We start from the raw sequence: 230686 nt of genomic DNA, 5'->3' as shown, positions 1-230686 counted from the left end.
TGTAGGCCGGGATTTCGTTGCCGGTCACCATTTGCCAGATCAGCGGCGGTTCCGAGGAGGAAGGGCCTGACGGATAGGAGCCGGCCAGGATCTTCTTGAGCAGTCCCTTGCGGGCGATATGGTCGATCCCCTTGATCCCGCTCATGTCCCCGGCGGCGATCGGGTGCAAGGTGGTGAGGTCGCGCGGATGGCCGGTGGTCTCAAAGCGTTCGCCGATGGCTTTCAGCATCGCATCCGGGCAGCCGAGGCCGCTCGACGAGGAAACGGAGACGATGGCGCCATCGGGGATGAGATCGGCGGCTTCCTGGAGCGTGATATGTTTCTTCACCGTGATAGTCCCGGATTGATCTTGCAGGCTTCGTTCGTTGTTGCGGATGTGAGGACGGCAAGCCCTGTCGCAAGCGACCAGATACCGTCTTCGCCGCTGGCCGCGACCGTGCCCTTGCCGAGGATCGCGCCATGGAAGGCAGAAAGTGCGGTCTCGTAAAGATTGGTGCGGTCGATCTCGAGTTCGGCCTCGCCATCGGCATTGCGCAGCAAAACGCTGCCCACCGGCTTCTGGGTCATGACATTGCGGGCCACCAACGAGCCCTCGCTGCCATGGACTTCAAAGCCGGTTTCGGCGTAACGCGCGGTAAACGCATCGTGGAACTGGGCGATCAGGCCTGATTTGAACCGCAAGACGCCCATGACGCCATCCTCAAGGCCCGATTGCCCCATGCCGGCCGATTGCTTCATCGCCACAGCCTCGACCGGATCGTCACCGAGCACGAAGCGCAGGGTGTCGGCGTCATGGACCGTGATGTCGAGGATCACGCCACCACCGGCCTCGGGCCGGTCGAGCCGCCATCCCTGCAGATGCGGTGGCAGATAGACGGCATGGAAGACGCGGGCGGCGAGGGGGCGGCCGATGCGGCCATCTCGAATGGCCTGGCGCATGGCGCGGTGTGTTCCCGCATTGCGCAGATGATGGTTGGTGGCAAGAACCACGCCGGCCTCACGCGCTGCCGTCACCATGGTATGGGCATCGGCAAGGGTGAGCGCCAGCGGCTTTTCGCAGAGAATATGCTTGCCTGCTTTGGCTGCGGCGAGCGCCTGCGGCAGATGCAGTTCGTTGGTGGTCGAGATATAGACCGCCCTGATTTCGGGATCGGCGAGCAGGGCATCGAGATCGGTCGTCGCGTTCGCGATGCCGTTTTCCTGCGCATAGGCTTTTCCGCGCTCGGCATTCGAACTCATGACGGTGCGGATTTCACCGCCGGTCGCACGGATGGCGCCAATGACCCATTCGCGCGCGATCGTGCTTGCGCCGATCAATCCCCAACCGATCGTCATGCTTTTTTCCTCATCTGTTCGACATCGACCGGGCCGCGATGGGCGCCGCAGCTTTCGCGGACGACGAGCCGAACGGCGGTCACGATCGTTTCGGGTTCCGGTTTGCCGGCATTGATCTGCTTGAGTAGCAACTGGGCGGCGCGACGTCCCATCCCTTGCGGGTCGACAGCGACCGTGGTGAGAGCGGGGACGGCGGTTCCGGCCTCTATGACGTCGTCGAAACCGATCACGGCAAAGTCTTCTCCGGGCTCAAGGCGGCGGGCGCGCAATCCGTCGCAGGCACCGAAAGCCACAGCATCATTGAAGCAGAGCGCTGCGGTGGGGCGGTCCGGCATCGCCATGGCGCGGCCGACAGCATCGACGCCGCCGGCGCGCGATGGTGCCGATGCGATGACAAGATCCTCGCTGAAGCCGAGCCCCAGATCCTCCATCGCCTGTCTGTAGCCGGCAAGGCGCTCGCGGAAGACTTCGGTATTGGCAAAGCCACCCATGAAGGCGATGCGCTTGTGGCCGAGTGTTGCCAGATGGCGCACGGCCTCGATCGCCCCTTCCATGTTGGCAGAAAGAACCGACGAAATCCTGGCGCCAGGCAGGCCGCGGACCACGGCCACGACAGGAATGCCCGCGGCGACAAGCGGCTTGAAATCGGCAGCGGCGGTGCCGCGCGCCGGCGACACGATCAGCCCGGAAATGCCATGTTCGCGCATCGAAGCGATGACCTCTCGCTGGCGGTCGATGCTCTCGCTTGTGTTGGAGAGGAACTGCACGAAGCCGGCCGACTGCACGACCATATCGACGCCCACCGCCAGTTCTGCAAAGAAGCTGTTGGTGAGGTCGTTGACGACAACGCCGATGATGCGGGTCTTGCTGCCGGTCTGACGCAGGTTGGCAGCGCCGCGATTATAGACGTATCCGAGATCGCGCATGACGGCGCTGACCTTCGTTCGTGTGCTTTCATTAACGAGAGGGGAGCCTTGCAGAACCAGCGATACGGTCGATTTCGACACGCCGGCGGCTTTTGCAATATCAATAACGGTCACCCGCTTATCGCTCATGCTGCCCTCCCAGTTTCATCCTCAAAACAGCGTTTAATTGGAACGTTCCAAAATGTCAATGCGAATGGCGGGGATTTTTGTTGATCGGCGCTCGAAGCTCAGACTTCCGAAAAATAGCTAATAATAACAATATTAAGACGCGTAAAAACATCGCAAGGCCGAGTAATATCGTGCAATGGTGGCTCAGGGATGGGCGAAAATAGACTTGAAAATTGGAACGATCCAAATTATTGGCAGGACAATCGTTGGAGGAACCCATGGCCTTGACCCTGAAATTGCCGGGCGCCGATGGCGCGGTGACAAACTATGCGCTCGTCGGTATGCCGCTGTCGCGGCCGTCCGCCCCGCCGCAGTTCAACCGGATCGCCTATGCGGCGGCCCATGTCGTCTCCGATCCCATCAGGGAGACCGATCCCTGGGGCAAGCCGGCGATCGATTGGGAGACCACCATGGCCTTCCGGCATCATCTCTGGAGCCTCGGGTTCAAGATCGCCGAGGCGATGGATACGTCGCAACGCGGCATGGGGCTCGATTGGGCCGGTGCGCAGGAACTGATCCGGCGTTCGCTGGCCGAGGCGGCCACCGTACCCGGCGCCGATCTCGCTTGTGGCGCAGGCACCGATCATCTCGCCCCCGCCGATGCACGCTCGCTCGATGATGTCATCCGCGCTTATGAAACGCAGATCGAATTCGTCGAGAAACATGGCGGTCGTGCGATTATGATGGCGAGCCGGGCTCTGGCCCGCATTGCCCGGTCACCGGATGACTATGCGAAGGTCTATGGAAGGATCCTGTCGCAGGCGCAGAACAGGGTGGTGCTGCATTGGCTGGGTGACATGTTCGATCCGCAGTTGGCCGGCTATTGGGGCAGTAACGAATTCGGGCAGGCTCTCGATTGCGTGCTCGCAATCATTGAGGCCAATCAGGCCAAGGTCGAGGGGATCAAGATCTCGCTGCTCGAAAACAGCAAGGAAGTCGAACTCCGCAATCGCCTGCCGGCAGATGTTCTCTGCTTTACCGGCGACGATTTCAATTATGCGGAGTTGATCGAGGGCGACGGCCAGAAATATAGCCATGCGCTGCTCGGGATCTTCGATGCCGTGGCGCCATCCGCCTCCAAGGCGCTGGCAGCGCTTGCCGCTGGCGATGTCGGTACATTCCGGTCCGTCATTGCGCCGACCGTGCCTTTGTCGCGCAAGATCTTCGAGGCACCAACGCAATATTACAAGGCTGGTGTTGTGTTCCTCGCCTGGCTGAATGGTCACCAGAGCCATTTCAGCCTGCCGGCCGGGATGCAGAGTGCCCGCGGTCTCAACCACTATGCCGAGATCTTCCGGCTGGCCGACCAGGCGAATGTGCTCGATCAGCCGGAACTTGCCGTGAAGCGGATGAAGAATTTCGTCGGGGTTTATGGTATCGAGCCGTGATGCCCGACCCGTGATCTGCGGTCAGATAAAGCCTAGGGTCAAGACTCAATCAGGTTTCGGGCGTGGCGCGAGACGGATTTTGATTCTGAACAGGAGAAAAGCCTGCCGTGGAGCGCAACTCCACAAAGGGTTTTCGACGCCTTCAGAACAAAAATCCGCCGCGTCCCGAAGGGATATAGTGAAAATCGCCCGGTTTGGCGTCGCAACTCCTCGATGGATGATCGATCCATCTTCGGATCTGCTTCTAAAACCGAACGATTTTCCCGCATACCACGCGCCAAATCCTGATTGAGTTTTGACCCTAATGCTTGTCCTGGCGGAGATAGGTCGCGCCCAAAGCCTCAGGCTCACCGGATCCTTTCCCCATCAAGGCGGCGAGGAACAGCATCGCCAGCGTCAGTGCGTAGGGCAGCATCATCATCAGATAGACCGGCACATCGGCACCCACGGCCTGCAGCCTCGGGATCAGCGCATCGGCACTGCCGAAGAGAAGCGCACCGAAGATGGCGCGTCCCGGGCTCCAGTTGGCGAGGATGACGAGGCCAATCGCAATCCAGCCGCGCGCGGCAATCATGTTTTCGACCCAGACATGGCTGGTGGCGACGGTGAGATAGGCTCCCGAAAGGCCGCAGAGAAGTCCGCAGACCAGAACCGCCGCGAGCCGCGTCCATTGAATGTCGACGCCCGCGACATCGGCGGCGGACGGGTTTTCGCCTGTGGCCCGCAATCGCAGACCCGCTCTCGTATAGCCGAGCCACCACCACAGAAAAATTGCCAGCAGCGGTGCGAGCAGCGACACGATGTCTTGCGCGGCGAGGAAGCGGCCGAGGCTCGTCTGCTGGTCGAAGGAGAGCATCTCTCCGAATTTCGGAAGTCCAGCAAAGGTTTTCTGGGTGAATGGTCGCCCGACAACGCCGGTTATGCCGAGGCCGATCGCGACAACGGCAAGCCCCGCCAGGGTTTGATCGACCCGGAACACGACGACAGCCAGCCCAAAGACCAGTGACAGCGCGATTGCTGCGCCGGCGCCGGCGACAAAGCCGATGAGTGGATCATGACCCGAAAGCACGGTCACAGCCGCCGCCATGGCACCCAGCGCCATCAGGCCTTCGGCTCCGAGGTTGAGCACGCCGGCGCGTTCGCTGATGATCAGGCCGAGGCAGGCCAGCAGCAGCGGTGTCATGTAGCTGGGTACAATCGCGGCCCATCCGACCAGAAAATCCGTCATGTTGGTTCCCCGTCGCGTTGCGTCCTGTCAGGAAAATGGATCACGTAGGTGCTGAAGAAATTGGCCGTCAGGACCGACATCAGTACCGTGCCCTGCGCCAGCACGATGACGGCTTCGGAGACGCCGTAAAACACCTTCAGCACATTGCCGGCCGTATAGACGGCGGCGAGCGCCAGCGCGACGAAGACGACCCAGAAGGGGCGTGAACGGGCGAGATAGGCGATGACGATGGCGCTGAACAGATAGCCGGAACTCAGCGCCTGGCTGAGCCGATGCTCGGTTCCCGAAAGGATGACTGCGCCGGCCAAGCCGGCAAGGCCGCCCGACGACAATGTCACGATCATGGAAACGGCGGCGACCGGTAGGCCGGTCTGGATGGCCGTGCGGCGGTTAAAGCCGATGGCATTGGCGATATAGCCAAGCGGCGATCGCTCGAGAAGAACATAAAGAATGACGGCAATGATCAGGGCAAGCACGAGACCGGTATGGATCTGCCCCCAGCCGAGCGTGGAAAACTGGCTGGCTGGGGGAAACTCCACCGTGATCGGAAAGCCGTTGGCCGGATCGCGCCAGAGACCAAATAGCAGATGCTGCACGAGCAGGAAGGCAATGTTGGCAGACAGCAGCGTGGTGATCACCTCGTTGACGCCAAAGCGTGCCTTCATCCACATCCATGGCCAGATGAAGAGTGCCCCGGCACAGAATGCGGCGATGAGCCCAAGCGGCAGGCGCAGGGCTTCGGGGCCGACATGGTGTAGCGCCACCCAGGTCGCCGCAATCGCTCCCATCCACATCTGCCCCTCGATGCCGATGTTCCAGAAGCGGATGCGCATGGCAATGGCCGATGCCAGCCCGACAAGGATCAGGGGTGCGGAGGCTGTCAGGGTCTGGGCCAGCCCATCGCTGGTCATGAAGGTCTGGATCACGAATTCCTGCAGCAGATCGGCTGGCGGAACACCGACCCAAACCAGAATGGCAGCCGAAAGGCCAAGGCCGATGAGCAGCCCGAACCCATAACCAAGAGCGGTGCGCCATGCGCCCGGATCCTGTCGGCGAATGAGAAAAGCAGTATTAAGCATGACCGGCCAGCAGGCCTCCGATCCAGTCGAGGGTTACATCGGCAATCGCTCTCTCACCGGCAATGGCGCCGCCGTTGATAATCGCAACCCGATGCGATAGCGCGAGAATTTCCTGCAGGTCTTCACTGATGAGCAGGCACGCGGCCCCCTGTTCCACGGCTTTGGCAATGGCGCTGCGCACGAAGGCGCTCGCCTTGACGTCAAGCCCGCGCGAAGGCGAGTGGGCAATGAGGATCTTCATGCCGGGATCGAGCTCGCGCGCGAGCAGAACTTTCTGGGCGTTGCCGCCGGACAGAAGCTCCGTGCGGCGGTCTGGTGCTGCGCCCCGGATATCGAAATGCGTGATCGCCTGTCTGGCGTTCTCAGTCATTTTCTTGCGATCAAGCAGGCGAAGGCGGCCTGGAACCTCGCGCGCAATCTCCGTCATGACCAGATTTTCCGCCACCGTCATTTCCCGGATCAAGCCTCCGGCGAAACGGTCGGCCGGGATCAGGCGAAGCCCCATCGCGCGTCGCGCCTTTGGTGGCAGATCGTCGATCCGCTCGCCAGCGATGGTGATGGTTCCGGAAACCGGCTTCAGTCCGCCGGAAAGGCAGGCGACCAGCTCTTCCTGTCCGTTGCCGCCGACGCCCGCGAGGCCGAGCACTTCGCCCGCTCGCAATTCAAGGCTCACACCCTCACGCGATTTCTGCCCGGAAAAACGCAGATCCTTGACCGCAAGGCGGATGTCACCCGGTTGACTTGCGGGTCGTTCACTTGCCGTAACGGTTTCACCGACGATCAATGTTCCGATCTCCGCTTCCTGAACCTCTGCCATCGGCGCGGATGCCAGGACCGTTTGTCCATGACGCATGATGGTGATCTTGTGCGAGAAGTCGGCGACTTCCTTCAGCTTGTGCGTAATCAACACGACGGCCAAACCCTGATCGGCGAGGCGGCGGGTGAATTCCAGCAAGGCGCGGGATTCCTCTTCCGTCAGCACTGCCGTCGGCTCGTCGAGGATGAGGATACGGGCGCCCAGGAGCAGCACCTTCAGGATCTCGGCGCGCTGGCGCTCGGCGATCGAAAGCGTCGATACCTTGCGGGCGGGATCGATCGTTAGTCCTACCGCTTCGGCTTTCTGCCGCAGGAGCATGGAGGCCTCTTTGAGCGACCGCGCCTGCGCGCCGAGCGTGAGCAAGGCATTTTCGGCCACCGTGAAACTCTCGACCAGGCGAAAGTGCTGATGGACCATGCCGATACCGGCACGGGCCGCGTCTGCGGGCGAGTTTGGCGTATAGGCAATGCCGTCGAGACGCTGTTGGCCGGCATCGGGAGCATAGATGCCGGCCGCAATATTCATCAGCGTCGACTTGCCGGCACCATTTTCACCGACAAGGGCATGAACTTCGCCCCAGGACAGCGTGAAGCCGGCATGGTGTAGCGCCGGCTTGCCGTCAAACGCCTTGGCAATGCCAAGCATTTCCAAGGCGCAAGGTGTTCCCGGCGGCAGTTTGTGCGGAAGGCCTGGCGTCATTGGGCCGCGGCAGGCATGGTGCCGGTCACGCCTTCGACGAAATAGTCCATGTTCCAGAGCGCGCCATCATCCACTTTCTCGCCCGCCTTGACCACAAGCGTGCCGTCCTGCTTCTTCAGCGGGCCTTGGAACGGATCGAGTTTTCCTTCGATCATCGCCTTGCGGGCCGCTTCGATCTTGGCTTTGGTTTCGGCTGATACACTTGGCCCGAAGGGGGCGAGGTCCACGACGCCGCTTTCAAGACCTTCGAAGGCGCCATATTCCTCTGGCGTCCACTTGCCTTCGGTGATTTCCTTGATGGTCGGGACGAGGTAGCGATCCCACTGGAAAATGACCGAGGTCTGGATGCCCTTGGGTGCGGCAGCACTCATGTCGATCTGATAGCCGAAGGATTTGGCGCCGCGTTTTTCGGCAGCGTCCAGCGCCGATGCCGCACTCAGATCGGTTGCGACCACATCGGCCTTCTGGTCGAGAATGGCTTCCGAAACCTGCCCTTCCTTGACCGGGTCCCACCAGGAATTGGTGAAGACCGCGACCGTCTCGATCGACGGATCCACGGAGCGCGCGCCTTGCGCGAAGGCATTGATATCCCAGTTCACGACACCGACCGGGAAGCCTGCGAGCATGCCGATCTTCTTGCTTTTCGTGGCATCGGCAGCGGCGATTCCCGCCAGATACCAGCCCTGATAGGTGCGGGCATAGAAACTTTCGAGGTTCGGGCCGTTGGTCGTGCCGGACGCATTGAGGAAGGCGACGTCGGGATAGGCTTTGGCGGCATCCGCGATGGGGGCGGAGTAACCATAGGTTGTACCGACGATAATGTTGAATCCACGCTTCACATAGAGGTCGATCGCGGCCCGGAGCTTGGTCGCGTCCTCCGGAATGTTTTCTGTTACCGCCACCGTCAGTCCCAGTTGCTCCTCGACGGCCTTGCGTCCCTTGTCGATGGCTTCGTTCCAGCCGCCGTCATTGACGGATGCGGCGTAGATGAAGGCGACTTTGGGTTCGCTTTTCAGGCTAAAGGCAAATGCGCCTTCGGTGCTGAAAGCCAGACCGGCAATCAGGGCTGCGGCGCTGAGACAGCCGGCGCTGCCCCGAGAGGTGAAAGTCGTCATCATGTCTGTTCCCTTGTTTTTATTAGGCTATTTCTGAAATTTCGTCACAGGTCTCCGCTCCGTGCGAGCTTGTGGCCTGCGCTGGCGAAATTGGTTCATGCGGTGCGGAATTTTCATTCCTAACTCTTGTGCGGTGCATTAAAGCCGATTACCGTCGTTCATGCAACATAATTAATCATGGTCAATTTTTGGGCATATTGTCCAGAATTGTGGACGAAACAATGGACGTCGATGCACTGGACGCATTTCTGAAAATCGCCGAACTTCGGTCGATGTCGGCCGCCGCCAAACTCTACGGGTTGCCGAAATCGACGCTCAGTCTGCGTTTGAAGCAACTTGAGGGCGAGTTGAGCACAAGCCTGTTCCTGCGCGAGGGACGGGCGCTCGTCCTGACCGAAGCCGGCCAGACGTTACGCATCCATGCGGCGGATATTCTCGGCCGATGCGAGGCGGCCCGCATGGCGGTTGCTGAAACGCTCGATGATGCGGCCGGCATGCTGAGGATCGGCGCGACCGGCGAATTCGGCACGGCTTTCTATTCGCAGATGCTTTATGCCTTCCGGCGCCGCTATCCGAAGGTCCAGCTCGATCTCAGTTTCTTTTCGCCGCATACGCTCTATCTGCCCGAACGGCAGGAGATGATGGATGCGATTATTTCCTGGGACGATGGCAATGCCGCCCAGGGCGGAGCCGAACAGCTCTGGACCGATTGCTTCTGCCTTTATGCAAGCCGCGACTACCTCGCCAGGATGGGCGTTCCAGAGACGCCCGACGATCTCGACAATCACCAGGCCGTGATGTTCCGCCAGCCCTCTGGCCCGTTGCCCTGGCTGTTGCAGAAGGATGCCGAAACGGTGTCAGTGCTGCCGCGTTGCGATCTCTTCGCCAACGAATACTGGACGGTGAAATACTTCGCGGTCGCAGGCGAGGGCATAGCCTATCTGCCATCCTTCTTCACCCAGATCGAATGCGGGCGCGGCGATCTCGTTCCCGTTCTGCCAGGTTGGACCTCGGCGCAGCAATGCGTGACCCTGCGCGTGATGCGACCAAGTGCGATGTCGCGGCGCATGGGCGCCTTCATCGAGTTCTGCCGCGACTATTTCTCGCCGAGCTATGTGTTCAACGGCCCGCGCTATTACGTCGAAACCATCTTCAATCCCACCGACAATAACCAAAGAGGAGAACAGCAATGAAAGAATTGCCGACAGGAAACGGTGCACGTCTGATCAAGTCCGGCCTGGATCCGGTGAGGGTCCCTTTCGACCAGATCCCGGTCATCGATCTGGAGCCCATGTTCAGCGGCGATGCGGATGCCAAGGCCGCGTTGGCGGAGAGCCTGCGCCATGCCTGCACGCAGGTGGGCTTTCTCTATATCAAGAACCACCATTTTCCCAAGGAGGCGCTGGCGGCGGCCTTTGCCGAAGCTGAGCAGTTCTTCGCCCAGCCTGATGAGGCGAAGATGAAGAACCATGTCTCCAAATCGTCCAACCTGCGCGGCTATGCCGCCATGCTTGAGGAGAATACCGATCCTACCGCCCGTGGCGACCTGCATGAATCCTTCGATATCGCGCTCGATGTGCCGGCCGATGATCCCGATGTTCTGGCCGGGAAAGTGCTCTACGGCCCCAACCAGTGGCCGGAAGACCGCCCGTCCTTCCGCAAGGCGCTCGAATCCTACCATGCCGAAATGATCAAGCTCAGCCATCACCTCCTGCATGCTTTCGCGCTAGCGCTCGGGCTTGAGGAAACCTATTTCGATGCCATGGTGACGAAGCCTCTGGCTACCCTCCGGGTGCTGCACTATCCGCCGCAATTCGGCGAGATCGACGAACGCCAGATCGGCATCGGTGCCCATTCCGACTATGAATGCTTCACCATTCTTGCGCAGCAGATGGGCATTCCCGCGCTACAGGTGCTCAACGCCGCTGGCGAATGGATTGCGGCCGATCCGATGGAAGATTGCTTCGTCGTCAATGTCGGCGACCAGATGGCGCGCTGGACCAATGACCTGTTCGCCTCGACAGTTCACCGTGCCATCAACCGGTCCGGCAAGGAGCGTTATTCGATCCCGTTCTTCTTCGGGCCGAACTACGACACGATCGTCGAAGTGCTGCCGAGCTGCGTCGATGAAGATCATCCGGCAAAATATCCGCCGATCAGCTCGGGTGACTATGTCAATGGCCGCTTCACCGCGACCTTTGCGAGCTATGCCGAACAGCAGAAGGATGCAGCTACTGTTGTCTAAAACCCGATCCCGCGTGTTCGGGTCGGGACGACCAAACAGGCGGCAGGGGAGCCCTGCCGCCTGTTGCGCTTTCATGCGCGGACTTTCTTCTTTCTCCAGGGCGCGTCCTTCTGCCAGTCGCCGGCCATGATGCAGCCATAGGGGATCACTTCATCGACCACTTCGGCAAGGCCGTAATGCTCGATCTGTGCCCGCACATTGGCGGCATTCTTGTAGGCGCTCGGCAGTTCCGAGACGTCGGGTGCATTGGAGAAGAACCGGACATCCAATCCTTCCGTTTCCTTCGCCATGATCGCGGCAATGTTGTTCGGGCTCAATCCACGGCTGTCGGCACCATGTTCTTCACCCAGCCGACGGATATGGCTCGTCCGCGAGAAGTTGCGCCCGGCGCCGTGCGGCGAAAAGCCAAGTCCGTTTGCGGCATTCGATCCACGCGCAATCAGGATCGGTTCCGCCATGTTGAGCGGTATGAGCGTCAGGTCCGTCGCATCCTCCGCCCAGCCATCGAAGGCCGGTGTCGCACCCTTGCCGTGATAGAAGAGCCCGTCGGACTTCCGGAACACGAAATTATGTTCGTTCCAGAAGCGATCGGCGACCTTGGCGGACAGCTTTTCCGCCGCCATGTCGTGGATGGCCAGATGGTTCTCCTTCGTCCACTGGCGGATTGCCTGGAGCGCCGCCCAATAGGCCTCACCATCTTCGGTGTCGGCCGGAATCCAGGCATTGTCCTTCAGCGTTTCCGGCGAAAGCTGCTCGCGGTAGCGATTGGCGGTCTTCATGCCCTTGTCGTAGAGGCGCGCGCCAGGTGCCCGCGATCCATGGTGGGTCACAAGCGCGGCCTCACCGGTCGATTTCATCTGGCCAACATAGGCAAAATGGTTGCCATCGCCCTGGGTGGCGAAATGCTCGATAGCCACGGCAATGACGTCCGTCAGGAACGGGTTCTCGCGAAAGGCCGAAAGCGTCGCGTCCGACGGCCTGATCTGGGCACCACGCGGACGACCACCCGGGCCGAAATGCGTCACGCCATGGACGGCATCCAGAAGGTCCTTCGGTGCCACGCCCGGAAAGATCGAAATCGCCATCGAGCAGCAGATGTCTGCCGAGTGCATGCCTGGATGGATCGCTTCGGATGCGACGACGCCGCCAACGGGGATCGTGCCGACCGGACCCGAAGGGCAGGCGTCGGGCATGATCGCTGCGGCCTTGACCACCGGCGTGCGTGCCAGTGCCCGCATGGTCGCATTGACCTTTTCGACGTTGTCCCGTTCGAATTCGTCTTCGGCGCGAATGTTCATGTGGATTTCCACGTCGTTTTCCAGCTTCAGCGGCAAGGTCGGACCCGGCGCGAATGTGCGCGCCGTCGCCAGCGCATCGGCCATCGAGCCGCCTTGCTCCAGCACCTTGTTGGCCGCCACAAGGGCATGGCGAAACCACTTGCCCTGGCTCATGCCGGCATTGATCAAATCCTGTCCGCTCACTATCTCGATCATTTTCTTTTCTGCTACTGCAGTCCTTCTCGTATTGTTTCAAATCTCTTCGACCCCGGCGACAACGGGTGGCAAGACATTTTCCTGAGCTACGCGTTCCGTTACCGGAACCGGGATGGTTCGATCATCCGACCTCTCCTGCAATTGCAGAAGCGCTCTATCCATGTAGTCCTGCCGGCATTCGCCGGGGGTGTTCCTGAGCAGCGGCGACGAGGATGGACGAAACCGGAATGGTCCCGCTCGTGCCAGAGAGCGTATGCCGAGGAGGAGTCGAACCTGCCAGACCATCCCAACGTTGGAGGCTGTAGTTCCGTCGGGCATTCGCCGCTGCATTTCAGGTCATGACGACAAAGTATTTCGTGGAAACGCCTTGCTCTACCCGTTGAGCTACAGGGCGAGTGCCCTGGCGGGACTCGAACCCGCTACACAGATGTAGTTCCCTTTCGCATTCGTCATGTATTTCACTCTTTTCCTGTTCAACCAGCCATGGCGACGAGGGTTGAGAAACATCTTGCTCGCCGTGAGCTTCGAGGCTTTCGCCCCGCCGGGAGTCGAACCCGAGACGGAGATGTAGTTTCTCTTGCATTCGCCATGCATTTCGTATGCTCGCCGTGACGACGAGAGTTGGAGAAACGCCCTGCTCTGTCCACTGAGCTACGGGTCCATGTTGCGCGCGCAGGGTTGGTGTGGCGGCTGCGCGCAAACAAGTATGGGGGACCCGACGGGATTCGAACCCGCGACCTGGAGGGTGATAGCCTGTAGTTTCTTCCGGCATTCGTCACGGCCCTCCACGCCGGTCACGACCCGGCGTGGAGTATGTTTCAAAGGGCAATGTCCTCGATTGTCTTCACCCAGCTTTCCGTTCCGGACTTGCCGGCGGCGAAGGCTGCGATGGCGCTGAAGACGGCATCCGAGAAGCCGCCGATATTCAGCACATCGGCCGATGTCACCGCCTGCGACGTCGCGTAGGGCTGGATATCGAGGCAGACCAGCTTCGCAGCCGGGTTCTGCGTCTTGATCCGCGCCCATTCGACCATCATTGCAGACGCCTGCCCGTTCGGCCGCGCATCCATCCAGGACTGGTTGTCCGAGATGAACAGAACAAGGTCGACCTTCGCCTTCTCGTCCGCGAGCCGCTTCAACGGAGCAGAGCAGTTGGTTCCGCCACCGCCGATTGCCGCCAGCTTCTCGGCATTGGTCATCACCGAGTCGCGCCGGTTGAGATCCACGTTCACGACGTCATTCTCGAACGGCAGCACGCGTGCCTTCGGGTTGCGCTCCAAGAAAGCCGCCGTCAGCAGGCCAGCCACGTCGATGCAGCGCACCGCCGACGTGGCCCCCTTGCGGTAACCCGTCACCGGCCAGCTCATCGAGCCAGATACGTCAGGGCAGAGCACGACATTGCCGGGCACGACCGGCACATTGCCGATCGCCACCTGCATTGCATCCTGCAACGCATCGCGCACCACATGTGGCACCGCCGGGTCAACCATCTTCCACGCTACCATCAACTGGTAGGGGAAGACTTTCGCCTTGCGGATCTCATCGGGGTCAGCCAGCCGCGCCGCCAGCTGTTCGGCCACCCCCGCAACCTCAAACACGCCATGGCGTGCAAAGGTGTTGAGGTTCTGTCGCACCATCTGCCAGCTGCCCTTGCGGGCGATCGCGACCCATTGCTCGCGCGTCAACGCAAGCGAGGTCAGCATCTGGAACGGCACATCCGGTATCGGATTCGTCTGGTCACGCCGAAACGCTTCCAGCGCCTTGACGAGATCGGGCAACTGCGCCTGATCATGTGGCCTTCCGATCGCCCAGGCATAGAGCGCCTTGCGCTCCGCTGTTGCAGGCTTCGGATGCACCATCCGGATCACATCGGCGAGCGAGGGATCGTTGCCGACCATGGCGCGCAGGATCTGCTCGGTGCTTGCGCGTTCGAGCCAGGCCTGGACCATTTTTTTCGGTCGCGTTCCCAGCGACTTGCGACCAGCGGCACCCGAACGCATCACCTGCACGAAGGTCCGCAGCATCTTGCCGCTCTTGACCACACGCGGGAAGGCACGGGCGAAGGCATCGCTCTGAAGACCCGAAAGCAGGGCCAGCAAGGTCACCGGCATATCCTTCATATGACCTTTCTCGGCGGCGTGGATCGCCACCTTCGCCAGGAACTCCGGTTCGACTTCGAGCGCCAGGTACATCACCGCATCGAGCTGTTCGGCGCCATCGGCGTAAAAGGTGCTGTTCAAGGTTCCAGTGACCGCATACTGCGCCAAGGCCTCGCGCTGCGTCAGCGCATAAGCCGTTGCTGCCTCTGCGTTTTTGGTGTCCGTGCCCGGAAGCAGTTTTCCGGGATAGGATTTGAAGATTGCCTTGTTTGCCATGACAGCACCTTTTCGGTTGTTCATGCCACTTCATTTGCAGGCAGCGTGCCAGATTGGCTGAAAGCGCCTGTCGTCGATCTAAAAAATTCAATATCTATCTGATATTGTTGACGATTAAATTTTGCGTTTCATATGAGCCGCCAACTTGTGTTCAAGCAGGCATGCCAATATTCTATCCATAGTTAGCGCAGATTATAAAAATGGATAAAGCATGAAGCGCCGCGTTGCCATCAGCATCCTTGGAACCACGCTCGACATGGGCAAGCGCGAAGACCGCTGGACACGGTGGCGGCCGAATGTGGCGCTCTGCCAGCAGACAGGTCTGTTCATCGACAGACTGGAAATGATCCATGATACCCATGCCGGTGCGCTGGCTGCCCGCATCGTCAGCGACATCGAGATCGTGTCGCCGGCAACTGATGTGCGCCGCAATGTGATCAACTTCCGGGATCCCTGGGACTTTTCGGAAGTCTATACCAAGCTCCGCGATTTCGCCCGAACCTACCCTTTCGATCTGGAGAGCGAAGACTATATCGTCAACATCACTACCGGCACCCATGTGGCGCAGATCTGCTGGTTCCTGCTGACCGAGGCGCGCATCATTCCCGCCCGCCTGTTGCAGCTTTCACCGCCGCGCGACCGGAGCAAGTTCGATGACTATGCGGGCACGCACACGATCATCGATCTTGATCTCTCCCGTTATGACGAAATCGCCAAGCGTTTTGCTGTCGAACAGGCTGAGGCAACGTCTTTCCTCAAATCCGGCATCTCGACGCGCAACGTCGCCTTCAACCGCATGATCGATGAAATCGAGCGCGTCGTGGTGCGCTCGAAAGCGCCTGTGCTTCTCACCGGGCCGACCGGTGCGGGCAAATCGCAGCTGGCGCGGCGCATCTACGAACTCAAGAAGAGCCAGCACAAGATCACCGGTGCGTTCGTGGAAGTGAACTGCGCCACGCTGCGCGGCGACCAGGCCATGTCGGCGCTGTTTGGTCATGTCAAAGGTGCTTTCACCGGTGCGGCGGCAGAACGCGCCGGCCTCTTGAAAGGGGCGGACAAGGGGGTTCTGTTTCTCGATGAAATCGGTGAGTTGGGACTCGATGAGCAGGCCATGTGCCTGCGCGCGATCGAAGAGAAGCGGTTTCTGCCTGTCGGAGCCGACAAGGAGGTCTCGGCCGATTTCCAGCTGCTTGCCGGAACCAACCGCGATCTCGGCGAGGATGTGCGCAAGGGCAAGTTCCGCGAGGATCTCTATGCCCGTCTCAATCTCTGGACCTTCCGGTTGCCCGCGCTCAGCGACCGCAAGGAAGATATCGAGCCGAATCTCGAGTTCGAACTGCGGCGCTTTCTCGAGAGGGAAGGGCAGGCGGTCACCTTCAACAAGGAGGCACGGCAGCGGTATCTGCAATTTGCTACCAGCCCTGAGGCGGTCTGGAGCGCCAATTTCCGCGATCTTTCGGCTTCCGTGACAAGAATGGCGACGCTTGCGCCACAAGGCCGTATCACGACCGAGGTGGTCGATGCTGAGATTGAAAGGCTGCGGTCATTCTGGAAGCCGGCCGCCGCGGGCGAACTTATCCTCTTGAAAGAGGTTCTGGGGGAGGAGGCCAGCGAACGGCTCGACCGGTTCGATGCCGTCCAGCTAGCCGATGTGCTTTCTCTTTGCCGCCAGCATGCGACGGCAAGTGCAGCGGGCCGAGCATTGTTTGCGCATTCCCGGCTTGAAAAGAAGAGCAGCAACGACGCCGACCGGCTGGTGAAATATCTCGCGCGTTTCGGGCTTCGGTTCGAGGATGTGCGGGCCTGAAGCTGCGGAACAGGAGGTTGTCGCCGCTCATCATCTGGTGCCAGCAGTAAATTGGAAAAAGTCTGCAAGGCGCAATCTTGCCGCAACGGTTAACCCGGAATCAGGGAGAAATTGTTTTGGCCGAAATCAATCTGCTGCTTGATACGATCGAGTCCAACAGGCGCGAATTTGGCAATGAGCGCCACTGATGAACAAGCCCGCCGGTGAAAATCGGCGGGCTATTGATTGCCATTTAAAGCCTTAGAAATGAATCTTTGCTCTCTTTTCGCGAATCGAGGGCGACGGATGCATCAGCAATGAAAAGACCGATTGTTCAAATCGCCGTCGGCATAGTGATTTTGGTCATCTGCGCTGTAATTGCCGTTATGGCGCTTCGCTACTTGGTCGAGGCGGTTGCCACCGGTGCAGTGTATATGCCGGGGAAATATGCGCCAAGCGGATATCACCGTTTGGGCGACGAACCAAAAAGATTTTACTTCGGGCTATTGCATTGGACGTCTCTTCTGCTCGGCAGCGGCGTTGGTTTAACTTGGTGCTTCGTTACACTGCGAAGCGCATTACGCAAACGCGAGGCCGGCCGATAAAGATCACGGGCTGCTTCATGAGTGTTTAAAGTTGGCGTAGCGCTTCTAGCTCGGGGAACGCCTGCCACTTCAACGACGGACTGTTACATGCGGGGCTGTTCGGCAGGTTCCCGACTAGCTGACCATTCCGCACCACTACCTCTACCGCCTGCCGACCGGTATAGCCGCCCATCCGGTTCTTGGCGTTCGCCTTCACGCATACCCAGTGCAATTTGCTATGCTTGTTGAATTGCATGTAGGATATTTCGGCATCCCTGACCGAATAGGGATCAACGAGGTAGTCGCGGGCGTCACGCACGATCGCGGCCTTCACCGATGCTGGGGCAGGCTTCGCCTCGGTCATCGCGGTTTGTAGTTCGGCCTGCGTCTGGCAACCCGATAGAGCCATTCCAGCGATGGCGAGCGTTAGCAACTTCTGTTTCATGAGATTCTTCAGGTATGGGGTTATTGACGCGCGGAACCTAAACGCGCCTTCCGGAAGTTGCAAGTTAGTTGCCGATCGCCTCGTAGCAGCTAGTACAGCATAAAGCATGCGGAACCGTTATGGTTCCATGCACTGGAAAAATGTTTCGGCTGCGATTTCCGCCAAACGCCTAAGTAATTGTTTTATTGATAAATAAGTTATGGCTGGGGAACCTGGATTCGAACCAAGATTGACGGAGTCAGAGTCCGCTGTTCTACCGTTGAACTATTCCCCAGCAGGGCCGGTCGCTTGCGACCGGTGGCGGGCTTATAAACAGATTGTGCCTGCTTTGCAAAGGCCCTTTCGTCATTTTTTCGCGAAAAAATTCAATCGGGGTCGAGCGGCGGACTTGCCGAATTCGCCATCGCGTCCGCAAAAACAAATTGTCGATTTCATGGCGAACTGTTACATTCGGCCCAACATTGAAAACAAGCAAGTGCCTGCTGCGATCCTAGAGGTCTGCGCGGCGCGATGGAAAAAGACAGTGAGTGACCCCGATTCCGGCAGCAAGCCGGCCACGAACGGGGCGCATGAGACGGCAGGCCCGGCGGGATCGAAGCGATCGTCGCGGGGAAAACGCAAGCGCAGGAGAGGCAACTCCAAGGCGCCTGCGGCTGTTACGGTCAATGCCGGTGGGACTCCGCCGGCGCCCGTGCGCACCGAGTCGCAAAATGTGCCTGATGGCGAACGCAAGAAGCGGCGTCGCAAACGCTCGCGGTCCGGCAAGGGCGCACAGCAGGCGAAGCCAGCCGATGTTCCGGCGCGCAGCGAGGCAGCTGTTCGCGATCCTTCCCGGCAATCGAAATCCAACAAGAGACGACGTCTGCAGGGGCGTCCGCTGCCAAAAGTGCAGGCGGAAGACCACAAGGCCGCGGTAGCGCCAAAGCGCGAAGAGCGGCCGGAAACGTCCGCGCCCGCCGTTGTGCGCAGTGAAGCGGCGGCCGAACCGCTTTATGCGGCGCTTGATCTCGGCACCAACAATTGCCGTCTCCTGGTGGCGCAGCCGACGCGTCCGGGCCAGTTCCGGGTCGTTGATGCCTTTTCACGCATCGTGCGGCTGGGCGAGGGGCTGGGCGCAAGCGGCATGCTGGCGGCCGAAGCTATGGACCGGGCCGTCGATGCGCTGAAGGTCTGCGCATCCAAGCTCAGCACCCGACCGGTTCGTCGGATGCGGCTGATTGCCACCGAAGCCTGCCGCGCTGCCGGCAATGGCGAGGAGTTCCTGTCGCGGGTGACGGTGGAAACGGGGCTGGAACTCGAGATCATCAACCGCGAGACCGAGGCCAGGCTGGCGGTATCCGGTTGCGCCTCGCTGATCGGACGCGAAGCGCGTTCGGCGGTGCTGTTCGATATCGGCGGCGGCTCTTCGGAGATCGCCGTCCTGCAGATCAATGGCCAGCGCTCTCCACGGCTTGCCAATCACATCACGCACTGGACCTCGCTTCCGGTCGGCGTTGTGACCCTGTCGGAACGGCATGGCGGCAAGCATGTGACGCCGGAAATCTTCGAGGCCATGGTCTCGGAGGTCGAGGAGATGCTGTCGCGCTTCGATTCGCCGGCGGCCCATGAATTGAACGGCGTCGATTCCGGTTTCCATATGATCGGCACGTCCGGAACCGTCACCACGCTTGCCGGCGTCTATCTCAACCTGCCGCGCTACGATCGCCGCCAGGTCGACGGGCTCTGGATGTCGTCCGACGAAGTGACGTCCATGCAGGACAAGTTGCTTGGTCTTGATTTTTCGGCACGCGCCGCCAATCCCTGCATCGGGCCGGACCGCGCCGATCTGGTGCTCGCCGGCTGCGCGATCCTCGAAGCCATTCGTCGCCGTTTTCCGGCCTCGCGCATGCGGGTGGCAGATCGGGGCTTGCGCGAAGGCCTTCTCACGGAAATGATGGCGGATGACGGCGTGTGGCGGCGCATCCGGTCCCGGCCACACCATCACCACAGGAGCTGACTATGGCCAAGACCCCCGAGGGCGGACGTGGCGATGCAAGCCGCAAGGGCCTGACCCAGAAGATCCGCAAGACGAAGCTGAAGGAAAGCTCGCGCCGCTGGCTCGAGCGCCATATCAACGATCCCTATGTCCAGCGCTCCAAGCGCGAGGGCTACCGGTCGCGCGCCGTCTACAAGCTGCTCGAGATCGACGAAAAGCACCAGATCCTCAAGGGCGCCCGCCGCATCATCGATCTCGGCGCCGCTCCGGGCGGCTGGTCGCAGATCGCGGCCCGCGTCACCAATTCCACCAATGACAGTATCCGGGTAGCGGCGATCGATTTTCTCGAGATGGATGCCATTCCCGGCGTGCATTTCATCCAGATGGACTTTCTGGAGGATGGTGCTCCGCAAAAGCTGATCGATGCGATCGGCGGCACGCCGGATCTCGTGATTTCCGACATGGCGGCACCGACCACGGGCCATCAGCGCACCGACCATATCCGGACGATGCATCTTTGCGAGGTCGCGGCGCAATTCGCCATTGAAGTTCTTGCCGAAGGCGGGCATTTTCTAGCCAAGACCTTCCAGGGAGGAACGGAACGCGACCTGCTCAATCTGCTCAAGCAAAATTTCAAGCAGGTCATCCACGTCAAGCCGGGCGCATCGCGCCAGGAATCGGTGGAAATGTTCATTCTGGCAAAGGGCTTCAAGGGAAGGGCGGCGGCATCTCCAGAGGAGGAATGAGCATGCTGCTTTATGTGACGGTCGGCACCAACAATCTTGAGCGGGCCATCGAATTCTATGACCCGGTTCTGTCAACGCTCGGCTATGTGCGCGTGAAAACGTCCGAAGACGAGGCGGGCTATGCGGTCAACGCGAATTCGGCTGCCGAATTCTGGGTGCTTTACCCCTATGACAAGCAGGAAGCGTCAGCCGGCAACGGTTCGATGATCGCCTTTGCCGCAGCGGATCGTGCTGCCGTTTCAGCCTTCCATGCCAAGGCTATGCTTTATGGCGGCCATGATGAGGGGGCGCCGGGGCTCAGGCGCTACACGCCGCATTTCTTCGCGGCCTATATCCGCGATCCGGACGGCAACAAGCTGTCGGCCGTTTTCGACCAGCCGGAATAGGCATCACTCCGTTTCGCGGATCCTGTGACCGGACACGCCGGCCCCGGCATCGGGCGCGAGCGAGAAGACCGGAATGGCTGCGACGAGGTTCAGCGCGGCCACGGCAAGAAAAGCGATGTGGAAGCTCGAAAGCCCGAGCGATTGACCGGTCAGAAGCGCGTGGATTTCGAGAACGATGCCGGCAAAGGCCACACCCAGCGCGCCTGAAATCTGCTGGATGACCGAATTCAGCGCGGTTGCCTTGCTGGTGTCCTGATGGTCGATATCCGCAAATCCCAGAATGTTGATGCCGGTGAAGTAGAAGGACCGGACAAAGCCACCGATCGCCAGAACGCTGATGAGTACGAGATACGGCGTGTCGGGATAGAAAAACGCATTCGCCACAGTGCCGAGCGTCGCCGAAAGGGCAGCCACAATCAGGGTCCTGCGGAAGCCGAACCGGGCAAAGACATATTTGGCAACGAATTTGGTGATCAGCGCGCCGCCGGCACCGATGAAGGTGACAAGGCCCGAATGAAAGGCGGAAAAACCGAAGCCCAGTTGCAGCATCAGCGGCAGCAGAAAGGGCACGGCACCCATGGCGATGCGGAAGATGGTGCCGGAAATCACGCAGATGCGGAAGGTGGCGACCCGGAAAAGGCCGAAATCGAGAAGCGGGTGCGGATGTCGCCGTGCGTGGCGCAAAAAGAGGATTGCCGAAACCAGGCCGATGGCAACGGATATCAAGCCATAGGAGGCTGGCAACGCCGGCAGGCTGACCACCGAAAGGCCGAACACAAGCCCGGCTGCGGCAACGCCGCTCAGGAAGAAACCGCCGATATCGGCCGGTGGTGGCTTGGCACTCGGGACATCAGGAATATGGATGGCTGACAGTACCATGCCGAGCGCGCCGATCGGCAGATTGATCAGGAAGATCCATTCCCAGCTGAAATAGGTGGTGATGAAGCCGCCGATCGGCGGGCCGACCAGCGGGCCGATGACGGCGGGAATGGTGAAGAGCGACATCGCCGCCACCAGTTCGGATTTCGGGGTTGCCCGCAACAGAATGGTGCGCCCGACCGGTGTTGCCATCGAGCCGCCCATGCCCTGGAGAAAGCGGGCAAGCACGAAGGATGTCAGATCGGTGGCCATGGCGCAGAGTGCCGAGCCGGCCATGAAAACGCCGATGGCGATGATGAACAGCCGCTTGGCGCCGAAACGGTCTGCGGCCCAGCCACTTAGGGGAATGAAGATGCCGAGCGCCACGAGATAGGATGTCATGGCGAGTTTGAGCGTGATCGGTCCGACGGCCAGATCCTGCGCGATCGCCGGCAGCGATGTCGCGATCACGGTCGAGTCCATCTGCTCCATGAAAAGCGCGATAGCCAGAATGAGGGCGGCGTTGCGATGCACGGCGGATTCCAGAGACGGGTTCAATGAGCGCCGCGCATGGATATCGTCGGATTGAAAGCCTGTCACTGGCAAAATCCGGTCTTTGTATAAGTTTATGAATGTGCAGCGCTGGTTGCGCGCTCACGCTCCTGCGAGACGTTGGGCAACGGCCGCATCGAGTTCAGCCTTGTGCTCGGCTGAAAGAAGCCGCCAATCCTGGTCGGCGATTGCGCCGGCCAGCGCATGCAGCATGTTGCGGGAAATGCTGCGGCCAAACTGGAACCGCAGCCTTGCATAGGCTTCGACGGCGCCGATTTCGCGCAGGGCATCGATGTCCGTAATGCCGATTTCCGCCAGCCACGCCCGCGATTTCGGTCCGAGATTGCGAAGCCTGTCGTCCGGCTCCGGCATCGGCTCAGGCCTGGCGGAAACGGGCCACCGCGCTGCGTTCGATGGCGGCAGCGGTCAGCTTGTCGATGTCGAGGCGGGCGCGCAGATGCTGAAGGAAGCGAAGTTCTTCCATTTCCAGCCGCAAATCGGCGGTCGCGACTTCGACAGCCAGCGCATAGGCCGTGTCGTAAAGGCGGGGCGGCAGGGTGTCGCGGATGATCTCGAGCGCAATATCCATACCTTCGGGACCGGCGAGGATCTCCTGGATATCCTTGGAGGTCGGGATGATCTGCTCTTCATCGAAACCGTCGAATACCGGCAGGAAGCGCGCCAGGCGCCCGATCCGCTGAAGTTCGCTGTCCGGCATATCGCCGTCGGCGGCGGAAACCATCACCATCGCATAGATCAGGGCTTCGGGGATCGAGATTTTCTTGGCCATTGCATCTTCCTGGATATTGCCTGCGCAGACAGTTAGGGCGGGCGGGAACGGAAATCAAGGCAATGTCGGTGAGACGTCGCGCTTCTCGGGTCTAGCCCCCGAATTCATCGTTTGATTTCGATGGCTCCATCTTCGCTATATGGCTGAAAAACGGAGAGATTCGGCACGATGCGTTTCAGATCGAGCAATGCGGAAGCGATCGCCTGGGTGACCATGGCGACGGCGCTGTTCTCGCTGATCTTTTCGTCAGGGAAATTTGCAGGCGAAAGTGCCTCCGTTTTTCAGTTGAACTTCCTGCGCATGACGGGTGGGCTGGCGACCCTGCTGATCCTGGTTCTGGTCAATGGCGGCGGGCTTCTTCAGTATCGCAGCCGCAGGCCTTGGGCCCATTTTGCCCGTACCGTTTTCGGCGTTGTCGGCGCCCTGTCGATCATCCAGGCTTCGGCCGATATGCCGATTGTGGATGCGACAGCGCTCAGCCTACTCTATGTGGTCTTTGTGATCATTCTTGGCGTGGTGATTTTTCGCGAAAGGATCGGGGTGCGCCAGGGTGGCGGCATTCTGCTTTGCCTTTTTGGTGCCATCGGCATCATGGCGTCGCGCGGGGCCTTCCTGACCTTCGATCCCGCCTATCTCATGCCGGCTGGGCTTGCCATCCTGGGGGCGGTGCTGTTTGCTCTTGAAGGGATACTGATCAAGGTTCTCGCCGAAGCTGAAAAGCCGCTTGCGGTGATGCTCTATGTCAACACGTTCGGTGTTTTGTTGCTTGCATTGCCGGCTATTGCGACCTGGAACACGCTGCCGTGGGGCGAATATCTTGCCTACGCGCTGCTCGGCCCGCTGGGAACCCTTGCGCAATATTGCGTCATCCGTGGCTACAGGATGGCTGATATCTCGGTCGTCGGTCCGGTCGATTATTCCTGGCTGATCTTTGCGACGCTCATCGGTTACGTCGCCTTTTCGGAAGTGCCGAGCCTCGGCGTGATTGCCGGTTCGGTTCTGATTGCGGCGGGCGGTATCGTTCTGGCCACGGTCAAGCCCGCCCGCGAAAAGCAGCCTGTCATCGAATTTCAATAGAGGTTTCGTTACTGGCTCGCCCAGATGATGCGGGCAACCCAGTCAATATCGGCCGTTTCGATCGTTCGACCGGGATGTTCCGGATTGAGGGAGACGAGTTCGATTGCGCGCGGCGTTTGGCGGAGCAGCACCTTGGCCATAACCTCGCCCTCGCGTGTGCGCACCACGACGCGGTCGCCACGTCGCACGGCCGCCCCCGGCTCGACGATCAGCACATCACCATCGCGATAAAGCGGCAGCATGCTCTCGCCCTGCACTTCCAGCGCATAGACGCCCGCTTTCTGGCCCGGTGCCACCGGAAATTCCACCACATCCCAGCCCTGGCCGACCGGGAAGCCACCATCGTCGAAAAACCCGCCGGCGCCGGCCTGGGCAAAACCGAGCAGCGGAATCGTCCCGGTCTGGGCGGGAAAGGCGCCGTCCGGCAAGCCGGCATAACGTTGACGCCCCTGCAGGATGGAGGTGAATTCATCAATGCTGGAGCCGGTTGCCTCGAGGATCTTGTGGATCGATTCGGTCGAGGGCCAGCGCAACCGGCCATCGGCGGACAGGCGCTTGGACTTGTTGAAGGATGTCGGATCCAGACCTGCCTTGCGGGCGAGGCCCGAAGGCGTCAGATCATGGCGTTCAGCCAGCGCATCGATCGCATCCCAGATTTTCTCATGCGAGAACATTGGCGGTTCCATTCAGGACGGGCGGCAATATCCGGCACGCAAGCACATGGCTTTCGCCAGGTCCGGATTCTCAGGGCGCGACCATAATAACTGTGGCAGAAGTGAGAGTAAAGGAATAAAATCCTGTCTCAGGGTCGATGCCGGTCCGTCATACCTGCGCGGCGGCGCCGATTTTCGACATCTGGATGACCGCTTGCGTGCGGCTGTCGACATTGAGTTTCAGGAGGATTGCCGACACGTGAGCCTTGATCGTGGCTTCGGAAACACCGAGCTCATAGGCAATCTGCTTGTTGAGGAGACCTTCGCCGATCATGCCCAGCACCCTTGTCTGCTGCGGCGTCAGCGTTTTGAGCCGCGCAATGAGGCTTGCGATTTCCGGATCGTTCTCGCGGTCGGAATCGTAACCGGGTGGCGCCCACATGCCACCTTCCAGCACGGTGCTGATCGCCTCGCGGATCTCCTCGATACCGCTCGATTTGGAAATGAAGGCTGAGGCGCCGAGTTCCAGCGCGCGGCGGACCGTCACCGTATCATCGCTGGCGGAAATGACCGCCACCGGAATGTTCTGATGTTCGGCCCTGAGCATGATCAACCCCGTCAGGCCGCTGACGCCGGGCATGGAAAGATCAAGCAGCAGCAGGTCCGCATCGGGATTATCCTTGGCCGCCTTGCGCGCCTCGTCGAAATCTGCCGCTTCGATGATGGCCGGGTGCCCCTCCATGCTGGAGAGTGCCTGCTTGAGAGCACCACGAAACAAGGGATGGTCATCGGCGATGATGATTGTCGTGGCTACGTCCATTGGCCCCCCGGCGGCGAAAAGCTCCCTTTCGCCCAGTATTCTTCTTTTGGAATTTAGATTACCGTTCCCGAAAAAAGCAGGAGTTGCAAGAAAAAAATCCCGTATTTCCTATGTTTCGGGGGCTCTGTCGTCAGAGGGCGGTCTTGTCCTGTTCTTCGCGCGCCATATCCATGAACCGGCGCATGAACTTCTCCATCGCCGAGAGTGCCTTGTCGAGATCCTCGCTGTCCGGAACGGTCAGGCTGCGCTCTTCCAGCATGTCCAGTCGCTGCTCGAGCTTTGCAATTCTATCGGTTTCCGATGCAGGTGCCTGTTCCTTCGTTTCCGTGCGGGTCACGGCAAGCGGGCTGCAGGAAAATGTTTCCCCCAGGTTGGTGCAGGACACCATGTCGCCGGTTGTCGTATCGAGCCGGACGAAGCCGCCATCGACGGATAGTAGGCTGTAGCGCCCGGGTGGATTGTCTGCTGCCAGGGAAGGGGCGGCAAACATGGCCGCAAGGCTGGTCATGATGATCATCCGCATCTAGAGCACTTCCTGCCAATTCGGGGTCATTCTGACGGAGCGATTTTGTGACAAGATCAAGCAAAGGCCCGCAGGGCATATCCAAAGATACGTTCAAGGGCCTTTGCGCAGGGATTGGCGCAATAGCGCCCGTCCCTTCGGGTTTCCGATTGGTGGGTGCCCGATGGCGATCCGGTCTTGCCCGATACTTCTGTATCGCGCTTCAACCGGCTCACCACCGGATCACGCGCACCAATCGAGAAACAGAACTGACCCCGAATTAGCAGGAAGTGCTCTAGAATCCTCCATCTTTCCGGTTTGGACGCCTTTGGTCTTTTCCCTGCCGGCCAAAAAGGTTATCGAGCAGCCGATAGCCGTAGCAGCCACGAACAGGGCAAGGATATGAGCAACATCGTCTATAAGATCGTTCCAGCGGATTTATGGCGCAAGGCGGAAGAAGACGGAAGTTTTCGCGGGGCATCGATCGATCTGACCGATGGTTTCATCCATCTGTCGACCGGCGCGCAGGCCAAAAAGACGGCCGAACTTTATTTCGCCGGGCAGGATGATCTGCTACTGGTTGCTATCGATGGCGACAGGCTCGGTTCGGCGCTGGTCTACGAACCGTCGCGCGACGGCGCTCTCTTTCCGCATCTCTATGCGAGCCTCGACCCGGCGTCGGTCCTTTGGGCTCATCCACTCGTGCTGCGCGCCGATGGCGGCCATGACTTTCCGGAGGATTTCGCATGAAGGATCTGCTCTGGCCGGTCCTGCGCACGGGCCTTTTCCGGGTCGATCCCGAACAGGCACACAACCTGTCGATTGCGGGTCTGAAAACCGGCTTGCTGCCGGCCTGCGATGGTGGAGCTGATGCGCGCCTGGCCGTTGCGGTCGCGGGGCTAAGGTTCCCGAACCCGCTCGGCCTTGCAGCCGGTTATGACAAGAATGCGGAAGTGCCGCTTGCAGCGCTCAAGCTTGGTTTCGGCTTTACGGAAATCGGCACCGTCACGCCCAGGGCGCAGCCTGGCAATCCCAAGCCGCGCCTGTTCCGCCTGGTTGCCGATGAGGCGGTGATCAACCGGTTCGGTTTCAACAATGAGGGCCATCAGGCGGCTTTGTCGCGGCTGCAATCCCTGCCGGCCAATGCACTGGTTGGGGTCAATATCGGCGCCAACAAGGATACAAACGACCGCGTGGCCGATTATGTTGCCGGTATTCGGGCCTTCTACGGTGTCGCCCGCTATTACACGGCCAACATTTCTTCTCCCAATACGCCGGGCCTGCGTGACCTGCAGGCGCGCGACAGCCTGCGCGAACTCCTGTCTGCGATCCTTGATGCCCGCGAAAGCGAACGGCAGCGGTCTGGCCGCATGGTGCCGGTTTTCCTCAAGATCGCGCCGGATCTGACCGAGGAGGGGCTCGATGATATCGCGGCGGAGATTGCTGCAAGCCCGCTTGACGGGTTGATCGTCTCCAATACGACGCTGTCACGCGACGGACTTCGCGACCAGCGACAGGCGGGCGAAGCCGGCGGCCTGTCCGGCAAGCCGCTCTTTGCCAAGGCAACCACAGTGCTTGCCAAGATGCGCAAGCGTCTGGGAGCGGATTTTCCGTTGATTGGTGTCGGCGGCGTTCATTCCGCGGAGACGGCGGCGGAGAAGATCCGTGCCGGGGCCGATCTTGTGCAGCTCTATTCCGCGATGGTCTATGAGGGTCCCGGCCTGCCGCAGAGGATCGTCCGCGGCCTTTCGGATCTCTGCACTCGCGACAAGCTCAAATCGATCCGCGAGATCCGCGACAGCCGGCTTGAGCATTGGGCCAGTCAGAAGATCTGATCGCGCAGCCGCGGCAGTCCGGCTGCCAGCAGAACGCCGCGCAGGATCAGGAAGACATTGAGCGACAGCCAGAGCCCCTGATTGCCGAGCCAGGGCACCAGGAGGGCAAGCGCCAGCAGGTAACCGAGGAAGGCCAGCAGCATGCGGTTGCGCATGGCGTGCGACCAGGTGGCGCCGATGAAGACGCCATCCATGTGGAAGGCGAGAAAGCCGCAGACCGCGGTGGCTGCCGCGAGCGGCAGGTGCTCATAGGCCATCAGCCGCACTTCAGGCACCGTCGTCAGGAAATCGATGATCGGGGCGCCAAAGACCAGGAAGAACAGGCTGGTGAGGCCCGCCAGCACAAGCGACCAGACGCCGGTCAGCCAGACGCCGCGATCGAATGCCGGTTTGTGGCCGGCGCCGATCGCCCGGCCAATGATGGTTTCGGCGGCATTGGCCAGCCCATCGAGCCAGAAGCCGGCAACCATGAAGAAATTCATCAGCACGGCATTGGCTGCCAGTACCACCGGCCCATAGGCATTGCCGATCCGGGTCATGACCATGAAGGCACCCAGCAATACGAAGGTGCGGATCATGATGTCCGAATTGAGCGCGAAGAGAGCCTTGAGCTTGGAACGGTCGAGGAGATCCGGGCGATGGAACGGATTTCGAGTCGCAAAGCCCCGCAGCACGATGACGAGACCGACGAGCATGCCGATCGTCTCGCCGGTCACGGTGGCAAGCGCGATGCCGCCGATGCCACCCTTCATCCAGAGGCCGAACAGAATGCAGCAGAGAATGTTGATGCCGTTGATCAGGGCCTGAATGGCAAGCCCGGTCTTGGCCTTGCCGCGTCCGAGCAGATAGCCAAGCACGGCATAGTTGGCGAGTGCCGCCGGGCCTGACAGGATGCGAACCGAAAGCCAGTGGCTGGTCGCTTCGGCGGCGGCCGGTTCGGGCGCCATCAGCAGCAGGCCGAGCTTGAGGATCAGCGGCGAGAGAACCACGATTGCGATACCGAGCACGATCGCGGTGAGCAGGGCGCGCCAGAATACGGCTTCCTGCTCGTCATGATCGCCACGACCCCAGGCCTGCGCGACAAGTGCAGTGGTGGAGGCGCGCAGGAAGTTGAAGGTCGTGAAGATGAGATCGAAGAGAACCGCGCCGATCGCAAGTCCGGCAAGAGCAGCCGCATCGCCGAGCCGTCCTGCAACGGCCGTATCCGTGATGCCGAGCAGCGGAATGGTGAGGAAGCCGAACGTCATCGGCAGGGCAAGGCCCAGCACCATCCGGTGCGTGACCACGAAAGCGGGCTGTGGCTGGTTGTGCCCCGACATCAATAGAAGACGATGCCGAAGGGCGCCCGACCGCGCGGCGGATGCGGCTTGGAAGAGAGCACCATGGCCCAGAAGGGACGGCCATCGGCCCCGTTTTCGGCGCGGACCACACCAAGCCCCTGATAGTTGCCGACCATGTTTTCATAGTGTTTCGGCGAACTGATCCAGGCGGCCACCGCCGCCTCGACGCTTTTCTGGCCGGCGGCGATGTTTTCCGAGGCGGGCAGCGGAACGCCCATGCGGATCATCCTTTGTCCGAAGCTTTCGCGCGACAGCTGGTGGGCCATTTTGCCCTGGCTTGCCATTCGCATGGCCTGATCGCGCGCAGCCGCAACCGCGACAGGATCGACGGCAAGCGGTGGCAGTCCCTTCTTTGCCCGGACCTGGTTGACGATCGGCAGAGCCTGGGCAGTAAAATCGGCAACCGGGCCGGCCGGGGCGGGCGGGGAGAGTACGGTAGTGGATGTACAGCCGGAGACTGCCAGCATGACCGTGCATCCCACAAGGAAACGCAGGGCACCACGGCGATCGGAAAGGGAAAGGACAGTCACGATTTGCGCCAGCTCAGAATTCTCAGGATGATGAAGACGGGAATGACGATGGCGGCACCGAGCAGCAGATAATCGCCAACGCGGCCGAGTGCAGCAAAACCGGAACGCCAGAGTTCGACAAAGCTCGCCCGGATCCAATAGACGACATCCATCGGATAGATGCCGAAGGCGCTCATCACGAAGCCGACCACGACTGACACGACGACCAGCTTGATCAGGGTCCGGCCAGGCGTATCTCCCAGGAACCGGTTCAAACCGTCTGACATGTTCGACATCTCCAATTGTTGTGCGGAATCGCTTGACCGGCACTTGTGGCAGAAATTAGAGCAAAGACCAGTCGATATAAAGAAGCACCATGGCCAAGAGAAACCTTTCTTCCGGCGATCCCACTGCCGATCGCCGCGCCGACTATGCCGCCATGCTGGCGGAAGGGGGCGAACATGCCGCCGCAGCCGAGCTTTTGGGGCAGGCGCTCGAGCTGGTGCCCGGGTGGGCTGCCGGCTGGTTCCTGCAGGGCAGCTATCTCGAGAAGGCCGGAGCGCAGGAGGACGCGATTGCTGCCTATCGCAAGGTGGTCGCGCTCGCTCCGGACGATCTGTTCGGCGCTTCGCTGAAACTGGCAAGTCTGGGGGCCGGTTCCGTGCCGGCTTTGCCGCCAAGCGCCTATGTCGAGGGTCTGTTTGACGATTACGCCGACCGTTTCGATACGGCGCTGGTGGAAAGGCTCGGCTATACGGTGCCGGAAAAGCTTTCGGTACTTGTGATCGAACAGGCCGGCGAGACGGTCCGTTTCGGAACGGTGGTGGATCTGGGATGCGGCACCGGCCTCTTTGCCGCTGCTTTCGCCGACCACGCCGCTCGGTTCGAAGGGTATGATCTCTCCCAGGCCATGCTCGCCAAGGCGCGCTCGAAAGGTCTCTATACGCATCTCGGTCAAGCGGATCTGTCGAAAGAGCCTGCGGCGTCAGGCCTGTTTGAAGGCTCTCCGGAGGCACGGGCCGATCTCGTGGCTGCTGCCGACGTGATGATGTATCTGGGCGATCTCGAGGCTGCTTTTGCCAACGCCGCCGCCTTGCTCAATGCCGCTGGCCTGTTTGCCTTCTCGGTTGAAAAGGCAAGGGCTGACACCGGGTATGAACTGCGTGAGTCCCTGCGTTACGCCCATTCGGCCGATCATGTTGCAAAGGTTCTGAATGCCAATGGAATGCACATCATCCGCCAGAGCGAAACCACCATTCGCATGGATGCAGGCCAGCCGATCATTGGTCTGCTGTTCATCGCGATGAAAAGCTGAAGCGGTCATCGGGACCAACTTTCTATCTTTTGTGACGCTTTCTCTACTTTAGCCTGTTGCAGTGATGATGCAAAATATGTCAGTGATACTGACGTATTTCAATGGAACGCTGATCATGCCCAAACTCGGAATCTGGAACACGGAGCCGGCCAAGCACTCGCTTTTTGAAGATGCGCAGGGCCTTTTCACCGGCACCGTGCTGGCCTCGCTCGGTGTCATGTTGTTGACCAAGGCCGGCCTGCTGACGGGCGGCGTGGCCGGCATGGCATTCCTTCTGCATTACGCCTTCGGCATCAGCTTCGGCCTCGGCTTCTTCCTCATCAACCTGCCCTTCTACTGGCTTGCCTATCGCAGGCTTGGCATTGCCTTCACGATCAAGACTTTTTCGGCGATCGCACTTCTGTCGGTTCTTTCGGAATACCAGCCGAAACTGCTTGAAATCGGCTATGTCCATCCGATCTGGGCCGGCATTCTGGGGGGGCTTCTGATCGGCATGGGCATGCTGGCACTCTTTCGTCATCGGGCAAGCCTTGGCGGTGTCGGCATTCTGGCGCTTTATCTGCAGGAACGTTTCAAGTGGCGGGCCGGGCTGGTGCAGATGGCGATCGACCTCGTCATTCTAGCGCTCGCCTTCTGGGTAACGACGCCTTACATCATCTTCTGCTCGGTCATTGGTGCCATTGCGCTCAATTTCTTCATCGCCGTCAATCATCGTACCGATCGCTATATTGCGATGTGACGCCAAGGGTCTATTTTCCGGTTCCAGGCAGGATGGAATCAGGAATGGAAGATCCCGGCAGACAAGCGGAAGCGATTGCGGCATTGCCGGTGCCGTTTGCGCGCTGGTTTGCGGAAAAAGGCTGGGCGCCGCGACCGCATCAGCTGCAGCTGCTGGACAAGGCGCGGGCAGGGCATTCGGCTCTGCTGATTGCGCCGACGGGTGCCGGCAAGACGCTGGCTGGCTTCTTGCCGTCGTTGGTGTCGCTGCACGAGCGCGGCAAGCGGAAGCCGGGCAGCGGTTTTCGCGGCATCCACACGCTCTATATCTCGCCCTTGAAGGCGCTCGCGGTCGATATCGAGCGCAACCTCGCCCGGCCCGTCGCCGAAATGGGGCTGCCCTTCTCCATCGAAACGCGTACCGGCGATACGTCGCAGGGCAAGCGTGCCCGCCAGAGGCTCAACCCGCCCGATATTCTGCTGACGACACCGGAACAGCTGGCACTGCTGATCGCGTCGAAGGAAGCCGAGCGCTTCTTCAAGGATCTGCATTACGTCATCTTCGACGAACTGCATTCGCTGGTGACCTCCAAGCGCGGCCATCTTCTGTCGCTGGGGCTGGCGCGACTCAGGAAACTTGCTCCGTCTCTGCAGACGATCGGCCTCTCGGCCACGGTCGCCGAGCCGGATGACCTTCGACGCTGGCTGGTGGCGCAGCAGGACGCTCAGGATAATCTCTCGGCCCTCGTCACCGTTTCCGGTGGCGCGCGACCGAGGATCACCATTCTGAGGACCGAGGAGCGCATTCCCTGGTCGGGCCATTCGGCCCGCTATGCGATGGGCGAGATCCTGAGCGCGATTGCCGATCACCGCACGACCATCGTCTTCGTCAATACCCGTTCGCAGGCCGAGCTGATCTTTCAGGAACTCTGGCGGATCAACGAGGAGAACCTGCCGATCGCGCTCCATCACGGTTCGCTCGATGTCGCGCAACGCCGCAAGGTCGAGGCCGCGATGGCGGATAACAGGTTGCGGGCAGTGGTTGCTACCTCCACGCTCGATCTCGGTCTCGACTGGGGTGATGTCGATCTCGTCATCCATGTCGGCGCTCCCAAGGGCGCTTCCCGGCTTGCCCAGCGTATCGGCCGTTCCAATCACCGCATGGACGAGCCGAGCGAGGCGATCCTGGTGCCGGCCAACCGGTTCGAAGTGATGGAATGCCAGGCGGCGCTCGACGCCAACTATGTCGGCGCCCAGGATACGCCTCCGGTGGGTGAGGGCGCGCTCGATGTTCTCTGCCAGCACATCATGGGTCTGGCCTGTGCCGATCCGTTCGATGAAAAGGCGGTCTTCGCCGAGATCCGGACAGCCTCGCCCTACCGGCATATCGATGAGGATCTCTTCCTCCGTGCGCTGGAATTTGTTGCCACCGGTGGCTATGCGCTCAAAAGCTATGAGCGCTATGCCAAGATCCGCAAGACCAAGGACGGGCTGTGGCGGGTTTCGCATCCGGACTATGCGCAGCAATATCGGCTCAATATAGGAACCATTCTGGAAGCGCCGGTGCTGAATGTGCGGCTGGTCAAACAGGGCCGGGGCACGTCCGGTCGTGGTGGGCCGGTGCTCGGGCAGGTCGAGGAATATTTTCTCGAAAGCCTGTCGCCGGGCGATACGTTCCTGTTCTCGGGCAAGGTACTGCGTTTCGAAGGTATCCGCGAGAACGAGTGCCTGGCATCGGATGCCTGGTCGCAGGATCCGAAAATCCCCGCCTATGCTGGTGGCAAGTTTCCGCTCTCCACCTTCCTGGCCGAAGGCGTGCGCGCCATGCTCGATGATCCGGCAAAGCGACAATCGCTGCCCGAACAGGTGCGTGACTGGCTTGCGATCCAGGCCGAAAAATCGGTTCTGCCCCGTCGCGACGAATTGCTGATCGAGACCTTTCCGCGCGGCAACCGCTATTTCATGGTGCTCTATCCGTTCGAGGGGCGGCTTGCCCACCAAACGCTCGGCATGCTGCTCACGCGGCGGCTTGACCGGATCAGCGCAAGGCCACTCGGTTTTGTCGCCACCGACTATGCGCTCGCAATCTGGGGGCTCGAGGATATGGGCGCGATGCTCGCGGCTCGAACCCTGTCATTGCCGCGGCTTCTGGACGAGGACATGCTGGGTGATGATCTCGAAGCATGGCTCAACGAAACCTGGCTGCTCAAGCGCACTTTCCGGGCCTGTGCCGTGATTGCCGGTCTCATCGAGCGCCGCCATCCCGGCAAGGAAAAGACCGGCCGGCAGGTCACTGTCTCCGCCGATCTCATATACGACGTGCTGCGGGTCCACGAGCCCGACCATATCCTCATGCAGGCAACGCGGGCGGATGCTGCCCAGGGGCTTTTGGATATTCAGCGGCTTGGCGATATGCTGAAGCGAATCAAGGGCCACATCCTTTACAAACGGCTCGATCAGGTGTCCCCGCTTGCCGTGCCGATTATGCTGGAGATCGGCCGCGAGCCTGTTGCGGGCTCAGCCGACGAGTCCCTGCTGGCCGAAGCGGCCGATGCGCTGATCGATGAGGCCCTCGGATAACGGAAACGGAACGAAGTGCATGAATCGCATGGCGATGGCGAACAGGACGGACGTGAGCGAGGATATCGGCCTGACGGAGATTGAGGTCGCCGGTGTTGCTGCCTTGCTCGATCCGGATGGTGCGCTTTATCTGCCTGATATCGGGCTGCTCTGCATTTCCGATCTGCATCTGGAGAAGGGTGCTGCCTTTGCCCGTCGCGGGCAAATGTTGCCGCCATGGGACACGGTGGCCACGCTTCGGATCCTGTCCCATGCCGTTGCCCGCCATGATCCGAAAATCATCCTGTCGCTTGGCGACAATTTTCATGACCGGCGTGGTTCGTCGGAAATGCCAGAAGCCTTCCGTGCCATGATCGGTCAGATCGCCAGCGGACGCGAGATGATCTGGGTCACGGGTAATCATGACCCCGATGGCGTCACCAACTTGCCGGGCCTTTCGGTCGATGAATTGTCGATTGCCGGGCTGACTTTCCGGCACGAGCCGGGCAAGGCCGGGGAAGGTGAGGTTGCCGGGCATCTGCATCCCGCCGCAACGCTCTACAGGCGGGATCGCGCCGTGCGTCGCCCCTGTTTTGCCAGCGATGGCAAACGCCTCATCATGCCCTCGTTCGGGGTGATGACTGGTGGCCTCGATCTCAGGCATCAGGCCTTTCGCGGATTGTTCGAGCCGGCATCTCTCGTGGCGCACATGCTGGGCAAGGGCCGGCTCTATTCTCTGCCTTTCACCCAGTTGCGCTGATCAATCGCGCCGGAACATCAGGCTCGCCGTCCAGCCGGTAATCACTGCCAGAAGCACCGAAAACAGGCCGTAAAGAAACGGACTGTTGAAGGCCGCTTCGGTGATGAGCTGTTCAAGGCCGGTCTTGACGACCCGAAGCTTCAATTCCTTCACGGTCACGAAATCACCGCTCCGGAACAGGAAGGCCTTGATCGTATGCACGCCGTTCGGGATGTCGGACGGAATGTGAATGTTGGCCTGGAACAGCGAATTCGAAATGAAGGTCACGCCGCCGGGGTTGGACTGGAACAGGCCATGCTCGCGCTTGAGGCGGATGAAGGCATCGCGATATTCGCGAAGCGTTTCGGCATTGCTGGCAATCCCTGTCGCCATAAGCTGGATGTAGTTGATGCCGACACCGTTGGCGAACAGCTGCGAGGCCGGCGCGATATTCTCCACGAGTCGGGTCGACGCGATCGAATAGGATTCCGGCGCCCATTGGAAGGTTGCGGAACGGCGGTTCAGCCAGATGCCAAAGACGCTCTCCTTCTTGCGCAGGGTCACATGGTCGCGCGGCCCTTCGAGCGCGACGACGATATCGTAAGCGCCGATTGCAAGCAGATAGGGATCGACATTGTCGAGCGCACCGAAAACCGTGACATCGGTTCCGGCGAAATCCGGAGCGATGGCAATTTCTTTCGAACTGACACCGATATTGATCGTTTCCTTGAAGACCTTGGTCGTCGTCTCGATCGGCTCGGCTTCCTGGGCTTCGGCCGGCAGGGTCAGGAGCGCGAGAAGAAACAGGTGCAGAACCCTCTTCATTCCGCCCCTCCGCGCGCGATCGAATAGATCTCGGTCGGAGGAATGAAGAGGTCGAGCGCCAGACGTACGCCAACCGCCAGGATCAAGAGAGCAAGAAGCGCGCGCAGCTGTTCCGCCCGCAATTTCTGCCCGGCTCTCACGCCATATTGGGCGGCCACCACCCCCGACATCATCAGGATGAAGGCAAGCACGATATCGACCGAATGGTTCGTGATGGCCTGGATGATGGTCGAATAGGTCGAAACGAAAATGATCTGGAACAGCGACGTGCCGACAACGACATTGGCCGGAACGCGCAGGAGATAGATCATGGCCGGAACCATGATGAAGCCGCCGCCGACCCCCATGACTGCGGTGAGGATGCCGACGCCAAAACCGAGGGTGACCACCGGGATGACGGACAGATAGATGCGGGATTTCTTGAAGCGCATCTTGAACGGCAGGCGATGTACCCAGTTATGCTGACCGGTGCGTTTGAAACTGATTGTTTCGTTGCGGGCGGCGCGACGCAGCGCATTGACGCTTTCCCACAGCATCAAGCTGCCGACGGTCGACAGGAGTGCGACATAGAGGAGCGAAATGATCAGGTCGAGCTGGCCAAGGGCTCGGAGCGCGGAAAAGATCCAGATGCCGAGTGTAGCGCCAAGCAGGCCCCCAACAAGCAGAACGGAGCCGAGTTTCACATCGAGCGAGCCACGCCGGAAATGGGTGATTGCACCGGAGATCGAGGAGGCGATGACCTGGTTTGCACCGGTCGCAACCGCAATGGCCGGCGGCACATTGTAGAAGATCAGGAGCGGGGTGATGAGGAAGCCGCCGCCGACGCCGAACATGCCCGAGAGGAAGCCGACAGTCGCACCCATGCCGAGGATGATGAAGATGTTGACCGACAGTTCGGCTATGGGAAGGTAAATGCTCACGCGCTGGATCCTTGCCGACAAATGGATAAACGACAGACCCGATCTCTCGGGTCTGTCGCTATGGTCCGGCTTTGATTGTGAGAAAACCTTGCGCGTCCGTTCATGGGCTGTCAACCGGACCACTCGCCATTTCCGAGGCGAAATCGATAATCAATACAAGCGTTTCCATCCTGCAACAACCTCCAAAACCCTAGGGGGGAAGTCGAGTTTCGGCCGCAGTTCCTGCAGCCATCGGCCGCCGCGAGGGTGCTGACCGGAATGTCCGGTCAGGATTTCTTGTTACGTGCAAGCAGCGCCCGCACCAGCGCGTCATCGATGCGGCCGGTCGGCTGCTGGCCAACCGACTTCTGGAAGGCCTTGATGGCGGCAACCGTCTTCTTGCCCATCGAGCCATCGGCCGGTCCGGCGTCAAAGCCGTTATTGTTGAGGATCGCCTGAATGTTGCGGATCGCCCGCCGCATGTCGATCGTTGCCGTGGTGTTACCCTTGGCGATCCATTCGTCGGGAACGATCGCGGTGTTGGCATTGTCGTTGAGCGGGGTCGGCTGCCAGAGATCGAGCTTGGCCTTGGCGGCGGAAAGCTGTTCCGGTGTCAGCGCATTGGCGACTTCGTCACGCTTTTGCGCTGCATCCTGGTCGCCCTCGCGGGCTGCGATCGCGAACCATTTGTAGGATTCGCCGAGATCCTGTTTCACGCCGTTGCCGCGCGCATAGAGGATGGCGAGATTGAACTGACTGTCGCGCACATTATGCTCGGCTGCGGCCTGGAACCATTTGGCCGCTTCGTTGAAATCCGGAGCGCCGGCGGTGCCGGTGGCAAAGATGACCGCGAGATTGTGCATCGCGCTGGCATTGCCCTTGTCGGCTGCCGACAGATAAAGCGTCTTGGCCTTCTCGAGATCGCGTTCGACCCCGGTTCCTTTTTCATAGAAGTTGGCAAGCCGGTATTCGGCAGGTGCCAAGCCCTTCTCGGCTGCTGCGGCATACCATTTGGCTGCCTGGGCAAGATCAATCTTGACTCCACGGCCATCGGTGAAGCGCGAACCGATTTCGAAATAGGCCAGCGCATCGCCGCGCTTGGCGGCTTCAGCGAGCGATGCCGGCTGCAGACCTTCCGGGAGTTCAATGGCGGCGGCGGGGACTGGCTCGGGCGCTGTCTTGGCGTCGGTCGCAGCGGGGACATCCGGCGTTGCGGCAAGCGGCTCGGCCTTTGCCGCATCGGTGTCTGCGGGCGGCGTCAAGGCGCCGTTTTCGTTCGGCGTGTCAGGCGTTTTCGGCGGAAGATCGGCCGGCGCGAGCATATCGCTCTCAGGCGCCTTCACCGTACTTTCGGTCGTCGCGGGAACATCCGTCGTTGCCTTGTCGGTTGCGGCAGGCTCCACCGGTGTGACGGACGGATCCATGTTGGCCGGAACTTCATTCTGTGTCGCCTGCGGCAGTTCTGGTGCCGGTGCTTCGCTGCGTCCGCCGATCAGGTTGGACACGAGCGGATAGGACATAACGACAAGCAGAACAGCGGCTGCCGCGAGCAGGATCGGCCGGCGATTTTCGCTGGCGGAAACACCGCTCGCTTTTGCATTCTTGTCCTTGGCCGCAGGTTTTGCTTTGTCCTTGCTTGTGGGTGCCTTGCTCTGGCTGGCTTCGGCAACAGCGGCCTGGGCGGCGCGACGCGCAGCTGCGATGACATCCGGATGTCCGCCAGCGGGAGTGCCAGCTGTTTCCGGCTGGCGACCGGCACGGACTTTCTCCATGATTTTCTTGACGTCCGGAACCCCGGAGCCCGGTTCGAGCAGGAGGTTCGGCTCGTCTTCGACGACCATGTCAGAGGCGTCGAGCGCCGGCGGGGGTGCCACCGAAACCCGATCCGTGGTAGCGGCCTTGTCCTTTTTGCCCGGTTTCAGCTTTGCCGCCAGTCCGGCGAGCAGGTTCTTGGAGGCCGGTGGAACGGGTGCGGCAGAGCGATTGGCGTCCTGCTTGATGTCGGGAACATCGGCGCCGACATTGCCAAGCTCGAGTTCGCTTTCATCGAAGACGGCGACCTTGGGATTTTCGGGCGCCTTGCGAGGCGGTTCGGGCGATAGGGCAAGCGGCTCGTTGAGAAATTCGGGCTGGCTCGCCTTCGGCATTACGGGGGCGGCCGCACGTTCCCGTTCAAACTCGTATCGATCATCGTTACGGGGAACGGGCTGTGCCGCCGCTGCGGGTGCCATCACTGGTGCCGGCTGTTGGCCGAGATTGTCGAGACGGCCGGCAATCTGCACCAGCGTCTGGTGCAGTGCCTCGAACGTTTCGTGGGTGCGCTCCTCGCTGGCGCGCGTATGTTCCTCAAGTGCCCGGAGATCTTCAGCAAGGCCAGCGATTGCGCTGATATCGGCATTGCTGCCGGCATTCGGCACGCCGCCGCGTGAATAGGCTTCAACGACGGCTTCGGCAGCCTGACGCGCCGCCTCGACGATGAATTCATCGGATGTCGCCATGTAATCTTCGAGGGCGGCCATACGATCGGCCACGTGATCCGGCAGCCCGTTGGCGAGGGAAGCGTCGGGACGCGCCAGCAGGGAGGAGAGCGATGCGATCTGCTGCTCGAGACTGCGCAGCGCTCCCGTATCCGCCTGCGGTGCGGCAATGCTTTCGTCCAGCCGGTGGGCGATGTCGGTGAGGCGATGTTCGAGCCGCGCAATGGCTGAGGTATCGATCGCCGAAGCCGGATGTGCCGGTGCCGGGATTTCGAGTTCCTCGATCCGGCGGGACAGCATTTCCAGCCGATCGACCAGATTGTCGATCTGGTTGCCGCCAAGTCCGTCGATCTTGCGGGAAATATCGGCAAGATGGTTGGAGAGGCCCGGATCGGATTGGCCCTGGAAGCCGCGTTCGATCATGGCCGTGAGGTTGGCGATGCGACCTTCGAGATTGCGGGCCGCCTCTTCGTGGGCAATCTCGTCGATGCGGGCTGTCAGGCCGGCGATGCGATCGGCGATTTCGGCTTCCGGCGATTGGCGTCCGAGAAAGTCGATATGTTCGGCGAGTTCGACAATGCGGTTTTCCAGACGCTGCAGAGCCGGTGAATCCTGAACCGTATTCTGGCGAGCGCTTGCCGCAATGGCGCGCGAGATTTCATCCAGCCGCTGGTCGAGGCCGGCGAACTGGTCGACCAGAACATCGCGGCCCCGGACTTCATGACCGAGCGTTTCGATCGCGTTGGCAATGGCGATCAGTTTGTCTTCCAGCGCGCGCACCGCCGGTGCGGCACTTAATTCTCCCAGGCCGGATTTCAGTCCATCGATGCGCCAGGCCAACTGAACCAGTTCCTCGCGGACGGCATTGGGATCGAATGCAGCAAGATGATCTTCGGTGCTCGCCCAACGGCGTTCGAGGGAGCGGACGCTCTCCTCCCGGGCGGTGGAGGCGAGGATAGAGCGCAGTTCGTCGAGATCGGCGCGAAGATCCTGCGAGCGGTTTCCGTATTCTGCCGCTTCCAGCCGTTCGATGCTGTCGGCAAGCCGCAGCAGGTCGTTGCGGATGGCGTGACCGCCTCCGGCAGCGGCCGCCGACTTGAGGTCCTGCATTTCGCTATGGATGATGCCGAGATCGCGGCTGATGCCATCGGCGAATTCATGCTTGAGTTCGGCGCGCAACTGGGCAAGCGTTGCGGTGATTTCGCGCAGCGCGGCATTATCGACCGGTGCCGGTGTGGGGGCGGCAGGTGTCGCCTGGACCCAGGATGCGGGCTGCTGCGGCTGTTCCATGCGCGGGCGGCGCTGTTCCATCACGGCATTGACGCGCTCGCGGGCGCCACCGAGCGCTTTCTGGCGCTCAAGGATTTCGGTCATCGGGTCTGCGGCGCGGCTGGGCATGCGGTTTGCCGGCGCCCTGCGGTCGCCGATCAAGCCCTGGATTCTGGCCTCCAGCCCCTCGATGGTGCGATTGAGCTGGTCCAGCGAAGTGCCGGCGCCATTGTTTGGGGTATTCGATCGCGATCCATTCATGTCTCAAGCCCGCCCGGCATGCCGGTTCCCTGTCCGGCGTTCACATGCGGTGCCGCCCTGCCGCAAACCGGAATCTTCCTTGCCTAACCTTTCGGACTTTCGCCGGGCTGACCACGCAAGGTTGTTTCCGTTCGCAAATCGAACCGGGCACCGCTTTTCCTTAATGAGGTTTTACAAATCGTGGTAAACAACCCGTTAACCGAGGTGAAAAAGCCTTTAATTCTGCGTTCGATTTTTCATCCCCAACCGCTTGAGGCATTAACGGATTGGTTTGGAGTGGCGGCTAACCTGCTGGGGTCCGATGCGCGACAAATTTTCCGTCACGTAATTTTTGACGTTTACGCAAACGTCAAAATTCTGTAGTAAGGTGACATCGAAAATTCCTGGAATTTGGTGAGGAGACACCCATGCCGGTCTATAAGGCCCCCGTCGAAGACACGCTTTTCGTGCTCAAGGACGTCCTCGGAATCGAAAAATTCAACAATCTGCCGGGTTTCGCCGATGCGACCGGCGACATGGTGGATGCCATTGTTGGCGAAGCCGCCAAGCTGGCCGAAGAAGTTCTGTTCCCGGTCAATCTCTCTGGCGATCAGGAAGGCTGTACGCGCCATGACGATGGATCGGTAACCACGCCCAAGGGCTTCAAGGAAGCCTATCAGACCTACCGCGAAGGCGGCTGGATCGGTCTTTCGGTGCCGGAAGAGTTCGGTGGTCAGGGTCTTCCCTATGTGCTGCATACCGCTGTCGGCGAATATATGTCGTCGGCGAACATGGCGCTCACCATGTATCCCGGCCTGACATCGGGCGCGATCGCCGCCATTCTGGTCCATGGTTCCGACGAGCAGAAGTCGACCTATCTGCCGAAGATGGTCGAGGGGACCTGGACCGGCACCATGAACCTGACCGAGCCGCATTGCGGCACCGACCTAGGCATGCTGCGCACCAAGGCTGCTCCGCAGCCGGACGGCAGCTACAAGATTTCCGGCCAGAAGATCTTCATCTCCGCCGGCGAACACGACATGAGCGAGAACATCATCCATCTGGTGCTCGCCCGTATCGAAGGCGCGCCGGAAGGCACCAAGGGCATTTCGCTCTTCATCGTTCCGAAGTTCATCCTCAATGCCGATGGCACGCCCGGCACCCGCAACGGTGTCTCCTGCGGGGCGATCGAGCACAAGATGGGCATTCACGGCAATGCGACCTGCGTTCTCAACTATGACGAGGCGACCGGCTATCTGATCGGCGCCGAGAACAAGGGTCTTGCCGCCATGTTCGTCATGATGAACGAGGCCCGTCTCGGCGTCGGTCTCCAGGGTCTGGCGATTTCCGAAACCGCCTACCAGAACGCAGCCAACTATGCGCGCGAACGTATCCAGGGCCGCGCCCTCACTGGCCCGAAGGCGCCGGACAAGAAGGCCGATCCGATCATCGTCCATGCCGATATTCGCCGTGCGCTCCTGCAGATGCGCGCGATCAACGAGGCAGGCCGTGCCTTCTCGCTCTATTCGGCTCTGCAATCCGATATCGCGCATCGTTCCGCCGATCCGGCCGAGCGTCAGAAGGCTGACGATATCCTGTCGATCATGACCCCGGTTCTGAAGGGCGTGATGACGGATCGCGGCTTTGAGAATGCGGTCGCTGCCCAGCAGGTCTATGGCGGTCACGGCTATATCGAAGAACATGGCATGAGCCAGTATGTTCGCGATGCCCGCATCGCCATGATCTACGAAGGCGCCAACGGTGTGCAGGCGATGGACCTCGTCGGTCGCAAGCTCGCTGCCAATGGCGGCCGTGCCGTCATGGCCGTGTTCAAGGAAATCGGTGATTTCTGCGAGGAAAACCGTGCCGATGAGCGGCTGGCTCCCTTCACCAAGGCGCTGAAGAAGGGCCTCAACGATCTGCAGGCGGCCACCATGTGGTTCATGCAGAATGCGATGGCGAAGCCCGACAATGCCGGCGCCGGCGCGACCGACTACATGCACCTCTTCGGCCTTGTGATCCAGGGCTATATGTGGGGCCGCACGGTCAAGGCCGTGCATGCGCTGCAGGATGCCGGCGACAGCCGCACCGAGTTCCTCGCCAACAAATTGGTCACGGCGCGCTTCTTCATGGAGCGGCTGATGCCGGAAACCGCTCTGCGGAAAGCCCGCATCGAAACCGGTTGCGACACGGTGATGGCGCTCGACGCCGCCGCATTCTGACCTTTCCCTTGAGCCCCGTACCAACGCGTACGGGGCTTTGCTTCATGGAAATAATCGTTCGCAGAGATTCTGCGCCAGGGAGATGAGACATGACTGAAGCCTATATTTTCGACCATGTGCGGACGCCGCGCGGCCGCGGCAAGAAAGACGGTTCCCTGCACGAAGTGCCGCCGACCCGGCTTGCCGCCCACACGCTGTCGGCCATTCGTGACCGCAACGGTCTTGATACGAAAACCATCGATGACATCATTTTCGGTTGCGTCGATCCCGTCATGGAAGCCGGTGCGGTCATTCCGCGCGGTGCAGCCTTCGAAGCGGGTTTCGACTATACTGCCCCGGGTATCCAGGTCTCGCGCTTCTGCGCTTCCGGCCTCGATGCGGTCAACCTGGCCGCCGCAAAGGTCGCCCAGGGTGCGGATGATATCGTCATCGCCGGCGGCGTTGAATCGATGAGCCGCGTCGGCATGGGCATGGCCGGCGGTGCCTGGCCGGTCGACCCGTCGGTCGCAATCCCGGCCTTCTTCATGCCGCAGGGCGTGTCGGCCGATCTGATTGCCACCAAATACGGATTCACTCGCGATGATGTCGATGCCTACGCGGTCGAAAGCCAGAAGCGCTCGGCGCATTCCTGGGAGCAGGGCTATTTCAAGAATTCGGTCATCCCGATCAAGGATGTCAATGGTCTGACCATTCTCGACCGCGACGAACATATGCGTCCGGGCACCGACATGCAGTCGCTCGCTTCGCTGCAGCCGTCCTTCCAGATGATGGGCGAGATGGGCGGCTTCGACGCTGTCGCCATCCAGGCTCATCCGGATGTCGAAAAGATCAACTATGTGCACCATGCCGGCAATTCGTCGGGCATCGTCGATGGCGCCGCAGCCGTTCTTATCGGCTCGAAGGCCGGCGGGGAAAGCATGGGCATCAAGCCGCGTGCCCGTATCCGGGCCTTTGCCAATATCGGTTCGGAACCGGCGCTGATGCTGACCGGCCCCGTCGATGTGACGGCCAAGCTCCTCAAGCGTGCCGGCATGACGATCGCTGACATCGATCTGTTCGAACTTAACGAAGCCTTCGCTGCCGTGGTTCTGCGCTACATGCAGGCCTTCGACATTCCGCACGACAAGATCAACGTCAATGGCGGCGCGATCGCGCTCGGCCATCCGCTCGGCGCAACCGGTGCGATGATCCTCGGCACAGTTCTCGACGAACTGGAACGCCGTGGCCTGCAGACCGCGCTGGTTACGCTCTGCATCGGCGCCGGCATGGGCACGGCAACCATCATCGAGCGCGTCTGAGATCAGGGAGAGAGACATGAGCTACAAGAATTTCACTGTCGAAACCGACGCAGACGGCCTCGCCCTCGTTACCTGGGACATGCCGGAAAAGTCGATGAACGTCTTCACCATGGAGGTGATGGACGAACTTGATGCAATCATCGATCAGGTCGTTGCCGATGCCGCGATCAAGGGTGTGGTGTTCACGTCTGGAAAATCGTCCTTCTCGGGCGGTGCGGACCTGACCATGCTCAAGGCCATGTTCACCATGATCGAGGAAGAAAAGGTCAAGGATCCGGCGAATGCGACGAAGAAGCTCTTCGATGCAGCCGGCCGCATGACCTGGCTCTATCGCAAACTCGAAACCTGCGGCAAGCCGTGGGTCGCCGCCATCAACGGCACCTGCATGGGTGGTGCGACCGAGCTTTCGATGGCTTGCCATGCTCGCGTCGCTTCCAATTCGAAGTCCGTCAAGATCGGTCTGCCGGAAGTCAAGGTCGGCATCTTCCCGGGCGCCGGTGGCACCCAGCGTCTGCCGCGTCTGATCAACACGCAGGATGCGCTGCAGATCATGACGACCGGTTCGGATCTTTCTGCCTCGCGCGCCAAAGCGCTCGGTCTTGTCAGCGAAGTGGTTGAACCGGAAAATCTCGTCGCTGCTGCCAAGGAGCTGCTCAAGAAGGGCGTCGACGCCGTTCAGCCGTGGGACAAGAAGGGCTTCAAGGCCCCCGGTGGTGCCATCTGGTCGCCGAACGGTATTCAGCTGTTCTCGGCTGCCAATGCCATCCTGCGCCGCGAAACCAACATGAACTATCCGGGCGCGCTTGCGATCCTGAAATGCGTCTATGAGGGCCTGCAGGTTCCAATCGATACGGGCCTTCGGATCGAACAGCGCTATTTCACCCATGTCCTGTCGACGACGCAGGCCTTCTCGATGATCCGCTCGCTGTTCGTGTCGATGCAGGAACTGGGCAAGGGCGCGCGCCGCCCGGCCGGCATTGCGCCGACCAAGTTCAAGAAGGTCGGCATCGTCGGTGCCGGTTTCATGGGTGCGGGCATTGCCTATGTCACCGCGAAGGCCGGTATTCCGGTCGTGCTGATCGATCGCGATCAGGCGGCGGCCGACAAGGGCAAGTCCTATTCGGAAGACCTCGTCAAGGCAGGCATCTCCAAGGGCAAGACCACCAAGGAACAGGGCGAAGCGCTTCTCAACCTGATCACGGCAACCCCGGATTACTCGGCGCTTGAAGGTGCAGACCTCGTCATCGAAGCCGTCTTCGAGGATCGCGGTATCAAGAAGACCGTAACCGAGCAGATCGAGGCCGTGATCCCGGAAACGACGATCTTCGCTTCGAACACCTCCACGCTGCCGATCACCGGACTGGCCGAGAACTCCAAGCGTCCGAACCAGTTCATCGGCGTGCACTTCTTCTCGCCGGTCGACAAGATGATGCTGGTGGAAGTCATTCTGGGCGAAAAGACCGAAGACAAGGCAATTGCGGTTGCGCTCGACTATGTCGCCGCGATCAAGAAGACGCCGATCGTCGTCAACGACACGCGCGGCTTCTATGTCAATCGCTGCGTGTTCCGTTACATGAACGAGAGCTACGACATGCTGCAGGAAGGCGTGCCGGCGATCATGATCGAGAATGCCGCCAAGTTTGCCGGCATGCCGGTGGGCCCGCTGGCGCTCAACGACGAAGTGGCGATCGATCTCAGCTACAAGATCCTGAAAGCGCAGATCGCCGATCTCGGCGAACACACGGTCGAAAAGCACCATATGGCGATCGTCGACAAGATGGTCAACGAACTCGGACGTCTGGGTCGCAAGAACCAGAAGGGCTTCTATGACTATCCGCCGAAGCCGGCCAAGAAGTCGCTGTGGCCGGGCCTCAAGGATCTCTTCCCGCAGAAGAAGGCCGAAGAGGTGGATTTCGAGGAGCTCAAACAGCGCTTCCTCGTCACGATCGCTCTTGAAGCCGCACGCACCATGGAAGAAGGCATTGTCACCGATCCGCGCGAAGCTGATGTCGGTTCCATTCTCGGCTTCGGTTTTGCGCCATGGACCGGGGGTGCCATCTCCTACATCGACGGTATGGGCGTTAAGGCCTTCGTTGCACTGGCGGAAGCACTGGCGGCCAAATATGGCGCTCATTTCAAGCCGACGCCGCTGCTTCTCGATATGGCAGCCAAGGGCGAAACCTTCTACGGACGTTTCGATCCTTACCGGGTTGCAAACGCTGCCTGATCGCGAATTTATATCTCGAAGATCATGAAGGCCGGGAGAGATCCCGGCCTTCTCTCGTTCTAGCCATTTTGTCGCATCGTTTGTGCTCAACAGCCGCCAGAACGCGCGGGAATAGAAGCAATTCTAAAGACTCTCTTAAGAGTATGTGTGCATGTTCTAATCGTAGAAATTGTCTCAAATTGGATAGCGACCGCTTTCATTAACGATCCGGGATAGATATGGCGACGACGGGCAAAGGCGCACGAGCGGGGAATGCAGAATTCTCCCAAACCGCCCTGTTTCACTATCTGCCAGCCTTGGTTGCGCTTGCGGCTCTCCTCGTCGTCGGATTTTTTGCCGACTGGCAACGACAGAAAAACGAATACAATAATCTCCGCAATGTCACATCTGAGCAGCTCGGGCTGATCAAGGCCAAGCTTGATGCGAATATCAGCGGCAATCTCAAACTTGTTCAGGGATTGGTCGGCACGCTCGAGACCGAACCCGACATGGCGCAGCCTCGCTTTGCCGAACTCGGTTGGCGCATCATGCGGCGAGCCCCGCAGATTCGGAATGTCGCGGCCGCCCGGGGCTTCGTCGTCAATCTCGTCTATCCCCTGCAGGGCAACGAGAAGGTTATCGGGCTCGACTATCGGAATGTTCCGCAACAAAAGGAAGCGGCGTTGCGCGTCCGATTCTCCGCACGACCGATCGTGACCGGGCCGGTGAATCTGGTTCAGGGTGGTACCGGGCTGATCGCGCGCTTTCCCGTCTACTTCGACACTGCATCGGGCGTACAAAGGTTCTGGGGAATCGTTTCGGCGGTCATGGACCTCGAAAAGCTCTATCGCGATAGCGGCCTTTCAAGTCAGAGCCTGCCGATCAGGGTGGCGATCGCCTCGGAAATGCCGGATGGGCGGCTGAACCCCGCTTTCTATGGCGAGGATGAGATATTCAGGCAGCGTCCGGTCGTCATGCGGATCAAGCTGGGGCACGAGGATTGGCAGCTATCGGCGATTCCCAAAGCAGGCTGGGAAATGCCGCGAAGCGACCTTTGGCAATTCCGTGCGGTGCTCCTCAGTGGAGGGATCCTTATTCTGGCGCCGATGCTTTGGGCGGGTCGGCTGATGCAGGAGCGCGAGCGCAATATCAGAACGTTGCAGGATCGCGAAGACGAACTCACGGCCCTGTCGCACCGCCTGCAAGTGGCTCTGGAAACATCGAAAATCGGTATCTGGGAATATGACATAGCCACCAATGGTCTGATTTGGGATGACCGCATGCGAGACCTTTATGGTGTCGACCCAAGCAAACCCGTTGCAGGCTATGAAGACTGGGCAAGCGTTCTTCATCCCGATGATTTCGAAAAGGCCGAACAGGAATTCGCTGCGGCAAAAGCCAATGACGATCAATATGAAAGCAAGTTCCGGGTCATCAGCAGCTCGGGTGCCATTCGGCATATCCGAGCAATCGGGGCGCCCTACAGGGACTCGAAAGGGCACAAGAAGATTGTCGGCGTCAACTGGGATGTCACTGCTGACATTCACCTTCAGGATGATCTGAGGACGGCAAAGCTGCAGGCGGAGCTACAGAATATCGAGCTTGAACAGGCGCGGATGCGTATGGAGAGCGCCGCATTGCACGATGCGCTGACTGGTCTGCCGAACCGTCGCTACCTCGACCAGATCATGGTCGAACGGGAGCGGGTGGTCACAGATGTAAAAGAAGCCAGCGTGACCATCCTGCATATCGACCTCGATCGGTTCAAGGATATCAATGATACGCTTGGCCATGCCGCTGGCGATGTCATTCTCAAGCATGCTGCTGCCGTTCTTCGCGAAAACATTTTCCCCGATGATTTCCTGGCGCGGATTGGCGGCGATGAGTTTGTCATCATTTCCAATGGGACGCATGACGAAGAAGAGTATGGTGCCCTGGCCGCTCGCCTTGTGGAGGCCATGAGCCGTCCGATCGATTTCGAAGGGCATGAATGCCGCGTCGGCGCTTCCATCGGCCTTGCAAGCCGCAGCAACGATGACGGGATCGATCAACTCCTCATCAATGCCGACATCGCGCTTTATGAAGCCAAGCGACGCGGCCGTAACAGGGTCGAACGCTTTACTGACACGTTGCGCCATGTCGCCATCAATACCAAGAGAACGGCGGACGAGATTCTGCGTGGCCTCGAGCAGAACGAATTTGTTGCCTGGTACCAGCCGCAATTCGATGCCCAGACGCTCGAAATCGTCGGCTTGGAGGCTCTTGCCCGTTGGGACCATCCATCAAAGGGAATTCTCGGTCCGGATTCCTTCCTGCGCATCGCGGAAAACCTGAAGGTCGTCGCCTCGATCGATGAGATCGTCCTGCAACAGGCGCTGATGCAGCGCTATCGCTTGGCCGCAAGTGGTTTCCACATCCCCAAGGTGTCCGTCAACATTTCCGCCCAGAGGCTGGCGGACGAAAGCCTGGTGAACAAGCTCAAACAGCTGACCTTCCAGCCGGGGAGCCTGTCCTTCGAACTCCTGGAATCCATCTCCTTCGATGGGGATGACGAGGAACTGATCCCGCAGATCGAGAAACTCAAGGAACTCGGGGTCGATATCGAAATCGATGATTTCGGCACCGGTTATGCCTCGATCGTGACTTTGCTCAAACTTACACCGCGCAGGCTCAAGATCGATCGTCAGCTCATCCGTCCGCTGTCGGAATCTCTTGCGCAGAGGCAATTGGTGAGCTCGATCATCGAAATCGGTAAGGCGCGCGGCATCGAGATCGTCGCCGAAGGCGTCGAGACCAGTGCCCATGCCGAAATCCTGCGGGACCTCGGCTGCGATACGCTGCAGGGCTATGCGTTTGCGCCTGCCCTGAGTCCGACTGATATCCTGACTTTCGTACGGGAGCGGAAATGGTTCGACAGGTTCGATTTCGTCTCAGCCAAATCAGCCCAGAGCGCCTGACGATCGTTTGACGTTTAAGCTCTTCGTTACACGAGATACGGTGTGGAACCCGCTTGCCCGCTGTTTGAAAGGCGTGCTGCTGCCATCAGACGAATGATGAAATCGATCTTCGCCATCACCTCTCCACTGAGAACGAACGGATAGAGATCCGGCTGGCCGAGGCTGCGGTTCATCGAATTGATGGCGACCGTTAGCGGAATCCATGCGGCAATCAAGTCGTGGGCATTCTCGGCGTGGTAGGGATCTGAAAGAGAAGTCGTGTCGACCGAGTCCGACCCGGTTCCGCCAAAGGCGAGACCGAGGCACTGCGCCGTTTCAAGCCCGTCCGTCATGTGCATGCAATGAGCCCATGTCTCGGCGAAATCCTCCCAGGGGTGACTGCTGGCATAGGCGGAAATAAAGTTCTGCTGCCAATCGGGCGGGGCCCCGTTCGTATAGTGGTGGTGCAGGGCCTCGCCGTAATTCTGATCGGGATCGCCGAAGACTTCGCGGAATTCGGCGATCTTGCCCTGATTGCGAACCAGAAGATCCCAATAGAAATGGCCAATCTCGTGCCGGAAGTGACCGACCAGAGTGCGATAGGGCTCGCCCATGGAAGCCCGTCGGCGTTCGCGCTCCGCATCGTCGGCTTCGGCAATGTTGAGCGCGATCAGCCCGTCAGAATGACCCGTGAGGACTTTTTCGATCGAACCATCGACGTTGGCGACGTCGGCGAGAAACTCGAACGCCAGCCCGCGATCAGGGTCGTCGATGCGATTGGGCAGGGGAAGTCCCAGCCGCGTGAGCGAATAGATCAGATGCTTCTTGGCCTGTTCGATGCGTTGCCATCTGTCGAGATTGCCAGCCTGGGACAGATCGGGAATCGTCAGATTGAAGCGGCAGGCCATGCAATAGCCGGGTCCGTTTTCGGCATCCACCAGCCAGTTGCAGGCAGCCTGTTCGGCATTCTGGCAGAGATAGTAGCTCTTTCCGGTCTTCGTCGATGGCAGCCAGATGTCGTCATCGGGGACGAGCGATACCATATCGAACAGTTGCGGATCATATCCGACGCGATACCCGCACTTCAGGCAGACATCATTGTTGAAATGAAGCTGGTTCGAACAATTGTGGCACTGGAAGATTTTCATTTTTCTCACCTGAGGCGTCATCAGCCACCATAAACCCATTCGCCGCAGAAATGTTCCCGATTGTGGTGCAGCCGATGAAATAGGTCGAAGATGGTGCGGCAAGCGCCTCGTGGGGCTGGAAACTTGCTGGCTGCTGTGGTTTGCATGCCGCTCGGCGGCCAGAGCGGTTGGCAGGCAGGGATGGGACGTTCGGGAAATGGAAACACTGGCGGCGGTGTCGACCTATGAGCAGGACATCAAGAAAAGCGTTTTCCGAGCGTTTGCCGGCCCCGTCTCGACAGAACAGGATGCCAAGGCCTTCATCGCCAGTCATGGGGATGCGAGCGCCAACCACAATTGCTGGGCCTGGAAGATCGGCGCGATCTATCGTTTCAGCGACGATGGTGAGCCAAGCGGTACGGCCGGAAAGCCGATCCTGCAGGTCATCGAAGGGCAGGGGCTCGACCATGTCGTCGTGGTGGTGACCCGCTGGTTCGGCGGCACGCTGCTCGGGGCTGGCGGGCTGGTGCGCGCCTATGGCGGCACGGCAGCAGCCTGTCTGAAGGCCGCCGAGCGCAAGCGCGTCATCGCAACCATCGAAGGGCGGCTCGTCTGTACCTTCGCCGATCTTCCGCGGGTCAGAGGCCGTCTGAAATCGATTGCCGATCTTGCAGTTACCGGAGAAGAGTTTCTCGCCGATGGCGTGGCGCTCAGCCTTGCAGTTCCGCTCGCGATGCAGGACGAAGTGGGAAGGCTTCTTTCCGACCTGACGGCGGGTCGCCTCAAGGTGATCTGGCCGGATTGAGGTCAGTTCGATCCGGCCAGGATCTGGATTCCGACCGATTACGGCAGCATAGATCCGGTTTCGACGAAGCGCTGGTGCCATGAAAGGGCTTCGTTGAGCAGGGAGGGCGATTGCAGTCCGTAGGAGCCTTTAAGCGCACGCCGATAATAATCGGCAAGCATCGGGCGATAGTCCGGATGGGCGCAGTTTTCGATGATCACCTCGGCCCGTTGCTTGGGTGAGAGACCACGAAGATCGGCCAGCCCCTGCTCGGTCACGATCACCTGCACATCCTGGGTGATATGATCGACATGGCTCGCCATCGGCACGATCGCGGAAATCTTGCCGCCCTTGGCGGTCGATGGCGTCATGAACACGGAAACATAGGCGTTGCGGGCAAAATCACCCGACCCGCCGATGCCGTTCTGGATGCGCGATCCCATGACATGGGTGGAGTTCACATTGCCGTAGATATCGGCTTCGATCAGCCCGTTCATGGCCAGGCAGCCAAGCCGGCGGATGAGTTCGGGATGGTTAGAAATCTCCTGTGGCCGCAGGATCATCTTGTTGCGGAACTTCGCCATGTCGGCATTGACGCGTGCAGCGGCTTCCGGCGAAAGCGAGAAGGCGGTGGCTGATGCCATGCGCATCTTGCCCGATTCCAGAAGGTCGATCATGCCATCCTGAATGACTTCCGTATAAGCCGTCAGATTGTCGAACGGGCCATCGAGAAGGCCGCTCAGAACGGCGTTGGCAATGTTGCCGACGCCTGATTGCAGCGGAAGCAGAGAGGCCGGAAGTCGGCCCATCTTCACCTCTTGGGCGAAGAATTCGAGAAGATGGCCGGCAATGGCACCGGCAACCGCATCGGGTTTGGCGAAGGGTGCATTGCGATCGGGCGCATCGGTCTCGACAATGGCGACGATCTTGTCGGGATCGCAACGGAAACCGGTCTCTCCGATCCGATCGTCGGGCCGGACCAGCGGAATCGGTACGCGATTGGGCGGCAGCGCCGTGCCGTAATAGATGTCATGCATCCCGTCGAGTTCGGAACTCTGCCAGGCATTCACCTCGAGAATGATGCGGGATGCCCGCTCAAGCCAGGTCTTGTTGTTGCCTACGGAGGAGGAGGGAATGAGGGTGCTATCGGCGCGAATGCCCGAGACTTCCACCACAGCCGTATCCAGAGGACCGAGAAAGCCCTGCCAGGCCATCGGCGCCACCTGGCTCAGATGCATGTCGAAATATTCCATCTGGCCCTTGTTGATCTTTTCGCGGGCGATGGGATCGGAATTATAGGGCAGGCGAAATTCGATCCCGTCGGCCTTGGCAAGAGCACCATCGAGTTCCGGTCCGGTCGATGCACCAGTCCAGACCTTGAGGCGGAACGGATTGCCTGCCTTATGTGCGGTTTCCATGCGCGCGGCGAGCGCGAGCGGAACTGATTTCGGGTAGCCGGAACCGGTAAAGCCGCTCATGCCGACGGTAGAACCGTCGGAAATCAGGCTTGCGGCATCGTCGGCGGTCATGATCTTGTTGCGAAGAGAGGAAGGAGCAATACGGGACGGGCTCATGGCGTGCCTCTTTGTTCTTGCTGTTGGCGGCCGGGAGGGGGAGGACTGTTACGCGTGGCCGCAAAGTGCGCATGCCGACCGTGATAGCGCCACAAGAACGGCTTGCAAGCCTCTTTCGGGCTGATTTGCCTCAGACTTTCGGACAATGGCAGCTCACAGCTCGAGTAGCCGGCATCGGGAGAGGATATGTGCTGCTCGGGACTCTGGCTGATTCAAACCGAAAAGATCCACGTTCCGCCGCCGATTGTATCGCGCTCGTTCATGAGGCGCTTTCGGCAATCGTCTCCACGCGGCCCGCAACGGTGAGGGCAAGAATCTATGAGCGGAGCGGTGCCTGCCCGATCTGACCTGCCTGAAGGCTCCATGGCTGGCCGACGGAAGCTTAGCGGCGGGAAAAGTGTAGATTTGCGTATCAAAGAAACAGATGGCGGAGAGGGTGGGATTCGAACCCACGGTACCCGTGAAGGTACTCCGCATTTCGAGTGCGGTGCAATCGACCACTCTACCACCTCTCCGCAGTCCGTTTCGCCCGAGTGGAGAGCTGGTCGAGGGCTCATGGGCGAAGCGTGCGCGGGATATAGCGACGATTTTCCGGGATGGCAAGATGGAAAAACGGGGTTTGGGGCGGTTTCTTCAGGTCGTTATCCCGACCGCCTGGCAGCATCCGCAGAGGCTCATTGTGGCGCGGTTACGCCTATTCGTCACTCGCAGCCACTGGTGCTGCAAGACCGAGAACGGCGCCCAGTTGCAGGCCATCGCCTTCTCTCAGCCAGTCCAGGTAACCTGTCGAGCTCCGGCCTTTTACCAGCGCGGACGCCGGAGACGGCTTGGAGAAAGGAATGTCGCGCCTCAGATCGAGATGGTCGCCGTTGTCAATGAGGTCGCCGTCCGCAATCAGCTGGTCACGAAGTTTCCGGACATTCGCGGGCAGGCTATCGGTCGTCTTCGCATTGATCCTGGACCCAGCCAGCAATGTATAGGCGCCATCCGCGTATCGGAGAAAGGCCTTGTCCTGGGGACGTTTGGGAAGGTGCGTATAGAGGTTGAGGGGTGGGCTTGCGGTCCCAGCAACCACCTCATCATTCCGGCGAGACGCTTGAGGCGACGCCGATGTCCGCTCCTCAACGGAAAAGAAGTCATAGCCCAGGGCCTCGAGGACATAGATTAGATTCCCCAGATAATAGGTCCGCATTGTTGCGATATCGGCGCGCGGCAGGTTTGATCCCGTCGGCGTGTTGCTGTTGGCGACCAGCGCCTTGCCGCTGTTGCGCTTGAGGATCATCCACAATTCGCGTTCCAGCCACTTCACATGCGCGCGCGTGAGATTGTCGTCCTTGCTGGTGAAAATCAGGAACGTATCGAACTCGATCGGAAATTTTCCGCTCGTATAGCGCTGCGAAAAGTCGTCGCTTTCGCCAACATAGATTTCCGGCAGATCATCGTCGGCGCTGGATCGGATCAGGAGATAGACGCATGATCTGGCGAGAACTTCGGCTTCAAGCGCCTTCTTGAAGAACTCCGGCTGGCCGGTGATTGCGACGCCGGTCCAGTTGTCGAGTTCGACCGTCCGCAGACTGCGCGGATCCTGACCGGTGATAAAGATCTTGACGACGCGACCGACCGGATCCACGACGTTCCTCTCCTTGCAGAGCATCAGAGCTCAACTTTATGATGCAACTTCTGTAACACGCCTCTATGGCTTAGTGTCAAACCGACTCGAGTGATTATTGGGATGAAACAGCATGCTCACAGGTGATCCGCTCGAAGGTCGATGAGGTCTGGAATGCCTTCTGGGCGGGCGGGATCGCAATCCGCTCACGGAGATGGCGCAACTTTTGCTTAAAGTTTAGATCTTTAGATTGTGTGTAGCTTATTGGTTGATACGCACGTATAGCATCGGGGATGCTATGCCGCTCGGCAGCGATGATTGCCCAGAACAAGGACGCTGAAATTGACCAATAGCGCAGCAGTCGTCGGGGGCGATCTCACAGGGAATGTGAAAGAGGACGAGATCGTCACGGCATCCGGTCAGTTGACCATCGACGATGTTGATGGAGAGCGGGAGTTCAAGCCGCTTGTCAACGTTCAGATGACCTATGGTGTCCTTTCGCTGACCAAGGACGGCGCCTGGACCTACCAGATGAACACGGTCGATTCCATGCCTGACGGTTGGAATTACGATGACAAAATCGCGGTCGAAACGCTGGACGGGACATTCACATGGCTCACAATCAACGTAAAAGGGACCAATGACGCGCCGACATTCACAACCGGTCAGGCGCTCGCCGGTACTGTAGTTGAAGAGGGAATAGTAACACCGACCGTGTTGGCGGCTGATGTCGACGACGCTGTCTCCTTACTCAGCTTCACATTCAGTGCCGAGCATGGAACAGCCGTTTCTTTGTCTGGTGGCCAGTTCCAATACACGGCCGCTACGGATTTCTATGGAACTGATACGGTGACTGTCACCGTCACCGATCAAAGTGGCGCGTCGGCAACGACAACCTACAGCGTCATCGTGTCGAACGAGTGGGATGCGCCGTTCGGGTCTGACAAAACGGTGACGATAGCGGAAGACAGCAGCCATACGCTTGCAGTCGATGACTTTGGATTTTCCGATTCCAAGGATGCGGGTTCGCAGGTCAATCAGTTCGATGCGGCCATCATCTCTGCGGTGAGCGGCGATGGCGAACTCTGGCTCGGCGATGTCGAACTCGATTTGTCTGGCGGCCCCGTAACGGTATCGAAGGCCGATATCGAAGCCGGCAAGCTTGTTTGGAAGCCGAGCAGCAACGCGACTGGCGAGGCGCATATCACGTTCAATGTGAAGGACGACGCTGATCCCTTGGTGCAGGAGAACACCACATCGGCAGACGCGAACACGCTGACGATCAATGTCACTGCCGTCAACGATGCCCCTAAATTGACCAGTGCGAATGCGGATGCCGAGATCCGCGCCGGCGAAAGCCTGTCATTGAAGATCGGTGATACGCATTTCACCGATGTTGAAGGCGATGACTTGGCCTATGCGATCAAGGTCAATGGCAAAACCATGCCATCATGGATGACGTTCAACACTGCAACCGGCGCGCTTAAGGTCAAGCCGGGCTCGCAAAATGTGGGCGATTATGAAATCACTGTCACGGCATCGGATGGTACGGCCAAGGCCCGCGATACGTTCGAACTCACCGTGCTATATCCAGCCACATCCGGCGACTCCATCGCGCTGTCGAACAGAGCAATCGCTGAGAATTCCAAGGCTGGCGCAGTGATTGGCGCGCTCTCCGGCAAAGATGGCGATGGCCATGACTTCGCCTCGTTCGAACTCGGCAACAATCCGGACAAGATGTTCAGGATTGTCGACGGCGACCTCGTCGTCAACAAGGGGGCAAAATTCGACTTCGAGACAAAGTCGACCTATGCCGTCAAGATCCTGGCGACCGACGACGACGGCATCACGGTGCACAGGACGTTCACGATCACGGTCAAGGATGTCAGAGAGGATCCAAATGGCACCACGGGAAATGACATCCTGTTTGGTGACGCGAAGAACAATCTCGTCGACGGCGGGCTCGGCAACGACAAGCTCACGGGCGGCGAAGGCGCCGACACATTCGTATTCGGCAAGGCCTATGGCAAGGATGTCATCCTGGATTTTCATCGCAAGGAGGGCGATATCATCGATTTGTCCGACGCTGCCGGCATCGACAATTACAGGGATCTTGTTGCCCATCACGCCAGCGAGGTCGGCGACACCGTCAGGATTACCGCTGGCGACGGCTCGGTGTTGATCATAAACCACATGGACCTCGACGAACTGACCAAGGGCATGTTCCAGTTCTGAATGTGCGGCAGCGCTCCGCAGCCGTAGCATCGGATAGCGCACGATTTTCAGAGCGAAGACAAATAGGCCCCGATGCATCGGCGAAAGTCGTTGTCGCTGCGAACAGCGTCTCCCCAGGGGCGTGCTGCAAAGACGCTGTGTTTAGGCGCCAACCACTCCGAGAGTGGCGTCCAGCTGAGACAGACTGCGGGGAGGCAGCCAGGCAGTTCCCACATCTCGGTAGGCTTCCCAGTTCTGATATTGAAACTGTTGCACTCGCTCACCCTGGAAAGGCCAAATGCCGTTTTCTGGCAGCCGTGCGGCTGTTGCTCGAATGATTCTGGCAGAATAATCGCCAAAATGAAAACCAGACGTTGACATTGTGGGTCGAAGCCTCTATTTAGAGTTTATCGATATTTGCTCGCTAGCTTTGGTTACCGCACGATTAGCACCGTGCCTTGAACGAACCTTCCTTTCAAAAATCGCTATCATCATCCGCAGCGCACAAGCGTTGTGGTTTCTCTATTGCTATTGAAAGGGTCGATCATGACCACTGGCACAGTTAAATGGTTCAATTCCACCAAAGGCTTCGGCTTCATTCAGCCTGACAATGGCGGTCCGGATGCATTCGTTCACATTTCCGCAGTCGAACGCTCGGGAATGCGCGAGCTCGTCGAAGGCCAGAAGCTTGGCTACGAGATGGAGCGGGACATGAAGTCCGGCAAGATGTCGGCCTGCAATCTCCAGGCAGCCTGAAGGGTATCTGCTTTCCCTTGACCACGGATGTACTGGCACTGCGAGAGCAAAATACCAAGCGAGGTCAGGCAAATAGCCTGGCCTTTTTTATTGCGGTTTGCCCGGCAAACGGCAGATCAGGAGACATCAATGACTCAAACATACAGCAAGGCGCGGCAAGAGGCCGAAGCCGCTTTCGGCCTGGAGCAAACCGAGTTCTTTGCGCGCGGCCAGGCGATGGAAGCCTTGGATTCGATCGCTTCCGAGCGTGATGCCAAGACCATGCGTTTGCGCGAAGCGCGCAAGGCAAAGGAACTTGCCGACGGCCTGTCGGCAACCGCCAATACCGTCCGCAAGCGGACCGCCAAAGTCTAAGCCTCACCTCACCAGGATAAAGATTTGAAAAACCACAGAAACAACGACCTTGTCGATCGCCGCGCCGCCGCAGCGGAGGCAAAGGCAACACTTGTCAACGTCTACCGTGCCACAATGGAAAACCTGCGGCCGGAACAGATCGCGAGACAATCGGAACGTCTGGCTGCCGCTGCGGCGCGCGAGCAGAGGCGTGAGGAAAAAGAGGCGCTGAAAGCGGCTGAGCGTGCACGCGCGGAAGCGGCGGCGCTCGCGCTTCAAGCTGAAATCGAAGCCGCAAAACACGCTGAAAGTGAAGCGCGCGCTCTGGCGGAAAAGGATCGTATTGCACGCGTGATCGAGGATGAGGCGGCGCGAAAGGCCAAACGCGACCAGCGTTACGCAGCCCGCAAGGCGCGCCAATCCTGATCTTGCGACGGGAGTGAACGGGGTCGATGACGATCCCGATCCTTCCCTAGGGTCAAGACCGGCGGCTCGGCAGCCGGAACAGCGCCGATTGAGGCAAAAGAGCCGCACCTCGGCGGATATTTCCTGCATTGAGTGCCCGGAAGCGGCCCGGTCTGCCTTGACAGATCGCAGGGCGAGGCGTAGAGCCCTTGTCCGATAGTTGCGGATAGTCATGTTCGCGGCATAGTCTTTTTGTTCCTTGGAGCCAGAAGACGTCCACCGGCGGCTTTGTCGCCAGAACCAACCGACTGACAAAAAGACCGTCCGGTCCAGCCTTCGGGCAAAGGATCGAGGCCGGTTCAGAGAACATGAAAGGAAAACAAATGTTCGCAGTCATCAAGACCGGCGGAAAGCAGTACCAGGTTGCTGCCGACGACGTGATCTCCATCGAGAAGCTGGACGCCGAAGCCGGCGCCACCGTTGAATTCAAGGAAGTCCTCGTCGTTGGCGAGGGTGCAAATGCCAAGATTGGCGCTCCGTTCGTCGAAGGCGCGGTCGTTACCGCTGAAGTCGTCGAGCAGGGCCGTTCGCGCAAGGTGATTTCGTTCAAGAAGCGTCGTCGCCAGAACTCCAAGCGTAAGCGCGGCCATCGTCAGCATTTCACCACTGTCCGCATCGTTTCGATCGCGGCGTAAGGCAGTTTCAGAGGACTAAGGAGAAAACCCATGGCACACAAAAAGGCTGGCGGTTCGTCGCGTAACGGTCGCGATTCCAATTCCAAGCGTCTGGGCGTGAAGAAGTTCGGCGGCGAAGTTGTTATCGCCGGCAACATCATCGTGCGTCAGCGCGGTACCCAGTGGCATCCGGGCGCCAATGTTGGCCTCGGCAAGGACCATACGATTTTTGCTCTCACGGAAGGCACGGTTGACTACCGTACGAAAGCCAATGGCCGAGTGTACGTGTCCGTCATGCCGAAAGCGGCAGCAGCAGAGTAAGCCGGCAGCTCTTGAAACCAGCCGGCGCCCCATCGGCCCGGCTGGCTCAGTAGGTCTTTGAAGACCTCCAGGTTCAAAAGGGAAGATGGGTCAAAATCCATCTTCCCTTTTGCTTTTCAACCTAGGAGGCAGTCATGCAAAGTCAATTACTGAAGGAAAGCCAGAGTGGCTTTCCAAGTGAGTTGCGGCCTTTGCCGCAGGAAGCCCTCAGCCCGCTTCTGGTTTCGGAGCGGCTCGTACTGCGCGCACCGGAACAGGCCGATGCGCACGCAATTGCCCATCTCGCCAACAATATCAATGTCGCGTCCAAAGTGTCGCGCATGCCGCACCCCTATACCGCCACGGACGCCGACAATTTCGTCGCCCGCGCGGCTTCGGGCGCGATGGGCAAATGCGTCTATGCCATCACCCGTATCGAAACGCGTGACTTTATCGGCTGCTGCGCTCTTGCAGAACAGCCCGGCGGTCATGGGCTCGAAATCGGCTACTGGCTGGGAGAGCCCTTCTGGAACAATGGCTATGCCACCGAAGCGGCTCAGACGCTGATCGATTTCGGCTTCCGCAATTTCGAGGTGGATTTCATCGATGCCCGAGTCCGGGTGATGAACATTGCCTCGCGCCGGGTCATCCAGAAGTGCGGTTTCCAGTTTCAGGGAACCGGCATGGCGGATTCGCTCGCGCTTGGCGGCATGGTTGCCGTCGAATGGTTCCGGCTTGATCGCAAGACCTGGGATTCCTTGCGGCACTGGGGAGGTGCAAGATGAACGCGCAGGCAAGAATGGCAGCGCCCGCTGCTTACGATGCAAGCCTGACTGGCTTGTCGAACCTGCTGGCGCCGAGTGGAGTCCTGACTGCGGCGAACCAGCCACTGATCCGGACCGGACGGCTTGCCCTGCGGAGACCGGTTGCCTCTGACGCGCCGGCAATCGCCGCGACGCTTGAGAATGGCAAGGTTGCGCGCATGCTGGCCAGGGTTCCGCAACCCTACTATCGCGAGGATGCGGAAGACTGGCTGGCTTCGATGTCAGAACCGGATGCGAAGGGGTGGCATTTTGCCATCACCCTGGGTGGTGTTCGTTCGATATTGACGGCACCGACCCTGTCGGCCAACGGCAATGTTCCCGATCGCATGATCGGCGTTGTTTCGATCGAGTGGAAGGATACAGGTGCTGATCGTGGCTGGCATCTCGGCTACTGGCTCGACGAAGCGCATTGGGGTGAGGGGATCATGACGGAAGCGGCCAATGCTGCGATCGCCCGGTTCTTTTCCGCCAATATGGGGGCGGTCCTGCATGCCGGTGCGCTTGCGGACAATCCGGCTTCGTTCCGGGTTCAGGAAAAGCTGGGCTTCGATGTCACGGGCGTTGGCGAAGCCTGGTGCCAGCCGCGCGCCGAGATGGTCAAGATCATCGAAACCGAACTGACTTTCGGCGGCTATATGCCGATGTGATTGTGTGGGCGGCCTTCGGGCCGCCCACACAATTTGTGGATCAGCCGATTTCCAGCCAGACCGGCTTGTGGTCGGAGCCCGCCGCATCGACATCCACCCAGCCGCCCTTGAGGCGGGGAAGGAGCGTCGGGCTGACGAAGAGATAATCGAGATACTGGCGGATTTCGGGGTGCCCCGGCTCCTCCCAGGTATAGTCGCCATCCTTGCGCCTGCCGAGATGGGCGATCGCATCGATTGGGTCGGTGGCGCGCGGCGTACGGCCGTAATAGAGGTCTTTCGCCCCCACCATCGCGAGATATTCCGGCTGTTCTGGCATCATGTTGAAATCGCCCATGATGACATAATCGTCGGCATGCGGCGGATCGACGAAGCCGAACTCGGCCGTGCCGGTGAGGGCGCCACCCTCGATCCCGTACTGGATGACGCGGTCCTTGAGATAGCGGATCTGGCTGATCCGCTCTTCGGGATTGCGATGGTCAAGATGGACCGAATAGACCCGCAAGGGACCATCGGGGGTGGCAACCAGGCATTCGAGCGCCGAGCGCTGCATGTTCATCTTGTCGAAGGTTCGTGTGCGCGGCAGCAGGATGTTGCGGATGGCAAGGATCGGATAACGCGAGAGAACCATGTTGCCGAATTCGAAATGCCGCATATGCATGCGGCCATCGACGATTTGAGATCCGGCATCCGTTGCAAAGCCGGCACCAAAAGCGTGATGGAATTCGGGGAAAAGGCTGGACATGATGGCCGGAAGATCGACCATCTCGTTGCGGGGAAAGCCGCGGGTGACTTCCTGCAAGCCGATGATGTCGGCATCGCCGAGTTCGGCTGCAATGCGCTGAGGATCGTATTTGCCGTCGAGTCCGATGCCAAATTGAATGTTATAACTCGCAATTTTCATGATATTCTTTGACCTTTCGCAGTGGCCGCTATATCGAACACGCCAAGCGGTTGATGGCAAGCCGTAACCTTTCCGAATGGCAGTCAGATGAAATTTCTCGATCAGTGCAAAGTCTATGTTCGCGCAGGCGATGGTGGTGCCGGCTCGGTATCGTTCCGCCGCGAGAAATTCATTGAGTTCGGTGGCCCGGATGGTGGCGATGGCGGCCGCGGCGGCGACGTCTGGATCGAGACCGTCAATGGTCTGAACACGCTCATCGATTATCGCTATCAGCAGCATTTCAAGGCGCAGACCGGCGTGCATGGCATGGGCCGCAACCGGCATGGCGCCAAGGGCGACAGCGTCACTCTCAAGGTTCCTGCCGGTACCCAGGTGTTCGAGGAAGATGGCGAGACGCTGATCTGCGACCTGACCGAGGTGGGCCAGAAGTTTCGCATTGCCAAGGGCGGCAATGGCGGCTTCGGCAATGCCTATTTCAAGAGCTCGACCAACCAGGCGCCGGACTGGGCCAATCCGGGTCAGGCTGGCGAAGAGAAAACCATCTGGCTCAGGCTGAAACTGATTGCCGATGCCGGTCTGGTCGGGCTGCCGAATGCCGGGAAATCGACATTCCTGGCAACCTGCACCCGCGCGCGGCCGAAGATCGCCAACTATCCGTTCACAACGCTGCATCCCAATCTCGGGGTCGCAACGGTGGACGGCAAGGAATATGTGCTGGCCGACATTCCGGGCCTGATCGAAGGCGCCCATGAAGGGGTCGGTCTCGGCGACCGGTTCCTCGGCCATGTCGAACGGACCCGCGTTCTCCTGCACCTGATCTCGGCGCAGGAAGAAAATGCCGGAAAAGCCTACAAGACCGTGCGGGCCGAACTCGAAGCCTATGGCGCCGGACTTGGCGAAAAGCACGAGATCGTTGCCCTGTCGCAGATCGATACGCTCGATGCCGACAGCCTGAAGAAGAAGAAGGCTTCGCTCAAGCGTGCCTGCGGCCAGACACCGTTTGCCATTTCCGCGGTGACGGGCGCCGGCATGAATGAGGTTCTGCGCGAACTCGCCCGCATCATCGAAGAAAGCAAGGCCGAGGATCCCGATCTGCCGAAGGCCGAAAGCGCCATCATCCCATCGAAGAAAAGGAAGATGGAGCCGATGGACGACGAAGACGATTGGGATAACGAGTATGAAGACGAATAGAAAAGCGCTGACCGACTGCCGCCGGATCGTGATCAAGATCGGTTCGGCATTGCTGGTCGATCGCAAATCCGGTCTGCGCAAGGCCTGGCTCGATGCAATGTGTGCCGATATCGCCGCTCTTGCTGGCCGTGGAATCGAGGTCATGGTCGTCTCCTCGGGCGCCATCGCCATGGGCCGTACCGTTCTCGATCTTGCTTCTGGAACCTTGAAGCTCGAGGAAAGCCAGGCTGCTGCCGCTGTCGGCCAGATCGCGTTGGCCCGTGCCTGGTCGGAAAGCCTGTCGCATCACGAGATCGTCGCCGGCCAGATCCTGCTGACGCTCGGCGATACCGAGGAGCGTCGACGTTATCTCAATGCGCGCGCCACGATCTCGCAATTGCTGAGACTCAAGGCCATTCCGGTCATCAACGAGAATGACACGGTGGCGACCACCGAAATCCGCTATGGCGACAATGATCGTCTGGCTGCTCGTGTGGCAACGATGGCGGGTGCCGATCTTCTCGTGCTGCTCTCTGATATCGACGGGCTTTATACGGCGCCGCCGCATCTCGATCCTCAAGCCGAATTCCTGCCCTTCATTCCGGCCATTACGCCCGAGATCGAAGCCATGGCGGGTGGTGCTGCTTCCGAACTGTCGCGCGGCGGCATGCGCACCAAGATCGACGCCGGCAAGATCGCTACGACGGCAGGCTGCGCAATGATCATTGCCTCCGGTCAGGTCATGAACCCGTTGGCCGCGATCATGAATGGCGCCCGGCACAGCTGGTTCGCGCCATCGGCCGAACCGGTGACTGCGCGCAAGACCTGGATTGCCGGGCAACTGCTGCCGGCCGGGCGGCTTGCGGTCGATGAGGGGGCCGAAAAGGCGCTTCATCAGGGCAAGAGCCTGCTGCCTGCCGGGGTTCGCTCCGTCTCGGGCGAATTTGCGCGCGGCGATACGGTGGCGATCCTGTCGCTGGAAGGACGCGAAATCGCACGCGGTCTTGTCGGTTACGATGCCAGCGAAGCCCGGCAGATCGTCGGCAAGAAATCGTCGGAAATCGAAGCGGTGCTCGGCTATGCCGGCCGGGCTGCCATGGTGCATCGTGACGATCTCGTCATGACGACGGCGCGCCGCAAGAAGGAAAAGCAAAGGGAGGATACCGATGCTTGATGTCGCCCAGGAAAATGTCCGTGACCTGATGCTCGAGATGGGCCGCAAAGCGCGTGCCGCGAGCATGAAGCTAGCCATTGCCACGGCCGAGCGCAAGCATGCGGCACTGGTTTCGATGGCACAGGAAATCATCGCCCGGCAGGATGCCATTCTGGCTGCCAATGCGATCGATCTCGACAATGCGGCAAAATCGAACATGGCACCGTCGATGGTGGATCGGCTGACGCTGAACGAAAGCCGCATTCGCGCGATTGCCGATGGAATCCGCGCGATTGCCGAACTGCGTGATCCGGTCGGCGAAATCATCGCCGAATGGGATCGTCCGAATGGACTTCATATCGAACGCGTGCGTACGCCGCTCGGCGTCATCGGCGTTATCTATGAAAGCCGTCCGAATGTGACGGCGGATGCCGGTGCGCTCTGCCTCAAGGCGGGCAATGCGGTCATCCTGCGTGGCGGCTCGGATTCGCTGCATTCCTCGCAAGCCATCCACCAGTGCCTGGTGAAGGGCCTGAAGGATGCCGGTCTGCCGGAAGCATCGATCCAGATGGTGCCGGTCGCCGACCGTGCGGCCGTCGGCGAACTCCTGACCGGGCTCGATGGTTCGGTGGACGTGATCGTGCCGCGCGGTGGCAAGAGCCTGGTGGCCCGCGTCCAGTCGGAAGCTCGTGTGCCCGTCTTCGCCCATCTCGAAGGCATCTGCCATGTCTATGTCGATGCATCGGCCAATCTCGACATGGCGCGCACGATCGTTCTCAATTCCAAGATGCGGCGCACAGGCATTTGCGGTTCCGCCGAAACGCTGCTGGTGGACAGTGCCGCCATCGGCACGCATCTCATGCCTATTCTCGAAGCGCTGACGGAAGCCGGCTGCGAGATCCGGGCATCGGCGGCCGTTCTCAAGGTCTTCCCAGCCTTCAAGCCGGCGACCGAGGCGGATTGGAGCACCGAATATCTCGATGCCATCATCTCGGTGGCGATCGTCGATGGCGTCGGTGGTGCGATCGCCCATATCAACCGCTATTCGTCACACCATACCGAAGCGATCATCGCCGAGGATCCGAAGGCTGTGGAGCGGTTCTTCAACGAGATCGATTCCGCCATCCTTCTCCACAATGCCTCGACGCAGTTTGCCGATGGCGGCGAATTCGGCATGGGGGCTGAAATCGGCATTGCTACGGGCAAGATGCATGCGCGCGGGCCGGTCGGTGTCGAACAGCTGACTTCGTTCAAATACCGGGTTCGCGGCAACGGCCAGACAAGGCCCTGACAGCGTGGAGCAGGGCGGACTCGATCGGCGCTATCTGATCATGCCGCATGTCGAGCCAGGAATGGTCGTCGGCCTGTTCGGCGGATCCTTCAATCCGCCGCATGGTGGACATCGTCTGGTGGCGGATATTGCGTTGCGCCGGCTGGCACTTGATCAGCTCTGGTGGATGGTGACGCCGGGCAATCCGTTGAAATCGCATCGGGCGCTGGCGCCGCTCTCCGAGCGGCTGGCGCTGTGCGAAGATTTTGCCGAAGATCCGCGGATCCGTGTGACGGCCTTCGAACGGACGCTCGGCTCGACTTACACTGCCCAGGTTCTGGCTGCCATCCGTGCCCGCAATCCCAAGGTCCGGTTCATCTGGATCATGGGTGCGGACAATCTCAAGAATTTCCATCGCTGGCAGAACTGGGAAAAGATCGCTCGGACATTTCCGATCGCTGTGGTCGACCGGCCGGGGGCTACCCTGTCCTTCCTGTCCTCCAAGATGGCGCGTACGTTCGATTACGCGCGGATCGACGAGGATGATGCGCCGCTCCTGGGCCATATGGCGGCTCCCGCCTGGACATTCCTGCATGGACCGCGTTCGATGCTGAGCTCGACCGTGCTCAGGCGCCAGAAGGGCATTATCGGTTAGAGCCGTTGGCTATTCGTCAAGCCTTCGCGCTTCCGATTCGAGCATGATTGGGATGCCGTCGCGGATCGGGAAGGCGAGCCGGGCCTTGGCCGAGACGAGTTCATTGCGTTCGCGGTCCCAGGTCAACCGGCCTTTGGTGAGCGGGCAGACCAGCAACTCCAGCATTTTCGGGTCGGGTTTTGAGATATTCTCGTCCATGACAATCACTGCAGGGTCTTGAGGCCATCGCCGAAGGCTTTTGCCAGCACGATCTCGGTCATGGCCACCAGCGTCTCTGCGCGCGTCTTCAGGTCGTTGGCTTCGAGCAACGCCTGCTTTTCGCGCGGGCTGAACGGCGCCATCATGGAGAGCGAGTTGACGAGCTTGCGGTTCGGGGTCCGCGTCACCGCATCCCAGTCCACCTCGAGCTTGTGGGCATCGAGATAGCTGCGAAACGCCGTGAGCAGACCTTCGCGATCGACCGACGGATCATCATCCGGTTCGCTCAGATCCTTGATGAAGGGAGCGATGCGCACGCGACGGAACGGTTCGGTCTGCGGCAGTTCATCGATCAGACGAAACCGGCAGACGCCGCTCACATCGATCACATAGCGGCCATCGCCTGTTTCACCGAAGGTGGTGATGCGCCCGATCGTGCCCACCTGGCAGAGGGCCGGGTTGCCCGCGGGGCTTTCGGCCTCTTCCGAGAAAACCGGCTGAACGAGACCGATCAGGCGATCGCCCTTGAGCGCATCGTCAATCAGCGCGAGATAGCGCGGTTCGAAGACATTGAGAGGCAGATGGCCCCCGGAGAGCAGCAGGACCCCGGTCAGCGGAAAGATGCCCAGGGTCTTTGGAAGGTCGCTTTCTCCGAGATAGCGGGCGTTACCGACTTGCATGGCATCTCCTCTTTGCGATGCCCAGCATATAGGTTTCTACCAGCCGGCCTTCAAGAAAACAGGACGGCGGAAAGACGCCGGCGTGCCGAAATAGTTGCCGGATCCTTAGGGCCCCAGGCCTCGAAGAACTGCAGCAGCTGGCGGCGCGCGCCATCATCGTCGAAGGAGCGATCCTTTTTCATGATGTAGAACAGATGCTCGACGGCCCCGTCCTTGTCGCCTTCGACATTGAGGATCTTGGCGAGCTTCATCCGCGCTTCGTGATGATCCGGGTTGAGCGCCAGCTCATGTTCGAGCGCGCGCGGGTCGCCGAGCTTGCGGGCTTCCTCGATCTGCGCCAGACGGGCGGAGAGAACGCCGATGGCGGCATCCTTCTTCTGCTCGTCGGTCAGAGCGGCGAGAAGATCGCGCGCCCGTTCCCACTGTCCGGCGGCAATCATGCATTCCGCCATGCCGGCAAGGGCGCCGAGATTCTCCGGATCAGCCTGCATGATGGCGCCGAACATATCGGCGGCGGTGTTGATGTCACCGGCGGCAAGGGCAGCCTTGCCCTGTTCGAGCACGGCGGCAATCTGTTCGGCCTGGTCATCGGCCCCGGCAGGGCCTGCGCCACCGATCTTGTCGATGAAGGCGCGGACCTGGCTCTCCGGCAGCGCACCCATGAAACCATCGACCGGCCGGCCACCGACGAAAGCGACGACGGCCGGAATGGACTGGATGCCGAGCTGGCCGGGAATCGCCGGATGGTCATCGATGTTCATCTTGACGAGCTTGACCTTGCCCTTGGCCTCGTTGACCACCTTTTCGATCACGGGGGTCAGCTGGCGACAGGGGCCGCACCAGGGGGCCCAGAAATCCACCAGAACCGGCTGCGCCATCGAGGCTTCGAGCACGTCCTTCTGGAAGCCGGCCGTCGTCGTATCCTTGATATGGTCGCCCTTGGCCGCACCATTGTTGGCGGAGGCGGTCATCTGGTTGCCGAAGCTGGCCCCGAAAGGATTGTCATAGCCGGTCATGATTTCGTCTCCACAATGATTGGCGGCCCGTCAAAGCCGGAATATCCTGCCCCAATGTCGTATGTCAAACCGTGACTTTCAAGACATTCGCCTTGTGACCGGTTGCCTCGATGAAGCGGATGAGATCCTCGCGCCGGATCGAGGTCGTCGCATCGTTTTGCAACGGATGGCAGTTGATGATCTCGTTTTCCATCAGATCGGCATCGAGAACGATGGTGACATTGTTGCCCTTGTCGTTGAAGACGCCGAACGCGGTCACTGCGCCGGGGATGACGCCGAGATATTCCATCAGCTTTTCCGGCTTGCCGAAGGAGAATTTCGAAGCGCCGCCGACGATCGTATGCACGGTCTTCAGATCCACCGTGGCATTTTCCTCGACTGTTAGCAGGAAATACTGGTCCTTCTTGTCCTTCAGGAACAGGTTCTTCGTATGGCCACCGGGGATCTCGTCGCGCAGCGCGACCGATTCTGCGACCGTGAAAACCGGCGCATGTTGCTTGTTCTGGTAGGCAATGCCGAGCGTATCGAGGAACTGGAAAAGGTCTTCCGCTTTGCTGGGCGAACTTGCATCCATGGTGGCGACTCCTGAGGCTGTTGTGGCGCCTTGATATCCCTGTTCCCTTCGGTCCGCAATGGCGCGGCGTTTTCTTTTGTGATCAAAAAATTCATACAAAACAAATAGATGGAATGTTTTTGTATTTTTTCTGAGAGAAAATGTCATTTCCCTGTTGCATTTCAAAATGGCTTGGGCCATATAGCCCCCGTCGCCGCCGGAACGGCAGCGAACTTCGGTCCAGCCTACCCCGGATCGTCGTAAGTGAGCGGGTGTAGCTCAGGGGTAGAGCACAACCTTGCCAAGGTTGGGGTCGAGGGTTCGAATCCCTTCGCCCGCTCCAATTTTCCAAAAGACGCTTGATAGCCTCGGTTCGCCGGGGCTTTTTGCATTTCTGGTGCGGTTGAAATCGCAAGCGGAAAATAGCTGAGCGAAGGTGCTGGTTACCGAAGGGTTACAGATTCAAAGCGCAGCGGTGATCGAAGTCGCGGTGTCAAGCCGGTTCGTGCCATTTCCCGGTTTGGCGTCGGAGATACCCGATGGATGGTCGATCCATCTTCGGATCTGCTTTTAAAACCGAACGATTTTCCAGCTTACCACGCTCCAAACCTCGATGAGTCTGACCCTAGAGTCGGGCCAGCCGACCGAGGGTGATGCTCATGGTCATTCTGCGATGGATGGCGGTACTCAGTCTGCAACATCCGAGAGAAAGAAAGCAACAGGGGAGAATTTGCCCCTTCTCGTCTCACAGGTTTTCCTTGAGCAGGATTTCGATGCGGATCTTTTCCTGTGCTGCGAGCGGCTCACGGGCGTCTGATCGGGCGCGCATGATGCGAATGGCGCTGCGCACTGCATGGCCCGGATCCTGCGCGATCACGGCATCGATCAGGTCGTCGCGTAGCGCCTGCTCGGTAAAGGGCGTCCGCTCATGCACCACCACGGCAATGCGGCTGAGTTCTACATTTCCGGCAGCAGCAAGGATCGGCACCCGCGCCTCCGAACTCAACACATAGATGCCGGCCACATCGCGATTGCCGGCCAGCACGCGACCAACCACCTGCCGCGTGCGCGCCTCGTCGGCATGGGTTTCGATCGAGGGCAGGCAGGTAAGGTGCGGAAAAGCGCTGTTGATGACTTGATCGAAACCGAGGCGACGCTGAATGCTGTCGAGCGACTGCATGGTTTCGGCAATGACCAGGACTTTTCCTGGCTGCGGTCCTGCAAGCATGCCCATCAGCTTGCCGGCGGTTGCGCCTGCCGCGAGGTTGTCGATGCCAACGAAATCAGCCTCGGGAAGTTTTTCCTGACCGGAGAGAAACTGCACAACCTTGATATTGCGCTCCAGAAGCCGGGCCATCGCATCGCGCACCTGTGGCGACTCGGGTGCCATCAACGCAACACCGTCAACAGCCTCCTTGTCGAGGCCCGAGAGGAGCTTCGCCACACCATGCGCATCGTCAGCCGCAATCTGGCGGCAGGTGATTTCGGTCAGGTCGCCTTTCAGCGCGGCGGTCAGTTCTTCCACATGGCGCAGAAGTTCAGCAAGATATAGATCGCCGCTGGCCGGCAGCAGGAAGAGGAAGCGGTATCGCTTGCTGCGCGCAAGGCTGACGGCTGCCGGGTTGCGCACGAAGCCGATCCGTTCAATAGCGTCGTTGACCAGCCGAGCGGCCTTCGGGCTCACGTTCGGCCGGTCGTTCAAGACACGGTCGACGGTCGCAAGACTGACGCCCGCAGCCTCGGCCAGATCCTTCGCTGTTGGACGCATAATGCCTTCCTGCTGATTTCTTCCCCGCACAGCTTTCCTTCAAAATGCAGCAGAATGCAAGAATTGATGTGCGCACCTCAAAAATAGCTTGCTTTGAGGTGCGCACATCAATTAACGTCGCCCTCGGTTCTGGGAAGCGCGAGCGATTGCGGCCCGTTCCGCTGGAGGAGGTCGGCGAGGGATGAGGGTCCGCAGCCGGCATTTGGCCCGCAAGGGCGTTTCGCCGTCCGCAGGAGACCGGACGGCGCTGGGAGGATGACATGATGAAATCGCTTTACGTGAAAGGCCTGCTTGCTGCCGGAACGGTTGTATCTTCAATGAGCTTCGGCGCTCTCGCGGCGCATGCCGACGAAAAGGAACTGACACTCTGCTGGGCTGCATGGGACCCGGCAAACGCGCTGGTCGAACTCAGCAAGGACTTCGAGGCATCGTCCGGCATCAAGATGAAATTCGAGTTCGTGCCGTGGCCGAACTTCGCCGATCGCATGCTCAATGAACTCAATTCGGGTGGCAAGCTTTGCGACCTCATGATCGGCGACAGCCAGTGGATTGGCGGCGCGGCCGAGAACGGCTGGTATGTGAAGCTCAACGACTTCTTCGACAAGGAAGGCATCAAGATGGATGCCTTCGTGCCGGCGACCGTCACCGGCTATTCCGAATGGCCGAAGAACACGCCGAACTACTGGTCTCTGCCTGCCTTCGGTGACGTTGTCGGCTGGACCTACCGCAAGGACTGGTTCGAACGCCCTGAAATCCAGGCAGCCTTCAAGGAGAAGTTTGGTCGCGACCTGACGCCGCCGGCCACCTTCGACGAACTGAAGCAGGTCGCCGAATTCTTCCAGGGCCGCCAGATCGACGGCAAGACCGTCTATGGCGCCTCGATCTATACCGAGCGTGGCTCGGAAGGCATCACGATGGGCGTGATGGACGTGCTCTACAGCTACGGCTTCAAGTATGAAAACCCGCAAAAGCCCTACGACATGGAAGGCTTCGTCAATTCGGAAGGCGCCGTGAAAGGCCTCGAATTCTACAAGTCGCTCTATGATTGCTGCGTCGCGCCGGGCACGTCCAACACCTACATGGGCGAAGGCATCGACGCCTACAAGTCAGGCCAGGTCGCCATGCAGATGAACTTTGCCTTCACCTGGCCGGGCTTCGAGGCCGATCCGAATGTTGGCAAAGGCAAGACCGGCTACCTCGTCAATCCGGCCGGCCCCGGCGGCGAGAAGTTCGCCCAGCTCGGCGGTCAGGGCATCTCGATCGTCGCCAATACTGACAACATGGACGGCGCCCTGGCCTATATCAAGTGGTTCGCCCAGAAGGACGTGCAGGACAAATGGTGGTCCATGGGCGGTTTCTCGTGCCTGCGTGCCGTGGTCGAATCCCCCGACTTCGCAAAGAGCCAGCCCTATGCGCAGACCTTCCTCGACAGTATGGCGATTGTGAAGGATTTCTGGGCCGAGCCGTCCTATGCGACGCTCCTGCAGGCATCGCAGAAGCGGTTCCATGACTATGTCGTCGCGGGCAATGGCACTGCGAAGGAAGCGCTGGACGGACTGATCGCCGACTGGAAGGAAACCTTCGAGGACGAAGGCAAGCTCTGACCTGAGAAGGGCCCGGCCCCAATCTCTTCCCCGGCAAGGCCGGGGAAGAACCCGAAGCCAGCCGGCACCTCTCTGAAACCCCGAAGCCCGCCGGCGCAGCCCGCGCCTTGCCTTGGTGCCTGAAGGAGCCAGCCATGGCATGCGGCTGCCCTTTGCAAATGTCACACGGATCCGGACGATGATCGACACACCTGCAGACCGCCTCGCCCGCGCCACACCCGAACCGGTCGCAAAGAGAATCCGGGGTATGAGCGACAGGGCCATTGCCTGGATCTTCGTGGCCCCCACGATCTTCCTGCTTCTGTCGATCAATATTTTCCCGCTGATCTGGACAATCCGCCTGTCCTTCACGAACTTCGCCGCGAACAAGCCGAATGCGGAGGTCAAATGGGTCGGATTGCGCAACTACATTCGAATTCTGACCGACGCCGACACTTGGGCGAACATGCAGACGACGGCCCATTTCCTCATCTGGACGATCGTCTTCCAGGTGCTGATCGGCTTCTCCCTGGCGTGGCTGATCAACCGCAAGTTCAGGGGCAATGACCTGGTGACGACACTGATCGTCATCCCCATGATGCTCTCGCCCGCCGTCGTCGGCAATTTCTGGACCTTCCTCTACCAGCCGCAGATCGGTCTCGTGAACTACGCCGTCGAATTCCTGACCGGCATTCCAGCCGACAGTTTCTCGATGCTTGGCCCCGGCGGCTGGGCGCGCTGGGCAATCGTTATCGTCGATACATGGATGTGGACGCCCTTCGTCATGCTGATCTGCCTCGCCGGCCTGCGCTCCATCCCCGATTACATCTATGAGGCAGCGGAAGTCGACCGCGCATCGAAGTGGCGGCAGTTCTGGACGATCACGCTGCCGATGGCGCTGCCGTTCCTGATGCTCGCAGTCCTGTTCCGTGGCATCGAGAATTTCCGCATGTTCGATCTCGTTGTCCTTTTGACCGGCGGCGGGCCGGGCGACGAGACGCTGCTCGCCTCGATCGACCTCAAGCGCGAAGCTTTTGAGAAATGGCGAACCGGCTATTCCAGCGCCTACGCCATTGTCCTCTTCGTCACGGTATTCGGCCTCGCCTCCATCTACGTGAAGGCCCTGAACAAGGTTAAGGAACGATGAGCGCCCATTCCGTCACCGAACCGTCGCCCGCCTCGAAGTGGATTGCCGGCATCCTGGTCGGATTCTACGCGGTGGTGACGCTGATTCCACTGCTCTGGATCATTTCGACCAGCTTCAAATCCGGTCCGGACTCGATCAGCTATCCGCCGAAGGTCGTTTTCCAGCCGACGCTGGAAGGCTATGTGAACCTCTTCACGACGCAGGCGCGCCCCTCGGCGGAAGAACTCGCAAAGCTGCCGGCGCCCACCACCTGGTATGACAAGATCACCCGCGAAAGAGGCATGATCATTTCGGGTCCCTCGCGCTTCGGACAGCGGTTCCTGAATTCGGTCATCATCGGCTTCGGCTCGACATTCCTGTCGATCTTCCTCGGAACGCTCGCAGCCTACGCCTTCAGCCGCTTCAGGGTGCCGCTCAAGGATGACCTGCTGTTCTTCATCCTGTCGACACGCATGATGCCGCCGATTGCCGTTGCGATCCCGATCTATCTGATGTTCCGCCAGCTCGGCCTGTCGGATACCCATCTCGGCATGATCCTGCTCTATACGGCGGTCAACCTGTCGCTGTCGGTCTGGCTGCTCAAGGGCTTCATCGACGAAATACCGCGCGAATACGAGGAGGCGGCACTGATCGATGGCTACACCCGCTTTCAGGCCTTCTACAAGGTGGTGCTGCCGCAGGCGGCAACAGGCATCGCCTCGACTGCGATCTTCTGCCTGATCTTTGCCTGGAACGAATATGCCTTCGCGGTGCTGCTCACCAGCGGCAATGCCCAGACGGCACCGCCCTTCATCCCGACAATCCTGTCGGTTGGCGGCGGCATCGACTGGCCGGCCGTTGCGGCAGCGGCGACCCTGTTCCTGTTGCCCGTGGTCATCTTCACCATCTTGCTGCGCAAGCATCTGCTCCGCGGCATCACCTTCGGAGCCGTGCGCAAATGATGAACTTCCTTGCCCGCCTCAGCCGGTTCCGCCGCTCCGAATGGGAAATGCTGGCCTCGGGCCTGATCGCGCTCGGCGTGGTCATGCTCATGCAACCGCTGTCGCTGACCCTCTTTACCCTCTCCTTTCCGGTGACGCTGATCGGAACCGTCATGTTCATCGTCGTCAGTCACTTTCCGGAGTAAGCCATGGCCCAGATTCGCGTTGAAAACCTGCGCAAGGACTTTGGAGCCTTCAATGCGGTGAAGTCGTCGACATTCACCGTCGAGGACGGCGAATTCTTCATGCTGCTCGGCCCGTCCGGCTGCGGCAAGACGACGACGCTTCGGATGATGGCCGGCCTGGAACTGCCGACCAGTGGCGAGATCTATATTGGCGGGGAAGAAGTCGGCATGAAGCGCGCAAGCGAGCGCGACATTGCCTTCGTGTTCCAGATGTTTGCGCTTTATCCGCACATGAATGTGCGCAAAAACATCTCCTATCCGCTGGTCAGCCAGGGCGTGTCGCGTGCCGAAACCGATCGCCGCGTCGCTGAAGTCGCCCGCATCCTGCAGATCGAACCGATCCTCGACAAGCCGGTTGGCGGGCTTTCAGGCGGCGACCGTCAGCGCGTCGCGCTCGGTCGTGCGATCGTGCGCCAGCCGAAGGCCTTTTTCATGGATGAGCCGCTCGGCGCACTTGATGCCGAGTTCCGCGAACATATGGCAGAGGAGCTGCGCGCCCTGCATGACCGTATGGGGGCGACCACCGTCTATGTTACCCATGATCAGCTCGAAGCCATGCAGATGGGCGACAAGATCGTCGTCATGAACCATGGCGTGATCGAACAGTTCGGCAAGCCCCAGCAGATCTACGACTGGCCAGCCACCAAGTTCGTGGCGAAGTTCATCGGTTCGCCGCCAATGTCGTTCTTGGAGTTCGAAGGCGCGATCGAGGAAGGCGGCAATGCCGTCATGATCGGCGGTTCCCGCATTGAGGTTCCAACCTCCCGCGAGGGCCGCAAAGGCGCGCTTACGCTCGGGGTCAGGCCGGAACATGTCCGGCTTTCGGATGCCGCCAGCCTTCGCGGACGGGTGGCCGCCGTCGAATATCTCGGCACGACGCAGATCGTCACGATTGAAACTGCCTATGGCGAGATCAAGGCGCGGACACTATCGAGTGATGCCATCCGAACGGACGCATCCGTTGGGCTCGAGTTCGATCAACGCTCTCTCACCCTGTTTGATGCGAAAAACGGAAAGGCCCTCCTATCCGCAGCCAATGAAGGAGTGCTCACCCGTGGCTGAAGTTGTCCTCTCCAGCATCAGCAAGTCGTTTGGCGACACAAGCGCAATTGACGATGTGACGATGACCATACCGGACGGTGCATTCGTGGTGCTGCTCGGTCCGACGGGTGCCGGCAAGACGACGCTGCTGCGTCTGGTTTCCGGCCTCGAGACGCAGGACAGCGGCGACATCAGGATCGCCGGCCAGTCCATCGCAGCGCTTACGCCGGCGCAACGCAATGTCGCTATGGTCTTCCAGCAATATTCCCTCTACCCCCACATGACGGTGCGGCAGAACCTCGAGTTTCCGCTGAAGTCGCCGCTTCTGCGCACGCCACAGGCCGTGATCGACCAGAAAGTGAAGGCGATTGCCGAGGTTCTTCAGATCGCCCACAAGCTGGACAACCGGGCAACGGCCCTGTCGGGTGGCGAGATGCAGCGCGTGTCGATCGGCCGGGCATTGGTGCGCAATCCTGAGATCTATCTCATGGACGAGCCACTGAGCTCGCTCGACGCGAAATTGCGCGCCGATCTTCGGGTCGAACTGAAGAATATCCAGGCGAGGTCCGGCGCCACTTTCCTTTATGTGACGCACGACCAGATAGAGGCGATGACCATGGCAACCCATGTCGGGGTGCTCAAGGAAGGGCGCCTCGTCCAGTTCGGATCGCCGCGCGAGATCTACGAAGCGCCGGTCAGCATCTATGCCGCGACCCGGCTTGGCCAGCCGCGCATCAACGTGCTTCCCGCCGACATCTTCCCCGGAGCACCGGCCGGAGCCCATTCGATCGGGCTGCGACCCGAACACATTCGCCATGGTGAGGGCCAGGAAGCGAAGGTGATCCGGGTCGAGCAACTCGGGGATCAGACGCGCCTTCATCTCACCATCGGGGAATACCCGATCATCACCGTCACCGATGCCCACACCGCCCTGAAGGGCGATGGCATCATCAAAATCCTGCCGCACCAGCCGCTTTATTTCGATGCGGCCGGAATGCGCCTCGTCTAAGGGAGGGTTTCATGCCTCAATTCCTCAACAGCAGGGAAAATGCCGTCACCGAGGCAATCGATGGCGTGCTCATGGCCTCGGCCGGAGCCCTGAGCCGCCTCGACGGCTATCCGCATATCCGTGTCGTGGTGCGATCGGACTGGGACAAGTCAAAGGTCGCGATCGTCTCTGGCGGCGGATCGGGCCATGAACCGGCCCATGCCGGTTTCGTGGGGCGCGGCATGCTGACGGCCGCCGTCTGTGGTGATGTCTTTGCCTCGCCGAGCGTCGATGCCATCCTGGCCGCAATCCTTGCGGTCACCGGCCCGCTCGGGTGCCTGCTGATCGTCAAGAATTATACCGGCGACCGGCTGAACTTCGGCCTTGCGGCCGAGCGAGCGCGGGCTTTCGGGCTCAATGTCGGCATGGTGATCGTCGACGATGACATCGCACTTCCCGACCTGCCGCAGTCGCGCGGGGTGGCGGGCACGCTCTTCGTTCACAAGATCGCCGGTGCGATGGCGGAAAACGGCGCCAGCCTCGATACCGTCATCGACACGGCACGTCGGGTGATTGCCAATATCCGCTCGATCGGCATTTCGCTCGATACCTGCACCGTCCCTGGCTCGCCCAAGGAAGCGCGCATTCCTGAAGGCCGCGCTGAACTCGGCCTTGGCATCCACGGCGAGGCGGGTGTGGAGCAGATCGAATATGACGGTGTGCGCGGTGCCGTGGCTGCGATGGTGGAACGGCTTGCCGCGGGTATGGAAGACAAGCCGCATGTCGTACTCATCAACAATCTCGGCGGCACCTCGGTGCTCGAAATGGCCGTGGTCGTCAACGAGCTTGTCCAGTCGGCGATCGGCGCACGCATCTCCCATATTGTCGGGCCCGCTCCGCTGATGACCTCGCTCGATATGCAGGGCTTTTCGATCTCTATGATGCCGGCGGACAAAGCCGATCGCGACCTGCTTGCCAAGCCCGTCGATCTTGCCGCATGGCCGGGCGTGACCGCCATCCGGCCTGTCAACGTCATCGCCCTGCCCGACGGACTGACCCCGATCGCGCCGCTTGCCTCGCAGCATGTGCCGACCCGGCAATTCCTCACCGAGTGCTGCAAGCTTCTGATCGATGCTGAAAAGGAACTCAATGCGCTTGATGCCAAATCCGGTGACGGCGATACCGGCTCAACCCTTGCAAGTGCCGCCCGCGCCCTGATCGAGGCGCTGGACAGGCTGCCGCTGGCCGACCATACCCAGTTGCTGCGCGCCATGGGCCAGGAACTGAGCCAGACGATGGGCGGCTCCTCCGGTGTCCTGCTCGCCATCTTCTTTGCTGCGGCCGGCGACGGCGCCTCAAGCGGGCTGGGGATGCGCGATGCGCTGAAAGCCGGTCTTATGCGAATGCAGGAAATCGGCGGAGCATCACTCGGCGACCGCACGATGGTCGATGCGCTCTCACCCGCACTCGATGCCTACGACAAGGGTTTCGCCGCCGCCGCGAGTGCAGCCAGGGCAGGCGCCAACCTCACCGCCACCTATGTCAAGGCTCGAGCCGGACGGGCCGCCTACATCAATGCGCAGCAGCTCGAAGGACATATCGATCCCGGTGCTGAGGCTGTCGCGCGCCTCTTCGAATTCCTCGCGCGACGCCATGGATGATCGCGGTGCAAGGCCGCCGGGTGATTGAACGCATCCGGGGCTTTTTGCATTTCGGGGATTTGGCTAGCCGTGAGATGAAGTTCAGGTGACGGCAAGCCCGCTCAAGCCTCTGGCGATTGCAGCTTGCAGGGTTGCTTGCGGCGGATACGTAGAGGGCGACCGCCAGCGTGATCGATTTCGAATGCCTGCGTGTTCCGGATCAGCTCGCTCAGTTTCTTTGCGCCATAGGTTCTCGGATCGAAATCTGAAGCGAGATTCGATAATTGAGAACCGACCGGACCGAGATGCACCCAGCCATCTTTCGATTCGATCTGGGCGATTGCCTTGCGGATCAGCGGCGTGGCCGCACTTGCGGGCTTCAGAGGGGCGGTCGATTGCGCAGTGCCTGTGGCGCCTGTGGCGCCTGTGGTGATCGGTCCGCCAAGATTTTCGATGGAAATGAAACGACGACAGGCCTTGCGGAAGCCTTCCGGCGTTTGCTGGTTGCCGAAGCCGAACACATCCACGCCCTGTTCGCGGATGCGGGAAGCGAGGCGGGTAAAATCGCTATCGGAGGAGACGAGGCAGAAGCCGTCGAACCGACCGCTATGCAACAGGTCCATTGCATCGATGACGAGCGTGATGTCGGATGCGTTCTTGCCGGTCGTATAGGCGAACTGCTGCTGGGGGATGATGGCGTAACGCGCGAGCACGTCGGTCCAGGCCTTGGAGCGCGGGTGGGAAAAATCGCCGTAGATGCGCCTTACGCTCGCTTCGCCGAGCTTGGCGATTGCCTCGAAAAGACCATCGACGATCTTTGCCGAGGTATTGTCGGCATCGATCAGGACGGCCAGTCGTGGCGCTTGCTTTTCAGCCATCGGATGCTCCCTGGCAACTTCTTTCTATACTTGGTGTGGTTTTTGAAAGTCTGCAATCTATAGTGCAGTTTTTTTGCGGTCATACCTAAGATGACGGTTAACAATTCTTTGCATATTAGCGGATCTAGATCCGAATAACGATGTTTCTATTGACTAACGACTCAGTTGGTAATTTAGTTTTTGTTAATTAATTGGGAGGGAGTTCGGGATGGCGACGTCGACGCAAGGTGCTTTATCCAGCAATTCGATGATCAATGGCTTGCTGTGGAACGGCTGGAGTTGGGATCAAACAAGCCTGACCTATTTTTTTGCCGACGACCATTATGCCTGGACGCAGGAGGAGAAAGACTCCTACGCGAACGCCATCCAGTCCTGGGCTGCCGTGAGCAACCTGAGTTTCAGCGAGGTAACGTCGCGTGCCGCGGCCGATTTCGTCGAGCTGCAGGTCAACTCCGCCCAGATGGTCAGCATTTATAACCAGGCGGGTAGCCAGGCCTTTCACGAAACACCGGATCCGTCCCTCTGGAGCCTTGCGAATTCCAGTCAGAATTCCAGCATCGGTTCCGGCGAAGTCAATGGCGTCTATAGCTGGCAACTAGGCGATGACGTTGCCTGGACCGGCAATCCGCTCCTGGCGGGTGGTTATGCTCTGCGTCTCTTCGTGCATGAGTTGGGCCATGCGTTGGGTCTGAAACATCCGCATGACAGTTTTGGGGGCGTTCCCTACTTCCCGGGCGTCACCTCTTCCACAGATCTGGGCGACAATAACCTCAATCACATGTTCTCGACCGTGATGTCCTACAATCGCGGCTACACGTTCGATTCAAACGGCGAAGTCGTTGTGCAGAATACCAGCGTCATCCCCAAGGCTGGCGTCGTCCTCTGGGATTATGGCTACGTTGTCGGTCCGATGGCGTATGATATTGCCGCTATCCAGCACCTCTACGGGGCTTCCTATACCAATTACGGCGACAACACCTACCTTTTGCCCGAGGCGAATACGGTCGGAGAAGCGGTGTGGCGCTGCATCTGGGATAGCGCCGGCGTCGATACGATGCGCTATGACGGATCGAATGGCGTCATCATCTCGCTCCATGCGGCAACGCTTCAAAACGATGCCGAGGGTGGCGGTGTGCTCTCCTATGCCCGCAACATCTATGGCGGCTACACGATTGCCAATGGCGTCGCGATCGAGAATGCCACCGGCGGCAGCGGTGATGACGAGATCGTCGGCAACAACATCGCAAACTATCTCTGGGGTCGTGCCGGCGCCGATATGCTGTTCGGCGAACTTGGCGACGATATTCTCGATGGCGGCAATCAGGACGCGGCCATCGATACGCTGACGGGTGGCTACGGCTACGACACGATTTATGGCCAACTCGGCGATGACAGGATCTATGGCGACTACCAGGACGTCTACGATGCCGGCGAGGACGACGAGCTCTATGGCAATGGCGGCAAGGACATTATCCAGGGCGGTGGTGGCAACGACAAAATCTACGGCGACGATGGCACGAGCGAAAGTTACACGCTCGGTGACGATGACGATTTCATCCATGGTGGGATTGGCGACGATATCGCCTATGGCGGCGGTGAAGACGATACCATCTATGGTGGGCATGGCAACGATTCGCTCTATGGTGGTCAGGGCCTCGATTCCATTCGCGGCGAAAACGATAACGATTACATCAATGGCGGTAGCGAAGCCGACCTGTTGTTCGGCGGTTCGGGTCTGGACACGATCCATGGCGGTGATGGTGCAGATTTCCTCTATGGCGAAGACGATTCCGACTATCTGAGCGGCGCCAATGGTGTCGATCAGCTCCATGGCGAGAATGGCAGCGACTTCCTCAATGGCGACGGCGGCAATGATTCCCTCTTCGGTGCCGCTGGTGACGACACGATATGGGGCGGCGGCAATGACGACGACTATATCGAAGGCGGCGCCGGCTACGATACGATTGATGGTGGTCTGGGTGACGACGATATCTGGGGCGACAATGGTACGCTCCAGTCAGCAGGTCTGACCGACAATATCAAAGGCGGTGGTGGCAAGGACACCGTCCATGGTGGTAGCGGCACTGACTACATCTACGGCGACTATTCCTGGGATGATGGCGACGATCCCGACAAGTACAAGCTGGGCGCAGATAACGACGTGTTGCTTGGCGAAGGTGGGAGCGACAATATCTATGCCGGAGGCGGCAACGACAAGATCTATGGCGGCGATGAGAACAGCAGTGGTGATGCGCTGTTCGGCGGCGATGGCAACGATACGATCTATGCCGGAATGGGCAATGACCTGATCAATGGCGGCAGCGGCCGCGACTATATGGAAGGCAGCCTCGGCGACGACACCTATTATGTCGACGACAAGAACGATGTGATCAAGGAAGGCAAGAACCAAGGGTCGGATGTGGTCTATTCCGACACATACAGCTTTACGCTGTCGGATAATGTCGAAATGCTGGTCATGACCTATAGCACGGTCGCGGTCCGGGCATTCGGTGGCGATACGAGCAACAGCATATATGGCAACGGTAAGGACAATCTGATCGAAGGCAATGGCGGCACCGATTATCTGATCGGCTATGACGGTAACGATGTCCTGAAGGGCGGCGCCGGACAGGACTATCTCATCGGTGGCAAGGGTGAGGATTCCTACTATGTCGATGCCGAGGATATCAACACGCATCACGGTGCGGGCTATATCAGCATCTCGGAATTTGCCAATGAGGGTACCAGAGACACAATCTATACGTCGACCAGCTTCAATCTCTCGAACGATCAGGACATCGAGACGATCTATCTGCAGACCGATGCCGTGAATGTAAACGGCAACCTCAATACCAACCGGATCGTCGGTAACGGCGTCGCGAACCTGCTCAATGGCATGAATGGCAATGACACGCTTTCAGGTGCCGATGGCAACGATACATTGAATGGTGGCGATGACCAGGATTTCCTCTATGGTGAGGATGACAATGACGTTCTCAATGGCGGCAAACACCAGGATGAACTGACGGGCGGTCTCGGGCTTGACAAGCTTGTTGGTGGATCCGATGGCGACGATTTCATTTTCAGTGCTATCCAGGAGAGCGGCAAGAATAAATCGACCGCCGATGTGATCGTCGATTTTGGCGGTGGCGACAAGATCGATCTGTCGGATTTTGCCGGCAAGTTCGGCTGGTGCGGCAAAGGGGATTTTTCTGGCAACGGAGCGCAGGTGGGCTATGACAAGGTTTCCGGCGGCGTGCTCGCGCGCATCGATGCCAATGGTGACGGCACACTCGATATGGCCGTTTTCCTCCAGCGCCTGACATTTCTCGACAAGGGCGATTTCGTTCTTTGAGGAAAGCCAGAGCGGCAGCGTAAGGTTTCAGTGGCCGCCAGGGATCGGCGCCTTGTGGTGCCTTTGGTTGGTAAATCCTGTATCAGGCGAGGCCGACGGTCCAGGCTCCGGCTGCAGCAAGGGCGCAGATCACCAGCAGACCGGCGAGGTAGGTGCTTCTGGCACCCGAGAGCACCGAGCCCAACCCGCCTGCACTGTTGCGCGCGGGCTTGGGCTTGGCCCATGGGCCAATCACGATATGGCTCTGCTGGCGTTTTCCGAATGTCTTCATATCCATGAAATGACTCTGCTGGTTGGTTGGCGCAACTTCTCCCTAATCCTTTGGTTAATCTGAAAGAATTTCTCCGGCTCTTGTGAATGTTGCGTCCCGGTTCGATACGATAATGGTCGGGAATGGCACATCGGACCGTTCCGGCTTGTCCTATCGCCTGCGCTTTCCGGGTGGATGGCTTGCTGGAAAGATTACATGAATTTAATAGTCATGTTTGCCGCTCGCGGGTTGAAAGGCAGAACCGTTTGGGTTAGCCATGGACATCATTGGCGTGACCGGACGAACGGTTACGGCACGTAAGCGTTAACGTCACTCAACGCGTATGATCGAGCGGTCGTCCGTCCCGGTCTGCGCGACTGTGTCCTGCAGGCTGGGCGACGGCCCGAAAGGACAATGAATGCAGATGCTTGAAACCAATTCCGCCGCTGAAGAGCCGATCATTCGCCGGGTTCGGCATGACCTCAAGCGGCGCATGCTCGCGGTTGCCGCAGTCGAGCGGATCACCCCCAACATGATGCGGATCGTGCTTACAGGCGACGATCTTGCGGATTTCCCGAGTGCCGCGCCCGACGACCATGTGAAGCTCTTCGTGCCGGATGGCGAAGGAACCGCAATGCGGGACTATACGCCGCGGCGGTTCGATCGCGCGGCCTTAACGCTCACGCTCGATTTCGCCCTGCATGAGGCCGGACCAGCCACGTCCTGGGCGCTTTCCGCCAAGCCGGGCGATCAGCTCCAGATCGGTGGTCCGCGTGGTTCAGCGATCCTGTCGGACAAGATCCGTCATCTCGTTCTGATCGGCGATGAAACTGCGCTTCCGGCCATCGGGCGGCGGATCGAGGAGGCGGGTGCCGATTGCGAGATTACCGCGATCGTCGCAGTGACCGATGCGGCCGAGCGGCAGTCGTTTGAAAGCCCGGCCAGGCTTGACCTGCGCTGGGTCTATCGCGATGCCGCGCAAGCCGACGTGGCTGAACCCCTGCTTGATGCCGTCGGGGATCTGGCGCTCAAAGCCGAGAGTTTCGTCTGGATCGCTGCCGAGGCTCAGGTGGCTCGATCGTTGCGGGCGCATTTTCTCGACCGGCTCGGCCATGACCGCGGTTGGGTCAAGGCTGCCGGATACTGGAAGAAGGGCGTGGCCGACGGTCACGAAAAATTCGAGGATTGATGCCGACGCCGGGTTCGTTCGAGCCCGGTGCCTCCCACGCGGGCCTAGGCACGGCTGAGAAGATATTCGCCTTCCGCGCGGTCAAAACCGCTGATCCGCAATCCCGCTGCAAAGGCGCCCAGAAGCCGGTCCCTTATCGCGAGCCGGATCTGCCGCGCCTGCTCCGGATCGTTGTCGAGCAACGTATCGATGTCGCCTGGAACGCGGACGCGGTCGATGATCTCTGCGGGCGGCAGCGCAGTTCCTTCAGCCCTTGCGGCGACCGCTGCCGAATCGAGATCCCAGCGGGCCATCAACCTGTCGGAAGCGATGCCCTGGTTGATGCCGCCCATTTCGCCATAGAAATCGACGAGATAGGTATCCGACGTCGCGCCCAGACGGTGAATGTTGAGCGCGGCATTGACGGCCCGCAGCGGATCGAAGGTCCAGCGGACGGTTCGGATGCCGCGATCGAGGCACCAGCGGCGCTGGTAGAATTTCAGCTGCGCGCCGAGCCCGAGTCCCCTTGCGGAGGGCAGTACGGCGAGCCGATGCGAATGTTGGATATCGGGATCGCGGGTCGGAAAGCCGAAGACATAGCCGAGAAGGTTGCCATCGGCAAAGGCGCCGCCGACCAGGCCGCCCTCGGTCTGGATGACCATCATCAGATCGGCCGGATCGGGCATGTCGCCTTCTCCCCAGACAGCGCGCTGGAGTTCCTCGGCCTTGCGGAATTCGACCATGCCTTTGAGGTCGCGGAACTCGATGTCATTCATGCCTTGAACGTTTCCTCGGTCAGGGTTGCCGCCTTGAGAGCGACCGGATCGATCGTTACGCCAATGCCGGGTCCGTGCGGAACGGGCATGCGGCCATCGACGGTCTCGAGCCTTTCATTGACGATATCGCGATGGAAGTAGCGGCTTGCGGAGGATGTATCGCCCGGTTTGGTAAAGTTGGGCAAGGTCGACAGATGGATATTGTGGGCGCGGCCGATGCCCGATTCCAGCATGCCGCCGCACCAGACCGGAACGCTGAAGGCAGAGGCGAGATCGTGGATCGCCAGCGAGGGGCCGTAACCACCGGAACGGCCGACCTTGATGTTGATGACGCGGCAGGCGCCGATCGTCAGTGCCTTGCGGGTAATGTCGACGGTGCGGATACATTCATCCAGGCAGATGGCCGTATCCATCCGTGTCTGCAGGATCGCGTGATCGTGGATATCATCCCAGGCCAGCGGCTGCTCGACATAATCGAGGTCGAAACGGTCGAGCTGCTTCAGCATAGCCGTATCGGCAAGGCTGTAGCAGGAGTTGGCATCGACCGTCAGATGCGCATCCGGGAAGGCTTCGCGAACCGCCTCGATCATGCGTATGTCGTGGCCCGGCTTGATCTTGAGCTTGATGCGCTTGTAGCCCTGTTCGAGATGGGCGCCGACCCGCTCGATCGTCTGCGGGATCGGCCCGATCCCCAGTGAAACGCCGACATCGATGGCCTCGCCACGACCGCCGAGTATGGTCTGGAGCGGCAGGTCGAGCGACTTAGCCCAGAGATCCCAGAAGGCCATTTCCACGGTTGCGCGCGCCATCTGGTTGCCGCGCCAGCGGGAAAGCAGGGCACCCACTTCCTGCGGGTTCGAAAAACTCTTGCCGATGATCTGCGGCAACAGCAGTTCGCGGATGACATGCATGGCGCCGGTGACGGTTTCGTCGAGATAATCCGGTTCCGGATCCATCACGCCCTCGGCGTAACCCTCGATGCCATTGGCGCGCAGAATGAGGAGCGGGAAGACCTTTTCGGTCATCGTACCGGTCGAAATGACAAAGGGTGTCACGAGCGGCAGGCGGACGATCCTGAGTTCGGCAGAGTCGATTTTCAGCGGTGCGCGAACGGTCTTGGCGTCTGGGTGATTGGCCACTGGGTCCTCCCTCGAAGTTCGGGGACGATAGCTTGACTAAATATTTATTTCAAGATTGACGATGTGAAAGAAAACTGTCACGAATATCGCATTCATCTTGGGGAAGGCGATCTTGGCCGAACAGGACCAGAGCAAAGATGTGGGCGATGCTGAGGCGAGCGGCGATGTCCGCCAGCGCCTGTCGCGGGCTGCGAGCCTCGGGACGCCGGTGGAGCGGTCGATCGCCAGTTATCTGCTTGCCAACCTGCAATCGCTGCCGTTCGAAACCGCCTCCACCGTGGCGCAGAAGACCGGCGTGTCCGAAGCCTCGGTCGGTCGCTTCTGCCGTGGCATTGGCTATCGTCATCTCAAGGAGCTGAAGGCCAGCCTGCAGACCGATCTCGGCGACAAGGCCTGGCTGATCGGCGACCGGCTCGAGGATTTCCATCGTCGTAGCAAGGAGGGCAATGCCGAACTGGCTCGGGCACTTGAGCGCGAAATGGCGGCGCTGGTGCAGGTCTATGAAACGGCGGCAACCGAAGCGTTTGCGACCGCCATTGCCCGGCTGGCGCATCGTCCCAATGTCTGGGTGGCCGGTTTCCAGACCGAGCGGGGCCATGCTGCCGAACTCGTTCATAACCTGCAATATCTCAGGCCGGGCGTGCATCTGGCCGATGTTTCGGGCGGGCATTTTGCCGAGATCCTGCTTGCCGATCCCGATAAGACGGCGCTGGTGCTGATCGATGGTCGCCGCTATTCGCGGCTGACGCGTGATCTTGCCGTCGAAGCGCGCAAGGCCGGCATTCCGGTGACGCTGATCACCGATCCCTATTGCGACTGGGCGCATGACTGCGTTGACGAGATCTTCGCGGTCCAGACCGATCTCAACCATTTCTGGGATACGACCGCGGCGATGTCTTCGTTGATCGGCCTGATGGTCAACGGCGTTTTCCGCGAGCTCGGCGCCGGCGTTGAAGACCGGATGGCGCGCATCTCCACGCTTTATGGACGCTTCATCGGTCATACCGACGGGTCGCGCCCATGATCATGACTGACCAACTACGCACAATCAAAACAAACAAGAGGAGAACATGATGTCCTATTTCTTTCGCAAGATGATCGTCGCTGCCGGCGTCAGCATGGCCGCCATGATGGCGCAGGCAGGTCATGCCTGGTCGCAGGAGGCCACCTTCGTGCTCGCAACGGCCGAAGTCGGCACGCCGACCTATAACCCGATCAAGGCATCCAACCTGAACGTTGCCACGACGCTGATCTTCGACCGGCTCGTGACCCAGGCTGCAGACCTCTCCTATCACCCGGGTCTCGCCGAAAGCTGGGAAGAAGCGCCCGACGGGATGGCCTGGACCTTCCACCTCAAGAAGGGTGTTACGTTCCACAATGGCGAACCCTTCAATGCCAACACCGTCGCCAAGTGGCTCGAACTCTTCAAGAAGAGCGAAAACGCCTACATGACGGAAGCCGTTGCCAAGGTCGAAGTCGTCGATGACTCTACGGTCAAGCTGGTCATGTCGCGGCCGGAGCCGAACCTGATCTACAATTTCTCCTCAACCTTCATGAGCGTAATCGAGCCGAAGTCGTTCGAGGCTCTGGGCGACAATTACGGTGTGACCGAAGTCTACGGCACCGGCCCCTTCAAGCTCGAATCCTTCGAAATCGGCAAGGAAACCGTTCTGGTTCGCAATGACGATTACAAGTGGGGTTCGCCGCTCGCCAAGAACCAGGGTCCCGCCAAGATCGCCAAGCTGACGATCCGCGAAATCTCCGAAGACTCGACTGCGTTTCTCGAACTGAAGACGGGCGGTGTCGATCTCCTGTTCAGCGTGCCGTCCGATCTGCTGAACGAAGTGAAGGCTGAAACGAGCCTGACCGTTCTGACCCGTCCGGGCCAGGACGTCTATTACATGCCGATCAACGTGACGAAGGAGCCCTTCACCGATATCAAGGTGCGTGAAGCCGTCTCCAAGGCGATCAATCAGAAGGAAATTCTGGCTTCGGTCTTCGGTGGCATCGGCAGCGTGGCGGATACGTTCCTGATCTCGGCTCTGCCGGAATCAAAGGTCTCCGACAAGGCCAAGATCAGCTACGATCCGGATCGCGCCAACGCACTTCTCGATGAAGCCGGCTGGGCAAAGGGTGCCGATGGCGTTCGTGTCAAGGATGGCAAGCCGCTCAAGGTTACACTCTGGACCCAGAGCGACTCGATCTTCCGCCGTCTGACGGAAGTCGTCCAGGCCCAGCTCAAGGCCGTCGGCGTCGATAGCGAAATCACGACCTTCGACAGTTCTGCCATTCGCGACCAGTACAAGAGCGGACAGCAGCAGCTCGCCGTTCGTTCCTACAACTGGGACAATGCCGATATCGTCGACTGGTTCTTCGGTGGCGACCGCCTCGGCTATCCGAACGTGTCGATGTTCAACGATCCCAAGGCTGAAGAGCTGCGCACGGCGGCGATGAAGGGCTCCAAGAACATGGCGGAGCGCGTGAAGAACTTCACCGCCTATCATGAGTATGTCCTGACGCAGTTCCCGATGGCACCGATCTATCAGCCGGTCACCATCGTCGGCTACAACAAGGATCGGCTCACTTTCCCTGCTGAACTCAATGCTTCCACGGTCGGCGCCATCGCCGTCATGGATATGGAGGTGAAGGACTAAGGATCAGGAAACGCGGGAGACATCGACATCATGCTCGCTTACGCCATTCGACGGACGCTGATGCTCGTGCCGGTGTTTCTCGCCGTTTCGCTGATCATCTTCCTGATCCTGCATCTCATCCCGGGCGACCCGATCGACAACCTCCTAAAGGTCGGGTCCTCACCCCAGGCGCGTGCCGAAATGGAAGCCCGCTACGGGCTCGATAAGCCGCTGCCGCTGCAATATGTCCTCTGGCTCGGGCGCCTGTTCACCGGCGATCTCGGCACCGCCATCATCGCGCGCCGACCGGTCACAGATCTGATCGCACAGGCGCTTCCCCATTCGCTGACCCTCGGCGTGCTGGCTCTGCTTTTTTCGACCGTGGTTGGCCTCGTCCTGGGGGCAATCGCTGCCGTGAAGCGCGACAGTCTGCTCGATCGCATGATCATGGGGGGCGTGCTGGCGGGCTCGGTCATGCCGTCCTTCTGGCTCGGCCTCGTGCTCATGCTCATCTTTTCCGTCTGGCTCGGCTGGTTTCCGGTCTCGGGTGCTCGCAGCTGGTCCTCGCTCGTGCTTCCGGTTCTCACCGTCGGGCTCGGCGGAACCGCACTTGTGGCGCGCATCACGCGGGTCTCGATGATTGAAGTGTCGCGCAGCGATTTCGTCATGCTTCTTCATGCCAAGGGCCTGTCGCCCCTCTATATCCAGCTGGTCCATGTCCTTCGCCATGCGCTTATCCCGGTCGTCACGATCCTTGCTCTCCGCATCGGCTGGATCCTGGGCGGTGCGGTCACGGTCGAAGTCGTGTTCGCCCGACCTGGGCTTGGTACGCTTCTGATCAAGTCTCTCAGCCAGCATGATTATCCGGTGGTTCAGGCGAGTCTCCTGATGCTGGCGATGGCGGTCATGCTCGGCACCCTGATCGGCGATCTCATTCTTGCGGCCATGGATCCGCGCATTCGGGCAGCACTCGCATGAGCTCAGCCACACAACAGAAACCAGCGCTCCTCAGAGCTTTCCGACGGCCACTCGGCATGATCGCCGGCGGCTGGTTGCTTGCCATGGTGTTCGTGGCCATCTTCGCGCCCTGGCTGACACCGTATGACTATGCGGTCCAGTCGCTGAGGGAAGCCTATCAATCTGCATCGGCTGCCCACTGGCTTGGAACCGATGAGTTTGGTCGCGATCTTCTGACCCGGCTTTTCTATGGCGCGCGGACCTCGCTTTCGGTCAGCGGCATCGCCATTTTCCTGTCAGTCTCCGCGGGTATGGCGCTCGGCGCTGCCGCCGGCTATTTCGGCGGGCGTTTCGACCGGTTCGTGACCATGGTGGTCGATCTTTCCTGGTCGTTTCCCGAGATCCTGATTGCGCTCATCCTTGTGGCGATCATCGGCCCTGGTGTCACGGGCACGATGGCGGCCATCGGCGTTGCCTATCTCGCCCAGTTCACCCGGCTCGCCCGCGCGCAGATCATGACGCTGAAAGGCGAAAATTTCATCGAAGCGGCCCGCAGCCTGGGCGCCGGCGATGCCCATATCCTGTTTCGGCATCTCATTCCCAATGCTCTGGCGCCCGTGATGGTGAGCGCCATGCTGGCGACGGGTGATGCCATCATCCTCGAAGCGACGCTCGGCTTCTTCGGTCTGGGGGCACAGCCGCCAACCCCGTCCTGGGGTGCCATGATGTCTGCCGGATCGGCGCTCGTCTTCAAGGCGCCCTGGATCATCCTCTTTCCGGGACTGGCGGTGGCGATCACGGTTGTTGCGATCAACCTCTTCGGCGATGCGCTGATTGCCGAACTCGATATCCGCAATCGCATGAGGACCCAGGCATGACGGCCCTGCTCCAACTTGATCGGGTGAGCGTCGAGATCGGTGGCGTTCAACTGCTACAGGATCTGAGTCTATCGCTGGAGCGCGGCCAAATTCTCGGGCTCGTCGGCGAAAGCGGTTCCGGCAAGTCCTTGACCGCCTTGACCGCACTCGGGCTTCTGCCGCTTATCGGTGGCCGCGTCAGCGCCGGAACGATTTCCTTCGATGGCGTCGATATCGCTACGCTTGGCGAGAAGGGCAGGCGCGCCCTGCGCGGGCGGCGGATCGGTTTCGTGACGCAGAACCCGATGACGGCGCTGGATCCCGTGCAGAAAATCGGAGCGCAGATCGATATCGTCAGCCGCCAACATCTGGGGCTCGATCGGCGCAGCGCACGTGCACGCACGATCGATCTGATGACGCAATTGCGCATTCCAGAGGCTGCAGCGGTCGCCGAAGCCTATCCGCATCAGCTCTCGGGCGGCATGAAGCAACGCGTGGTGATCGCCATGGCGCTGGCCGGCGATCCCGAAATGATCGTGGCGGACGAGCCCACCACGGCGCTCGATGTGACGGTGCAGGCGCAGATCGTGCAGATCCTGGCCAATCTCGTTCAGAAGCGCAATCTCGGCCTCATGCTGATCACCCATGACATGGGGGTTGTGGCCCAGATCTGCGATCGGGTCGCCGTCCTCTATGCTGGGCGACTGGCGGAGGAACGGTCGGTCGGTTCGGTCTTCGCCGCTCCTGCCCATCCCTATACAAGTGCGCTGATCAACTGCATCCCGCAGGAAAACATGGCTGCGGGCAGCCTCACCGGCATCCGGGGCCAGGTGCCGTCGGCATCGGATTATCCCGAGGGCTGTCGGTTCCATCCGCGCTGTGCTGCCGCCGATGCTCGGTGCCGCAGCGAGCGACCGCTGCCGCATCAGCTGCAAACGGATGGCGTCGTGGCATGTCACCATCCTTTCGGAGGCTTGGCATGAATGAGACCTTTGTCCGGATCGAGGGGCTTTCGAAGCGTTTTTCGGCAAGCGCAGGCCTGTTTTCGCGACCGAGAAGCCTGATGGCGGTTCGAGACGTGTCGCTGGATATCAAGCGTGGCGAAGTTGTCGGTATCGTCGGGGAATCCGGCTGCGGCAAATCTACCCTTGCACGTCTGGTCCTCCGGCTGATCGAACCGACGTCTGGCTCCGTCACGCTCGATGGAACCGAACTCGGGAAGCTTTCGGCATCGGAACTTCGCCTGATGCGGCGACGCATGGCCATGGTGTTCCAGGATCCCTATTCGTCGCTCGATCCGCGCTACACGATCGCTGAAGTACTTTCCGAACCCTTCCGGGTGCAGGGGCACAAGGTTACGACTGATGCGATCGGCGCCATGCTGGAAGCCGTCGGACTTCCCGCTGCGACCGCTCAACGCCATCCGCACCAGTTGTCCGGCGGCCAGAGGCAGCGTGTCGGTATAGCGCGTGCGCTTGCGCTCTCTCCGGATTTCGTCGTGCTTGATGAGCCGACCGCGTCGCTCGACGTTTCGATCCAGGCGCAGATCATCGAGCTCCTGTCCGGTCTCAGGCAGACGCTCGGCCTTACTTACCTGTTCATTTCGCATGATCTCGGTCTGGTGCGCTACTTCTGCGATCGGATCGTGGTCATGTATCTGGGCTCGGTGGTCGAGATCCTGCCGGATGCGAAAACGGAGCCGCGTCATCCCTATACGCACGCGCTGATGGATTCGGTTTTCGCCCCGGATCCGACGCTGCGGCGCTCGATCGCACCGCTCAGCGGTGAAATACCAAGCCCGTTCAATCTCCCGCCCGGCTGTCCCTTCGCGTCTCGTTGCGAGCGCAAGACGGATCGCTGCCTGTCCCAACGCCCGGATCTGGCGCAGGCCGATGGCCATGCGCTTGCCTGTTTTAATCCTTTATGAGGTATTGCCTTGGCCTTCCATGTTCTGACCGCCGAATTTGTCCATGAAAGCAACAATTTCAAGAAAGGGACGACGGGGCTTGCCGATTTTCGCGACAGCGCGCTTGATCTCGGCCAGGCGGCCATCGACCGTTTCGGCGATGTCAATGCCGAGCTGGCCGGCTTCCGGGATGCCGGAAAGGAAGCCGGATGGACGATGACCCATGTCGTCTCCGCCCATGCAACGCCGGGGGCACCTGTATCGCGTGAGGCATTCGATCATATTGCGGGCCTGATCTGCGAGGCAGCGCAGACCCATCGTGACAGTCTCGACGGCATCCTGCTGGCACTCCATGGCGCGATGGTGCCGGAATTCTGCGACGATGGCGAAGGTGAATTGCTGACGCGTCTGCGCGCCATCGTCGGGCCGGATCTGCCGATCGCGATCACGCTCGACCTGCATGCGATCGTGACGTCGAAAATGGTCGCGCTCGCGCCGGTCTATGTCTCCTACAAGACCTATCCGCATGTCGACATGCGCGAAACGGGACGCATGGCCGGCCGACTTCTCGACCGGGTCATGCGTGGCGAGGTCAAGCCGGTAACGCTTTGCACCCGCTTGCCGATGCTCGAAGAAGCCAATTCCGGTCGAACGGATGTCGAGCAGACACTCGCGCTTTACGAAAGCACCCGCCGCTACGAAACCGAACCCGGCATTCTTGCCGTGTCCATCAACGCCTGCTTTGCGGAAGCCGATGTCGTCGAAACCGGCGTGACCGTTCTCGTGACCTATGACACCGGAACCGAAGGGGCGGAAGCACGCGCCAAAGCGATCGCCGACAGCATTGCCGATACGATCTGGAAACAGCGCGGCCAGGTTTCCAACCAGTTCCTGACGCCGGCAGAAGCTGCAGCCCAGGCGCGCGATTTCGATTATTCCAAGGGCCCGCTGGTGATTGCAGACTATGCCGACAATCCCGGAGCCGGCGCCTATGGCGATGCGCCCGGTCTTCTCAAGGCCCTGATCGAAGCCGGAGCAACCGGTGGCGCCTTTGCGCCGATGATCGACCCGGAAGCTGCGGCCATCCTTCATCAGGGCAAGGTCGGCGATGTGGTGACGATCGAACTCGGCGGCAAGCAGGATCCGACCTTCGGTGGCGGGCCGCTGCGGCTCGAGGGCAAGATCATTCATCTGTCCGATGGTTCCTATACGGGCAAGGGTCCAATTCTCGGCGGTATCACCCACAGTTTCGGGCCGACGGCGGTGTTCCGCACCCATGGGATCGATGTGCTGGTGGTGACGATTTCGGGCCAGATGCTCGATCTCGAACAGGTGCGCGCCTTCGGCATCGAACCGACCGAGCAGCGTTTCCTGGTGGTCAAGTCGATGCAGCATTTCCGCGCCGATTTCGAACCGGTGGCGGGCAAGGTCATCGTTGCCGATAGTGGCGCGCTTGCGACCCCACAGGCGCATCTTCGCCCCTATCGCAAAGTGCCGCGGCCAATGTGGCCGCTGGATCGCGAGTTCGAGCGATAGGGCGAAGCCAGCCATCCAAACTGTCAGTCAAGGCCGGTCGTCTCAACGTGACGGCCGGTTTTTGTTGCAGGAACGCGACAACCTGCCTTTATCACCGTCTTCTCACGGATGGACGTAACACGGCACGCCGTGGCTTATCTCCCGCACGGACCCAGGTCGGGTTCAACACCAGGGAGGAATACCATGCTGCACCAGAAAATCGTCGAAACCCCGTTCAAGACCCGCTATGGCAATTTCATCGGCGGCGAATGGGTCGAACCGGTTGACGGCCGCTATTTCGACAATACGACGCCGGTGACCGGCGGCAAGCTGTGCGAAGTCGCCCGTTCCAACGAAAAGGATATCGAACTCGCTCTTGATGCCGCCCATGCGGCGAAGGACAAGTGGGGCCGCACCTCGGTGGCCGAACGCGCGCTGCTGCTCAATCGTGTCGCCGATCGTATGGAGGCCAATCTCCAGCTGCTCGCTCAAGCCGAAACCTGGGACAACGGCAAGCCGCTGCGCGAAACCATGGCGGCCGATATTCCGCTCGCCATCGATCATTTCCGCTATTTCGCTGCCTGCGTCCGCTCGCAGGAAGGTTCGATCGGCGAGATCGACCACAACACCATTGCCTATCATTTTCACGAGCCGCTCGGCGTTGTCGGCCAGATCATTCCGTGGAACTTTCCGATCCTGATGGCGGCCTGGAAACTGGCTCCGGCCATTGCCGCCGGCAACTGCGTCGTCATGAAGCCGGCCGAACAGACCCCGGCCTCGATTCTTGTACTGGCGGATCTGATCGCCGACATCCTGCCGCCTGGCGTGCTCAACATCGTCAACGGTTTCGGCCTTGAAGCCGGCAAGCCGCTTGCTTCTTCGCCGCGGATCGCCAAGATCGCCTTCACCGGCGAGACCTCGACCGGCCGCCTGATCATGCAATATGCATCCCAGAACCTGATCCCGGTGACGCTCGAACTCGGTGGCAAGTCGCCCAACATCTTCTTCTCGGATGTGATGGCCGAAGATGACGATTATTTCGACAAGGCGCTCGAAGGCTTCGCCATGTTCGCGCTCAATCAGGGCGAGGTCTGCACCTGCCCGTCGCGCGCACTCGTGCATGAAAAGATCTATGACCGCTTCATGGAAAAGGCGATCGCCCGCGTCGAGAAGATCAAGCAGGGCAACCCGCTCGATCTCGAAACCATGATCGGTGCGCAGGCCTCGTCCGAACAGCTGCACAAGATCCTGTCCTATATCGAGATCGGCACCCAGGAAGGCGCCAAGGTTCTGACCGGTGGTGAGCGCAACCTGCTGTCGGGCGACCTTGAGCATGGCTTCTACGTCAAGCCGACGGTCTTTGAGGGCCATAACAAGATGCGGATCTTCCAGGAAGAAATCTTCGGGCCGGTCGTTTCGGTCACCACCTTCAAGGACGATGCCGAGGCGCTCGAAATCGCCAACGACACGCTCTATGGTCTGGGTGCCGGCGTCTGGAGCCGCGATGCCAACCGTTGCTACCAGTTCGGCCGTTCCATCCAGGCCGGTCGCGTCTGGGTCAACAACTACCATGCCTATCCTGCCCACGCTGCTTTCGGCGGCTACAAGCAGTCGGGTATTGGCCGCGAGACCCACAAGATGATGCTCGACCATTACCAGCAGACCAAGAACATGCTGGTTTCCTATTCGCCCAACGCGCTTGGCTTCTTCTGAGACGAGGCGGTCATCCACCGCTTCACGCAATGAAGATATCAGCAACGACAGGCTCCCGGTTCTCCGGGGGCCTTTTTCGCGGAGAAAAGCACATGCCTGTCACGATCGACAAGGAAATGGTCACGGCAACGCCGGCGGCACTCGACCTGATCCGGGAAATCCAGCGCGACCATCCCGATATTCTCTTTCATCAGTCGGGCGGCTGTTGTGACGGTTCATCGCCGATGTGCTACCCGGCCGATGATTTCATCGTCGGAGATAGCGATGTGCTTTTGGGACATATCGGCGGCGTGCCCTTCTATATCGGTGCGGCCCAATATGAGGTCTGGAAACAGAGCGAACTTCTGATCGATGTCGTGGAGGGACGCGGTGGCATGTTCTCGCTCGACAATGGTCGCGAGAAACGGTTTCTGGTGCGATCCCGGGTCTGCAGCCTGCCATAAAGACGGAGAAACCCCTGCCACAGCAGGCTGCGACGCCTGCTTAAAGGGTGGCTTCGGTTCACACAGACAACCGGATCCACCGTCCTGTCAGGGCCTGATCAAATAGCGCTGCAAGACATTATGCGTCACTGCCTCGACCCCGGCATCCTTGCGGATCAGGCCCGCAAGCCATTCGGCGCTGCCGGCGTGAAACACTTCTCCCTTGCCGCGGGTGAAATTCACCATCATGCCAGCGCCGCGCTTGGATTTTTCCAGCGTTTCGGCGTTGCATTCGCCATAGAGAACTTCGGCGATGAATTCCGCATCGCTGGTGCCGATGAAGCCGTCGCTGACCCGATAGGCGTCGCCTTCCTCGACATTACTTGCCATGCCGAGCGCCAGGATGCTGAGATCTTCGGGAACGGGATCCTCTCCACCGGGATAGGGCAGGCCGTGCTTTATGACATAATCGAGCCCATCGACCTCATAGCCAAAGACATGCGCGGCGGCACCGAGAATGTCGCCGTAGCCCAGTCCAGTGCCGGCAAAGCACCAGTGCTCCGGCCGATAGATCGGAAAGCCGCGGGCGCCGCGCGTCACGCAGCCCGCCCAGCCGGTATAGATGCCCCGCGTGGCATTGAGCCCGAAGGTCAGCGATCCGGGACGGCCCACGGCCTTATGCTCCCAACTCGTCGTCAAAAGATGAGCGTCGGCGGTGCCTGCGACCGGATCTTCCGCGACGGCTCGGTATTTGTAACAGATCTGCCGCCGTCCTTCGTCTTCCAGCCGGATCTGCCACATGAAGTTTCCGGCAAACCGGGCGACGCGGCCACCGCCTTCGACATAGGCATCGACGGCATCGCGCATGGCCCAGCTCCAATATTCGTCATGGCCAGCGAACAGGACCAGCGGATAAGAAGCGAGCAGATCCGGTCGGTAATGCAGGTCAGTCTGGCTTATCACGTCGACGCCATAGCCGTAGCGTTCCAGCCAGTGCAGCATATGCCGGTCATAGCTCGCCCAGCCGGACGACGCATATTTCTTGCTGTGGCCGGTTCTGAAAGCCCATTCCATATGCGGATAGCGCGGCGGCGCCATCAGATCGGGCACATGGTCGAGTGCGACGCGTGGTGCATCCGGGGGCAGGCTGACGAAGCCTTTGGCGAAGGGACGATCTGCCGCGACGATGGGCGAATAGAGGTCGCGGTTGGGGCCCGTGATACCTTCATAATGGTTCGATCCTCCCCAATCATTATAGGCCGACCAGGTTGCTGTCGGCGGAATGAAGAGGATGCGACCTTTTCCCTGTCCGGATGCCGGGCGGAGAATGAAGATGGTCTCTGATGTGATGCGGGCATTTTCCTCCGACCAAAGGATCAGCTTGTAGCCACCCGAGGGCCAGTCGGTGCCCGGTTTGAAAGAGAAGGCCACCGGCCAGCCGCAGCCTTCCACCGAGGCCTGATCGGGCGTTTCGTGCCGTGCGCCCTGAATGCCGGTGAGCGTGAGCATGGCCTGCGGAATCGCGCCATCCCTGAGGACGATCGCCCGCAGGTTCCGCTCGGAACTGTTGAGATGGACCGAGACTTCCTCTCCGGGCGCGTAGGTGTGGCGATCGACATAATGCCAGAGATAGGCGGCGCCCGCAGCCAGATTGGCCGGGCTTTCGAAATAGCGTCCGATGACCGCCTGATAATGGGCATTCGTCGATGCATCCGCCGTCATTTCACTGCCTCCTGCGCGCGGGCAAAGGCCACCGCCTCCTTGATTGAAGGGACCAGCATCGAAACGATCTCGCCCAAAGTCTCTTCGGTTGCATTGTAGGGCGGGGCAAGAATGAGCGTGTCGCCCGCCGTGCCACCGACATTGCCGGTGCAGGGATAGCAGATCAGGCCGCGCTCGAGTGCGCGGCGGCCGATATCGGCATGAACCATCAGGTTCGGGTTGAACGGGGCCTTCGTTTGCCGATCAGCAACGATCTCGAGCCCGATGAAAAAGCCACGCCCGCGAACATCGCCAACCTCGGCCACATCGGCGAGCGCCGTTGCCAGCTCCTGCTTGAGGCTGGCGCCACGGGTTCTGACATGATCGATGAGGCCGTCGCGCTTGATGATCGTCTGCACGGCGACGCCGGCGGCACAGGCGGTCGTGTGGCCGGTGAATGTATGGCCGGTCTGGACGCCGCCATGGCGCGCCATCAGCACATCATGGATATTATCGCCATAAAGCGCCGCACCGAGCGGAACATAGCCGCCGGCCAGACCTTTTGCGATGCTCATGATGTCGGGAACGATCCCGTCCTGTTCAAGCGCCCGCCAGGTTCCGGTGCGGCCGGAACCGCACATGACTTCGTCGCCGATCACCAGAATGCCGTACTTCTGGCACACCGCCTGCATGGCCTTTGCATAGCCTTCCGGGGCGGGAACCACGCCACCTGCGGCCCCGACGACGGGTTCGAAAATGAAAGCGGCGAAGGTTTCGGGACCAAGCCTCAGGATTTCCGCCTCCAGCTCGGCAGCGAGCCAGGGAACGAGCGCTTCTGGAGCAACGCCTTCGGGCGGTCGATAGGCGTTTGCCGAAGACAGGAAGGAGACGTCGAGCAGGCTGCCTTCGAAAGCGTCCCGGCGGGTCTTGAAGTCCGAGATCGACAACGCGCCCAGCGTATTGCCATGCCAGGACCTGCGACGCGAGATGAAGCGGCGGCGGCTCTTTTCGCCGCGCGCACTGTGATATTGCAGTGCGATCTTCAGGCAGCTTTCGACGGCCTCCGATCCCGAGGAGACGAAAACCATGTGGCTGAAATGGCCGCCGGTGCGATCTGTGACGATCTCCTGCAACTGCTCGGCCGCATCGCTGCTGAAATGGTAGCGATAGGCATGCGCGACCTTTTCGTTCTGGATGCGCATCGCTTCATTGACTTCGGGGTGGGTGTGGCCGAGGCAATAGACTGCCGGTCCACCCGATCCATCGAGATAGCGTTTGCCATTCTTGTCGAAGAGATAGCTGCCGGATGCATGGTCGACGCGCGGCAGGCTATCGGAAAGATCACGGTAGTCGGCGGATGGGGTGGCTTTCATTGTCATTCTCATGTGAAGAAGGGAGCGAAGCCCGACCGTCTGGGCTTCGCGATTTGTCTGGTTACTTGCGCGGCAGCCCATAGATGTCGAAGGCAAAGTAGGGCTTGGCAATCCTGTCATACTCGCCGCTTTTCAGCACGGCGGCGATCGCCGCATTCATCTGTGCCAGAAGCTCGGTGTCTTCCTTGCGGATACCCGCGCCGGCGAGGGTCGGGCCATCGGCGGTCACATCGGCCAGCATGCCGAGATCTTTCGCCGCATCGCTCTTGAGGAACTCGTTGAGGGCGACCTTGTCTGCCAGAACCAGATCGACGCGACCCGAGACGAGATCCGCGTTGGCTTCGTCCTGAGTGGCATAGGTGCGGATTTCGGCCACATCGCCAAAGTTCTTTTCGGCATAGTCGGCATGGGTGGTGGCCACCTGGACGCCGATGACCTTGCCCGACATGCTTTCCTTGGTCAGCTCAACCTTGGTGCCCTTCGGGCCGATGAAGGCCGGAACGGTCGAGTAGTAGGGGTCGGAGAAATTGATGGTCTTCTTGCGTTCTTCGGTGATCGACATCGAGTTGAAGATTACGTCGATCTTCTTGGCCTGCAGGGCCGGGATGATGCCATCCCAGGCAATCTCGACCAGAACGCAGTCACGCTTCATTTCCTTGCAAAGCGCCTTGCCGAGATCGATCTCGAAGCCTTTCCAGGTGCCATCGGCTTCCTTCCATTCGAATGGCGCATAGGGCTCCGGCGCAAGACCGAGTTTCAGGGGCTCTTCGGCCCTGAGCATGGTGGTGGCAGCTAGCGAGAGGCACGCGGTCAAGGCAAAAGTCAGCAGGCGTTTCATCGGCACACTCCGTTGGGCTCGATTGCAGTGTTTGCAATTACCCGCGCAGACAAGCACAAGAAACGAGCGATGACAATAGAAACTTAACGATCGTTCAGTTTCTCGCGATGCTCGCCAACAATCGCGGCATCTTGCCGGAAAAGAGCGCATCCACCCAGCTCTCGCACATCATGACGGCTTCCTCGGGTGAGAAGGTTTCAGGGTTGATGCAGCCTTCGAGCCAGAGGCCGTCGAGCATGGCGGTGAGTGCTATCGCCGCCAGCCTGCCGTCGATCGGCGGGGCACCGGCCTGGCGGCCCGCAGCTTCGATCAGCGAGGCGAGGAGGGCTCTGTAGGCGGCATAGGTCCGGTCGTGGACATCGAGCATTGGTTTGGAGTTTTCGATGATGCTCCAGAACACGACCCAGATCCGAAGCGTTCCCCGGTCCATCATCGGCGCGGAGAGCAGGCCCTCGATATAGGCATGCAGGCGGGCCCGGGGATCGTCTCCCGCAGCCTCGATCCGCTCGCGATTGCGATCGAGATGACCAAGGGAAAAATGCTCGTAGGCGGCGCCGACCAACTCGTCCTTGCCGGCATAATGATGGTTGATCAGGCCGATGGAGATGCCGGCCTCCTTACTGATCTTGCGGATGGAAAGACCGGCAGTCCCCTCGCGCGCCAGGCAGGCCAGAGTCGCCTCGATCAGGGCCTTGCGCCGGTCATTGGGTAGCTTGCGTTCGAATTTCCCGAGTTCGCCCATAGGGTCCTGTCCAACCTCATCCTGTCACAGGTCATAGCGCGCCTGCGTGGATCCCGTAACCCTCTATCTCGTCAGTCGAACGGACGCTATCGCGGCTTCACAGAGATGTGACCAGATGTCACCCGGCCGGTCTGGATGGATGATGGCGGCATTCCCATATTGTTGTCGATGGAACTTTTTCGATGCCGAAGCGTATCGGAATAAAGCACGCGTTAGGACCGTTTTTACGTCGAGCCTCTAGGGTGAGACCAGGGAGAACAGAAGGAGGAAGCCATGACTGTCTATCAATCGAGTCTGATCATCGCTTCAGCTATTGCCTTCGAGGGCGGTTGGAACCGCCTGTCCCGTTCGATGCTGCGTTTGTCCGGCCATCTGCCAACGAAGAAGAAGCGGCGCAAGCCGGATCTCAAGTTCAGCGAGCGCGGCGCACTTCTCAGCAGCGTCATTCATGACGACTGGCTCGAATAAGCCAGCCGTCGCAATCGGTTTATCGTGACGCGGCCTGATCCTGAAGCCCACCATAGCGACGGAGATAGTCGACGACAGCATCGACGCCGTCGCCATGGCGCATATCGGTAAAGACGAACGGTTTTCCCGCGCGCATACGGTCGGCATCCGTCTCCATCACATCGAGATTGACACCCACATACGGCGCCAGATCCTTCTTGTTGATGACGAGCAGGTCGGACTTCGTAATGCCGGGGCCGCCCTTGCGCGGGATTTCTTCCCCCTGGCAGACCGAGATCACATAGATCGTCAGATCGGCGAGATCCGGCGAGAAGGTGGCGGCGAGATTATCTCCACCGGATTCAATCAGAACGACATCGAGATCGGGAAAGCGGCGATTGAGATCGGCGATCGCGGCGAGATTGATCGAGGCATCCTCGCGAATGGCGGTGTGCGGGCAGCCGCCAGTCTCGACGCCAACGATGCGGTCGGATGTCAAAGCCTGCATGCGCACCAGCGCTTCGGCATCCTCCTTCGTATAGATGTCGTTGGTTACGACAGCGACGGAGAACTCGTCGCGCATCGCCTTGCATAGCTTGTCGGTGAGTGCAGTCTTGCCCGAGCCGACGGGTCCGCCAATTCCGATTCGAAGGGGGCCATTGCGTGATGTCATCTGTCAAAATCCCGATATAAACGTAACGAAGTCGATGCCGGCCAGGCATAAGAGCCGCCTTTGAAGCGGCGGTCCAGTTTTAAAAAGGGTTGATCCAAGGTCAAGCGTAGCCGGGCCACCGTCATGAGCGGAAAAGCCTTGAATGCTGAACCTCATGCTGCATCGCCATGATATCCGCGATGATCGTCTGAGAACCAAGGTCGTCCAGGCTTGCTTCAGACCCCCGCGTTGCCAGATCGAGGATCATGTTTTCGCTGTCGGAAAGCAGCTTTACGCCCTGGATCTGTCCGATCACCGACAGACGGATAGCAGCGGATATTTGTTGGGAAACAACCGCATGAAGGTAGGCGACCAGGGTCTGGAAAAGCGGTATCTCATGGGCGCCTGCAACAGCACCAACCGCAATGCAGTAAGGCGTGTCGCTTCCCAGACTGTCGAGCAAGGGGTGCGGCCAACTGCGGGCAGCGGCAACAAAGGCTCCACCCAGCTGGCTGATCTCAGCCAGGCGCTCAGACGAACCGGCCAGCGCAAGCGCAAGCTCAGTCGTGGTCCGCAGGCGCTCCGGATCTGACGTCGAATTCCAGGCTTCGGCCAGCAGAACGATATCATTCCAGAAGGCGCCCTTCTCCAAAAGGGCGGCAAGCCATTCTCCGAGGCTTTCGGCATTCCTGACGATGCCATGATGGGTGGCGGCTTCCAGAGCGGACGAATAGGCAAATCCACCGACCGGGAAGGCGGGCGACAGCCAGGATTGCAAACGAAGAAGTGCCAGTCCCGATCGATCAGTGGCCATGCCCGTGCCCATGGTCGTGACCGTGCCCATGATAGGCGCCGTGTAACGGATGGAATGGTTCGCAGACATCCCGCACGCTGGCGCCCAGCCCTTCCAGCATCGCCTTGATCACATGATCGCGCTCGATCAGGATGCGACCGGTCTCGAACTGGGCATGCAGATGCCGATTGCCGAGGTGCCAGGCCAGTTCGATCTGGTGCCTGAGATCCCGCGGCGTGACTTCGTAAAGCTCTTCTTCGGCAGCAATCACTTCGACATGACCTCCGCCCTCCAGAGCCAGAAGATCACCATGTTCGAGCATCACCGGCTCCTTGAGATCCAGCATCACGACATCGCCATGCTGCATATGCAGGAGCTTGCGGCGGATGTGACGCTCGTCATGCTTGAGAATCAGAATGTCGATGGGAGGTGCATCGTTTGATCCGGATTTGTCGATCCGCGTCGAACGGTATGGCATCACATGATCTCCGAACTTTATGCTGTCTGGGCTGAACGGACTATGGCATGGCGGCGCAATCGGGTCCATCGCCGAGACGGATCAGGCGGAGGCCCGGCCTCTACGAAAACAAAACCCCGGGAACCGAATGATTCCCGGGGTTTCACGAACTCTGTTGCTGGCTTCACGCCTCAATCAGGCGGCCTTTTTCAGGGCGCGCAGGTTCTCAAGGATGTTCTGCGGCGAGGACTTTCCATAGGGGTCCGAATCGCAATTGTCGGAGAAACCGTCTTCTTCGAACCACTGTTCGACAACGCCATCGTTGACGATGGCGCCATAGCGCCAGGAACGCATGCCGAAGCCGAGATTGTCCTTTGCGACAAGCATGCCCATCTTGCGGGTGAATTCGCCCGAACCATCCGGAATGAGCTTGATATTCTCGATGCCCTGGCTCTTGCCCCAGGCGTTCATGACGAAGGCGTCGTTCACCGAGATGCAATAGATCTCGTCGATACCCTCAGCCTTGAACTCGGGATAGAGCTTCTCGAAGTCCGGCAGCTGGAAGGTCGAGCAGGTCGGGGTAAAAGCGCCCGGCAGCGAAAAGAGAACGACCTTCTTGCCGGAAAAATAGTCAGCCGTTGTCTTGTCTTCCCAGCGGAAAGGATTGGGACCGCCGATCGATTCATCGCGGACGCGCGTGCGGAAGGTAACGTCAGGCACTTTCTTGCCAAGCATCTCTGTCTCCATCAATTTGGGCGGCAAATGGGACGCCGCTAATGAAGAACAATTCTAATCAGAAACATCCCGCATTGCAGCAATAATTCCGTTCGATTGCTGCAATGCATAACAGCTATGCGCTTGATGCATGGCTTGCGGACGAGGCCGTTGAATAACGATATTCAAAGCCCGTTCGGGAAATAGCGAAGATAGAGTTCGTTGAGGCGACCGTTGCGCGCGAGTGCGATCAGCGCATAGTCGATCGCCTGGGTAATCTGCGGCTGGTCCTTGCGACTCATCAGGGCAAGACCTTCCCCGAGGTAATGGCTGGAATAGTAGGGCTCGCCAAACAGGCGGCAGCAATCTTCAGACGCTGGCGCTTCAACCCAGAAAGAGAGCTGAACGGCATCGCCAAAGGCGGCTTTGATCTCCTTCTTGCGCAAGGCTTCCAGCAAAGCGGCGCGATTGGCGTAGGGCCTGGGTTTCAGGTCCGGAAAGAAATGCTCGGCCATCGTCTGGTGCAGCGTATTGCCAACCACGCCCGCATCCCCTGGCTTCAGATCGCTCGGGCCTCCCGTTTCGGCCTTGGCGGCAACGAAACGGGCCGGCAACATCATATAGGGGCGCGAAAAGGCAAATCGCTCCCGAAGCTCGGGCGTGATACGAATGCCGGCGATGCTGGCATCCACAATGCCTTTCTCAAGTCTTGCCTGAAGGTCGCCAAATGGCATGGCCTCGATCTGGCATCGTTCGGTGATCTTGAGTTCGCGGCAGATCTCGCGAGCAAGCTCAACGTGGAATCCCAGAAGTTTGCCGGATTGATCGAGATAGTTGAACGGTGGAAAATCGACGGTTGTGGCAAACCGGATCCCGGGGAGGGTTGCAAGATCCGGCGGAAACGCCTTGTCTCTCGGATCGAAAAGCGATGGAATGGATATTCCGCCCTGTTCCTCAGCAGAAGCCGTACGCCCAATAGTCGTCAGACAGAATATTGCGGTCACAAGCAAAATAAAGCGTGACACAACCAATGGCTTCATTATGATTGCAGACATCTCGATACTCGTAATCGTTTGTGTGTTTGTAGCAGAAGTTATGACGATTGGGGAATATGAAGGCGCCGATTTACCACGACAGGCGATGGCCCGGCCAAACCCGGCGGCGCCTGGGCTCCGGATTCTTCCTCAAATCGGCCTTTCGGATGATGAGACGAGCGAAATCGCGGTTTTGCGCGAACTCGGTTTTTCAAAGCCATTCATTGCGCTTCTGTTACAGCGCGCCCGCGCACACGGAACGACGCTCGAAGCCGAACTGATCGTGCATGGTTCGGTGGATGAAGAGGCCTATTATGGCGCTTTGGCAAAGGCGCTCGGGCTTGCCTTCGTCGAACGGATCGAACCGCAACAAGTGCATGTCAATGCAAGCCTCGATAGCCAGTTGAAGGCGCCCCATTGCCTGCGCCTCAACCCTTCCGATCGTGCGCCGCTCCTCGCCATCGTGCCGACAGCATTGAACCTCGAGAACGAGCGGCGGCGGCTTGCAAAAATGCCAACGCTGGCGAAACGGATCGTCGTGACAACACCCACGGCAATACGTTCGGTGGTTTGGCAGATCGGATCGGCGCGGCGGGTCAACGAGGCGGTCAACCAGTTGTTCGACAGCCGACCCGACCTCAGCGCGCGGATCGTCTTTCAGGGGAACCAGGGCTTCTGGGCCGGATCGCTGTTGGTTGCACTGATCGCGTTTGGCTGGATGGCGCCGGAACCGACGATGCTGGTGATGCATCTTTTCCTGTCGGCCTCTTATCTGTTCCTCCTCGCCATCCGTTGGCTCGCTGTCAGCAAGGGTGCGCGGCTAACGCGCCCAAGGCCCCTTGCCGAGATTGAGAACTATCCGGTCTACACCGTCATGGCCGCCCTTTACCGGGAGAAGGAGGTGGTGCCGCAATTGATCGATCGGCTGCAGCGGCTGAACTGGCCTCGATCCCGCCTTGACATCAAACTGGTCTGCGAGGCCGACGACGCCGACACGATCGGGGCTCTGGAAGCGCTTGATCTCGGCAAGGAATTCGAAATCGTGCGCGTACCGCCGATGCAGCCGCGCACGAAGCCCAAGGCGCTGAACTATGCGCTAGCCGGGGCGCGCGGCGAGTTCCTGGTTCTCTATGATGCGGAAGATAGGCCGCATCCGGACCAGTTGCGCGAAGCCTGCCAGCGTTTTCGCAATCGGCCGGAAACGGTCGTTTGCCTTCAAGCACCGCTGATCATCTCCAATGGTGGCACCAACTGGATAGCTGGCCTGTTTTCGATCGAATATTCCGGTCTGTTCCGGCGCCTGTTACCGCTGCTCGCTAGCGCCAACCACCCGTTGCCGCTCGGTGGAACTTCCAACCATTTCCGCACCGATGCCCTGCGCTCGATCGGAGGCTGGGATCCGTACAACGTCACCGAGGATGCCGATCTCGGCCTTCGCCTGCGTCGTCTCGGCTATGCGACCGAGGTGATTTCGCGGCCCACTTATGAGGACGCACCGACCGAAATAGGCATATGGTTCGGGCAAAGGGGACGCTGGTTCAAGGGCTGGATGCAGACCTGGCTGGTGCATATGCGCGATCCGCGCCGGCTCGTCGACGAACTTGGCGCGTCGGGCATGCTGATGTTCCATATGATGATCACCGGCATGCTGGTGTCGGCGCTGGTCCACCCGTTGCTGATCGGTTTCATGGTCTGGTTCAGCTGGTGTCTGCTCGCCGCGAACACGCTCAACGGCCTGCAGTGGTTTCTGTTTGCGCTCGACTGGATCAATGTGATCGGCGCCTTTCTGCTTTTCGCCATGCTCGGTTACAACGCCATGTACCGTTTGGAGCGCAAGCGCCTGGGGCGGAGCTGGCTTTTCATTCCACTCTACTGGTTGATGATCTCGGCGGCGGCCTGGCATGCGGCGATCGAACTCAAGCGCCGGCCATTCTTCTGGAAGAAAACGCCGCACAGGCCGTCGGGGCAGGGCGGATAAAGCCGGAAGGCGCATGACCATATGTCAGAAGTCAATCAGTTGTAGAGGTCTACCGAGAGCGCCAGTGATTGCGGCAGCGGGTTCCACAATCCTGTACGGACGCCGGCCTCTCGCAATGCCGATGCGGTCCAGGTGTTGCAGCCCAAAAGCGCATTGAAGGAACCGGTCGCTTCAAAGAACGCATCGGTATCATTGTATCCCGCGCCGGCAATGCCGACCGGTTGTCCTGAGTTGCGCACGAAACTCGTTTCGATATAGCGCAGCATCCGTTCGAACCCTGCCTCCGAGACGTCGATCCGGGTTGCGGCGGGATGGTTCTGAAGCCGTGAGCCCGCCAGATCCACATGCAGCACGGATGCATCGATGGTCAGTGCCTTGAAAACCGGCGCGGGCTTCAGCTCGGACCAGGTGGGCGTTTCAAGATAGAATGACCGTCCGCCCCAACCGATCACCAGGTAGGCTGCACCCGGATGATTGATCTCGATACCAAAGGGCTCGAGATCTGCGAAACGCTGCCTGATCGCGTCGGTCAGGGGAATGGCGATATCGGTATGGATCGGGTTTGCCAGCAGATAGATCGTCTGGCCTTGTCCAACTCCGGCCTCTGCCGGCGCAAACAGCGGCCGCGGGATCAGACTGCCGGCGGCCATCGCGATAACGACGATCACAATGAAGGCGAGGAGCCAGCCGATGCCGCGCAGCAGAAGGCGAAGAGGTTTGAGCATCGTTGCGCCTCTTCGCCCTTGCCGTCAGAAAAGGAAATAGCGCTGTGCCATCGGCAGAACGGTCGCCGGCTCGCATGTCAACAGCACGCCATCGGCCCGCACTTCGTAGGTTTCCGGATCGACTTCCACATGCGGCGTCAGGTCGTTGTGGATCATCGACTTCTTGGAAATGCCGCCACGGGTATTCTTCACCGCGAGAAGCTGTTTCGACACGCCGATCTTCTGGGCGAGACCGGCATCGAGAGAAGCCTGGCTGACAAAGGTGACCGACGAACTGGTGCGGGCCTTGCCGTATGCGCCGAACATGTGGCGATAGTGAACCGGCTGCGGGGTCGGGATCGAGGCGTTCGGATCGCCCATCGGTGCGGCAGCGATCGAGCCGCCCAGCAGCACCATGTCCGGCTTGACGCCGAAGAAGGCCGGCGACCAGAGCACGAGATCGGCGCGCTTGCCGACTTCCACCGAACCGATTTCGTGGCTCAGACCATGCGCGATTGCCGGGTTGATCGTGTATTTGGCAATGTAACGCTTGACGCGGACATTGTCATTGTCGCCCTTTTCCTCGGGCAGGGCACCGCGCTGGCGCTTCATCTTGTCGGCGGTCTGCCAGGTGCGGATGGCGACTTCACCGACGCGACCCATGGCCTGGCTATCGGAGGAAATGATCGAGAAGGCGCCCATATCGTGCAGAATGTCTTCGGCTGCGATCGTTTCCTTGCGGATGCGGCTTTCGGCAAAGGCGATATCTTCCGGGATCGACGGGCTCAGATGGTGGCAGACCATCAGCATGTCGAGATGTTCGGCGAGCGTGTTGAGCGTGTAGGGCCGCGTCGGGTTGGTCGACGACGGTATCACATTGAGAGACCCGCAGACCTTGATGATATCCGGCGCATGGCCGCCGCCGGCACCTTCGGTATGGAAGGCGTGAATGGTGCGGCCCTTCATGGCGCCGAGTGAATCCTCCACGAAGCCGCTTTCGTTGAGCGTGTCGGTATGGATCATCACCTGCACGTCATATTCATCGGCCACCGTCAGGCAGCAATCGATCGCCCCCGGCGTGGTGCCCCAGTCCTCATGCAGTTTCAGCGCCGAAGCGCCGGCGAGGATCATTTCCTCGAGCGCGCCGGGAAGAGACGCATTGCCCTTGCCGGCGAAGGCCAGGTTCATCGGGAAGGCGTCTGCCGCCTCGATCATCCGCTGGATATGCCAGGGGCCGGGCGTGCAGGTGGTGGCAAGCGTGCCATGGGCCGGGCCGGTGCCGCCGCCCAGCATGCAGGTCAGCCCGCTCATCAGGGCTTCCTCGATCTGCTGCGGGCAGATGAAATGGATGTGGCTATCCATGCCGCCGGCGGTGAGGATCTTGCCTTCGCCGGCGATGGCTTCGGTGCCGGGACCTACGATGATGTTGACACCCGGCTGTGTGTCTGGATTGCCGGCCTTGCCGATTGCGGCGATACGGCCATCCTTCAGGCCCACATCGGCTTTCACGATACCCCAATGGTCGATGATCAGCACATTGGTGATGACCGTATCGACGGCGCCATTGGCGCGTGTCACCTGGCTTTGTCCCATGCCATCGCGAATGACCTTGCCGCCACCGAACTTCACTTCCTCGCCATAGGTCGTGAAATCCTTCTCCACCTCCACGAACAGTTCCGTATCGGCGAGCCGGAGCTTGTCGCCGGTGGTTGGGCCGAACATCGAGGCATAGGCGGCGCGGGACATTTTATAGGACATTCGGAACTCCTGAGCGTCTTGGGAGGAAGCTATAGTCGTTTGAGGCGGCCCGAGCTGGCAAGCGCATCCATCCAGGCCTTTTCGGCCTGCCAGGGATGCCACTCCCAGCCTTCGTGGCTGAAGCCGGCAATGGTCAGTTCATCGTCATTCTGGCAATGGTTGTTGAGCAGTTCCGCAACAACAATGGCACCACTCGACGGCGTGACGTAGGGCACCGGTCGGTACTGGGCCAAAAGGTCATCGACCTGGTCATAAGTGGCTGCGGAAATGCCATGGAACTGTTTGTCGGACGACCGACAGAATTCAATGAAACCGTCGGTGTAGTCGTCGCAGAAATCATCAAGTTCAGGATGGGTGGTCGCCAGCACCCCGCGCATGGCGCTGAATTTTTCCGGATCGCGAACGCCCCAGATGGCGTCGGCCTCCAGAACGGCCCGGTTTTCGCGCCAGTCCTTCTCTTCCAGCATCCGCTTGCCAGGACGACCCGTATTGCAAACGGCGACGATGCTGGTCTTGACACCGCCAGCGCCAAACGAGCGGCAATCGTTGAAACGAACGACAAGATCGGCCGCGTCGATTCTGTTGCCTATGCCCGCTTCGATCTGCCCGTTACCCACCACCATGATCCTGCGTCCCATCTCAGCTCTCTCCAACCGGTTCCATGTTTTTGTTCATGGTTATACGCGGTTGGCAGGAGAGGGGTTCAGATAAAGGGCGAAAGCGCAGGCAATCGTCGCCTACCGCTATCTTGCGATCAGTCGTGACGACAAGTGCGGGCCCGTTAGCCCGATCTGTCATCCCGTCCTGTTCGCAGCGGTGGAGCATGGTTCAGTTTCCAGTACCGGAGATCAGTTCCTGCAGTTCCTTGGTGCGGGCCTGGGTGAGCTGGTCCTTGCAGCCGGAGACCAGCATGGGCTCCATCGATCCGCCGCGCGCCTCAAAGCCGACGCCGGTGCAATGGCCGTCGCGATAGTCGATCCAGGCACGCTGTGCCTTCTTCAGCGCATCGACCGCGCCGACATAGTCGGGGCCCATCTCGGCTGCGGATTTGTCGGCATCGCGGGCCGCTTTCATGGCCTTTTTATAGGTGCGGTTGAGTTCGGCATCCGATTTCTCGAAATCCATTTCGGCGCAATAGTTCATGTCCTGCTGCGCCATCGCGTTTTCGCAATCGACTTCGGGCGCTTCCTCGGCAAAAGCGGGGGCTGCCGACAATGCCATGAGCAGAGCCACCGCACTGCCGAGTTTGCCGATCCCAAGCCCCAAGATGTTTCTGGTCATCGTCACTGGATCCCGTCGATCAGATCTTTGAGTTCGGCTGTCCGCTTGCGCGTCAGGTCTGCAAGGCAGAGTTCGATCACCGAAGGCCGCATCGTGCCGCCATAGACCGAGAAGCCATCGGCATCGCAATGGCCGTCACGATAATCGATCCAGGCACGCTGCGACTTCAAGAGCGCCTTGACGGCGCCGCGCGATCCCTCGTCCTCGATTGCCGCATCCCATTCGGAGACGGCCTTCTTGGTCTCGGCCCACTGGGCGTTCAGCTTCTTGTCTTCGATCTCGAACTCGTTATGGGCGCATTCGATCATCTCGGCCTCGGTGACCGCATCCTTGCAGAGCAGCGGCGCCGCTTCTTCGGCCCACGCAGCGCTCGCCGAAAGGCTTAGCCAAACAGCGGCAACCAATGTCCATTTCATTCCGGCACTCCCAATCCGTGTCACAGTTTGCCCATCACCAGCTGGCGGAAACCATAGACCTCGCGCTTGCCCGAAAGCGGGATCAGCGTCACCGTACGCTTCTGGCCGGGCTCGAAACGGACGGCGGTTCCCGACGGAATGTCGAGCCGCATGCCGCGCGCCTTGTCGCGGTCGAAATCGAGCCCCTTGTTGGTTTCGAAGAAATGATAATGGCTTCCGACCTGGATCGGCCGGTCACCTGTGTTGGCGACATCGATCGTCACCGTCGGCAGGCCGGCATTGAGTTCGATTTCGCCCTTGGCGGGGATCAGTTCACCGGGAATCATGGTTGCCTCCTCAGCGGATCGGTTCGTGAACGGTCACCAGCTTGGTGCCATCGGGGAAGGTCGCTTCGACCTGCACGTCATGGATCATTTCGGCGATGCCCTCCATCACCTGGTCGCGAGTGATGACATGGGCGCCGGCTTCCATAAGTTCGGCCACCGAACGACCGTCACGGGCGCCTTCGACCACGAAATCGGAAATCAGCGCAATGGCTTCCGGGTAGTTCAGCTTGACGCCGCGCTCGAGCCTGCGACGGGCGACCATCGCGGCCATCGAGATCAGCAGCTTGTCTTTTTCGCGGGGGGAGAGGTTCATCGCATGCTCCGCAAGGGTGAAAATCGGTCGGTTTCAAATCGTTCCGCTCTCGATGGCGCGCGGCCCGGGATCGGATCTGACAATCAGAGATGCCACACTTTCGGCGGCGCATCGCCATTTCGCAAGAGCGAAATTATCGGGATCAGGATTTTTCTGAGCTCGAACCCTTCCGAGGCGATGATCCGCACCACGAGCTTGTCCTTCCAATGGCTTGCACCGGCGATCTGCCCCTGCGCCAGTGTCCGGATCCTCTCGAGTTTGGCCTCACCGTCGGGTGCGCAATAGAGCAGGGTCGCAAAGGCCTGGTGGCCGGCGAGCGTCGCCCGCGACGCCATCCTCTGATCGATCGCCCCCGACAGATCCAGTTCTTCGGCATGGATCAGCTGCCCAGCCCGGCGGATACGCCAGCGATCGCGAAACTGGCCGGAGGCCACGGTTTCGCCCATCGCCTTGCGGCCCAGAAGCACGGCCTCGAGCCCGATGAAGCAGGCATCTTCGGCAAGCTCGACATCGAGCCTCCGGCGCAGCGCACCCTGGTCGAACAGGATCGTTTCCTGCGGCAGCCAATGGAGTGTCGCGCCTGCACCGACCGACAGGGTGGAATTCACCTCGGCATGGCCGCCGGAGGATTTGTAGACCCGCTCGCAGGCCTGCGTCGTCACCGTCACATGGGTCCCGGCACCGGCATCGACCTGCCAGTTTACGCGGTCGCCGCCGGTCAGTCCGCCGGATGTGTTGATCAGGACGGCTTCCAGTCGACCATCGAAGGATTCGGGCATGCGGATCTTCGCGGCCCCCTCCTGATAGAAGATGTCGAGCCGGGTTCTGCCGGCAACCTTTTTGGTCGCCAGCCGCCCCGTTCCTCGCGTGCGTTGCGGCTGGATGGCCGACGCGGTCGTCATGATGTTCACAGGCGATCCTGATGTTGGCGTCACACCGTCAGGTGACGGCGCGCTTCCGGCGTATCGAGCGTTTCGGCAGCCCCTTCATGCACGATCTCGCCGCGGTCCATGATATAGACATGGTCGGCGAGTTCGCGGCAGAAATCAAGATATTGTTCCACAAGCAGAATTGCCATGCCGGTGGAGTCGCGCAGATACTGGATGGCCCGCCCGATATCCTTGATGATCGAGGGCTGGATACCTTCGGTCGGCTCGTCGAGCACCAGGATCTTCGGCCGCGTGACAAGCGCACGACCGATGGCCAGTTGCTGCTGCTGGCCGCCGGAAAGATCGCCGCCGCGACGCCCGAGCATGGTTTGCAGGATCGGGAAGAGACTGAAAATATCATCCGGAATGCTGCGCTCATTGCGCGTGAGCGGCGCAAAGCCGGTTTCGAGATTTTCCTTCACCGTCAGAAGCGGAAAGATTTCGCGTCCCTGCGGCACATAGCCGATGCCGAGCTTGGCTCGATTGTAGGGCGCCATGCCGTTCAACAACGTGTCGTTGAAGCTGATCTTGCCAGCGCTTAAGGGATGCTGACCGGTGACGGCGCGCAGCAGCGAGGACTTGCCGACACCGTTGCGACCGAGCACGCAAGTGATCTTGCCCATCTCGGCCTTGATCGAAATTCCGCGCAGCGCTTGTGCCGCACCGTAATGCAGGTTGGCGTTATCCACAGTCAGCATGGCTTCCCTCTCAGTTCAGCAGGACCCTCCTGAGGGCCTGCAAGGCATTGTTTTGTTCTGTGGTCGGTTCGCCCGCAATGCGGATGACCTCATCGGCGATGCCGACCAGTTGGCGACGCTCATCGAAATTCAGGTTTGCGAGCCAGAGATCGCGAAAACGCCGGACCGGATCTTCAAGGCTGACGACACGTTTCGCTGTCCATTCGGCGAAGACGAGCACATCGTCCATGTCACGTGCAGCTATGATACCGTTCATGCGCGATCGGATAAGCGTTCTGGCCTCGTCCATACCCGTCGGCTTGTCTTCGGCCAGCACCATAAAAAAGGTTACGGCAGCAATTGCGGGATCCTTGATCGAAGTCAGTGGAGCTGCTTCCGCTGCCTTGCGGTATTGCCGGCGCTTATAGGCGCCGCGCATGCGTTCGACCGAATCGATCATTTCGCTTCCGACTTCCTTGAGCATCTTCAGGCGCCACCACCATACGGCAGCTCCCGCCGCCACCACCAATATGAAACCGATAAAAGGCATATCTTGAACTCCCTGGTTGCAACCGGCGCAATGGAACCGGTTTCATGGTGACGTTCAAGCCTGAAGTTTCATTCCCTCACCGTCCCAGATAGTTTTCGATGACTTTTGGGTCATTCGAAACAAAATCGATCGAGCCTTCGGCCAGCACCGATCCTTCGGCGAGGCAGGTGACCTTGACGCCGAGATCGCGGATGAACCCCATGTCATGCTCAACCACCACGACCGAGCGCGTTTTGGCGATCTCCTTGAGAAGGATCGCGGTTTCAGAGGTTTCCGCATCGGTCATACCGGCCACGGGCTCGTCGACCAGCAGGAGTTTCGGTTCCTGCGCGAGAAGCATGCCGATTTCCAGCCACTGTTTCTGGCCGTGGCTGAGATTGGCGGCATAATCATCCTTGCGATGGGTGAGCCGCACGGTTTCGAGGATTTCCTCGATACGGGCCCGGTCCTTGGCTGTCAGTGTGTAGAAGAGAGTGGCAAAGACACCGCGTTTGCGGTTGAGCGCCAGTTCGATATTGTCCCAGACTGTATGGCTTTCGAAAACGGTGGGCTTCTGGAACTTGCGGCCGATGCCGAGCTGGGCGATTGCCGCCTCATCCCTTTTCGTGAGGTCGATTTCGCCATTGAAATAGACCTCTCCCGAATCCGGCCGCGTCTTGCCGGTGATGATATCCATCATCGTCGTCTTTCCGGCACCGTTCGGGCCGATGATGGCACGCAGCTCGCCGGGTTCGACGACGAAGGAGAGCGAGTTCAGTGCCTTGAAACCATCAAAGGCTACCGATACGCCATCGAGATAGAGAATGCTGCGCGGCTTGAGATCTGCGTTGACGACACTGTTCATTCGGCTGCTCCCGGCTCGGCTGCGGCAAGGGATGCCGCCTGTTTTTCCTTGGATGCTTCATCGGCATATTCCTTCCGGCGCGCCATGAACTGCTGCCAGGTGCCGACGATGCCCTTGGGCAGGAAGAGCGTCACGAGGACGAACAGTCCGCCCAGCGCAAACAGCCAGAATTCGGGGAAGGCACCGGTGAAGAAGGTCTTGCCGGCATTGACGAGCACCGCACCGATGATCGGGCCGATAAGCGTGCCGCGGCCGCCCACCGCCGTCCAGATGACGACTTCGATCGAATTGCCGGGCTCGAATTCACCCGGATTGATGATGCCGACCTGGGGGACGAACAGGGCGCCGGCAATGCCCGCCATCATGGCCGACACCACGAAGGTGAAGAGCTTGATGTTCTCGACCCGATAACCGAGGAAGCGGGTGCGGCTTTCGGCATCGCGGACGCCGATCAGCACCTTGCCATATTTCGAGCGGACGATTGCCGAGGACAGGAGCAGGCAGAGCGCCAGCATCAGCGCAGACATGGCAAACAGGGTCGCACGCGTTCCATCCGCCTGGATCGAGAAGCCGAGAATATCCTTGAAATCGGTGAGGCCGTTGTTGCCGCCGAAACCCATATCGTTGCGGAAGAAAGCGAGGAGCAGCGCATAGGTCATCGCTTGCGTGATGATCGAGAGATAGACGCCGTTGACGCGAGAGCGGAAAGCGAACCAACCGAAAATGAAGGCGAGCAGGCCGGGCACGACGAGAACCATGAGCATGGCGAACCAGAACATATCCATGCCATGCCAGAACCAGGGCAGTTCCTTCCAGTTCAGGAACACCATGAAATCGGGCAGGACCGGGTCGCCATAGACGCCGCGCGGGCCGATCTGGCGCATCAGATACATGCCCATCGCATAGCCGCCCAGCGCGAAGAAGGCCGCGTGGCCCAGCGAGAGGATGCCGCAATAGCCCCAGACCAGGTCCAGCGTCAGCGCGAGAAGCGCATAGGTCAGATACTTGCCCATGAGGGACATGACATAGGTGGGGATGCGGAAGGTGCTATCGGTCGGCAGCAGCAGGTTGGAAGCGGGCACCAGCACGGCCACGGCGAGGATGATGGCGATGGCAATGGTGATGCGCCGGTCGAGTGCGCGAAGAAGAAAGCCGGTAATCATGCTTCGATCGCCCTTCCCTTGAGTGCGAAGAGACCACGGGGGCGCTTCTGGATGAAAAGGATGATGAGAACCAGAACGAGAATCTTGCCGAGCACGGCGCCCACGGTCGGTTCGAGGAACTTGTTGAGAATGCCGAGCGAGAGTGCGCCGACGAATGTGCCCCAGAGATTGCCGACGCCGCCGAACACCACGACCATGAAACTGTCGATGATGTAGGACTGGCCGAGGTTCGGCGACACATTGTCGATCTGGGACAGTGCCACGCCGGCAATGCCGGCAATGCCGGAGCCGAGCGCGAAGGTGAAGGCATCCACCCAGGGTGTGCGGATGCCCATCGAGGAAGCCATGCGACGGTTCTGGGTGACGGCGCGCATCTGCAGGCCGAAGGCGGATTTCTTCATCAGGAACAGAAGCGCGAAGAAGACCGAGAGCGAGAATGCAACGATCCACATGCGGTTCCAGGTAATCGTCATGCCGCCGAGCGGGAAGGAACCCGACATCCAGGACGGATTGCCGACTTCCTGGTTTGTCGGTCCGAAGATGGAACGGATCGCCTGCTGGAGGATCAGCGATATGCCCCAGGTGGCGAGCAGCGTTTCGAGTGGACGTCCATAGAGAAAGCGGATCACGCCGCGCTCGATGGCAAGGCCGACGATGGCAGTGACGAGGAAGGCGACCGGCAGGGCGATCGCCAGTGACCAGTCGAAGAGGTTGGGTGCATTCGAGCGGATGATATCCTGCACCACGAAGGTGGAATAAGCGCCGAGCATGACCATTTCGCCATGCGCCATGTTGATGATGCCCATGACGCCGAAGGTGATGGCGAGACCGATCGCGGCGAGCAGAAGCACCGAACCCAGCGACAGGCCGTACCAGACGTTCTGGGTCATGTCCCAGAGCTGCTGGGTGCTTTCGATCCGCGAGATCGCTGCATCGAGATCCGCCTTGAGTGCAGGATCGATGGTTGCGGATGCGCCCATCAGAATACCGGCCGCGTCACGACCGCCGATCTTGTCGCTGATCATCTCGATGGCCTGGCGCTTCTCATCGATGATGCGATCGGAGCCGAGGATCGATACAGCGCGGGCTGTTTCCATCCGCATCCTGACGACGGTATCCGTTTCCTTTGCGATGGCTGTTTCGAGCAACCCGAGATTTTCGGCGCTCGGAGATTTCAGCACTGCATCGGCGGCCGAAAGGCGCACAGTGCGGTCCGGGCTCAACAAGGTCAGCCCGCCGAGCAGGGAGCGAATGGTTCGGCGGAGATTGTTGTTGACCTTGATCTTGCTCAGCGCCCCCTTGGCTTCCTCGCCGACGGTTTCGCCCGATACCGGGTCGACAAGCGAGAGATTTGAACCGGAGGCCTTGGTCAGAAAGACGAAATTATCGGATTTGCGGAAGTAAAGATTGCCTTCGGCAAGCGCTTCCAGAAGCGGAACGACGGCGGGATCGCCGGTCGCTGCCAGGGCCTCGATCTTCTCCGGCATATCGGGCAGCTTCGCGGTGGCTAAAGCGTTGATCTGGGTCTTAAGATCGTCTGCTGCGCTGGCAGCGGCGATAAAGGGCACGAAAAGAAGGGCAAATACCAGAAAGACGGTTTGAAAGGCGCGAAATACCAAGCCTCGATGATAGGAAGCAATTGCGTGGGACCGGACGCCGTCATCCGACGCGGAGCAGACCGGAGAGCGATGCAAAGGCATCGGTAGAGGATTGCGACAAAGTCGGGGAAGGATGTCCGGCCAATCCGAAGGACCGGACGTTTTTGCCCTCCGGACATCGTTGAAAATCCGCGCCGGACCTTTGGGTCCGACTGTGGTTTTCTCCTCGCCGGAAACCAAAATCGCTCCGGCGCAATCGGTTCCTATCATCGACGCTTGGTGTAACATATCGGGTCCAGTCAGTCAGGTCTTGGAAACGAGAGCGGGCAGTTCATCACCGCCCGCTCCCAGGATCGTCATCTCATGGGGTTTGAGATGATCAGGAGCCCTTGCCGCCGCACTTGCCGGTCACGACGTTGAAGTTGCCGCACGACATCGGCTTGCGCCAATCGGAGATCAGATCCTTGGAGTCCGGCAGGTAATCGGACCATTCATCGCCGACGACCGACGGGGTCTGCTGGACGATATCGAACTGGCCATCAGCCTGGATTTCGCCGATGAGAACCGGCTTGGTAATGTGGTGGTTCGGCATGACGGTGGAGGTGCCGCCCGAGAGGTTCGGCACGGAGACGCCGATGATCGAGTCGAGAACGGCATCCGTGTCGGTCGTACCAGCAGCTTCGACAGCCTTCACCCAGGCGTTGAAGCCAATATAGGCAGCTTCCATCGGGTCGTTGGTCACGCGCTTGTCGTTCTTGGTGTAGGCATGCCAGGTCTTGATGAACTCGGCATTGACCGGAGCATCGACGGACTGGAAGTAGTTCCAGGCAGCCAGGTGGCCGACAAGCGGGCCGGTGTCGAGGCCGGCGAGCTCTTCTTCGCCGACCGAGAAGGCGACGACCGGAATGTCTTCGGCCTTGATGCCCTGGTTGGCGAGTTCCTTGTAGAACGGTACGTTGGCGTCACCGTTGATGGTGGAGACCACAGCGGTCTTCTTGCCGGCCGAGCCGAACTTCTTGATGTCGGAGACGATCGTCTGCCAGTCGGAATGACCGAACGGCGTGTAGTTGATCATGATGTCCTCTTCCTTGACGCCCTTGGACATCAGGTAGGCCTTCAGGATCTTGTTGGTCGTCTGCGGATAGACATAGTCGGTGCCCGCAAGAACCCAGCGCTCGACACCTTCGGTGTTGGCAAGGTAATCGACGGCCGGAATGGCCTGCTGGTTCGGAGCCGCACCGGTATAGAAGATGTTGCGGGAGGATTCTTCGCCTTCGTACTGGACCGGATAGAAGAGAATGGAGTTCAGCTCTTCGAACACCGGCAGGACCGACTTGCGCGAGGACGAGGTCCAGCAACCGAACACGGCGGCAACCTTGTCCTTTTCGATCAGGTCGCGCGCCTTTTCGGCGAACAGCGGCCAATCGGAAGCCGGGTCGACGACGACGGCTTCGAGTTTCTTGCCGAGGACGCCGCCCTTCTTGTTCTGCTCTTCGACGAGCATCAGCATGGCGTCCTTGAGGGTGGTTTCGGAGATCGCCATCGTACCGGACAGCGAATGCAGGACGCCGATCTTGATGGTGTCGTCGGCTGCGAATGCACCGTGGAACGCGGTGGCGGACATCATGCCGGCCAGAAGCGCGCTCGAGACCAATTTCGTCAGTTTCATTGGAATTCCCCTCTCTTGTTCGTGGCGCAACGGTTTAAGAAAGCCTTAATTTCCGTTGTCTGAGGGGACTATCCGCCGCCATGCTGCATTGCGACATACGTCATTTGACGTATGCCAAGGGGGGAAAGGGGGAATAAGGTGTCGCTGCTTCCTGCGACGGGCTCTTGAAAAACGTTCGCCGGTCGTGGTTCCAAAGGAGCCGAACGTTCGGGAAATCCGTTGCTTCTGGCTGAAAATTATTCAATATCGATTGTTGCTTCCAAATTGAGCAATCCGGAGACCGTTGAAGTCGTATGACCGCACGCCAGCGCATCATCCCCGTCCGCCGCGACTACAATCGCTGGGTCGCCGACCAGACGCTGGAAGATTACGCGCTGCGTTTTACGGCCAAAAGTGCCCGGCAGTATTCGCCTGCCCGCATTTCGCAGACGGCGATCGGTGCGATTTCCTTTCTGGCGCTCGAAGCTGTGGGCGGCACGATCACGCTCTCCTACGGCACCACCAATGCCATTTTCGCCATCATCGTTGCCTCGATCGTCTTGCTTGTCATCGGCATCCCGATCAGCCGCTATGCGATCCGCCATGGCGTCGATATCGACCTTTTGACGCGCGGAGCCGGCTTTGGTTATATCGGCTCGACGCTCACATCGCTGATCTATGCGAGCTTCACCTTCATCCTCTTTGCCATCGAAGCATCGATCATGACGGGTGCGCTCGAACTGGTGTTCGGCGTTCCACTCTGGCTCGGCTATATCATCAGCGCGGTGGCCGTCATCCCGCTCGTTACCTACGGCGTGCGGATGATTTCGAAGTTCCAGCTCATCACGCAGCCGGTCTGGATCATCCTCAACATCCTGCCCTTCATCTTCATTGCCTTTTCGGACTGGCAGAAGTTCGATCTCTGGCTCGGCTTTGCCGGCAAGGGTGCGGAATCCGGCGAGATCGGCACGATTGCGCCCTTTGATCTGGCAAAATTCGGCGCCGCATCCGCCGTCATCCTGGCGCTGATGTCGCAGATCGGCGAGCAGGTCGACTTCCTGCGCTTTCTGCCGGCGGATCATCGCCCGCCATCGCTGATGCAGCGCTTCCTGCGTTTCCTGGCCGGTCCGGGCTGGGTGGTGGTGGGGGCGCCGAAACTGCTCGCTGGCTCCTTTCTGGTGGTGCTCGCGCTCAGTTCCGGCATTCCGGCCGATCAGGCCGCCGATCCGGCCCATATGTATGTGACCGCCTTCGGCTATATGGTGCCGAACCATACGGTGGCGCTGGTGCTGACGGCAGCCTTCGTGGTGGTGTCGCAGCTGAAAATCAATGTCATGAATGCCTATGCCGGGTCGCTCGCCTGGTCGAATTTCTTCTCGCGCCTCACCCATTCGCATCCGGGCCGCGTCATCTGGCTGTTCTTCAATGTGGCGATCGCGCTGCTTCTGATGGAACTCGGCATCTACAAGCTGCTTGAGGAAACACTGAGCGTCTTCTCCATTATCGCCGCTGCCTGGCTCTGCACGATTTCGGCCGATCTCTTCATCAACAAGCCGCTTGGCCTGTCGCCGCCGGGCATCGAGTTCAAGCGCGCCCATCTCTATGATATCAATCCGGTTGGCTTCGGCGGCATGCTGATCACGGCGGCCATCGCGCTCTCGGCGCATTTCGGCCTGTTCGGCGACTATGCGGCCTCGCTTGCCATCTATATCGCGCCGATCGTCGCCTTCATCACCGTGCCCCTGATCGCCTGGGCGACGGATGGGAAGTATTACCTCGCCCGCAAGCCGCGCCGGCAGTGGAAGAGCCTCAGCACCATCACCTGCTCGATCTGCGAACATCCTTTCGAGCCGGAGGACATGGCCTGGTGCCCGGCCTATTCGGCGCCGATCTGTTCGCTCTGCTGCTCGCTCGACAGTCGCTGTCACGATCTCTGCAAGCCGAAGGCGCGGCTCAATTACCAGGTTGCCGAAGTCGCAAGCGCGGTTCTGCCGGAACCGGTTCTGGCGCAGCTTTCGACCCGTCTGGGTCGTTATTCTCTGATTACCTTCACGGTCATTGCCGCCATCGGTCTCATCCTCTGGATGGTCGCCATCCGGGCCGGAAACCTGTCGCCGGAGACTGCCGATGTCGTCAACCGCACGACCTGGGTTGTCTTTCTGGTCTTTTCGATTCTCTCGGGCATCGCGGCCTGGTTCTTCGTGCTGGCCCATGACAGCCGCGTGGTGGCCGAAGAGGAAAGCTCGCGCCAGAATACGCTGCTGCTCAAGGAAATCGCCGCCCACAAGAAGACGGATGCAGCACTGCAGCAGGCCAAGGAAGTGGCGGAATCCGCCAACCGTGCCAAGAGCCGTTACGTCGTGGGACTGACCCATGAGCTGCGCACGCCGCTGAATGCCGTCCTTGGCTATGCCCAGCTTCTCGAACGCGATGAACAGGTGCCGGAAACCAAACGTTCCGCGATCAAGGTGATCAAGCGCAGCGCCGATTATCTCTCCGGCCTCATCGATGGTCTTCTCGATATCTCGCGGATCGAATCCGGTCGGCTCCAGGTCTATTCCAACGAAATCAACACGCATGATTTCTTCGAGCAGATCAGCGGGATGATCCGGCCGCAGGCCGAAGCGAAGGGGCTCGAATTCTCGGTGCGCCGCGATCCGGCTTTGCCGCAATATGTGCGGGCCGATGAGAAGCGCCTGCGCCAGATCCTCATCAATCTCTTGACTAACGCGGTCAAATATACCGAGCGGGGCCGGGTGGAGCTGGCGATCCAGTATCGTAACCAGGTCGCGACTTTTTCGATCAGCGATACCGGGTCCGGCATATCGCGCGAGGATCTCGAGGTGATCTTTGAACCGTTCCAGCGCGGATCGGGCAGCCAGTCGCAACTGGCGCCGGGCCTCGGTCTTGGTCTCACCATCACGCGTCTCCTCACCCAGACGCTCGGCGGCGAAATCCGGGTCGACAGCGAAGAGGGCAGGGGCACCACCTTCCGGGTCAAGCTCATGCTCTATGGGCTCGATCGACCGGCGACACCGGCGCCGGACCGCAAGATCCTCACCTATTCCGGGCCGCGTCGCACGGTCATGGTGGTCGATGACAATGAGGAGCATCGCGAATTGATGCGCGAAGCTTTGGTGCCGCTCGATTTCGTGGTGTTGACGGCCTCGTCCGGTCCTGAATGCCTGACGCTGCTCGAAGGCGGTCGACCCGACATATTCCTCGTCGACATCTCGATGCCCGGCATGAACGGCTGGCAACTGGTGAGCCGTCTGCGCGATCTCGGTCAAACTGCACCCATCATCATGCTGTCGGCCAATGTCGGTGACAGCGGTATGGCGCCGAGCGGTTCGGATGGTCATAACGATGCCCTTGCCAAGCCGGTGGATTTTCGCCAGTTGCATGATCGTCTGGCCGCCTGGCTCGGTTTCGAATGGGTCTATGCAATCGCCCCGATGGAAACGATGGACGAGCAGGGGGGCGAGATGCGGACGCCCGGCATCCACCATGTCGAGGAGTTGATCCGGCTCGGCGAGATCGGCTATGTCCGCGGCATCGAGGCAAAACTGGCGGAACTCGCCAAGGAGCCGGATAACCGGCATTTTGCCGAAGTCATGTCGGCCCATGTGCGGGCTTTCAACATCGATGCCTTTCTGGCAGACCTGCGCAAGATTGCCCGCGAGGAGGCGGTGTCATGAACCCTGCCCAGCAACCCCGCGATATCGTTCTTCTGGTCGATGACAGCCCGGACTCGTTGAGTTTTCTCACCGACGCGCTCGAGCAATCGGGCTATTCGGTGCTGATCGCGACGTCGGGATCCTCCGCGCTTTCGATCGTCGAACGAATCACGCCGGATCTGATCCTGCTCGATGCCGTCATGCCGGCCATGGATGGGTTCGAAACCTGCGCGCGGCTCAAGGCGCTGCCGTCGGTGGCGCAGATTCCGGTAATCTTCATGACGGGTCTTACGGAAACCGAACATGTCGTGCGGGCATTGGGTGCGGGTGGCGTCGATTACCTGACCAAGCCGATCAATATCGAAGAGTTGCGGGCCCGTATCCGCGTCCATCTTGCCAATGCTCGTTCGGCGCAAAGTGCGCGTGTGGCGCTCGATGCGGCGGGTCGCCATCTGCTCGCCACTCGACGCAACGGCCAGACGCTGTGGTCGACGCCGCAGGCCGTCCGCCTGATCAACGCTGCCATGGGTTCGGACGACGGGCTTGAAACCGTGTCTGGCCGGATCCGCGCCTGGCTCTTGCAGCGCGAGAATGGCAGCCAGCCGCAGGACCAGGGCATATCGATCGAGGCAACGGGCGGGGCGGTTCTGGTCCTCTCGTTTCTGGGATCCATCGGTCAGGACGAGCATCTCTTCCGTCTTACAGGACAGACGCAACAGAATGATGGCGAAAAGCTCCGGCAGACCTTTGCGCTGACCGGGCGGGAATCCGAGGTTCTGGTCTGGATCGCCAAGGGCAAATCCAACCGGGATATCGGCGATATTCTCGGCCTGTCGGCGCGCACGGTCAACAAGCATCTCGAGCAGATCTATGTTAAACTCGGCGTCGAGAACCGGGCATCGGCTGCGGTGAAGGCTGCGAATGTGCTGATGCAGACTTGATGACCGTCAATCGGAAAACCGCCGAACATACCGTTGTGCTAACACTCTTTTAACCATAATGGAGTCTTAGTGACTTCACTCAAGTTTTGTGCAGCGCACGCCTTCCTTTTACCAAATTTGGCAGCAAGAAGGCTAGCATGTGCAGACATGGGCCGGTTTATGCCAAAGGCTGCAGATCCAGCTGACTAGCGACGAACATTACGATCAACGCCGCCCGGGCTGGGAACTTTCTCATGGCCGGCTATTTGGATTCGGGGACTGGAAATTATGGAAACTGCAAATCTGGCAGCAGCGCATACGGATGTGAGCCTCTGGGCTCTGTTCATGCAAGCCAGCTTCATCGTCAAGCTGGTCATGCTGGGATTGCTCGGCGCATCGGTCTGGACATGGGCCATGGTGGTCGACAAATTTGTCAATTACGGGCGTTTCCGTCGCCAGCTCGACAGTTTCGAGCAGGTCTTCTGGTCCGGCCAGTCGCTTGAAGAACTCTATCGCACTTTGTCGGAACGCCAGGTTGCCGGAACCGCCGCCATCTTCGTTTCGGCCATGCGGGAATGGAAGAAGAGTTTCGAGCGCGGTGCGCGTTCGCCGATCGGACTGCAGATGCGTATCGATCGCGCCATGGATGTCACGCTCGCACGCGAAACCGAAGTGCTCGAAGCGCGGCTTTCCTCGCTCGCGACGATCGGTTCGGCTGGTCCGTTCATCGGTCTTTTCGGTACCGTCGTCGGTATCATGACCTCGTTCCAGGGCATTGCGGCCTCCAAATCCACCAACCTCGCAGTCGTCGCGCCGGGTATTGCCGAAGCGCTTCTGGCAACGGCGATCGGTCTGGTAGCGGCAATTCCCGCGGTTATCGCCTACAACAAGTTCTCCGGTGACGCTGGCAAGCTCGTTGCCCGCATGGAAGGCTTTGCCGACGAATTTTCCGCCATTCTCTCGCGCCAGATCGACGAGCGGCTGCAGCCGCGCGCCGCGGCGCAGTAAGCGGGGACCTGTCGGATGGGTATGGGTGCAGCTCCTCAAGCCGGATCGTCCGGCGGTCGTGGCGGACGCCGCCGCGGCGGCGGCAAGAAGGCTCCGGTCAGCGAAATCAACGTGACGCCGCTCGTCGACGTCATGCTCGTGCTTCTGATCATCTTCATGGTCGCGGCGCCACTGATGACGACCGGCGTGCCGATCGATCTTCCGGAAACCCAGGCCAAGGAAATGAATTCGGATACGAAGCCGATCACCATTTCGGTCGACAAGGACGGCAAGATCTTCTTCGGCGACGAATCCGAAGTGGCCGTCGCTATCGACGAAGTGGTGCCGAAGCTTCAGGCCATCGCGAAGGCGGGTGCCGAGGAGCGCATTTTCGTGCGCGGCGATGCGGGCACCGATTATGGTTCGATCATGTCGGTCATGGGCCGCATTCAGGCCGCCGGCTTCAAGAATATCGGTCTGGTGACACAGCCGGAAACGGGGAACTGACGGTAAGGTGATGAAGGGCAGCATTGTCACATCGATCGCTTTGCACAGCATGCTGCTGGCCTACCTCCTGCTGTCGTTTGGCTCGCCGGAACCCTTCGAGCTGACCATGTCGGAGGCGCTGCCCGTCGAGCTTGTGCCGATCGAAGACACGACCCAGATCCAGCAGGGTGACAAGACTGCTCCCAAGAAGGAAGAGTCTGCCAAGGAGCAGACCAAGCGCGAAGATGTCAAGGACAATGCCCAGAATGTCGGCGAGAACGATTTCGATCTCGAATCCGTTCCGACCCCGACGGAAAAGCCTGACAATGTGCAGAAGGCGGGCGCTCCCGAGAAATCGGACCAGGTGACGCCGGAAAAGGCGGAAAAGCCGGTCGAGATCGAAGAGATCATCAAGGAAGAGCAGGTCGAGCCCGCGACACAGCTTGCTGCCAAGGCCGAACCGCAGGCTGAGGTGAAGCCCGAGCCGCGCCCCGATGCCAAGCCGACCGAAGACAAGCCTGCCGAAGTTGCCAAGGAAGAGCCTGTTCCGGACAATGTGCCGGTTCCTGCAACGCGACCTGAAATCGCCGAGGTGAAAAAGACCGAGGAGAAGAAGGAAGAAAAGAAGGAAACCGCCAAGAAGTCCGAAGAGAAGAAGAAAGAGGACAAGAAGGAGGTCGAGGTCGCCGAGGCCAAGACCGCCAAGACGCAGGACCGCAAGAAGACCGAGAAGAACAAGAAATCGGCCAAGTCCACTACGTCCAAAGAATCGGACTTCAATACCGACCAGATTTCTGACCTTCTCAACAAGGTCGATAGCGAAGCGGGCGGCGCCAAGCGCAACAAGAAGACCAAGGCCTTTGGCGGAGATACGCCCACCGGCGGCGAGAAGCTCTCTCAGGATGAGTTGAATGCGCTGCGTGGCATCATCGAGAATAACTGGTCGATCATGCCCGGTCAGGTCACGTCGAGCGACATCGTGATCACGGTGCGGTTCGAACTGGATGAAAATGGCGAAATCATCGGCCGTCCCGAAGCCAAGGGCACCGGCGGCGATGATACCGCCCGGCGCGCGCTCGAGGGCGGCGCCATCCGCGCGGTCATGAAGTCGGCGCCCTTCGACAAGTTGCCGAAGGACAAGTACGAGACCTGGAAGGTCGTCGTCGTCAACTTCAGTCCCGGCGACATGATGTGAGAATTTCCATGGCGGCACATGCCGTTTCAACGAGAACAAGTAGGCTGAAAGGCTGACAGAGGATGACAAGACACCCAATTCTCAAGGCGCTTTTGATGTTCGCGTTCGTCGCGGTCTTCGGAACGGCTGCCAGCGCAGAGGTGCGCATCGATATCCGCAAGGGCAATGTTGAGCCCATGCCGATTGCCATCACCGATCTTCTGTCGGGCGATGGCGTCGGGGCTCAGGTTTCGCAGGTGATTGCGGCCGATCTCAAGCGTTCGGGGCTGTTTGCGCCGATCGACAAGAAAGCCTTCATCCAGCAGATCTCCAACCCGGATGCGCCGCCCCGCTTCGAAGACTGGAAGACCATCAACGCCCAGGTTCTGGTCGTCGGTCGCGTCAGCAAGGAAGGCGATGGCCGTCTTCGTGCCGAGTTCCGCGTCTGGGATACTTATGGTGGCCAGCAGCTGATCGGCCAGCAGTTCTACACCCGGCCGGAAAACTGGCGCCGCCTTGCCCATATCATCGCCGACGCGATCTATGAGAAGCTGACCGGCGAAAAGGGCTATTTCGATACGCGCATCGTGTTCGTTTCCGAAAGCGGCCCGAAGAATGCCCGTCAGCGCCAGCTTGCGATCATGGATCAGGACGGGTTCAACGTCCGCACGCTCACACGCTCGAACGACATCGTGCTGACGCCGCGTTTCTCGCCGAACCAGCAGGAAATCACCTACATGTCGTTTGAGGGCAACCAGCCCCGCGTCTATCTCCTGCAGCTCGAAACCGGGCAGCGCGACGTGGTCGGCAATTTCCCCGGCATGACCTTCTCGCCGCGCTTTTCGCCGGATGGCCAACGCGTGATCATGAGCCTCTCGGTCAAGGGCAACGCGAACATCTATACGATGGACCTGCGTTCGCGCACGACGACCCGGCTTACCTCGACGGCCGCAATCGATACTTCGCCGTCCTATTCGCCGGATGGCCAGAAGATCGTGTTCGAAAGCGACCGTGGTGGACGTCAGCAGCTCTATGTGATGAATGCCGACGGTTCGGGACAGACCCGTATCTCCTTTGGCGATGGCGCCTATTCGACGCCGGTATGGTCGCCGCGCGGCGATCTGATCGCCTTCACCAAGCAGTCGGGCGGCAAGTTCTCGATCGGCGTCATGAAGCCGGATGGGTCCGGTGAGCGGATCCTGACGACCGGCTTCCATAACGAAGGTCCGACCTGGGCTCCGAATGGACGCGTTCTGATGTTCTTCCGCCAGCCGGCTGGTTCCGGCGGCCCGGCGCTCTATTCCATCGACCTGACCGGTTACAACGAGCAGCGGATTCAGACCCCGGCCTTCGCTTCCGATCCGGCCTGGTCGCCCCTGATGGAGTGATCGATAGGGTGGAAATCCTGCCGGTTTGTTGCAAATCGGTGCGGATTTCCGCTTTGTTAACCATAAATGTTGAACCGGCATTAATCTCAACCGGTTACAGTCCGGCAACCTTGATTGTTAAGACTTAGGAGCAGGCCATGAGCCACATCGCAACCTATCAGCCCGGCCATATGGCGAAGCTCGCACGCAATCCGTTCGTTATCGCACTGGTTGCAGGCATCGCACTTGCAAGCTGCGCCAACAAGAAGAACAAGTTCAACAGCGCCGATGATCTCGGGTTGAACAATAACAACAGCGTCGCGACGCCGGGTTCCCAGCAGGATTTCACGGTCAATGTCGGCGACCGCATCTTCTTCGACACCGATTCGTCGGCGATCCGTGCTGATGCCGCCCAGACCCTGACCCGCCAGGCTCAGTGGCTGAACCAGTATCCGAACTACGCGATCACGGTCGAAGGCCATGCCGACGAGCGTGGTACCCGCGAGTATAACCTTGCACTTGGTGCCCGTCGTGCCGAAGCGACGCGCGACTTCCTCGCTTCGCGTGGCGTTGCTGCCAACCGCATGCGCACCATTTCCTACGGCAAGGAAAAGCCGGTGGCCGTTTGCGACGACATTTCCTGCTGGTCGCAGAACCGTCGTGCGGTTACGGCGCTTTCGGGCGGCTGATAAGCAAACGCCTATTCTTTCTCAAAGACGGCCCTGGTGGCCGTCTTTTTGCGTTTTTCCTTACTTTAGCCCGACTCCGTTGATTTTTTGTCTCAAAATTGAAAGATGACGTCAGTTGCGCCGCTTCGGGGCAACGTCTCCAATCGAACGGGAATGCACGAGATGAGAAAAATGGTGATGGCCGGCATGTTTGGCTTTGCCGCCACTCTTGTCTGGGCAAGCGGTTCCAGTGCCATGGCGTTTGATCTTTTCGGATCCAAACACAAGGCACCCGCCGTCCAGGAAGCGCCGGTAATCCTCGCCCAGTCGGCCGATGCCGAAATGCGCGTCCAGCAACTGGAAGAGCAGGTTCGGCAGTTGACCGGTAAGGTCGAGGACATGACTTTCCAGCTTCTGCAGATGCAGGAACAGTTGCGAAAGGCGCAGGAAGACAACGAATTCCGATTCCAGGACCTCGAAGGCGGCAAGAAGAAAAGCTCGCTCGAGACGGTTCCGGGCGCGGAAACCCAGACCACCGACACAGCTTCCGGCGAGATTTCGCCGGAAGCCGTTCCTGATCCGGCCCTTGAGCAGCCGATGGATTCTGCCGCCAACGAAACGGCAAGCGACCCGGCGCTCGGCAAGCCGCCCGGCGATCTCGGCTCGATCCAGTTCGACAGCAACGGCAATGTCGTCGGTGCCGAGACACCGAATCCGGATTCCATCGCCACCACCGATCTGCCGCCGCCGGATACGTCGACGGCGAAGGAAACCGCTTCTCTCGATACGACCTCGGAAGGATCTCAGTATCAGGTTGCCTATGAGCAGATCCTTGCCGGCGACTATGCTTCGGCAGAGCAGGGCTTTGCCGGCTTCATCAGCAGCCATCCGGATAGCAAGAAGGCTGCGGATGCCAATTTTTGGCTTGGCGAAGCGCAATACTCGCAGGGCAAGTATAACGAATCGGCCAAGACCTTTCTGAATGCCTACAAGACCTATGGCAAATCCAACAAGGCGCCCGAAATGCTGCTGAAACTCGCCATGTCTCTGGCAGCCCTCGACAGCAAGGATACCGCCTGCGCCACCCTGCGTGAAGTCTCGAAGGCCTATCCCAAGGCATCGCGCGCCATCATCAACAAGGTTGCCAGCGAACAGAAGCGTCTGGCCTGCTGAGATGACGATCCCCTCGCGCTCTGCTGAACCTGCTCCGCATCTGATTGCGTCGAGCGGTCCCGGGCCCGAGGATGTGATGCGGACATTCGTTGCCGCGCTGCCACCCAATACGAAAATCCTCGTTGCCTTTTCTGGCGGGAGCGATTCCACATCGCTGCTCGCCGCACTTCAGGCGGTTGTCATCTCCGGGCTTCGTTCGGATGTCGACGTCATTGCCGCGACAGTCGATCACGGGTTGCGTACCGAATCGGCGGAAGAGGCGTTTGCCGTCGGGCAATTTGCCAACCAGCTTGGCATTCCACATTCCATTCTGCGCTGGGAGGGCGAAAAACCCTCCGCCTCGATCCAGGAACGGGCGCGAGAGGCACGGTATGGCCTTCTCAGCCGCCATGCGGTTGATCGGGGTGCCGATCTGGTGCTGCTCGCGCATACCGCCGACGATAACCGGGAGACGCTTGCCATGCGCCGGGCACGTGACCCCGATCATGCGTTCGGAATGGTGCAATCGGTGCTCGTGGATCGGCGCGTCTGGTTCCATCGCCCGTTTCTCGGGCTCGAACGCGCCGCATTGCGCGACTATCTCGAGAGCCGGGCGTTGCCCTGGATCGAGGATCCGTCCAACGAAAATCCGCTTTTCGAACGGGTCCGCATTCGCCAACAGCTTGGCAGAAAGCCCGGCTTCGATATCGTGCATCCATGCACCCGAAGCGCATTGGCGCATCAGGCTGCCGCATGGCTTCACGCGAACGTAACGCTTCATTCGACGCTTGCGGCCGAGATCGATCTAACCGGCTTCGCGTTCGATGATCCCGCCGTGATGCTGGGCCTGACGTCGGTGATTGCCGTCATCGGCGGGCGACCGCACCGCCCGGGGCAGGAGCAGCAGATGAGGCTCGGTCACATGCTCCGAAACAATATGCCGTTCCGGGTGTCGTTCGGCCGTTGTCTCATCGAGCGGCGCCGGCACCGTCTTTCGGTGGTTCGCGAAGCGCGCGGTATCGATCCTGTGACGATCGAGCCTGGAACAGAGAAAATCTGGGATGGGCGCTTTCGGATCAAGAACGTTGGGGAGGTTTCGGCGATAATCCGCGATGCTGGCGAGGGCATCGCCCTTGTTGCTCCCCTGTTGGATTCGGGGCTTGGCAACCGGGCGCAAAAGGCGGCAAACGCAGCCCGCCCAGCCCTTGCAACGGGATCTGCGGAGGAACTCACGATAGAGCCAATACTGGCACCCTATGATCGTTTTCTGCCGATCGATCTTCTTCCGCTCGCGGCAACTTTGGCACAAAAGGCGGGTTTGAGCCCATTTGTCGCGCCGCCCACTCCGCTTCTCGCGCGTTTTTGATTGGGCGCGGCTTGGCAATCGGGTGCTAGGTGCCTATGTTAGGGATTGAAAAAGCCCGTCAAGCGGTCAACCGTGGGCGAACTATCCGGTGAGGTCAATGAACCCGAATATCAGAAACATCGCCCTATGGGTTATTATAGCCGTGCTGCTGGTCGCGCTTTTCAGCATGTTCCAGTCACAGGGCGAACGCGTCAGTTCCGGTGAAATTCCCTATTCCGATTTCGTCAAGGCCGTCGATGACGGTCGCGTGGCTCAGGTTGAATTCACCGGTAACAAGGTGCGCGGTACATTTGCCGATACCCGCCAGGTGTTTCAGACCTATACGCCCGAGATCGATGCCAGTCTGATCAACCGTCTGCAGGACAAGAATGTCACGGTTTCGGTGCGTCCGGAAACCGATTCGTCCTCCAGCCTGCTGGGCTATCTGCTCAATCTGCTTCCTGTCATCCTGATCATCGGCGTCTGGCTGTTCCTGATGCGGCAGATGCAGGGTGGTTCGCGTGGCGCCATGGGTTTCGGCAAGTCGAAGGCCAAGCTCCTGACCGAAGCGCATGGTCGTGTGACGTTTGAAGATGTCGCCGGCATCGACGAAGCCAAGCAGGATCTCGAAGAGGTCGTCGAATTCCTTCGCGATCCGCAGAAGTTTCAGCGCCTCGGCGGTCGCATTCCGCGCGGGGTGCTGCTGGTCGGCCCTCCGGGTACCGGTAAGACGCTGACCGCACGCGCGGTGGCCGGCGAAGCCAATGTGCCCTTCTTCACCATTTCCGGTTCGGATTTCGTCGAAATGTTCGTCGGTGTCGGTGCTTCCCGCGTGCGCGACATGTTCGAACAGGCCAAGAAAAACGCCCCCTGCATCATCTTCATCGATGAAATCGATGCCGTGGGTCGTCATCGCGGCGCCGGTCTCGGCGGCGGTAATGACGAGCGCGAACAGACGCTTAACCAGCTTCTCGTCGAGATGGATGGTTTCGAGCAGAACGAAGGCGTGATCATCATTGCCGCGACCAACCGTCCCGACGTGCTCGATCCGGCTCTGCTGCGTCCGGGCCGTTTCGACCGCCAGATCACGGTCCCCAATCCGGATGTGCTCGGTCGCGAAAAGATCCTCAAGGTGCATGCACGCAATGTGCCGATGGCGCCGAATGTCGATCTGAAGGTGCTCGCTCGCGGTACGCCGGGTTTCTCCGGTGCCGACCTGATGAATCTCGTCAATGAAGCGGCCCTTCTGGCTGCGCGCCGCAACAAGCGTGTCGTGACGATGTCCGAGTTCGAGGATGCCAAGGACAAGGTGATGATGGGTGCCGAGCGCAAGTCGCTCGCCATGACCCAGGATGAGAAGCGCAACACCGCCTATCACGAAGCTGGTCATGCCATCATCGCACTCAAGCTTGCCGGTAATATCGACCCGATCCACAAGGCAACGATCATCCCGCGCGGTCGTGCGCTCGGAATGGTCATGACGCTGCCGGAAAGCGACCGTTACAACTGGACCTACGAGAAGGCTCTCGCCCGTCTGACCATGCTGTTTGGCGGTCGCGAAGCGGAAATCCTGACCTTCGGTCCGGAAAAGGTTACGACCGGTGCATCCGGCGATATTCAGATGGCGACTAACCTCGCCCGCTCGATGGTGATGGAATGGGGCATGAGCGAAAAGCTTGGCCGCGTACGCTATCGCTCGAACGAGCAGGAAGTGTTCCTCGGCCATTCGGTCAGCCAGTCGACCAACATTTCGGATGAGACGGCAAAGCTGATCGACCAGGAAGTGCGCCGTCTGATCGAAGAAGGCGAACAGTCTGCCCGCCGGATCATCACCGAGAACAACGAGCAGTTCACCGCAATTGCAGAGGCCCTGCTCGAGTTCGAAACCCTGACCGGTGACGAACTGCGGGACCTGATGAACGGCAAGCCGCCGTCACGCGATGTCTTCGACGATAGCTCGACGCCGCATCGCGGCTCGGCTGTTCCCTCGGCAGGCCCGAAAAAGGATGACAGCCGCGGCAAGGGTGGCGAAGCGGAAGGCGATCTCGAACCGCAGCCGCAGCCCTGATATCTACGATCTAAATAGTTCTGTATGACCCGTCGGACGATTCCGGCGGGTTTTCTTTTGGTTCCGCCAAACGAATCCCGGTTTGCCCACAGGGTGAGCTGTCATTGATTTCGGTTTTTTTGGGGCGCCAATTTTGGTTGGGGTCTGTGGCGTAATTGCCTCATCGGAGTAATTGGGGAGAAAAATCTCCTAATTCATGCATCGTACATAGTCGCTTTTTGGAACAAAATTGCTTTTCGTTAAATTCGTAGTGAGCTTATGAATTCTCTTACGTAAATCAGTCAACGAATTCAGTCTGTTGGCGTGAATCCGGGTGAGTTGAACAGGAAAAAAACCTGACTAAAACTGCCTCCATCGTGGTTCATATGGAGGGGGATTTAACCATGACCTATCTGAAACTTGGCCTGGCTGCTGCGGTTGCCTTGGCTGCGCTTCATTCGAATGCATTTGCGGGCGGCTTCTCGCGGGGCGACGCAAATATTGATATTCTGTTTGAGGATGGAAAAGCTGCGATCGACGCAGGTGTCACCTATGTGGCGCCGAAGCGGCAGTTCGACACGATCGATGGCGTACAGTCCAGTGACGATCCTATTTCGAAATCCTATTTCGTTCCGAATCTCGCCATCAAGGCCAGCATTTCCGATTCGTTCAGCTGCGCCCTGACCTATACGCAGCCGTTCGGCGCCTCATCGGTCTACGGACCGCAGGCCAATGCAGCCGAAGCTGCGCAGATTGGCAACTATGCAATCGAAAAGGGCTTCACGACGAACGAATATGGTGGAACCTGCGCCGTGCGGTTTGATGCCGGCCCAGGCCGCATCCATGTGATCGGCGGCGTCTTCCTGCAGGACTTCCGTTACAAGGCCGAGACTTTTTACGGCACCCTGCGTCTCGCTGATGATTCTGCCTTCGGCTATCGTTTTGGTCTGGCCTACGACATTCCCGAATATGCCATGCGGGCACAGCTGATGTACCGCTCGGAAGTCGAGCACAAGGTGTCTGGCGACTTTACGCCGGATGCGCTAATCCCGGTCGTGGGCACGACGCCGCTTCCGTCGGATGGTGTGGGGACACTGCCGCAATCGATCAAGCTCAGCCTGCAATCCGGCATCGCGCCTGACTGGCTGGTCTATGGTTCGGTGGAATGGACCGACTGGAGCATTCTCGATGCGCTCAACTACGATATCGCGGTCCTCGGCCCGCAACATGATGTCTATAACTGGCGTGACGGTTGGACCGTGCAGGCGGGTATCGGCCACAAGTTCAATGATCTGTTGTCCGGTACCGTGAACCTGACCTGGGATCGTGGCGTTGGCACCGGTGCCGACATCATGACGGATACCTGGACGCTCGGCGTGGGCGGTGCCCTCAAGGCAGGACCGGGTGCGTTCCAGCTTGGCGTCGGCCTCAGCTACCTAACCGCAGGCGAGCAGTCGACCGCAAATGGCGCCACCTATGATGCGACCGCGGGCGGGGACTGGGCTCTCGGCGTCTCGACATCCTATCGCATCAAGTTCTGAGATCACTTTCGGGGGGCGAAGGCCTCGTGATCGCATCCATCGGAGCGATCACGAGGCCTTTTGCCGTTTTACCAAGCGTCGACGCTTTAACCGCAATGACATAGTGTTGCGACATTCGAAGAATTTGATGTGGTTTCGCCAGCATTTTGTGGCATGAGATCAGAATTCGGTCCGCATGGGCAGCAGGTGCAGCTTTGTGCGGGGCAGGGCCTATCGGCGGACATTCTTTGGCGGTGGCGATTGTTGCGCTCACAGCATGGCCGACGACGGTGCCGCGCGACAGGTGCGATGTTCACCAGACACTAGGAAAACAATGAGCAGACGATATTTCGGAACAGACGGCATTCGCGGTCAATCCAACCTCTTCCCGATGACCCCCGACCTCGCCATGCGGGTCGGCACTGCCGTGGGAACGCTCTTCCGACGGGGCGGGCATCGCCACCGGGTTGTCATCGGCAAGGATACGCGCCTGTCCGGCTATATGCTCGAGAATGCGCTGGTGGCGGGTTTCACGGCTGCCGGGCTCGATGTGTTTCTTCTGGGCCCCATTCCGACGCCGGCCGTGGCCATGCTCACGCGTTCGCTGCGCGCCGATATCGGCGTGATGATCTCGGCTTCGCACAATCCCTATCAGGATAACGGTATCAAGCTGTTCGGCCCGGATGGCTACAAGCTTTCCGATGAGCTCGAAAGCGAGATCGAAGCCCTGATGGATCAGGAGATCGGTCCGCAACTGGCGAAGTCGGATGAAATCGGCCGAGCGAAGCGTGTCGATGGCGACATCTACCGCTATATCGAATTCGTTAAACGCACCTTGCCGAAGGACGTGACCCTGTCCGGCCTGCGCATCGCCATCGATTGCGCCAATGGAGCGGCCTACAAGGTCGCGCCCGCCGCGCTCTGGGAGCTAGGGGCCGAGGTGGTGACGATCGGAAACGCACCCAATGGCACCAACATCAATCTGGAATGCGGCTCCACCCACCCGCAGACATTGCAGCGCAAGGTGCACGAGGTGCGCGCCGATATCGGTATTGCGCTCGACGGCGATGCAGATCGGGTGATCATCGTCGACGAGAAGGGCAACCTCGTTGACGGTGACCAACTGATGGCGCTGATCGGCGAGACCTGGGCCAATGACGGCATCCTGCGCGGGCAGGGCATCGTCGCCACCATAATGTCCAATCTCGGGCTTGAACGGTTCATGCAGGATCGCGGCATGACGCTGGCGCGCACCAAGGTCGGGGATCGCTACGTGGTCGAGCATATGCGCAGCCACAATTTCAATGTCGGCGGCGAACAGTCCGGCCATATCGTTCTGTCGGACTTCGGCACCACGGGTGATGGACTTGTGGCAGCCCTCCAGGTTCTTGCCGCAGTCAAGCGCACGGATCGCACCGTGAGCGAAGTCTGCCACCGGTTCGAACCGGTGCCGCAACTGCTGAAGAATGTCCGTTTCAAGGGCGGCAAACCACTTGAGGACAAGGTGGTGAAGGCTGCGATTTCGCAGGCCGAGAGCGAGCTCAACAATCATGGACGCCTGGTCATCCGTCCGTCCGGCACCGAGCCCCTGATCCGCGTGATGGCCGAAGGCGACGATCGCGGCCAGCTCGAACGGATCGTCGACGGTCTCATCGAAGTGATCGGCAGCGTCAAACCCGCGGCTTGATTCTTCCAGCATCCAAAGTCAAAGGCCGGCCAAACGCCGGCCTTTTTGCGTCTGGCGATTCCGTTACTAATGAAATCAGCGGTTTAAACAATTCTATGGTAAATGTTCTTGGTTAAGTGGGTTTTAACCTTTCCGCTCCATTATCCATGATGATCAGGGAATTCTCAGACCGGTGATTGAGTGCCGGCCAAAATCTATGTGGAGCGTATCATGAAGAAAGTTTTGGCATTCGCATCCGTGGCACTCGGGCTGAGTGCCCAAGCGCACGCCGCAGACCTCTACGAGCCCGCACCGGCAGAGCCGGCGCCGATTGCCGAACCGGTGGTCGCTGCCGCCAATGGCTGGTATCTCCGTGGTGATGTTTCCTACGACCTGATGCGTCTGAAAGGCGCCCATTATTTCCAGGGCTCCAACAGCAACCTGCACGATTTCGACAGCGCCAAACTCGACAATACCGGCAATCTCGGTGTTGGCGTCGGTTACCAGATCGATGAACATCTGCGTGTCGATACAACGCTCGACTATCTCTTCTCTGCAAAGTTCCGCGGCTCGACCTCGGGCACCTGCGGCAACAGCGGCAATGCCTGCACCTCGAGCGACGTTTCGGCCTTGTCTGCCTGGGGTCTGATGGCAAACGCCTATGTCGATATCGGCCACTGGGGCATCGTCACGCCCTATCTCGGCGCCGGTATCGGTGGCACCTACGTGAAGTGGGATTCGCTCAAGAACACCAACGATGATGGCACGTTCGAGCATCACGGTCGTGAAAGCTGGCGCTTCACCTACGCGCTCATGGCTGGTGCATCGGTCGATATTACCTGCAACCTGAAGGCCGACGTCGGCTACCGTTATCGCCATGTCGCCGGCGGCAACATGTTCGGCTACCGGCTCAATGGCGGTCCCGGCTACGACAAGGGTTTTGATATCCACGAAGGTCGCGCTGGTCTGCGCTACAACTTCGGTGGTTGCGAGGAGGCCGCATATCTGCCGCCGGCCGAAATTCCGCAGCAGCCGGCTGTTTTCAAATAAGGCCGCCTTAAAATTGTTTCTTGCAAGCCGTCCGGTTTCCGGGCGGCTTTTGCGTTTGGGGCTCGGCTCATGGTCGGCTCGGCCTTCCGCTTGATTTTGATCAAGGCTAAGAACGGACGAAAGATTTAGCCAAGAGCATCATCTGGTCGCAAAGAGAATGCCCATGTCCGTCATTGAATTCGTTTCCGGCGTCTTGCTGCTGTTGTTGACGCCGGGGCCGACCAACACACTGCTGGCTCTCGGTGCGTCCAGAAATGGCTTCGCCCGTTCGCTGCCCCTGATGGTGGCCGAACTTGTGGCCTACCTTCTTATCATTACGCCACTGGCAACGGTGGCGGCGCCTTGGCTTGAACAATTCCCGACTGTTACCAGGTTGTTGAAAGCCTGTGCCGCTCTGTGGATCCTCTACCTGGCCCTGAAATTGTGGTTGCCCGAGGTTGGCGCCGTGCGCATGGTTAGCGTCACGCAGGTATTTGTTACGACCTTGCTCAATCCCAAGGGCATTGTGATTGGTCTTGTTTTGATGCCGCAAGGCAGTTTGTTGTCGATATGGTTTCATCTCGCCATTGCTGCGCTCTTGATCATTCTTGCATCCGTCAGCTGGCTGTCCTTCGGAGCATTCGCGCTCGGACGCATCGCCGATGGCAACAGGTTCGATCTTCGCAGGATCGCGTCCGTCGCCCTCTTTGGGTTTTCCCTATTGCTCACATCGAGCCTGTTTGCCTGATGCGACATGGCGAAGCCGAATTTATGGTGAATCCTTGACAAAGGAACATGCTTAACTGCGGGTTAACCCTCTCTTGGCATAGTGGCGTAAAGAACATCGGGCGGTTCGATCCGCTCCATGGAAGGAAACGCCATGAAACCCCAGATACTCGCCGCCGCACTGCTTTTCGCCACAACTGGTACCGCATCCGCCTTCGATCTTCCGCCGGAGGTACAGGCGCCGGAATATACCGGAACGATTGCGGCCGCTTCCGGCTGGTACATCCGTGGCGACCTCGGCTACAATGCCTCCTCCTCGGCCGGTAAACCGAGCTGGAAGAACTACAATTCTGCCACGGACACCTATTCGAGCGACACATTCGACAGTGCCCGCCTTGAGGGCGATTACAGCCTTTCGGCAGGCTTCGGATATCAGTTCAACGACTTCCTTCGTTCCGATCTGACGGTCGACTATTTCAAGTCCAATTTCAGCGGTAACTCCTCGACTGATTCGCGCTGCTCTTCACTGCAAAATGGCGGCACCGGCTGTGCCTTCACCCACAAGCAGGCACTCGCCGTGCTCGATGTGATGGCGAACGGCTATATCGATCTCGGCACCTACTGGGGCCTGACCCCCTATCTCGGTGCCGGTGCCGGTATCGCCAACATCGATTGGGGCGACCAGCATGTTTCCAAACATTGCACCAGCGGCACAAGCGGCTGCAACAACTGGGTCAAATACAACGCCAAGGATTATGCCGGCGTCGAAAGCTGGCGTTTCGCCTACGCCCTGATGGCCGGCGTTTCCTATGATATCGCAACGAACTACAAGCTCGATTTCGGCTATCGCTATTCCGATATTGCCGGTGGCGACATGTTCGACTGGAGCAAGGGCGAAAGCAGCAAGGGCGCGAGCGGCGTCAAGGGCACGGACAACGGGTTCGGACGCCACGAAATCCGCGTCGGCCTGCGCATGACCGGCTGGTAAGCGATAGCGTTTAACTGGAACTCATACAGAGGGGCGGCTCGAAAGAACCGCCCCTTTTGCCTGCGTCAAATTATCTTCCGTTTGCGTCACTTCCGGCTTGACTGTGAATAGGCGATCCCATATTCACAGCGGCGGGACACCTCTCCCCAACGAGAGGCCATATACCTGGAAGGGTAGCTTAAAATGGTAGATATCGCCGCGCCGGCATTGCGCCCGGCAAACCCCAATTTTTCTTCTGGCCCCTGCTCGAAGCGTCCTGACTGGTCGCTGGATGCGCTCAAAGATGCAGCGCTGGGCCGTTCTCATCGTTCCAAGCTCGGCAAGAACAAGCTGAAGCAGGCGATCGACCTCACCCGCGATGTTCTGGAAGTGCCCGCCGACTACCGGATCGGTATCGTGCCGGCCTCGGACACGGGTGCTGTCGAAATGGCGCTGTGGTCTCTGCTCGGTGCCCGCGGCGTCGATATGGTCGCCTGGGAAAGCTTCGGCTCTGGCTGGGTTTCCGATGTCGTCAAGGAACTCAAGCTCGGTGACGTCCGCAAGTTCACCGCCGATTACGGCAAGATCGTCGATTTCTCCAAGGTCGATTTCGACCGTGACGTGGTTTTCACCTGGAATGGCACGACCTCGGGCGTCCGCGTTCCCAACGCTGATTTCATTCCGGCGAACCGCCAGGGCCTGACGATCTGCGATGCCACCTCGGCGGCTTTCGCGCAGAACCTCGATTTCGCCAAGCTCGATGTCGTCACCTTCTCCTGGCAGAAGGTGCTCGGCGGTGAAGGTGCCCATGGCGTCATCATCCTCAGCCCGCGCGCCGTCGAACGGCTTGAAAGCTACAATCCGGCCTGGCCGCTGCCGAAGATCTTCCGCATGACCAAGGGCGGCAAGATCATCGAAGGCATCTTCCAGGGTGAGACGATCAATACGCCGTCGATGCTCTGCGTCGAGGACTATATCGATGCGCTTCTTTGGGCCAAGGAGCTCGGTGGCCTGAAGGCGCTGATGGCGCGGGCCGATGCCAACGCCAAGGTACTGTTCGATTTCTGCGAAAAGAATCCCTGGCTCGCCAATCTCGCAGAAACGGTGGATACCCGCTCCAATACATCGGTCTGCCTGAAGATCGTCGATCCGGCTGTGACCGCGCTCGATGCCGATGGGCAAGCCGCCTTTGCCAAGGGCATGGTCGCGACGCTCGAAAAGGAAGCGGTTGCGCTCGATGTCGGCGCCTATCGCGACGCTCCGTCGGGTCTGCGCATCTGGTGCGGTGCCACGATCGAAACGGCTGATCTCGAAGCCCTGATGCCATGGCTGACCTTCGCTTTCGAAAAGCAGAAGGCTGCATTAGCCAAGGCTGCGGCCTGAGCCCTTTGCCTTCCGTCTCGGGCGGAAGGCTCCATTCCCGATTTGAATCCCCATTTCAAGGAGCCCACTCATGGCACCGCGCGTACTCGTATCCGACGAACTGTCTGAAACCGCCGTCCAGATCTTCCGTGATCGTGGCGTTGAAGTCGATTTCCAGCCGAAGCTCGGCAAGGACAAGGAAAAGCTCGCCGAAATCATCGGCAATTATGATGGTCTTGCCATCCGCTCCGCCACCAAGGCGACCGAGAAGCTGATTGCGGCTGCGACCAACCTCAAGGTTATCGGCCGCGCCGGCATCGGTGTCGACAATGTCGATATCCCGGCAGCCTCGCGCCGCGGCATCATCGTCATGAACACGCCGTTCGGCAACTCCATCACCACGGCCGAACATGCGATCGCTTTGATGTTTGCCGTCGCCCGCCAGCTTCCCGCCGCCGATGCCTCGACGCAGGCTGGCAAGTGGGAAAAGTCGAAGTTCATGGGTGTGGAAATCACCGGCAAGACGCTGGGTGTGATCGGCGCCGGCAATATCGGTTCGATCGTCTGCGCTCGCGCGCTCGGCCTCAAGATGCATGTGCTGGCCTATGATCCCTTCCTGTCGGCTGAACGGGCGCAGGAAATGGGCGTCATCAAGGTCGAGCTCGACGATCTGCTCGCGAAGGCGGATTTCATCACGCTTCATGTGCCGATGACCGACAAGACCCGCGGCATCCTCAATGCCGAAGCCATTGCCAAGACCAAGCCGGGCGTGCGTATCATCAACTGTGCCCGTGGCGGCCTTGTCGACGAAGCAGCACTCGCCGAAGCCATCAAGTCCGGCCATGTCGCTGGCGCCGGCTTCGACGTGTTCGAGGTCGAACCCGCCACCGAAAGCCCGCTCTTCGGCCTGCCGAATGTGGTCTGCACCCCGCATCTCGGAGCCTCGACCACCGAAGCACAGGAAAATGTCGCACTTCAGGTCGCCGAGCAGATGTCGGACTACCTCATCTATGGTGCTGTTTCGAACGCCATCAACATGCCCTCGATCACGGCAGAGGAAGCGCCACGCCTGAAGCCGTTCATCAGGCTTGCTGATGTGCTCGGCGCCTTCGTCGGCCAGGTTACAGAGAGCGCCATCAAGGAAATTGAAATCCTTTATGATGGCGCGACCGCGAACATGAACACCAAGGCGCTGACCTCCGCACTGCTGGCTGGCCTCATCCGCCCGCTGGTTGCCGACGTCAACATGGTTTCGGCGCCGATCATGATCAAGGAAAAGGGCATCATCCTGAGCGAAGTCAAGCGCGACAAGACCGGTGTCTATGACGGCTATATCAAGCTGACGGTGAAGACCGCCAACCAGACCCGTTCGGTTGCTGGTACCGTCTTCTCGGATGGCAAGCCGCGCTTCATCCAGATCAAGGGCATCAACATGGATGCCGATGTTGGCGCCAACATGGTCTATATCGCCAACACCGACGTTCCGGGCATGATCGGCTTCATGGGCACGACATTCGGTGAAGCGGGCGTCAATATCGCCAACTTCCAGCTGGGTCGTGACAAGCAGGGTGGCGATGCAATCGCGCTTCTTTATGTCGATGGTCCGGTCAAGGAAGAGGTTCTTGCCAAGCTGACGGCCAATCCGGCCATCCGCCACGCCAAGCCGCTGGTCTTCAACATCGACTGATTCTCGATCTCGAGCGCACAATCGAACGCCTCCTCCGTTTAGCGGGGGAGGCGTTTTGTTATAGCAGCGCGGCAATCAGCTCCGTCTTGCCGTATCCGAACTGAAGTTCGGCGGCGCCGTGATGCTGCAGGGCAAGCCAGCTTCCCGCCTCAAGCCAGGCGATCGCGGTCGCTGACTGGCTGTAACTGGCACTGCCCGAATCAAAATCGCGAATCGTGAGAATGGTCACGCTGCCATCCTTGAGAAGGCTGACCGTATGGCTGGCCGCAGCAGTGCAGGACACATTGACCGTGACCAGATAGGGGCCGGTCACCGGAACAATGAGCCGATTGCCCGATCCCGAAGGAATCGCGCTGCCGAGCGCAAAGCCACCCTGGTTGAAATGCAGCGTGCCGAATCCGCTCAGGGTGCCGTCCGGCGGTGTCATGGCCGTTTCGCCATAGGAAGCGCGCACCAAAGGGCGCGTGGGCAAGAGAACCGCGCCTTCGGGGCTGATTGTCAGAGCTGTTGTCCAGCTGGAACCGTCGGAGGAGGTCTTCAATTGAAAGGCATCGCTGCCGCTCAGGCCCATCTCTGTACGTCCGGACCAGGCCGTCTGGAACAGCAGGGATGCCGTATCGGCTACACTGGCCTTGTTGAGTTTCAACTGGTGACCTGCGCCGGCATGGTTGAACAGAGAAGCGTCGGCGGACACGGCGAGCCGGTTGGTCTCATCGGCCGTCGCATGGATGCCCAGCCGTTCAAAGGCCGAAGGAGCGGGGAGAAGAGACCATTCTGTACCGGTCCAGTATCGCTGCACGCCTTCGGTGACAAACCAGGCGCGCCAGCCTGGTTTCGGCGCAATGAAGATCCAGTCTCCATCGATATAGGCCGTCAGGGCGCCTTCCTGTCCCGTCCAGTCGCCGCTTGCGGTGGCAATGACCGCATGGCAATCGCCTTCTTCCGGATCAGGCGGCGGGGAGGCTGCTTGCGAGGATACGACCAGCTGGACGATCGCGTCCAGCAATTGCAGCGCCTCATTGTGCGTGACATGTTTCTGCGCCTGCGACGGCAGAATATAGGGAAGGTCGAGATTGGCTGTTGTGTCCGACATGGGCTTGTCCGTGCTGCTGGAATTGATCGTCAGCAATCAGGATAGGTCCGGACGGAAAAGCGGGGATGTAACGGGCTTGGTCTTATGCCGGAAAACAAAAAACAGGCCGCATGCGGCCTGCTTTTTAAAACACGAAAAGATTCAAGTTTAATGGCGGTACTGCTGGATGCGGGTGGTGCGGAGACCTGCCAGACCATGCTCGGAAATGGAGCTTTGCCAGGAAAGGAACTCTTCCACGGTCAGCGTGTAACGTTCACAGGCTTCTTCGAGGCTCAAAAGACCACCCCGAACGGCGGCAACGACTTCCGCCTTTCTACGGATCACCCAGCGCCGCGTATTGGAGGGCGGGAGATCGGCAATCGTCAGGGGGCTGCCATCGGGACCGATGACATATTTAATTCTTGGACGCATGACTTCGGTCATTGGACTCTCTACACTAACAAAGACCAGATGTAGGCAGATTACGGCTGCAGTTTTAAAATTGACTAAACGTCCCTGATAAAATTTGCTGAAAATGCAACGAAAACAGAATTCTCGTTTCTCGCGCCACAGGAACTCCTGATTCTCTTGGCTTGATACGGGAATATTTTGCTCCTATATCGTTGAAAAAGGCCGCTCCGCCTCAGGCGTTTGGCCGCAGATCAATCCAGAAAGCGCAAAGAGTGGCCGTGAACAGCCTCGATTTCGACAAGCCTCCGGAACAGACTCGCGTGGTCGTTGCCATGTCGGGTGGTGTTGATTCGTCTGTCGTGGCCGGGCTGCTCAAACGCGAAGGCTATGATGTTCTCGGCATTACGCTGCAGCTCTATGATCATGGCGCCGCCGTGCACCGGGCTGGATCATGCTGCGCGGGGCAGGATATCGACGATGCCCGCCGTGTTTGCGAAACGCTCGGCATTCCCCATTACGTCCTCGATTACGAGCGCCGTTTTTTAGAAACCGTCATCAATCCGTTCGCCGAAAGCTATGTGGCCGGCGAGACGCCGATTCCCTGCGTCGCCTGCAATCAGACCGTCAAGTTTGCCGATTTTCTGATCACCGCCAAGGAATTGGGCGCTGATGCGCTGGCAACCGGGCACTATATCCGCTCGCGTCCGAATCCCGTTCCGGGACATCCCGAACGGCGGGCGCTTTACCGTCCGGTTGATGCCGAACGTGACCAGAGCTACTTCCTCTTTGCCACCACGCAGGAACAGATCGATTATCTGCGCTTTCCGCTCGGCGGTATGTCAAAGGCGGCTGTGCGCGAACTCGCCGCCGAAATGGGGCTGGTTGTTGCCGCCAAGGCCGATAGCCAGGACATCTGCTTCGTGCCGCAGGGAAAATATTCGGATGTGATCACCAAGCTCCGGCCCGATGCGGCTCTGGCTGGCGATATCGTGCATCTGGATGGCCGGGTTCTCGGTCGTCATGAAGGCATCCTGCATTACACGATCGGGCAGCGTCGCGGCATCGGCATTGCCACCGGCGAGCCGCTTTATGTCGTCCATCTCGATGCCCGTGGCAAACGGGTGATCGTGGGACCGAAGGAAGCGCTCGAGACACGGCGTCTTTTCCTGCGCGACGTGAACTGGCTCGGGGATTTTCCGTTGACCGAGACGCCTGCGGACGGGTTTGACTGTTTCGCCAAGGTTCGCTCGACCAAGCCGCCGAAGCCGGCCAAACTGCATGTCGGATCGCTGGGAATCTATGTGGAACTGGCCGAGGGCGAGCCCGGCGTCGCCCCGGGGCAGGCCTGTGCGCTCTATTCGGCCCCGGGTGAGGACGCGCGCGTCTATGGCGGCGGATTCATTGACCGGTCTGAAAAGGAAGTGGTGGCGGAAACCATGCTCCGCCAGTTGCTGACCGCCCCGGCTGCCGCCTGAGATTCCGGGAAACTGCCGAAATTTTCCGGCAACTTGCTGTTTTTCCACAACAGCGCTTGACAGGGCAACGGGGGCAGACATATAAGCCGCCCGTTCCTTGGGGCTCAGGCCTCGGGATCATGTGGCGGGGTAGCTCAGGTGGTGAGAGCGTGGGATTCATAACCCCAAGGTCGGCGGTTCAAGTCCGCCTCCCGCTACCATTTCATTCAGCGACAATTCCCTGAATAAAACGGAAAAACCTGAGACGAGCTTCGGTGCCCGAAAATGAGGGCGCTCGCCTGGTTCGTTAAGTTCCGACCAATGCTTAGGTGCGGTCGTGCCCAAAAGGAACTATCCGACCTTGTTTTCGCCAGCCGCTGAACCAGTGGATGTTCTAGCGACACCAGGCGATGGGTCGAAAAAATGATTGGTGATCATAAAGCGCCTACATTCGTAAATTTTATTAGCTTTTCAGCAAATTAAGCGACTTTGCACCTTGCGTTGCATGGTATGTGGAAATTATTGATAGGGCAATTAACAACGTAGCGCTGTACCGGCGAAAATAGGGGCGATGGATGGCTGTCGGGGACATCATTGTCATTACCGGATCGATTGTTCAACCTGTGGCGTTGGAAAGCATTGATTCCGGCCATAAATCGATACCAATTTCCATCCGCCAGAATGATGGAACCGTCGTAGATATCGACAATCTCTATCTCGATGCTGCAGTGCGCGCTGAACTTTTGGTTGAAACGGTGGCGCTCTATTGTTTCAAACATTATGCGCCGGCGAACCTTCACTTTCTTCTCGCAAGCAAGCACGACGATAATACAAGGCTTTTCGAACCTATCTCCCTTTTCTACCTGTTTGGATTGGTGGTTGCGATCATTGCAGCCAATCTCATCACCATTCCTGCTGGCAAAGTGATCATGGAGCATTTCTTTGTTTCGACGCTCAGCCGTCTGGTTTTGATCTGTGCCTATATCGGTGCCATGGGATATGCAGTCTATACGCTCGTACATATCACGTCGCTCTACATGGCCTCCCGCCGTGTCCGGCAGGTGGTGGAGTCCGGCTGAGTTTTTTGACCTTAAGGTTCGGTCCTGCTGAAGGCCTGCGCCTCTTCTTCCAGCCAGTCGGCGAAGGCGACCAGCGGCGGGTGCGATCGCCGCGAGATCGGATAGACGAGCGAATAGGTGCTGTTGCTTTCGATCTCATGCGGCCAGGCGCGCACAAGCTGGCCCGAAGCCAGTTCCGAACGGATCAGAAAGGCCGGCATCAGGCCAATGCCAAGCCCCGCCACGCAAGCCTGTTCCACGTTCGAGAATTGTTCGAAACCCATTCCACGTCCGGCGGGCGGTGGCAGATCGAGGCTTGCAAACCAATGGTCCCAGGCGCCGGGACGCGATGCCATATGCAGAAGCGGCAGGTCACGCAGATCGTTCGGGCTCTCAATCGGATGGATGTTTAGGAAATCGGGGCTGCAGACCGGGAGAACCGTTTCGTTCATGAGGAAGCGGGATTCGGTTCCCGGCCAGGGACGCGCGCCGACATGGATCGCGGCATCGAGCGCTTCGCTTTCGAAATCGAACTGTCCGATCCGGGTTGCGAAATTGAGAATGATGCCGGGATGGCGGGCAATGAAGCCGGAAATCCGCGGCATCAGCCAGCGCGTGCCAAAGGTCGGCAGAATGGCGAGATTCAGCGTGTTGCCATGCATTCGCGTCATGGCCTCCAGCGAGGCGGAGCGTATGATCTCCAGCGCCGAGGCAATCGATCGCGCATAGATCTGGCCGACCGGCGTCAATGTGGCGCGGGTTGAGCGTTCGAACAGGCGCACACCCAATTGCGCTTCGAGACCGGCAATCTGGCGGCTGATGGCACCCTGGGTCAGCGATAGTTCCAGTGCGGCGGCGGAAAAGCTCGCTAGACGCGCCACCGCATCGAAAGCGGCCAATGCGCTGGTGGAGGGGAGCAATCGGCGTTGGATTTTCTGCATGCATTATGAGTAAATGGAATAATCCTGTGAGTAAATATGGTTTGAAATGTTGGGCGAAGCGCGCGAAAACTGCGCATCCAATCTGGAGGATATGACGTGAGCGACAAATCGCCTTTTTCCTGGAATGATCCTTTCCTGCTCGATGAACAGATTTCCGAAGACGAACGCATGATTCGCGATTCGGCGGCTGCCTTTGCCAAGGCCGAGCTTCTGCCGCGCGTCGAGGAAGCCTATCTCGAGGAGAAGACGGATCCGGCTCTGTTCAAGCTGATGGGGCAGGCGGGTCTGCTCGGCGTCACGCTTCCGGAAGAATATGGCGCGGCCAATGCCTCCTACGTGGCTTACGGGCTTGTGGCGCGCGAAGTGGAGCGGATCGATTCCGGTTACCGCTCGATGATGAGCGTGCAGTCCTCGCTCGTCATTCACCCGATCTATGCCTATGGCTCCGATGAGCAGCGCAAGAAGTATCTGCCGGGTCTCGTCTCGGGCGATCTGATCGGCTGCTTCGGCCTCACCGAACCGGATGCCGGTTCGGATCCCGGCGGCATGAAGACGCGCGCGGAAAAGATTGCCGGCGGTTATCGCCTGCGCGGCTCCAAGATGTGGATTTCCAATGCCCCGATCGCCGACGTTTTCGTCGTCTGGGCGAAGTCCGAAGCCCATGACAACAAGATCCGTGGTTTCGTGCTCGAAAAGGGCATGAAGGGCCTGTCGGCGCCGAAGATCGGCGGCAAGCTGTCGCTGCGCGCTTCCATCACCGGCGAGATCGTCCTCGATGGCGTCGAAGTCAGCGAAGATGCGCTGTTGCCGAATGTTTCGGGTCTTGCCGGTCCCTTCGGCTGCCTCAACCGTGCCCGCTACGGCATTTCCTGGGGCGTCATGGGGGCTGCCGAGGATTGCTGGTTCCGCGCCCGCCAATATGGTCTGGATCGCAAGCAGTTCGACAAGCCGCTCGCCGGCACCCAGCTTTACCAGAAGAAGCTCGCCGACATGCAGACCGAGATCGCGCTTGGCCTGCAGGGATCGCTGCGCGTCGGTGAACTGATGGACCAGAAGAAGCTGGCGCCGGAAATGATCTCCATCGTCAAGCGCAACAATTGCGGCAAGGCGCTCGATATTGCCCGTGCTGCCCGCGACATGCATGGCGGCAACGGTATCCAGATCGGCTACCATGTCATGCGTCACGCCCAGAATCTCGAAACGGTCAACACCTACGAGGGTACGCATGACGTTCACGCGCTGATCCTCGGCCGGGCGCAGACCGGTCTTCAGGCATTCTTCTGAGGTTCCTGACGATGGCCAGGCTCTTGCGAATTTCGGGATTGTACACGGCCATCGTCTTCCTCCTCGGTTTTGCCATGGGCGCGCTCAGGATCTTCTTCCTCGCGCCCGTCATCGGCGATCTCGCAGCCGTGGCGGTCGAGATCCCGATCATGCTGGCCTTCTCCGCCTTGGTCGCGGCACGGGTGGTGCGTCTATCCGCTCCGCTGTCGATCGGCGATGGTATCGAGATCGGCCTGTTCTCGTTTCTCTTCCTCCAGATTGCCGAAAGCCTGCTTGCTGGCCTGTTCGGTCCTTACGTCTTTGTCGACAACATGCTTGTCTACTGGTCCGATCTGACGCCGCCGCGCCTTCTCGGCCTGTTCGGTCAGGCACTCTTTGCCCTTCTTCCGCTTTTTCATATCCTGAGGTCGCATCGTCATGAGCGCTAACCACCCGCTTTCCGGCATCAAGGTGCTTGAGCTTGCCCGCATTCTCGCGGGCCCCTGGGCCGGACAGGTGCTGGCGGATCTCGGTGCCGACGTCATCAAGGTCGAGAGCCCGGAAGGGGATGATACCCGCAAATGGGGCCCTCCCTATATCGACAACGGTGGCGAGCGCGCTGCGGCCTATTTTCATGCCGCCAATCGCGGCAAGCGATCGATCACCGCCGATTTCACCGCCGAGGAGGGGCGTGCGCTCGTCTTGCGTCTCGCTGCCGAAAGCGATGTGCTGATCGAGAACTTCAAGCTTGGCGGTTTGAAGAAGTATGGGCTCGACTACGACAGTCTCAAGGCTGTCAATCCGCGCCTGATCTACTGCTCGATCACCGGCTTTGGTCAGGACGGCCCCTATGCGGCGCGCGCCGGCTACGATTTCATGATCCAGGGCATGGGCGGCATCATGGACCTGACCGGCGATCCGAACGGCGAACCGCAGAAGATCGGCGTCGCCTTTGCCGATATTTTCACCGGCGTCTATTCCGTCATCGCCATCCAGGCCGCTCTCCTGATGCGTGAGCGGACAGGCGAGGGCCAGCATATCGATATGTCGCTGTTCGATTGCATGACCGGCGTTCTCGCCAATCAGGCCATGAATTTTCTTGCTTCCGGCAAGGCGCCGCGGCGGCTTGGCAATGCCCATCCCAATATCGCGCCTTACCAGACCTTCCCGGTTAGCGATGGCCATCTGATCATCGCCTGCGGCAATGACGGACAGTTCGCCCGGCTTGCCGAGCTTCTCGGTCTTGGCGAGATGGCAGCCGATGAAAAATTCACGACCAATGCGGCGCGTGTTGCCAATCGTGTCGAGCTGACCGAGCGGATGGAAGCCCGCACCCTGACCTTTGCGCGCGACGATCTTCTTTCCATGCTCGAAAAAGCGGGCGTCCCCGCCGGCCCGATCAATACGGTCGCCGATGTTTTCGAAGATCCGCAATTCATCCATCGCGGCATGAAAATCGAGCCGGACGGCATTCCGGGCCTAAGGTCCCCCATCCGTTACTCGAACGCGGAACTGGCGCTCGACCGGCGCTCCCCAAAGCTCGGCGAACATTGTGAGGCAATCCGCGCCGAACTCGAAAGACCAAAGGCTTGAGGGAATAGGCCTAAAGGCTGAAATCTCCGCTCACCAGATCGAGTTCACCTTCCAGTTGGAGGGAAAAATCGGCCTTCTTGTCACCGTTGGTGTCGGCCAGAACAACCGTGTCGCCGTTGCTGTGGTGGTAGCGCAGTTGCCCGGCTTTGCCCGTGAAGGCTGTTTCGCCCATCAGCACGAAATCCTGATCGCCATTGCGACCGGAATTGGCATCGATCGCGGAGAGGTCGATGATGTCGCCTTGCTTGCGGATGAAATCGAAAATGACATCGCGTCCCGAAGCGCTTGGCTTTGAATCGCTCAATGTAAGGAAGATGAACTGGTCGGCGCCCTTGCCTCCGTTGAGGTTGTCGGCACCGCCGCCGCCGATCAGCCGGTCCGCGCCGCCATTTCCGAAGAGAGAATCGGCGGCTCCCAGACCCGAGAGCGTGTTTTCGCCCGCGTTTCCTGTGATCTGGTTGGCGAGTTCGTTGCCGGTTCCGTTGTTGGCGCCGCTGCCGTTCAGCACGAGATTTTCGAAGTTTGCCCCGAGGATCCAGCTGATCGAAGCGGATACGGTATCGGTCCCCTGGTCAGACAGTTCGGTCAGGACGTCGCCGGCATCGTCAACGATATAGGCATCGTCATCGGCGCCGCCGCTCATCGTATCGGTGCCCAAGCCGCCATCGAGCACATCATTGCCAGCACCGCCAACGAGAATGTCGTTCCCCTCGAGCCCTGACAGGCTGTTGCCAGCATCGTTGCCTGTGATTTCATTGTCGAGATCATTGCCGGTGCCGTTGATGGCCGCAATTCCGGTGAGGACAAGATTTTCGACATGATCACCAAGTGTCCAGGTCACCGAGGCGGAAATGCTGTCGGTGCCACCGTCCTCCTCCTCGATCACGGTGTCGTTCAAATCGTCGACGATGTAGCTGTCGTTTCCGGTGCCACCGGCCAGCGTATCGGCCCCTTCGCCGCCATCGATCTGGTTGTTGCCCGCGTTGCCGGCGATCTCGTTGGCAAGCGCATTGCCCGTGGCACTCAGGTCTCCGGAGCCGTTCAGGATGAGATGCTCGACATGATCGGCGAGTTCCCAGTTCACGGTCGCGTAGACGATGTCGGTCCCATTGCCGGCGGCCTCGGTGGCGCTGTCTCCGGCATCATCGACGAAATAGATGTCATCGCCGGCGCCACCCGCCATCGCATCGGCGCCGCTTCCTCCGTCCAGCGTGTCGTTGCCGCCATTGCCTTCAAGTTCATCGGCGTCATTGCCACCATTGATCGTTTCGTCGCCGATGCCGCCACGCAACAGGTCAGCTCCGGCATTGCCATAGACCACGCCATCGACGCGGCCGAGACGTCCGCCATAGATGTCTTCACCATCTCCGAGCAGAATGTCGCCGATCATTACGCCTTTGTTGGTAATGTCATCAACGCCGCTCGACAAAGCATTGGCGTTGTACGAACGCGAATAGCCCTTGATGAGACCGGTATTGATGACGACCATCTCCTCCGAACCGAGATGGACAATGCCGGCATGATAATCGTTGGACGGGTTGTGCATGTGGCCGACAATCGAACCACTGTTGGTGATGGTGGTCGTCGTTGCGCCGGAACTCGCATGGACAAAAAGACCGTAGCCGCCGGCGATATGACCGGCATTGGTAATGGTGTTGCCATAGCCAGTAAGGAGCATTCCCTCAATCGTGGACGAAAGCGTTCCGGTCGTGCCGACTGTGAGTGTGAGCCCCAGAAGAGTGCTGTTGCCATTCGTCATTGACAGCGAACAGAGTTGACCGAAGACCGTACCATTCACTTCAATGCTCTGGCTGGTTCCAGAGGCGGCAATTCCGTATCCTGCGATGCTACTTGTGGCAACGACGACGGCGCCCGTGTCCACAAGGAGGTCGCTGTTGGTGATGCTTGTCCCGGTGAATTCTCCGTAGGTGAAACCGGTGATGGTCACGAGGGCCATGGTCAAATCCTCTTGGCTGGAAACGTTGCAGCATTTCGCCTTCGAATTTGCCAAATCGCAAGTGAAGAAAATTGGGTTGGCTAGCCATTCATCGAAGCAACCGCCGTTTCACATCCCTTTGTCGGGATCGATCCTCCCATCGCTCAAGATTTTTCGCTGTCCGCTTGCAAAGACTCCCATATTTGAATAGATTATTCACATAAGAAGGAAATGGGAGGCGATGGCTGAAAATCAGCCGTCCATAGGGTCTGGAAGCATCATATATGAATAATGTCGTTGAAATGCCGCTCGAGGGGCTGCTTGTCGTGGACATGAGCCAGTTTCTGTCCGGGCCCTACTGTTCGCTGAGGCTGCAGGATTTGGGTGCGCGGGTGATCAAGGTCGAGCGGCCGGATGGTGGCGATCTCTCGCGTCGGCTCTATCTGAGCGACACCGAAATCGGCGGCGATTCCACGATTTTTCATGCGATCAACCGCGGCAAGCAGAGCCTCGCGATCGATATGAAGAACGAGGCGGACATGGCGGCGTTGCGCAAGCTGCTCGCGCGTGCCGATGTGATGATCCAGAATTTCCGCCCCGGCGTCATCGAGCGGCTCGGCCTCGATTATGAATCGGTCAAGGCGATCAATCCTTCGATCGTCTATGCTTCGATCAGTGGTTATGGCGAGGAAGGGCCCTGGGTGAAGCGTCCGGGCCAGGACCTTCTGGCGCAGGCGCGTTCCGGCGTCATGTGGCTCAACGGCGATGAAGGGCAGGGGCCGGTGCCGTTCGGCCTTGCTGTGGGTGATATGCTGGCCGGCGCCGCGATCTGTCAGGGCATTCTGGCGGCACTGGTCCGCAAGGGCATTTCCGGCAAGGGCAGCCATGTGGAAACCAGCCTGCTCGAAGCGCTGGTCGATTTCCAGTTCGAAGTGCTGACCACCTATCTCAATGATGGACGACGGATGCCGAAGCGCTCGGAATTCCGTTCTGCGCACGCCTATCTTTCGGCGCCTTACGGCGTCTACAAGGCCGCCGATGCCTATATCGCCATTGCCATGACGCCGATCTCGCGATTGCAGGATCTCATGGATATCGGGGATCTCGCGCCCTATCGTGACGATCCTTCCAGCTGGTTCGGCGAGCGCGATACGATCAAGCGCATCATTGCCGACAAGGTTGCGACGAAAAGCGTGGATGAGTGGCTTTCAATCCTCGAGCCGGCCGATATATGGTGCGCGCGCGTCCTCAATTGGGAGGAGCTTATGGCGCATGACGGTTTCAAGGTGATGGACATTCTGCAGACAGTCGAACGGGAAGACAATGTGTCGATCCTGACAACATCTTCGCCCATCCGGGTGAATGGCGCGCGGCCGCATGGCAATCGCGCTGCTCCGCTTGTGGGTGAGCATTCCGACCTTATTCGTTCGGAGTTCGGCCTGTGAGCGCGCCGGTGAAGCTGAAAGGCATGACCTGGAGCCATCCGCGTGGCTATGATCCGATGGTGGCCTGCGCGCGTCTCTGGCAGCAGAAGACCGGCGTCGAGATCGAATGGGACAAACGCTCTCTGCAGGATTTCGAAAGTTTTTCGGTCGAGGAACTGGCGCGTCAATACGATCTGATCGTCATCGATCATCCGCATGTTGGCCAGATCACCGACGAAAACTGCCTGGAACCGCTCGATATCGATGGTCGTGAAGCCGAGCTGCAGGCGCTTTCGGCCGGTTCGGTGGGCGAATCCTTCCGCAGTTACAATTGGCAGGGCCGGCAATGGGCCTTTCCGATCGATGCGGCCACCCAGGTTCAGGCCTTTCGCGACGACCTTGCCGATCCCTGCGAAACTTTCGACGATGTGCTGGAACTTGCAGAGCAGGGCGGCGTTCTGCTCGCGCTGCGGCCGCCGCATTCGCTCATGACCTTCTATACTTTGTGCGCCAACCTGATGGCACCCTGCAGCACTGAGGCCGGTGGCGATCTCGTCGATACGGAAACCGGCATCGTCGCCTATCAGATGATTGCCGAACTCGTGTCGATGATCGATCCGGCCGCTTTCGAGATGGATCCGATCGCGGTTTCGGAAAAGATGGCTGAGAAGGGTAGCGTCATTGCCTGCTCGCCCTATATATACGGCTATGTCAATTATGCGATCGAGGGTTTCCGCCCGCATGTGCTGAGCTTCACCGACATTCCGGAAGCCGGCGTCATCGGTCCGGCGGGGTCAGCACTCGGTGGCACCGGTATCGCTGTTTCGGCATTTTCCGCGGCAAAGCAAGCCGCGATCGATTTCGCCTACTGGATCGCCAGCGGCGAGGTTCAGCGCGGCCCCTATGCCGCTGCCGGTGGTCAGCCGGGCCACGCCGCGGCCTGGGAAGATGAAACGGTCAATGATGCGACCGCGGATTTTTACATCAACACGCGTCCGACGCTTGAAGGCGCCTGGGTGCGCCCACGCCACAATGGCTATATGGCGTTCCAGCATGCTGCGTCGGTGCGGCTCAATGCGGGGCTGAAATCCGGCGAGGCGGCGGAAACCGTGGTGGCCGACCTCAACCGGATGTTTCGTCTGAGCGGGACTTGAGCGACGAAGGAGGGCGAGGGATAGTCGTCGCCCACTTTCCATCCAGTGCTCCCTTTGAAGATCCGCGGCACGGCGCCTCAGTCTTCACAAAGTTGTGGCGTGTCTTCCCCATTGATTCTGCTCGCTTGACAGCCTTAAGTTTGGCTTTGTCGAAGTATGCTGATGCTTGACCGGACTGGGGTGAGGGCATACACAACGCAAGGCTGCCTTGTGGCGGGGCATGAGTTTCTGGAGACCAATATGGCCAATCCCTATAGTAAACTGGATTCGTCGAAATACTGGCGTAGCGGCGTGGCTGATGTTCATGCCGTGAATATGAAGAGGCTCTACAAAAAGAAGTTCGATATCGATTTCGACGCCAACATTGCCACCGCCGGTTCCTGTTTCGCCCAGCATGTGGCTCGAAGCTTGCGCAAGAACGGGTACCGGACCATCGATATGGAACCGGTGCCGGCCTGGGTCGATGCCGGTCTGGCGAGCGATTTCGGATACGGCATCTATTCGGCGCGTTACGGCAATCTTTATACGGCGAGGCAGTTGTTGCAGCTGATTGAGGATTGCGAAACCGGGACGGTGCGCGAGACCGATGTTTGGGAAAAGAATGGGCGCTATTACGACGCGTTGCGACCTGCTGTCGAGCCGGAAGGCCTCGATACGATTGAAGAAGTGCTCGAACATCGAAAATATCATCTGGGCCTCGTTTCTCAGATGTTTGCGAAGACCGATGTGCTTATCTTTACGCTCGGCCTGACCGAAACCTGGGAGCGGATCGACAACGGCATTGTCTATCCCACCTGTCCGGGTGTTATTGCTGGAGAATTCGATCCTGCGATTTTCCGCTTCCGCAATCTCAAGTTTTCAGATGTTCATGGCGACATGGTCAAGGTGCGCGAAAAGCTGTTGGCGATCAATCCCAACATGCGTTTCATCTTGACGGTTTCGCCCGTGCCGCTGACGGCGACTGCATCTGAAAACCACGTGCTGGTGGCAACGATGCGATCGAAATCGTTGCTGCGTACAGTCTGCACCGAACTCAGCGAAGAATTCGACAATGTCGATTATTTTCCGTCCTACGAGATCATCATGGCGCCGAATGTGCGTTCCTATTTTTTCGAGCCGAACCTGCGCTCGGTCAATCCGACGGGCGTCGAGACCGTGATGGCCTCATTCTTCGCCGAACACCCGGCGCGGGCGGGAGCGGCCGAACCGGTCGCCGAAGATGGCGTGCAGGCCGGATCGGATGAGGCTTCCGAGGGCGGAAAACGCAAGGGTAGCGGGATGAGGGCGAGACGCCGGTCGAAAGACGACGTTGTCTGTGAAGAAGCATTGCTTGAGGCATTTGGTCAATGAATAAACAGGTTTGCTTTATCGGGGACTCCCATGTCGCCAGCCTTCGGCTCGGGCTCGATACCGACGGGGGGGCTGAATTCAAAGACCAGATCGACATCTTCGGAGCACGTGGCCGAGGGCTGTTTTCGACGCGGATCGAGGAGGGGCAACTCGTCTCTGATGCACAGGAGGTTCGTGACAGCTTCGTCATGACCGGTAAGGCAGATCATATCGACATCGCCAGATATGAAGCCATTTGCGTGGTGGGATGCCTCGGCGGCTGGCCACGTTTCGAGAATGTTTTCAAGCATTTCTCTCCTTTGGGGGAGCGCGTGAACGAGACTGCGCTTGTATCGAAGGGCTTTATGGACAGGTTGCTCAAGCGACAGATTGAACAGACGATGGCAGTGGCGGTGATGCGGGAACTGGCGGAAAAGGCCGGAAAGCCGCTTTTCTATATTCCGAACCCGCTCTTTTCGAAATCCATTCTGGAACATCCGAAAGGTTTCTTCTTCAGGCGTGCGATGCGGACCGGCGCGGCCGGGCCGATGATCGAGCGTTTTCGTGGTGCGGTGCGCGCGATGATTGCTCCCTATGCGATGGTGCTCGATCAGCCGGTGGAAACCATCGTTCCGCCTTGCTTCACGGATGAGCGCTTCTCTGTTGGGTCCGTCCGCCTCTCTGAGCGGGCGCCGAAGCACAAGGACGATGATTTCGCCCATATGAATGCCGATTTTGGCGCCATTGTCATTCGCGACGCGATGCGTCAGATCCGTCAGGCAAAGGCCGCCTGATGCACGACGACACAGTTGGGTGACCGGTCAAGGTCAGGCTTCTGCTCTTGGCCGATATTTCACCGTCTGAATATGCTCGCAATAGAGCACCAGTTCGCCTTCGCCCTTGAAGACCTCGTAGGATGCGCGGATCAGGCCGAGTTCCGCATATTTGGGCTCCTTCGAAAGATTGGTGCGGATCGTGTAGATCGTGTCGCCGATGAAGGTGGGCTTGATGAAGCGCAGCTTGTCATAGCCATAAGAGAAGGCATTGACGCAGTTGGTGGCGACGAGCCCGAGCCCGGCTGAGAAGACGAAGGCACCCGCGACCAGCCGCTTGCCGAACAGGCCTTCGGTTTCGGCAAAGATCTGGTCGCCGACATAGGGATGCATATCGAGCACGAGCGCATTGAACTGCATGCTCTCGCCTTCCGATATGGTGCGGCGAAGCGAGCGGATCTTGTGACCGATCTCGAAATCCTCGTAGAACCAGTTTTCCGCATTCCACACGGGCAAGCGGGCATGATCTTCGGGCATGGTGCGGGGGAATGTGCTTTCGATTCCGACAGTGCTCATTACGATTGCCTTCTTCAGACAGACAGGTTCCAGAGCTTTCGGGCATTGCCCGAGAGCAGCTTTGCTTTGTCTTCGGGCGATACGCCGGAAAGCAAGGCATGCGTTGCGGCAACCCAGGTCGAAAGAGACCCAGCGAGCGTGCAGACCGGCCAATCGCTGCCCCAGACCATGCGATCGAAACCGAAGCTGCCGATCGTGTGCTCGACATAGGGGCGCAGTGTTTCCACCGACCAGTTTTCGCCATCGCCATAGATGGAGATGCCGGAAAGCTTGCCAATCACGTTGGGGCGCCGGGCGATTTCGGAAATTCCCTTATTCCAGCCATCAATGTTGCCGCCCTTGATATCCGGGACACCACAATGATCGACGATGAAGGTGACATCGGGTGCGAGATCGACGAGGGCGATGGCCCGCTCCATCTGGTGTGGAAGAACGCAAAGATCGAAGGTCAGGCCGGTGCCGGAAAGACGCTTGATGTTTTCGCGAAAGAGCGCGCTTTCCGACAGATCGTCCGGCATCACATGCAGGACGCGGCGAAAGCCCTTGACGATGGCCTTCTCACGGACGAGATCGAGATAGCGGGCAAAGCCATCCTGCTCCGGACGGCAGGAGGCAATGGCGCCGACCAGCAGGCTGCCCGGTTGCGCTGCAAGGCCCGAAATGTAATCCGATTCGGCAACGATCTCCGTTTCGGCAACGTCGACCTCCATGTGAAGCGTCGCTGCGATACCGACCTTTCGTGCTTCCGCCGCATAGGTCTCGTAGCGGAACATCCGGTTGAGCGCTTCAACGCTGCCCAGCCATGGATAATGCAATGCCTCAAGGTCGATGATGTGCAGATGCGTGTCGATGATCATCCTGTTTCCTCCCTGCGATGCGTCGTTGCGCACCGCTTCCGTCACGGCTTCTCCGCCCTGATCCATTCGGAGCCTCATGCCGTTTGACTGGCTTCCGAAATGGCAAGGTCATCCCGGCGGTCATGCTGGCATGCGCGGCCCTATTATTCAAATAGAAATTATATCTTCAAATAAGAATTATGCGATCGGGGTAATGTCTAATCCAACCTGGTGCGCGAGCTTGTGGCTGGTGGCCAGCAGCAACTGGATCGTTTCCGACATGTCGGGCGCATCGGGCGTGTTGATCAGGGTAATGTAGGGAACCGTCAGGGCCGCGATTGCCCGTCCATCCGGCCCCAGGATCGGAGCTGACAGGTTGACGACGCCGGCGGTCTGCGATGAGGGCATCATTTCGTAGCCGCGCTCGCGGATCTGGTCGAGCCGGGTGAAGAATTCCGGTTTCAGTTCCGGTGCCGCCTCGGCCGACCCCTCATATTCCTGCATCATCATGGCCCGCTCGTCCGGCGAATGGAAGGCGAGAAGGATATGGCCGGAGCCGGTATTATAGAGGCTGATATGGGAGCCCACGCGAATGGAAATGCCCCAGTATCCGGGCGCCTCCTGCTGGGCGATCACCACGGCGGCACCACGATCGAACACCACGAGCTGGTTGGCCTGGCGCGTGGCATCCGCCAGCGCCCGCATCAATGGCGTGGCATAGGAGGCGAGCCGGCGAACAGGCGCAATCAGCTGTGCCAGACCGAACAGCTTGAGCGACAGCGAGTAGCGGTCTCCATCGAGACGGGTCACGTAGCCGCGGCGAACGAGCCGGTCGAGCATGCGGTAGAATTCATTTGCGTTCTTGCCGAGGCGCTTGGCGATTTCCGCCTGGGTCAGGCCACCTTCTATACCTGACAAGAGCTCGATGATGTCGAGGCCCTTGTCCAGTGCGGGTGCGCGATAGCGATCATTGTCTTCCGAATCCATGCGCCCCTCCAGGTGAATTAGCATCTTCATATGCGAAGATCGGATTTGAATCAACGGCGGGCTTGACGGCTTGTGAATGAACTGTTTATATATGAATGAAACTCTCATGGGTGAGAGTTTTGTTTGTGGCCCCAAGGCTGGTGGCCGAAACGGATTTTGGGAGGAAGTCATGAAAAAATTGCTTGCCGGCGTTTCCGCCGGCGCCATCGGTCTGATGGCCTTCGGGGCGGTGGCGATTGCTGCCGAGCTTCCCGGTAAGTTTGACGGGGTGACGATCGACGCCAAGTTGATCGGCGGCCAGCAGTATGAGGGCCTTTATGCCCGGATCGGCGAATGGGAAAAGCTGACCGGTGCCAAGGTCAACATTCTGTCGAAGAAGAACCATTTCGAACTCGACAAGGAAATCAAGTCGGACATCGCATCCAACAGCATCACCTGGTGCGTTGGGTCGAACCATTCGTCGTTCGCGCCGCAATACCCGGACATCTATACCGATCTCAGCGCACTTCTGCCGCAGTCGGAAATCGATGGTTTCGTGCCGGCCACGATCATGGCGTCGACGCTCGACAACAAGCTCGTCATGCTGCCGCGCGCGCAGTTCGACGTTTCCGCTCTCTACTATCAGAAGAGCCTCTATCAGGACGAAGCCAAGAAGGCCGCCTTCAAGGCCAAGTATGGCCGCGATCTCGTGCCGCCGGATACCTGGGCCGATCTCGCCGACCAGGCCGAGTTCTTCTCCAATCCGCCGGATTTCTACGGCACCCAGTTCGCAGGCAAGGAGGAAGCTATCAACGGTCGCTTCTACGAAATGCTGGTTGCTGAAGGCGGCGAGTATCTCGATGCCGAAGGCAAGCCGGCCTTCAATTCGGAAGCCGGCGTGCGCGCGCTCGACTGGTTCGTCCGCATGTACAAGAACAAGGCAGTGCCGGCCGGTACCACCAACTATCTCTGGGACGATCTCGGCCAGGGCTTTGCGTCGGGCACCATCGCCCTCAATCTCGATTGGCCGGGTTGGGCCGGGTTCTTCAACGATCCGAAGTCGTCCAAGGTTGCCGGCAATGTCGGCGTGAAGGTGCAGCCGGCCGGTTCGTCGGGCAAGCGCACCGGCTGGTCCGGTCACCATGGCTTCTCGGTCACCGAATCCTGCGCCAACAAGGATGCAGCTGCTTCGCTCGTCTGGTTCCTGACCAACGAAGACAGCCAGAAGCTGGAATCGGCCGGTGGCCCGCTGCCGACCCGTACGGCCGTCTGGGAATACAACATCAAGCAGGCCGAGAGCGATCCGTTCCGCAAGGAAGTCCTGTCGGCGTTCCAGGAAGCTGCCCAGCATGCTTTCCCGGTACCGCAGACCCCGTCGTGGATCGAAATCTCCAACGCCGTCTATCCGGAACTTCAGGCTGCCATCCTTGGCGACAAGACCTCCAAGCAGGCTCTTGATGACGCTGCCAAGAAGGCAACAGAAATTCTCGAGGAAGCCGGCGCGCTTTAAGATCCTCCCCCAGTCGGGCGTATTCCGTCTGGAATGCGCCCGACTTTTTTAGGCGGCCCGACTGAGGTCGCCATTCGCAACGGAAAGCCATTGCGCTATCTGTTTATTCTGATCTGAATTTGCCGGAGTGCCACGGATGAGAGGATGGAAATCTTCCGCGCCGCTATTATTGCTTCTGCCCGCGGCGCTGGTTCTTGCCGCAGTGGTCATCGTACCGCTGATCCTGTCCTTCTATTCGAGTTTCACACCGTTCAGGCTGACCAAGCCTGAGACGATCTGGACTTTCATCGGGTTCCGCAACTACGCCAAACTGCTGGCGGATTGGGATTTCTGGGTGGCATTCCTGAGAACGGTCGTGCTGCTGACAGTGGCTCTGAACCTCGAAATGCTGCTCGGCCTCGGCCTTGCCATGCTTGTCGAAAAGGCGACCAGCGGCCAGCGCATCCTGCGTACGCTGATGATGTTCCCGATGATGTTCTCGCCGCTGCTTGTCGGCTTCCAGTTCAAGTTCATGTTCAACGACAATGTCGGGCTCGTGAACAATGCGTTGCAGGCGCTCGGGATTACCAACACGGCCATTCCATGGCTCATCGACGGCAACCTTGCCTTCTTCTCGATTGCCGTAGCCGAAATCTGGTCATCGACATCGGTCTTTGCGATCCTCATCCTGGCGGGTCTGCTCGCCATGCCGAAGGAACCGATCGAGGCCGCGAAAGTGGATGGCTGCACGCCGTTCCAGACCTTCCGCTATGTCACCTGGCCCTTCATCATGCCCTTTGCCTTCATTGCCATGACGATCCGCTCGCTCGACGTCGCCCGTGCCTATGACATCGTCAAGATCATGACCGATGGCGGTCCGGCCGGTCGCACAGAACTGCTCTGGACGCTAGTGGCGCGGACCGCCTATTCGGATGCGAAGATGGGCATGGCCAATGCCATGGCCTATTTCTCGATTCTGCTGTCGATCGTCTTTACCGTCTATTTCTATCGCAAGCTGGCCGCAGCCCGCCTCCAGGTCGGTACGGAGTGGTGACCATGGAAAACAACAATTCCCACCGACTGCGTCGCCGCCTCCTGAAGATCGGCCATTTCATCGGCCTCTTCCTGGCGATGACGGTCATCTGCCTGCCGGGCTTCTGGATCGTTCTGTCCTCGCTCCGGCCGACCGTTGAAATCATGGCCAAGCCGCCGGTCTGGATTCCGAACGAACTGTCGTTCGATGCCTATGTCGCCATGTTCTCCGGCGTCGGCAAGGGCGGTATCCCCGTGCTCGATTATTTCCGCAACTCGCTGATCGTGTCGGTTACATCGACGGTGATTGCCATCGCCATCGGCATGTCCGGCGGTTACGCCTTTGCCCGGTTCCGCTTTCCCGGCAAGGGCGGCTGGTTCCTGGGCCTGATGCTGACGCGGACGGTGCCCGGCATTGCGCTCTCGCTGCCGCTCTTCTTCGTCTATGCGAAACTCGGCCTTCTCGATACGCATTTCGGCCTCATCCTCGCCTATGTCGCGCTCAACGTGCCCTTCACCATCTGGCTGATCGACGGCTTTTTCCGGCAGGTGCCGAAGGATCTCGCCGAAGCTGCCCAGATCGATGGCTGCACACGCTGGCAGGCCTTCTGGCAGGTCGAATTCCCGCTCGCGGGCCCCGGCATCGCGTCCTCGGGTATCTTCGCCTTCCTCACGTCGTGGAACGAGTTCGCCCTCGCTTCGAACCTCACCCGCTCGGTCAATTCCAAGACCCTGCCGGTCGGGCTCCTCGATTACACCGCCGAATTCACCATCGACTGGCGCGGCATGTGCGCGCTCGCCGTCGTGATGATCATTCCGGCACTGCTTCTCACCTTCGCTGTACAGAAACATCTCGTATCCGGATTGACCTCCGGCGCCGTCAAGGGTTGAAAAAATGGCCACAGTCTCTCTGAAAAACCTGGTCAAGCGCTACGGCGCCCTGGAAGTCGTCCACGGGATCAATCTCGAGGTCGCAGATCGCGAATTCATCGCGCTTGTCGGCCCGTCCGGCTGCGGCAAGTCGACGACGTTGCGCATGATCGCCGGCCTCGAAGATGTTTCCGGCGGTGCGATCGAGATTGGCGGCACGGTGGTCAACGACCTGCCGCCGCGTTCGCGCAATCTCGCCATGGTGTTCCAGTCCTATGCGCTTTATCCGCATATGACCGTGCGCGAGAATATGGGCTTCTCGCTCAAGATCGCTGGCCAGTCGCCGACTGAAATAGCAAGCCGCGTCGACGATGCGGCGAAAACGCTCGACCTCACCCATCTGCTCGACCGGCGGCCGGCACAGCTTTCCGGTGGTCAGCGCCAGCGCGTTGCCATGGGCCGCGCGATCGTACGCAATCCGGATGTCTTCCTGTTCGACGAGCCGCTGTCCAATCTCGATGCCAAGCTCAGAACGCAGATGCGCACCGAGATCAAGAAGCTCCATGCCAAGGTCAATTCCACCGTTGTCTATGTGACGCATGACCAGGTGGAAGCGATGACGCTTTCGGACCGGATCGTCATCATGCGCGACGGTTACATCGAGCAGGTCGGAACGCCGGATGAGGTGTTCAAGCGCCCCGCCACCCGGTTCGTTGCCGGCTTCATCGGTTCACCGCCGATGAACCTCGAAGAGGGCCAGATCAGCGACGGACGGATCGTCTTCGCCAATGGCGATAGCCTGCCCATTCCGGCCCAGTTCCGCGATAGCCTCGTCAATGGACAGAAGGTCGTTTTCGGATTGCGCCCGGACGATGTCTATCCGACGGGGCACGGACTGCATTCCGGTGAAGCGCATGAAGTCCATCAGGCCGATCTCAAGGTCTCAATCACCGAACCGCTCGGCAACGAGACGCTGGTCTTTGCCGAATTCACCGGTCGTGACTGGGTGTCGCGCATGCTGAATCCGCGCAATCTCCGTCCGGGTGACGTGGTCAACATGAGTTTCGACCTGTCGCAGGCGCATCTGTTTGACGCCCAGACCGGCAAGACCCTCAGGACCTGATCATGGCAAGGATCGAAAAAGTTGACATCCGGATGGTCGACCTGGTGCCGAAGGTCAAGCGGACCGACGCGATCCAGAGTTTTGTGAGCCAGGAAACGCCGATCGTGACCATTACCGATAGCGATGGCGCTGTCGGTACCGGTTATTCCTACACGATCGGAACCGGTGGTTCGTCGGTGATGCGGCTGCTTGCCGATCATCTGATCCCACGGATCATCGGCCGTGATGCCGACTGTATTGAAGCGATCTGGCATGATCTCGAATTCGCGACCCATGCAACCACGATCGGCGCGATCACGGCGATCGCCCTGGCGGCGATCGATACGGCACTATGGGACCTGCGGGCGAAAAAGCAGGCACTGCCGCTCTGGAAGCTTGCCGGCGGCGCCAAGGATCGCTGCCCGCTTTATACGACCGAAGGCGGCTGGCTCCATATCGAGACACAGGCGCTGGTGGACGATGCGCTCGCCGCCAAGGCCAAGGGCTTCAATGGCTCGAAGGTCAAGATCGGCAAGCCGCACGGTTCTGAAGATCTCGCGCGGCTGGAAGCCGTCAGGGCCGCGGTCGGCGACGGTTATGAGATCATGACGGATGCCAACCAGGGCTTCCGGCTGGATGAGGCGATCCGCCGTGCCGAGCGGCTGAAAGCGATCGATTTGGCCTGGATCGAGGAGCCGATGGCGGCCGATGACATCGATGGCCATACCAGACTGAGTGCCTCGACCGCGACGCCGATCGCAGTGGGCGAATCGCTTTACTCCATTCGCCATTTCCGCGAATATATGCAGAAGGGCGCATGCTCCATCGTTCAGGTCGATGTCGGCCGGATCGGCGGCATCACGCCCTGGCTCAAGGTGGCGCATGCTGCGGAAGCCTTCGACATTCCGGTCTGCCCGCATTTCCTGATGGAACTGCATGTGAGCCTCACCTGCGCGGTGCCGAACGGCAAATATGTCGAATATATTCCGCAGCTCGACGAGATCACCGGTGCGAAGATGGCGATCGTGGATGGCCATGCGCTGGCTCCGTCGGAGCCGGGTATCGGCATCGACTGGGACTGGGAAGAAGTGCGCCGCCGATCGATTCCGGAATTCACCGCGACGTTCACAGGGGAGGTGTGAGATGGAGCGCAAGGGCAGTGTCATCGGTCTTAACGCCGAAAAGATCGCCGAATACAAACGGCTGCATGCGGCCGTCTGGCCAGATGTGCTGAAGATGATTTCGGCCTGCAACATCCGCAACTATTCGATTTTCCTTAAGGAGCCGGAGAACCTGCTGTTCTCCTATTTCGAATATCATGGCAGCGATTTTGCCGCCGATATGGCGAAGATGGCGGCAGACCCCACCACGCAGGACTGGTGGGCTGTGTGCATGCCCTGCCAGAACCCTCTCTCGACCCGCAAGGAGGGCGAGTGGTGGGCCGAGATGGAAGAGGTGTTCCATCATGATTGAGCCGGTGGCCACTCACGGTTTTCACCCCTCACCAAGCGCGTCCATGCGCTCGACTTCGTCTTGCGCGGACTTGCTATCCTCTCCCGCAAGGGGAGAGGTAATCCTGCCGCGACCTCTCGTAAAAGGGGCGACCGAGCGCAGAGGTCTATACCTCTCCCCTTGCGGGAGAGGATACGAAGGCCGGGTGAGCATGGCGAACCCTTGGCCGAAGTTGGTGAGGGGTGAAAAATGACGGCTCTGTTCGACCCCAACTCTCTCGCCCAATCCTGGCCGCTGCCGAGCAATCCGCGCCCGATCGTGACGTTCGGTGCCGGCTCGATCGTTGGAGATGCGCATTTCCCGGCCTATCGCAAGGGTGGCTTTCCGGTCGCCGGTCTTTACGATCCGGATTTCGACAAGGCTTCGAGGCTCGCCGAAACCTGGGGTGTGACCGCTTTCCGCTCCGTCGAGGAAGCAATCGCAGTCGAAGGCGCGATCTTCGATCTGGCAACCCCGCCGGCCGCGCATGCGAAGGTTCTCGAAGCGCTCCCGGATGGAGCAGCCGTGCTGATCCAGAAGCCGATGGGGGCTGATCTTGCTGCGGCCACCATCATTCTCGAAATCTGCCGGCGCAAGAACCTGAAGGCTGCGGTGAATTTCCAGTTGCGGTTCGCGCCGATGATGCTGGCGCTCAAGGATGCGATCGCCAAGGGATTGCTGGGTGAGGTGGTGGATTTCGACGCCTGGCTGGCGCTCGACACGCCGTGGGAGCTGTGGGCCTTTCTCAAGGGGCTGCCGCGGATCGAAATCACGATGCATTCGATCCACTATCTCGATCTCATCCGCCAGATACTTGGCGATCCCAAGGGCATCCATGCCCGTTCGCTCGGCCATCCCAACCACGAGATGGCGCAGACGCGCACCAGTGCGATCCTCGATTATGGCGATCGCGTGCGCTGCGCGCTCTCGATCAATCATGACCACAAGTTCGGCCGCAAATACCAGGCCTGCGAATTCCGCGTCTGTGGCACGGAAGGCGCTGCCTATCTTCAGCTTGGCGTCAATCTCAACTATCCGAAGGGCGAACCGGATATTCTGCAGATCCGCCCCCAGGGTGGGGATGACTGGATCGACGTGCCGCTCAAGGGCGCCTGGTTTCCGGATGCCTTCGTTGGACGCATGGCCAATCTGCAACGGTTCGCAACCGGTGAAGACACCGAACTCGTAAGCTCCGTCGAGGATTCCTGGATGACCATGGCTCTCGTCGAAGCAGCCTACCAATCGAATGCCACGCCGGCGACGCCGCTGGCCGAGAGACCCTGAGACCATGGAACAATATATCTATTTCGAAGATTATGAACTCGGCCATGTGCGGCTGACCACCGGCCGTACGATCACCGAAACCGACTTCGTCGTCCATGCCGGCCATACCGGCGATTTCTTTCCGCATCACATGGATGCGGAATTTGCCAAGACGCTGCCCGGCGGCCAGCGGATCGCCCATGGCACGATGGTCTTCTCGATCGGTGTCGGGCTCACGGCCTCGCTCATCAATCCTGTTGCCTTCTCCTATGGATATGATCGTCTGCGCTTCATCCGTCCCGTGCATATCGGCGATACGATCAAGACTCGGGTGACGATTTCCGCCAAGGAAGATGATCCCAAACGCGCCGATTCCGGCCGGGTGGTGGAACGCTGCGAAGTGATCAACCAGAAGGGCGAGGTTGTGCTCGCTGCCGATCATATCCTGATCGTCGAACGCAAGATCAAGACGGCCTGAGCCGATCAGAAAGGACGAACAATGAGCAAGGATTTCTCCGGCAAGACAGTCGTGGTGACGGCGGCGGGGCAAGGCATCGGACGGGCGATCGCCGAAGCCTTCGCACAGGCGGGCGCGACCGTGCACGCGACCGACATCAACACCGAGCTTCTCGCCAAGCTGACGGCGGAAACCGGCATCGCCACCACCAAACTGAATGTGCTCGATGATGCGGAAGTCAAATCCGTCCTCGGCGCAATCGGTCCGGTCGATGTTCTGGTCAATGCGGCCGGTTTCGTTCATGCCGGGTCGATCCTCGAGATGAAGGACGAAGATCTCGACTTCGCCCTCAACCTCAATGTCAAGTCGATGGTGCGGACGATCCGCGCCGTGCTTCCGGGCATGCTCGACCGCAAGGATGGTACGATCATAAACATCGCCTCGGTCGCCTCCTCGATCAAGGGTGTGCCGAATCGCTTCGCCTACCAGACTACGAAGGCGGCCGTGATCGGACTGACGAAGTCGGTCGCCGCCGACTATGTGACGCAGGGCATCCGGATCAACGCGATTTGCCCCGGCACGGTGGAAAGCCCGTCGCTGCAGGATCGCATGCGGGCGCAGGGCAGCGATTTCGAGGCCACCCGGGCTGCCTTCATGGCGCGCCAGGCCATGGGTCGTCTCGGCACGCCGGAAGAGATTGCCGACCTCGCCGTCTATCTCGCCGGCGCCACATTCACGACCGGTCAGGCCTATGCCATCGATGGCGGCTGGACGATCTAACAGACAGGAAGATTGATATGAAACTCATGCGCGTTGGTGCTCCGGGCGCCGAAAAACCTGCAATTCTCGCCGCCGATGGCACGATCCGCGATCTTTCCGCCCATGTGGCCGATATCGGCGGTGCCGCGATTTCTCCTGACGGTCTGGCGAAGATCGCTGCGATCGATCCTGCGAGCCTGCCGGTCTTGTCGGCTGGGGAACGGATCGGGGCCTGCGTCGCCGGAACCGGCAAGTTCATCTGCATCGGTCTCAACTATTCGGACCATGCCGCCGAAACCAATGCGACTGTTCCTTCCGAGCCGATCATCTTCATGAAGGCGACCTCGGCTATCTGCGGTCCGAATGACAATGTGCTGATCCCGCGCGGTTCGGAAAAGACCGACTGGGAAGTCGAACTCGGCGTCATCATCGGCAAGACGGCGAAATACGTCTCCGAAGATGATGCCCTCGACTATGTCGCCGGCTATTGCACCATCAACGATGTGTCCGAACGCGCCTTCCAGACCGAGCGCCAGGGCCAGTGGACCAAGGGCAAATCCTGCGACACATTCGGCCCGATCGGCCCCTGGCTGGTGACGAAGGACGAGATTGCCGATCCGCAGGCGCTTCCCATGTGGCTCACCGTCAATGGTGAAAAGGTGCAGGATGGCAATTCGAAAACCATGGTCTATGGCGTCAAACATCTCGTGTCCTACCTCAGCCAGTTCATGAGCCTGCATCCCGGCGATGTGATTTCCACCGGCACGCCGCCGGGCGTCGGTCTCGGCATGAAGCCGCCGCGCTTCCTCAAGCCCGGCGATGTCGTCGAACTCGGCATCGAAGGACTTGGCACCCAGAAGCAGACCTTCATCGCTGACGTCTGAGACAACCAGAAAAACAAGAGAACTGCCCGTGACCCGGATTACTGACCTTAAAAGCCTCGATCTGCGCTTTCCCACATCCATGGGCCTTGATGGCTCCGATGCCATGAATCCGGATCCCGACTATTCTGCCGCCTATGTCATCCTCTCGACCGACAAGGAGGGGCTGGAGGGTCACGGGCTGACATTCACGATCGGTCGCGGCAACGATATCTGCTGCGCGGCGATCAACGCCATGCGGCATCTGGTTGTCGGGCTCGATCTCGACTGGGTGCTGGAAAATCCGGGCCGTTTCTGGCGCCATGTCACCTCCGACAGCCAGTTGCGCTGGATCGGACCCGACAAGGGGGCCATGCATCTGGCAACCGGTGCGGTGGTCAATGCTGTCTGGGATCTCCTGGCAAAGCAAGCCGGCAAGCCGGTCTGGCGGCTGGTGGCGGACATGACGCCGGAACAGATCGTCGATATCGTTGATTTCCGCTACTTGACCGATGCGATCACGCGGGACGAGGCACTCGCCATCCTGCGCAAGGCCGAAGGCGGCAAGGCCGAGCGTATCGCCCAGCTCGAAGCGACCGGCTATCCCTGCTACACGACCTCGGCCGGCTGGCTCGGCTATGACGATGCCAAATTGCGTCGTCTGTGCCAGGAGGCTGTCGATGCCGGCTTCAAGCATATCAAGATGAAGGTCGGTCGCGATCTTGAGGATGATATCCGCCGTCTGACAATCGCTCGCGAAGTGGTTGGTCCGGACCGCTACCTGATGATCGACGCCAATCAGGTCTGGGAAGTCAACCAGGCCATCGACTGGGTCAAGAAACTCCAGTTCTGTAAGCCGTTCTTCATCGAAGAGCCGACAAGTCCCGATGATGTTTTCGGCCATCGTGTCATCCGCGAGGCCGTGGCCCCGGTGAAGGTGGCGACTGGGGAAATGTGCCAGAACCGCATCATCTTCAAGCAGATGATCGCCAATGGCGCCATCGACATCGTGCAGATCGATTCCTGCCGCATGGGCGGTCTCAACGAAGTACTGGGCGTGTTGCTGCTGGCCGCCAAGTTCAATCTACCGGTCTGGCCGCATGCCGGCGGTGTGGGGCTGTGCGAATATGTGCAGCATCTGTCGATGATCGATTTCGTGGCCGTTTCCGGCACGATGGAGGGACGGGTGATCGAATATGTCGATCATCTGCACGAGCATTTCATCGAGCCCTGCGACATCCGCAATGCGGCCTATATGCCGCCGAAGCTGCCGGGCTTCTCCATCGAAATGAAACCGGCCTCGCGAGAAGAATATCTGTTCCGCGGCTGATGTCGCGGACAGGAGCGCCGGCGGGCGAGCGGGCGGGCTTGCCACCGGCGTTCTTCGATTCTACGTCCTTTCCGTAGACCAAGCGGGAGGAATTCGTGCCGCGTTTTGCCGCCAACCTGACCATGATGTTTACCGAGCTGCCATTCCGGGAGCGTTTTGCCGCTGCCCGGATTGCCGGCTTTAATGCGGTCGAGTGCCTTTTTCCCTATGAGCTGGAGGTGAAAGAGTTCGCCGAACTCCTGTCGTCGAATGGTCTGGAGCCGGCGCTCTTCAATCTGTCGCCCGGTGACTGGACGGCTGGCGACAGGGGGCTGGCCTGTCTGCCCGATCGTCGCGAGGCGTTCGAGCATTCGGTCGATCAAGCTTTGGACTATGCGGTGGTCAGCGGCACGAGGCGACTGCACATGATGGCGGGAATTGCCGATCCGGCTGATCCGCGCGCTGTGGACGCCTATCTGTCCGCGCTCGAATATGCGGCGCTTCGCGCGTCCCGGCACGGTATCTCGATCATGATCGAGCCGATCAACAATCGCGACATGCCTGGCTATTTTCTCAACGCCTTTCCGCTCGCCCTGTCGATGATCGAAAGGGTCGGACTGCCGAATGTGAAGCTGCAATTCGATATCTATCACCGGCAGATCCTTCATGGCGATGTCACGCGCGCGCTCGAGCAGTTGATGCCGGTCATCGGCCATGTTCAGATCGCAGCCGTGCCGCACCGGCATGAGCCGGGAAGCGGCGAACTCGACGATTTTTTCCTGTTCCGGACGCTCGACGCCCTTGGTTATACGGGTTTCGTCGGGTGCGAATATCGTCCGGAAGCGGGCACGCTTGCCGGCCTTGGGTGGTTCGCGAGGGCGCGAAAAGAACAAGGATTCGGCGGGCGTGATGGGAGCTAACGCGAAAACGGATTTGCTTTCTTTGTTTGGTCGAGTGATCAATTGCGCAGCCAAGGAGGAGGCAAATGAAGAGAGATCAATTCGATCAATATATCCGGCGTTTCAACGCGGAAGACCCGACCGCCTTTGACGATTTCATCGCACCGGATATGAAAATGCTCAATGGCGCGTTGGAGTTTACCGGCATTGCCGGCATGCGCGACCACTATGAGAACAAGATCTGGCCGTTCTTCAAGGAAGAGCTTAACGTGCTGCGCTTCGTCAGCGACGAGAAGCATATCGGCATCCAGATGTGGACCCATTTTACCGCGCGGGTCGATGGCGACACGCTTTTCGGGCCGGTCCGCAAGGGCGATACCTACGATTATCGAGGCCTCATCATGTATGACATCAATGAGAGCGGCCGTTTCAGCAGCATCATCGTATCCTACAACAGCTTCGTGAATACCAAAGTGTCGGGCGAAGTGATCGAGATGGGGCTGCCGCACTGAGGCAGGCGTTATACTGCTATCTCTGGGTTTCCGTTTCGATCAGCTCGATATCGTTTTCGCGACAGATGTCGCGAAGACGCTCGCTGGGACAATTGTTGGTGACGAAGCTGCCGACCTGCGACAGATGCCCGATCCGCACGGGTGCCGTGCGTTCGAACTTTGTCGAATCGGCGACCAGGATCACATGCCGGGCATTGGCCATGATCGCCTGCGCCACCTTCACTTCTCGGAAGTCGAAATCCAGGAGTGCACCGTCCTCGTCGATCGCGGAGACGCCGATCACCGCATAGTCGACCTTGAACTGGCGGATGAAATCGACGGCTGCCTCGCCCACAATGCCGCCATCCGTGGAGCGCACCACACCGCCGGCAATGATGACTTCGATTTGCGGATGAACGCGCAGATGGTTGGCGACATTGATGTTGTTGGTGATGATCATCAACCGGCGATGGCCGACAAGCGCCTGGCTGACGGCCTCCGTCGTGGTGCCAATATTGACGAAGAGAGAGGCTTCGTCCGGAATGAGAGCGGCTGCCGCCCGACCGATCGCTTCCTTTTCCGAAGCCGCGATCTGCCTTCGCTGCTCATACTGAACATTTTCGGTTCCCGAGGGGAATATGGCGCCACCGTGAACCCGGTTGAGAAGCTTGCGTTCACAGAGATCGTTGAGATCCTTACGGATGGTCTGCGGCGTCACTGCGAAGATATTGGCAAGATCTTCCACAACCACCTTGCCGCGGACCTTGGCCAGATCGAGGATTTCCTGATGCCGTGGTGGTAGAAACATGTTATACCAAGCGTCGTTGATAGGAACCGATTGCGCCGGAGCGATTTTGGCTTCCGGCGAGGAGAAAACCACAGTCGGACCAAAAGGTCCGGCGCGGATTTTCGACGATGTCCGGAGCGCAAAAGCGCCCGGTCCTTCGGATGGGCCGGACATCCTTCCCCGACTTTGTCGCAATCCTCGACCGATGCCTTTGCATCGCTCTCCGGTATGCTCCGCGTCGGATGACGGCGTCCGGTCCCACGTAATCGGTTTCTATCATCGACACTTGGCATTAGCCCCGGGTTGTTCTTTGGCTTTGACTATATACTGGGCGTGTGATTTTCCAATCGAAAGCTCGCCATGATCCTCACGGATTCCTTTACGTGTACGACTTTAGATGGAACGGACTTGAGGGTCGTCAAGACACTGACAAAAAGTTGAATTTGCTTGCTTATTGGAACCTAATACACCAGTTTCATGCCGTTTGATTTGGATGGGTGAAAAGGGGTAAGAATGGACGGTGGCCGACGGGCAGTTCCTGCAGTTTCTATTCGCGATGTTGCTGAAAAGGCGGGTGTGTCGCCGGGTAGCGTCTCCAACGTTCTCAATGGGCGCAGAAGTCGTGAAGACGAAATTGGGCTTGCGGTTCTGGCTGCAGTGAAGGAACTGGGCTATCGCCCAAATGCCATGGCCTCCAACCTGCGCCGGACGAACAGCCGGCTGCTGGGGGTGGTGATTCCCGATTTCCGCAACGGAATGCATGCGGGCCTTGTTTCCGCATTCGAGCATCGCGCTGCGCAGGAAGGCTATCGCATCGTGACGGTGTCCTCCCGCAATGATGTGGATGTCGAGGCAACCGAAATCGATGAATTGCGCTGTTGGAAGGTGGCGGGCTTGCTGGTCGTTCCGGCATGTCAGTCCAGTCTCGATGTCCAAACCTACTATTCCGATGATACGCCAATCGTGCTGGTCGATCCGTCGTCGAGCGTGGACGGGATCGACTCGGTCGGGGTCAATCATGCTCACGCCGCGACCAGCCTGATTGCGGATCTTGTGGCACGCGGGTTTTCGCGCATTGTGGTGTTGCATCCTGCCATTCACTCGCCTGTCGTGGGGCGACGAATCGAAGCAATTCGATCCTTTGCAGGACAGGCGGCGGATCAGTGCAGAGTAGAATTTGCCATCTACCCGAACGAGTTGGAAACGGTTGGCCCTCTGCTGGGTGACCTGTTGAAAATGGACGGTATGCCGACCGCGATTTTGGCGCTAGATCGTGGTTCGACGATCTTTGCGATGGAGTTCCTCTGCAAACGCGACAAGCCTATCTATCTTGCGGGTTTTGATGCCGAGGACTGGATGTCGCATATCGGAATGGATGCGGAATTCGTGCGCCATCCGATGGATGGGATTGCCGCCGAGGCCTGGACATTGCTGATGAAACGCATCGAGGGAAAAACAGGGCCGGTGGCGCATATCGACGTGCCGTGTGATTGGTCTTAGAAATCCATCCCTATTTGCTGAAATGGAGGGGAGGCGCGTCATGCCGCAATTGATCGGCTTTCTGGAACTGGTGGAGGTGGTACGCCAGCGCGGGAGCGAGCGGCGCAGTCTGACTGCAATCGCCGGCCCACCGGGCGCGGGCAAATCCACGCTTGCGGAAAGTCTGGCCGACCACCTGAATGCGGACGATCCGGGCAGTGCCGCCATCCTGCCGATGGATGGCTACCATTTCGATGACATGGTTCTGGTGCCGCGCGGGCTGCGCGCACGAAAGGGGGCGCCGGAAACCTTCGATATTGCCGGTTTTTCGGTAATGCTTGAGCGGTTGCGTCGCAATGTCGAGCCGGAGATTGCCGTGCCTGTCTTCGACCGCAGCATTGAAATCGCGCGCGCCGGCGCCCGCATGATCCCCGACACGGTCCGGCACCTGATCGTCGAAGGCAACTATATCCTTCTCGATGTCGCGGGCTGGCGCGACCTGGCACGGCACTACGATACGACGGTGCTGATCGAGGTTGCCGAAGAGGAACTACGGCAAAGGCTGGAAGATCGATGGAAAGCGCTGAGCGCAGAAGAGCGTGTTGCCAAGATCGATGGCAACGATCTGCCAAACGGGCGTCTCGTGCTCGAACGCAGCCAGTCGGCCGAATTCGTCGTGGTCTGACGCCTGCCTTTCGCAGGCAATAAAAAGCGCCGGTCGATTGCTCGACCGGCACGATTTTTGTTGGGAAATCCGAGGCTCAGGCGGCGCTCAGGTTGCCAGCAGAGGACTTGCCCGTGCGGCGATCGGCGAGAATTTCGAAACCGAGCTTCTGGCCTTCGTTGAGCGTGGTCATGCCGGCGCGTTCAACAGCAGAGATGTGGACGAAAACGTCCGGGCCGCCATTGTCGGGCTGAATGAAGCCATAACCCTTCTGGGAGTTGAACCACTTTACGGTGCCGGTGTTCATGCGAGTAATCCTTTCGCGGTATCGGTCTTTGGTTTGCTGGTCAGGGGACCAGCGGGTCTATCGATAAATTTGTCTGGTAGAGGTCGTGTGCCGCTTTCCCGCGATGAAAGGAAGTGGGCGCCAAGCCGTTCGGCCGAAAAAAAGATCGATGGCCCTCAATGGCAGAAGACGGCCACAAAAACAAGAGTCTCCGTGCTGCAACCATCTCGGAAGGCTTGCGCTGTGGGGTTTTGTCGGTCGGACGACGAAAGATCGCGACCTTAAAAAGCGCTCCATCTTCCAACCTGGGATTGGTTTGTTTGATCTCTGCCATCGCATTTGAGGCGCCATGATCCAATTCGATCAGGGCCAAGAGGTGACAAGTGGCCGGCGAACGGGCAAATATTTCGCACAGCGGACCAACCGCTTTGAATGGGAGGAAACATGCTCAAGGGACTGTCACCTTATCTTTCGCCGGACATCTTGCATGCGCTGGCCGCCATGGGCCATGGCGATTACCTGATGCTGGTCGATGCCAATTTTCCGGCTGTCGCCTGTGCTCAGAGCACGATCGTCGGTCGTCCACTGATGATTGCCGCCCCCACCGCCGGTGCGGCAGCGGAAGCGATTCTCAGCATCATGCCGCTCGATGATTTCATTGATTTTCCAGCGCACCGCATGGAAGTGGGCGGCGAGCCGGATACGATCCCGCCGGTGCAGCAGGAAGTCCAGGCGGCTATCGACCAGGCCGAGGGACGAAAGAGGACGATGGCGCGGATTGACCGGTTCGATTTCTACGACAAGTCCAAGCAGGCCTTCTGCATCATCCAGTCGGGTGAACGCCGCTTCTATGGCTGCTTCATGCTGACCAAGGGCGTGATCGCGCCGGAGGCGACTGTATGAGGAAGGGCATCGTCATTCTCGGGATCTTCGTCGCCGATGCGGCCTTCAGGGCGAGCCGCCAGCCGAAGATCGGCGAGACCATTCTCGGCAGCGGTTTCGCGCTCGGGCCGGGCGGCAAGGGTTCCAACCAGGCGGTTGCGGCCGCGCGCGCCGGTGCGCCGGTTACCTTCATCACGCGGCTGGGTGTCGATGCCTTCGCGGACATGGCGCTTTCGCTGTGGAAGGATGCCGGGATTGCGGTTCTGGCCGAGCAGGATCCGGCCTCCTATACCGGTGCTGCCTATATCTTTCTGGACGAAAACAGCGGAAACAACGCGATCATCGTTGCGCCGGGCGCTGCTGCGGATGTTTCGCCGGCCGATCTCGAGGCGCACCGGGACGCGATATCCTCGGCATCCATTTTCGTCACGCAACTGGAGCAGCCGCTTGAGGCTGCTGTACGCGGGCTGGAGATCGCAAAGCAGGCGGGTGTCACGACGATCCTCAACCCAGCACCGGCGCGAGCGCTGGATCGTTCCGTGCTGGCTCTCTGCGACTACCTGACGCCGAACGAAAGCGAAGCGGAGATCCTGACCGGTTTGCCCGTGACGACCGTGGACGAGGCGAAGCTGGCTGCAGACAGGCTGATGGAGATGGGGGCGGGAGCCGTCATCATCACGCTTGGCGACAAGGGCGCCCTCTACAGGACCACAACCGCATCGGTGCATGTGCCGGTCTTTTCGGCGGGCAAGGTGGTCGATACGACGGGGGCTGGCGATGCGTTCAATGGTGGTTTTGCCGCCGCGCTCGCGGAGGGGATGGATCCGATCGATGCGGTCCGCTTCGGCGCGGTTCTCGCCGGCATTTCGGTCACGCGCGCCGGCACGGCACCTGCCATGCCCTCGCGGGCGGAAATCGACGCGCTGATTACGGCATCAAGAGATCGCTGAGGGCCCGACACAGATTCGCGACCCCGGTGCCACAATTGCTCCGGGGTCGCATCTAGAGGTTCACAGCTCGGGGGTCAGGCCCTGAGCCGGGTGTCACGCTCTTCGAGCGCGGCGGCCTTTTCGAATTCTGCCTGAAGCTCTTCAACAACGGCTTCCGCCGCATCCTGCTGAGCCTGCAACTCCTTGATCGAGACCTGCAGATTGTCCGAACGCTGGCGTGCAGCCTTGGCGAAAGTCGAATAGGCAAAGTGGTTCGGGTCGGTAATGCCCGACTTCTTTTCCTCGTACTGGATCTGGTTTTCCAGATCCTTCGCCATACGCTCAAATTCGGACATCATCATTTGAAGCTGCTTCAGCTGACGGCGTTTTTCCTTCAGCTGGAATTCCTTGAGGCGCACTAGGCTTTCACGCGATTTCATACGCAATACTCCGTGGATAGCGTGATCCCGGTTGACACAAAGCCCGCCATTCCAAGGCTCGAACGGAGCCTGTCGAAAAAAATGGATGTCGGCGTTAACAAATCCTAACGGCGGTAACCATTCGTTTACGGGCATCGTTAATGATAGCGGTCAGGTTTTAAGGGTCAGTAAATATGGCGAAAAAAGTTTCGCACTGGCCAATGAGCGAGTCTCGTGAATCTCTTAGCGAGATTTCTTAACCTGAAATGTTAAGAGGTGTGAAAAAGATTCATGAGGAAATTCAGGAGCATGGAAAAATAATTTAACACTTCCGATACATCTTGCCAGGATGAATCAGAATTTGTTAACCATTAGATGTCATCCTGCAAATCAGGCACTAGCTCACGTCCTAAGCCTGTCGGGGTGAATTTTCCAAGGCGGCGGAAAAGGGGAAAAAGATGCGGGTTCTACTGATCGAAGACGATAGCGCGACAGCGCAGAGCATCGAGCTGATGCTCAAGTCTGAAAGTTTCAATGTTTATACCACCGATCTCGGTGAAGAGGGCGTCGACCTCGGCAAGCTCTATGATTATGATATCATCCTTCTCGACCTGAACCTGCCGGACATGTCCGGCTATGAAGTGCTCAGAACGCTGCGTCTGTCCAAGGTCAAGACTCCCATTCTCATTCTGTCGGGCATGGCTGGCATCGAGGACAAGGTCCGCGGTCTCGGTTTCGGTGCCGACGACTATATGACCAAGCCGTTCCACAAGGACGAGCTTGTCGCGCGTATTCATGCGATCGTACGTCGCTCCAAGGGCCATGCCCAGTCGGTCATCATCACCGGCGACCTGATCGTCAATCTCGATGCCAAGACGGTGGAAATCGGCGGCCAGCGCGTTCACCTGACCGGCAAGGAATACCAGATGCTCGAGCTGCTCTCGCTGCGCAAGGGCACGACGCTCACCAAGGAAATGTTCCTCAACCACCTCTATGGCGGCATGGACGAGCCTGAACTGAAGATCATCGACGTCTTCATCTGCAAGCTGCGCAAGAAACTGGCTGCGGCTGCCGGCGGTGCCAACTACATCGAAACCGTCTGGGGCCGCGGCTATGTGCTGCGCGAGCCCGACGGTTCCGAATATATGGAAAGCGCCTGAGCGGCTGCTTCCAACTGAGCATGAAAAGGGGCGCGGTCGTTCGGATCGCGCCCCTTTTTTCATGTGTCGTTGCAGTGGCGCTGCAAGCGGATCGACCTGCCGCCGGATACCAGCGTTTATTCTTCTGACGAGAAGTCTCTTCTTAGGACACGGCGAAGGCCTGGCGCGCCTCGAGCTTCAGATCCGCGAGTGCCTGGGCGAGCCCCTTCTGTTCGAACGGTTTCAGCACGAAATCATCGGCGCCGGCCGCCTTGGCTTCCATGAGACGGCGAAGATCAGCCTTGTCGAGCGCATAGAGAATGCGCACCGTGCGGCCCTGTGGCATGGCGCGGATGCTGACAATCAGTTCCAGAGCGGAGCCTAGCCGTCCATCGACAATCATCGCACGCGGCATTTCATTGCCGCAGGCGGCGAGCGCCGTCAGGGGGTTGTCGGCCATCTGCACATCAAAGCCGAACGGCTTGAGGATCGTGGCTGCGGACTGGCGGGAGGCGTCATTTTCATCGACGACGAGAAGCCGGATCATTTTCACACCAAATTGGATACTCGGAACTATCCATAAGATTAGGCGGAAAATGGATAAGAGACTGTTACCGCGGGAACCGTTTCGAAACGTTCCCCGGGCTTCAGGTGGCGGCTGTCGCCATGGTTGCCGTGAAGATGATCTCTTCCGGCGTCTGTTCGGCTTTCAGCACCATGCCGGCTTCATCGGCCAGCATTACGGTATAGTAGGGCTGGATCGAATGGGCATCGATCGCCTCTTCGACCTGTCCGGAATTGATTTCCATGAATTTCGGCGGCAGGCGCATCATCCGGCCCTTGGCGACCAGCGTGAACTTGGCGTCGAATTCCGGATTTTCCAGCGTGACATCGACCGAACCGCCGCGCGGGATCGAGCCATAGGCAACGAGGAACAGGTTCAGAAGCAGCTTGACCCGGTTTTTCGGAATGATGGCGCGTGGCCCATTCCAGATCACTTCCGTCTTCTTTTCAGCAGCAGCGAAATCCTTGGCGGCCTTTTCGGCTTCGCCAGTATCGATCGAGGCGCCGACGGAACCGGATGCTCCGAAGGCGAGACGGGCAAGCTTCAGCCGCACCGAAGCGTTGAGCGCGGAGGTTCTGATCAGATCGAGCGCATCTTCGTCGGCGCCACCTTCATCGAGAAGTTCGAGGCCATTGTTGATGGCGCCCACCGGCGAGATGACATCGTGGCATACGCGGCTGCAGAGCAAGGCAGCGAGATCTGAGCCGGCAAGCGTCAGGTTCGGGTTCTTCACCATTCATTCCTCCTGGTCGTCCAGTTGCGCAAGCCAGCAGCCTCGACACGAGCATTGTCGTGAAAGCGGGTGGAATCGCCGCCATCACTGTCTTCGCCATAAAGACAACATATTTGGTAAACCGATTGTTAATCGGATCATTCCACAATGAAGATAAATCGGTTTGCTGCGCTTTTTCAATGAAGACTCGCAGCCGAATGGCGAGGAAACACCGGAGGTGAGCCAGAAATGACAAGATTCACGGATTTTTTCGTTCGCAAAGTCGCTCTCGTGCTGGCCGCGCTCGTCGTGGCGCTCTCTTTCGCCAGCAGCGTGCGGGCCGCAGGCGCCGAATATACGATGCAGGAAATCGTCGATGCCGGCCATGGGTTCTTCGGGTCGACGACCGGCGGCATCGCCAAGGTCATCGAGCGCGCCTTCAAGACCTATGGCCTGCCGAATGGTTATATTCTGGGCCAGGAAGGGGCAGGCGCCTTCATCGCGGGTGCCACCTATGGTGAAGGCGACCTCTACACCAAGAATGCCGGCCAGCATAACGTCTTCTGGCAGGGGCCATCGATCGGCCTCGATTATGGTGGCCAGGGCAGCCGGGTCATGATGCTCGTCTATAACCTGCCGGATGTCCGCAATCTCTATTCGCGGTTTGGCGGCGTCAGCGGTCAGGCCTATGTCGTGGCAGGGGCCGGCATGACCGTGCTCAAAAGCGGCAATGTGGTGATCGTGCCGATCAGAACCGGCGTCGGCGCTCGTCTCGGGGTCAATGTCGGCTATCTGAAGATTACCAGAAAGGCGACCTGGAACCCGTTCTGAGGCCCAGCCCTCCATTGTCCAAGTTGTTTCGGCAAGAGAACATGTTGCGCCGCAGCGAAAGCGGCGGTTCCTGCTGAAAAACTCGGCTGCGGCCTCTTGAATGAGGCGTCTTGTTTCCTGCGTAACTTGCAGTCAACTATCCATCGTGCTTTAAGCACGCCATGCACTGTTAGAATTTCTTAACGGATCTGCCGTGATCGAGTATGCGTTGCTGTTCGGATTGGGGTTTGTCACAGCCGCCCTTGCGGGGTTGCTGCTGGCGCCTGCAATCTATCGACGGATCGTGAAATTCACCGAAGACCGGATCATGGCGACCATGCCGGTATCGCCGCAGGAACTCAGGGCACAGAAGGACATGGTGCGGGCCGAAATGGCCGTCGCTGTTGCCAAGACCGGGCAGGAGCTGAAGGCCGAGCGCGACCGTGTTGTGACCCTCAGTCTCGCCAACGAAGGCATCTCCGCCGAGGTGCAGCGCCTCCATGGCGAGAATGACGATCTTCGCCGCCAAATCGGCGAGCGTGAGACGGAGGCTGCCGAAATGCGCGCGGCGTTGCGTCAGGAAGAGATCCATATCGACAATCTCCGGCAGTCCCTCGCTCAGGCGCAGCATTCCGACCGCTTGAAGGATACGCGCGTTCTCGAATTGCTGCAGCGTGTCCAGCGGCTGGTTGCCGATCTCGACAATATGCGGATCGACCTTGCGACACGAGATACTGAAATTGCCGGCATGCATGCACGGATCAATGCGCTCAGGGATGAGCGCGAGACGCTGCGCAACGATCTCCGTCTGGCCTCGCAACGCGCGAAGGATGCCGAGTTGCGGCTGGCTCGCGAGGAACACAAGGCGATCCGCCTTGAGGAGAAACTGAACCGGGAAATTTCCGGCAGCGTCGACAAGGACACTGTCATCGAGCGCCGAATCAGCGAGATCAACCGACTGAAGGAACGGCTCAAGACGGCCAATGCGAGCATCCGCGAAGCGACCCGGACTCCGAAGTCACCAGCTTCCGCCAGGGTGACGACGCTTTCCAGAAGCCGGTCGAGCAAGGTGGAGCCTTTGGCCGAAGCGACTGAACCCGTGGACGAACTTGCCGATACGCCCGTGGCCGAAACAATCACCGCACCGCCCTCGATGATAAGCGAGGAAGCTGCTGTCAGACTGAGCGATGAAGCGCGCAGCCAGGCCAATGCGGTTTCCGATCAGTTGGTGTCCCATGATGGCGCTGGCGTCGATGATGATGCGGTCCGGGCCGAAATTGCCGATATTGCCGCCAAGATGGTCGCGGTCGTCGCACAGAAGGAAGGCCGTTCGTCACCGATCTGGCCGATGATTTCCGCCAACCAGCCCGATGCCGGGCTTGATCGCGTTTCTCTCGCGGAGCGCTCGGCGCTTCTTCTCAAGCCCGGACGGGCTGAATAACAGACAGAAGACTAAAGCCGTCCCATAGCGCTTGCGATCGCGAAAAGCGCTATGCCCGTCGCGGTTGCCGCATTGAGGCTGTCGACCCCCGGGGCCTGCGGAATACGGGCGGTCTGAATGGAGTTGAGGATCTCTGCGGGGAGACCTTCTCCTTCCGCACCGGTCAGGAGGGCCATCCGCCCGGTGGGGCGGATCTGTCGAATGTCGACCTGGCCCTGCGGCGACAGTCCGTAAAGGGAAAAACCGGCTTCATTCAAGGACGCGATCAGATCATGATGGCTTCCGCCGAGCACGAAGGGCAGCTTGAACACCGTTCCGACCGAAACGCGGATCGCCTTGCGATAGAGCGGATCGCAGCAGGTTTCATCGAGCAGCACGGCATCGGCCCCGAAGACTGCGGCATTGCGGAAGATCGAGCCGATATTATCGTGGTTGCTGATCCCGCCTGCGACGACAACGAGCGCACCGGCGGGCAGATGGGCCAGAACCGTTTTGGCATCGGGATGACGCCGGCGCATGCCGATCGCTAGCACTCCGCGATGAATGTCGAACCCGGCAATCGCGTTCATCACGGGACGACTGGCGACATAAAGGGGCACGTCGGCCGGAAACTTCGCCAGGACCGGCTCCAGCCCCGCGAGGCGATTTTCAAGCACGAGCAGAGCCTCGGCGCCGAAATCGCCGTCATTGGCGTGGCTTTCGGCCAGCAATGACAGAACGACCGTGCCTTCGGCGATGAACCGGCCCTGTCGCTGGACGAGATCCTTTTCCCGGATCTGGCGGAACCCGGCGATACGCTCATCGTCGGGATCCTCGATCCGGATCGGTAGCGCCGCCGGGCTCACGGCTGGGCCGGCTTCACATCGATTTCTGTCAAGCGCTTGCCGGTGCCGATATCCTGGATGATGATCTTCCTGGAGCCATCCGCCATGTGGCCGGAAAGCATGAGGCGGTTGCCGCTGAGCGAAGTGCTGTCGATCGTAAAGCCTGTGGGCAGTTCGAGCTCCTGCCGGGCGGCAGGGATGGCTTCAGACGCTGCCGTGCGATCTGCTTGCGCGGAGGAGGCGGTCGAACTGCGGTTGGCCTTGTAGACAATCGAGCCGAGGACGGTCATAAGGGCGAGCACGATTGCCGAACTCGAAATGAAAAGCAGACGCACCATCTTCCGGCGGACTTTTTCCATGGCCGGGTCGAGTGGCTTTTCTTCTTCTTCATCGGCGAAATTCGGATTGCTCATGTGTTTCCCTTGCTGGACGACTGATGACGGACACCTTTAGCGAAGAGTTTGACGAGACGAAAGTCCTTCTCGCCGATGGTGACGCTTCGGGCCGGCTGGATGCATGGCTTGCGGCCCGGTTTGCCGGCGAATTCTCGCGTAGCCGCATGAAAAGCCTGATCGAAGACGGTCATGTCAGCCTCAATGGCAAGGTGGTGCTTGTCGCACGCCAGGCGATCCAGCCGGGCGACAGGATCGAGATCCGCTTGCCCGAGCCGGAGAATGCCGTTCCACGCGGTGAGGCGATCCCGCTCGATATTCTTTTTGAAGATGAAGACCTGATCGTGCTCGTCAAGCCGGCCGGGCTGGTGGTTCATCCCGGCGCCGGCAACTGGACCGGAACCCTGGTCAATGCGCTCATCCACCATTGTGGCGACAGCCTGTCGGGGATCGGTGGCGTCCGCCGACCGGGCATCGTGCATCGTCTCGACAAAGAAACCAGCGGCGTCATGGTGGTCGCAAAGTCCGACCTCGCCCATCGCGGTCTTTCGGCGCAATTTGCCGATCACGGGCGAACGATGAAGCTGGAGCGGGCCTACCACGCCGTGATCTGGGGTGTGCCATCGCCGGCACGGGGAACGATCGACGCGCCGCTCGGCCGATCCGCCGACAGGGTGCGGCGCGCGGTGACGACGCTTTCCAGTCCCGATGCCCGTCATGCCGTGACCCATTACGAAGTGGTTCACCGCTATCACGAGCAGGGCGCCGGCGAGGCGCTCGCCTCTAGCGTTCATTGTCGCCTGGAAACCGGACGCACCCACCAGATCCGTGTTCATATGGCCCATATCGGCCACCCGCTTCTGGGCGACCAGGATTACGGCATGGGTTTCCAATCGAAGATCAATCGTCTGCCGGAGCCGGCGCGCCAGGTCGTCAGCCGCTTCAAGCGCCAGGCCCTGCATGCGTTTCTCTTGCAGTTCGAACATCCGAGAACCGGTGAGCTGATGCGTTTCGAAGCGCCGTTGCCGGCCGATATGGCCGCTTTGGTGCAAGCCCTGGACGCCTGAGGCGCTTTTCAGCGGCTTATTATAAGGGATCCTTATTATTTTCACGCTATCGTGATCCTGGCGCCTTGAAACGGACGCAAGTGCTGCCTAAATCTCGCCTTTGTCGGAGGGGAATTTTCCGACCGGAAGGCTTGCCTGGTAGGAAGCCAACAAGAGGGGTGCTTTATGGCCCGTAGTTCGTTGCCGATGCTGACCGCCGGAGAAGGCGGACTTAACCGTTATCTCGACGAAATTCGCAAATTTCCGATGCTTGAGCCGCAGGAAGAATACATGCTGGCCAAGCGTTATGCCGAACATGAAGATCCGAAGGCCGCCCACAAGCTGGTGACGAGCCATCTGCGTCTCGTCGCCAAGATCGCCATGGGCTATCGCGGCTACGGCCTGCCGATCGGCGAAGTCATTTCGGAAGGCAATGTCGGCCTCATGCAGGCTGTCAAGAAATTCGAGCCCGATCGCGGCTTCCGTCTCGCGACCTATGCGATGTGGTGGATCAAGGCTTCGATCCAGGAATATATCCTGCGTTCGTGGTCGCTGGTCAAAATGGGCACGACCGCCAACCAGAAGCGCCTGTTCTTCAACCTCCGTCGCCTCAAGGGCAAGATCCAGGCGATCGACGAAGGTGATCTGAAGCCGGAGCAGGTAGCCGAAATCGCCACCAAGCTGAATGTCAGCGAGGAGGAAGTGATTTCGATGAACCGTCGCCTCGGTGGCGATGCATCGCTCAATGCGCCGATCAAGGCTGCAGAAGGCGATTCCGGCCAATGGCAGGACTGGCTGGTCGATGACCATGACAGCCAGGAAGAGGTTCTGATCGAACAGGACGAACTCGAACAGCGCCGCAGCCTTCTGGCCAATGCGCTCAAGGTTCTGAACGATCGCGAGAAGCGGATTTTCCAGGCCCGCCGCCTGCGCGAAGATCCGGTCACGCTGGAGGAACTGTCCGCCGAGTTCGACATCAGCCGTGAGCGCGTGCGCCAGATCGAAGTTCGTGCCTTCGAAAAGGTACAGGACGCCGTGCGCCAGGCTGCACTTGATCAGGCCAAGGCCTTGCGCGTGGTCGAAAATGCCTGACCGTTTGGTGTCGCAATAGATAAAGAAAAGCCGCCGGACGACAAATCCGGCGGCTTTTTCGTGGACAGTTACCCGGTCAGTTTTTCTTGGCGTCGCCGAGAGCGGCCCATTCCGCCAGCACCTTGTCGAACACCGCCGCCCCGGTCGCGCCCTTTTCGATGGTGATCAGCGCGCGGCGTCCGTTGCGGTAGGTGATCGGAATGTCGATCCAGGAACGGGTCTTCATCAGATCGAGGTTGGTCTTGATCGCATTAGGTTCGTCGTTCAGCGCGATCATGTGATAGTCGTCGGTCACCTTCACCGGCACGCCGATCAACGCGTTGCCGCGATCCTGCTCGGTCTGTTTGAAGGTGATGCGCTGGACATTCTCGATGCTGCCTTCTTCGAAGTCTTTCGGCAGATCGAAAATGACTTCGATGAAATGGCTGGCCGGCAGAGACGCATCCGTGTTGCGGTTGAAGGTCACCAGAACCTTCATCTTCCGACCCGGCACTTCCAACTGGGCAACCACTGCCGGTTCCGGCGTGCCCTTTTCGGTTTGCGCCTCGTTCTTTTCCCGCCAGTTCACACTTCCCATGACAGCGACCGGCGAGGTCTGGCCGAGCCGTTCCTCATAGAGGAACATCTTCTGGGTCGCGACGGCCGGCGCCTGTGTCGTGTCTGTGGTGGCGGGCTTTTCTTCCGCCGCGGGAACGTTCTGGGCGACTTCCGTCTGGCCGGCAACGGTCTTGCCTTCCGGCAGCGCCTTGTCAACGGAGACCGCGGTCGGATCATCCTTCTCGGTACCGTCCGGCAACAGACGCTGGGTAAACTTCGACGGGACACTCGCATCCGCAGGGGTCGTTGGCTCGGTTGCCTTTGCCGCATCGGTCGCGTTATCTGCCATGTCCGTCGCAGGCTTGTCAGTCGCTGTCGGCGTCTTGGCGGCATCGTCCGCCGGTTTAACCGGCGGTGTCGCGCTGCCTGACGTCAGATTGGTAACGAAGGCCGAAATCTGGTCGCTATATTGCCATGCCGCAAAACCAGCGCCGCTAACGAGCAAAAGGCCGACGATTCCCAGCGACAGCGCCAGCGGAGACACGCCGCTCTGCGGCCTGCTCTTCTGGACGCGGTAGGATTTGCCCTCGAGTTTCGAGACGGCCTTGCGTGCCTCGGGCGGAACGGCCGCACCTTCGGCGATTGCCGGCGTGGCCGCCGACGAGGTGGAAGGTGCATCCTTCCTGGCGCTTTCGGCGCCGATCAGTTGTTCAAGCTCGGCACGCGCATTGCGGTTCTTGCGCCGCTGCTTCTGCCGTTCCTGCTTCGTGTTCGTTGCAATTTCGCTCTGCTTTGCAGCAAGCGCTTCCTCGAACGCGACCGGGGCGGGAAGCTCCGGCAGATCGTCAAACGGCGCATCCCAGGAGAAGCCGTCATCTTGCGTCTTCTTGCCGGGCGGCGGTGGAACGGCCGGTTCAGAGAACTCGTCGCGAATGAATTCATTGAAGCCCGCGACGACGTCCTGTTCGTTCATCGGAACCTTGGGCATCTGCGGCTCGTCTGCTGCCGGCTCGAAAGCCGTCGGCGGCTCGATCGCCCAGGGATCGCTCGCAAGGGTCTCGTGTGAAACATAGAGTTCCGGTTCTGGAGCCGGGGCACTTGCGCTCGGTTGCTGCGGTTGCAGGTCGAACGGATTGTAAGGCTCTTCTTCCGGCTCGGGAACTATTTCCGGTTCGGGAGCGGGAACCGGATCTTCCGGCCAATAGGGTGCAACCGTTTCGGCAACGACCGGTTCGGCCGCAACGGGCTCAACAACAACCGGTTCAATGACGGCCGGAACGGGTTCCGGCATGCTGGCGGACGCCGGTGCGGTCAGGAACGCATCGAGAGGGTCATAAGGGACCGGCTCTTCGACCTGAACTTCGGCCGGGTGCTGCGGTTCAAAGGCCTCGGGCTCGTCGGCAGGCTCGTCAGCGGCATGGAGCGGCACATCTGCTTCAGCCGGCGCGGGCGTCTGTTCCTGCTGCCAATGATCGGCTGCGGCGATATCGCTGCGGACCGTGTGATCGTCATGATGATGCGACCAGACCGGTTCCGGCTCCACATGAGCCGGTTCCTGATAGTGGTCTTCGGTTACAGCAGGCTGAACCGGTTCTTCGACATGGGTCGCTTCGGGCTCAGAATCCCAACCGGTCGCGGGCGCTTCCGCCGCTTCAGGCTCGGACGCGACAACGGGCTCAGGCTCGAAAACCGGTTCCGGTTCGGCAACCCGCTCGGGTTCGGAATAGGCGTGAGCCTCGGGTGAAGGTTCGTCAACTGCCGCCTGTTCCGGTTCCGCCACAAACGGTGCCGGTTCGGGTTCCTGCGCCACGGGTTCAGGCTCGACAGGTTCGGAAACGGAACTGGCAACCGGTTCGGCGACAACAGCTACCGGTGCAGCGGCGACCGGTTCGGCAGTGTCTGCCGGAAGCGCTTCGCCGTTTTCTTCTTCAACCTGGCGGATTGCGGCATCGAGCTTGTCGATCTGACGCTGAAGCATAGCCTCGGGAGGCTGCGGCTTCATATTCTCGAGCTGGCGTATCACCGTCGAGCGCGCCCGTTCATAGACCCGGGCTCGCGCCTCGGGCGTGTTGTCGGTTAGGCCGTCAACGGCGCGTCTGATGACTGCTACAAAATCCGCCATATGGTTTTCTCGTACTCCTACTGTACGACCGCCGGGAGAATCGTCCGGCGGTCGCGACTAAAGGATTAATCTTCAAACGGATCGGTCACAAGTATCGTGTCGTCCCGCTCCGGACTGGTGGAGAGGAGCGAAACCGGTGCTCCGATCAATTCTTCCACCTGCCGAACATATTTGATCGCCTGCGCCGGAAGATCCGCCCACTTGCGTGCTCCAACGGTCGATTCCTTCCAGCCTTCGAGCGTTATGTAGACCGGCTCGATCCGCGCCTGGGCCGCCTGGCCGGCCGGGAGATGATCGATTTCCACGCCATCCAGTTTGTAGCCGGTGCAGATCTTCAGTTCATCGAGCCCGTCAAGCACGTCGAGCTTGGTGAGTGCGATACCGGTGATGCCGTTGGTTGCCACCGACTGCCGCACCAGTGCCGCGTCAAACCAGCCGCAACGACGCTTTCTACCGGTAACTGTGCCAAATTCATGACCACGTTCGCCGAGGAACTGGCCGATCTCGTCCTTGAGTTCGGTCGGGAAAGGGCCTTCGCCAACGCGGGTCGTATAGGCCTTGGTGATGCCGAGCACATAATTGAGTGCCGAGGGGCCCATGCCCGAGCCGGCAGCTGCCTGTCCGGCGACCGTGTTCGACGAGGTCACGAAAGGATAGGTGCCATGATCGACGTCGAGAAGCGTGCCCTGCGCCCCTTCAAACAGGATGCGTGCGCCCTTGCGACGCTCGCGATCGAGCAGAGCCCAGACGGTTTCCGAATAGGGGAGGATCTTTTCAGCCACCGAGGTCAGTTCTTCCATGATCGCGGCATGGCTTATTTCGCTTTCGCCGAGGCCACGGCGCAGCGCATTATGGTGGGTCAGCAGGCGATCCACCTTCATGGCCAGCGAGCCCGGATCGGCGAGATCGGTCACGCGAATGGAGCGGCGGCCCACCTTGTCTTCATAGGCCGGGCCGATGCCGCGGCGCGTGGTGCCGATCTTGGTTCCGGAATTCGAAGCGGCATCTTCGCGGATGCCATCCAGCTCGCGATGCAGGGACAGAATCAGTGTCGCATTGTCGGCGATTCGCAGGTTCTCCGGCGTAATCATGACGCCCTGCTTGCCGAGCTTGTCGATTTCAGCGATCAGGGCATGAGGGTCGATGACCACGCCGTTGCCGATCACGGCCAGCTTGCCCGGCCGAACGACACCCGACGGGAGAAGCGAGAGCTTGTAGCTCACGCCATCGATGACGAGCGTATGGCCGGCATTGTGTCCCCCCTGGAAGCGCACGACGATATCGGCACGCTCGGAGAGCCAGTCGACAATCTTGCCCTTGCCTTCGTCACCCCATTGGGAACCCACGACCACAACATTCGCCATTTCGATTTCCTGTCAAAGATCACTGGCGGAGACCGCCGTTGCGCAAACCCGCGCACATATACTTGCTTCAAATGCGGAAAGCGACCCTGTAATTGCGCCGGAATCTGCTTTTTGCGTGGCAATGCCACGGTAAAATCGCTATTGGCCTGACGAATTGCGGAGGAAAAGTGTCCATGCCGGATTCGGTCAAAGCCTATATCCTGCTGATTATCACGACGATCGGCTGGTCGGCAAATTCGGTTGTCGGCAAATATGCGGTCGGCCATATCAGTCCACTTGCGCTTACTTTCTTCCGGCTTTGCCTTGCGCTTTGCGTCATTCTGGCGATCTCGATTCCGCAGATCCGCGCCGACTGGCCGCTCCTTAAAAAGAACTGGCTTCTGCTGCTTGGCTATGGCGTGTTCGGCTTTGCCGCCTTCAATGCCTTCCTCTATTCCGGGCTCAACCACACTTCGGCGATCAACGGTGTGATCGAGCAGGCTGGCATTCCCGGCCTCATTTTCATCGGTAACTATCTGCTGTTCCGGACGAGAATCAGCCCGGCACAGATTCTTGGCTATGCAGTTACGCTGTCGGGTGTTTTTCTGACGGCTGCCAACGGCTCGCTCGACACGCTGTTGGGTCTGAAATTCAACATTGGCGATCTGATGCTGATGGGAGCCTGTGTGGTCTATGCCATCTATACGGTGGGCCTGCGCTGGAAACCGCCGGTGCATTGGAAGAGCCTGATGGCGGCCACAGCCTTCGGCGGCGTGCTCGCCTGTCTGCCGCTGCTCGGCTGGGAGGTGGCGACCGACAGTTTCATTGCGCCAGACATGGTCGGGTTCATGACCATCGCCTTCACCGGGCTGGTGCCGTCCCTCGTGTCGCAGATCCTCTATATTCGAGGAATCGAGTTGATCGGTCCCAATCGTGCCGGTCTTTTCATCAATACGGTTCCGGTCTTCGGTACGCTGCTTTCGGTGGCCTTTCTGTCGGAACCATTCCACACCTACCATCTGGTCGCGTTGATCATGGTTCTGGGCGGCATCGCCATCGCTGAGCGAGGCAAGGCATGAGAATGGCCATCGCGATCTGTCTGGTCCTGGCGCCGATCTTCTTCGCGCTCGGAATCACGCTGCCGCTGCTGACATTCGAAAAGCTCTATTTCTTCGAGGAAAACCCGTCGCTCGTCGGCATGGTGGGGACTTTGTTCGATAATGGTGATTATGCCCTGGCGCTGGTGATCGCGCTTTTCTCCATCGCCTTTCCGCTCGCCAAGATGATTGCGGTCATGCTTGAGGCTGTGACGCCGACGGCTGGCGAGGGTGGCTGGATTGCTTCCCTCATTCCGCTCCTCGGCAAGTGGTCGCTGATGGATGTGATGCTGGTGGCGATCGTCATTGCCGCCGCCAAAACCTCCGGACTTGCCAATGCCTTCAGCGAGCCCGGCCTATGGTTCTACGCCGGGGCAACCCTGATGATATCGCTGGCGCAGGCGCTGATCGCCCGCGCCCGCAGGCAGGCCGCCTGATCAGCGGTCGTTGCGCTTGGCGAGATGGGCTTCCCAGTCGAGCGCGGTTCGGACAATGAACTCCAGATCGTCATGTTCCGGCTTCCAGCCAAGTTCCTGCTTGGCGAGCGCCGGATTGGCGACGATCATGACTGCATCGCCGGGGCGGCGATCGCCATAGCGGATCTCGAAATCCTTGCCATGAACCTTGCGCACCGTATCGAGCACTTCCAGTACCGAAAAGCCGCGACCGTAACCGCAATTGGCCACCAGCGAGCCGCCGCCGGCGCGCATGCGCTCCAGCGCCTTCAGATGCGCATTGGCGAGATCGGTCACATGAATGTAGTCGCGCACGCAGGTTCCATCCGGCGTCGGATAATCGGTGCCGAATACGGAAATATGGCTGCGCTTGCCGAGCGCTGCTTCACCCGCAACCTTGATCAGATGGGTCGCGCCTACTGTGGATTGACCGGTGCGACCGCGCGGGTCGGCGCCGGCAACATTGAAATAGCGCAGGGCTGTGTAGGTGAAGTCGTGCGCCGCTGCCGTATCGCGCAGCATGATCTCGGTCATCAGTTTCGACGAACCATAGGGCGATTCGGGGTGCAGGCCTGCCGTCTCGTTGACCGGTTCGGCACTTTCGGGCGTGCCGTAAACGGCAGCGGTCGAGGAGAAGACGAAGCGGGGCACCTTGTGGCGAACGGCGGCCGCAATCAGGCTGCGCGATTTTGCGGTGTTGTTTTCGTAGTAGGACAGCGGATCGGAGACCGATTCCGGCACAATGATGGAGCCTGCGAAATGGATGATCGCATCCACCGCATTCTCGGTGAAGATCCGTTCCAGCAGCGCTTCGTCGGCAATGTCACCCTGATAGAACTTGGCTTCCGGCGCAATGGCCCAGCGGAAACCCGTCGACAGACGATCGATGACGGCAACATCCTCGCCAGCATCAATGAGCGCCCAAACCATGTGGCTGCCAATATATCCGCCACCACCCGTAACCAGAACCGTCATCGCAAAAGTCCCCGACCTCTGTTTGGGGCCGTCTTCTACAGATTTACGCCGGGACCGTAAACGACAGGATTGCCATTTCGCGCGAATTTTCGCGGAAAAGTCCACCGATCCCAACTGGCCTATTTCCTTGTATGGCTCGGACCATTATCCTGTCGGCATGATGATGCTCCCCGCAGATGCGATGAATGAAGCCGAACTGGCCGCTCTTCTGCTCTTTCATGCCGATGCCGGTATGGAATGGCTGATCGAGGAAGCGCCGGTTGATCGCTTCGCCGAATTTGTCGAACAGCAGAGCCGGGCGCGATCGGCGGCGCCGGCTGCGAGCGCTGCCCCCGCGCAGGAGCGCCGACGTGAAACGGCTCAGACACCGAAGCGGATGGAGCCTGTTGCCGCCCTGCCGGATGAAGAGGTTGTGGCTCGGGCGGTCGCGGCCGCCGCCGAGGCGACGACGATCGAAGCGCTGAATGCTGCCGTGAAGGCTTTTACCGGCTGCAATCTCAGGAACAGCGCGCGAAACACTGCTTTTCTCGATGGACAGACGACGGCACCGGTTCTCGTCGCCGGAGGATTGCCCGGTCCCGATGATGATCGTGATGGACGCGTGTTTTCTGGCCCGGCCGGACAAATGCTTGAACGTATGCTCGGCGCGATCGGGATCAGCATGGCCGAGGTCTGCCTCATCAATGTGATTCCCTGGCGGCCGCCGGGCAACCGTCCTCCCACGGCCAAGGAACTCGAAATCTGCCTGCCGTTCAGTCTCCGGCTGATCGAGCTCGGTCGCCCGGCGAGGATTCTTGCGCTTGGCGCTTATCCGGCGCGTGTTCTGACGGGGTCGACGGACGGAATTCATGCCATGCGTGGAAAGTGGTTCGATGTGCGGGCTGGAGTAGTGGAAAGCAGGCTTCTCGCAACATTCCATCCTCTTGAACTGCAAGCGGCGCCGTTGAACAAGCGCCTCGCCTGGCAGGATCTTCTGGTCTTTTCTGGTGCGATTGCCAATCCGGCATCACAAAGGTGACATGATCGATCAATAGAAGGCGGGGTAAGTCGAAATGTTGCATTGCAAAATAATTGCGGCAATGCGATATTGGATTCGGCTTGGGAGGATCGTTAAAGGAACCTTTACCATGCGAGATAGAATCCGTCCGATCCATTCCAGTTTCGAAACATTGCGGATCAGAAGTTCAGGCGGCCGCGGTGATGTCTACTTCAATCGCCGGGGTTTTCCGACCCACGAGCAGATGACGGCACTCGGAATGATGTCCTGTGGCGGCTGCTGCAATCTGCATGAAGCCGGAGTTTCAAGATAAATGAATGAGCGTAACGCTTTGTAAGCGTTGCTTTTGCGCCCTTTTTGCCTCACAGGGCAAAAAATTGGGTGCGACGAACAAATCCGAATAGGGATTCGTGAGGGAACCGGCTTTTCTTTGCTTAGCGAATATGCAAGAGATTTGGTTCAAATTCGGACAGCGAGACGCGTGGCGTTTCGTATGAGGGGAATCTGAATGACAGCGCTTTGCGGAATATTCAGATTTTCGTGGCATTGCCGGAACAGTTGTGCGTAACGGGCTCTGCCGGAGGGACTTTGAATAACATGCGTCACAAGGCATCGACCGTTAAATTGGCAACTTCGCCGATGAAGGGTATGCTGGGTCTGTCCGTCGGGCTCTCCCTCATGCTTCTTGCAAGCTGTAGCGCTGTTCCGAGCGACGGGCCACTGGCATCCGAAGTCGAGCGTGCGGCTGCGACAAAAAGCGATTACACAGTACCGAAGACTGAGATCATCTTTGATGTTGTGCAGGTTGATCAGCGTGTCGCAAATCTTGCGACACAGCTTGGCCAACCGTCGCTGGTGCAGACTTTTGGTGTCGGCGGAGCGCCGGGAACGCCGGTCATCGGCGTCGGTGACGAGCTTGCGATTACGATTTTCGAAGCAGGGCCGGATGGTCTGTTCTCGACGGCAGATCATAAATCGACATCAATTCCGGTGATTGTCCAGCCGGATGGACATGGTCAAATCCCTTATGCCGGTTCAGTCAAATTTGCTGGCCTGACACTTGAACAGGCCCGCGTAGAAATCGCTGATGCTCTGAAGGCCAAGGCGGTCGAGCCGGATGTGATCGTCAGTATGGCGAAGAATGCGTCCCGGACGGTTTCGGTTCAGGGTGCGGTGAATACGCCGCAGATCGTCCTTCTCGGTCTGTCGCCGGTGCCGCTGACCAGTGCGATCGCCATGGCCGGAGGCGCTTCCAAGCAGCCCTACGATACCTATGTGACGCTCACGCGCGGCAAGAAATCCTCGACCGTTCGGCTTCAGAGCGTGATCGAGAATCCTCGGGATGACGTGCATGTCCGCCCTGGCGACAAGATATTCCTGACATTCGATCCGCAGACCTTTACGGCGCTCGGTTCGACAGGCAAGGCCGGCAAGATTCCGTTTGAAGCCAGCAAGCTCAGCCTTGTTGAAGCTGCAGCCCTCTCAGGGGGCTCCCGTGTCGATCTCGCCGATCCAAAGGGCTATTTCGTCTTCCGTTATGAGTATGAAGCGGTCTATCGTCAGATCGTTGGCGAAAGCCGGTTCCGCGACCTGATTTCCAAGGGAATGATGGCCGACAAGGAGGGCAAGTATCCGGTCGTTTATCGCATCGACATGACGGATCCGCAGAGCTACATCGTGACCCAGTCGTTCCCTGTCCGGAACAAGGATGTCATGTACGTGTCACGTCACCCGTCGACCGATTTCGTCAAGTTCTTGTCGATGCTTGGCTTAACTGCACGTGTCGTGCGCGATGTTGACCGTGCCGTCAACTGAGTGCGGCTTTGCGGGCGGCATCTAGCATAATGCAATGCCGGCTGGCCTTGCGGAGCGTCGTCCATGTCAGATTTCAACCGGCGGCCACGCTATCTTGTGACCTCTCGCGGACTGTGGCAACAGCGCGCCGATCTCGGCGTGCTCCTGCAGGCTGAAATCGTCTTCCATCCATTTTCTCAAATCGATGCGGTGGTCGGCTGGGGCCAGCGTCCATCTGGCCTGCGTGCGGAGCGGATTGCTTCCCGCCGGAAGGTTCCCGCAATTGTGTTGGAAGATGGGTTCATCAAGAGCTATGCGCCCGGACGTGGCGAGCCGGCCCATTCCTTCGTTGTCGATCGGAGCGGGATCTATTTCGATGCCCGCCGACCCGGTGATTTGTCGAGCCTGATTGACAGTGGTGATGCGGATACCGCGCGCATGGAGCGGGCGAGAGATGCCATTGCCTTTCTCCGGAAACACCGGCTTTCGAAATACAACAATGCCCCCATCCGAACGCTTTCCGAGCTTGGGCTCGATGCGGATCGCCCCTATGTGCTGCTGGTCGATCAGGTCGGTGGCGATGCATCCATCCGTGGAGCGCTTGCGGATGATTTCCGGTTCGGGGCGATGTTGGACCATGCGCGCCAGACCTATCCAGAAGCACGACTGGTAATCCGAGCGCATCCGGCAGCGGGCGATCGCAGCCTCCTTGTCAACGCGGCGCGTCGCTTGGGTCTGGATTACCAGGTGCCCGGTCGCGGCAATCCCTGGCCTTTGCTTGAAAGTGCGCAAGCGGTTTACACGGTTTCGAGCCAGCTCGGCTTCGAGGCGCTGATGGCGGGGCGCAAGGTTCACTGTTTCGGTGTGACCTATTACTCTCATCGCGGGCTGACCGAGGACCATTGCGAGGCGCCCGCACCGCGGCGATCTGCGAGCCTCGAACAGATCTTTCACGCGGCCTATATCGATTATTCCCGCTATCTGGATCTGCATGACCGGAGCCCGGTCTCGCTCGAGCGGGCGATGGAACAGGCACTGGTGGTGCGCGAGCAGCGCAACCGCATTCCTGCCCGCATGCTGACCGGCGGTCTTTCGCCATGGAAACGGCGGGCGCTGGATCCGTTTCTGATCGGGCCAGAGGGGCCCGCCATCCATACGGGCCGTTTTGCCAAGGCTGTCGAACGCGCGAAGGAATCGGGCGCTGCCATCGCGGTCTGGGGCTCGGCCCGGCCTTTGCCTTCTGCGGTTCAGTCCTTTCGGATCGAGGATGGATTCATCCGTTCCCGCGGGCTCGGGGTCAATCTTGCTTATCCCTGCTCCATCGCGATGGATGGCGAGCATGTCTATTATGATGCGCGCGGGGAAAGCCACCTGGAACGGTTGATTGCCACCCATCCGTTCGAGCCGGACCTGCAGGCAAGGGCCGCGCGTCTGATCGACACGATTATCGGCAATGGAATTTCCAAATACAATGTCGGCGATGCGGTCGATCTTCCCGCGGTAGCGGATGGTCGCCTCCGGATACTCATCCCCGGGCAGGTGGAGAAAGATGCCTCCATCCGGTTCGGTTCGCCGGTGACACGAACCAATCGTGATCTGGTCGCCGCGGTGCGTTTGCTCTATCCGGATGCCTTTCTCGCTTACAAGGAACATCCGGATGTAACTTCGGGTCTCCGGTCCGGGGGCGCCGAGCCCGCGGATGCGGACCTTATCGTCCGCCAGGGCGATATCATGCACTGGATCGGATGGTGTGACCGTCTCGAAACGATGACATCGCTCGCCGGCTTCGAGGCGCTGATCCGCGGCAAGCCGGTCGGTGTCCACGGCATACCCTTCTATGCCGGTTGGGGCCTGACCGACGACCGCATCGAGGTGCCGAGGCGCACCCGAAGCGTCAATCGCGAGATGCTGGCGGCTGCCGCACTCATTCTCTACCCGTTCTACATTCATCCGCTCAGTGCCATGCCCTGTACGGTCGAGGATCTCGTGGCCGAGATTGCGCTCAAGCGACAGGTCTCCGTTTCGGCGACGAGACGCCTGATGTTACGATTGACGCAATCAATTAATCGCACAGCCGTCAAAATTCGTGATGGCCGGAATTGACGAAGGCGTGGTTTGCGCGCCTTCGTTTCGGTGCTCCGAAACGGAACAGCAAAATCCCGAAAAAGGAACGGTCGAATTAAGCGAAAGTTTCCATATGGTTAATTCAGGTCTCCCGGCGAACATTCTGCCCTGGAGCCACTGATAACGTGGGAAAGGGAATGTCGGTTGCGGCTTACTTTCCTGTGGCAATGTTGCACCAGGATCCGACATACCCATTTCGCTGAGGTTGAAATGATGTTCACCTTATGTAAAGACCATTCCAGCTGGTTGTGAGTCCTCATGAAGAATAAAGCCTGTCTGCCATGAACACACCAATAGATCCGCGCAACGCTCAAGGCTCCGGTAACCGGAAGCGTCATCGTATTGACACTGCGAGCGGGCCTGGTCTGATCAATCTGCCTTTCATCCGTCGTGCACGCCGCAAGTTTCCCAACAAGAATGGTCCCCGCGTTCTCTTGTTGCAGGGTCCGGTTGGAAGCTTCTTTCTCCGTATTCAGGACCATCTGAACGCGAACGGCTACGATGCCTGGCGCATCTGTTTCAATGCGGGTGATCGGCTCTATTCCCGCAAGGAAAAGACGATCAACTTTTCGAGTTCGCTCGAAACATGGCGTGCCTGGTTCATCGAGCTGTTGCGTGACAATGGTTTTGATGCCGTCGTGCTGTTCGGGTCCGAACGTATCATTCACAGGATCGCGGCCGAATGTGCCGAACAGGCGCGCATTCCGGTCATCTGTCTTGAAGAGGGCTATATCCGCCCCGGCTACATCACGATTGAACGGGGTGGAAACAACTGGCGGTCCCCGATTGCCGGTCTGCTGCCGCCGGAAGAATTCAACGCGCCGCGTAAGGATGGCCCGGTAGCAGTGCCTGCACCCGGTTCGTTCAGCGCCATGGCCTACAATGCCTTCAAATATTTCACGGTGCGTGCACTGGCATCGACGCCCGGCGAACGCAAGCTGTTCCACAAGCACAAGCGGACGCTGATTTCCGAAGGGTTCTACTGGTTCAAGAACTACTATCGCAAGTTCGCCCATGTCGGCCGGAACTATCATATTTCGGAGCGACTGCTCGAACATCACGACAAGAAGTTCTACATTGTCCCGCTCCAGGTTCATGACGATACCCAGCTTGGCCGTGCGGCCAACAGCTGGAATAACCAGAAGCTTATTCTGAAGACGATTGTTTCCTTTGCGCGCAATGCGCCATCGGATCGGCAGCTGGTTTTCAAGATCCATCCGATGGAACGCGGCCATACGCGCGACTGGAACTTCATCCGTCAGGTCAGCGCGCTGAATGATGTGAAGGATCGCGTCCATGTGCTCGACGGCGGATCGCTGTCGTTGCTGACGCGTCATTCGGCCGGCATGATCACCATCAATTCCACCTCCGGCCTGTCGGCGCTGCACCATGGCGTGCCGCTTGCCGTGCTCGGGCAGGCGCTTTACCGCCACCCGGAACTTGCTTTCTGCGTCGAACGCGGGATGGATCTCGACCGGTTCTGGCTGGAAGGCAAGTCCGCGCCGGAAAATGTCCGCCATCGCTATCTCAGCTGGATTCATCATGAATGCCTGGCCGGCGGCGATTTCTACGCCAAAGATGCCATGGCGCCGGCAATCGAGGCGCTGCGCAAGAAAATCGATGCGGCTCTTGAGGAAAAGCGTCCTGCCAAGGATACTGGCGGCGTTGTCGTCAATGTGCCCTTCGGGCCGGGTTCGAAGATCGCCGGTGGCGAGCGTAACTGATCCGCTCGCCCATTTTCCAGATCACCTGATTGTAACGGCCAGCGATTCGGCATCGTTGGAACCAATGTTGCTTTAAGGCACGCACGTAACCAGTTTGGCCTTATGCTGCCTTGGCATGCATTCACAAGGCGCCGTTCTCCGAATACATCTTTATCTGTTGCTGGCAGATGGAAGCCAGGATGCGATCTGCTTGTCCGTGAGGTTGCCGCCACAGAGGATCGTCGCAACGCGGCGTGCTGTCCAATCGCTCCGTTCCGCCAGAATGCCGGCAAGACCGGCAGCACCCGCCGGCTCTACGACGCGTCCCCAGCGTTCATGGGCAAAACGCATCGCGGCAATGATCTGGTCGTCATCGACAAGCACCACGTCGTCAATTGTGTCCTGAAGCCATTCGACAGCCTGCGGCACCGGAATCCTGACCGCAATGCCGTCAGCAATTGTGCGCGCTTCCTCCGTCGAGATCGATTGGCCCGCCCGGTGGGAAAGGGCCATGCAGGGCGCGCCGCTTGCGGCGACAGCGATAATCCGCGTGCTGGGCGATTGCATTCTGAACCAGCAACCGATGCCGGCTGCAAGCGCGCCGTTGCCAAGCGGTATGTAGATGGCATCGATCGCCTCGCCATGATCGGTGAGTTCCGCCGCGATGGTTCCGGCACCTTCGGCGATCGCCGCTTCTGCGCCATCTTCAACGAAGCGCAGTCCCTTTTCTTCGGCGTGGCGTTTTGCGGCCGCCTTTGCGGCGTCGAAATCGTCGCCGGCGAGCATGACCTCCGCCCCGAACCGCCGCATCGCATCGATTTTCACCGGGCTGGCGTTGACACTCGCAAAGACGATCAGCGTGCGACCATGCTTGCCAGCATTGTAAGCGAGACCCTGGCCGAAATTCCCTGCGGATGCGGTGACCAGCGGTGCCGTGTCGTGGGCGTTCTCTGCAAGATAGAAGCTGGTTCCGCGGCCCTTGAAACTGCGGATCGGGTTTTCGGTCTCATCCTTTGCGAGGATCGAGAGACCGTTCAGGTTCGCCTGCAATAGCGGCGTGTCGAGAAACAGAGGATCGATCCGCGTTCTGGCGTCCATGATCCGGCGAGGGGAGAGTGGTGCTTGTTTTGTCATCGCGTGATGATAGCGATTAATCATGCAGAAAAGCCGCGCAATATGTTATTCTGGAGCCGATAATACGCATAACAATGGAGATGCACGCTATGGACGATGTGGATCGCGCAATCTTGTCCCTTCTGCAGCAGAATGCAGATGTCCCTTGCAAGGTGATTGCCGAAACGATCAATCTTTCGGTTTCTGCCACCGAGCGGCGTATCGCGAAGCTGAAGCAGGAAGGCGTAATCGAAAGGATCGTCGCGGTCGTCAGCCCGCAGGCCGTGGACCGGACACTTTCGGTACTGGTCGAACTGGAGATCCAGAACGAACATCGCCATACGCTGCAACAGCTTCAGCAGTGGCTCGATCGCGCTCCGGAGGTGCAATCCTGCTGGTACGTGACCGGCGATATGGATTTTGTGGTACTGGTCGTTGTCCGCAATCTGCAGGAATATAATGCATTCATCGATCGGCTGATGACAGATCAACAATCGATCGTTCGAAAATATAGAAGCCTGATCGCGCTAAAGACGATCAAGCATGGATTGAGCCTCGATCTGGAAGCCTGAATTGCGGGAGCTTTCAGGCGAGGCCGACACTCTCCAGATAGAGGTCCATAGGCGCTTTCCAGAGAGCAGGCTTGAACATCAGGGCATGCCCCATGCGTGCAGCGACGAATGTTCCCTTACCGCCGGCGGCAACGAACCGGTCGAAGTTGGCCCGGCAATGGCCGATGCGATAATATTGGTCGTGGCTTCCGTGCAGCCAGAGCGTCGGAATTCCAGCCGATGCGCCGCGTTCAAACAGCTGAGGATTGACAGTCTCGTGGCTCGGACAGGCTCTGCCCAACCAGCCGCCGTTGAAATTGATGGCTGCGCGAAAGATATTCGGCCGCATGCCGGCATAGGCGATCGACAGGATGCCGCCGCGCGAGACGCCGGCAATGGCGAGCCGGTTCTGGTCGATATCGGGGCGGGCGCGCACATGGTCCATGACCGAATCGATGTCTTCGATTGCCCGTTCGAAGCCGGCAATGGCGATATCTGCATTGCAGGAATAGCCGGAACCATCGGGAGCCAACGCTTCACCATAAAGCCCGCCCGATTTTCCGCGTCCGCGACGCTGCGGAAACAGTACATTCCAGCCGCGCGCAACGAAGTGGTTGGCGATTACTGCCGGGCTGATCGTCCTGCGATAGATTGCCTTGTTCTGGCCACGGCCAGTCGAGCCATGGTTGAAGATGAGGGTCGGGTGCGGACCGTCCGCCGATGGTGTTGCGGCAACGACCTCCAGTTCGGCGCCACGCTCACAGGAGGGTATGAAATACTTCTCAAGCATCATGGTTGATCACGTTCCCTCTGGCGGCAAAGACCTGCCGTCTTGTCTCCTCGCGAAGGTTCTCGCAGATCCGGCAGCAAAAAGCCCCCGCTTTTGGCGGGGGCCCATGAATGAATTGTGGAGCATTCCCGAGGTAGATCAGGGAAGCCGGTTCCAGGCGATGAAATGGCCGTTGGCGAAGTCGCTGTCGCTGGCTTGCTTCACCTTGCCATAGAGGAACGGGTTGCCGTCGAGATCGACGGTGATACCGCCTGCGGCGCGCAGAACGGCATCGCCGGCCGCCGTGTCCCATTCCATCGTGCGTCCGAACCGCGGATAGACATCGGCGGCACCTTCGGCAACGAGGCAGAATTTCAGCGACGAACCGACCGACTTGATCGATGTAATGCCCTTCTCGGAAAGGAAGGCTTCGGTCTCAGGCGAATTGTGCGACCGGCTGGCGACAGCGGTCAGTTCACCCGAGGGAGCCCGGCAGGCAATGGGCTCGCGATGCGTGATCGCAAAATCCGCACCGATCGTCAGCTTCTCGGCCTTGCCGGCCTGTCCGGTATAGGCCACGCCCTTGGCCGGGGCATAGACGATGCCGGCAACGGGCACGCCCTTTTCGATCAGCGCGATATTGACCGTGAAGTCATCGCGCTTGTTGATGAATTCCTTGGTTCCATCCAGCGGATCGACCAGGAAGAACCGGCCTTCGGAAATATCCGGAACACGGCCGGCTGCCACCGATTCCTCGGCGACCACCGGAATATGCGGATAGGCCTTGGCAAGACCGGCGAGGATGATCTCTTCGGCCTTCTCGTCGGCTTGCGTGACGGGGGACGAATCCGCCTTCACGCTCACTTCGGTCGTGCCGTGATAGACCTCGAGAATGGCCTTGCCGGCATCAAACGCGATGATTTCCAGAACTGCGAGCATGGATCACCGCTTGTTCAGGAAGGTTTCGATCTGGATCGCAAGCTCTTCGGCCGAATGACCAAGCGTGCGCAGATGCACTTCCGGTGCTTCCGGCGGCTCATAGGGCGAGCTGATGCCGGTGAAGTTAGCGATCTCGCCGGCACTTGCCTTCTTGTAGAGCCCCTTCGGGTCGCGCTTGATGCACTCTTCCAGCGGCGTGTCGACGAACACTTCAATGAACTCGTGTTCCGGGAACAGTTCGCGCGCCATGCGGCGCTCGGAACGGAACGGCGAGATGAAGGAGACGATCACGATCAGGCCGGCATCGGTCATCAGCTTGGCGACTTCGGCGACACGGCGGATGTTTTCAACCCGATCCTCGGCAGTGAAGCCCAGGTCGCGGTTGAGCCCGTGACGGATGTTGTCGCCATCAAGCATGAACGTATGCTTGCCCTGGGCGGTCAGCAGCTTTTCGAGATTGTTGGCAATGGTGGATTTGCCCGAACCGGAGAAACCCGTGAACCAGAGCACGGCCGGCTTCTGGTTCTTGAGCGCCGCGCGGGCTTCCTTGTTCACTTCCATCGCCTGCCAGTGCACGTTGGATGCACGACGCAGCGGATGGTCGATCATGCCGGCACCGACCGTCGCATTGGTGAAGCGATCGATGAGGATGAAGTTGCCGGTGACGCGATTGGTCCGATAGGGATCAAAGGCAATCGGCGACTGGGTGGAGATGTTGCACTCGCCCACTTCGTTCATGTTGAGGTGCTTGGCAGCCTCGTGCGCGAACGTGTTGATGTTGACCTGGTGCTTCAGCGCGGTCACGGTTGCCGAAACGCTGTCGACTTCGGTGCGCAGAATGTAGGAACGGCCCGGAATCATCGGCTGGGCATCGAACCAGATGATATGCGCCTGGAACTGGTCGGCCACATGCGGACGGTTTTCCGGATCGACCAGCATGTCGCCACGCGAGATGTCGATCTGGTCGGCGAGCACGATCGTCACGGCCTGGCCTTCGATGGCCTCGTCGATATTGCCGTCGTGGGTGACGATTTCCTTGACCACGGACTGCTGGCCGGACTTGGCAACGGTCAGCTTGTCGCCTGCCTTGATACGGCCGGAGGCGACCTGACCGGCAAAACCGCGGAAATCGAGGTTCGGGCGAACGACATATTGAACCGGGAAGCGGAAGGCCTTGTCGAGATATTCGTTCTCGACGGGAACCGTTTCGAGATGGCTGAGCAGCGTCGGACCCTTGTACCAGGGCATCCGGCTCGACTGCATCGTGACATTGTCGCCGAAACGCGCCGACATCGGGATCGGCTGGATCGAGGTGAAGCCGAGATCCTTGGCGAATTCCATGTAGTCGGCAACGATCTTGTCGAAGACCTCCTGGGAATAATCCATCAGGTCGATCTTGTTGACGGCCAGCACGATGTTGCGAATGCCGAGCAGCGAGGCGATGTAGGAGTGGCGACGCGTCTGCTTGAGAATGCCCTGGCGGCTGTCGACCAGCACGACGGCGAGATCGGCGGTCGAAGCGCCGGTCGCCATGTTGCGCGTATATTGTTCGTGGCCAGGAGTGTCGGCAACGATGAACTTGCGCTTGGCGGTTGCAAAGAAGCGATAGGCGACGTCGATGGTGATGCCCTGTTCGCGCTCGGCTTCAAGACCATCGACCAGCAGCGCGAAATCGATGTTTTCGCCGTCGGTGCCGTGTTTGAGGCTGTCGCGTTCGAGCGTGGCAAGCTGATCTTCGAAAATCAGCTTGGTGTCATAGAGCAGGCGACCGATCAGGGTCGATTTGCCGTCGTCGACCGACCCGCAGGTCAGGAAGCGGAGCATGGATTTCTTTTCCTGCTCCTTGAGATATTCGATCATGTCGCCCGAAACGTCGACCTGTTCTGCAATGCTCATCAGAAATACCCCTCGCGCTTCTTCTTCTCCATCGAGCCGGCTTCATCCTTGTCGATCAGACGGCCTTGGCGCTCCGACGTACGGGCGGTAAGCATCTCGCGAACGATATCCTGAAGATCGGCGGCATCGGATTCGATCGCGCCAGTCAGCGGATAACAGCCGAGGGTACGGAAGCGGACCAGACGGTGCTCGATGACATCCTCCGGACCGATCGGCATGCGGTCGTCGTCGACCATGATCAGCATGCCGTCCTTTTCGACGACCGGACGCTTGGCGGCGAAGTATAGCGGCACGATCGGAATGTTTTCCTTCATGATATACTGCCAGATGTCGAGCTCGGTCCAGTTCGACAGCGGGAAGACGCGGATCGATTCACCCTGGCCAACGCGTGTATTGTAGGTCTTCCACATTTCCGGGCGCTGGTTCTTCGGATCCCAGGAATGCTGTGCATTGCGGAAGGAGAAAATGCGTTCCTTGGCGCGGCTCTTTTCCTCGTCGCGACGGGCGCCACCGAAGGCGGCGTCAAAACCATACTTGTCGAGCGCCTGGCGCAGGCCGAGCGTCTTCATGACATGGGTATGGACGTTGGAGCCGTGGGTGAAGGGGCCGATGCCCTGTTCAACGCCATCCGGATTGACGTGAACCAGAAGATCGATGCCGAGATCTTTCGCCATCTTGTCGCGAAATGCCGTCATTTCGCGGAATTTCCAGGTCGTATCGACATGCAGGAAAGGGAAAGGCGGTTTGGCAGGATAAAAGGCCTTCATCGCCAGGTGCAGCATGACCGACGAGTCCTTGCCGATGGAATATAGCATCACCGGATTGGAGAATGTCGCCGCCACTTCCCGAAAGATATGGATGGCCTCAGCTTCAAGACGCTGAAGATGTGTAAGGGACATGGTAGATATTTGCTCCGCAAAATACGCGTTGTCGCCAAGTGTCGTGTGCGTTTAGAGAGTTTGTTTCTGTCTGGCAACCTTTTTGACTGCAAAGCCCACGCTTGGCTTGCGTTTGCAGGCCATCTCCAAAGGTTGCCATCCTCTTCGTTGGCGAATGTGGCCGCTTTGCGACAGTCCGTCCGCATCTATCTGGTCTCCACCGCAAACATGTCTCAAAAAGCAAAGCATCGGTCCCCTCAGGCGTGGTAACACGCGTTTGTTTCTGCCAGATTGATGCAGTGCAAAAAGCGGCCCCGTCCGCTGCCATGCTTGTTGAATGGAAGGTCCATGCGGTTTTCAGCTTTATCTGTGTTCTTGGAAGGACTTCGGGGAAACCGTGGCTGGAAGCCGGCCTGGCGCAACCCTGATCCGAAACCGCATTATGACGTGATCATCGTCGGCGGCGGCGGGCATGGTCTTGCGACCGCCTACTATCTCGCCAAGGAATTCGGCATCACCAATGTCGCGGTTCTGGAGAAGAGCTATCTCGGCTCAGGCAATATCGGCCGCAATACCACGATCATCCGCTCGAATTACATGCTTCCTGGCAATGAACCTTTCTACGAACTGTCGATGAAACTGTGGGAAGGGCTGGAGCAGGACTTCAATTACAATGCGATGGTGTCGCAGCGCGGCGTCATAAATCTCTATCATACCGACGGTCAGCGGGATGCCTATGCGCGGCGCGGCAATGCCATGATGATGGAGGGCGTCGACGCGGAGATGCTGAGCCGCGAACAATTGATGAAGATGGCACCCTATCTCAATTTCAACCATGCGCGCTTTCCCATTCAGGGCGGGCTCATTCAGCGGCGCGGCGGCACTGCCCGGCATGATGCCGTGGCCTGGGGCTATGGACGCGGCGCGGACATGCGGGGCGTCGACATCATCCAGAATTGCGAAGTTACCGGCATCCTCAAGAAGGATGGCGTCGTGACCGGGGTCGAAACGACGCGCGGCACCATCGGCTGCAACCGTCTGGCACTCGCCACCGCCGGGCATTCGACGGTGACGGCCGATATGGCGGGCCTCAGGCTGCCGATCGAAAGCCATGTCCTGCAGGCCTTCGTAAGCGAAGGGCTCAAGCCTGTGGTCGATCAGGTGATCACCTTCGGCATGGGGCATTTCTATATTTCGCAGTCCGACAAGGGCGGGCTCGTCTTCGGCGGCGATATCGACGGTTACAATTCCTATGCGCGCCGCGGCGGCCTCGCGATGGTCGAACATGTCTTCGAACAGGGGATCTCGATGGTGCCCGGCCTGTCGCGGTCCAAGGTTCTGAGAACATGGGGCGGTGTGATGGACATGAGCATGGACGGTTCGCCGATCATCGACAAGACGCCGATTTCCAATCTCTACCTCAACACCGGCTGGTGTTATGGCGGCTTCAAGGCCACGCCCGCTTCGGGCTTCTGCTTTGCCCATCTCATCGCCAAAAACGAATCCCACCCGGTTGCCCGGGAATTGCGCCTTGACCGTTTCGAACGCGGCTATGCCGTCGACGAAGGCGGCAAGGGTCCGCAACCCAATCTGCATTGAGAGCTGACCCCTATGGCAAGCCTGATCACCTGTCCGCATTGCGGCAAGAGACCCACCGAGGAATTTTCCATTCGCGGCGATGCCAGCATCCGCCGGCCCGATGCCAATGCGTCGGAGAAGGTGTGGTTCGATTATGTGTTCATCCGTGACAATCCGATGGGGCGTCATCTGGAATATTGGCAACATGCGAGCGGCTGCCGGCGCTGGCTCATTGTCGAGCGCGATACGGTGACCCACGCGGTGCATTCGGTGCGCGATGCCGCAGACGTGATTTCGGGAGAAAAGGCATGACTGCCCATCGTCTCGCTTCCGGCGGTCTCGTCGAACGTGGCCGTCCCGTCTCCTTCAGTTTCGATGACAAGCCGTTCACAGGCTATGTCGGTGATACGCTGGCCTCCGCGCTGCTTGCCAACGACGAACTGCTGGTCGGGCGCAGTTTCAAGTATCACCGTCCGCGTGGCGTCTATACAGCCGGCTCGGCCGAACCGAATGCGCTGGTCACGATCGGGCAGGGCGGTCGCGCGGAGCCTAATGCGCGCGCGACGATGGTCGAGCTTCACGACGGGTTGATTGCCGCAAGCCAGAACCGCTGGCCGTCGCTGAAATATGACATCGGCAGTTTGAACGCGCTGCTGTCGCCCTTCCTGAGCGCCGGCTTTTACTACAAGACTTTCATGTGGCCGAAAGCGTTCTGGGAAAAGCTCTACGAACCCTTTATCCGCAAGGCGGCCGGGCTCGGAAAACTGTCGATCGGTGAACTTGATCCCGACAGTTACGAGAAGAGCTGGGCCTTCTGCGATCTTCTGGTCATTGGTGCAGGCCCCGCCGGTCTGATGGCCGCGCTTGCGGCTGGTCGAGCCGGCCTCAGGGTCATTCTTCTCGATGAAGGCACTGCCTGCGGTGGTGCATTGCTGTCGAGCCGCCTGTCGATTGCTGGCAGGAGCGCGGTCGATTTCGTCTCCCAGACGGTCGCAGAGCTTGAAAGCCTCTCGAATGTCCGGATCCTGACCCGAACTACGGCCTTCGGCTGGTTCGACGATCAGGTGTTCGGCGCGGTCGAGCGGGTGCAGAAACATGTCGCGCTGCCGGCTTCGGACCGACCCGTCGAGCGCGTCTGGCGCATCGCCACCCGCCGGGCCATCCTCGCCACCGGTGCGGAAGAAAGGCCGCTGGTCTTTGGTGGCAACGATCGGCCCGGCATCATGACGGCGTCGGCCATGCGCAGCTACCTGAACCGCTATGGCGTTGCGGCCGGCAAGAAGGTCGCGATTTTCACCAATGGCGATTCCGGTCATGCAACAGCCCGAGATCTCGTTGCGGCAGGGGTCGAGGTCGCGGCCATCGTCGATAGCCGCAATGCGGCTTTCGTTCCCGAATTCGCCAACGCTCCGGTCTATGCCGGCGGAGCCATCCTAAAGACGTCGGGCGGCGCGCGCCTGAAATCGATGACCGTGTCGCGATCGGGTTTTGAGGAAGAGATTGCCTGCGATGCGATGGGCGTTTCGGGTGGTTGGAGCCCGATCGTGCATCTTCTCTGCCACAAGGGCGCCAAGCCCGTTTGGTCGGAGGAGAAGGCCGCCTTCCTCGCGCCGGACGTCGATCCGGCCTTCGTTCCCGCCGGCTCGGCCAATGGCGTTTATGGCACAGCCGAGGCGCTGGCCGATGGCTGGCGCAAGGCTGTCGATGCCATCGAGGCGCTTGGCGCGACCGCGCCGGCCTATGCCGGCGTCGATGTCGAAGGCGAGGCGAACCCGTCCTTTACGCCGATCTATTTCGTGCCCGGAGCCCGTGCGAAGGCCTTCGTCGATTTCCAGAACGATGTCCATATCAAGGATCTCGGGCTCGCGGTGCGCGAAGGCTATGGTCATGTGGAGCTTGCCAAGCGCTATACAACCAACGGCATGGCGACCGACCAGGGCAAGCTCGGCAATGTCAATGCATCGGCCATCGTGGCCGCCATGCGAGGCATTTCTCCGGGTGAAGCCGGAACGACGACCTTCCGGCCCTTCTATACGCCGGTAACGTTCGGGGCGCTCGCCGGTTCTGCGCGGTTCGAACATGCCCGCCCGATCCGCTATTCGCCGCTGCACAACTGGGCGAAGAAAAACGGCGCCGTCATGGTGGAAACCGGTCTCTGGTATCGTTCGAGCTGGTTCCCCAAGGCCGGCGAAAAGACCTGGCGCGAAAGCGTCGATCGCGAAGTGATGACGGTGCGCAGCCGCGCCGGTCTCTGCGATGTCTCGACGCTCGGCAAGATCGAGATCGCCGGACCGGATGCAGCCGAGTTCCTCAACCGCATCTATTCCAATCCGGTTCTGAAGCTTGCCGTCGGCAGGGCCCGCTACGGGCTGATGCTGCGCGAAGACGGCATGGTCTATGATGATGGCACGATTGCCCGCTTTGGCGACAACCATTTCTTCATCACCACCACCACGGCCTATGCCGCCGAAGTGATGGCGCATCTCGAATTCTATCATCAGACAGCCTGGCCGGAGCTTGATGTTCGTTATGTCTCGGTCACCGACGAATGGGCGCAGATGTCGATCGTCGGTCCGAAGTCGCGGACGATCCTCGAGCAGCTCATTGCGGACGACCTTTCGGATGCGGCTTTCCCCTTCATGGCAGCACGAAAAGTGACACTGAAGGATGGTCTATCCGCCCGGCTGTTCCGCATCTCCTTCTCCGGTGAACTTGCTTATGAACTTGCGGTTCCCGCCGGTTACGGCGAGGCGGTTGCCGATGCGATCATGGATGCGGGTGCGGCTGACGGAATCTGCGCCTATGGCGTGGAAGCCCTCAATGTCATGCGCATCGAGAAGGGCCATGTCACCCATTCGGAACTTGACGGCCGCGTGACAGCCGACGATGTCGGGCTCGGCAAGCTCGTGTCGCAATCCAAGCCGGATTTCATCGGCAAGCGTATGCTCGACCGTTTCGGCCTCAAGGCCGCCGACCGGCCGCAGCTTGTCGGCCTGAAGCCGGTCGATCCGAAGGATGAGATCAAGGCAGGAGCCCATATTCTCAAGGCGGGCGCGACCCCTTCGACGCCGAACGATCAGGGCTGGGTCTCTTCCGTCTGCTATTCGCCCAGCCTCGGGCATATGATTGCGCTCGGCTTCGTCAAATCCGGACACGAACGGATGGGCGAAACTGTGGTGATCTGGGACAAATTGCGCGGGTTGGAATGCGAAGCGGTGATTTGCCCGACCGTGTTCATCGATCCCGACAACAGCAAGCTGAAAGGTTGATGAGATGGCCTCTCTGACCGCCCGCCATCCCCTGGCAGAACGCGCGACCCTCGGCATCGAGATGCCGGGTGCGACGCATCTCGAACTGATCGATGGCGCCCGCATCTTCACCGTCATGCCGTTTCGGGGCCAAGGCAAGGCGCTTCTTCAGAAGTTGAAACGCTCCAAGAGCCTTTCGCTGCGCACCGTCGGTCCGGATGACTGGATCGTCGTGGCTGCCGACAAGGTTCCGGATATTGATCCGGCGCAGGCGCTTGTCGTCGACCAGAGCCACGGTCGTTGCCTGTTCAGGCTTGGCGGACCGCGGGCGCTCGCCCTGCTGATGAAGGGTGTCGGCGTTTACCTCGATGGGGCATTTCCGGTCGGTAGCTCGGCCAACATGCTGTTCGGCCATATCAGCATCAACCTGGCGCGCATCGATGAGGAGAGTTTCGAGCTGATTGTGATGCGCTCCTACGCCGAAAGCCTCCTGCACGATCTCAAGCTGGCTGGACGCGAGTTCGGCCTGTCCTTCGCCATCTCTGAACGCTGAGCCAACAGTCGCCACAAAAACTGCGAACGAAATATATCGTCGCCCCGCCGGTTATGCCGCGCGGGGTTTTCCGTTTTTGAGCGGCTGTGACGGCTTCGACATCCCTGTTCATCGAACGGCAGAAACATGGCGCAAACAGGATGAAAATTATGTCGAAAACGACAAAGTTCGTTTCGCAGACGGGCCAGTCGATGTCGGGTGCAGCGACTAGGCTTCCTCATCTCATTCAATGTGCAGGCCCATGCCTTCACAATTTCCGAACTGGAGCGTTCAGATGAAAAGTCATGCCAGGGTAGTGGTCATCGGCGGCGGTGTTGTCGGCTGTTCGGTGCTCTATCACCTCACGAAATTCGGCTGGACCGATGTGGTGCTTCTGGAGCGGTCCGAACTGACTTCGGGATCGACCTGGCACGCAGCCGGTGGCATGCACACGATCAACGGCGACCCGAACGTCGCAAAGCTGCAGAAATATACGGTGGAGCTCTACAAGGAGATCCAGGACTATTCCGGCCAGGACGTGGGTCTGCACATGACTTCCGGTCTGATGCTGGCAGCGACCAAGGACCGTTTCGACTGGCTGAAGACCATTCAGGCCAAGGGCCGCTACGGCGGTCTCGACACAGAATTGCTGACGCCGCGCGAAGCGATGGAATTCATGCCGCTTCTCGATCCGGACCAGTTCGTCGGCGCCCTTTTTGACCCGGTCGAAGGCCATCTCGATCCCTATGGTACGACCCATGCCTATGCGAAATCGGCCAAGAAGAACGGAGCCGAGATCTATCTCCACACCAAGGTCGAGGATCTCGTGCAGCGTGAGGATGGCATGTGGCGCGTCATCACCGACAAGGGCGAGATCGTTGCCGAGCATGTCGTCAATGCCGCCGGTCTCTGGGCCCGCGAAGTCGGCCGCATGGTGGGCCTCGAGCTTCCCGTGCTCGCCATGGAGCATATGTATCTCATCACCGAGGACATGCAGGAAGTCGCCGATTACAATGCCGCGACCGGCAAGGAAATCGTCCATTGCGTCGATTTCGACGGCGAAATCTATGTCCGCCAGGAACGGGGCGGCATGCTCATGGGCACCTATGAGAAGGATTGCCGTCCCTGGTCGCCGATCACGACACCGTGGAACTTCGGTCATGAACTGCTGGCGGAAGATCTCGAGCGCATCACCGGCGAACTGGAAGTCGGTTTCCGGCATTTCCCGGCTTTCAACAATGCCGGTATCCGCAAGGTCATCAACGGGCCCTTCACCTTCTCGCCGGATGCCAACCCGCTGGTCGGCCCGATCCGTGGGCTCAAGAATTTCTGGTCGGCCTGCGCGGTTATGGCCGGTTTCAGCCAGGGTGGCGGTGTCGGTCTCGCGCTGGCAAACTGGATCATCGAAGGCGATCCGGGCTTCGACGTGTTCGCGATGGATGTTTCGCGCTACGGCGATTATACCACGATGGCCTATACCAATGCCAAGGTGCGCGAAGGCTATTCGCGACGCTTTTCGATCCGGTTCCCGAACGAAGAGTTGCCGGCCGGGCGGCCGCTGCAGACAACGCCGATCTATGACCGGCTCAAGGCGCTCGGAGCCCAGTTCGGCGCCTATTACGGGCTCGAACAGCCGCTCTGGTTCGCACCGGCTGGCGTCGAGGACAAGTTCTCCTGGCGCCGCTCGACCGACTTCGACCATGTCGGTGCGGAAGTGAATGCCGTGCGTGCCAGCGTCGGCATCATGGAGACATCCGGCTTTGCCAAATACCGGGTTACGGGCAAGGGCGCGCGCGCCTATCTCGACCATATTCTCGCGGCCCGTATTCCGGCCGAAGGCAAAATGACGCTCGCGCCGATGCTGAAGGAGGATGGCAAGCTGATCGGTGATTTCACCCTGGCGACGATGGGCGAGGACGATTTCCTCGTCATCGGCTCCGGCGTTGCCGAGAACTATCATATGCGCTGGTTCGAGAGTCATTTGCCGGCCGATGGATCGGTTCGGTTCGAGGCGATCGGGCTCGGCCTGACGGGACTTGCGATCGCCGGGCCGAAGGCGCGCGATGTGCTGGCCAAACTCACCCATCTCGATCTTTCGACCGATGCCTTCCCCTTCATGGCCATTCGCAAGATGGATATCGGCATGGCACCGGCAATTGTCGGTCGCGTCAGCTATACCGGTGATCTCGGTTACGAAATCTGGATGAAGCCGGAATATCAGCGTTACATCTTCGACGAGCTGATGGAAGCCGGCGCGGAATACGGTATCCGGCCTTTCGGTCTCCGCGCACTCAATTCGCTTCGGCTCGAAAAGGCCTATGGCAGCTGGTCCCGCGAGTACCGCCCGCTCTACGGCCCGGTGGAAGCCGAGCTCGGTCGGTTTGTGGCAACCGGCAAGGTGGCCGATTTCATCGGGAAGCAGGCGGCCATCCGGGAAAAGGCCGAGGGCGGAACCCTCCGCCTGCGCACCTTCATCATCGAAGCGAAAGATGCCGATGTGGTGGGCGACGAGCCGATCTGGTACAAGGGAGAAGTGCGCGGCTGGGTGACTTCAGGCGGCTATGCCCACGGGCCCGGCGTTTCCGTCGCGATCGGTTATGTCCCTAAGGAGATTGCCGATCAGAATGACGGATGGCAGGTGGAACTTTTAGGCGATATGCTCGATGCGCGCCTGCAAGCAACGCCGCTCTTCGACCCGGACAGCCAGATCATGCGCGGCTAGCCAGCAGGGCTTCCTGAACGACCTTCGACGGCTGTTTCGGAACGTTTATTTCAAACTGAAAACATTGTCGGGCCCGAAAACGGCCCGACAAACGATGTGAATTTGTTCGTTTTTGCGTCTCATTTTGGTCATTTTTAGCTCAGTTTGCGCCAAAAATGGCCGATTTCACCGTTTTTGCCAAAGTTTCTCTGCATTGCGCACTTTTCGTCTTCACATTTTAGCCGAAAGCGTTATGGAATCCCCTGATCAACAGAGCTCTTGAAAGAGCCGGTCCAAAAATGACGGTGCCAAAAAGGCATTCGCGGGGAAAAACGGATGGAATATTTTGTCCAGCAGCTCGTTAACGGGCTGACGCTTGGGTCTATCTACGGTCTTATCGCAATTGGATACACGATGGTCTACGGCATCATCGGCATGGTGAATTTCGCTCACGGCGATATTTTCATGCTCGGTGGCTTCGTCGCGCTCATCGTGTTTCTCGTTCTCACATCTGCCATCGCCGGTATTCCGGTTGCCGTGGCGCTTCTGGTGATGATGATCGTCGCCATGGCGGTCACCAGCCTCTGGAACTGGACGATCGAAAAGATGGCCTATCGGCCGCTGCGCGGCTCGTTCCGCCTTGCGCCGCTCATCACGGCCATCGGCATGTCGATCGTGCTTTCGAACTTCGTGCAGGTCACCCAGGGCCCGCGCAACAAGGCGATCCCGGGCATGATCACCTCGGTCTATGAGATCGGCGGCATCTCGATCTCCCTGAAGCAGATCGTCATCGTTGTCCTGACGGCCGTGTTGCTGGCTGGCTTCTGGTACATCGTCAATCGCACCGCTCTGGGGCGCGCCCAGCGTGCGACCGAGCAGGACCGCAAGATGGCCGCGCTCCTCGGCATCAATGTCGACCGCACCATCTCCATCACCTTCGTGATGGGTGCGGCACTCGCTGCCGTCGCCGGGACCATGTATCTCATGTATTACGGCGTCATTTCGTTCGCAGACGGCTTCATCCCGGGTGTGAAGGCATTCACCGCGGCCGTTCTTGGTGGCATCGGTTCGCTTCCGGGCGCTGTGATCGGCGGTTTGCTGATCGGCCTGATCGAGAGCCTCTGGTCTGCCTATTTCACGATCGACTACAAGGACGTCGCGACGTTCTCGATCCTGGCGATTGCGCTCATCTTCAAGCCTTCGGGCCTCCTGGGCCGACCGGAAGTCGAAAAGGTCTGACGACATGCAAAACACGAATTCGAGTAACAAGGCGGCCGGCGGAAACCTGACCGCCATGGCAATCCGCGAGTCGATTTTCGCCGGCATCATTGCCTTCGGACTGTTCTTCCTCTTCATCGGGCTTGAGACGACGCAGAACATCCACAACGAGTTGATCGTTGCCACCCATTGGACTGCACTGGCCGTCGCCGTCATCCTGACGATGGTCGTTCGGTTTGCAATGATCGCGGTCGTACGGCCCTGGCTCGCGGCGCGTTCTGCATCAAAGACCAAGGAAGCTCCCGGCGAACAGAGCTTCCTCAAGAAGCATTTCAACAAGATCGGTCTTGCGATCCTTGTTCTCTATCCGCCGGTTTGCGTTGGCCTGCTCGGCTTCCAGCCGTCCCTGAAATATATCGACAATTTCGGCATCCAGATCCTGATCTACGTGATGCTGGGCTGGGGTCTGAACATCGTCGTGGGTCTGGCCGGTCTTCTCGACCTCGGCTATGTGGCCTTCTACGCGGTGGGTGCTTATTCTTATGCGCTGCTGTCACAGTATTTCGGCTTCTCCTTCTGGATCCTCCTGCCGCTTGCCGGCATTCTCGCCGCCTTCTGGGGCGTGATCCTCGGTTTCCCGGTTTTGCGCCTCAAGGGTGACTACCTGGCGATCGTGACGCTGGCCTTCGGTGAAATCATCCGACTGGTGCTGATCAACTGGAAGGAAGTCACGAACGGTTCCGCCGGTATTTCGGGCATTCCTAAGGCATCGATCTTCGGGATCTGGTCGTTTGACGTCGGGGCGGAGAACAATTTCGCCAAGGCCTTCGATCTGCCGATGTCGTCGGTCTATTACAAGATCTTCCTCTTCTATCTCATTCTCGCACTGTGCCTGCTGACCGCCTATGTGACGATTCGTCTTCGTCGCATGCCGATCGGTCGTGCCTGGGAAGCGCTGCGTGAAGACGAGATCGCCTGCCGGTCGCTCGGCATCAACACCACCAACACCAAGCTGACGGCCTTTGCCATCGGCGCGATGTTCGGCGGCTTTGCCGGCTCCTTCTTCGCCGTTCGCCAGGGCTTCGTTTCGCCGGAATCCTTCGTGTTCCTCGAATCCGCCATCATCCTTGCCATCGTCGTTCTGGGCGGCATGGGATCGCTGGTCGGTATCGCGGTCGCGGCCGTTGCTATGGTTGGCGGTACCGAACTCCTGCGTAACATGGAATTCCTCAAGGCGATCTTCGGTGACAACTTCACCCCGGAACTCTATCGCATGCTGATCTTCGGCCTCGCGATGGTTGTCATCATGGTTTGGAAACCGCGTGGTTTCGTGGGTAGCCGCGAGCCGACCGCCTTCCTGTTCCAGCGTCGGGCGGTGTCCGGCAGCTTCACCAAGGAAGGGCATGGTTGATCATGTCGGGATCGGACAAAACAATGAACAAGAAGCCTCTGCTCGAGCTCGAGCACATCTCGATGAAGTTTGGCGGCCTCATGGCCATCAACGACCTGTCGTTCAATGCCTATGAGGGTGAAATCACTGCGCTCATCGGCCCGAACGGTGCCGGCAAGACCACGGTCTTCAACTGCATCACCGGTTTTTACAAGCCGACGATGGGCATGATCCGGCTCAATCACGATGACGGAAAAGTCTTCCAACTCGAGCAGATGCCGGATTTCAAGATCACGGCGCATGCCAAGGTAGCACGCACTTTCCAGAATATCCGACTCTTCTCCGGCCTGACGGTGCTCGAAAACCTGCTGGTGGCGCAACATAACCGCCTTATGAAGGCGTCCGGCTTCACCATTCTCGGGCTGATGGGTATCGGCGGCTACAAGAAGGAGGCCAGTGAAGCGATAGAGCGCGCCCGCTTCTGGCTCGAAAAGGCCGATCTCATCGATCGCGCCGATGACCCGGCCGGCGATCTTCCCTATGGCGCCCAGCGCCGTCTGGAAATCGCGCGCGCCATGTGCACCGGCCCGAAGCTTCTGTGCCTCGACGAGCCGGCCGCCGGTCTCAACCCCAAGGAATCGCTGGCGCTCAACGAACTGCTGCGTTCGATCCGCAAGGATACCGGCACCTCGATCCTGCTGATCGAGCATGACATGTCGGTGGTCATGGAAATCTCCGACCATGTCGTGGTTCTGGAATATGGCCAGAAGATTTCCGATGGCACGCCCGACCACGTCAAGAACGATCCCAAGGTCATTGCCGCCTATCTCGGTGTCGATGATGAAGAAGAAGCCGCCAAGATTGCCGGAGGCAATGCCTGATGTCCCAGCCACTGCTCTCAGTCAAAGGGGTGGAAACCTTCTATGGCAATATTCGCGCACTCGGCGGCGTGGATGTCGAAGTCAACAAGGGTGAAATCGTCTGCCTGATCGGTGCCAACGGCGCCGGCAAGTCAACGCTGATGATGACCATCTGCGGCAGCCCGCAGGCCCGGACCGGCTCGATCGTGTTCGATGGCAAGGACATCACGCGGATGCCAACCCACGAGATCGCCCGCCTGCGGATCGCCCAGTCGCCGGAAGGTCGTCGTATCTTCCCGCGCATGACGGTCTATGAAAACCTTCAGATGGGTGCCGGACTCGATAACCAGAAATACTTCAACGAGGACGTCAAGCGGATCTTCGAACTTTTCCCGCGTCTTGAAGAGCGTCAGGCCCAGCGCGGTGGCACGCTTTCAGGTGGCGAACAGCAGATGCTGTCGATCGGTCGTGCCCTGATGGCGCGCCCGAAGCTTCTGATGCTCGACGAGCCTTCGCTCGGCCTTGCGCCGCTGATCTCCAAACAAATCTTCGAGGCAATCGGCAAGCTCAACAAGAGCGAAGGGCTGACGGTGTTCCTGGTCGAACAGAACGCTTTTGCGGCACTCCGGCTCGCCGACCGTGGCTATGTCATGGTCAACGGTCTGGTGACGATGAGCGGGTCCGGCAAGGAACTGCTGGCCAATCCGGAAGTGCGCGCTGCCTATCTCGAAGGCGGACACCATTAAGATGACAATTCGTTTGGAACTTCTTGCACTTGCAGTGCAATCGGATAGAGTTCCGGCGAGGGAGTTTTGATATGCAAGGAATTCTCTACGAAGAAGGGTTGTGGCCGTTCATCATGATCTCGATCGTGATCGGCGGCTGGACTGCCTGGATGACAGGCAAGGGCGTTGCCGAAAGCTGGGGCAAGGTCTGGCCGCAGATGGTGATCTACACGCTGCTGCTTGGCATCGGCGTGCGGTTTATCCACCATGCATTGTTCTTCGGAACGATGTTCAGCGCCTACTACTATGTGATCGATACCATCATCCTGATGGTCTTCTCGTTCCTGGGTTTTCGCTATACGCGGGCGAACCAGATGTCCTCGAAATATTACTGGCTTTACGAAAAGACAGGTCCTTTCGGCTGGCGCCTTAAAAATGCCGGCCAGGGCAGCCACTGAATTATAAAAGTTTTCTTTCCGCCGAGAGGGATCGGCGAGAGGAATATCCTCCGGTGCTAAAGGTGAGCGGCCGGTGGCAGAACAGGAACCAGCTCACCTCAATTTTGGGAGTCAAAAATGAAAAAGATGCTTCTCTCAGCCGTGGCAGTGTCGGCCATGGTCGCTTTCGGCGGATCCGCCTGGGCCGATATTCTCATCGGCGTTGCAGGCCCGCTGACGGGACCGAATGCCGCTTTCGGTGCCCAGCTCCAGAAGGGAGCCGAACAGGCTGCAGCTGATATCAATGCTGCTGGCGGCATCAATGGGGAACAGATCAAGATCGTGCTCGGCGACGACGTGTCGGACCCGAAGCAGGGTATCTCGGTTGCCAACAAGTTCGTCGGTGACGGCGTCAAGTTCGTTGTCGGTCACTTCAACTCGGGCGTTTCGATCCCGGCATCGGAAGTCTATGCCGAAAACGGCATCTTCCAGATCACCCCGGCTTCGACCAACCCGAAGTTCACCGAACGCGGCCTGTGGAACACGTTCCGTACCTGCGGTCGTGACGACCAGCAGGGCGCTGTTGCCGGCCAGTACATCAAGGACCATTTCGCTGACGCCAAGGTCGCTGTCGTTCACGACAAGACCCCGTACGGCCAGGGTCTCGCTGACGAAACCAAGAAGGCCATGAACGGTCTCGGCGTGACGGAAGCCCTCTACGAAGGCATCACCCCCGGTGAAAAGGACTACTCGGCTCTGATCGCCAAGATGAAGGACGCCGGCGTTTCGCTCGTGTACTTCGGCGGTCTGCACACCGAAGCTGGCCTCATCATGCGCCAGATGGCCGACCAGGGCCTGAAGGCTACGCTGATGTCGGGCGACGGCATCACCTCCAACGAACTGGCCTCGATCGCCGGCGACGCCGTCAACGGCACGCTGATGACCTTCCCGCCGGATCCGCGTAACAACCCGAACGCTGCCGACGCCGTAAAGAAGTTCCGCGACGCTGGCTTCGAGCCGGAAGCCTACACGCTCTACTCCTATGCTGCCGTGCAGATCATTGCCGACGCTGCAAAGGCTGCTGGCGACAACGACCCGATGAAGGTTGCTGAAGCTGCCAAGGCCAAGGGTCCGTTCAAGACCGTTATCGGCGATATCGGTTTCGACGCGAAGGGCGACATCACCCGTCCGGACTACACCATGTACACCTGGCAGAAGGGTGCAGACGGCAAGTACACCTATCTCGAGAACAAGTAAGCTTTCTTGTTCCACGAGTTGCGAGGCCCGGGAGCGATCCCGGGCCTTTTTTGTTTGGGACTTCTTGTCAGAGACAAAAGATCAATGCCAGAGCGGATGTCGCGATGATCAACAGTGACATGACGCAGGCCCATTGGCAGGGCAGGGTATCTTTCTCTCGGTTCTGGCTGTTCAGGGCAGTGCGCGCAAGCGACATGGCAATCTCCTCGATCAAGTTTCGGATCGAGAGATACGGAACGTACCGTCAACCGTCTCGGCGTCCGGTGCGCGCCTGTGCATCCGGCGAACTCGATTGCTTCGTTTTCTGCCTTGTCAGTACCGCTCAGGAAGCCGCAGCGTCGCGGAACTCGCTCGGAGTAACGCCAAAATGGCGGCGGAACGCGCGGTTAAATGTCGACAGGTCGGAGAAGCCGGAATCGAAGGCGATCCGGGCGATGGGCGAAACCTTGTCATTGCGGAGACGCGACGCCGCATGGTCGAGGCGGCAGGCGCGCAGACAATCGGAAAAACTGGTCCCGTCGGCAGCAAGAAGCTGCTGTACATAGCGGGGCGTCACAGATTGGGCGCGGGCGACAGCTGCAATGGTCAGGCCGAGATCGGTGCAGCGGTCGGCAATCATCTGGCGGATCGCCGCCGTCCGGGCGAGACGCAGATCCTGTGCGCCGGCATCAACGCGCTGGTCCGGGAGCAGGGCAGCGAGGTCGACGAGATGCCGACCGCCAATGAGCCCGGTGGCTCCCTTCGGCGTCACATGGCGCATGAGGAGGTCGGCATAACCGAAGAAGACACGCGCCTGCTCGCTCCGGCCCGAATAAAGGGCGTGCGCATTGCGGGCGAGTGACGGAATTCTGGTCTCCAGTGCCTTGCGGTCGAAATAGAGCACATCGACGCTGGTTCTCGGCAGGTGGAACTCCGAGATCACCGTATCACTGACGATGAGCACATCCCCCGCACGGACCCGGAACGGGGTCCGGCCAGCAACCGAGATTTCGTGGTCATGGCGATGTCGGGTCACGAGATAGCCGTCGCGATTGTCGGCAAGCGCTGCTGCAGTGCGCCTGCCGATGACCGGAGAATAATTCGCCCGTCCCAGAGTGACATGGTCCGCAAAGGACGCCACCGAGATCCGGGTCTCGAACTCGAAATCACCGCGCGCAGAAAACTCGCGCGTTCCCACATGGGCGGCAATCGCCTTATGTGCGAGTTCGAACCGCCGCGCGACAGCGTTCACCTGGGCTGAGTTGAAATGGTCCATGGTCGGAAAACGTTTGAGAGCGTTGGTTTATTCTTTGACCGGAGCTTTTTGTAACGAAAAGGCGGGCCCTGAGAGCCCGCCTTCCTGATGAATGTCCGAGGCTTACTTCAGCGCTTCGTTGGTGATGTCGAGCGTGTAGGCGCCTTCCGGCTTCTTGGTGATGACCGGATCGGAGCCACCAGCCAGCAGCGTTGCGACAGTGCGCTCGAAGTCGGCCGGGTCGAGAGCGCCGTTCGAGCCAGCAGTCAGCTTGGCAACTTCGGCCATCATCGTCTTCTGGTGGGCTTCGGTCTGGGCGCCGGAGGCGTCGTTCTCGAGCACGATGCCAGCGGCTTCATCCGGGTTGGCTTCGGCATACTTCCAGCCCTTCATCGAAGCGCGGACGAACTTCACCATCTTGGCCTTGAAGGCATCGTCCTTCAGCTTGTCTTCCAGCACATAGAGACCGTCTTCGAGCGTTGCGACGCCCTGGTCTTCATATTTGAAGGTGATGAGATCGTCTGCCTTGACGCCAGCTTCGAGGATCTGGTGATACTCGTTGTAGGTCATGGTGGAGATGCAGGCTGCCTGCTTCTGCAGCAGCGGATCGACGTTGAAGCCCTGCTTGAGAACCGTCACGCCTTCCGCACCACCATCGGTCTTGATGCCGAGCTTGCCCATCCAGGTCAGGAACGGATACTCGTTGCCGTAGAACCAGACGCCGAGCGTCTTGCCCTTGAAATCTTCCGGCTTGGTAACGCCGGAATCCTTGGCGCAGGTCAGCATCAGGCCGGAATGTTTGAACGGCTGGGCGATGTTGACGAGCGGCAGGCCCTTTTCGCGCGTGGCGAGAGCGGACGGCATCCAGTCGACGATGACATCGGCGCCACCACCGGCGAGAACCTGGGCCGGAGCGATATCCGGGCCACCGGCCTTGATGTCGACATCGAGGCCTTCCTCGTCATAGTAGCCCTTTTCCTTGGCAACGTAGTAGCCGGCAAACTGGGCCTGCGTGACCCACTTGAGCTGCAGCGTCACCTTGTCGGCGGCTTCCGCGCTGAGGGCGCCCATCGAAAGCGCGGAGGCAGCCAGAAGCATAGCGATCGTTTTTTTCATTTTTCGTTCCCTCTTTTATTACGTCTGCCCACCACGGACAGACGGATGCCAGAATGTAACCCGCCGTTCGATGAACGCAACGAGTCCGTAAAACAGTGAGCCGACCAGCGCGGCAACCGCGATTTCGGCCCAGACCATGTCGACATTCATGCGTCCCACTTCCGTGGAGATTCGGAACCCCATGCCGACAATGGGGGTGCCGAAGAACTCGGCCACGATGGCGCCGATCAGCGCCAGGGTGGAGTTGATCTTGAGTGCGTTGAAGATGAATGGCCAGGCGGCGGGCAGACGCATCTTGACGAGGCTCTGCCACCAGCTGGCGGCATAGGTATGCATGAGATCGCGGTCGATCGGGGTCGATGCGGCCAATCCGGCGACCGTGTTCACGAGCATCGGGAAGAAGGTCATGATCACCACGACGGCAGCCTTTGACTGCCAGTCGAAGCCGAACCACATGACCATGATCGGGGCGACGCCGACAATCGGCAGCGCCGAGACGAAATTGCCGAGCGGCAGCAACCCCTTCTGCAGGAAGGGCGAACGGTCGATCAGGATCGCTGTAAGAAAGCCCAAGCCGCAGCCGAGAATATAGCCCGCGAGCACGGCCTTGAAGAAGGTCTGTTGCACATCGGCCCAGAGGATCGGCAGCGAATTGACCAGTCGATGCGCAATGGCCGATGGCGGCGGCAGAAGAACGCCAGGCACATTGAAGCCGCGCGTGAGACATTCCCACAGCACGAGAATGGTGATGCCGAACAGAGCCGGTACCACCAGCGAGGCTAGCCGCTGGGCGGAGGGGTTTTTGAACCTCTTGCGCGACAGCCAGTCGTTGAACGCCCAGGCGGCGAGCCAGAAGACGATCGCGAAGATGACGAGAGAGAGGTTCATGGGCGGACTCCTGCCGGTCGTGCGCCCATGGCAACCGCCGTCACCTTCTCGGCGACGCCGACCAGCATAACGAGGATCGCTGCCACCGCCGATGCCATCAGCAGCGCTGCCCAGATCTGTGCTGTCTGGCCGTAATAGGAGCCCGAGAGAAGCCGGGCGCCGAGGCCCTCGACCGCACCTGTCGGCAGTTCACCGACGATGGCACCGACCAGAGATGAGGCGATTGCCACCTTCAGCGACGCGAACAGGTAGGGGATCGAGGCCGGCCAACGCAGTTTCGTCAGCGTCTGCCAGGACGAGGCATTATAGGTATGCATGAGATCGAGCTGGATCCGTTCCGGCGAGCGAAGGCCCTTGACCATGCCGACAACCACCGGGAAAAAGCTGAGATAGGTGGAAATCACGGCCTTCGGCAGCAGGCCCGAAATGCCGATCGCATTGAGCACGACGATAATCATCGGCGCGATTGCGAGGATCGGGATTGTTTGGCTGGCGATCACCCAGGGCATCAGCGACTTGTCCATGGCGCGATTGAAGACGACGCCGACGGCGAGCACGATGCCAAGCACGGTGCCCATGGCAAAGCCGAGCAGGGTGGCCGAGATCGTTACCCAGGAATGATAGACGAGGCTGCGCTTGGAGGTGGGCTTCATTTCGAAGGTGGTCTTGTACCATTCGGCAAAGACCTGGTGCGGGGAGGGCAGCACCGGCCGTTCCTGGTGCATGGTGACGGAGACCAGCTCGGAGAAGGTGAGTTCCTTGCCGTCCTTCGCCGCCATATCCCGTGCGAAAGGTGCGTTCAGATAGACCGTGCCGGCATACCAGATAGCGATGATCGCAAGCACGACGACAGTGACGGGGAGGATCTTTTCGCGCCAGCTCATGTCGAGCCTCCCTGTGGCCACATCAAAAGCGTCATCGAGGCGATGCCGAGGACCAGACCGCTCATCTGCATGGCCGTCAGCCTCTCGCCATAAAGGGCGAAGGCGACCAGATTGACGAGCAGCAACTGGGCGATGGCCGAAATGGAAACGGCGAGGCCGAGGCCGCCTTCGCGCATGATGCGAACCATCACCAGGTTGCCGACGACATAGAGCGACAGCGACAGCAACAGCCAGACGATGTTGTTGTTGCCGACATAGTGGCGGGTGGCGGTTGCGGCGGCGAGAAAGATCACCGAGGAGCCGGCGAGCCAGAGCAGGACTGTAGCCCTCATGTGCTGCACCTCCCCAGCGAGGAAATAGCGAGCCTATTCGTCATAGCTATGCCCCGCTCTCAGGCCTTCGCGCACGCGGTGGGCGATTGCTAGGAATTCCGGCGTCTCGCGGATATCGAGCGGACGCTCGCGCGGCAGCGTCGATTCGATCACGTCGGTAACGCGGCCGGGGCGCGGGCTCATCACCACGATTTTGGTCGAGAGATAGACCGCTTCCGGAATGGAGTGGGTCACGAAGCAGATCGTCTTGTTGGTGCGATCCCAGAGCTGCAGGAGCTGTTCGTTCAGATGGTCGCGGACGATTTCATCGAGAGCACCGAACGGTTCGTCCATCAGAAGCAGGTCGGCATCGAAGGCGAGTGCGCGGGCAATCGAGGCGCGCTGCTGCATGCCACCGGAGAGCTGCCAGGGGAATTTCTTGCCGAAACCGGCAAGGTTGACGAGATCAAGCGTTTGTTCGATGCGTGCCTTCTGCTCGGCGGCCGAATAGCCCATGATTTCGAGCGGCAAGGCGATGTTCTTTTCGATCGTCCGCCAGGGATAGAGTGCTGCCGCCTGAAAGACATAGCCATAGGCGCGCTTTTGGCGGGCCTGTTCCGGCGTCATGCCGTTGACGGTTATGGTTCCCGATGTCGGCTTTTCGAGATCGGCGATTACCCGCAGAAATGTTGTCTTGCCGCAGCCGGACGGTCCGATGAAGGAGACGAAATCGCCCTTCTTCACCTCGAGATTGACACCGGTGAGGGCGGTCACGGGACCGTCATTGGTCGAGAAGACCAGACCAAGATCCCTGGCCGAGACCACGTTATCGTTCGTTTTTGACATTGCTACCCAGTTTCATGTTTATTCGTTCCCCAAGGCGGTTTTCCGCTCGTTCTCTGGCAGGAGTTTGTCTATGTCATCATCCCCGCATCCCGAATGCAAGTTGATCCGGCCGGCCATCCCCTATGATGGCAAGCAGGGCTTCTCCTATATTGAAGGTATCTGTGCCGAAAGCAGCGGCTCGAGCGGCATTGCGATGATGCTGCTGACGGTTCCGCCGGGCGGACGTGCCAAGGCGCATATGCATGAGGGTCACGAAACGGCGATCTTTGTGCTTTCGGGCGAAGTCGAAACCTTCTACGGCACCAATCTCGAACATCGCATCACGGCGCGCGCCGGCGACATGTTCTATATTCCGGCCGGTGTGCCGCATCTGCCGGTCAATCGTTCGGCGACAGAGAGCTGCTCGGCGGTGATTGCGCGGACGGATCCGAACGAGCAGGAGAGCGTCGTCCTGCTGCCGGAGCTGGAAAAGTTTGCGGATTGAAGAAGCGACCGCAGCAGGCTTACCTCTCCCATTGCGGGAGAGGATACGAAGGCTGGGTGAGCGCAAGCGAATCCTTAGCCGAAGTTGGTGAGGGGTGATTATAGCTTTGCGATGCCCGGCCGGGACGTCAAAATGAGGCATCATCCCAACCTCCATCGACCAAACCCGTATCCCATTCCGATCGCACCGAAAATGTAAGCAGCTGCGAGACCGGCAGGCGGAGTCAGCAGAAAGAGGCCCGCCGCATCATCGATAAAAGTAGTCAATCCGTTCCAGCCGAAAAACAGGACTAGCGATACGGCGGGGCAGAACATGCCAGTGACAAGAAAAGCCAGCCTGCTGTGAGGCCATAATTGCTTAACGGCAACAATACCCAGAACAGTGTATGGGATGCCAAAGATTGCAGCCGTCAGGTAGTCCGAAAGCAGCTGGTACGGTACGCTCAACTCGCTCAAAATATAAGAAGTTTGGTGTGGTTCGAGCGGGTTTCCAGGCCAAACACGCCACATAAACACAAAGATGGCATATCCAACGGCAACGGCCAGCAAGTAGCCGATCAGCCGACGGATAACCACTCTGGATTTCGCGGGTGCCCTGGTCTCGTTCGTCGTCGGTGCCGACTGCGCCTCTAGCATCGCTTCATCGGCCCCCATTTTCCGCCATCCTTGAACGTCACCATGAACCCGGATTGAGCATCGCCCGTGAGTTCGGCCTCGTCCTTGTAGTCATCCTCCGGGCCGGAGCCCTCCGAACTGCAGGCCAGCTTAAGACTAGTGACGTTCCCTTTCTTCTCGATATGTTCGAACGAGCAGGCCCACATCATCGACAACAGGCCATCGGCGCTGAGCACGAGCTTGTCGCCACGTTCGCTATACTCGCCGGTGCGGTGCAGCTCGCAGCTAACCGCATCGCCAAAGACGCCATCAATCGGCAACGTCTTTGCCGCCAGCCCCGCAGGCGCGGCGCCCAGAAATATCACTATGGCGAGGGCGCCGCCTTTCATCATCAGACTCCCGTGGCCGGGATGCCGGTGCGTTCCACCTTGCGGGGCGCGACCAGTTCCTTCCAGGTCGACAGCGCCTTGTTGACCGCCTGAAACGGCTCGCGGCGCACGAATTTGCCGTGGCCTTCCTTCGTCTTGACGGTCGATTCCTCGATGGCGACTTCGCCGCGCGTTAGCGTATAGCGCGGCAGGCCCTTGACCTCCTTGCCCTCGAAGACGTTGTAGTCGATTGAGGACTGCTGGCTCTTTGCCGAGATGGTCTTGGACCGGTTCGGGTCCCAGACCACCAGATCGGCATCGGCGCCGACCATCACAGCACCCTTCTTCGGGTACATGTTGAGGATCTTGGCAATGTTGGTCGAGGTGACGGCGACGAACTCGTTCATCGTCAGGCGGCCGGTATTGACGCCATAGGTCCAGAGCATCGGCAGGCGATCTTCAAGCCCGCCGGTGCCGTTCGGGATCTTGGCGAAATTGCCGACCCCGAAGCGCTTCTGTTCGGTGGTGAAGGCGCAATGGTCTGTCGCCACGCAGGAAAGAGAACCTGCCTGCAGGCCGGCCCAGAGACTGTCCTGATGCTGCTTGTTGCGGAAGGGCGGGCTCATTACGCGACGGGCGGCGTGGTCCCAATCCTGGTTGAAATACTCGCTTTCATCGAGCGTCAGATGCTGGATCAGCGGCTCGCCATAAACGCGCATGCCCTTCTGGCGGGCGCGGCGGATGGCTTCATGCGCCTGTTCGCAGGAAGTATGAACGACATAGAGTGGGACGCCTGCCATATCGGCCAGCATGATGGCGCGGTTGGTGGCTTCGCCCTCCACTTCCGGCGGCCGCGAATAGGCGTGCGCCTCGGGACCGTTGTTACCCTCGGCGAGCAACTTCGCCGTCATCGATGCGACGACATCGCCATTTTCGGCATGGACGAGCGGCAGGGCGCCAAGTTCGGCGCAACGCTGGAAGGAGGCGAACATCTCGTCGTCATTCACCATCAGCGCGCCCTTGTAGGCCATGAAATGCTTGAAGGTGTTGATGCCCTTGTCCTGGACGATGGTCTTCATCTCGTCAAAGACACGCTCGTTCCAGCCGGTGATGGCCATGTGGAAGGAGAAGTCGGCATTGGCGCGCGAGGTCTTGTTGTCCCACATCTGCAGCGCTTCGAGCAGCGACTGGTCAGGCCCCGGCAGGCAGAAATCAACCACCATTGTGGTGCCGCCGGCCAGACCCGCGCGGGTGCCGCTTTCGAAATCATCGGCCGAATAGGTGCCCATGAAGGGCATTTCGAGATGGACGTGCGGATCGATGCCGCCCGGCATGATGTAGCAGCCGGTCGCATCGAGCACTTCGTCGGCGGAAAGATTGGGGCCGATCTCGACGATCACGCCGCCTTCGATCTTGACGTCCGCCTTGTAGGTCAGGTCGGCGGTGACGATGGTTCCGTTCTTGATGACTTTGCTCATGATGCTGTTCCCGTTTCGAGTTTATTGGATGGCTGGTGCCTGAGTGCTTCGAAGGCTGTATGTTGGTCGCTATGGTGCGCAGAGACCTTGCTACGATTAAAAGAACCCCTCATCCGTCCCTTCGGGCCACCTTCTCCCCAAGGGGAGAAGAGAAGCCAGCCTCGCCGCCGAACTTCTGAGTTAAGGGTCGGCGAAAAGGTTGCGTTACGGCGAACGGGCGCCGCAGTCTCCCTCTTCTCCCCTTGGGGAGAAGGTGCCCGAAGGGCGGATGAGGGGTTGCACACACAAACTGCCCTCATCCCCCGCCTACCTCATCGAACCCACGCAAGGGGCACCCCGGCGAAAATCTCAGCACGTCATCCCGCGCAAAGATCCTGCCATCCAATGCAGCGAGGATCGTGTCCAGAACGGCACGGCGCTCTTCAAGCACTTCATGGTTCCAGAACCGCAAGACAGAATAGCCATGGTCGTTGAGCCATCTGGTCCTTGTCGTATCATGGTTGCTTTCGGCATGCTGCGAGCCATCGAGTTCGACGACGAGCCTCTTCTCGCGACAGACAAAGTCTGCGACATAGGGACCTAATGGGACCTGACGCGCGAACTTGTGGCCATTGAGCAGGCGGTTTCGCAATTCGCCCCAAAGCCGATACTCAGCTTCGGTTTCGTTTTGTCGCAGGGTACGGGCTTTGGTGGTCGCTCCACGCCAGCGCTTGCTCGCGGCCGTCTTGGGATTTTGCATGCGCGACACCCCCTCATCCGGCCCTTCGGGCCACCTTCTCCCCGCTGGGGAGAAGAGATACCAGACGCGCCCTCGTGAATCTCTCTTGGCCGTGGGTGAGAGGAACGCCTTGTATGTGGGCGTTGCAACGGCCTCCCTCTTCTCCCCAGCGGGGAGAAGGTGGCCCGAAGGGCCGGATGAGGGGGCTTTGCTGCCACAACGGAGCATGGAACTACTCCACGATCCCCGCCGTCTCCACCACGGCGCGCAGAAGCACGTCGCAACCGGCAGACGCCCATTCCTTCGAGATGTCCTCGGCTTCGTTGTGCGAAAGCCCATCGACGCAGGGGCACATGATCATGGTCGCGGGCGCCACCTTGGCGGCCCAGCAGGCATCGTGGCCGGCGCCGGAAATGATGTTCATGTGGCTGTAGCCGAGATCTTCGGCCGCCTTGCGCACTGACGCGACCAGCGTCGGATCGAAGGTGACCGGGTCGAAATGGCCGACCGCCTCGACCGAACAGCCGACGCCCAGCTTGGCGCAGATCTCAGCCGCTTCCTTTTCGATGCGGGCCCGCATGCCGTCGAGCTTGGCCTGTTCCGGCGAGCGGATATCGACCGTGAAGATGACCGTGCCCGGCAGAACGTTGCGGGAATTCGGTGAGAAATTGACCTGGCCGACGCCACCGACACAGCCCGGCTGGTTTTCCATCGCCACCGTCTGCACCATTTCCATGATGCGCGCCATGGCAAGCCCGGCATTGACGCGATGGTTCATCGGCGTCGAGCCGGTGTGTGCCTCCTTGCCGGTGAGGGTGAATTCAAGCCACCACAGACCCTGGCAGTGGGTAACGACACCGATCTGCTTGTTTTCTGCTTCGAGAATCGGGCCCTGTTCGATGTGATATTCGAAATAGGCGTGCATCTTGCGGGCGCCGACCTCTTCGTCGCCCTGCCAGCCGATGCGTTTCAACTCGTCACCATAGGTGAGGCCTTCGAGATCCTTGCGGCCGTAGGCGTAATCGAGCGTATGAACGCCGGCGAAGACACCGGAGGCGAGCATTGCTGGCGCAAAACGGGCACCCTCTTCGTTAGCCCAGTTGGTGACGACAATCGGATGTTTCGTCTTGATGCCGAGATCGTTCATGGAGCGGACGACTTCGAGCGCGGCCAGAACGCCGAGCACGCCGTCATATTTGCCGCCGGTCGGCTGGGTATCGAGATGCGAACCGACATAGACCGGAAGTGCATCCGGATCCGTGCCCGGCCGGGTCATGAACATGGTGCCCATCTTGTCGACGCCCATGGTCATGCCGGCTTCGTCGCACCAGCGCTTGAACAGATGGCGGCCTTCGCCATCGGCATCCGTCAGGGTCTGGCGATTGTTGCCGCCGGCAATGCCGGGGCCGATCTTCGCCATTTCCATCAACGAATCCCAAAGACGATCGCCGTTGATGCGCATGTTTTCGCCGGGTGCAGTCACGATTAGTCTCCCATGCATTCAATGTCATGCGACCCGGTTAAGGCCGGGTCATGGTTGTTCCCGCGTGGTCTTCGGGGTTGATTTTTGTTATTCCCCGAAATGGACAGTTGCCAACTGGAGTGGAATTGTCCAATAATTTGACCGTTTGGTAAACATTACAACTTCTTTCGCCGCACTCAAGCCGAAAAACGGGAAAGAAGCGGAGAATTTTGGGGAGCGTTGCCTAACGCACAGGCAGAGCTTAAAAAGCGGACATTCCTTACGACTTTGGTTGTGCAGGTGAAGGAGCGACAGGCACGATGGCCATACCCAGGGCGGCGAAAACCCAACGGCGCACACGCATCCAGGAGGAGAAGGAAGAGCTGATTCTGGAGGCTGCGCTGGAAGTGTTTTCCCAGAATGGCTTCAAGGGCGCCACCATCGACCAGATTGCCGATGTCGCCGGCATGTCGAAACCGAACCTTCTCTATTATTTCCGCACCAAGGAAGCCATTCACAAGGCTCTGATCCAGCGCGTCCTCGATACCTGGCTCGATCCGCTACGGGAATTCAATGCCGATGGCAATCCGGAAGCCGAAATCCGCTCCTACATTCGCCGCAAGCTGGAAATGGCGCGTGATTATCCTCGCGAAAGCCGCCTGTTTGCCAACGAGGTGCTGCGCGGTGCGCCGCTGATCGAAGATGAGCTCAAGGGGCCGCTCAAGCAACTGGTCGATGAGAAGGCGGAGGTGATCCGAAGCTGGGCCAAGGCCGGCAAGATTGCCAAATGCGATCCCTACCACCTCATCTTCTCGATCTGGGCGACGACCCAGCATTATGCCGACTTCGATGTTCAGGTGCGAGCTGTGCTGGGACAGGAGAAGGCGGGCGAGGGCAGGTTCGAAGATGCGGCCCGCTTTCTGGAAGGTCTCTATATGGGCGGTCTTTCGATCCCAAACAAATAACCGGGGCGTTTCCGCCCCGGCTCAATTCTTCTCTCCGGCTCAGAACTCTTCCCAGCTGTCGGCGGCCGGGGCAGTTGAGGCTGCGCGCTGCGGCGCCGAGGACCGGGCGACTGCGGGCCGCGTTACCGGCTTTGGGCGCGTGGCCTGCGCTTGTGGCTGGGCAGCGGAGCGCATCCGGCTTGCGGTATCCCGCAAGGCGGCAGCGCCGTCGCCAAGCTTGAAGCCGGCCAGGAGCGCATAAAGCTGGTTGCTTTCTTCTGCGAGCGTCGAGCCCGCAGCGCTCATTTCCTCGACCATGGCGGCATTCTGCTGGGTTGCCTGGTCCATGTGGTTGACGGCAGTGTTGACCTCCGCCAGACCGACAGACTGTTCCTGCGCTGCTGTGGCAATGGCGTCCATATGTTCGTTGATAGTCACCACAAGTGCCTCGATCGCGCCAAGACCTTCGCCCGTATCGTTGACCAGCTTGACGCCTTCGCTGACAGCATGGGCCGAGTTGGCGATCAGAGACTTGATCTCCTTGGCGGCATTAGCCGAACGCTGGGCGAGTTCGCGCACTTCCTGGGCGACGACGGCGAAACCCTTGCCGGCTTCACCGGCGCGTGCGGCTTCGACACCGGCATTGAGCGCGAGCAGGTTGGTCTGGAAGGCGATTTCGTCGATCACACCGATGATCTGCCCGATCTGGCGTGAGGAGGATTCGATCCGTTCCATGGCGCCCACTGCATTGCGGACAACTTCGCCCGACTGGCCGGCGGTGGTTCTTGTCGTCTGCACTACCTGACGTGCTTCAGCGGTGCGCTTGGTGGTGGCGACCACATTGGCGGTGATTTCCTCAAGCGCTGCTGCCGTTTCTTCGAGGGATGCGGCCTGCTGCTCCGTACGTTTGGAGAGATCCCCGGAGGCATTGGAGATTTCCGAGCTGCCCGAATTGACCGAGGCGGCGGTGCGACCGACAGCGGACAGCGCATCGCGCAACTGCTGGACGGAACTGTTGAAGTCGTGGCGCAGCGGTTCGAATTTCTCGGCGAATTGCTGGTGGATTTCGCAGAGAAGATCGCCAGCGGCCAGTTGCTTCAGCCCGGTCGCCAGTGCGCCCGTCGCCTGGGTCAGGCGTGCTTCCGCTTCAACTTCCGCTCGTTGCTGCATCTCGATCCGTTCGATCTCAGCACGCTTGCGGTTTTCTTCAGTTTCTCTCTCAAGGTCGCGGTTGCGGATTGCCGCCTGCCGGAAGATCTCGACAGCATGGGCCATTGCACCGATCTCGTCACTCCGGTCCGTATTCGGGATCGCTGCCGCCGTATCTCCTTCGGCCAGGCTGGTCATGCGGCCGGCGAGCGACCGGATCGAAGAGGACAGGGTGCGGGCCACGAAAGCGCTCAGGACAATCATGATGACGGCGAGGGCTGCCTGGGCCGCCAGCACGATCCTGAGATTGCTGGTCGCAGCAGCAAGGGCGGTCTGCATGTCCGACGAGATCCGATCACCCGCTTCGTCGATGATCGTTGCAGCGACTTTGCGGCGGGCAACATTGGCGCTCTTCCAGGCCGATGCTTCCTCTTCGCTTCCGGTATAGGCTTCGTTCTTTTCCATCAGCCCGCGCAGGCGCTTGATCATGGCACCTTCAGGCGTTTCGAAGAAACTGTCATAGCGATCGACCAGATCCTTCGGCATTGCTTCACGGTAGGCGCGTTCGTAGGTGAGGATGAGGTTGTGTGCGCGCTGGAACGTGGCATAGGCCGGAAGATCGAGCTGTCCTTTGGTGATGTAGGTCGTGCCCAGACGATTGAACATCTGGAAGCCATCGTTGACCTGCATGAAGGCATAATATCCTGTTGTCGCGCGCGACAGGATGCGGTCATCCGTCATGACCGCGATCGTGCGAGTCAGTTCAGCGCTTGCACCGGAAATCGGCTGCAAGACCCCGAGCGCGAGCAAGGGGTCGGCGGTCCCGGCGTCGATAGCCTGGCGATAGCCCTGGATCTTGCCGAATTTTTCCGTGAGGTTGTCGATAGCGCCGGCGATCCTGCTCGTATCGATACCGGCCTCCTTGACATCGCCGTAGGCCGAAAGGATGGCCTGGTAATTGTCATCCACCTTCTTGCGGGTATCGATGAGATCGGTGCCCGTCGCAGCGCCTTCCACAGGCAGCAGGAGAATGAGGCTGCCGGCGCCATGAACGAGCTTCTGCAGTTTGGCTGCGTCATTCAGGGAGGTGTAATTCTTGTAGGCATCCCAGGACAGCATGCCGCCGAGTGCAATAATGCCGAGAAGGGGGATGATGGCGAGAACGGCCACAAGTTTCTGGAAGGCAAGACGCGAAAGAAACTTCATTTTAGAAGCCTGTGCATGGTCGGAGTAAATCGCAGGATTTTCGCCACACGCCGACGGTTCGCCGGATAGCGCTGGCAGAATAAAAGCGTCATGCTTTTATTGTGGCCGAGGCATTTGGACGGCCTTGATCAAGTATTGCCTGTTTTTTGAGCAATAGTTTAGCGTTGAACAATATTGGCGGAGGAAACTATCGGATTGATGAAGGTCCTGCCTATAAGAAATTACAGGTACGTCTTCGCAATATATTAGAGACTTGATGTGGCGTGGGTGGTCTTGCGATCATCAATCCGGCAACAGCGCCATGACCACGAGGCCGAGCGCTGTGACGGCGGCGCCGGCAAAGACCGAAGCGGACACCCATCCGTGGCCGATCATTCCTTCTACCATGATGATGAAGGTCGGGGTGAGATAGCCATAGGCGAGCACCTTGGATGCCGGCAGGCGCATGGATGCATATTGCAGCAGCATGAAGGTGATCGCGGTGGTGGCGATCGCGAGATAGAAGATCGCGACCCAGGCAATCAGCGGAAGATTGGTGATGCCACTTTCGGCGATGGCGGGCACGCCGGGAATGAGCAAGAT

General features: G+C 59.6%; 213 protein-coding genes and 4 tRNA genes (2 of these 217 running past the window's edge). 122 read left to right on the top strand and 95 right to left on the bottom strand.

The window, feature by feature from the left end; genetic code table 11:
• The 3 genes in view from Q4481_RS11725 to Q4481_RS11715 are tightly spaced (each overlapping or abutting the next) and all read right to left on the bottom strand, a layout consistent with a single transcriptional unit that may run on beyond the window.
• On the bottom strand, positions 1-328 hold the beginning of the coding sequence (locus tag Q4481_RS11725; protein ID WP_304376526.1) for an acyl CoA:acetate/3-ketoacid CoA transferase. The gene continues 1283 nt to the left of window position 1, outside the view; 328 of the gene's 1611 nt are visible here — the first part of the coding sequence; its start codon is at positions 326-328; its stop codon lies off the left edge, out of view.
• Entirely contained in the window at positions 325-1335 is a 1011-nt protein-coding gene (locus tag Q4481_RS11720; protein ID WP_304376525.1) for a Gfo/Idh/MocA family protein, read from the bottom strand. The genes Q4481_RS11725 and Q4481_RS11720 overlap by 4 nt, the downstream gene beginning before the upstream one ends.
• Positions 1332-2390 (bottom strand): LacI family DNA-binding transcriptional regulator, encoded by a 1059-nt coding sequence (locus Q4481_RS11715; RefSeq protein ID WP_304376524.1) that lies wholly within the window; start codon positions 2388-2390, stop codon positions 1332-1334. The genes Q4481_RS11720 and Q4481_RS11715 overlap by 4 nt, the downstream gene beginning before the upstream one ends.
• Before the next feature lie 257 nt (positions 2391-2647).
• Here Q4481_RS11715 and Q4481_RS11710 point away from each other — a divergent pair, with 257 nt between their 5' ends.
• Positions 2648-3817: a dihydrodipicolinate synthase family protein gene (locus tag Q4481_RS11710; protein ID WP_304376523.1), complete on the top strand. Its 1170-nt coding sequence runs from the start codon at positions 2648-2650 to the stop codon at positions 3815-3817.
• 301 nt (positions 3818-4118) lie between these two features.
• Here Q4481_RS11710 and Q4481_RS11705 read toward each other — a convergent pair whose 3' ends face one another.
• From Q4481_RS11705 to Q4481_RS11690, 4 genes are read right to left on the bottom strand one after another with little or no spacing between them, the layout of a single operon-like run.
• A complete protein-coding gene (locus Q4481_RS11705) occupies positions 4119-5045 on the bottom strand; it encodes an ABC transporter permease (protein ID WP_304376522.1) in 927 nt (308 codons plus the stop codon).
• Positions 5042-6124 carry an ABC transporter permease gene (locus tag Q4481_RS11700; RefSeq protein WP_304376521.1) on the bottom strand — a complete coding sequence of 361 codons (1083 nt, stop codon included), beginning with the start codon at positions 6122-6124 and terminating at the stop codon, positions 5042-5044. The genes Q4481_RS11705 and Q4481_RS11700 overlap by 4 nt, the downstream gene beginning before the upstream one ends.
• Positions 6117-7586 (bottom strand): ABC transporter ATP-binding protein, encoded by a 1470-nt coding sequence (locus Q4481_RS11695; RefSeq protein ID WP_304376598.1) that lies wholly within the window; start codon positions 7584-7586, stop codon positions 6117-6119. Before Q4481_RS11695 ends, Q4481_RS11700 begins: the two co-directional genes overlap by 8 nt.
• 50 nt (positions 7587-7636) lie before the next feature.
• Entirely contained in the window at positions 7637-8758 is a 1122-nt protein-coding gene (locus Q4481_RS11690; protein ID WP_304376520.1) for a BMP family ABC transporter substrate-binding protein, read from the bottom strand.
• A gap of 218 nt (positions 8759-8976) precedes the next feature.
• Here Q4481_RS11690 and Q4481_RS11685 point away from each other — a divergent pair, with 218 nt between their 5' ends.
• Positions 8977-9948, top strand: a complete 972-nt coding sequence (locus Q4481_RS11685; protein WP_304376519.1) for a LysR family transcriptional regulator — start codon at positions 8977-8979, stop codon at positions 9946-9948.
• A complete protein-coding gene (locus Q4481_RS11680; RefSeq protein ID WP_304376518.1) occupies positions 9945-11000 on the top strand; it encodes an isopenicillin N synthase family dioxygenase in 1056 nt (351 codons plus the stop codon). Before Q4481_RS11685 ends, Q4481_RS11680 begins: the two co-directional genes overlap by 4 nt.
• Before the next feature lie 71 nt (positions 11001-11071).
• Here Q4481_RS11680 and Q4481_RS11675 read toward each other — a convergent pair whose 3' ends face one another.
• Both Q4481_RS11675 and Q4481_RS11670 read right to left on the bottom strand, forming a co-directional pair.
• Complete coding sequence (locus Q4481_RS11675) at positions 11072-12493, bottom strand: RtcB family protein (RefSeq protein ID WP_304376517.1); 1422 nt, start codon at positions 12491-12493, stop codon at positions 11072-11074.
• Between the two features lie 818 nt (positions 12494-13311).
• Positions 13312-14868 (bottom strand): vWA domain-containing protein, encoded by a 1557-nt coding sequence (locus Q4481_RS11670; RefSeq protein ID WP_304376516.1) that lies wholly within the window; start codon positions 14866-14868, stop codon positions 13312-13314.
• 211 nt (positions 14869-15079) lie between these two features.
• Between Q4481_RS11670 and rtcR the strand changes: the two genes are divergently transcribed.
• The gene (rtcR, locus tag Q4481_RS11665; RefSeq protein WP_304376515.1) at positions 15080-16675 is read left to right on the top strand and encodes an RNA repair transcriptional activator RtcR; all 1596 of its coding nucleotides are present in this window, start codon (positions 15080-15082) and stop codon (positions 16673-16675) included.
• Positions 16676-16971: 296 nt separating this feature from the next.
• On the top strand, positions 16972-17259 hold the full coding sequence (locus tag Q4481_RS11660; protein ID WP_304376514.1) for a hypothetical protein: 288 nt from the start codon (positions 16972-16974) through the stop codon (positions 17257-17259).
• A 25-nt stretch (positions 17260-17284) separates the two neighbouring features.
• On the opposite strand, the gene Q4481_RS11655 is transcribed toward Q4481_RS11660, so the two are convergent.
• Both Q4481_RS11655 and Q4481_RS11650 read right to left on the bottom strand, forming a co-directional pair.
• The gene (locus Q4481_RS11655; protein WP_304376513.1) at positions 17285-17683 is read right to left on the bottom strand and encodes a hypothetical protein; all 399 of its coding nucleotides are present in this window, start codon (positions 17681-17683) and stop codon (positions 17285-17287) included.
• Between the two features lie 200 nt (positions 17684-17883).
• A tRNA-Gln gene (locus tag Q4481_RS11650) sits at positions 17884-17957 on the bottom strand.
• Between the two features lie 249 nt (positions 17958-18206).
• Between Q4481_RS11650 and Q4481_RS11645 the strand changes: the two genes are divergently transcribed.
• The 3 genes from Q4481_RS11645 to Q4481_RS11635 are packed head-to-tail and all read left to right on the top strand — an operon-like array spanning position 18207 to position 20790.
• The gene (locus Q4481_RS11645) at positions 18207-19679 is read left to right on the top strand and encodes a Ppx/GppA phosphatase family protein (RefSeq protein WP_304376512.1); all 1473 of its coding nucleotides are present in this window, start codon (positions 18207-18209) and stop codon (positions 19677-19679) included.
• 2 nt (positions 19680-19681) lie between these two features.
• Positions 19682-20404 carry an RlmE family RNA methyltransferase gene (locus tag Q4481_RS11640; RefSeq protein ID WP_304376511.1) on the top strand — a complete coding sequence of 241 codons (723 nt, stop codon included), beginning with the start codon at positions 19682-19684 and terminating at the stop codon, positions 20402-20404.
• Positions 20405-20406: 2 nt separating this feature from the next.
• Positions 20407-20790, top strand: a complete 384-nt coding sequence (locus Q4481_RS11635; RefSeq protein ID WP_304376597.1) for a VOC family protein — start codon at positions 20407-20409, stop codon at positions 20788-20790.
• Between the two features lie 3 nt (positions 20791-20793).
• Here Q4481_RS11635 and Q4481_RS11630 read toward each other — a convergent pair whose 3' ends face one another.
• The 3 genes from Q4481_RS11630 to Q4481_RS11620 all read right to left on the bottom strand — a co-directional run bounded on the left by Q4481_RS11630 (position 20794) and on the right by Q4481_RS11620 (position 22990).
• Positions 20794-22182, bottom strand: coding sequence for an MDR family MFS transporter (locus tag Q4481_RS11630; protein WP_304376596.1), 1389 nt, complete (start codon positions 22180-22182; stop codon positions 20794-20796).
• 120 nt (positions 22183-22302) lie between these two features.
• Complete coding sequence (locus tag Q4481_RS11625; protein ID WP_304376510.1) at positions 22303-22572, bottom strand: TfoX/Sxy family protein; 270 nt, start codon at positions 22570-22572, stop codon at positions 22303-22305.
• Between the two features lie 4 nt (positions 22573-22576).
• Positions 22577-22990, bottom strand: a complete 414-nt coding sequence (locus Q4481_RS11620) for a tellurite resistance TerB family protein (protein ID WP_304376509.1) — start codon at positions 22988-22990, stop codon at positions 22577-22579.
• 168 nt (positions 22991-23158) lie between these two features.
• Here Q4481_RS11620 and Q4481_RS11615 point away from each other — a divergent pair, with 168 nt between their 5' ends.
• Positions 23159-24067 carry a DMT family transporter gene (locus tag Q4481_RS11615; RefSeq protein ID WP_304376508.1) on the top strand — a complete coding sequence of 303 codons (909 nt, stop codon included), beginning with the start codon at positions 23159-23161 and terminating at the stop codon, positions 24065-24067.
• An 8-nt stretch (positions 24068-24075) separates the two neighbouring features.
• On the opposite strand, the gene Q4481_RS11610 is transcribed toward Q4481_RS11615, so the two are convergent.
• The 3 genes from Q4481_RS11610 to Q4481_RS11600 all read right to left on the bottom strand — a co-directional run bounded on the left by Q4481_RS11610 (position 24076) and on the right by Q4481_RS11600 (position 26063).
• Positions 24076-24741, bottom strand: coding sequence for a S24 family peptidase (locus Q4481_RS11610; RefSeq protein WP_304376507.1), 666 nt, complete (start codon positions 24739-24741; stop codon positions 24076-24078).
• A 148-nt stretch (positions 24742-24889) separates the two neighbouring features.
• The gene (locus Q4481_RS11605) at positions 24890-25540 is read right to left on the bottom strand and encodes a response regulator (protein WP_304376506.1); all 651 of its coding nucleotides are present in this window, start codon (positions 25538-25540) and stop codon (positions 24890-24892) included.
• Positions 25541-25670: 130 nt separating this feature from the next.
• Positions 25671-26063: a hypothetical protein gene (locus Q4481_RS11600; RefSeq protein WP_304376505.1), complete on the bottom strand. Its 393-nt coding sequence runs from the start codon at positions 26061-26063 to the stop codon at positions 25671-25673.
• Positions 26064-26444: 381 nt separating this feature from the next.
• Here Q4481_RS11600 and Q4481_RS11595 point away from each other — a divergent pair, with 381 nt between their 5' ends.
• Positions 26445-26792 (top strand): DUF952 domain-containing protein, encoded by a 348-nt coding sequence (locus tag Q4481_RS11595; RefSeq protein ID WP_304376504.1) that lies wholly within the window; start codon positions 26445-26447, stop codon positions 26790-26792.
• Positions 26789-27877: a quinone-dependent dihydroorotate dehydrogenase gene (locus Q4481_RS11590; protein ID WP_304376503.1), complete on the top strand. Its 1089-nt coding sequence runs from the start codon at positions 26789-26791 to the stop codon at positions 27875-27877. The genes Q4481_RS11595 and Q4481_RS11590 overlap by 4 nt, the downstream gene beginning before the upstream one ends.
• On the opposite strand, the gene Q4481_RS11585 is transcribed toward Q4481_RS11590, so the two are convergent.
• The 3 genes from Q4481_RS11585 to Q4481_RS11575 are packed head-to-tail and all read right to left on the bottom strand — an operon-like array spanning position 27865 to position 30013.
• Entirely contained in the window at positions 27865-29196 is a 1332-nt protein-coding gene (locus Q4481_RS11585) for an MATE family efflux transporter (RefSeq protein ID WP_304376502.1), read from the bottom strand. The two genes, Q4481_RS11590 and Q4481_RS11585, sit on opposite strands and share 13 nt — an antisense overlap.
• Positions 29196-29684 carry a CAP domain-containing protein gene (locus tag Q4481_RS11580; RefSeq protein WP_377354000.1) on the bottom strand — a complete coding sequence of 163 codons (489 nt, stop codon included), beginning with the start codon at positions 29682-29684 and terminating at the stop codon, positions 29196-29198. Before Q4481_RS11580 ends, Q4481_RS11585 begins: the two co-directional genes overlap by 1 nt.
• 59 nt (positions 29685-29743) lie before the next feature.
• Positions 29744-30013, bottom strand: a complete 270-nt coding sequence (locus tag Q4481_RS11575; protein ID WP_304376500.1) for a DUF6460 domain-containing protein — start codon at positions 30011-30013, stop codon at positions 29744-29746.
• An 89-nt stretch (positions 30014-30102) separates the two neighbouring features.
• Here Q4481_RS11575 and Q4481_RS11570 point away from each other — a divergent pair, with 89 nt between their 5' ends.
• From Q4481_RS11570 to pdeM, 4 genes are all read left to right on the top strand, one after another.
• Positions 30103-31041 (top strand): class I SAM-dependent DNA methyltransferase, encoded by a 939-nt coding sequence (locus Q4481_RS11570; protein ID WP_304376499.1) that lies wholly within the window; start codon positions 30103-30105, stop codon positions 31039-31041.
• Between the two features lie 115 nt (positions 31042-31156).
• The gene (locus tag Q4481_RS11565) at positions 31157-31780 is read left to right on the top strand and encodes a YitT family protein (RefSeq protein WP_354542199.1); all 624 of its coding nucleotides are present in this window, start codon (positions 31157-31159) and stop codon (positions 31778-31780) included.
• Between the two features lie 44 nt (positions 31781-31824).
• The gene (locus Q4481_RS11560; protein WP_377353852.1) at positions 31825-34338 is read left to right on the top strand and encodes a ligase-associated DNA damage response DEXH box helicase; all 2514 of its coding nucleotides are present in this window, start codon (positions 31825-31827) and stop codon (positions 34336-34338) included.
• A gap of 19 nt (positions 34339-34357) precedes the next feature.
• Positions 34358-35077 carry a ligase-associated DNA damage response endonuclease PdeM gene (gene pdeM, locus Q4481_RS11555; protein WP_377353853.1) on the top strand — a complete coding sequence of 240 codons (720 nt, stop codon included), beginning with the start codon at positions 34358-34360 and terminating at the stop codon, positions 35075-35077.
• Here pdeM and Q4481_RS11550 read toward each other — a convergent pair whose 3' ends face one another.
• The 3 genes from Q4481_RS11550 to Q4481_RS11540 form a co-directional block, all read right to left on the bottom strand.
• Complete coding sequence (locus Q4481_RS11550) at positions 35078-35881, bottom strand: TIGR02186 family protein (RefSeq protein ID WP_304376495.1); 804 nt, start codon at positions 35879-35881, stop codon at positions 35078-35080.
• Positions 35878-36801, bottom strand: a complete 924-nt coding sequence (locus Q4481_RS11545) for a sulfite exporter TauE/SafE family protein (RefSeq protein ID WP_304376494.1) — start codon at positions 36799-36801, stop codon at positions 35878-35880. Before Q4481_RS11545 ends, Q4481_RS11550 begins: the two co-directional genes overlap by 4 nt.
• 266 nt (positions 36802-37067) lie before the next feature.
• A complete protein-coding gene (locus Q4481_RS11540; RefSeq protein WP_304376493.1) occupies positions 37068-40787 on the bottom strand; it encodes a peptidoglycan-binding protein in 3720 nt (1239 codons plus the stop codon).
• Positions 40788-41194: 407 nt separating this feature from the next.
• Here Q4481_RS11540 and Q4481_RS11535 point away from each other — a divergent pair, with 407 nt between their 5' ends.
• The 4 genes from Q4481_RS11535 to Q4481_RS11520 all read left to right on the top strand — a co-directional run bounded on the left by Q4481_RS11535 (position 41195) and on the right by Q4481_RS11520 (position 49449).
• Entirely contained in the window at positions 41195-42988 is a 1794-nt protein-coding gene (locus Q4481_RS11535; RefSeq protein WP_304376492.1) for an acyl-CoA dehydrogenase C-terminal domain-containing protein, read from the top strand.
• A gap of 89 nt (positions 42989-43077) precedes the next feature.
• Positions 43078-44286: an acetyl-CoA C-acetyltransferase gene (locus Q4481_RS11530; protein ID WP_304376491.1), complete on the top strand. Its 1209-nt coding sequence runs from the start codon at positions 43078-43080 to the stop codon at positions 44284-44286.
• Between the two features lie 16 nt (positions 44287-44302).
• A complete protein-coding gene (locus tag Q4481_RS11525; RefSeq protein WP_304376490.1) occupies positions 44303-46513 on the top strand; it encodes a 3-hydroxyacyl-CoA dehydrogenase NAD-binding domain-containing protein in 2211 nt (736 codons plus the stop codon).
• 218 nt (positions 46514-46731) lie between these two features.
• Positions 46732-49449 (top strand): bifunctional diguanylate cyclase/phosphodiesterase, encoded by a 2718-nt coding sequence (locus Q4481_RS11520; protein ID WP_304376489.1) that lies wholly within the window; start codon positions 46732-46734, stop codon positions 49447-49449.
• 26 nt (positions 49450-49475) lie between these two features.
• Here the strand turns inward: Q4481_RS11520 and Q4481_RS11515 are convergent, their stop codons facing one another.
• Positions 49476-50576: a zinc-binding metallopeptidase family protein gene (locus Q4481_RS11515; RefSeq protein WP_304376488.1), complete on the bottom strand. Its 1101-nt coding sequence runs from the start codon at positions 50574-50576 to the stop codon at positions 49476-49478.
• A 196-nt stretch (positions 50577-50772) separates the two neighbouring features.
• Between Q4481_RS11515 and Q4481_RS11510 the strand changes: the two genes are divergently transcribed.
• Positions 50773-51360, top strand: a complete 588-nt coding sequence (locus tag Q4481_RS11510) for an IMPACT family protein (RefSeq protein WP_304376487.1) — start codon at positions 50773-50775, stop codon at positions 51358-51360.
• 38 nt (positions 51361-51398) lie between these two features.
• On the opposite strand, the gene scpC is transcribed toward Q4481_RS11510, so the two are convergent.
• From scpC to Q4481_RS11495, 3 genes are all read right to left on the bottom strand, one after another.
• Positions 51399-52913 carry a succinyl-CoA:acetate CoA-transferase ScpC gene (scpC, locus tag Q4481_RS11505; RefSeq protein WP_304376486.1) on the bottom strand — a complete coding sequence of 505 codons (1515 nt, stop codon included), beginning with the start codon at positions 52911-52913 and terminating at the stop codon, positions 51399-51401.
• Positions 52914-53338: 425 nt separating this feature from the next.
• A tRNA-Ser gene (locus Q4481_RS11500) sits at positions 53339-53428 on the bottom strand.
• A gap of 179 nt (positions 53429-53607) precedes the next feature.
• Positions 53608-54543: a DUF4357 domain-containing protein gene (locus Q4481_RS11495; protein ID WP_304376485.1), complete on the bottom strand. Its 936-nt coding sequence runs from the start codon at positions 54541-54543 to the stop codon at positions 53608-53610.
• Between the two features lie 321 nt (positions 54544-54864).
• Between Q4481_RS11495 and Q4481_RS11490 the strand changes: the two genes are divergently transcribed.
• The 8 genes from Q4481_RS11490 (at position 54865) to Q4481_RS11455 (ending at position 60675) form a co-directional block, all read left to right on the top strand.
• Entirely contained in the window at positions 54865-56757 is a 1893-nt protein-coding gene (locus tag Q4481_RS11490) for an Ig-like domain-containing protein (RefSeq protein ID WP_304376484.1), read from the top strand.
• Between the two features lie 525 nt (positions 56758-57282).
• On the top strand, positions 57283-57492 hold the full coding sequence (locus tag Q4481_RS11485) for a cold-shock protein (protein ID WP_304376483.1): 210 nt from the start codon (positions 57283-57285) through the stop codon (positions 57490-57492).
• A gap of 129 nt (positions 57493-57621) precedes the next feature.
• On the top strand, positions 57622-57846 hold the full coding sequence (locus tag Q4481_RS11480; RefSeq protein WP_304376482.1) for a hypothetical protein: 225 nt from the start codon (positions 57622-57624) through the stop codon (positions 57844-57846).
• Positions 57847-57870: 24 nt separating this feature from the next.
• Positions 57871-58251, top strand: a complete 381-nt coding sequence (locus Q4481_RS11475; RefSeq protein WP_304376481.1) for a DUF6481 family protein — start codon at positions 57871-57873, stop codon at positions 58249-58251.
• 362 nt (positions 58252-58613) lie between these two features.
• Positions 58614-58925: a 50S ribosomal protein L21 gene (gene rplU, locus Q4481_RS11470; protein WP_304376480.1), complete on the top strand. Its 312-nt coding sequence runs from the start codon at positions 58614-58616 to the stop codon at positions 58923-58925.
• 30 nt (positions 58926-58955) lie between these two features.
• Positions 58956-59225, top strand: coding sequence for a 50S ribosomal protein L27 (gene rpmA, locus Q4481_RS11465; RefSeq protein ID WP_304376479.1), 270 nt, complete (start codon positions 58956-58958; stop codon positions 59223-59225).
• Between the two features lie 134 nt (positions 59226-59359).
• Positions 59360-59989: a GNAT family N-acetyltransferase gene (locus Q4481_RS11460; protein WP_304376478.1), complete on the top strand. Its 630-nt coding sequence runs from the start codon at positions 59360-59362 to the stop codon at positions 59987-59989.
• A gap of 14 nt (positions 59990-60003) precedes the next feature.
• Positions 60004-60675 (top strand): GNAT family N-acetyltransferase, encoded by a 672-nt coding sequence (locus Q4481_RS11455; RefSeq protein WP_304376477.1) that lies wholly within the window; start codon positions 60004-60006, stop codon positions 60673-60675.
• 40 nt (positions 60676-60715) lie between these two features.
• Here Q4481_RS11455 and Q4481_RS11450 read toward each other — a convergent pair whose 3' ends face one another.
• Positions 60716-61576 carry an endonuclease/exonuclease/phosphatase family protein gene (locus Q4481_RS11450; protein WP_304376476.1) on the bottom strand — a complete coding sequence of 287 codons (861 nt, stop codon included), beginning with the start codon at positions 61574-61576 and terminating at the stop codon, positions 60716-60718.
• An 87-nt stretch (positions 61577-61663) separates the two neighbouring features.
• Here Q4481_RS11450 and obgE point away from each other — a divergent pair, with 87 nt between their 5' ends.
• Genes obgE through Q4481_RS11430 form a run of 4 tightly spaced genes read left to right on the top strand, consistent with a single transcriptional unit; the run spans position 61664 to position 65824 of the window.
• Positions 61664-62767: a GTPase ObgE gene (gene obgE / locus Q4481_RS11445; RefSeq protein ID WP_354542198.1), complete on the top strand. Its 1104-nt coding sequence runs from the start codon at positions 61664-61666 to the stop codon at positions 62765-62767.
• Complete coding sequence (gene proB, locus Q4481_RS11440) at positions 62754-63920, top strand: glutamate 5-kinase (RefSeq protein WP_304376475.1); 1167 nt, start codon at positions 62754-62756, stop codon at positions 63918-63920. Before obgE ends, proB begins: the two co-directional genes overlap by 14 nt.
• The gene (locus Q4481_RS11435; protein ID WP_304376474.1) at positions 63913-65190 is read left to right on the top strand and encodes a glutamate-5-semialdehyde dehydrogenase; all 1278 of its coding nucleotides are present in this window, start codon (positions 63913-63915) and stop codon (positions 65188-65190) included. Before proB ends, Q4481_RS11435 begins: the two co-directional genes overlap by 8 nt.
• Before the next feature lie 40 nt (positions 65191-65230).
• Positions 65231-65824, top strand: a complete 594-nt coding sequence (locus Q4481_RS11430; RefSeq protein WP_304376595.1) for a nicotinate-nucleotide adenylyltransferase — start codon at positions 65231-65233, stop codon at positions 65822-65824.
• A gap of 9 nt (positions 65825-65833) precedes the next feature.
• On the opposite strand, the gene Q4481_RS11425 is transcribed toward Q4481_RS11430, so the two are convergent.
• The 4 genes from Q4481_RS11425 to Q4481_RS11410 form a co-directional block, all read right to left on the bottom strand.
• On the bottom strand, positions 65834-66022 hold the full coding sequence (locus Q4481_RS11425; protein ID WP_304376473.1) for a Trm112 family protein: 189 nt from the start codon (positions 66020-66022) through the stop codon (positions 65834-65836).
• 5 nt (positions 66023-66027) lie between these two features.
• The gene (locus Q4481_RS11420; protein ID WP_304376472.1) at positions 66028-66702 is read right to left on the bottom strand and encodes an LON peptidase substrate-binding domain-containing protein; all 675 of its coding nucleotides are present in this window, start codon (positions 66700-66702) and stop codon (positions 66028-66030) included.
• Positions 66703-66752: 50 nt separating this feature from the next.
• The gene (gene trxA / locus Q4481_RS11415) at positions 66753-67718 is read right to left on the bottom strand and encodes a thioredoxin (protein WP_304376471.1); all 966 of its coding nucleotides are present in this window, start codon (positions 67716-67718) and stop codon (positions 66753-66755) included.
• Positions 67719-67782: 64 nt separating this feature from the next.
• A complete protein-coding gene (locus tag Q4481_RS11410; RefSeq protein ID WP_304376469.1) occupies positions 67783-68292 on the bottom strand; it encodes a prolyl-tRNA synthetase associated domain-containing protein in 510 nt (169 codons plus the stop codon).
• 247 nt (positions 68293-68539) lie between these two features.
• On the opposite strand from Q4481_RS11410, the gene Q4481_RS11405 reads away from it, so the two are divergent.
• Positions 68540-68614 (top strand) — tRNA-Gly (locus Q4481_RS11405).
• A 402-nt stretch (positions 68615-69016) separates the two neighbouring features.
• Here the strand turns inward: Q4481_RS11405 and Q4481_RS11400 are convergent.
• A complete protein-coding gene (locus tag Q4481_RS11400; protein ID WP_304376468.1) occupies positions 69017-70039 on the bottom strand; it encodes a LacI family DNA-binding transcriptional regulator in 1023 nt (340 codons plus the stop codon).
• Between the two features lie 317 nt (positions 70040-70356).
• Here Q4481_RS11400 and Q4481_RS11395 point away from each other — a divergent pair, with 317 nt between their 5' ends.
• The 7 genes from Q4481_RS11395 to Q4481_RS11365 all read left to right on the top strand — a co-directional run bounded on the left by Q4481_RS11395 (position 70357) and on the right by Q4481_RS11365 (position 77624).
• Positions 70357-71643: an ABC transporter substrate-binding protein gene (locus Q4481_RS11395; protein ID WP_304376594.1), complete on the top strand. Its 1287-nt coding sequence runs from the start codon at positions 70357-70359 to the stop codon at positions 71641-71643.
• A gap of 178 nt (positions 71644-71821) precedes the next feature.
• Positions 71822-72769 (top strand): carbohydrate ABC transporter permease, encoded by a 948-nt coding sequence (locus tag Q4481_RS11390; protein WP_304376467.1) that lies wholly within the window; start codon positions 71822-71824, stop codon positions 72767-72769.
• Entirely contained in the window at positions 72766-73710 is a 945-nt protein-coding gene (locus Q4481_RS11385; RefSeq protein WP_304376466.1) for a carbohydrate ABC transporter permease, read from the top strand. The genes Q4481_RS11390 and Q4481_RS11385 overlap by 4 nt, the downstream gene beginning before the upstream one ends.
• Complete coding sequence (locus Q4481_RS11380) at positions 73707-73895, top strand: hypothetical protein (RefSeq protein ID WP_304376465.1); 189 nt, start codon at positions 73707-73709, stop codon at positions 73893-73895. The genes Q4481_RS11385 and Q4481_RS11380 overlap by 4 nt, the downstream gene beginning before the upstream one ends.
• A 3-nt stretch (positions 73896-73898) precedes the next feature.
• Positions 73899-74996, top strand: coding sequence for an ABC transporter ATP-binding protein (locus tag Q4481_RS11375; protein ID WP_304376464.1), 1098 nt, complete (start codon positions 73899-73901; stop codon positions 74994-74996).
• Entirely contained in the window at positions 74989-75984 is a 996-nt protein-coding gene (locus Q4481_RS11370; protein ID WP_304376463.1) for an ABC transporter ATP-binding protein, read from the top strand. The genes Q4481_RS11375 and Q4481_RS11370 overlap by 8 nt, the downstream gene beginning before the upstream one ends.
• A gap of 11 nt (positions 75985-75995) precedes the next feature.
• Positions 75996-77624 carry a dihydroxyacetone kinase subunit DhaK gene (locus Q4481_RS11365; protein ID WP_304376462.1) on the top strand — a complete coding sequence of 543 codons (1629 nt, stop codon included), beginning with the start codon at positions 75996-75998 and terminating at the stop codon, positions 77622-77624.
• Between the two features lie 101 nt (positions 77625-77725).
• Here Q4481_RS11365 and Q4481_RS11360 read toward each other — a convergent pair whose 3' ends face one another.
• On the bottom strand, positions 77726-78481 hold the full coding sequence (locus Q4481_RS11360; RefSeq protein ID WP_304376461.1) for an NYN domain-containing protein: 756 nt from the start codon (positions 78479-78481) through the stop codon (positions 77726-77728).
• 208 nt (positions 78482-78689) lie between these two features.
• On the opposite strand from Q4481_RS11360, the gene Q4481_RS11355 reads away from it, so the two are divergent.
• Positions 78690-81836, top strand: a complete 3147-nt coding sequence (locus Q4481_RS11355; protein ID WP_304376460.1) for a matrixin family metalloprotease — start codon at positions 78690-78692, stop codon at positions 81834-81836.
• Positions 81837-81918: 82 nt separating this feature from the next.
• On the opposite strand, the gene Q4481_RS11350 is transcribed toward Q4481_RS11355, so the two are convergent.
• A complete protein-coding gene (locus Q4481_RS11350) occupies positions 81919-82113 on the bottom strand; it encodes a hypothetical protein (protein ID WP_304376459.1) in 195 nt (64 codons plus the stop codon).
• A 391-nt stretch (positions 82114-82504) separates the two neighbouring features.
• Here Q4481_RS11350 and Q4481_RS11345 point away from each other — a divergent pair, with 391 nt between their 5' ends.
• Positions 82505-83275, top strand: a complete 771-nt coding sequence (locus Q4481_RS11345) for a siderophore-interacting protein (protein WP_304376458.1) — start codon at positions 82505-82507, stop codon at positions 83273-83275.
• Positions 83276-83319: 44 nt separating this feature from the next.
• On the opposite strand, the gene Q4481_RS11340 is transcribed toward Q4481_RS11345, so the two are convergent.
• Together Q4481_RS11340 and menC are read right to left on the bottom strand one after the other, a co-directional pair.
• Complete coding sequence (locus Q4481_RS11340) at positions 83320-84030, bottom strand: GNAT family N-acetyltransferase (RefSeq protein WP_304376457.1); 711 nt, start codon at positions 84028-84030, stop codon at positions 83320-83322.
• A complete protein-coding gene (gene menC, locus Q4481_RS11335) occupies positions 84027-85169 on the bottom strand; it encodes an o-succinylbenzoate synthase (RefSeq protein WP_304376456.1) in 1143 nt (380 codons plus the stop codon). Before menC ends, Q4481_RS11340 begins: the two co-directional genes overlap by 4 nt.
• A gap of 112 nt (positions 85170-85281) precedes the next feature.
• On the opposite strand from menC, the gene Q4481_RS11330 reads away from it, so the two are divergent.
• From Q4481_RS11330 to Q4481_RS11290, 9 genes are all read left to right on the top strand, one after another.
• Positions 85282-86193, top strand: coding sequence for a MurR/RpiR family transcriptional regulator (locus Q4481_RS11330; protein ID WP_304376455.1), 912 nt, complete (start codon positions 85282-85284; stop codon positions 86191-86193).
• Between the two features lie 49 nt (positions 86194-86242).
• A complete protein-coding gene (locus Q4481_RS11325; protein ID WP_304376454.1) occupies positions 86243-87823 on the top strand; it encodes an ABC transporter substrate-binding protein in 1581 nt (526 codons plus the stop codon).
• 30 nt (positions 87824-87853) lie between these two features.
• Positions 87854-88780: an ABC transporter permease gene (locus Q4481_RS11320; RefSeq protein WP_304376453.1), complete on the top strand. Its 927-nt coding sequence runs from the start codon at positions 87854-87856 to the stop codon at positions 88778-88780.
• Entirely contained in the window at positions 88777-89637 is an 861-nt protein-coding gene (locus Q4481_RS11315) for an ABC transporter permease (protein WP_304376452.1), read from the top strand. Before Q4481_RS11320 ends, Q4481_RS11315 begins: the two co-directional genes overlap by 4 nt.
• Positions 89634-90599 carry an ABC transporter ATP-binding protein gene (locus Q4481_RS11310; RefSeq protein ID WP_304376451.1) on the top strand — a complete coding sequence of 322 codons (966 nt, stop codon included), beginning with the start codon at positions 89634-89636 and terminating at the stop codon, positions 90597-90599. The genes Q4481_RS11315 and Q4481_RS11310 overlap by 4 nt, the downstream gene beginning before the upstream one ends.
• Positions 90596-91543, top strand: a complete 948-nt coding sequence (locus tag Q4481_RS11305; protein WP_304376450.1) for an ABC transporter ATP-binding protein — start codon at positions 90596-90598, stop codon at positions 91541-91543. Before Q4481_RS11310 ends, Q4481_RS11305 begins: the two co-directional genes overlap by 4 nt.
• A gap of 9 nt (positions 91544-91552) precedes the next feature.
• Positions 91553-93058 (top strand): M81 family metallopeptidase, encoded by a 1506-nt coding sequence (locus tag Q4481_RS11300; RefSeq protein ID WP_304376449.1) that lies wholly within the window; start codon positions 91553-91555, stop codon positions 93056-93058.
• Positions 93059-93241: 183 nt separating this feature from the next.
• The gene (gene adh, locus Q4481_RS11295) at positions 93242-94750 is read left to right on the top strand and encodes an aldehyde dehydrogenase (RefSeq protein WP_304376448.1); all 1509 of its coding nucleotides are present in this window, start codon (positions 93242-93244) and stop codon (positions 94748-94750) included.
• A 92-nt stretch (positions 94751-94842) separates the two neighbouring features.
• Complete coding sequence (locus Q4481_RS11290; RefSeq protein WP_304376447.1) at positions 94843-95193, top strand: DUF779 domain-containing protein; 351 nt, start codon at positions 94843-94845, stop codon at positions 95191-95193.
• Positions 95194-95280: 87 nt separating this feature from the next.
• Here Q4481_RS11290 and Q4481_RS11285 read toward each other — a convergent pair whose 3' ends face one another.
• The 4 genes from Q4481_RS11285 to Q4481_RS11270 form a co-directional block, all read right to left on the bottom strand.
• Positions 95281-96894: a N,N-dimethylformamidase beta subunit family domain-containing protein gene (locus Q4481_RS11285; RefSeq protein WP_304376446.1), complete on the bottom strand. Its 1614-nt coding sequence runs from the start codon at positions 96892-96894 to the stop codon at positions 95281-95283.
• The gene (locus Q4481_RS11280; RefSeq protein WP_304376445.1) at positions 96891-98246 is read right to left on the bottom strand and encodes an aspartate aminotransferase family protein; all 1356 of its coding nucleotides are present in this window, start codon (positions 98244-98246) and stop codon (positions 96891-96893) included. Before Q4481_RS11280 ends, Q4481_RS11285 begins: the two co-directional genes overlap by 4 nt.
• 61 nt (positions 98247-98307) lie before the next feature.
• Positions 98308-99084, bottom strand: coding sequence for a transporter substrate-binding domain-containing protein (locus Q4481_RS11275; RefSeq protein ID WP_304376444.1), 777 nt, complete (start codon positions 99082-99084; stop codon positions 98308-98310).
• 94 nt (positions 99085-99178) lie between these two features.
• Positions 99179-99826 (bottom strand): TetR/AcrR family transcriptional regulator, encoded by a 648-nt coding sequence (locus tag Q4481_RS11270; RefSeq protein ID WP_304376443.1) that lies wholly within the window; start codon positions 99824-99826, stop codon positions 99179-99181.
• A gap of 273 nt (positions 99827-100099) precedes the next feature.
• On the opposite strand from Q4481_RS11270, the gene Q4481_RS11265 reads away from it, so the two are divergent.
• Positions 100100-100294: a hypothetical protein gene (locus Q4481_RS11265; RefSeq protein ID WP_304376442.1), complete on the top strand. Its 195-nt coding sequence runs from the start codon at positions 100100-100102 to the stop codon at positions 100292-100294.
• Positions 100295-100313: 19 nt separating this feature from the next.
• On the opposite strand, the gene ureG is transcribed toward Q4481_RS11265, so the two are convergent.
• The 5 genes from ureG to Q4481_RS11240 all read right to left on the bottom strand — a co-directional run bounded on the left by ureG (position 100314) and on the right by Q4481_RS11240 (position 103944).
• Positions 100314-100946 carry an urease accessory protein UreG gene (gene ureG / locus Q4481_RS11260; RefSeq protein ID WP_304376441.1) on the bottom strand — a complete coding sequence of 211 codons (633 nt, stop codon included), beginning with the start codon at positions 100944-100946 and terminating at the stop codon, positions 100314-100316.
• 121 nt (positions 100947-101067) lie between these two features.
• Entirely contained in the window at positions 101068-101769 is a 702-nt protein-coding gene (locus tag Q4481_RS11255) for an urease accessory protein UreF (protein ID WP_304376440.1), read from the bottom strand.
• A complete protein-coding gene (gene ureE, locus Q4481_RS11250; RefSeq protein WP_304376439.1) occupies positions 101729-102196 on the bottom strand; it encodes an urease accessory protein UreE in 468 nt (155 codons plus the stop codon). Before ureE ends, Q4481_RS11255 begins: the two co-directional genes overlap by 41 nt.
• Before the next feature lie 174 nt (positions 102197-102370).
• Entirely contained in the window at positions 102371-102910 is a 540-nt protein-coding gene (locus tag Q4481_RS11245; RefSeq protein ID WP_304376438.1) for a peroxiredoxin, read from the bottom strand.
• 164 nt (positions 102911-103074) lie between these two features.
• Complete coding sequence (locus tag Q4481_RS11240) at positions 103075-103944, bottom strand: transporter substrate-binding domain-containing protein (RefSeq protein WP_304376437.1); 870 nt, start codon at positions 103942-103944, stop codon at positions 103075-103077.
• 40 nt (positions 103945-103984) lie between these two features.
• Between Q4481_RS11240 and Q4481_RS11235 the strand changes: the two genes are divergently transcribed.
• Positions 103985-105901, top strand: a complete 1917-nt coding sequence (locus Q4481_RS11235) for a glycosyltransferase family 2 protein (RefSeq protein ID WP_304376436.1) — start codon at positions 103985-103987, stop codon at positions 105899-105901.
• Between the two features lie 35 nt (positions 105902-105936).
• Here Q4481_RS11235 and Q4481_RS11230 read toward each other — a convergent pair whose 3' ends face one another.
• The 14 genes from Q4481_RS11230 to urtA all read right to left on the bottom strand — a co-directional run bounded on the left by Q4481_RS11230 (position 105937) and on the right by urtA (position 118129).
• Entirely contained in the window at positions 105937-106605 is a 669-nt protein-coding gene (locus Q4481_RS11230) for a TIGR02117 family protein (protein WP_304376592.1), read from the bottom strand.
• 45 nt (positions 106606-106650) lie between these two features.
• A complete protein-coding gene (gene ureC / locus Q4481_RS11225; RefSeq protein ID WP_304376435.1) occupies positions 106651-108363 on the bottom strand; it encodes an urease subunit alpha in 1713 nt (570 codons plus the stop codon).
• A 29-nt stretch (positions 108364-108392) separates the two neighbouring features.
• A complete protein-coding gene (locus Q4481_RS11220; RefSeq protein ID WP_304376591.1) occupies positions 108393-108986 on the bottom strand; it encodes a glycosyltransferase family 29 protein in 594 nt (197 codons plus the stop codon).
• A gap of 205 nt (positions 108987-109191) precedes the next feature.
• Positions 109192-109644 (bottom strand): lysozyme inhibitor LprI family protein, encoded by a 453-nt coding sequence (locus Q4481_RS11215; RefSeq protein ID WP_304376434.1) that lies wholly within the window; start codon positions 109642-109644, stop codon positions 109192-109194.
• Between the two features lie 2 nt (positions 109645-109646).
• Entirely contained in the window at positions 109647-110060 is a 414-nt protein-coding gene (locus Q4481_RS11210) for a lysozyme inhibitor LprI family protein (RefSeq protein WP_304376433.1), read from the bottom strand.
• 20 nt (positions 110061-110080) lie between these two features.
• Positions 110081-110386, bottom strand: a complete 306-nt coding sequence (locus Q4481_RS11205) for an urease subunit beta (protein WP_304376432.1) — start codon at positions 110384-110386, stop codon at positions 110081-110083.
• Positions 110387-110396: 10 nt separating this feature from the next.
• A complete protein-coding gene (locus Q4481_RS11200) occupies positions 110397-110699 on the bottom strand; it encodes an urease subunit gamma (RefSeq protein ID WP_304376431.1) in 303 nt (100 codons plus the stop codon).
• Positions 110700-110782: 83 nt separating this feature from the next.
• On the bottom strand, positions 110783-111601 hold the full coding sequence (locus Q4481_RS11195) for an urease accessory protein UreD (RefSeq protein WP_304376590.1): 819 nt from the start codon (positions 111599-111601) through the stop codon (positions 110783-110785).
• Between the two features lie 29 nt (positions 111602-111630).
• A complete protein-coding gene (gene urtE / locus Q4481_RS11190; protein ID WP_304376430.1) occupies positions 111631-112326 on the bottom strand; it encodes an urea ABC transporter ATP-binding subunit UrtE in 696 nt (231 codons plus the stop codon).
• Between the two features lie 10 nt (positions 112327-112336).
• Complete coding sequence (locus Q4481_RS11185) at positions 112337-112855, bottom strand: hypothetical protein (protein WP_304376429.1); 519 nt, start codon at positions 112853-112855, stop codon at positions 112337-112339.
• 76 nt (positions 112856-112931) lie between these two features.
• A complete protein-coding gene (urtD, locus tag Q4481_RS11180; RefSeq protein WP_304376428.1) occupies positions 112932-113699 on the bottom strand; it encodes an urea ABC transporter ATP-binding protein UrtD in 768 nt (255 codons plus the stop codon).
• Positions 113696-114862 carry an urea ABC transporter permease subunit UrtC gene (gene urtC / locus Q4481_RS11175; RefSeq protein WP_304376427.1) on the bottom strand — a complete coding sequence of 389 codons (1167 nt, stop codon included), beginning with the start codon at positions 114860-114862 and terminating at the stop codon, positions 113696-113698. The genes urtD and urtC overlap by 4 nt, the downstream gene beginning before the upstream one ends.
• The gene (urtB, locus tag Q4481_RS11170) at positions 114859-116349 is read right to left on the bottom strand and encodes an urea ABC transporter permease subunit UrtB (RefSeq protein ID WP_304376426.1); all 1491 of its coding nucleotides are present in this window, start codon (positions 116347-116349) and stop codon (positions 114859-114861) included. The genes urtC and urtB overlap by 4 nt, the downstream gene beginning before the upstream one ends.
• Positions 116350-116839: 490 nt before the next feature.
• A complete protein-coding gene (gene urtA, locus Q4481_RS11165; RefSeq protein WP_304376425.1) occupies positions 116840-118129 on the bottom strand; it encodes an urea ABC transporter substrate-binding protein in 1290 nt (429 codons plus the stop codon).
• Positions 118130-118422: 293 nt separating this feature from the next.
• Between urtA and Q4481_RS11160 the strand changes: the two genes are divergently transcribed.
• The 17 genes from Q4481_RS11160 to serA all read left to right on the top strand — a co-directional run bounded on the left by Q4481_RS11160 (position 118423) and on the right by serA (position 140888).
• Positions 118423-121806 (top strand): ATP-binding protein, encoded by a 3384-nt coding sequence (locus Q4481_RS11160; protein WP_304376424.1) that lies wholly within the window; start codon positions 118423-118425, stop codon positions 121804-121806.
• Positions 121803-122726, top strand: a complete 924-nt coding sequence (locus Q4481_RS11155; protein ID WP_304376423.1) for a response regulator — start codon at positions 121803-121805, stop codon at positions 122724-122726. Before Q4481_RS11160 ends, Q4481_RS11155 begins: the two co-directional genes overlap by 4 nt.
• 267 nt (positions 122727-122993) lie before the next feature.
• Positions 122994-123713, top strand: a complete 720-nt coding sequence (gene tolQ / locus Q4481_RS11150; RefSeq protein WP_304376422.1) for a protein TolQ — start codon at positions 122994-122996, stop codon at positions 123711-123713.
• A 15-nt stretch (positions 123714-123728) separates the two neighbouring features.
• On the top strand, positions 123729-124199 hold the full coding sequence (gene tolR, locus Q4481_RS11145) for a protein TolR (protein ID WP_304376421.1): 471 nt from the start codon (positions 123729-123731) through the stop codon (positions 124197-124199).
• A 10-nt stretch (positions 124200-124209) separates the two neighbouring features.
• Positions 124210-125373, top strand: a complete 1164-nt coding sequence (gene tolA, locus Q4481_RS11140; protein WP_304376420.1) for a cell envelope integrity protein TolA — start codon at positions 124210-124212, stop codon at positions 125371-125373.
• A gap of 95 nt (positions 125374-125468) precedes the next feature.
• Positions 125469-126740, top strand: coding sequence for a Tol-Pal system beta propeller repeat protein TolB (tolB, locus tag Q4481_RS11135; RefSeq protein ID WP_377353874.1), 1272 nt, complete (start codon positions 125469-125471; stop codon positions 126738-126740).
• A gap of 137 nt (positions 126741-126877) precedes the next feature.
• Complete coding sequence (pal, locus tag Q4481_RS11130) at positions 126878-127408, top strand: peptidoglycan-associated lipoprotein Pal (protein ID WP_304376418.1); 531 nt, start codon at positions 126878-126880, stop codon at positions 127406-127408.
• A gap of 162 nt (positions 127409-127570) precedes the next feature.
• Entirely contained in the window at positions 127571-128560 is a 990-nt protein-coding gene (ybgF, locus tag Q4481_RS11125; RefSeq protein ID WP_304376417.1) for a tol-pal system protein YbgF, read from the top strand.
• A 76-nt stretch (positions 128561-128636) separates the two neighbouring features.
• Positions 128637-129905: a tRNA lysidine(34) synthetase TilS gene (gene tilS / locus Q4481_RS11120; protein ID WP_304376416.1), complete on the top strand. Its 1269-nt coding sequence runs from the start codon at positions 128637-128639 to the stop codon at positions 129903-129905.
• A 97-nt stretch (positions 129906-130002) separates the two neighbouring features.
• A complete protein-coding gene (ftsH, locus tag Q4481_RS11115) occupies positions 130003-131952 on the top strand; it encodes an ATP-dependent zinc metalloprotease FtsH (protein WP_304376415.1) in 1950 nt (649 codons plus the stop codon).
• A 383-nt stretch (positions 131953-132335) separates the two neighbouring features.
• Positions 132336-133472 (top strand): OmpP1/FadL family transporter, encoded by a 1137-nt coding sequence (locus tag Q4481_RS11110; protein ID WP_304376414.1) that lies wholly within the window; start codon positions 132336-132338, stop codon positions 133470-133472.
• A gap of 313 nt (positions 133473-133785) precedes the next feature.
• The gene (gene glmM / locus Q4481_RS11105) at positions 133786-135138 is read left to right on the top strand and encodes a phosphoglucosamine mutase (RefSeq protein ID WP_304376413.1); all 1353 of its coding nucleotides are present in this window, start codon (positions 133786-133788) and stop codon (positions 135136-135138) included.
• 210 nt (positions 135139-135348) lie between these two features.
• Positions 135349-136167 carry an outer membrane protein gene (locus Q4481_RS11100; protein WP_304376412.1) on the top strand — a complete coding sequence of 273 codons (819 nt, stop codon included), beginning with the start codon at positions 135349-135351 and terminating at the stop codon, positions 136165-136167.
• A gap of 163 nt (positions 136168-136330) precedes the next feature.
• Complete coding sequence (locus Q4481_RS11095; RefSeq protein WP_304376411.1) at positions 136331-136894, top strand: LysE family translocator; 564 nt, start codon at positions 136331-136333, stop codon at positions 136892-136894.
• A 132-nt stretch (positions 136895-137026) separates the two neighbouring features.
• A complete protein-coding gene (locus Q4481_RS11090; RefSeq protein ID WP_304376410.1) occupies positions 137027-137860 on the top strand; it encodes an outer membrane protein in 834 nt (277 codons plus the stop codon).
• A gap of 183 nt (positions 137861-138043) precedes the next feature.
• The gene (locus Q4481_RS11085) at positions 138044-139222 is read left to right on the top strand and encodes a phosphoserine transaminase (protein WP_304376409.1); all 1179 of its coding nucleotides are present in this window, start codon (positions 138044-138046) and stop codon (positions 139220-139222) included.
• A 70-nt stretch (positions 139223-139292) separates the two neighbouring features.
• Complete coding sequence (gene serA, locus Q4481_RS11080; RefSeq protein WP_304376408.1) at positions 139293-140888, top strand: phosphoglycerate dehydrogenase; 1596 nt, start codon at positions 139293-139295, stop codon at positions 140886-140888.
• A gap of 58 nt (positions 140889-140946) precedes the next feature.
• Here the strand turns inward: serA and Q4481_RS11075 are convergent, their stop codons facing one another.
• Complete coding sequence (locus Q4481_RS11075) at positions 140947-141981, bottom strand: DUF2793 domain-containing protein (RefSeq protein WP_304376407.1); 1035 nt, start codon at positions 141979-141981, stop codon at positions 140947-140949.
• A gap of 147 nt (positions 141982-142128) precedes the next feature.
• Positions 142129-142404 carry a CtrA inhibitor SciP gene (sciP, locus tag Q4481_RS11070; protein ID WP_304376406.1) on the bottom strand — a complete coding sequence of 92 codons (276 nt, stop codon included), beginning with the start codon at positions 142402-142404 and terminating at the stop codon, positions 142129-142131.
• Between the two features lie 245 nt (positions 142405-142649).
• Here sciP and mnmA point away from each other — a divergent pair, with 245 nt between their 5' ends.
• The 3 genes from mnmA (at position 142650) to Q4481_RS11055 (ending at position 144904) form a co-directional block, all read left to right on the top strand.
• A complete protein-coding gene (gene mnmA / locus Q4481_RS11065) occupies positions 142650-143846 on the top strand; it encodes a tRNA 2-thiouridine(34) synthase MnmA (protein WP_304376405.1) in 1197 nt (398 codons plus the stop codon).
• A gap of 123 nt (positions 143847-143969) precedes the next feature.
• Positions 143970-144046, top strand: a tRNA-Met gene (locus tag Q4481_RS11060).
• Positions 144047-144400: 354 nt separating this feature from the next.
• A complete protein-coding gene (locus Q4481_RS11055) occupies positions 144401-144904 on the top strand; it encodes a hypothetical protein (protein WP_304376404.1) in 504 nt (167 codons plus the stop codon).
• Between the two features lie 11 nt (positions 144905-144915).
• Here the strand turns inward: Q4481_RS11055 and Q4481_RS11050 are convergent, their stop codons facing one another.
• Positions 144916-145824, bottom strand: coding sequence for a LysR family transcriptional regulator (locus Q4481_RS11050; protein ID WP_304376403.1), 909 nt, complete (start codon positions 145822-145824; stop codon positions 144916-144918).
• Between the two features lie 96 nt (positions 145825-145920).
• Between Q4481_RS11050 and Q4481_RS11045 the strand changes: the two genes are divergently transcribed.
• From Q4481_RS11045 to Q4481_RS11035, 3 genes are read left to right on the top strand one after another with little or no spacing between them, the layout of a single operon-like run.
• A complete protein-coding gene (locus Q4481_RS11045; RefSeq protein WP_304376402.1) occupies positions 145921-147108 on the top strand; it encodes an acyl-CoA dehydrogenase in 1188 nt (395 codons plus the stop codon).
• 11 nt (positions 147109-147119) lie between these two features.
• Complete coding sequence (locus tag Q4481_RS11040; protein WP_304376401.1) at positions 147120-147536, top strand: hypothetical protein; 417 nt, start codon at positions 147120-147122, stop codon at positions 147534-147536.
• Positions 147526-148680 carry a CaiB/BaiF CoA transferase family protein gene (locus Q4481_RS11035; protein WP_304376400.1) on the top strand — a complete coding sequence of 385 codons (1155 nt, stop codon included), beginning with the start codon at positions 147526-147528 and terminating at the stop codon, positions 148678-148680. The genes Q4481_RS11040 and Q4481_RS11035 overlap by 11 nt, the downstream gene beginning before the upstream one ends.
• A gap of 10 nt (positions 148681-148690) precedes the next feature.
• On the opposite strand, the gene Q4481_RS11030 is transcribed toward Q4481_RS11035, so the two are convergent.
• Positions 148691-150637 (bottom strand): calcium-binding protein, encoded by a 1947-nt coding sequence (locus Q4481_RS11030; protein WP_304376399.1) that lies wholly within the window; start codon positions 150635-150637, stop codon positions 148691-148693.
• Positions 150638-150900: 263 nt separating this feature from the next.
• Between Q4481_RS11030 and Q4481_RS11025 the strand changes: the two genes are divergently transcribed.
• The 4 genes from Q4481_RS11025 (at position 150901) to Q4481_RS11010 (ending at position 155317) form a co-directional block, all read left to right on the top strand.
• Complete coding sequence (locus Q4481_RS11025; protein ID WP_304376398.1) at positions 150901-152061, top strand: CaiB/BaiF CoA transferase family protein; 1161 nt, start codon at positions 150901-150903, stop codon at positions 152059-152061.
• Between the two features lie 23 nt (positions 152062-152084).
• On the top strand, positions 152085-153194 hold the full coding sequence (locus tag Q4481_RS11020; RefSeq protein ID WP_304376589.1) for an extracellular solute-binding protein: 1110 nt from the start codon (positions 152085-152087) through the stop codon (positions 153192-153194).
• 240 nt (positions 153195-153434) lie between these two features.
• A complete protein-coding gene (locus Q4481_RS11015) occupies positions 153435-154544 on the top strand; it encodes a GSCFA domain-containing protein (protein WP_304376397.1) in 1110 nt (369 codons plus the stop codon).
• Positions 154541-155317 carry a hypothetical protein gene (locus Q4481_RS11010; RefSeq protein WP_304376396.1) on the top strand — a complete coding sequence of 259 codons (777 nt, stop codon included), beginning with the start codon at positions 154541-154543 and terminating at the stop codon, positions 155315-155317. The genes Q4481_RS11015 and Q4481_RS11010 overlap by 4 nt, the downstream gene beginning before the upstream one ends.
• Positions 155318-155350: 33 nt before the next feature.
• Here the strand turns inward: Q4481_RS11010 and Q4481_RS11005 are convergent, their stop codons facing one another.
• From Q4481_RS11005 to Q4481_RS10995, 3 genes are all read right to left on the bottom strand, one after another.
• Complete coding sequence (locus Q4481_RS11005; RefSeq protein ID WP_304376395.1) at positions 155351-155872, bottom strand: MaoC family dehydratase; 522 nt, start codon at positions 155870-155872, stop codon at positions 155351-155353.
• Positions 155873-155886: 14 nt separating this feature from the next.
• Positions 155887-156729 carry an amidohydrolase family protein gene (locus Q4481_RS11000; RefSeq protein WP_304376588.1) on the bottom strand — a complete coding sequence of 281 codons (843 nt, stop codon included), beginning with the start codon at positions 156727-156729 and terminating at the stop codon, positions 155887-155889.
• A gap of 177 nt (positions 156730-156906) precedes the next feature.
• Positions 156907-157695 (bottom strand): IclR family transcriptional regulator, encoded by a 789-nt coding sequence (locus Q4481_RS10995; RefSeq protein ID WP_304376394.1) that lies wholly within the window; start codon positions 157693-157695, stop codon positions 156907-156909.
• Between the two features lie 169 nt (positions 157696-157864).
• Between Q4481_RS10995 and Q4481_RS10990 the strand changes: the two genes are divergently transcribed.
• The 13 genes from Q4481_RS10990 (at position 157865) to Q4481_RS10930 (ending at position 169717) form a co-directional block, all read left to right on the top strand.
• Positions 157865-159184, top strand: a complete 1320-nt coding sequence (locus Q4481_RS10990; protein ID WP_304376393.1) for a type 2 periplasmic-binding domain-containing protein — start codon at positions 157865-157867, stop codon at positions 159182-159184.
• Between the two features lie 136 nt (positions 159185-159320).
• On the top strand, positions 159321-160217 hold the full coding sequence (locus Q4481_RS10985) for a carbohydrate ABC transporter permease (RefSeq protein ID WP_304376392.1): 897 nt from the start codon (positions 159321-159323) through the stop codon (positions 160215-160217).
• A gap of 2 nt (positions 160218-160219) precedes the next feature.
• Entirely contained in the window at positions 160220-161086 is an 867-nt protein-coding gene (locus tag Q4481_RS10980) for a carbohydrate ABC transporter permease (protein WP_304376391.1), read from the top strand.
• A 4-nt stretch (positions 161087-161090) separates the two neighbouring features.
• Positions 161091-162188: an ABC transporter ATP-binding protein gene (locus tag Q4481_RS10975; RefSeq protein WP_304376390.1), complete on the top strand. Its 1098-nt coding sequence runs from the start codon at positions 161091-161093 to the stop codon at positions 162186-162188.
• Between the two features lie 2 nt (positions 162189-162190).
• The gene (locus Q4481_RS10970; protein ID WP_304376389.1) at positions 162191-163309 is read left to right on the top strand and encodes a mandelate racemase/muconate lactonizing enzyme family protein; all 1119 of its coding nucleotides are present in this window, start codon (positions 162191-162193) and stop codon (positions 163307-163309) included.
• Between the two features lies 1 nt (position 163310).
• Complete coding sequence (locus tag Q4481_RS10965; RefSeq protein WP_304376388.1) at positions 163311-163640, top strand: L-rhamnose mutarotase; 330 nt, start codon at positions 163311-163313, stop codon at positions 163638-163640.
• Between the two features lie 228 nt (positions 163641-163868).
• The gene (locus tag Q4481_RS10960; protein WP_304376387.1) at positions 163869-164942 is read left to right on the top strand and encodes a Gfo/Idh/MocA family protein; all 1074 of its coding nucleotides are present in this window, start codon (positions 163869-163871) and stop codon (positions 164940-164942) included.
• Positions 164943-164946: 4 nt separating this feature from the next.
• On the top strand, positions 164947-165399 hold the full coding sequence (locus Q4481_RS10955) for a MaoC/PaaZ C-terminal domain-containing protein (RefSeq protein ID WP_304376386.1): 453 nt from the start codon (positions 164947-164949) through the stop codon (positions 165397-165399).
• A gap of 21 nt (positions 165400-165420) precedes the next feature.
• Positions 165421-166158 (top strand): SDR family oxidoreductase, encoded by a 738-nt coding sequence (locus tag Q4481_RS10950; RefSeq protein WP_304376385.1) that lies wholly within the window; start codon positions 165421-165423, stop codon positions 166156-166158.
• Between the two features lie 17 nt (positions 166159-166175).
• Positions 166176-167021: a fumarylacetoacetate hydrolase family protein gene (locus tag Q4481_RS10945; RefSeq protein ID WP_304376384.1), complete on the top strand. Its 846-nt coding sequence runs from the start codon at positions 166176-166178 to the stop codon at positions 167019-167021.
• 28 nt (positions 167022-167049) lie between these two features.
• Positions 167050-168327, top strand: a complete 1278-nt coding sequence (locus Q4481_RS10940) for an L-fuconate dehydratase (protein ID WP_304376383.1) — start codon at positions 167050-167052, stop codon at positions 168325-168327.
• Positions 168328-168422: 95 nt separating this feature from the next.
• Positions 168423-169226, top strand: coding sequence for a 2-oxo-tetronate isomerase (gene otnI, locus Q4481_RS10935; RefSeq protein WP_304376382.1), 804 nt, complete (start codon positions 168423-168425; stop codon positions 169224-169226).
• Positions 169227-169291: 65 nt separating this feature from the next.
• Complete coding sequence (locus Q4481_RS10930) at positions 169292-169717, top strand: nuclear transport factor 2 family protein (RefSeq protein ID WP_304376381.1); 426 nt, start codon at positions 169292-169294, stop codon at positions 169715-169717.
• Positions 169718-169733: 16 nt separating this feature from the next.
• Here Q4481_RS10930 and Q4481_RS10925 read toward each other — a convergent pair whose 3' ends face one another.
• Complete coding sequence (locus Q4481_RS10925) at positions 169734-170504, bottom strand: DeoR/GlpR family DNA-binding transcription regulator (RefSeq protein ID WP_304376380.1); 771 nt, start codon at positions 170502-170504, stop codon at positions 169734-169736.
• A 492-nt stretch (positions 170505-170996) separates the two neighbouring features.
• On the opposite strand from Q4481_RS10925, the gene Q4481_RS10920 reads away from it, so the two are divergent.
• Positions 170997-171983 carry a LacI family DNA-binding transcriptional regulator gene (locus tag Q4481_RS10920; RefSeq protein ID WP_304376379.1) on the top strand — a complete coding sequence of 329 codons (987 nt, stop codon included), beginning with the start codon at positions 170997-170999 and terminating at the stop codon, positions 171981-171983.
• Positions 171984-172023: 40 nt separating this feature from the next.
• Entirely contained in the window at positions 172024-172647 is a 624-nt protein-coding gene (locus Q4481_RS10915) for an AAA family ATPase (protein ID WP_304376378.1), read from the top strand.
• 76 nt (positions 172648-172723) lie between these two features.
• Here Q4481_RS10915 and Q4481_RS10910 read toward each other — a convergent pair whose 3' ends face one another.
• Positions 172724-172933 carry a cold-shock protein gene (locus Q4481_RS10910; protein ID WP_304376377.1) on the bottom strand — a complete coding sequence of 70 codons (210 nt, stop codon included), beginning with the start codon at positions 172931-172933 and terminating at the stop codon, positions 172724-172726.
• Between the two features lie 423 nt (positions 172934-173356).
• On the opposite strand from Q4481_RS10910, the gene Q4481_RS10905 reads away from it, so the two are divergent.
• On the top strand, positions 173357-173815 hold the full coding sequence (locus Q4481_RS10905; RefSeq protein ID WP_304376376.1) for an RbsD/FucU family protein: 459 nt from the start codon (positions 173357-173359) through the stop codon (positions 173813-173815).
• On the top strand, positions 173812-174744 hold the full coding sequence (rbsK, locus tag Q4481_RS10900) for a ribokinase (RefSeq protein ID WP_304376375.1): 933 nt from the start codon (positions 173812-173814) through the stop codon (positions 174742-174744). Before Q4481_RS10905 ends, rbsK begins: the two co-directional genes overlap by 4 nt.
• Before the next feature lie 74 nt (positions 174745-174818).
• Here rbsK and Q4481_RS10895 read toward each other — a convergent pair whose 3' ends face one another.
• Entirely contained in the window at positions 174819-175163 is a 345-nt protein-coding gene (locus Q4481_RS10895) for a flagellar export protein FliJ (protein WP_304376374.1), read from the bottom strand.
• A 437-nt stretch (positions 175164-175600) separates the two neighbouring features.
• Between Q4481_RS10895 and ctrA the strand changes: the two genes are divergently transcribed.
• Positions 175601-176302, top strand: a complete 702-nt coding sequence (gene ctrA, locus Q4481_RS10890; RefSeq protein ID WP_137154767.1) for a response regulator transcription factor CtrA — start codon at positions 175601-175603, stop codon at positions 176300-176302.
• 142 nt (positions 176303-176444) lie between these two features.
• On the opposite strand, the gene Q4481_RS10885 is transcribed toward ctrA, so the two are convergent.
• The gene (locus Q4481_RS10885; RefSeq protein ID WP_304376373.1) at positions 176445-176828 is read right to left on the bottom strand and encodes a response regulator; all 384 of its coding nucleotides are present in this window, start codon (positions 176826-176828) and stop codon (positions 176445-176447) included.
• A 100-nt stretch (positions 176829-176928) separates the two neighbouring features.
• Positions 176929-177582 (bottom strand): histidine phosphotransferase ChpT, encoded by a 654-nt coding sequence (gene chpT / locus Q4481_RS10880; protein WP_304376372.1) that lies wholly within the window; start codon positions 177580-177582, stop codon positions 176929-176931.
• 225 nt (positions 177583-177807) lie between these two features.
• Between chpT and Q4481_RS10875 the strand changes: the two genes are divergently transcribed.
• On the top strand, positions 177808-178389 hold the full coding sequence (locus tag Q4481_RS10875; protein WP_304376371.1) for a DUF1134 domain-containing protein: 582 nt from the start codon (positions 177808-177810) through the stop codon (positions 178387-178389).
• Between the two features lie 193 nt (positions 178390-178582).
• Complete coding sequence (locus tag Q4481_RS10870; RefSeq protein ID WP_304376370.1) at positions 178583-179809, top strand: coiled-coil domain-containing protein; 1227 nt, start codon at positions 178583-178585, stop codon at positions 179807-179809.
• An 11-nt stretch (positions 179810-179820) separates the two neighbouring features.
• Here the strand turns inward: Q4481_RS10870 and Q4481_RS10865 are convergent, their stop codons facing one another.
• Together Q4481_RS10865 and Q4481_RS10860 are read right to left on the bottom strand one after the other, a co-directional pair.
• Positions 179821-180654: a TrmH family RNA methyltransferase gene (locus Q4481_RS10865; protein WP_304376369.1), complete on the bottom strand. Its 834-nt coding sequence runs from the start codon at positions 180652-180654 to the stop codon at positions 179821-179823.
• A complete protein-coding gene (locus tag Q4481_RS10860; RefSeq protein WP_304376368.1) occupies positions 180651-181046 on the bottom strand; it encodes a hypothetical protein in 396 nt (131 codons plus the stop codon). The genes Q4481_RS10865 and Q4481_RS10860 overlap by 4 nt, the downstream gene beginning before the upstream one ends.
• A 23-nt stretch (positions 181047-181069) precedes the next feature.
• On the opposite strand from Q4481_RS10860, the gene Q4481_RS10855 reads away from it, so the two are divergent.
• Together Q4481_RS10855 and rpoH are read left to right on the top strand one after the other, a co-directional pair.
• The gene (locus tag Q4481_RS10855) at positions 181070-182092 is read left to right on the top strand and encodes an RluA family pseudouridine synthase (RefSeq protein ID WP_304376367.1); all 1023 of its coding nucleotides are present in this window, start codon (positions 181070-181072) and stop codon (positions 182090-182092) included.
• Positions 182093-182257: 165 nt separating this feature from the next.
• Positions 182258-183163 (top strand): RNA polymerase sigma factor RpoH, encoded by a 906-nt coding sequence (rpoH, locus tag Q4481_RS10850; protein WP_304376366.1) that lies wholly within the window; start codon positions 182258-182260, stop codon positions 183161-183163.
• Between the two features lie 76 nt (positions 183164-183239).
• On the opposite strand, the gene Q4481_RS10845 is transcribed toward rpoH, so the two are convergent.
• Entirely contained in the window at positions 183240-185822 is a 2583-nt protein-coding gene (locus tag Q4481_RS10845) for a hypothetical protein (protein WP_304376365.1), read from the bottom strand.
• A 65-nt stretch (positions 185823-185887) separates the two neighbouring features.
• Positions 185888-187186, bottom strand: a complete 1299-nt coding sequence (locus tag Q4481_RS10840) for an adenylosuccinate synthase (protein ID WP_304376364.1) — start codon at positions 187184-187186, stop codon at positions 185888-185890.
• A gap of 173 nt (positions 187187-187359) precedes the next feature.
• Here Q4481_RS10840 and Q4481_RS10835 point away from each other — a divergent pair, with 173 nt between their 5' ends.
• Both Q4481_RS10835 and Q4481_RS10830 read left to right on the top strand, forming a co-directional pair.
• Positions 187360-188244 (top strand): DMT family transporter, encoded by an 885-nt coding sequence (locus Q4481_RS10835; RefSeq protein ID WP_304376363.1) that lies wholly within the window; start codon positions 187360-187362, stop codon positions 188242-188244.
• Positions 188241-188699 (top strand): paraquat-inducible protein A, encoded by a 459-nt coding sequence (locus Q4481_RS10830; protein ID WP_304376362.1) that lies wholly within the window; start codon positions 188241-188243, stop codon positions 188697-188699. Before Q4481_RS10835 ends, Q4481_RS10830 begins: the two co-directional genes overlap by 4 nt.
• Here Q4481_RS10830 and galE read toward each other — a convergent pair whose 3' ends face one another.
• On the bottom strand, positions 188700-189692 hold the full coding sequence (gene galE / locus Q4481_RS10825) for a UDP-glucose 4-epimerase GalE (RefSeq protein ID WP_304376361.1): 993 nt from the start codon (positions 189690-189692) through the stop codon (positions 188700-188702).
• A gap of 181 nt (positions 189693-189873) precedes the next feature.
• Here galE and Q4481_RS10820 point away from each other — a divergent pair, with 181 nt between their 5' ends.
• From Q4481_RS10820 to Q4481_RS10805, 4 genes are all read left to right on the top strand, one after another.
• Complete coding sequence (locus Q4481_RS10820) at positions 189874-190710, top strand: uracil-DNA glycosylase (protein ID WP_377353893.1); 837 nt, start codon at positions 189874-189876, stop codon at positions 190708-190710.
• A gap of 576 nt (positions 190711-191286) precedes the next feature.
• The gene (locus Q4481_RS10815) at positions 191287-192504 is read left to right on the top strand and encodes a polysaccharide biosynthesis/export family protein (protein WP_304376586.1); all 1218 of its coding nucleotides are present in this window, start codon (positions 191287-191289) and stop codon (positions 192502-192504) included.
• 63 nt (positions 192505-192567) lie between these two features.
• Entirely contained in the window at positions 192568-194586 is a 2019-nt protein-coding gene (locus tag Q4481_RS10810; RefSeq protein WP_304376360.1) for a capsule polysaccharide biogenesis protein, read from the top strand.
• A 302-nt stretch (positions 194587-194888) separates the two neighbouring features.
• Positions 194889-196331, top strand: a complete 1443-nt coding sequence (locus Q4481_RS10805) for a capsular polysaccharide export protein, LipB/KpsS family (RefSeq protein WP_304376359.1) — start codon at positions 194889-194891, stop codon at positions 196329-196331.
• A 150-nt stretch (positions 196332-196481) separates the two neighbouring features.
• Here the strand turns inward: Q4481_RS10805 and Q4481_RS10800 are convergent, their stop codons facing one another.
• Positions 196482-197444 carry a threonine ammonia-lyase gene (locus Q4481_RS10800; RefSeq protein ID WP_304376358.1) on the bottom strand — a complete coding sequence of 321 codons (963 nt, stop codon included), beginning with the start codon at positions 197442-197444 and terminating at the stop codon, positions 196482-196484.
• A gap of 89 nt (positions 197445-197533) precedes the next feature.
• Between Q4481_RS10800 and Q4481_RS10795 the strand changes: the two genes are divergently transcribed.
• On the top strand, positions 197534-197995 hold the full coding sequence (locus Q4481_RS10795; RefSeq protein ID WP_304376357.1) for an Lrp/AsnC family transcriptional regulator: 462 nt from the start codon (positions 197534-197536) through the stop codon (positions 197993-197995).
• Positions 197996-198008: 13 nt separating this feature from the next.
• Here Q4481_RS10795 and Q4481_RS10790 read toward each other — a convergent pair whose 3' ends face one another.
• The 4 genes from Q4481_RS10790 to cysD all read right to left on the bottom strand — a co-directional run bounded on the left by Q4481_RS10790 (position 198009) and on the right by cysD (position 202486).
• Positions 198009-198767 (bottom strand): alpha/beta hydrolase family protein, encoded by a 759-nt coding sequence (locus Q4481_RS10790; protein WP_304376356.1) that lies wholly within the window; start codon positions 198765-198767, stop codon positions 198009-198011.
• 135 nt (positions 198768-198902) lie between these two features.
• The gene (cysQ, locus tag Q4481_RS10785; RefSeq protein WP_304376355.1) at positions 198903-199682 is read right to left on the bottom strand and encodes a 3'(2'),5'-bisphosphate nucleotidase CysQ; all 780 of its coding nucleotides are present in this window, start codon (positions 199680-199682) and stop codon (positions 198903-198905) included.
• Positions 199683-199685: 3 nt separating this feature from the next.
• Positions 199686-201578, bottom strand: coding sequence for a bifunctional sulfate adenylyltransferase/adenylyl-sulfate kinase NodQ (gene nodQ / locus Q4481_RS10780; protein WP_304376354.1), 1893 nt, complete (start codon positions 201576-201578; stop codon positions 199686-199688).
• Positions 201578-202486 (bottom strand): sulfate adenylyltransferase subunit CysD, encoded by a 909-nt coding sequence (gene cysD, locus Q4481_RS10775; protein WP_304376585.1) that lies wholly within the window; start codon positions 202484-202486, stop codon positions 201578-201580. Before cysD ends, nodQ begins: the two co-directional genes overlap by 1 nt.
• A gap of 318 nt (positions 202487-202804) precedes the next feature.
• Here cysD and Q4481_RS10770 point away from each other — a divergent pair, with 318 nt between their 5' ends.
• The 11 genes from Q4481_RS10770 to Q4481_RS10720 all read left to right on the top strand — a co-directional run bounded on the left by Q4481_RS10770 (position 202805) and on the right by Q4481_RS10720 (position 216402).
• Positions 202805-204055 (top strand): sarcosine oxidase subunit beta family protein, encoded by a 1251-nt coding sequence (locus tag Q4481_RS10770; protein ID WP_304376353.1) that lies wholly within the window; start codon positions 202805-202807, stop codon positions 204053-204055.
• Between the two features lie 12 nt (positions 204056-204067).
• The gene (locus Q4481_RS10765; RefSeq protein WP_304376352.1) at positions 204068-204346 is read left to right on the top strand and encodes a sarcosine oxidase subunit delta; all 279 of its coding nucleotides are present in this window, start codon (positions 204068-204070) and stop codon (positions 204344-204346) included.
• Positions 204343-207303, top strand: a complete 2961-nt coding sequence (locus Q4481_RS10760; protein ID WP_304376351.1) for a sarcosine oxidase subunit alpha family protein — start codon at positions 204343-204345, stop codon at positions 207301-207303. The genes Q4481_RS10765 and Q4481_RS10760 overlap by 4 nt, the downstream gene beginning before the upstream one ends.
• A gap of 4 nt (positions 207304-207307) precedes the next feature.
• Positions 207308-207835: a sarcosine oxidase subunit gamma gene (locus tag Q4481_RS10755; protein WP_304376350.1), complete on the top strand. Its 528-nt coding sequence runs from the start codon at positions 207308-207310 to the stop codon at positions 207833-207835.
• A gap of 274 nt (positions 207836-208109) precedes the next feature.
• Complete coding sequence (locus Q4481_RS10750; RefSeq protein ID WP_304376349.1) at positions 208110-210536, top strand: GcvT family protein; 2427 nt, start codon at positions 208110-208112, stop codon at positions 210534-210536.
• A gap of 315 nt (positions 210537-210851) precedes the next feature.
• Complete coding sequence (locus tag Q4481_RS10745) at positions 210852-211754, top strand: branched-chain amino acid ABC transporter permease (protein WP_304376348.1); 903 nt, start codon at positions 210852-210854, stop codon at positions 211752-211754.
• Positions 211755-211758: 4 nt separating this feature from the next.
• Positions 211759-213144, top strand: a complete 1386-nt coding sequence (gene livM, locus Q4481_RS10740; RefSeq protein WP_304376347.1) for a high-affinity branched-chain amino acid ABC transporter permease LivM — start codon at positions 211759-211761, stop codon at positions 213142-213144.
• Positions 213145-213167: 23 nt separating this feature from the next.
• Positions 213168-214004 (top strand): ABC transporter ATP-binding protein, encoded by an 837-nt coding sequence (locus tag Q4481_RS10735; protein WP_377353900.1) that lies wholly within the window; start codon positions 213168-213170, stop codon positions 214002-214004.
• Positions 214004-214729, top strand: a complete 726-nt coding sequence (locus Q4481_RS10730; RefSeq protein ID WP_304376345.1) for an ABC transporter ATP-binding protein — start codon at positions 214004-214006, stop codon at positions 214727-214729. Before Q4481_RS10735 ends, Q4481_RS10730 begins: the two co-directional genes overlap by 1 nt.
• A gap of 71 nt (positions 214730-214800) precedes the next feature.
• Positions 214801-215166 carry a DUF6867 family protein gene (locus tag Q4481_RS10725; RefSeq protein ID WP_304376344.1) on the top strand — a complete coding sequence of 122 codons (366 nt, stop codon included), beginning with the start codon at positions 214801-214803 and terminating at the stop codon, positions 215164-215166.
• A 117-nt stretch (positions 215167-215283) separates the two neighbouring features.
• On the top strand, positions 215284-216402 hold the full coding sequence (locus Q4481_RS10720) for a branched-chain amino acid ABC transporter substrate-binding protein (RefSeq protein ID WP_304376343.1): 1119 nt from the start codon (positions 215284-215286) through the stop codon (positions 216400-216402).
• A gap of 322 nt (positions 216403-216724) precedes the next feature.
• Here Q4481_RS10720 and Q4481_RS10715 read toward each other — a convergent pair whose 3' ends face one another.
• The 6 genes from Q4481_RS10715 to Q4481_RS10690 all read right to left on the bottom strand — a co-directional run bounded on the left by Q4481_RS10715 (position 216725) and on the right by Q4481_RS10690 (position 221681).
• Positions 216725-217657: a helix-turn-helix transcriptional regulator gene (locus Q4481_RS10715; protein WP_304376342.1), complete on the bottom strand. Its 933-nt coding sequence runs from the start codon at positions 217655-217657 to the stop codon at positions 216725-216727.
• A gap of 102 nt (positions 217658-217759) precedes the next feature.
• On the bottom strand, positions 217760-218752 hold the full coding sequence (locus Q4481_RS10710; RefSeq protein ID WP_304376341.1) for an ABC transporter substrate-binding protein: 993 nt from the start codon (positions 218750-218752) through the stop codon (positions 217760-217762).
• 18 nt (positions 218753-218770) lie between these two features.
• Complete coding sequence (locus tag Q4481_RS10705; protein ID WP_304376340.1) at positions 218771-219640, bottom strand: ABC transporter permease; 870 nt, start codon at positions 219638-219640, stop codon at positions 218771-218773.
• Positions 219637-220524: an ABC transporter permease gene (locus tag Q4481_RS10700; protein ID WP_304376339.1), complete on the bottom strand. Its 888-nt coding sequence runs from the start codon at positions 220522-220524 to the stop codon at positions 219637-219639. Before Q4481_RS10700 ends, Q4481_RS10705 begins: the two co-directional genes overlap by 4 nt.
• Positions 220521-220856, bottom strand: a complete 336-nt coding sequence (locus Q4481_RS10695; RefSeq protein WP_304376338.1) for a hypothetical protein — start codon at positions 220854-220856, stop codon at positions 220521-220523. Before Q4481_RS10695 ends, Q4481_RS10700 begins: the two co-directional genes overlap by 4 nt.
• 33 nt (positions 220857-220889) lie before the next feature.
• Positions 220890-221681, bottom strand: coding sequence for an ABC transporter ATP-binding protein (locus Q4481_RS10690; protein WP_304376337.1), 792 nt, complete (start codon positions 221679-221681; stop codon positions 220890-220892).
• A 70-nt stretch (positions 221682-221751) separates the two neighbouring features.
• Between Q4481_RS10690 and Q4481_RS10685 the strand changes: the two genes are divergently transcribed.
• On the top strand, positions 221752-222165 hold the full coding sequence (locus tag Q4481_RS10685) for a cupin domain-containing protein (RefSeq protein ID WP_304376336.1): 414 nt from the start codon (positions 221752-221754) through the stop codon (positions 222163-222165).
• Between the two features lie 140 nt (positions 222166-222305).
• Here Q4481_RS10685 and Q4481_RS10680 read toward each other — a convergent pair whose 3' ends face one another.
• The 5 genes from Q4481_RS10680 to Q4481_RS10660 form a co-directional block, all read right to left on the bottom strand.
• A complete protein-coding gene (locus tag Q4481_RS10680; protein ID WP_304376335.1) occupies positions 222306-222818 on the bottom strand; it encodes a hypothetical protein in 513 nt (170 codons plus the stop codon).
• Positions 222794-223168: a hypothetical protein gene (locus Q4481_RS10675; RefSeq protein WP_304376334.1), complete on the bottom strand. Its 375-nt coding sequence runs from the start codon at positions 223166-223168 to the stop codon at positions 222794-222796. Before Q4481_RS10675 ends, Q4481_RS10680 begins: the two co-directional genes overlap by 25 nt.
• 2 nt (positions 223169-223170) lie before the next feature.
• Positions 223171-224625 (bottom strand): dihydropyrimidinase, encoded by a 1455-nt coding sequence (gene hydA, locus Q4481_RS10670; protein ID WP_304376333.1) that lies wholly within the window; start codon positions 224623-224625, stop codon positions 223171-223173.
• A gap of 295 nt (positions 224626-224920) precedes the next feature.
• Positions 224921-225571, bottom strand: a complete 651-nt coding sequence (locus tag Q4481_RS10665) for an endonuclease domain-containing protein (protein WP_377353906.1) — start codon at positions 225569-225571, stop codon at positions 224921-224923.
• Positions 225572-225575: 4 nt separating this feature from the next.
• Complete coding sequence (locus Q4481_RS10660; RefSeq protein ID WP_304376331.1) at positions 225576-226826, bottom strand: Zn-dependent hydrolase; 1251 nt, start codon at positions 226824-226826, stop codon at positions 225576-225578.
• A gap of 299 nt (positions 226827-227125) precedes the next feature.
• Between Q4481_RS10660 and rutR the strand changes: the two genes are divergently transcribed.
• The gene (rutR, locus tag Q4481_RS10655; RefSeq protein WP_304376330.1) at positions 227126-227770 is read left to right on the top strand and encodes an HTH-type transcriptional regulator RutR; all 645 of its coding nucleotides are present in this window, start codon (positions 227126-227128) and stop codon (positions 227768-227770) included.
• A gap of 39 nt (positions 227771-227809) precedes the next feature.
• On the opposite strand, the gene Q4481_RS10650 is transcribed toward rutR, so the two are convergent.
• Positions 227810-230104, bottom strand: a complete 2295-nt coding sequence (locus Q4481_RS10650; RefSeq protein ID WP_304376329.1) for a methyl-accepting chemotaxis protein — start codon at positions 230102-230104, stop codon at positions 227810-227812.
• Between the two features lie 282 nt (positions 230105-230386).
• Positions 230387-230686, bottom strand: partial view of a DMT family transporter gene (locus Q4481_RS10645; RefSeq protein WP_304376328.1) — the final stretch only. Its footprint extends 612 nt past the window's final position; 300 of the gene's 912 nt are visible here — the last part of the coding sequence; its start codon lies beyond the right edge, outside the window — the gene reads right to left on this strand; its stop codon occupies positions 230387-230389.

It is taken from the genome of Fluviirhizobium alvei (genome assembly GCF_030551875.1).
Lineage (GTDB): Bacteria > Pseudomonadota > Alphaproteobacteria > Rhizobiales > Rhizobiaceae > Rhizobium_E > Rhizobium_E alvei.
This window is presented reverse-complemented; position numbering and strand designations above follow the sequence as displayed.

Bases quoted from the DNA above. Each gene is read 5' to 3' on its own strand.
- Q4481_RS11425 (WP_304376473.1), bottom strand. From the start codon at position 66,022: ATGGACGAGAATATCTCAAAACCCGACCCGAAAATGCTGGAGTTGCTG.
- Q4481_RS10990 (WP_304376393.1), top strand. From the start codon at position 157,865: ATGAAAAAATTGCTTGCCGGCGTTTCCGCCGGCGCCATCGGTCTGATG.
- Q4481_RS11620 (WP_304376509.1), bottom strand. From the start codon at position 22,990: ATGGCCAAGAAAATCTCGATCCCCGAAGCCCTGATCTATGCGATGGTG.
- Q4481_RS10860 (WP_304376368.1), bottom strand. From the start codon at position 181,046: ATGAGCAATCCGAATTTCGCCGATGAAGAAGAAGAAAAGCCACTCGAC.
- Q4481_RS10820 (WP_377353893.1), top strand. From the start codon at position 189,874: ATGAATGAAGCCGAACTGGCCGCTCTTCTGCTCTTTCATGCCGATGCC.
- urtA (WP_304376425.1), bottom strand. From the start codon at position 118,129: ATGAAACTGACGAAATTGGTCTCGAGCGCGCTTCTGGCCGGCATGATG.
- Q4481_RS10835 (WP_304376363.1), top strand. From the start codon at position 187,360: ATGCCGGATTCGGTCAAAGCCTATATCCTGCTGATTATCACGACGATC.
- Q4481_RS11020 (WP_304376589.1), top strand. From the start codon at position 152,085: ATGACCTGGAGCCATCCGCGTGGCTATGATCCGATGGTGGCCTGCGCG.
- chpT (WP_304376372.1), bottom strand. From the start codon at position 177,582: ATGGTGAAGAACCCGAACCTGACGCTTGCCGGCTCAGATCTCGCTGCC.
- Q4481_RS11025 (WP_304376398.1), top strand. From the start codon at position 150,901: ATGAATAATGTCGTTGAAATGCCGCTCGAGGGGCTGCTTGTCGTGGAC.
- tolB (WP_377353874.1), top strand. From the start codon at position 125,469: ATGTTCGCGTTCGTCGCGGTCTTCGGAACGGCTGCCAGCGCAGAGGTG.
- Q4481_RS10855 (WP_304376367.1), top strand. From the start codon at position 181,070: ATGACGGACACCTTTAGCGAAGAGTTTGACGAGACGAAAGTCCTTCTC.
- trxA (WP_304376471.1), bottom strand. From the start codon at position 67,718: ATGACCGGCTATGACAATCCTTTCGGGGCCAGCTTCGGCAACCAGATG.
- Q4481_RS10700 (WP_304376339.1), bottom strand. From the start codon at position 220,524: ATGAGCTGGCGCGAAAAGATCCTCCCCGTCACTGTCGTCGTGCTTGCG.
- serA (WP_304376408.1), top strand. From the start codon at position 139,293: ATGGCACCGCGCGTACTCGTATCCGACGAACTGTCTGAAACCGCCGTC.
- Q4481_RS10905 (WP_304376376.1), top strand. From the start codon at position 173,357: ATGCTCAAGGGACTGTCACCTTATCTTTCGCCGGACATCTTGCATGCG.
- ybgF (WP_304376417.1), top strand. From the start codon at position 127,571: ATGAGAAAAATGGTGATGGCCGGCATGTTTGGCTTTGCCGCCACTCTT.
- Q4481_RS11685 (WP_304376519.1), top strand. From the start codon at position 8,977: ATGGACGTCGATGCACTGGACGCATTTCTGAAAATCGCCGAACTTCGG.
- Q4481_RS10715 (WP_304376342.1), bottom strand. From the start codon at position 217,657: ATGGACCATTTCAACTCAGCCCAGGTGAACGCTGTCGCGCGGCGGTTC.
- Q4481_RS11565 (WP_354542199.1), top strand. From the start codon at position 31,157: ATGCCCAAACTCGGAATCTGGAACACGGAGCCGGCCAAGCACTCGCTT.
- Q4481_RS11205 (WP_304376432.1), bottom strand. From the start codon at position 110,386: ATGATTCCCGGTGAACTGATCCCCGCCAAGGGCGAAATCGAACTCAAT.
- Q4481_RS11655 (WP_304376513.1), bottom strand. From the start codon at position 17,683: ATGAAACAGAAGTTGCTAACGCTCGCCATCGCTGGAATGGCTCTATCG.
- Q4481_RS11605 (WP_304376506.1), bottom strand. From the start codon at position 25,540: ATGGACGTAGCCACGACAATCATCATCGCCGATGACCATCCCTTGTTT.
- rplU (WP_304376480.1), top strand. From the start codon at position 58,614: ATGTTCGCAGTCATCAAGACCGGCGGAAAGCAGTACCAGGTTGCTGCC.
- Q4481_RS11315 (WP_304376452.1), top strand. From the start codon at position 88,777: ATGAGCTCAGCCACACAACAGAAACCAGCGCTCCTCAGAGCTTTCCGA.
- Q4481_RS11625 (WP_304376510.1), bottom strand. From the start codon at position 22,572: ATGCCGGAGCCGGACGACAGGCTTCGCAATCTCGGACCGAAATCGCGG.
- Q4481_RS11695 (WP_304376598.1), bottom strand. From the start codon at position 7,586: ATGCTTGGCATTGCCAAGGCGTTTGACGGCAAGCCGGCGCTACACCAT.
- tolR (WP_304376421.1), top strand. From the start codon at position 123,729: ATGGGTATGGGTGCAGCTCCTCAAGCCGGATCGTCCGGCGGTCGTGGC.
- urtD (WP_304376428.1), bottom strand. From the start codon at position 113,699: ATGAACAGTGTCGTCAACGCAGATCTCAAGCCGCGCAGCATTCTCTAT.
- Q4481_RS10650 (WP_304376329.1), bottom strand. From the start codon at position 230,104: ATGAAGTTTCTTTCGCGTCTTGCCTTCCAGAAACTTGTGGCCGTTCTC.
- Q4481_RS10810 (WP_304376360.1), top strand. From the start codon at position 192,568: ATGTCAGATTTCAACCGGCGGCCACGCTATCTTGTGACCTCTCGCGGA.
- Q4481_RS11200 (WP_304376431.1), bottom strand. From the start codon at position 110,699: ATGAACCTCTCCCCCCGCGAAAAAGACAAGCTGCTGATCTCGATGGCC.
- Q4481_RS11100 (WP_304376412.1), top strand. From the start codon at position 135,349: ATGAAGAAAGTTTTGGCATTCGCATCCGTGGCACTCGGGCTGAGTGCC.
- Q4481_RS10840 (WP_304376364.1), bottom strand. From the start codon at position 187,186: ATGGCGAATGTTGTGGTCGTGGGTTCCCAATGGGGTGACGAAGGCAAG.
- Q4481_RS11255 (WP_304376440.1), bottom strand. From the start codon at position 101,769: ATGGGCACGGTCACGACCATGGGCACGGGCATGGCCACTGATCGATCG.
- Q4481_RS11270 (WP_304376443.1), bottom strand. From the start codon at position 99,826: ATGGGCGAACTCGGGAAATTCGAACGCAAGCTACCCAATGACCGGCGC.
- Q4481_RS11455 (WP_304376477.1), top strand. From the start codon at position 60,004: ATGGCAGCGCCCGCTGCTTACGATGCAAGCCTGACTGGCTTGTCGAAC.
- tilS (WP_304376416.1), top strand. From the start codon at position 128,637: ATGCGGACATTCGTTGCCGCGCTGCCACCCAATACGAAAATCCTCGTT.
- Q4481_RS10985 (WP_304376392.1), top strand. From the start codon at position 159,321: ATGAGAGGATGGAAATCTTCCGCGCCGCTATTATTGCTTCTGCCCGCG.
- Q4481_RS11715 (WP_304376524.1), bottom strand. From the start codon at position 2,390: ATGAGCGATAAGCGGGTGACCGTTATTGATATTGCAAAAGCCGCCGGC.
- Q4481_RS11355 (WP_304376460.1), top strand. From the start codon at position 78,690: ATGGCGACGTCGACGCAAGGTGCTTTATCCAGCAATTCGATGATCAAT.
- Q4481_RS11390 (WP_304376467.1), top strand. From the start codon at position 71,822: ATGATCGACACACCTGCAGACCGCCTCGCCCGCGCCACACCCGAACCG.
- livM (WP_304376347.1), top strand. From the start codon at position 211,759: ATGCAAAACACGAATTCGAGTAACAAGGCGGCCGGCGGAAACCTGACC.
- ctrA (WP_137154767.1), top strand. From the start codon at position 175,601: ATGCGGGTTCTACTGATCGAAGACGATAGCGCGACAGCGCAGAGCATC.
- Q4481_RS11110 (WP_304376414.1), top strand. From the start codon at position 132,336: ATGACCTATCTGAAACTTGGCCTGGCTGCTGCGGTTGCCTTGGCTGCG.
- Q4481_RS11365 (WP_304376462.1), top strand. From the start codon at position 75,996: ATGCCTCAATTCCTCAACAGCAGGGAAAATGCCGTCACCGAGGCAATC.
- Q4481_RS11030 (WP_304376399.1), bottom strand. From the start codon at position 150,637: ATGGCCCTCGTGACCATCACCGGTTTCACCTACGGAGAATTCACCGGG.
- Q4481_RS11075 (WP_304376407.1), bottom strand. From the start codon at position 141,981: ATGTCGGACACAACAGCCAATCTCGACCTTCCCTATATTCTGCCGTCG.
- Q4481_RS11005 (WP_304376395.1), bottom strand. From the start codon at position 155,872: ATGAGCACTGTCGGAATCGAAAGCACATTCCCCCGCACCATGCCCGAA.
- Q4481_RS11720 (WP_304376525.1), bottom strand. From the start codon at position 1,335: ATGACGATCGGTTGGGGATTGATCGGCGCAAGCACGATCGCGCGCGAA.
- Q4481_RS11395 (WP_304376594.1), top strand. From the start codon at position 70,357: ATGAGCTTCGGCGCTCTCGCGGCGCATGCCGACGAAAAGGAACTGACA.
- Q4481_RS11050 (WP_304376403.1), bottom strand. From the start codon at position 145,824: ATGCAGAAAATCCAACGCCGATTGCTCCCCTCCACCAGCGCATTGGCC.
- Q4481_RS11360 (WP_304376461.1), bottom strand. From the start codon at position 78,481: ATGGCTGAAAAGCAAGCGCCACGACTGGCCGTCCTGATCGATGCCGAC.
- Q4481_RS10915 (WP_304376378.1), top strand. From the start codon at position 172,024: ATGCCGCAATTGATCGGCTTTCTGGAACTGGTGGAGGTGGTACGCCAG.
- ureE (WP_304376439.1), bottom strand. From the start codon at position 102,196: ATGCCATACCGTTCGACGCGGATCGACAAATCCGGATCAAACGATGCA.
- Q4481_RS11320 (WP_304376453.1), top strand. From the start codon at position 87,854: ATGCTCGCTTACGCCATTCGACGGACGCTGATGCTCGTGCCGGTGTTT.
- Q4481_RS10885 (WP_304376373.1), bottom strand. From the start codon at position 176,828: ATGATCCGGCTTCTCGTCGTCGATGAAAATGACGCCTCCCGCCAGTCC.
- rutR (WP_304376330.1), top strand. From the start codon at position 227,126: ATGGCCATACCCAGGGCGGCGAAAACCCAACGGCGCACACGCATCCAG.
- Q4481_RS11345 (WP_304376458.1), top strand. From the start codon at position 82,505: ATGCAGATGCTTGAAACCAATTCCGCCGCTGAAGAGCCGATCATTCGC.
- ureG (WP_304376441.1), bottom strand. From the start codon at position 100,946: ATGACATCACGCAATGGCCCCCTTCGAATCGGAATTGGCGGACCCGTC.
- galE (WP_304376361.1), bottom strand. From the start codon at position 189,692: ATGACGGTTCTGGTTACGGGTGGTGGCGGATATATTGGCAGCCACATG.
- Q4481_RS10705 (WP_304376340.1), bottom strand. From the start codon at position 219,640: ATGAACCTCTCTCTCGTCATCTTCGCGATCGTCTTCTGGCTCGCCGCC.
- Q4481_RS10845 (WP_304376365.1), bottom strand. From the start codon at position 185,822: ATGGCGGATTTTGTAGCAGTCATCAGACGCGCCGTTGACGGCCTAACC.
- Q4481_RS10970 (WP_304376389.1), top strand. From the start codon at position 162,191: ATGGCAAGGATCGAAAAAGTTGACATCCGGATGGTCGACCTGGTGCCG.
- pdeM (WP_377353853.1), top strand. From the start codon at position 34,358: ATGAATCGCATGGCGATGGCGAACAGGACGGACGTGAGCGAGGATATC.
- Q4481_RS10675 (WP_304376334.1), bottom strand. From the start codon at position 223,168: ATGAAAGGCGGCGCCCTCGCCATAGTGATATTTCTGGGCGCCGCGCCT.
- Q4481_RS10920 (WP_304376379.1), top strand. From the start codon at position 170,997: ATGGACGGTGGCCGACGGGCAGTTCCTGCAGTTTCTATTCGCGATGTT.
- Q4481_RS11595 (WP_304376504.1), top strand. From the start codon at position 26,445: ATGAGCAACATCGTCTATAAGATCGTTCCAGCGGATTTATGGCGCAAG.
- Q4481_RS11560 (WP_377353852.1), top strand. From the start codon at position 31,825: ATGGAAGATCCCGGCAGACAAGCGGAAGCGATTGCGGCATTGCCGGTG.
- Q4481_RS11690 (WP_304376520.1), bottom strand. From the start codon at position 8,758: ATGATGACGACTTTCACCTCTCGGGGCAGCGCCGGCTGTCTCAGCGCC.
- Q4481_RS10995 (WP_304376394.1), bottom strand. From the start codon at position 157,695: ATGGATTCGGAAGACAATGATCGCTATCGCGCACCCGCACTGGACAAG.
- adh (WP_304376448.1), top strand. From the start codon at position 93,242: ATGCTGCACCAGAAAATCGTCGAAACCCCGTTCAAGACCCGCTATGGC.
- Q4481_RS10945 (WP_304376384.1), top strand. From the start codon at position 166,176: ATGAAACTCATGCGCGTTGGTGCTCCGGGCGCCGAAAAACCTGCAATT.
- Q4481_RS11575 (WP_304376500.1), bottom strand. From the start codon at position 30,013: ATGTCAGACGGTTTGAACCGGTTCCTGGGAGATACGCCTGGCCGGACC.
- Q4481_RS11240 (WP_304376437.1), bottom strand. From the start codon at position 103,944: ATGTCTGCAATCATAATGAAGCCATTGGTTGTGTCACGCTTTATTTTG.
- Q4481_RS11430 (WP_304376595.1), top strand. From the start codon at position 65,231: ATGCCGCATGTCGAGCCAGGAATGGTCGTCGGCCTGTTCGGCGGATCC.
- tolA (WP_304376420.1), top strand. From the start codon at position 124,210: ATGAAGGGCAGCATTGTCACATCGATCGCTTTGCACAGCATGCTGCTG.
- sciP (WP_304376406.1), bottom strand. From the start codon at position 142,404: ATGACCGAAGTCATGCGTCCAAGAATTAAATATGTCATCGGTCCCGAT.
- Q4481_RS11615 (WP_304376508.1), top strand. From the start codon at position 23,159: ATGCGTTTCAGATCGAGCAATGCGGAAGCGATCGCCTGGGTGACCATG.
- Q4481_RS10680 (WP_304376335.1), bottom strand. From the start codon at position 222,818: ATGGGGGCCGATGAAGCGATGCTAGAGGCGCAGTCGGCACCGACGACG.
- Q4481_RS11580 (WP_377354000.1), bottom strand. From the start codon at position 29,684: ATGCTGGCAGTCTCCGGCTGTACATCCACTACCGTACTCTCCCCGCCC.
- ureC (WP_304376435.1), bottom strand. From the start codon at position 108,363: ATGTCCTATAAAATGTCCCGCGCCGCCTATGCCTCGATGTTCGGCCCA.
- Q4481_RS11710 (WP_304376523.1), top strand. From the start codon at position 2,648: ATGGCCTTGACCCTGAAATTGCCGGGCGCCGATGGCGCGGTGACAAAC.
- Q4481_RS11375 (WP_304376464.1), top strand. From the start codon at position 73,899: ATGGCCCAGATTCGCGTTGAAAACCTGCGCAAGGACTTTGGAGCCTTC.
- Q4481_RS11290 (WP_304376447.1), top strand. From the start codon at position 94,843: ATGCCTGTCACGATCGACAAGGAAATGGTCACGGCAACGCCGGCGGCA.
- Q4481_RS10760 (WP_304376351.1), top strand. From the start codon at position 204,343: ATGACTGCCCATCGTCTCGCTTCCGGCGGTCTCGTCGAACGTGGCCGT.
- Q4481_RS11215 (WP_304376434.1), bottom strand. From the start codon at position 109,644: ATGACCAGAAACATCTTGGGGCTTGGGATCGGCAAACTCGGCAGTGCG.
- Q4481_RS11570 (WP_304376499.1), top strand. From the start codon at position 30,103: ATGGCCAAGAGAAACCTTTCTTCCGGCGATCCCACTGCCGATCGCCGC.
- Q4481_RS11210 (WP_304376433.1), bottom strand. From the start codon at position 110,060: ATGAAATGGACATTGGTTGCCGCTGTTTGGCTAAGCCTTTCGGCGAGC.
- Q4481_RS11000 (WP_304376588.1), bottom strand. From the start codon at position 156,729: ATGATCATCGACACGCATCTGCACATCATCGACCTTGAGGCATTGCAT.
- Q4481_RS10910 (WP_304376377.1), bottom strand. From the start codon at position 172,933: ATGAACACCGGCACCGTAAAGTGGTTCAACTCCCAGAAGGGTTATGGC.
- Q4481_RS11310 (WP_304376451.1), top strand. From the start codon at position 89,634: ATGACGGCCCTGCTCCAACTTGATCGGGTGAGCGTCGAGATCGGTGGC.
- Q4481_RS11420 (WP_304376472.1), bottom strand. From the start codon at position 66,702: ATGCAAGTCGGTAACGCCCGCTATCTCGGAGAAAGCGACCTTCCAAAG.
- Q4481_RS10695 (WP_304376338.1), bottom strand. From the start codon at position 220,856: ATGAGGGCTACAGTCCTGCTCTGGCTCGCCGGCTCCTCGGTGATCTTT.
- Q4481_RS11550 (WP_304376495.1), bottom strand. From the start codon at position 35,881: ATGAAGAGGGTTCTGCACCTGTTTCTTCTCGCGCTCCTGACCCTGCCG.
- Q4481_RS11700 (WP_304376521.1), bottom strand. From the start codon at position 6,124: ATGCTTAATACTGCTTTTCTCATTCGCCGACAGGATCCGGGCGCATGG.
- Q4481_RS11705 (WP_304376522.1), bottom strand. From the start codon at position 5,045: ATGACGGATTTTCTGGTCGGATGGGCCGCGATTGTACCCAGCTACATG.
- Q4481_RS10895 (WP_304376374.1), bottom strand. From the start codon at position 175,163: ATGAAATCGCGTGAAAGCCTAGTGCGCCTCAAGGAATTCCAGCTGAAG.
- Q4481_RS10765 (WP_304376352.1), top strand. From the start codon at position 204,068: ATGGCAAGCCTGATCACCTGTCCGCATTGCGGCAAGAGACCCACCGAG.
- Q4481_RS11510 (WP_304376487.1), top strand. From the start codon at position 50,773: ATGGAAACACTGGCGGCGGTGTCGACCTATGAGCAGGACATCAAGAAA.
- Q4481_RS11515 (WP_304376488.1), bottom strand. From the start codon at position 50,576: ATGAAAATCTTCCAGTGCCACAATTGTTCGAACCAGCTTCATTTCAAC.
- Q4481_RS10815 (WP_304376586.1), top strand. From the start codon at position 191,287: ATGCGTCACAAGGCATCGACCGTTAAATTGGCAACTTCGCCGATGAAG.
- Q4481_RS11660 (WP_304376514.1), top strand. From the start codon at position 16,972: ATGAAAAGACCGATTGTTCAAATCGCCGTCGGCATAGTGATTTTGGTC.
- Q4481_RS11325 (WP_304376454.1), top strand. From the start codon at position 86,243: ATGTCCTATTTCTTTCGCAAGATGATCGTCGCTGCCGGCGTCAGCATG.
- Q4481_RS10665 (WP_377353906.1), bottom strand. From the start codon at position 225,571: ATGCTCCGTTGTGGCAGCAAAGCCCCCTCATCCGGCCCTTCGGGCCAC.
- Q4481_RS10925 (WP_304376380.1), bottom strand. From the start codon at position 170,504: ATGTTTCTACCACCACGGCATCAGGAAATCCTCGATCTGGCCAAGGTC.
- Q4481_RS10710 (WP_304376341.1), bottom strand. From the start codon at position 218,752: ATGAAAAAAACGATCGCTATGCTTCTGGCTGCCTCCGCGCTTTCGATG.
- Q4481_RS11350 (WP_304376459.1), bottom strand. From the start codon at position 82,113: ATGGATATGAAGACATTCGGAAAACGCCAGCAGAGCCATATCGTGATT.
- hydA (WP_304376333.1), bottom strand. From the start codon at position 224,625: ATGAGCAAAGTCATCAAGAACGGAACCATCGTCACCGCCGACCTGACC.
- Q4481_RS11160 (WP_304376424.1), top strand. From the start codon at position 118,423: ATGACCGCACGCCAGCGCATCATCCCCGTCCGCCGCGACTACAATCGC.
- Q4481_RS11450 (WP_304376476.1), bottom strand. From the start codon at position 61,576: ATGAAAATTGCGAGTTATAACATTCAATTTGGCATCGGACTCGACGGC.
- Q4481_RS10830 (WP_304376362.1), top strand. From the start codon at position 188,241: ATGAGAATGGCCATCGCGATCTGTCTGGTCCTGGCGCCGATCTTCTTC.
- Q4481_RS11235 (WP_304376436.1), top strand. From the start codon at position 103,985: ATGACGATTGGGGAATATGAAGGCGCCGATTTACCACGACAGGCGATG.
- Q4481_RS11095 (WP_304376411.1), top strand. From the start codon at position 136,331: ATGTCCGTCATTGAATTCGTTTCCGGCGTCTTGCTGCTGTTGTTGACG.
- Q4481_RS11385 (WP_304376466.1), top strand. From the start codon at position 72,766: ATGAGCGCCCATTCCGTCACCGAACCGTCGCCCGCCTCGAAGTGGATT.
- Q4481_RS10690 (WP_304376337.1), bottom strand. From the start codon at position 221,681: ATGTCAAAAACGAACGATAACGTGGTCTCGGCCAGGGATCTTGGTCTG.
- Q4481_RS10685 (WP_304376336.1), top strand. From the start codon at position 221,752: ATGTCATCATCCCCGCATCCCGAATGCAAGTTGATCCGGCCGGCCATC.
- Q4481_RS11245 (WP_304376438.1), bottom strand. From the start codon at position 102,910: ATGCTTGGCAAGAAAGTGCCTGACGTTACCTTCCGCACGCGCGTCCGC.
- Q4481_RS11010 (WP_304376396.1), top strand. From the start codon at position 154,541: ATGAATAAACAGGTTTGCTTTATCGGGGACTCCCATGTCGCCAGCCTT.
- glmM (WP_304376413.1), top strand. From the start codon at position 133,786: ATGAGCAGACGATATTTCGGAACAGACGGCATTCGCGGTCAATCCAAC.
- rpmA (WP_304376479.1), top strand. From the start codon at position 58,956: ATGGCACACAAAAAGGCTGGCGGTTCGTCGCGTAACGGTCGCGATTCC.
- Q4481_RS11480 (WP_304376482.1), top strand. From the start codon at position 57,622: ATGACTCAAACATACAGCAAGGCGCGGCAAGAGGCCGAAGCCGCTTTC.
- Q4481_RS11155 (WP_304376423.1), top strand. From the start codon at position 121,803: ATGAACCCTGCCCAGCAACCCCGCGATATCGTTCTTCTGGTCGATGAC.
- nodQ (WP_304376354.1), bottom strand. From the start codon at position 201,578: ATGAGCATTGCAGAACAGGTCGACGTTTCGGGCGACATGATCGAATAT.
- Q4481_RS10980 (WP_304376391.1), top strand. From the start codon at position 160,220: ATGGAAAACAACAATTCCCACCGACTGCGTCGCCGCCTCCTGAAGATC.
- Q4481_RS10875 (WP_304376371.1), top strand. From the start codon at position 177,808: ATGACAAGATTCACGGATTTTTTCGTTCGCAAAGTCGCTCTCGTGCTG.
- Q4481_RS11195 (WP_304376590.1), bottom strand. From the start codon at position 111,601: ATGACGACCGCGTCGGCCATCCAGCCGCAACGCACGCGAGGAACGGGG.
- Q4481_RS10745 (WP_304376348.1), top strand. From the start codon at position 210,852: ATGGAATATTTTGTCCAGCAGCTCGTTAACGGGCTGACGCTTGGGTCT.
- rtcR (WP_304376515.1), top strand. From the start codon at position 15,080: ATGAAGCGCCGCGTTGCCATCAGCATCCTTGGAACCACGCTCGACATG.
- Q4481_RS10720 (WP_304376343.1), top strand. From the start codon at position 215,284: ATGAAAAAGATGCTTCTCTCAGCCGTGGCAGTGTCGGCCATGGTCGCT.
- Q4481_RS10755 (WP_304376350.1), top strand. From the start codon at position 207,308: ATGGCCTCTCTGACCGCCCGCCATCCCCTGGCAGAACGCGCGACCCTC.
- Q4481_RS11610 (WP_304376507.1), bottom strand. From the start codon at position 24,741: ATGTTCTCGCATGAGAAAATCTGGGATGCGATCGATGCGCTGGCTGAA.
- pal (WP_304376418.1), top strand. From the start codon at position 126,878: ATGAGCCACATCGCAACCTATCAGCCCGGCCATATGGCGAAGCTCGCA.
- Q4481_RS11540 (WP_304376493.1), bottom strand. From the start codon at position 40,787: ATGAATGGATCGCGATCGAATACCCCAAACAATGGCGCCGGCACTTCG.
- Q4481_RS11055 (WP_304376404.1), top strand. From the start codon at position 144,401: ATGGCTGTCGGGGACATCATTGTCATTACCGGATCGATTGTTCAACCT.
- Q4481_RS11435 (WP_304376474.1), top strand. From the start codon at position 63,913: ATGCTTGATGTCGCCCAGGAAAATGTCCGTGACCTGATGCTCGAGATG.
- cysQ (WP_304376355.1), bottom strand. From the start codon at position 199,682: ATGCTCGCAGTTCTGGAAATCATCGCGTTTGATGCCGGCAAGGCCATT.
- Q4481_RS11380 (WP_304376465.1), top strand. From the start codon at position 73,707: ATGATGAACTTCCTTGCCCGCCTCAGCCGGTTCCGCCGCTCCGAATGG.
- Q4481_RS11585 (WP_304376502.1), bottom strand. From the start codon at position 29,196: ATGTCGGGGCACAACCAGCCACAGCCCGCTTTCGTGGTCACGCACCGG.
- urtE (WP_304376430.1), bottom strand. From the start codon at position 112,326: ATGCTGACTGTGGATAACGCCAACCTGCATTACGGTGCGGCACAAGCG.
- urtC (WP_304376427.1), bottom strand. From the start codon at position 114,862: ATGATTACCGGCTTTCTTCTTCGCGCACTCGACCGGCGCATCACCATT.
- Q4481_RS11090 (WP_304376410.1), top strand. From the start codon at position 137,027: ATGAAACCCCAGATACTCGCCGCCGCACTGCTTTTCGCCACAACTGGT.
- Q4481_RS11265 (WP_304376442.1), top strand. From the start codon at position 100,100: ATGACTGTCTATCAATCGAGTCTGATCATCGCTTCAGCTATTGCCTTC.
- Q4481_RS10965 (WP_304376388.1), top strand. From the start codon at position 163,311: ATGGAGCGCAAGGGCAGTGTCATCGGTCTTAACGCCGAAAAGATCGCC.
- Q4481_RS11640 (WP_304376511.1), top strand. From the start codon at position 19,682: ATGGCCAAGACCCCCGAGGGCGGACGTGGCGATGCAAGCCGCAAGGGC.
- Q4481_RS11285 (WP_304376446.1), bottom strand. From the start codon at position 96,894: ATGACGGCGGATGCATCGACGAATGCCCATTATCAGGCGGTCATCGGA.
- Q4481_RS11400 (WP_304376468.1), bottom strand. From the start codon at position 70,039: ATGCGTCCAACAGCGAAGGATCTGGCCGAGGCTGCGGGCGTCAGTCTT.
- Q4481_RS10960 (WP_304376387.1), top strand. From the start codon at position 163,869: ATGACGGCTCTGTTCGACCCCAACTCTCTCGCCCAATCCTGGCCGCTG.
- Q4481_RS11220 (WP_304376591.1), bottom strand. From the start codon at position 108,986: ATGGTGGTGGGTAACGGGCAGATCGAAGCGGGCATAGGCAACAGAATC.
- obgE (WP_354542198.1), top strand. From the start codon at position 61,664: ATGAAATTTCTCGATCAGTGCAAAGTCTATGTTCGCGCAGGCGATGGT.
- Q4481_RS10930 (WP_304376381.1), top strand. From the start codon at position 169,292: ATGAAGAGAGATCAATTCGATCAATATATCCGGCGTTTCAACGCGGAA.
- Q4481_RS10950 (WP_304376385.1), top strand. From the start codon at position 165,421: ATGAGCAAGGATTTCTCCGGCAAGACAGTCGTGGTGACGGCGGCGGGG.
- rpoH (WP_304376366.1), top strand. From the start codon at position 182,258: ATGGCCCGTAGTTCGTTGCCGATGCTGACCGCCGGAGAAGGCGGACTT.
- Q4481_RS10725 (WP_304376344.1), top strand. From the start codon at position 214,801: ATGCAAGGAATTCTCTACGAAGAAGGGTTGTGGCCGTTCATCATGATC.
- Q4481_RS10750 (WP_304376349.1), top strand. From the start codon at position 208,110: ATGAAAAGTCATGCCAGGGTAGTGGTCATCGGCGGCGGTGTTGTCGGC.
- Q4481_RS11675 (WP_304376517.1), bottom strand. From the start codon at position 12,493: ATGATCGAGATAGTGAGCGGACAGGATTTGATCAATGCCGGCATGAGC.
- Q4481_RS11035 (WP_304376400.1), top strand. From the start codon at position 147,526: ATGAGCGCTAACCACCCGCTTTCCGGCATCAAGGTGCTTGAGCTTGCC.
- Q4481_RS11520 (WP_304376489.1), top strand. From the start codon at position 46,732: ATGGCGACGACGGGCAAAGGCGCACGAGCGGGGAATGCAGAATTCTCC.
- Q4481_RS11600 (WP_304376505.1), bottom strand. From the start codon at position 26,063: ATGCGGATGATCATCATGACCAGCCTTGCGGCCATGTTTGCCGCCCCT.
- Q4481_RS10770 (WP_304376353.1), top strand. From the start codon at position 202,805: ATGCGGTTTTCAGCTTTATCTGTGTTCTTGGAAGGACTTCGGGGAAAC.
- Q4481_RS10795 (WP_304376357.1), top strand. From the start codon at position 197,534: ATGGACGATGTGGATCGCGCAATCTTGTCCCTTCTGCAGCAGAATGCA.
- Q4481_RS10955 (WP_304376386.1), top strand. From the start codon at position 164,947: ATGGAACAATATATCTATTTCGAAGATTATGAACTCGGCCATGTGCGG.
- Q4481_RS10805 (WP_304376359.1), top strand. From the start codon at position 194,889: ATGAACACACCAATAGATCCGCGCAACGCTCAAGGCTCCGGTAACCGG.
- Q4481_RS11460 (WP_304376478.1), top strand. From the start codon at position 59,360: ATGCAAAGTCAATTACTGAAGGAAAGCCAGAGTGGCTTTCCAAGTGAG.
- Q4481_RS11305 (WP_304376450.1), top strand. From the start codon at position 90,596: ATGAATGAGACCTTTGTCCGGATCGAGGGGCTTTCGAAGCGTTTTTCG.
- scpC (WP_304376486.1), bottom strand. From the start codon at position 52,913: ATGAGCCCGTCCCGTATTGCTCCTTCCTCTCTTCGCAACAAGATCATG.
- Q4481_RS11670 (WP_304376516.1), bottom strand. From the start codon at position 14,868: ATGGCAAACAAGGCAATCTTCAAATCCTATCCCGGAAAACTGCTTCCG.
- Q4481_RS11275 (WP_304376444.1), bottom strand. From the start codon at position 99,084: ATGAAACGCCTGCTGACTTTTGCCTTGACCGCGTGCCTCTCGCTAGCT.
- Q4481_RS11085 (WP_304376409.1), top strand. From the start codon at position 138,044: ATGGTAGATATCGCCGCGCCGGCATTGCGCCCGGCAAACCCCAATTTT.
- Q4481_RS11590 (WP_304376503.1), top strand. From the start codon at position 26,789: ATGAAGGATCTGCTCTGGCCGGTCCTGCGCACGGGCCTTTTCCGGGTC.
- Q4481_RS10735 (WP_377353900.1), top strand. From the start codon at position 213,168: ATGAACAAGAAGCCTCTGCTCGAGCTCGAGCACATCTCGATGAAGTTT.
- Q4481_RS11485 (WP_304376483.1), top strand. From the start codon at position 57,283: ATGACCACTGGCACAGTTAAATGGTTCAATTCCACCAAAGGCTTCGGC.
- urtB (WP_304376426.1), bottom strand. From the start codon at position 116,349: ATGCCGGAGAAGATCGAGGCCCTGGCAGCGACCGGCGATCCCGCCGTC.
- Q4481_RS11530 (WP_304376491.1), top strand. From the start codon at position 43,078: ATGACTGAAGCCTATATTTTCGACCATGTGCGGACGCCGCGCGGCCGC.
- rbsK (WP_304376375.1), top strand. From the start codon at position 173,812: ATGAGGAAGGGCATCGTCATTCTCGGGATCTTCGTCGCCGATGCGGCC.
- Q4481_RS11535 (WP_304376492.1), top strand. From the start codon at position 41,195: ATGCCGGTCTATAAGGCCCCCGTCGAAGACACGCTTTTCGTGCTCAAG.
- Q4481_RS11185 (WP_304376429.1), bottom strand. From the start codon at position 112,855: ATGCCTTTTATCGGTTTCATATTGGTGGTGGCGGCGGGAGCTGCCGTA.
- Q4481_RS10975 (WP_304376390.1), top strand. From the start codon at position 161,091: ATGGCCACAGTCTCTCTGAAAAACCTGGTCAAGCGCTACGGCGCCCTG.
- Q4481_RS11040 (WP_304376401.1), top strand. From the start codon at position 147,120: ATGGCCAGGCTCTTGCGAATTTCGGGATTGTACACGGCCATCGTCTTC.
- Q4481_RS10790 (WP_304376356.1), bottom strand. From the start codon at position 198,767: ATGATGCTTGAGAAGTATTTCATACCCTCCTGTGAGCGTGGCGCCGAA.
- Q4481_RS11635 (WP_304376597.1), top strand. From the start codon at position 20,407: ATGCTGCTTTATGTGACGGTCGGCACCAACAATCTTGAGCGGGCCATC.
- Q4481_RS11340 (WP_304376457.1), bottom strand. From the start codon at position 84,030: ATGAATGACATCGAGTTCCGCGACCTCAAAGGCATGGTCGAATTCCGC.
- ftsH (WP_304376415.1), top strand. From the start codon at position 130,003: ATGAACCCGAATATCAGAAACATCGCCCTATGGGTTATTATAGCCGTG.
- Q4481_RS11410 (WP_304376469.1), bottom strand. From the start codon at position 68,292: ATGGATGCAAGTTCGCCCAGCAAAGCGGAAGACCTTTTCCAGTTCCTC.
- Q4481_RS11280 (WP_304376445.1), bottom strand. From the start codon at position 98,246: ATGAAAGCCACCCCATCCGCCGACTACCGTGATCTTTCCGATAGCCTG.
- Q4481_RS11680 (WP_304376518.1), top strand. From the start codon at position 9,945: ATGAAAGAATTGCCGACAGGAAACGGTGCACGTCTGATCAAGTCCGGC.
- Q4481_RS10730 (WP_304376345.1), top strand. From the start codon at position 214,004: ATGTCCCAGCCACTGCTCTCAGTCAAAGGGGTGGAAACCTTCTATGGC.
- proB (WP_304376475.1), top strand. From the start codon at position 62,754: ATGAAGACGAATAGAAAAGCGCTGACCGACTGCCGCCGGATCGTGATC.
- Q4481_RS11525 (WP_304376490.1), top strand. From the start codon at position 44,303: ATGAGCTACAAGAATTTCACTGTCGAAACCGACGCAGACGGCCTCGCC.
- tolQ (WP_304376422.1), top strand. From the start codon at position 122,994: ATGGAAACTGCAAATCTGGCAGCAGCGCATACGGATGTGAGCCTCTGG.
- Q4481_RS11015 (WP_304376397.1), top strand. From the start codon at position 153,435: ATGGCCAATCCCTATAGTAAACTGGATTCGTCGAAATACTGGCGTAGC.
- Q4481_RS10800 (WP_304376358.1), bottom strand. From the start codon at position 197,444: ATGACAAAACAAGCACCACTCTCCCCTCGCCGGATCATGGACGCCAGA.